This window comes from Albibacillus kandeliae (assembly GCF_003116585.1).
Lineage (GTDB): Bacteria > Pseudomonadota > Alphaproteobacteria > Rhodobacterales > Rhodobacteraceae > Albibacillus > Albibacillus kandeliae.
Window position 1 is genome coordinate 1 of record NZ_QEHM01000006.1, and the last position, 226,674, is coordinate 226,674.

The following is a 226,674-nucleotide window of genomic DNA, read 5'->3' on the forward strand; positions in this document are numbered from 1 at the left end:
AGCTCGCTGATATCGGTGAGGCCGACGCCGTATTCCTTGCTCCGCCCCGGGCTGTCGAGCGACGTGCGATCGCGGTATTCTTGGGTTTCTTCCGGGATCCCGACCGTCTTGCAGCCCGGGATCTCGGCCCAGGTTGCGCCGTCGTCCGACCAGTTGATGGTGCAGAGATCGCCGGCAATGACCTTGTCTGCCATTCCTTCATCCTTTCAAGATTGTGAGAGAGAGCCGATGACCCGGCCCTTGTTCAGGCGCGATACCGCACCATGAAGTCCAGCATTTGCTGCCGGACCACATCACCGCCGGTTTCCATCGGAAAATCCCGCCGGGATATCTCTTTGCAGCGGATCACCGATCCACCGCGGAAGTCTGTCAACGTGCGCGACACCAAGGGCACAAGGCTGATCAGGTGCCCATACCGTTCGGCCGCGACATTTACCTGTATGCGCGCCGTCTCGATCGCCGCACGACCCTTGAGCGAATAATCAGTCACGTTGCTGATGCGCTGCAGGCTGATGCGCGGGAATCCCACATTTCCGCCGAACGCCCCCCAGACCACCGGATGCCCGAGTGTCTTCAGGAGATCCTTCAGGTCGTCCTCTACACTCATTTCGCAATCCTTTCCGCCTTGTGCGCCGCCCGCGCGGCCGCCTTCTCGATCTCGGCCCAGACCTCGCGGCGCAGGATGGCCAGCATGTCGGCGAGGTTCGCGTCCCACGCGGGACGCATGAACGGGTCCGCCATGACCGCCCCGACATACTTGCCGCTGGCGTGGTATCGCGGGCCCGTACCGAACTCGACCAGGTGCGCATGCGGCGCCGGCGATCCGTCGCTCTCGACCGGGCCCACGTAGAGCGTCACCCGCGACGCCGCCCGGTCGCCCCGGGCCTGCCCGTACTGGCGCGGCGTGAGGCGACTGGTGATCGCGATCTCGAAGGCGGAATTGTCCGCCGCCTCCGCCACCGGCTGCAGAGCCTTGTTCATGGCGCGGCGCATCACGCCCTTGGCCGTACCGCGCGCGAGCTCCGCCAGCGCGCGTTCGATATCGCCCGCGCCCTCGATCTTCATCTTGACCGACATGGGCCTAAGACCCCACCAGCCGCCATGCGGAGATTTCCAGGAACTGCCGCCGACCGATTTCCTTGATCCCGGTGATCCGCCAATCCGATCCATCGAACCGAAAACGAAACTCGCCGGTGACCATTGCCAGTCTGCTCGTCCAGCGGACCCTGAAGCGAGCATCCGTCTTCTGCTCGACCGCCGCCGCCCGCAAACGTTCACCGTCGCTCACCGGCTCGTAGGAAGCCCGGGCCGACGCGAACTCATCCCACGCCAGGGCTTCCAGTTCACCGGCCTCGTTCTCCTCGACCACCGCCCGCAAGAAGACGATCCTGCGGTCGAGACGCGGAACCTCCACGGTCTTCATGCCGCGAACATCCGGTACCGATTGGTCAGGCGGTCGACCCCGCGCTGTACCTGTTCCGGAATGCCGGTGGCAGCATCGGCCAGCGGATGGTCATAGTAGAACTTCACCAGCTCCCGGGCTGCGGCCTTGATGTCTTCGGGCACGTCATTGACCGAGGCGAAACCCGATGTGAACAAAACCTCGACAGCATCGGGCCGCGACGCATGCGAAGGCCAGGACTTCCCCGGCAGCAGGAAGACCTGCCGCGCCCGCCCGCGACCGGCAAGAAAATAGTCCGAGGGCGGGACACTAACCGTTGCTCCGCCCTCCGAGATGTAGCGAATTGCATCGAGCGAAACGATACGCGGAAACGGCAGGCGGAGCACCTCACGGGTGAAACCACTTCCCTTGCGCACCCACTGCTGCGCCACGAGTGGAAAGCCAAGACCACCAAAACCATCGGCGTCCACGTCGAGAAACGCAGACGCGGACGCGACCGCGCGACTGACTTCCGCATCAAGCTCTTCATCCTCTCCTTCCGGAGAGATGATGCGCAACTTGTTCTTCGCATCCTCCAGCGTGATCAGGTCATCCCCGCCGCCGTCCAGCCGTTCCAACCACATCGGGACCGCTCCGCCTTACAGGTTCAGCTGCGGCTCGCCGCTGTCGCCCGCGTCATCAGCAGGAACGTCCGGCAGGATATCGAGGAGAACGCGGACCTCCTCCGCCAGGGCCTCACCTTCATCGCCCTGCACCGCCCCGACCATGCCGAGAAGCTTTTCGACCTGCGCCCGCGCGGTTGCAACGGTGAGATCCATATCGTGCAACGCAACGCGGAGGCTCTCGGCAGAACGTGCGATTGCATCGCGCTCCGCAACCGCCTCCTGCATTGCTGCCTCGCGCGCTGCGAGGGTGGCCGAGACGTCCGGATCATCGCTCGTCGCCTCACAGATGCCAGCGGCCTTCCAGCCCTCATAGACAGCCGGAGCAAGCCAGATCTTCTGGTGAGGTCTCAGGCTGTACCGCCCCCCCTCAACAGCACTCAGCATCTTGGCAAAGACGCCCTCGGCGCACAGACCCGCCTCGGCCATCGCCTCGAACTCCTCAGGCCCGAGCTCAAGACGCTGCCCTGCGGTGAACACCACCGCATCGGGGCCGTCGCCCTCACTGTGATCTTTGAGCATGAACGCCACGATGGCCTTGGTGCCATCCCCAGCGACTGCGGCGGTTTTCTTGGTAGCCATTTTCAGCGCCCTTTTCCGTTAAGCGTTAAGGCCGCCCAGCACCATGCCAGGCGGCCAACCGTTCTCGTCCTGCCGTTAGGCAGCGGCGTGGCGCATCTTCTTGATTGCCTTGTTGTTGGCGGCGATGGTCTTCCCATCGGTGCGCAGCATGGCAAGGAAGCCAACCTGACCCTTCTTGGTGTAGGCGGAATCGGTGAAGCGGAAGAGCGTCACATCCATCACGTCGCGGATCTGGTATTTCGACATGTCCCCGAACAGGATCGAGTCGGCCCCGGCGGCAGGCACCGCCATGTCCTGGTTGATGGTGTAGCCGTACCCGTTCACCTCGGCCGGCGCCTCGCTGGAAACACCCGGCACCCAGAGCGGGCGGCCATCCGCGTCTTTCAGCTTCTTGGCCGACTTCAGCACGGTGTCATGGAACATCCACGAAGACGCGCGACGGTAGATCGGATCGATCGAGTGCTCCAGCTCGGTGAAGTCGTCCCAGACGAAACTGGCCGTCATCCCTGCTGCCGTGGTGTGGCCGAGACCCGCGCCGTTGACGATCCCCGTGGGCTTACCCGCGCCATCCCCGACCGTGTACGCCTTGTTGGTGGTGCGGAACAGGCGCGCCGACAGCAGACGGCGGATCATGGCGTCGAAGTTACCGATCGCCGCATCCTGCAGCAGCGCGAAAGGCACGGTCACCACGCGCGAGGATGCGAGGTGTGCAGCGATCATCACCGTGCCAAAGCTCACATCCCCATCCGTGGCGCCCGCGTTCTCCGCCAGCCACTCGCCTTCCTCGGCCGTCTCATCGACGGTCGGCCACTGGATCGGCTCGCCCGACCCGGTGCTTTCAACCGAGGCCACCGAGCGCACCCCACCGCGCGCCGCCATCGCTTCGAGCAGCTGGCCGCTGAAGGTGGTCGGAACCAGGTACCCACCTTCGCTGTCAACGCCGGTGGACTGCGCATTCTGGACCTGACGCGCGTATTCGGACAGCACGTTCTCGGGAAGACGGTTCACCGCGTTTTCGCCACCGCGCACGAAGGCATCAAAAACCAGGGTGCGAACTTCGTCGCCTGCCCGGGCCTGCGGCTCGGTGCGACCGCGAGGAGCCGGGGTATCCGGATCATCTTCCTCGGTCGCCAGACGGGCTTCCAGATCAAGCTGCTGCTGCTCGCGCTTGATCTTGCCGTCGATCTGCTCGATCTCGGCGTAGATTTCATCCACGCGCTTCTCGTCATAGTCCCCGGTGGTCGCATCGAGGATGTTGCGCGCCTCTTTGGAAAGCGCGTCGCGCTGTTTGCGCAGTTCTGCAATTCGCTTGGACATTGCCAAACTCCCATAAAAAAACCCGCCATGCGGCGGGCGGTTTCAGATTATGCGGACGCGCCGCAGTTCAGGGCGCAACCCGTTCGAAGAACTCAAGTTTGCGCATCTGGGCTGCGCGCCGCGCCGCCACAGTTTCTTCCCAGCCCGGCGCGGACAGCGCGGACGGGGTGTTCTCAAAGACCGTCAGGTCATATCGGTTCTGGGTTCCGCCGTCCTTCACGTAGACCCGATCAGCAAGCCCGGCCTCGACGGCCTCGGAGGCTTCGAACCAGGTCTCGGCGTCCATAAGAGCGATGAAGTGCGCTTCCGGCTTGCCGGTACGGGTGGCGTAGTCCGCACGGATAGAGGCATCGATCTTTTCCAGAAGATCCGCCTCGTCGCGCAGATCCTGCTTGTCGCCCAGCATGATCGTCCACGCGTTGTGGATCATGACAAATGCACCCTTTGCGATCTCGATCTCGTCCCCCGCCAACATCAGGTAGGAAGCTGCCGACGCCGCCAGCCCGTCCACGTGGGTGACCACGCGCGCCGGGTGCTGTTCGAGGGCGGTCTTCATCGCCCGCGCCATGAAAACGTCGCCACCCGGGCAATCGATACGCAAATGGATCGTATCTGCCTCGACCGCGTTCAGCTCGCGCTTGAACTCTTCCGCAGTGATGCCCCAATAGCCGATCTGGTCATAGACCAGGATCTCGGCCTCGCCCTCGGCGTCGAGGGCGCGAACCCGCAGCCCCGTCACGCCATTCTTCGGCCGCATGGCCTTCGCCAGTATCTCCTTGAACTTCATTCTTCGTCCTCTCGGCTTGTCTTGAACATGGGCGACGGCGGCTGGTTGCCGGGCGCGGGTTCCTTTGAATCCTCGCTGCCTTTCGAGGCAGGGCGATAGAGCTTGTAGGCGTCCGGATCATCGGGCGCCGGAAGGCCTTCGAGCTCACAGATCTGCGCGACTGTCATCCAGCCCGGATGCTGCGTACCGCCGACTGCGATCTTGTGCGCCTCGTATCGCGCCGCGAGGTCTGCCCGCAGCAGCGCGTCGATATTGAACTTGATCTGCACACCGTCCAGCCGCTCCTCCGGGGTAAGCAGCTTGCGCGAGAGCTCCGCCTCAAACCGCTTGATGTGCTTGCGCAGGCCCGTGATGTAGAATTGCGCGGTCTGGGCATTGATGCCGGTGCCCCAGCTGGTGGATTTCTCCGTCATGCCGATCAAGTGCGGCGGCACGCCATACGCCCGGGCAACATCCAGAACCTGGAACGAGCGAGACTGGAACAGTTGTGCGGTCTCCGGATCGGTCAGGAGGCTGGTGAATTTGCCGCCCTCGGAAAGCACCGCCGGGATGTGAGAATTCTGAACCCCTCCGAACTTGCGATGCCAGTATTCTCGCACCTCGTTCGCGATCTCTTCGCTGACCTTCCCGTCAAAGCTGATGTAGCCCGGCGGATTGACACCTTGCTTGTAGAAGCGTGACGCGTATTCGTCCCCGTCCAGACCAATGCCGATCGAGCGACCGAAGCATTTCAGCGGCGACAGCGCCTCGAGCCCCCGGATCGTCGCGGATCCTCGGAAGTGCAGGAGGTCGGCCTGCTCCCGCCCGACAGTACCGCCATCCTCGGTGAGAGCATACGCAACATCTCGCCCGCGACGGAAGGGGCGCGCGGTGCCGTCAAATATCGGCCTGAGGCCGGTAACCTCACCACGTCGATTGCGCTCGATCTCGGCGTAGGCGTTGCCCTCCAGAAAGGTGAGCGCAAAAAGCCCCTCAAAGAACACCTCGGCAGACCAGAAGTCATGCGGGTCAAGATTCACCAGAGCATGCACCGGATGGTCTGTCAGGATTTCGGTGCCCTTACCCTTCCCTTTCCTGATCACCCGCACCGGCATTGTACCAATCGTACCCGCCAACAGAGAAACACAGCCGAAAACTGCGGTCAGCTTCATGGCCGTATCCCGGTTTACCATGCCGGTACCGAGGAACGAGAATTGCTCGGACCACTCCTCGAAGCTTGCCGAGGACTGCAGGTTGACCACCTTGCCCGCCGCTTCCTGAGGTGCCGCCAGGACAGGCTCCACCCGCGCTGTTCCCGCCGCAGGTTTGGCGCCAAACCAGTTCTTAAACATCGACAAACCCTTGCGTTACGACGCCCTTTTGCTCTTCCTCGACCGCCTGACACAGCGGCCAGAGGGCGTTGATCAGCGCCACGATTCCGTCAATCTTGTCTTCCGGAGCCAGCTTGGCCGGATAGATGTAGTCTCCGCCCTGCACCTGCTTCAGAAGCGTGTTGCCGGCCATCCAGGTCAAAACCGGGTTGCCGTCATTGATCAGGCGGCGATTGTCCACGGCCGCAATCAGCTTGTTGAAGGGCTCGTTGAGGTTCGAGGCCCTTGACCGCAACTCCACGGCCATGATGCCCGCAGCCTCCCAGGCTGCCGCCATTTGCGCGGCGAAAAGGGCATCATAGACCACCATTTCCACATCCAGCGCGGGCAAGCCGCCCCAGCCCCAGCTATCATCGCCAACCCCGCACAACTGCATCACGAGCGACTCGACAATGTGCAGATCCAGCTCCGCGCCAGGCGTGGTATGAATATGACCCTCTCGCTTCCAGCCCCAGAGATGCTCATTGCCCGCTGCCTCGACCACCTTCTCAGGCAGGAAGTGCCAGCTGAATACGTGCAAAGGCCCTTTGTCCGGATCATCCGCATCCGGAAACACAACCGTGACGCTTGACGGGTCATGCCGCGTGGCAAGATCCACACCGATCAGAGCCCGCCGGCCCGCAAAATCCTCAATCCTCAGGCCGCTGTCTTCGCTGCCCTTCCACGCCGCCATATCGATGGCAGAGGCCCCGACGCTCGTCCAAACGTCCAGGTGCTTGCGCAGAAACTCCCCCATTGCGGCCGGGCTTGCGGCCGCCTTGCGCCACTCGTCCTGCATGTATTGCAGGGATTTCGCAGCATGAAGGCTCGGGTTCGCCTTCGCCCAGGTGGCCTCGTCACCCGGATCGTCGCCCTCGTCGGCCTCGAAGATCAGCCCGAAATAGCTGTCATCCTCGCGCGAACCGTCGAGGATACCTTGCAGGTATTTCCGCTGCTCGTAGCAGATGCCAGCCGTGTTGTATCCGGCTGTCGTGATCGCGATCAGCAGCGGTTGCTCCCGCGCCCCGAGCGCCGAGGCCATGGAATCCCAGACGTCCCGCTTTTCGTGCTCGTGCAGCTCGTCAACGATGGCACAATGCGGGTTCTTCCCGTCCTTCGACTTCGTCTGGCTGGCAATCGGCTGGAACACTGCCGCCGGGTCCGCCGTTTTGATCTTGTGTTCCTCGACCGTTAGACCCAGCAGGTCCGCCAGCGGATCCCCATCCACCTCGCCCGTCAGAGCCATGACCCGCGCCGCATCGAACACGATCCGCGCCTGATGCGTCGAAGCGGCAGCGGAATAGACCTTCGCACCCGGCTCCCCGTCCGGCACGAGGAAGTAGAGCGCCACGCCAGCCAGGAGCGTGGACTTTCCATTCTTCCGGGGCACTTCGATGTAGGCAGTCCGGAAACGCCGAACCCCGGTCAGCATATGTCGCCAGCCGCCGATCTGGCTAATCAGGTACGCCTGCCAGCCAAGAAGCGAAATGCACTCGCCGCGCGCGGCCCATGCCCCCTCGATGTGAGGCAAGGCCTCCATGAAGGCGCACATGTGTTCAGATGCCTCTACGTCGAAGACGAAAGGAAACTGGTCAGTCCCGGCTCGCGCCAGATCATTCTTGAATCGCTTACAGGCCAGCTTGACCCGCTTGCAGCTCGGGATGGCGTTCGACAACACACCATCGACCCAATCAAGCGCCCTTTGCGTGATTGGCGTTTCCATCGCTCCGTCCAGCACGGGCCTATCCGCGTCCAGCCTTGCGCGTCAGAGGCTTGAAGGGTGTTACCTTCCCGCCGCCATCGGAAGGAGACGGCGTGTCGAGCAGATCCATGAACGAGGTCTGCGAAGCCACACCATTCTTTGCCCGCACATACGGCGTCCCCAGGAGCTCCTTCTCCAAGGCCGCCAGCCTGTTCTCATGAAAGGCGCGCTGCTGGCAGAGACCAGACAGGAAGTTGCCCTCCATGACCTCGAAGCCTTCATCCACGATCAGGACCGACAACCGATCAAAGGCCGCGCGATGAACGGCGTAGCGAACCACCTGCCCAAAGACAGGCTCGTCAACGAGCCCGTCCCGCTTGAGATACCGCAGAAGGCTTTCGCCGTGGGCCCTCTCCATATCATCGAAGTGCGGAGGCCACCCGCCGAGGAGGTCGACCAGCTTTTGCATGTCTGTTCCACTATGCTGCATACCCCCCCCTCAAAAATTGTGCGCGGAGAAATCTGATTATCCCCGCCGGTTTCAATCTAGGAGGCCGTGAACTTTTCACCCCCCCCTACCAAGCCAGCGCGCCGCTCGACCCGCTGCTTTTTGATGTCATGGCAGGACTTACAAAGCGATTGCAGCTCCCCGAACCAGAACAATCCATAGTCGTCATTGTGCGGCACCACGTGGTCAGCCACTTCCGCCAATCGCTTGGAGTCCGAAGGGCAAAGCCGACATAGCGGCTCGGTGTCCAACTGACGCTCACGCCTGCCCCCCTTCCCGCGCCATGCCTTGCTCGCGTACCATTTCCGGCTCGGCCGATTGGATCGACGCCGAACCTCAGAAGGTCGGTCCCGTTCGCGCTTTTCCGAAACAGCATGGGTCTGGCAATACGCGGTGCCAACATCGACAAGGCGTGAACAGCCAGGATGCGCACAGGGTTTCTTCGGCATGGCGATATCCCCGGAACGCAAAAGCGCCCGCCGGTTTCCCGTGGGCGCAGTTGTTGATGATGATGAATCTGTTGCACACAGTCGTATTAAGCGTCAATCCCCTTTCTGATCGACCACCGGCGCCCCTTCCTGCATGCCAGCCATGAAGAACTCGGTGCCACCGTCCCTCGCCTGCCCCGCGAACTTGGAAAATCCCGCCTCGGCGTCTCGGCGCAAGGCTTCCTGCTGCCAACGTTGCGGCCCCATCATCCTGTCGAGCGCGGCGCCCAAGGACACCCGGAGAGCCTTGATGTGCGCGCCCTGCGCCTTCTGCCCCGGTGCGACCCAGCCGCAGGCCTCCAGCACATCGGACAACGCCCGATCCTGCAGGCAGACCATGTCAACCAGCTGCCTGTCGCTGATCAACTTGCGCCGGTTCCTCTGCGATGGTCGCACCCGACGCACCACCATTGCGAAACCATCCCCGACGCGCCGGCGTATCCGGTCAATCTCCTGCTTGTCTCGGAGCACTGCATCAATGAACTCGCCGCCCTGACCGCCACCCGAGCGCTGCGCCTCGACCGAAGAACACCGAACACCGGCACAGGCGTGGCGCTCGACCAGCGTCCGATAGTGTCTGCCCATCGCAACCTGACCCGTAGAGAACGGTGCAGCCCTTCCTTTCCTCGCCGCTCCTGCAGCCATGACGTCAAAGGCATCGAGGCATCGCATGACGGATCGCCCCTGATGACCCGCGTCCTTGTAAGCCCAGCCTTCTTCTCCCTTGGGATAGAGCTGCTGCGGCCGCACAACCTGAAACGGCCCGCGCGCCGGGGCTTCCGGCACCGCGGATCCGCAAGCCCCCGGAACAGCGCCCCGAGCCTTGACCGCGCGAATCCGCTCGGCCTCTTCGAGCTCCCGCTTGAGCTTATCGGCTCGATACCTCTCAACCGGGGTCAAGACAGCCGCGCCATCCACCCCGACGATCACCACATGCTCGCTCACGCCCGCGCCCCTTCGCCTTCGGCTTGCATCACTTCGAGGCAGCGCCGCTCCTGGTCCTCGAACCAACCCAGCCACTGCCGGTCTAACTCGGCCACGTCGCCACGCGACACGGCGCGCTGCACCCGCTCCCGCTTCGAGCGATTGTCGTCGGCCCGCTGCCGGAGCTTTGAGATTTCATACTTGGAAGGCGGCGGCCCCCAGCGGCAGGCGGCAATGAAGAGCTCGACATGGTAACCGCCCATGAAAGACTTCTGCCCCATCGCGCTCCGCATCAGGCTGCTGACATACTCGTTGCGCTCGGCCGGTGGCGCCTCCTGCCGGTAAGCCCAGTTCACGATATGCTGCTCTTCCGGCCAGATATCATGCTCGCGCCCACTGGCCGCCCTGATGCAGAACTCGCGCAGGCCGCTGAGCTGCTCCTCCGAGAGATATGACAACTTGCCGGCGATCCGGTCCAGCATCGCACAGTGATCCTCGGCCTTGTGCTTTGGGCTCTTCCGCATTCCCCCCTTAACCAGCGGCTCGATCAGAATCCGCTTCACCTTCGCCTTTCCTGACTCTCCGGTCATTGCTGCTCACCTTTTCTAAGCCTGTAAGCCGATCTCGGCTGTTCCAACGGTCATTTTTGGCGGGGCACGGCCCTATCGTTTCTTTCTCATTTCTTTTCCTCTCTCCTTTCAGAACCGCAAATTTCGGAAGAAAAAAACTTTCCGAAACCTTCCAATTTTCTTCCGCCGGAAGATTTATTTTTTTCCGCCGGAAACTTTTGAGGACTTGTTCACACCCGAGATGAGAGAGCATTCAACGCCTCTTTCACCCGCGAAATGGTGCAGCTACGACCCGGATATTGGGCCTCGATCCAATCGCTGATCTGCTCGACCCAAGCGTCACCCTCGGCAAACCGGGAAGCGCCAGGAATCCCCGACAAGCTCTTCCGAATACTGATCACGCGTTTCCGGTGGCGCTCATTCGCATTAGCCGCGGCGTTGAGCCTCTTCGACTTCAACGCGTCCTCGGCCACCAGCGTGACGATTGGATGCGCGAAGCGGACCTCTCCATTATCGCACCGGACCCGGTGCCAGTTGTGCAGCGGTGTGATCTTGCGCTCCATCATCGCCCGCCACTTTTCCAGCGGGACGCGCAGTTCATAGGCAAGCTGCTCTTCGTCACATGGCAACGTGCCCACCGGGGTCTCGTCCTGCGCGATGCAGAAGAGATTGAACCCATACCAGCCCACCTCGGGATCCGCCTTCCGGCGGAACTCACTCGCGCGCCAGCGCTTCAGGTTCCACTGCATGAAATAGTGGGAGTCCAACCGATCCTTAACCGAGATCGGGTAGAGCTCCAGCTCGTCTGCATCGACAGGCTTCAAGATCGGCGAAAGCGACGTCACAGTCCGAGCTCCTGCTGCTCGTAGGCCGAAACGGTCAGTTCCAGGCCCGGCACATACCGGGCTGCAGCAACCCGCTCACAGGCGACCTCAAACCATTTCGGGTCCAGCTCGATGCCAACTGCACGGCGGCCCGCCTTGATCGCGGCGACACAGCTCGAGCCCGAACCCGCGAAGGGATCAAGGACCAGGTCGCCGGGTTCGGTCGAGTTACGGATCCAGTGCTGCAGCAGCGCCGTGGGTTTCTCGGTCGGATGATCCGTCACGTCCCGATGTGGCACCCGAATTAGCGCCTTTGAGGAGCAGTCAGTAATCCGGCGAGCGCGGCCCCGATAGAGATAGAGACCAAACTCGCAGTTCGGCATGTACCAGCGGTTTGGCGTCACCGTCGCCTTGTCCCAGACCAGCAACCGATGGAATCCAAAACCGGATTCTTCAAAGGCCATCCGAGCAGCGCATTCCTCACGGTCGGAAGTCATGATCACGGCGTCTGAGCTCTCGGCCGAGGCCGCGTAGATCAACGGCGCCATGTCGGCCCACTCAACAATCGGAAACAGCTCGCCGTTCCCACTGTATCGATCGCGCGAAAAGCAACCGCCCATTTCGCCGGTGGAGTTGCCCCCCCTGACAATCCGGTAAGGCGGGTCTGACATGGTCATGTTGGCGCGGAGATTGAGCGCAGGAAGCACCTGGCGCATATCCCCGAGGTAGAGGGTGCAATCCCCGATCACGACCTTTTTCTGCCAAGGCGTCAAAGCGCGCCTCCAGAGAAAGAGGGCGCGTGACCACCGCAGCGGCCCTGCGCCCCAAGTCCAACAGAGAGGTATTGAGGAGCCACCTGCAAGTGCGCCTGCCCCCGTTTCGGCGTTACCGCGGAACTACCCTTTCCGCCAACCGCGACGTCTTGAACCGCACTAATCGCTTGTTTTTTAGACGCTTTGCGAACAGGTTTCCCTTCAACATCACAGTCAGAAACAGGAACAATGATTTGAGACTGACAATTCCGGCCCTTATCGCAAGCCAACTCCTGGCCCCGGCCGCGATGGCCGAGGAACTCGATTTTCGTGAAGCAGAAGTAAAGGCCGAGTGCTCCGCGAAGTGGGGAGCCAAATACGACATGATTGCTTACTGCATTGATCGCCGTAAAGAAGGCTTCGAGAAATTCGCCTTTGTCAGAAACAACACGGGCCCAATCTTTGACGAGACGCTCGACCACTGTGCGGCGAAGTGGGGAATAAAATGGGACATGGTTTCCTACTGCACGGACAAGCAGATGGATGCCATCAACAAGCTTGCCGATACTGTAGCCAGCGTCCCCGAGCAGACTGGCATCCAGATACAAGTCGCATGTGACGAGAAGTGGCGCCCGGACTGGGCTATGGTGGTTTACTGCATGGAGCGCCAAGTCGCCGGCTGGCATTCTGTCAACGACTAGACACTTTATAGAAAGCTGGTCCAAAACTTTGGAACCACTATTTCGGGAACTGCCGCCGTAGCCCTGAAGGATCATGAATGCACCGCCTCCAAGAACCTAGAAAGACCATCCTGATTGCGCGGGCGGCTCTGGATGAACTTAGGCAGGCCAGCTCTGACTTTTTCTCCGAGAAGCTTGTTCCGCCAAACGTCGTGCCAACGAGGCCCTATTCGGTAGTTGAGTACCCCGAAATTGCGACCGGTGACTTTGTTTACAAGTTTCGAATAACTCAGCCCTATCCGTTTAAAATGGAGAGACTGGCGGCCGAGGCGATCCAAAGCGGGAAGAATGCCTTCGACCAGGCAATCTATTCTGCGACCAAAGCCCTTGGAAAGTTGCCAAAGAGAGGGAATCTCCACATGCCGTGGTCCCGGGACCCGTCCGACATGAGGGGCCGTGTTGAGAAAAAGAACATTATCCCTGAGGTGCTGAGGGATTCCATTTACAGTCAGGAACCATACTACACTGGGAAAGGGTATATCGGGGGCAATGACACGATCAGAAGAATCGCACAGCTTGCAAATGCCAAACACACTGTTGGGTTCGCGATTAACACAACGGCGGTGATCTTGCAGCGCCCGAGTATCTCCGGAACCGGGGTCTATCGCGTCTCGACGCAGGTTCCAAAAGTATGGAACACCGCAAAGAACGAGGTATTTATTGCTCGAACGCCGGCCAAAGCAACGATCCACGACGACTACGTTGTTGACTTTCAAGTCGCCTTGGACGAACCGGCGCCACTCTGCGATATACCCGCGTTTGAAGCGCTCAGCAGATTTCTCGACAAGGCCGAGGAACTGACACTCGACCTTGAGAAGGTCCTCAACGAGCACATCTAGCCCATCCGTCACTTTTGCCGCTCCCATTCGGAAAGAAACCAAGCAGAAGCTTCTGGAAAGTGGAGGAAGGTCAGCGCCACGGTGTCGCCGCTCGCCCTGTTTGTCCCCGACCACCAGTTATATGCGGTCGAGTTCCGCACCCCAAACTGCACAGCGACATGCTCAGGGGTGGCAAAGTTTGCCCTTAGGAACTCCGCAAATTTGGGGGCAAACCACCGGCGAAAGGCATCTGCCGAGATCCCTGCCTCTTCCGCGTTCCGGGCCCGTGCAAGCGGCAAAGCCCGCTTAACGTGGATATCCAAAATTTCGGACCGCGACATGGAGTTAGCCGGCGTGGTACGGGAAAGACGGGCGCCGACTGCAACGCTGCCCGGGTTGACGTGCTTCATGCCGGAAACTCCAAATCTAGATGGGCAGGCCGCCCTTGTTGCCACTCGAAACGGCCTGCCCCCTTCACCCGCGCACGAGAGGAGGCGCACACGGATGATTTGCCCGCCGACACGCTCAAGACGCGCCCTCACTGCACCCAATCCTCTTTGTGTGGCTGGTGAACCTCAGAAAACCTTTGACCTGATCGCTCATGCTGCCGCCGCCTGGTCGTCGCTGCGCTCGGGCGGCGGATTGTCAGAAATAAATTTCATGATCCGATCGACGGTATGAAGCGTTGGGCTGCTCTCGCGACTTTGCCAGCGCCGCCACTTGTCTCCACTCACGCCGACTCGCTGAATAACCGTTGAAGGCTTCAGGTTCACCTGCGCGGCGTAGTCGCTCACATCTTTCAGAAACTGCTCCATGATCCGAATGAATAGGCTTTTAGGCCTATTAAGGTCAAGCACTATTAGCCGATTTCTGGGCGCGGCAAGATAGGCCTAAAATACGCTATGGAAGAAACACGCATCACCGAGCCGTTCCTGGTCCGCCTAAAGGCAGTGATTGATGCCGACCCCGAGCTCAACGTCTCGAACCTGGCGGTGCAAGCTGGCCTCGCCAACAGCACCATCCGCACCATGTTCCGGGACAACAAAAGCCCCCGCGTAGCCACCATGCGAAAAATCTGCGCCGCCCTCGGGACGACGCTTGAAGATTTCATGGGCGAAGCTCGAACCCCAGAACAGCAAGAAATTGTGCGCCTAGCGCTCTCTCTACCTGATCACTTGCTCCGCGAGCTCTTAGGGTACGGACGAGGCTTAGCTGCTGCTGCTCATCTCCCCCAGACAGAAGACTCCGAAGAGCCCGAATGATCTCTTGATCGGTCATACTTAGTCCTTCTCTCCCCCAACCGATCTCATCCGTCACCCCCAAGCCGGGCCAAATCGCGCCCGCCAAAAGGCGCAGCCGTGGTTTCCGAAGCGTCAATGCGAGGCGTATTCCGTCGCAGCACCTCCGAAGAAGAGAATCGAAAACACATTTTTTAAACCGGTTGTTGCACGAGCACGACCCGCATCACAGCCCATTAGTAGGCTTATAGGCCTATTAATGTTGTTGACATAGGCTTATAGGCCTATACGTTGCCCTCCATCACTCACCGATGGAGGTGCAAGATGCAGGCTCAAGTCAGCACAAGCAGCAGTTTTCAAGCGACCAACCCCGCGCAGATATCGGCCCACCTCGGCCAAGCCCGAACCGAACTCGCCGACAGGCTCAAGAACCTTGACCCCGCCGCCCGCGTGGCAGCGATGGAATTTGCCTGCATTCGTTATGGCGGCACCTTTGTTGACGATAAGCAGAGCTCTCGCCTCTTCGCCGAGATCAGCGTGCTCGGCATCTACGAACAAGGCGCGGACTCCGAAGAAGCCGTCGCCAACTGGATCAAGGCCATTGACCGCATGGCGCAGGAGCTCGCGGCATGATCAGTTCCACCGCCCTCGGATACGGCGCGATCACGCTCTTCGTCATGCTCATGGCATCGCTGGCGGCTGAGCTCTTCCGGAGCTACGTCGCGTTGCTTGATCGGGCCCCACAACCTGCTCCCCTGCGCAGCACAACCACCATCCTGTTGCTGCTGATCGCTCTTTGGCTGTTTGCCCAATGGGTGCAGGCATGAACTGCGTCACGAAGAAGATGGACCACAAGGACGCGCAGCACCAAGGGGCCATCCCTGACAACTGGCACCAGGTCGAGCATCTCGACAACCTGAGTGCCCTGCGAGCGTTTGCATGGGCCGCCATCGCGACCGTGATCTTCTGGGTCGCGGTCGGCCTCTACGTCGCCGTGCAATTCCTCTGAACACCACCCGGGGCGCGGCAAAAACAGCCACCACTCACGAAGCCGGCCGCGCCCCCATTGCCGGGAACGACACCTTGGAGCAGCAACCGAAAGACCCGCAGAGCCCGTTAGCTCGAAGAGCCGGGATCCTCTGCAATGACCCCCGCTTCCAGCGCTTCGCCGCTGTCCGTTCTGGCCTCCCCCAAGGCCAGTTCAACGCCTCCGCCACCGCCGAGTATCTCCGGACCTGCTGCAACGTCGCCAGCCGCCGGGAGCTCGACAGCAGTGCGGAGGCCGCCAACCGATTCCACACCGTCCTAACCGAGTTCGACGCTTGGCGAGGACGGATCGCCAGCCCGCGTTAACAGAGAGGATTCACGCGTGATGACAGCAATGAAGCCCCCGGCCACATTCAAGGTCGAAAACAACGATCCCTATCGGATGCGCACCCTCGAACAGATCCTGTCCCTGTTCGATGGCGGCGACTTCCTCCGCGAACTCATGAAGGACCACCGGCAGCTGCAGGTCGATCTGCTCGACCACAAAGGCGAGCACGGCGCGAAAGGCTGCTCGGGCAGCATGACAATCACTGTCAGTTATGCGCTTGGCAACTCGGGCGACGTCGCGATGGGTGCCACCGCCACCTTCAAGGGCCCGAAGAAGCCCCCCTCCAGCGCCGCGGCGTTCATCAACGATCAGGGTGAGCTAACGCTCTACAGCCCGATGATGCGGCAGATGAACGAACCCGTCCGCGACGTCGCGGACTTCGACCCTGACACCGGCGAGGTCCGCGACGCCGACTAACCCCCAACCCTGAAACCCATCGAGAGTGAACCAATGGACTTCGAAGAGATCCAAACACCCGAGAACACCGCTGAAACCATGCGCAAGGTCATGGAGCAGCTCGGACGCCACGACCCCGTAGACCTTCCCGAGAAGCTCGACCTGTCCAAAGCGACCATGCTGGCGCTGCCCACGCACCGGAAGATCGAGAACATCACCAGCGACCTGCGCTCCGCCGCCGAGTACCTGAAACCTGCGCGCCGCAAAGGCACCGCAGCGCTCGAAGAACTCGGGAGCCTGATCCACTGGGCTAACCGCTTCAAGGGCGAGACGTCCGCCCTCTTCGCCAAGCCCGACATGGCGGCGCCCAAACTGACCTGCATTGCCGACTATCACGCCGAAGGGCCGATCAATCCCGACTCTGTCACTGGCGACGAGACCGCGCGCCATTGCCACCACCGCGCCGTCTACAGCTTTCCACTCTCGGACGAGTGGAAGGCATGGATCGGCATTTCTGGCAAACCGCTCGACAAGGACGAAATGGGCGAGTTCATCGAGGCAAACGCCAAGGACATCATGGACCCGACTCCCGCGATCCTGAACCGCGCCGAGAGTGAGCAGAACCAGAGCTGGGAAAACCGCCTGATCAGCACCGCGAACCAGATCGAGGGCAAATTCGGCCAGCTGTCCCAGCTGCTGCAAATGTCCAAGCAGTTCCAGGTATTCGAGACCAGCGACCTCTCCGTCACCACGAACCGGGATACCGGCGAGGCCCAGATCATGTTCTCCAGCGAGCACAAGGACGCCGCAGGAAAGCCGCTGAGCATCCCGAACCTGCTCATCATCACCATCCCTGTTTTCCGGGGTGACGCGCCCTACCGGATGGCCGTGCGGTTCCGCTACCGCAAGAGCGGCAGCACGGTGAAATTCATCATGACGCTCTACAACCCGGAGAAGTCCTTCGAAGCCGCCTTCAAGCAAGCCGTAGACCGGGCTCAGGAAGCTACCGAGCTGCCCCTCTTCTTCGGCACCCCCGAAAGCGCCTGATTTCTCTTTCTGCCCCCTCGCGAGAGGGGGCAGCGACGGAAAGCAGGAGATCGCAATGCCCTCACCAAAGTACACCGACAAGCTCACCGAGAAGGCCGCCGCACTGCGCGAGGACGGACTGAGCTATACCGCTATCGCCGAGCGCACCGGCATGTCCGCGAGCGCAGTCTACTATCATTGCCTCAAGCTCGGGGCTGATCACCCGACCCAGTGCGAAAACCCGCCCCCATGGACCGGGCCCATGGAGATCAAGCGCGGCAACCACGTTCTGCGTCGTTTCACGGCCGAAGAAGACAAGCGCATCCTGAAAATGGAGCTTGAAGGTTCGCCCGTCGCCGAGATCGCTCGAGCCCTCGGCCGTAGATCCAACTCGGTCAAGGGCAGACTGATGACCCTTGCTCGCCGCGAGGCGCGGGCCGAGGTAGCAGCATGAAGGCCCTGCGTGTCCTGATTGGCTGTGAGACTTCGGGCGTGGTGCGGCGTGCTTTCCTTGAACGGGGTCATGACGCCTGGTCCTGCGATCTACTCCCAGCGGATGACCGCAGCAACCGGCACATGCAATGCGACATCCGCGATGTGCTGGGCATGAGCTGGGACCTGCTAGCCGTCATGCATCCACCCTGCACCCGCCTCTGTAACAGCGGCGTGCGCTGGCTCAGTGCTCCACCCAAGGGCCGCAGCCTACCGGACATGTGGGCGGAGCTCGACGAAGGCGCAGCACTGTTCTCCGCCTGCTGGAACGCACCGGTTCCGCGAGTGGCCGTAGAGAATCCCGTGATGCATCGGCATGCAAAGGCGCGGATCGAGAACTATCAACCCGCAGCGCAGCATGTTCAGCCGTGGTGGTTCGGCGAGCCCGCGTTCAAGGCGACAGGCCTCTATCTGCGTGGCTTACCACCCCTTTCGCCCACCGACAGGCTCACACCGCCAGACAAGGGAACGGAAGATCACAAACGCTGGTCCGCCATCCACCGCGCCAGCCCCGGACCAGGTCGATGGAAGCAGCGAAGCAAAACCTTTCCCGGCATTGCCGCCGCCATGGCCGACCAATGGGGCGGCTGGGCGACCAATCAGGAGGCCGCGGCTTGAATACGTTCTGGCTACTTACCGCGAAGTATGAAGGGAACCCGTTGGTTTCCGTTGACGCCCTTCGCGCAGACTACTTCGGCGGCATGAGCCGAGAAGTATTCCTCCGAAAACTGGAAAGCGGCGAAATCCCTTTACCTCTGACTAGGTTGGGCGAAGGCCAAAAGGCACCCCGCTGCGTCCACATTTCGGACCTCGCGAAGTACATCGACGCCTGCGCAGAGCAGGCCAGACAGGAGCTTTCGAGGAAGGTAGGTTAGGTGAGGCACGAGGGAAGTATTCCCCAAGGTATGCCTCACCCCACAAAATCACCAATTAATTTATAAATCCCAACTAGTTAAAGACGCAAAAATCCGATAACAAATCGCCACGTCGTCTGAACGGCGCTTTACGCCCCGTTATGTTGCGCGTCAACCACTCAATCCCCCGGTCACATGGCTGTAACGCGCGCGTCACGCCCGCGTCATATGCATCGGCCATAGGGCAACACAACATATAGTGTGAGAGATGCCATGCCGATCATCAGGATCAATGCACGAGGGGAACAGGCACATCTGCATCGCGGCAAGCGCAGCGTCGCGGAGGCCATTGCACGCCACGAGGACCAGGGGCCGGTGATCGTGATGATCCACGGCTACAAGTACCGCCCCGGCGTTCTCCAGCACTGCCCCCATCTCCACATCATGGCGCTGCATCCTCAGGACATGCCGTGGCGTGCGCCCAGCTGGCCGCGCCAGCTGGGGTTCGGCACCGGCCACGCGGGCGAGGGCCTTGCCATCGCCTTTGGGTGGGACGCGCGCGGCCTGCCCTGGGCCGCGCAGCAGCGCGCCGTGCAGGCAGGTCGTGCGCTGGCCCGGGTCATGGCCGAGGTGCACCGCCACACTCCCGGGCGCCCCGTCCACATCCTCGCCCATTCGATGGGCATCGAACTGGCGCTCGAGGCGCTGCACCACCTGCCCGCCGGATCGGTCGACCGGATCGTGTCGATGGCGGGCGCCGGTTTTCTCTCGCGCACGCGCGCCGCGCTGCAGACCCCGGCCGGGCGCACCTGCGAGTTCTTCAACGTGACCAGCCGCGAGAACGACATGTTCGATTTCCTGTTCGAGCGCCTCGTGGCGCCCGGCGAGCGCGGCGACCGAGCGCTCGGCTCGGGCCTCGACCTGCCGAACGTGCTGAACCTGCAGATCGACTGCGATACCACCCGCACCCACCTCGCCCGGCTTGGCACCCCGATCGGAGAGCCGGACCGGCGTATCTGTCACTGGTCGGTCTACACCCGCCCCGGCACGCTGCGCTTCTACAACGAGCTGATGCGCCAGCCCGACCGTCTGACGCTGGCGGCCCTGCGGCGCGGCCTGCCGGAGACCCCGGCCCGGCGCTGGTCACGACTGGTTGCGCTGCCAAACGTCACCCTGCCCTTGCCCGCGGCGCAGAAAGCGTCATGATCCTTCCCGACACGGGAGGCTTTCATGACCATTGACCTATACTTCTGGCCCACGCCCAACGGCTGGAAAATCTCCATCGCGCTCGAGGAGATGGGCCTCGACTACGAGACCCACCTGGTGAACATCCAGAAGGGCGAGCAGTTCGCACCGGATTTTCTCGCGATCTCGCCCAACAACCGGATGCCCGCCATCGTCGACCGCGACGGGCCGGACGGGGCGCCGATCTCGGTCTTCGAGTCCGGTGCGATCCTGCAGTACCTCGCCCGCAAGACCGGCAAGTTCTACGGCAAGACCGAACGCGAGCGCATCGCGGTGGACGAATGGCTGATGTGGCAGATGGGCGGGGTCGGCCCGATGGCGGGTCAGGCCCACCACTTCCTCCAGTACGCCCCCGAGATGGACCCACCGCAGGACCTGCCCTACCCCAAGGACCGCTACCGCAAGGAGGTGGCGCGGCTCTACGGTGTCCTCGACAAGCAATTGTCGCAGCACGCCTTCGTCGCGGGCGACGACTTTTCCATCGCCGACATGGCGATCTGGCCCTGGGCCCACCTGTGGAAACGACAGGAGCAGATGATCGACGACAAGCCGCATTTCGCCCGCTGGCTGGATACCGTGGCCGCCCGCCCCGGGGTTCAGGCCGGACGCGGGCTGCACGCGGAGCTGCGCAAGACCCTGCCGGACAAGTCGGCGCAGGAGTTGCTGTTCAAGAGGTAGCGGCGGAATGGTCTGCCGACCGTGATGGTCGGCGATGCGGGGGTACGACTTAGCGACCGAAGATACGGGAAAGGAGGCCCTTCTTCTGAGGCTTGGCAATGGTAAGAAAGGCCTCGACATCGCCTTGCTCCAGGTAATGGTCGTGCCTGAAGCCAAAATCCAGTGCGGCCAGATCGAGCGGGATATCGAATATGTGGTCGACGCCCTCGCCATCGTTCTGTTGCGCAGAAATGTGCTCTTGTTTCAGGGCCGGAAAGCCTTCCGGCAGAGCACCGGTTTGCGACAAATCAAAGATATCATCGCCATCACCAGCGTGTGTTACCTTCCAAACCTGCCGGCCATCTTTCCAGAGTTCGGCCGAACTCCACATAACCGTTTCATTTACTTCACAGATATACGTGTCAAACTGCTTCGAAAGCTCAGCTACTCGACCAACAGACTTCTGACCGAAGTCTTCGCTTTCTGACCACAGCAATGTCCAACCACTCTCTTTGAGCGTGGCAATCCACCAATCGTCGCTTGGCATTTCAGTTACGGGTTCGCCGAGCGTCAAACTCAAGTGGTCCGCGAGTATTTCCGGAGATGCCTTGCTGGCAAGATAAGAAACCCTAAACCCCAATTGCAATTCTCCTTAGTAATTCAATTGAAACACTAATACCGGGATTTGCCCCTTGCAATAAAAGACAAGGGGCCGGATCTTTGATTTTTTGCGATGGACTCCCAGCGCCCCATGCCGCCGAGCGCCAAGGGCGCTGCCCTGTTCCGGAACGCCCCTCCCTCCCCCACGAAAAAGGCCGGAGGTTTCCCCCCGGCCCTTTCCCTATCTCAGCTCAGCGCGTCGTTGCAGCGGTTGCAGACGCCTGCGTGGCTGTGGGTGCCGACGTCGGGAAGGATCTTCCAGCAGCGCTGGCACTTGTCTCCGTCGGCCTTCTCGAAGACCACGCCGACCCCCGGCACTTCCGGCAGGCGGAAGGCATCGTTCGGCATCGGGTCGCCGGTCAGGTAGATGGCCGAGGTGATGCAGATATCGTCGAAGGCGATGGATTTCAGCGCCGCCAGCAGGTCGGCCTCTTCGACGTGCACCACCGGAGCCGCTTCGAGCGAGGCGCCGATGACCTTTTCGGTCCGCTGGATTTCCAGCGCGGCGGTCACCACGCGGCGGGCGCGGCGGACACCGGCCCACTTGGCGGCAAGCGCGTCGTCACGCCATGCGGCGGGCGTCTCGGGCATGTCGACCATGTGGACCGAGCTGTCCTCGCCCGGAAAGCGCTCCAGCCAGACCTCTTCCATCGTGAAGACGAGGATCGGGGCCAGCCAGGTGGTCAGGCGGTGGAACAGCAGGTCCAGCACGGTGCGCGCTGCCCGGCGGCGGGTGGTGTCGCCGTCGCAATAGAGCGCGTCCTTGCGGATGTCGAAGTAGAAGGCCGAGAGTTCGACGGTGGCGAAGTTGAACACCGCGCTGAACACGCCCTGGAAGTCGAAGGACTTGTAGCCCGTCTTGACCACCTCATCGAGTTCGGCAAGGCGGTGCAGCACCCAGCGCTCCAGTTCGGGCATCTCGGATGCCTCGATGCGGTCGGCCTCGGTGAAGTCCGCAAGCGAGCCGAGCATGTAGCGCATGGTGTTGCGCAGGCGGCGGTAGCTGTCGGCGACGCCCTTCAGGATCTCCGGCCCGATCCGCTGGTCGGCGGTGTAGTCGGTCTGGGCCACCCAGAGGCGCAGGATGTCGGCGCCGTACTGCTTGATGACTTCCTCGGGCACGATGGTGTTGCCGAGCGATTTGGACATCTTGTTGCCCTTCTCGTCCAGCGTGAAGCCGTGCGTCACCACGTTGCGGTAGGGCGCGCGGCCCTTGGTGCCGCAACCCTGCAGCATGGAGGAGTGGAACCAGCCGCGGTGCTGGTCGGTGCCTTCCATGTAGACGTCGGCGATGCCGTCCTCTGTCCCGTCCGCGCGGTCGCGCAGAACGAAGGCATGGGTCGAACCGGAGTCGAACCAGACGTCGAGCACGTCGAAGACCTGCTCGTAGGCCTCCGGGTCGACGATCCCGTCGAGCACCTTGGCCTTGAAGCCCTCGGTGAACCAGACATCGGCGCCCTCGGCCTCGAAGGCGGCGACGATGCGTGCGTTCACCTCGGCGTTGCGCAGCAGGTAGTCGGCGTCGGTCGGCAGCGCCCCTGCCTTGGTGAAGCAGGTCAGCGGCACGCCCCAGGCGCGCTGGCGCGAGAGCACCCAGTCGGGACGGGTTTCCATCATCGAGTGCAGGCGGTTGCGCCCCGTCTGCGGGGTGAACTTGACCAGCTGGTCGATCGAGGCCAGCGCCCGTTCGCGGATGGTGCTGCCGTAGCTGCCCATGCCGTCATCGAGCGTGCGGTCGATGGCGGCGAACCACTGCGGTGTGTTGCGGTAGATCACCGGCGCCTTGGAGCGCCAGGAGTGCGGGTAGCTGTGCTTGATCTTGCCGCGCGCCAGCAGGCCGCCGACCTCGATCAGCTTGTCCATGACCGCCTTGTTGGCGTCGCCTTCCCAGCTGCCGTTCTTGGCCTTGTTGCGCAGGATCTGCCGGCCACCGAAGAACGGCAGGTCCTCGCGGAAGGAGCCGTCGTCCATCACGTTGTAGGTGATGACCTGCTCCAGCATCCCGAGATCGCGGTAGAGCTCGTATTCCTCCATCCCGTGCGAGGGCGCGCAGTGCACGAAGCCGGTGCCTTCCTCGTCGGTGACGAAGGGCGCGGCGCGGAAGTCGCGGACATCGTCCCATTCGCCGTTTGCGCCTTCGGCGCCCGCCAGCGGGTGCTGGAGCGCGAGGGCGGCCAGTTCCTCGGTGGGCACGTCGCGGACGCGGGTCCACTGGCCGTCCTCGAGACGGGCCTTGGCAAAGGTCTGCGCCGCCAGCTTGTCGGCCAGCAGGTATTTCTCGCCGACCTTCAGCCAGCATTCCTCGGGCGTGCCGGTGACCTCGTAGAGGCCATAGGCATAGTCCGCGCCGAAGACGACGGCCTTGTTCGACGGGATGGTCCAGGGCGTGGTGGTCCAGATCACCACGTAGGCCCCCAGAAGATCACCCGCGTCCCGGGCCTGCCCCGGGACCTCGTCGCCAGAGGCCCCGGCGCCAAGGCCGGGGCGGTTTTCAACCACCTTGAACTTCACCCAGATGGTGAAGCTTTCCTTGTCGTGGTACTCGACCTCGGCCTCGGCCAGCGCGGTCTCTTCCACCGGCGACCACATCACCGGCTTGGAGCCCTGGTAGAGGGTGCCGTTCATCAGGAACTTCATGAACTCGTCGGCGATCACCGCCTCGGCGTGGAAGTCCATCGTCAGGTAGGGGTTGGCCCAGTTGCCGGTGACGCCAAGGCGCTTGAACTCCTCGCGCTGGATATCGACCCAGCCCTCGGCGAACTTGCGGCATTCCTGGCGGAAATCGACGATCGGCACCTCGTCCTTGTTCTTGCCCTGGGCGCGGTACTGTTCCTCGATCTTCCACTCGATGGGCAGACCGTGACAATCCCAGCCGGGGACGTAACGGCTGTCGAACCCCATCATCTGGTGGCTGCGGACGATCATGTCCTTGATGGTCTTGTTCAGCGCGTGGCCGATGTGCAGGTGGCCGTTGGCATAGGGGGGACCGTCGTGCAGCACGAAGGAGGGGCGGCCCTCCTTCTCGCGCAGGCGGTCGTAGACGCCGATCTTGGCCCAGCGCTCCAGCCACTCGGGCTCGCGCTTGGGCAGGCCCGCGCGCATCGGGAAGTCGGTCTTGGGCAGGTTCAGCGTGTCTTTGTATTCAGGTGTGTCGGCGCACATCGGTGGCGTCCTTCGTCGGTGATCTGGCGTGAAATTGGTGCGGTCGGTGCGAGGGCTCGAACACCTTTGCCCGGCGGCTCGTGGATCAGAGCGCCGGGATACTAATTCGACGGATAATGAGGCTCGTGTAGCTCATGGGGCGCGTTATAGGCACGCCGGCACGCAGGGTAAAGTCCGCCAGAGCAGGCCGGGGCCCGAAATACACGGGGAACCGGGCCTTTCAGGCGCTGAACAGCGTCCCGACGAGGTAGGCGATGGAGGCGGCGGCCCCGCCGATGCCCAGCGTCTCGAGGCCCGAACGCCACCAGGGCGAGAGCGACCAGATGCTCTTGAGCGCGCCGATGGCGAAGAAACTGCACCCGGTCATCCAGGCCGAGATGGTGAAGGGCCCCGGCAGCGAGGCGATGAAGGGCACCAGCGGCACCATTCCCGCGACGAGAAAGGCGCCGAAAGTCGCCAGGGCCGCCCGCATCGGGTGCGGGTCCACCCCGCCCAGCCCGTATTCGCCCTCGATCATCAGGTCGACCCAGTTGTCGCGGTTCGAGGTGATCTCGTCCGTGGCCTCCTCCAGCACGGTGCCCGAGAGCCCCTTGCGTTCGAGGATGGCAAGCACCTCGGCCCGCTCGCCCTCGGGGTACTTGGCGATGTGCCGCGTCTCGATGGCGCGGATGCGGCGCAGGTTGTCCTGATCGGCCTTGGTGCCCGAGTAGTTGCTGGCGGCCATGGAAAACCCGTCGGCCAGCACGTTGGCAAAGCCCAGCGCCACGATCACGAAGGGCGAGAGCCCTGCCCCCGCCACCCCGGCGACGATGGCGAAGGTGGTGACCGATCCGTCGATGGCCCCGTAGACAAGGTCGCGCAGGATGCCCCGTCCGGGCGGCGCGTCGATCCTCGCGGCGATCTCTTCCGGCGAGTGTCCGTGATCCGTCATCGACCGCCCCCTGCTGGCTGGCCGCCGGTCGCGGCCGCTACGGGTGGCAGTATGTCAGGCCTTTTCCTTGGAAAACAGACCCGTAAGCGCCCGGCGCACGATGGTTCGCACAGAGGGACGGCGCACCGAAGTAAAGGGCAGCGGACGGCAGACCTCGATGGCGGCGACGCCGACACGGGCCGAGAGCGCGCCGTTGACCAGCCCCTCGCCAAAACGGCGCGACAGCTTGGTCAGCAGCGAGCCGCCGAGAATGGGTTCGAGGAAATCGTCCCCCACAGCCACTGCGCCGGTGGCGACGAGGTGGGTGAACACCGCCCGTGTCAGCCGCCAGCTGCCCAGAAAGCCCGAGCGCCCGCCGTAGATCTCGGCGATGCGGCGGATCATCCGAAGCGAGGCCGTCAGGGCGGTGATCACGTCGGCCAGCGCCAGCGGCACCAGCGCGGTGACCGTCGCCACCTGCCGCGCCGCGGCCTCCACCTCGCGCACCGCGGCGGCATCAAGGGGGGCCAGCAGCTCGGACTCGGCGAGGGCCAGCACGGCGGCGGCGTCGAACTGTTCAGCCGCCCGCTCCTTCAGCCGCTCGCGCCCCCATCGGGTTTCCTCGCGATGGGCATAGAATGCCAGCAGACGGTCCGAGACCGCGCGCGCGGCCTTGAGGTCGTCCTCGGCAAGCGCCGCGTCTGCCTCGCGCCGCAGCGAGTCGATCCGCCCGAGCCGGGCGAAGGCCGCCAGTTCGCGCAGCGCGATCAGCAGGGCGACGAAGAGCAGCGCCGTGAAGATCACGGTGACGAGCCAGCCCAGCACCGGCACCCGCTGCAGCAGGTCGGTGACGAAGTTCCACGCGGCCACCGAGACCACCGCGCCCAGCCCCGCCCCCGCGAGGCCCCAGAACCACCGGGTCAGACGGGAGGGCCGGCGCGCGGCGAGGCGTGCGGCCATCTGCATCGCCTGCCCCTCGGGTGCGGGAAGCCCGAGGTCGGGCACCGGCGGCGCCTCGGCCACGTGGGTGCCCTGCCCTTCCTCTTCCAGATCGATCAGCACCGGCCCCTTGGTCATGCACACGCCTCCCCGGCCCAGATGTAGGTGATGTCGGGCAGCTGTTCGGCCCGATCGCGCCCGTCGCCGCGCGCGTGTTCGACAAAGCCCTCGCGCAGGTAGAACCGCTGGGCCCCGCCATTGTCCTGCGAACAGCGCAGCCACAGCGCCCGCGCCTCCTGCTTGGCCTCGTCCAGCATCTGCTTGCCGATCCCGAGCCCCTTGGCCCGCGCGTCGAGGTAGAGCGCGCAGATCTCCTCGCCGTCGCGGGCGAGAAAGCCGCGCACCGCGCCGTTGACGCTGGCCACCCGCACCCAGCCCCGCGCAATCATCACCGCGCAGTAGCGGATGCAGTCCACCCGCCCGTAGAGATGCGGCATCCAGTCCGCCTCGCGCTGGGTATGCCACAGGATGCGGCCCAGCGCGACCGCGTCGGTCAGGCGGGCATCGCGCAGCCGCAGCCTCACAGCCGGTCCCCGATCAAGAACTGCGCTGCGCGGTCCAGCCGGATATGTGGCGGCCCCTCGCCGGGGCGCAGGGTAAGCGCCGCCGGCGCAAAGGACATCGCCTCGAAACTTTCGTCCAGCCAGCCGGTGCGACCGCTGTCGAACAGCGCCGAGGGGCTCTCCGGCAGCTCGCCGGGATAAAAGGCCGCCGCCTTGCCACTGTCGAGCAGGCGTCCGCGCACCATGTGCAATTCCTGCCCGTCGTGGGTGCGCGTCTCCTCGGTGGTGGCCCGCAGGGCGGCCAGCGAGAGCGCCGCCGTCTCGGCCCCGGCAAATCGGGCGCGCTCGGTCGCGTCGCGCACCAGCGTCTCCATCAGCGCGGTCAGGCGCGGGTGCTGGGTGTGGTGCAGGTGGTCGGCCTTGGTGGCGGCAAAGAGGATCTTCTCGACCCGCCGCCCGCGCAGCAAGCGTGACAGGAAGGCGTTGCGCCCGGGTCGGAAGGCCCCGAGGATCTCGGCCAGCACCTTGCGCGTGTCGGCCACCGCCGCCGGCCCACGGTGCAGCGCGCCCAGCAGGTCGACCAGCACCACCTGCCGGTCGATCCGCGCGAAGTGATCGCGGAAGAAGGGCTGCACCACCCGGGACTTGTAGACCTCGAAGCGGCGCTCCATCTCGCGCCAGAGCGACCGGCGCGGGGCGCCCGATTGCGGCGGAAGCGGCGCGAAGGTCAGCACCGGCGAGCCCGCAAGATCGCCCGGCAGCAGGAACCGACCCGGCGTCAGATCGGCCCGCCCCGCGGCGCGCGCGGCTTCGAGATAGGCCGTGAAAGACTGCGCCAGCGCCTGCGCGCGCGGTTCGTCCAGCGGCTGCGTGGCGTCCTCGGCCCCGGCGAGCGCGAGAAAGGCGGCCGCCTCGGTGCGCGGCGCGACGCGCTTCAGCGTATCCTCGGACCAGGCGGCATAGGATTTGTCGAGCAGGGCCAGGTCCAGCAGCCATTCGCCGGGGTAGTCGACGATATCCAGATGCACCGTGCGCGGCCCCTGCAGCCCGGCCAGCAGGCCCGAGGGGCGGACCCGGAGCGAGAGCCGCAGTTCCGAAACGGCGCGCGTGCTCTCGGGCCAGTGGGGCGCGGCGCCGGTCAGGGCGGCGATGTGGTTCTCGTAGTCGAACCGGGGCACCGTGTCGTCGGGCTGGGGCTGGAGAAAGGCCGCTTCGATGCGCCCCTCCTGCGCCGCCGCGAGGCCCGGCATGCGGCCCCGGTCGATCAGGTTGGCGATCAGCGAGGTGATGAAAACCGTCTTGCCCGCCCGCGCGAGGCCGGTGACGCCAAGCCGCACCGTGGGCTCGAACATCGAGCCCGACAGCAGGTCACCCACCTGGTCGGCGCGGCGGATCAGCCCGTCGGCAAGTGATGAAATGACCAATCTTCCGCCTCGTCCGTTCGCTTGCCCGATACCGGTTTCGGATCAAGATAGGCAGCCCCGCGCCGCGTTACCAGCCATTACCTTGCCCCGGCGTGGCGGCCCGCGCCCGCCGGACTTGCCGCGCGACGTGGCGCAGGCTAGAGCCGACCCATGCCACGCTATGCTCTCAAAGTCGAATATCACGGCGCCCCCTTCGCCGGTTGGCAGCGCCAGGCCGACCAGCCCTCGGTCCAGGGGGCCATCGAGGCCGCGCTCGCCCGTCTCGAGCCGCGCGCCCATACCATCGCCGCCGCCGGGCGGACCGATGCCGGGGTGCACGGGCTGGGCCAGGTCGCCCATTGCGACATGGAGCGCGAGTGGGACCCCTTCCGCCTGTCCGAGGCGCTGAACTTTCACCTCAAGCCCGACCCGGTCGCCATCGTGGCCTGCGCCCGGGTGGAGGACGACTGGCACGCCCGGTTCTCGGCCGTCGAGCGCGAGTACCTGTTCCGCATCCTCGTGCGCCGCGCGCCGGAAACCCACGATCACGGGCAGGTCTGGCGCGTGAACAACCCGCTCGACATCGCCGCGATGCAGGCCGGGGCCGACCTGCTGATCGGCCGGCACGATTTCACCACCTTCCGCTCGTCCATCTGCCAGGCCGCGAGCCCGGAGAAGACGCTGGACGAGCTGACGGTCTATGCCGCCGAGGGCCTCTCCGGCCCGGAGGTCCGGTTCCGCGTCCGGGCACGCTCCTTCCTGCACAACCAGGTCCGCAGCTTCGTCGGCACCCTGGAACGTGTCGGCGCAGGCGCATGGTCCCCCGGCGACGTGCAAACTGCCCTCGACGCCCGCGACCGCGCCGCCTGCGGCCCGGTCTGCCCACCGCAGGGGCTCTACCTCAAGCGCGTTGGCTACCCGGTGGATCCCTTCGGCTGAGGGAGCCCTTGGCCGCCTTGGCCCTTGGATGGGGCGAGGAGGTTGGTGGGGTTGCGGTTGGTGGGGTCGTGTTTGTTGGTCCATCTGTGTGCGGAGAGGCGCATGGCGAGGCAGTCGTTGGCGGAGCAGCGGTGGGCAGATTTGCCTTCGGCGGAACTCCGATTGGAAAGGTTGCCTTTGGCGGAACCACAGTCGGCGGAACGGCGGTTGGTAAGGCAGCCTTTGACCGAACCGCTGTCGACGAAGCGACTGTCAGTTCGAGCAACCGTCCGCAGTGCCGCCGTGCTCAGGACAGCAGCCGGCAAAGTGCCACTTCTGGTTGATCGGCGGCCCTCCCTCGGACCTGTCTGATCGTTTGCGAGGCGTCGGCGTCCCTTTAGAGGATTACGCTGACTGACGCCAACACCCTCTCAGCTCTCTCCCAAGTCCCACATCCTACGCCGTTTCACAGACTGCAAAGCGCAGCGAACAACGGAACCCGACAGACCGGAAACGGCTGACGCGCACGCCTCCTTACCCTGACTTCATGAACACCTCCCTTTCCGCAGCCCAGACGCCGCAATTATACCGATTTTTCATCTGATTGAGCTTCCTCCTCTCAAAACAAGTCCACCTCCCCAGTCACTCTGCCGGCTTCGTCCACGATGGACCGGCGCGCGCCCCCCGAGAGGGCACGGGCAAGGTCCCGCAGACTGATCCGGGCAAGGGGCGCACTCATATCCAGCACCGCTGCATCCCCGACCATTTCTCCCATCGCCCCGACATAATCGCCGAGCTCATTCAGCGTCTGCACGATCAAGTCGATACCCTGCAGGTTCTCCAGGGTTTCCCGCGTCGAGGGCTCCTCGCCCAGGATCGAGCGCCCGATCGCATCCTCCAATGCTCGGCCGTCCCTTTGCAGCACATGCAATTCGTCCGCGACCCGCCGCAAGAGTTGGCCCAGCGGCTGAGGTGGGGCCGGTGGCGGCGTCATGATCACAGCGGCCCGACAACCTGCTGAATGCAGTTCTTCAACTGCGGCGTGGTAAAGGGTTTCTGAATGAAGTTGTTCATCCCGAGCTGCCGACCCGTCGACAGGATCTTCTGATCGACCCGGCCACTGACGAGGATGAAACCGATCTTCTGCGTCGTCTTTCCCTGCCGCAGCGCATGAAGGAGGTGAAGCCCGTCCATGCCCGGCATGTTGTAGTCGGAAATCACGAGGTGCGCCGGACGCTGCCCGAGGGACTGCAGCGCCGAGGGCCCGTCCTTGCTGAAGTCGATCTTCTTGATGCCCATTTCTTCCAGCGCCATGATGATCAGGCTGCGGCTTGTCGACATGTCATCGACGACCAGGATGGAAAGCGAGTCTCTCAGAGCCATGATGACATTCCTTTTTCTGTCCGTTTGCGCGCCGGATCAGACGCGGCGAAAGGTGGTCTTTCCAACGAGTTCCAGTTGATCTCGCAACTCCGGCCCGATCCTTTCGGAATGGCCGATGAACAGGTATCCGCCGGGTTCCAAAAGGTTGGCCAAGGCAGCCCAGATGCGCGCCTGCGTGGATTCCTGCATGTAGATCATCACGTTACGACAGAAAATCGCGCCAAAGGGACCCCGCACTGGCCATGGCTCCATGAAGTTCATGTAGCGAAAACTGATGAGGGCGCGCGCCTCCTGGCGAACGGACACAGCCTCGGGCCTTGCTCCCGGTTCGAAGAGCAATTGAGCGTGGTCGGTAGGAACCCCGCTCGCGGCCGAAGCCGGGTAGATGCCCTCTTCCGCAGTTGCCAGGACTTCGCGATTGATGTCGGTGGCAAGTATCCTGACATCATGGCGCGCGACCTCCGGAAAGTGCCGCAATACCACCGAAGCGAGCGAGTAGGGTTCCTCTCCACTGGAACACCCCGCAGACCAGAGACGAACCCGCCCGCCACCGGTCGCGCGATCCCGTAGTCCTGGCAGTACATCCCGAGCGAAGGTTTCAAAGTGATAATCCTCGCGAAAAAACCGCGTCGTATTGGTTGTCAGCGCCGCCACCATGGCGTCGCGCTCCGCAGGATCCTGCCCCGAGGCGATGTGGGCGATGTAATCCGAAAACCGGCTGAACCCACGGCCCCGGACCCGTTTGGCCAGGCGCGAAAAAACCAGTGCCTCGTTCGAGCCAGGCATGTGGATACCCGCGATGCCGTTCAACATGTCCGCGATCCGTTCGAAATCCCGGGTCGAATACTCGATGTCGCCAGACACCGGTAATCGCGATGCCTCTGCGCCCGGTGCCGTCATCCTGCCTCCGCCGTCTCCATGGACTTCGGCAAAACGGTCTTAATGTCGATCACGCGCAACATGCGTTCCTCGGTCACGATCACACCTTCGATGAAAGCGCGGGTCGCGTCAGAGGCGACGTCGGGCGTCGGTTGCACCTCCGACTGATTGATGCCGATGATGTCCGCGACCGCATTGACAAGGAACCCGACTGTCTGCGTTCCGACCACCGCGATGACGATGACGTGACGATCATCCGGTTCCGATGGGCGAAGACCCAACCGGGCAGAGAGGTCCACGATCGGGACGATCGACCCCCGCAAGTTGATCACCCCCAGAACAAATGGAGGGGCATGGGGCAAAATGGTCGCGGGGGTCCACCCCCTGATCTCTCGTACCATCATGATATCAATGCAGAAATCCTGCTGCCCGACGCGAAAGGTCACCAATTCGCGCAGGCCGAAGTCCGCAATCTGGGTCTCAGCCATGGTCACACCTCTTCCAATCTGGCCCGGTCACCAACGTCTGCAACGGGGCCGGAACGATGCGCGGTTTCCTCCGGGTCGATGATCAGCGCGATATTTCCGTCCCCTAGGATTGTCGCCGCGGCCACGCCCGGAACATGGCCATAGTTGGTTTCCAGCCCCTTGATCACCACCTGCCGCTGATCGAAAATCTGGTCGACTGCGAGCGCCCAACTCTCGGAACCGTCCGACTCGACCAGCAAGAGCACCATGTCGGAAATCGGCGCGGGCGTTCGACGATGTCCGAAAACGACGCCGAGGTCGATTACAGGCACCAGCTTGTTGCGGACGGATACAACCTGATTATCCGCTCCTAGTGGATGAATGTCTTCCGCCTTGGGGCGCAGGGTTTCGACAATCGCGGTGATCGGCACGACCATGGTCTGCCCGGCAACGTCGACGACCATCCCGTCAAGAACCGCAAGCGTGAGGGGAAGGCTTATCGACATTGTCGTTCCCTTGCCCGGTTGCGAGAAGATGCTTACTCGTCCGCCGAGCTTCTGGATCGCGCTCCGGACCACATCCATTCCGACACCCCGCCCAGAGAGGTTCGACACTTCCTTGGCAGTTGAAAACCCAGGCAGAAACAGAAGGTTGTCAATCTCCGCGTCCTTGAGAATGGAGTCCCCCGGGATCAGCCCTTTCTCCACGGCAATCTGGAAGACCTTCTCGCGATTGATCCCTGCTCCATCATCAGACACTTCGATCAGAACCCGGCCAGAGCGATGCGCGGCGGTAAGTTTAACGTGACCGGTTTCCGCCTTCCCCGCGGCGCGGCGCTGCTCCGGCGGTTCAAGGCCATGGTCAACAGCATTGCGGATCATGTGCGTCAGCGGATCGACAAGACGCTCAATAATCGTCTTGTCAACTTCCGTAGTCTCGCCCTCGGTCAGAAAATCGGCGTCCTTACCGGAGAGCTCGGAAGCCTCCCTCACGATCCGCGCCATACGTTGGAACAGCGGTTTGACCGATTGCGCCCGGATCGCCATCACGCTTTCCTGTATATCCCTGGCAAGATTTCGAAATTCCGCCAGTGACGTTGAAAGTTCTCCCCGATCCAACAACCCGGCGTCCTTGATGCACTGTGTCAGGACTGCCTGATTGATAACCAGTTCCCCGACCATGTTGATCAACCTGTCGACGAGATCGAGATTAACCCTCACCGTTGCTTTCGGGCCAGTCGCAGGTTTGGCCCGTTCTGTTCCTGAATCAGGCGACGAAGCAGCTACCATTGTCGGGGAATCGCTCTCTTCTGCCGCTACGCCAGAGCTTGCCTGGGCTTCATCATCGACATCTTTGGTCGCGTCTGGTGACCCCTCAGGCATCGTCGCGTCGAGATCGAGGTTGATCTGCAACTCACAGAGACCGTCGACAAACTCGAACACTTCGCGCAGCGATTGCTCTGACTCTTCGGTCAGTAGGATTACAACCCAGGACAGATATGATTCTCCGGGATCGACATTCTTCAGATCTGGAAGCCGATCTGTTTCAGCGGTTACCTCGAGTTCTCCTAGTTCGGCGAGTTCCCGAAACAGGAGGGATGTGTCATTGCCACTGGTATACAGTCCTGCGCTAGGCGTGAACCGAACACAAAAGCGATTTAGCGCAAGCTCCTGGTCTTCGTCATCCGTATTGGTGGGAATCGGCAGGCCCAACGGAACGAATCCGAAAGTTTCGGATTCAGTGTCATTATCCGGTTTCGCGCTCTCCGACCCTACGACTAGACCGCTCAGTTTCGCCGCGATTTCAGTGCCGAGATCGCCCTCGACTATCTCATTGTCGCGGCCCGCAGCCACTAGATCGCTCAGGTGATCTGCCGCCCGATGACAGACCTTCATGACGTCATCGTTGGGTGTCAGTTCCCCTGCTCGCATCACGTCCAAGACCGTTTCGAATTGGTGCGCAAAGTGGACGAGGGCATCGAGGCCAAACGCGGCTGCGCCACCCTTGATTGAATGAACAGCCCGGAACACCGCGTTGACGGTTTCCAGGTCGAAGGACTCGTCAGCGATTCCTTCGTCGATTTCGCAAAGACCGTCGTCAAGCGCCTCCAGCAATTCGTCGCATTCCTGGAAGAAGGTCTGCCTTATCTCGTTTGCTGTGCTCATGGGGTCCTCATGCCACCGTGATACGACGAATGGTGCCGATCAGTTTTCCGTCATCAAAGGGCTTCACGATCCAACCGGTTGCACCACTGTTGCGCGCCCGTTCCTTGAGATCCTGGGCGCTCTCGGTGGTGAGCACTAGGATCGGCATCCCAGCGAACTCTGCCTCGGCCCGGATTGCGTTAATTACTCCAAAGCCATCCATACGGGGCATATTGATGTCGGTGATCACGACATCTGGGGCAACCTGGGGAAGCTTCTCCATGCCATCGATACCATCTTCGGCGACGTGCACCTCAAAACCACCCTGGGTGAGGGTGTGCCGCAGCATTTCTCGGATGGTACGCGAGTCATCTATCGCAAGAACCTTAATCGTCATGATTGCCCTTCCTGAGCGAGCAGCTCTTCTTCGAGCCCCAGTCTCTCCAGATCTTTGCGCATAGGCTCGGACGCAATGATCCGAAAAGCCGTTCCTTCCGACTTGCAGGCCCGACTAGCGGCGAGAAGAACCTGTGCTGCAAGTCCGCCAATCCCTCGTACGTCACCGCCGTCGAGTTCGATGTCGCCTCCCTGCCACTCCTGGAGAGCGGAGAGCAATGTTCGCGCAGCAGCGCTGTCGAGCCTCTCTCCAAGTACGATCCGTTCAGCCATGACGGGGCCTCCCCTCAAAACAGTGTCACATTGTTGTTGGTACTGGCAGACGGCGGCTTTGGAGGAGATTCGAGTTCGATCTGTTCACGCAGCATCATCTGCTGCGCCGAACCGGTTGTTGGAACGAAGCGAATTCGACGAGCCTGAGCGCCTCCGAGACTTTCTGAATGGCAGTGGATCCCTTCGTCTTGCAGGAACTTTCGGGCGAAGATCGCATTTGACTCACCAATGTGCGCGAGGTTGTCATTCATGATTGCCCCTCCGAAGAGCTTTGCTTGCAGTCTGTTTCGATCAGCCCCCTTCTTCAGCAGGCCATTGATTAGCAATTCCATTGCGAGGAGACCGTAGCGGAAACCCATCCCGCCCTTTCCACTGCCTTCGGGAAGCAGAAAGTGGTTCATGCCACCTACCCGAGCCGTCGGATCACACAGACAAAGTGACACGCAGGAGCCGAGGATCGTAGTGAGCACGATCCCTGGGTCGTCGGACACCCGGTACTCCCCCTGGATCACATGCTCGATCCGAAGTTCCCCGCTCTCTATTTCTTTTGTGAACCCGGCCACCTGCAGCACTACCTCTTCGATCAATGTTCAATTTCAGCATCTGGGATCATCGTCATCTTCATCGAGAAGTGCGCTGCCGGCTCCGGCTAGAAGTCTTCCCATTCAGCCGCCGCCTTCTCGATAGGCTTCGCAGCCCGGGCTGCCATCGACACTCCGACTTCAGCAACTGGGGACGAGCGTGTGTCCACCTTGGGGTTGGTTGGAGACTGACGCTTTTTGTGACGTTGCTGTACGACACCGCCGGTTTCGCTGGTTTCCTCGGACATCTTGAAGTGTGAAACTGTTTCGACGAGGGAGACTGCGTCATTCCGGAGGGCGTCGCTGGCCGCCGTGGTTTCTTCAAGGCGCGCTGCGTTCTGTTGGGTGGACTGATCCAGCTGTGTAACAGCCTTGTTGATCTCGGCGAGGCTCGCGGATTGCTGCTTGGACGAAGTCGCAATGTCGGAAACGAGAGTAGAGATCTCGGTTACGGAGTCCACGATCTGGCGCAGAGCGTTGCCGGTACGTCCGACCAGGTCGACACCGGTCTTAACCTGACTTCCGCTTTTGGCGATCAACTCGTTTATTTCCCGCGCGGCATCCGAGGAGCGTTGTGCGAGCGCGCGCACCTCCGAAGCGACGACTGCAAATCCACGGCCTGCGTCGCCGGCACGGGCCGCTTCGACACCTGCATTCAAGGCGAGCAGGTTGGTCTGGAACGCGATGTCGTCGATGACCTTGATGATGGAGGTGATCCGATCCGAACTTTCGGCGATCTGGTCCATCGCTGCGACCGTGTCGAGCACGACGCGACCGCTGTCTTCGGCGTTGCCCTTCGCCGCGGTTACCGCCTCATCTGCACGGGCTGCACCGCTCGCGGCCGCACGGACCGAGGTTGTCAGATCGTCCAGCGCTGCGGCGGTTTCCTCGAGGGTGGCCGCGGTACTTTCGGTTCTGCGGGACAGGCCATCGGCGGTCGTGCTGATGTCGCGTGCCTCGTTGTGGATGTTCTCGGCGTTCTCGGCGATGTCCCGCAGGGCCTTTGCCAGGTTGGCCACCGTGCCGTTGTAGTCGACCCGGAGCTCTTCGTAGCTGCCGGCAAAGGGCTTCTCGATGGAGGCCGTCAGGTCCCCGCCGCTGAGCTTGCGCAGGCCGACACGCAGCGCGTCGACAACTTCGTTCTGCTGGCGCTCCGCAACCTGCCGCTGGGCACGGGAGTCGCTCAGCTCCTTTTCCTGCAGGGTCACATCGTTGCCAAGCAACAGGACCCTGATCGGTTCACCCTTGGGATTGCGCACGCAGGTGATGCTGCCATCGAGTACGAGCTCTTCTGCGCCGCGCGTCCGAAGGGTGGTCTTGCCGATGTAGGCTTCGCCGCCGACAACGTCCTGAAGAAGCGTCTTCGCCGTTCTGTCCCCTGCCCCGCCCGGCAGCATTTCGTGAAAGGCCATCCCGCGGGTGTCACGTTCGCCCATTCCGAGGGCCTCCCGGGCTCTGGGGTTCGCGGTAAGGAAATCGCCTCCGAGGTCGAACTCGGCCTTGATCTGGTTGGCTTCGATGGCCTCGATTACCGCCCGGTTCAGCCAATCCTGGGTCACGTCCTTCCACTCCAGAACGTGGCCCAGTGGTTTGCCAGCGTCGCCCACGACACTGGAGACGGTCAGGGCAATGCGTGCTTCGCCAAAGCGCAGGGTGGTGACGAACGGGGCACCTTTGCGGCTTTGCAGGGCGCGGCGGATTTCCTGCTTGCTTCCCGGGAACCGACCGGGGCCGTGGAAGATCTCGATCGGTTGGCCGACGAGCTTCTCTGCGTCGAAATCGCGGATGGTTTCGCGCACGGTTTCCTTGAGAGCGCGCATGAGTTCGACCATCTTCGGGTTCACATAGGTGATCGTGAGGTCTTCGTCGGTGATCATCTGAGCCGAGGATGCGGCGGTGAAGGCGGCGCCCTTGAAGGTGGATTCCCGCTGTGCCTCCGCGGCCTCGGTCAGGGTGTCGCGCAGGGTGACCAGAGAGCGGCCGATCGAGCCGATCTCGTCGCGACGCCGGGCCTGGGGTATGTCGACCTCGTAGTTCCCTTCCGTCAGCGCCTGGATCACCGCGCGAGAGCGATTGAGCGGCACGATCACGATCTGGCGGAAGAGGAACAGGCAGGCGAGAACCGAGATGGCAAAGACCACGCCGGCGATGATCATCGCGACCCGACCTTCGGCGCGGAACTGCTCTCTCAGCTTTTCCGGGGTCCAGGCGTTGACGATGGCGCCCACGATGTCGCCGTTGGCCCCGAAATGCAGCGGGATGGCGACAAGCAGACCGTCCATCGCGGTGGCTGTCTCGTCTGTCTCGAGGGCTTGCCTGGCCAGGGTCAGTGCCGCGGCCCGGTGCTCCGTGCCGGCTTCGGCGGCGGCCTCGACTTCGGCGACGATCTCGCCGTCCGCACCGATCGCGATGGCGCCGACCAGTTGCCCGCGAGACTGTTTCATGGCCTGATCCAGGGAGGCCGTGATCTGGTCGGCCTTGCGGAACTTCACGGCGCCAGCCACGATTTCGCTGATCAGGGTGGTCTGCTCGAGGGCAAGGTTCGCGACGAAATCGCGCGTGAGGTTCGCGGCGGAGCGCCCTTCGAAGTAGGTCAGGGTTCCGCTGACGGCACCGACGGCTATGGCGAGCACGAGGGCGATCTTGGCGAGCATCGAATTGAGGCTGAGCTTGGGTGCGCGGGACATGCCTGTTGTGTCTCCTGACGTCAGATTTCGCGTGGGCGGCGGAAGAGGAACCTAGAAGGCCTCGGCGTTCAGGCCGATGGTGGCGGCGCCGATGGGAACGCCGTCGGCAGTCGTGACGACGAAGGAGACCTGCACCTGGTAGGTTTGCGAGGACTCGTCGAGCTCGATTTCGGAGAGGTGCACCGCGTCACCCCCCTTGGGAAAAGTTTCCTGGAACTTGGCTTCGTCGCCTTGCCATGCGTCGGAGGTCACGTGGCTGACGGCGACATTCATGCCGCGGTTGTCCATCAGGATGATCTCGGTCAGCATGCCGCCGCTATCCTCGACGCTCTTCCTCAGGGCGCGTGACAGCGGCGAGTCGAGCATCGCGTCGATGACCGGTGTGTCCACGTGACCGACCTCCGCCCGCCAGACGCCGTCGAGTTCAATAAGTTCCTCCTCGGACAGTCCCGCATGGGCGTGGTTGCTCTGCGCGATCGCCTCCTGTGCCTCGGGCGTCTGGAACCAGGCGCGGGCGGTCTGGTTCACGTAGTCCAGCATGGCCGACTGGCTCCCGCTGGCGTGCAGGGGCATAGCGAACAGCAGCCAGAGCGTGGAAAGCGCAACAGTTCTCATCTCGGACTCCATCCTTTTTCCGGCCCCTGCTCCCAGGTGCTGACGTCAGGTTGGCGCCAAAGACTTAAATATCGGTGAAGCCAGCCCCGGCGGGTCTATCGCTCCCAAAAGCACGCGCACCCGGGGCTGCGGAACGAAGGCAACCACCCCTCAAAATATTGCAATATCAAAAGAAAAGTACGTGTAGCCCGGTAAAACCGCGCTATTCCCTCCCCTCTGCGATGCAGCGCCCGGACCGCTCTGGATCGGTTTCGCTAAACTTCGAGCGATTATTGCGAAGCGCCCCCTGCGCCCATATGTGACTCCCCGGTGCCCGGCCCGCCGCGCGGATCGTCACGGTGCCCTTTCCACCAGCATGGGGGCTGATACTGTGCCCCGGAACCTGCGGAGCGCAAATTGACCCGATACTCGATCCTCGATCTTTCCCCGATCACCGAAGGCGGCAGCGCTGCCCAGTCTCTCGCCAACTCGCTGGCGCTGGCCCGCCATGCCGAGGCGCATGGCTTTACCCGGTTCTGGCTGGCCGAGCATCACAACATGCCCGGAATCGCCAGCGCGGCGACCTCGCTGGTGATCCAGCACGTATTGCAGGGCACCGAGCGCATCCGGGTCGGCTCGGGCGGGATCATGCTGCCGAACCACTCGCCGCTGCTGATTGCCGAGCAGTTCGGCACCCTCGCCACGCTCTATCCCGGGCGCGTGGACCTTGGCCTTGGCCGGGCGCCGGGCACCGACGGGTCCACGGCCTATGCGCTGCGCCGCAACCAGAACATGGCCGACAACTTCCCCCGCGACGTGGTGGAACTGATGGGGCTGCTGGGCGATGCTGTGCCGGGTCAGCCGGTGCGCGCCGTGCCCGGAACCGGGACGCATGTGCCGGTCTACATCCTCGGCTCGAGCCTCTTCGGCGCCGAACTGGCGGCGCAGCTGGGCCTGCCCTACGCCTTTGCCTCGCACTTCGCACCCGCCGCGCTGGATCAGGCCCGCGAGATCTACCGCAGCCACTTCCAGCCCTCCGCGGCCTGCGAGAAACCTTACTTCATCCTCGCGGTGAACGCCTTCGGGGCCGAGAGCGCCGAGGCGGCGATCCGGCTGAAATCCTCCATGCAACTGGCCTTTGCGCGCCTGCGCACCGGGCAGCCCGGCCCCCTGCCGCGCCCGGTGGACGACATCGCGGCGGTGCTGGACCCGGCGATCCTGCGCATGGTGAACCAGGCGCTGAGCGTGGCGGTGCACGGCCCCGTGGCACAGGTCGAGACCGAGTTGCGGGCGCTGATCGAGCGGCACCGGCCGGACGAGATCATGTTCAACGGCAACATTCACGACCAGGACTCGCGGCGGCAGAGCTTTGCGATCGCGGCGGAGGCGATGGAGCGCATTGCCGCCGGGGTCGCAGCCTGATCGCGGACAGACAGACCTAAGAGGGAGGAGAAGACCTTGGGAAAGACATTCGATCTGAGCGGAAAGGTGGCGCTGGTCACCGGCGGAAACGGCGGCATCGGCCTCGGCATGGCCGAGGCGATGGCCGAGGCCGGGGCCAGCATCGCCATCTGGGGCACCAACGCCGACAAGAACGCGGCGGCGGTTGAAAAGCTCCGGGCGCATGGGGTCGAGGCCGAGGGCTTTGTCTGCAACGTGGCAGACCGGGCCGATGTCGAGGCCAAGATGGCCGCCACGCTCGACCGGTTCGGTCGCGTCGACGGGTGTTTTGCCAATGCCGGTGTCTCGGGTCGCGGCGCGCGCTCGTTCCTTGATATCGAGCCCGAGGAATGGCGGCGCGTGCTCTCGGTCAACCTCGACGGGGTCTATCACACCTACCAGGCCGTGCTGCGCCACATGGTGGCCCGCGCCGAGGCGGGCGATCCCGGCGGGCGGCTGGCCTGCGTGTCGAGCCTCGCCTCGGTTTCGGGTGCGGCGCGCAACGAGCATTACGCCGCGTCCAAGGGCGCGCTGAACGCGATGACCTATGCGCTGGCGGTCGAGTTCGCGCGCTACGGCGTCACCGCCAACGCGATCCTGCCCGGCTGGATCGAGACGGAGATGACCGAGCAGACCTTCTCGAATGACAAGTTCAAGCAGGCCGCCGGCAGCCGCATCCCGGTGCGGCGCTGGGGGGCCCCGGCCGACTTCGGCGGCATCGCGGTCTACCTGATGAGCGATGCCTCGGCCTATCACACCGGCCAGCTGCTGCAGATCGACGGCGGCTACTGGCGGTTCTGAGAGCCTTCGGCGCCGGGCACAGCCCCGGCCTGAATCGGCGCATGCGGCGGGCGGGTCCCCAAATGGGGATTTTTCCGCCCGTCCTCCTCGCGCTAGCGTGATCGGGATTTTGAGCGGGACGCCTCGCAGCGGACCGGATTTTCGATGACGCAACCAGCAACGGGAGGACCCCGTTTGCCTTACGAACAATCAATTGTGGCGCAGTGGAACGAGCTCATGCTTGACGCCATTCGCTCGGGTTCGGCAAAGCCCACTGAAACCACCTACCAGCTTCACCTGGTGTCTTCCGCGATCTACGACGCCTGGGCGGCCTACGACACGGCCGCCTACGGGCACTATGGCAATATCGAACGCCCGGTGGGCGAACACACCGAGGCCAACAAGGCCGAGGCTGTCAGCTACGCCGCCTACCGGGCACTGGTGGATTTCTTTCCGAACCAGAAGGCGACGTTCGATGCCTTCATGGAAGCGCAGGGCTACGACCCAACGGTCGCCTCCACCGACCCTTCGACGGCGGCCGGGGTCGGGAATCTCGCGGCTCAGACCGTCCTTGCCGCGCGCGAGGGCGACGGGTCGAACCGCGAGAACGGCTACAAGGACACCACCGGCTATGTCGCGGTGAACAGCCCCGACGAAACCTCGGAGTCGGGCACCGGCGGCGCGGATTTCGACCCGAACGCCTGGCAACCGCTGCGGATCCCGAACGGAACGCTGACCGACGAGAACGGTGTGCCGATCTACGACAACGACGACCCGAGCACCTATGTGGACCAGCCCGCGCTGACCCCGCACTGGGGACAGGTTGATGCCTTTGCACTGAGTTCCGGAGACCAGTTCCGACCCGACGCGCCGCCCCGCCTTGGCGATTTCTCGGAATACGTGGACGGGCTTGGCAACGTGACCACCAACGATCAGGCCTACCGCGACCAGTTCGCCGAGGTCATGGAGATGAGCGCCACGCTGACCAACCGCGAGAAGGTCATCGCCGAGTACTGGGCCGACGGGCCGCGCACCGAGTCCCCTCCGGGCCATTGGAACCAGATCGCGCAGGATATCGCCCTGCGTGAAGGGCACGGCATCGACGACGACGCCAAGATGTTCTTTGCCCTGAACGCGGCGCTCTTCGACGCCGGGATCGCGACATGGGACGCCAAGTACGCCTATAACTCGATCCGCCCGCAGTCGGCGATCCGCTACCTCTACCAGGATCAGGAGATCGAGGCCTGGGGCGGGCCGGACGCCGGAACCGTCACCATGCTGGGGCAGGACTGGCAGCCCTACCAGAACGTGACCTTCGTCACCCCGCCCTTCCCCGAGTTCGTGTCGGGCCATTCGACCTTTTCGATGTCGGCGGCCAACACCATCGCCGCTTACGTGGGCTCCGATACCTACTACGACGGCACCACGCTCGGGAATTACGACCTCGACCATGTCGGCGGCGTCGATCTGTTGGGCCAATACGTCGCCACCGGCCTGTCGTTCGAGACGATGACGGGCGACCCGGTAGTGCTGCAGTGGTCCACCCTGACCGAAGCGGCGGAAGAGGCTGGGATCAGCCGGCTCTACGGCGGCATCCATATCCAGGATGGCAACCTGATGGGTCAGGAACTGGGCCGGAACATCGCCTCCGAGGCGGAGCTGCGCTGGGAGGCGCTGTTCACCCGTGGCGGCGATGACGAGATGCGCTCGCGCCTTGACGGGCGGCTGACCATTGCCGGCGCGGGCGACGACATGGTGGTCGGGCGCAGCATCGCCGATACCATCGAGGGCGGCCTTGGCAACGACACGATCTGCGGCCTCGGGGGCGCCGATGTCGTCATGGGCAACGAGGGCCGCGACCTGCTGATGACCGGCCGGGGCAATGACAGCCTGTTCGGCGGCAGCGGCGCGGACGAGTTGCGCGGGCGCAAGGACAACGATCTGCTGTCAGGCGGCGACGGCTGGGACATCCTCTGCGGTGGCGCGGGCAAGGATACCTTCCTCTTCGTCGCGGGCGAAACCGGCTGCGACGAAATCCGCGACTTCCAGATCGGGGTCGACCGGATCGTCCTGAGCGGCTTTGCCGAGGACGCCGAACTGGAGCTCATGCAGTACCGTCGGGCCACGGCCTTCTTCGTGGACGGCGATCACATCGCCAACCTGAAGCGCACCGATGTCGAGGATATCGACATCGGCACCGTGTTTCACTTCAGCGACAGCGTGATCGGCTGACGAGGGGTCAGCAGACCACCTCGACGAGGTAGGGTCCCTTGTGGTCGAGACCGGTGTCGATGGCCTTGGCCATGTCGCCCGCCTCTTCCACCCGGACGGCCTCGACGCCCATGCCACGGGCCAGCTGCACCCAGTCGATCACCGGGCGGTCGAGCGACAGCATGTCCACCGCGCGCGGACCGGGGTTCTGCACGCCGACGTTGGTCAGCTCGCCCCGCAGGATCTGGTAGGAACGGTTGGCGAAGATCACCACGGTCACGTTCAGCTCTTCCCGCGCCATGGTCCAGAGCGACTGCACCGTATACATTGCGCTGCCGTCGCCGGTCAGGGCAAGGACGGGACGGTCTGGACAGGCCACGGCGCAGCCGATGGCGACGGGCATGCCATAACCGATGGAGCCGCCGAGGTTGTTGAGCCACGTATGAGGTTCCGCCCCCTTGGTCCACGAGGCGAAGCCGCGCCCGGTCGTCACCGATTCATCCACCACGATTGCCCCTTCGGGCAGGGTGGCGGCGATGGCCTGCGCCATGCTCTCGTGGGTGATCGGGCCGCTGGGCACCGGGGGTACCTCGCGCGCGGCCACGTGGGCCGGTTCGATCCCGGCGGCATCGGTGGCCGCCACCAGCGCGTCGAGCGCGGCGGTGAGGTCGGCATCGACGTTCGCGAGTTCGACGATCTCGGTGCCCTCGGCGGTCAGGACGGCAGGCTTGCCCGGGTAGGCGAAGAAGCCGATGGGCGCGCGCGCACCGAGCAGCACGATGCGGCGATAGGGTTCGAGGCGCTTCAGGGCGAGGTCGATCGGATAGGGAATCCGGTCGACCACCACGCGGCCCGCGCCGCGCTCCATGCGGGCGTTCGACCACTCCGACAACAGGTGGCAGCCGGTCTTGGCCGCGATCCGTCCGGCGCGTTCGAGGTTCTCGACGCTCAGCGCCTCGCCCCCCAGAAGCAGCAGGGTATCCGCGCCGCCAAGGGCCGCCGCCGCGTCTGCGACCTTGTCGGCCTCGGGGAGCGCGCGGGCCGGAACCGGACCGGCCTCGTGCACGCTCGCGCCGTCGGTCCACGCAGTATCGGAGGGCAGGATCAGCGTTGCCACCTTGCCTGCGCCGGTGCTGGCCGCCTGCACCGAAAGGGCACCGGCCTCGCCGACATCCGCCGCGCTCTCCGAGGTGTGCACCCATGCCGACATGGGCCGGGCCAGGCCGGGAATATCGGACATCAGGGGCGCATCCAGCTCGCGATGGGTCTCGGCATGTTCGCCGACGATGTTCACGATGCCCGAGGCCGCCTTCTTGGCGTTATGCAGGTTTGCCAGCCCGTTGGCGAGGCCGGGCCCGAGGTGCAGCAGGGTGCAGGACGGCTTGCGCGCCATGCGCCAGTAGCCATCAGCCGCCCCGGTCGCCACGCCTTCGAACAGGCAGAGCACCGAACGCATTCCGGGCACGTGATCCAGCGCCGCGACGAAGTGCATTTCCGACGTTCCGGGATTGGTAAAGCAGGTGTCGACCCCGCTCGCGATAAGACTGCGCACAAGGCTTTCGGCGCCGTTCATGGTAGTGTTTCCTTTCCCGGAGAGTGTATTTCAGAGGCCGAACCTGGCTTTGAGTCCGGCGAGCGCCACAAGGGCAGCATCTCGCCGCTGCGTCAAGGTCGCCTCGTCCTGCCCCGCCAATTCCGCCTCGACCCCGGCCACCAGCCTGTCTTTCAGCGCCTCCGAGAGAGGCGTCTCGCCCAGCTCGCGCCAGCGCGCTTCCTGCGTCGGGCCGAGGTGATCGAGGTAGTGGCGATAGCCACCAGCCCCGCCGCCGAGGTGATAGGTCAGGTGCGGCCCCATCAGCGCCCAGCGCATCCCGGGGCCATAGGCGATGGCCTTGTCGATGTCGGCCACATCGGCGATGCCCTCGGCGACCATGTGCACCGCCTCGCGGTAGAGCGCCGAGGTCAGGCGGTTGGCGAGATGCCCCGCGACCTCCTTCTTCACCCGGATCGGCACCCGCTTCATCTCGAGATAAAAGGCCTCGGCCCGGTCCACGGTCTCGGGCACGGTCCTGTCACCGGCCACCAGTTCGACCATCGGCACCATGTGCGGCGGGTTCATCGGGTGCGCCACCATAATGCGCTCGGGGTGGCGGGCATGGGCCTGAATGTCGCTGGCCTTGAGCGAGGATGTGCTGGAGGCGATGATCACGTCGGGCGCGATAACCTCTTCCAGCCGGGCCACGAGATCCTGCTTGATCCCGATCCTGTCCGGGCCGTTCTCCTGCACGTAGACCGCGCCGGAGAGCGCCGAGATGTCGGTGGTGACGGTCGCCCGCGCCGGGGTGGCGGAGAGCGTCAGATCCAGCGCCGCGAGATTGGGCCAGGCTGCCGCGACGAAGCGGTCGAGGTCCTCGACCGCCTCGGGACGTGGGTCCACCACGATGACCTCGGCCCCGCGCGCGAGGAACAGGCTGGCCCAGCTCATGCCGATGAGCCCGCCGCCCAGCACGCCGATGGGGCTGCTGATGGTCATGCGGGCTGTTTCTCCCAATAGGGCACCCGCAACTCGCGCTTGAGAATCTTGCCGATGGAACTGCGCGGCAGCTCGTCCCGGATCTCGACGCCCGACAGGCGCTGGCTCTTGCCCAGCTTGGCGTTCGCCGCATCGCGGATGTCGTCGGCCGAGCGGCTCGTCCCCGCGCGCACCACGACGAGGCCCAGCGGGGTTTCGCCCCAGGCGTCGGACGGAACACCGATGGCCGCCGCGTCCACCACATCCGGATCGGCCAGCAGCACCAGTTCGAGGTCGTTGGCATAGATGTTCAGACCACCGGAGATGATCATGTCCTTCTTGCGGTCGGAGAGGACAAGGAACCCGTCCTCGTCGAAGGAGCCCATGTCGCCGGAGCGGAAGTAGGCATTGCCGGCCGCGTCGCGCCAGATGTAGTCGGAGGTCAGGTCCTCGCGCCCGAAGTAGCCCGCCATCATGGTCGGCGAGCGCCCGCAGATCTCGCCCACCTGCCCCTTGGCCACTTCCTTGCCGGCCTCGTCGATCAGACGGATTTCGCAGTTCGGCGCGGGCTGGCCCACGGTGTGCAGCTTGTGCGGGGTCTCGTCGGCGATCAGCACGGTCACCCCGCCGCCCTCGGTCAGGCCGTAGTACTCGACCAGCTTGCCCGGAAAGCGCGCCAGCACGTCGGCCTTCACGTCGGCGCGCAGCGGTGCGGAGGTCGAGCATTTCATCCGCATCAGGGACAGATCGAAGCTGTCGAACTCGGGCACGTCCATGATGCGCTTGTACTGCACCGGCACCAGCATGGTGTGGGTGATCTTCTCGCGTTCGGCCAGCTTGAGATACTCGCGGGCGTCGAACTTGGGCATCAGCACGACGGTGGAGCCGCCCACCAGCGTCGGCAGGAAGGCGACGATGGTGGTATTGGAATAGAGCGGCGTCGAGAGCAGCGTCCGCGCCTCGTCGGCATAGCCGTTGGCCTCCACCCGGTCCATCTGGGCCGCCCGCATCCAGTGATTGTGCAGGATGCCCTTGGGGGTGCCGGTGGTGCCCGAGGAATAGATCAGGTTCACCGGGTCCGACATGTCGATCTCGACCATCGGGTCGGTCGTCTCGGCCCCGGCCAGCATGGTCTCGTAGTCCTCGAAGCCCGGCGCGGCAAAGTCGATCGCCACCTTGAGACAGTCAAGGCGGTCGACGAAGGGAGCGGCAAGGTCGCGGTACTGTTCGGCCAGGAACAGCGCGCGGGCCCCGCAATCGGCCATCATCTTCTCCAGCGCCTCGGGCGAGGCCATGGTCGAGAGCGGCGTGATGCAGGCCCCGGCGCGGGTGATCCCGATGAACAGCTCGGCGTAGGGAATGGAATTCGGCGACAGGACGGCCACGTTATCGCCCCGTCCGATCCCGCGCGCGATCAGCGCATTGGCCACGCGGTTCACCCGCGTATCGAAGGCGCCCCAGGTCAGCCGGGTGTCGCCGCAGACCAGTGCCTCCTTCTCCGGATGCTCCTGCGCCCGGACGCGGATCATCTCGACAATGGTCTCCTGCGGCGCCACCTCGGGCATCGGCGGATTGATCTCGACCATGGGAACGGTTCCTCCTCCTCTTCCTCCGGGCCGGAGATTAGGCGCCCCGGCGCGGAACACAAGGTCTCTTCCGCTCTGCGGAGCGGAGTTCCGCAAGTCGGCGCGCCGGGCCCTCCCGCCGCGCCGATGGAGTCAGGCGAAGCTGTAGGCGCCGCCGCGTTCCATCGCCCGTTTCCAGGCGGGCCGCGCGTGGATCTCCTCGACGAACTGTGCAAGGCGCGGCAGGCGCTTGCCCCAGCCCTGGCGCACCGCGATCTCGGCCGGGAAACTCATCATCACGTCGACGGCGGAAAGATCATCGAGCACGAAGTGCCCCGAGGGGCGCAACATCTTGTCCATGAAGTGGAAATGGCTGTCGAGCTGCTGTTCGATACGGGGATGCAGCGGCTTGCCCGCCTCGCCCAGCCGAGAGGTGTAGAGCTGCAGCAGGATCGGCAGCATGGCCGACCCCTCGGCGAAATGCATCAGCTCGAGATGGGTGATCGCCTCGTCGCTGTTCACGCGGGGCAGCAGGTGACGGCCATAGCGGTGGCAGATGTACTCGACGATGGCCCCGCTCTCGGCGATCTTGCGGCCGTCGTGTTCGAGCACCGGCGCCTTTCCGAGCGGATGCACCGAGGCAAGCTCGGACGGCGCCAGGTTGGTGACCGCATCGCGTTCGTAGCGGCGCAGGTCGTAGCTGACCTCCAGTTCCTCCAGCAGCCAGAGAATGCGCTGTGAGCGCGAGTTGTTCAGGTGATGAACAAGAAACATGCGGTCCTCCCTCTTGCGGCAGAGAGTGGGGGCGGAGCCGGTGAATGACAAGTCCCCGCTTTCGGGGGGAGTTGCCGGGACCGCAGCTCGCTGTTCCTTTCGGTGCGGCGAGGCCCTAGAACTCGGGCGAGGCAAACGACAGGAGAGAATGATGCGCAGCGTGATGATGGGCGGTCTGGCGGCGGTGCTGCTGCTGGCGATGCCCCTGCCCGGCCCGGCCGTGGCGGCCCCGATGGGACAATACGAGGTGTCGGGCGTGGACGGCGACGACATGCTCAAGATGCGCGCGGGCCCCGGCACCGGCTACAAGGTTGTGCTGGGCCTGCCGAACGGCACCCGGCTGCGGGTTCACCAGTGCCAGCAGACCGGCAGCACCCGCTGGTGCGAGGTCTCGCTCGACGGCGCGCGGGGCTTCCGGGGCTACGTGTCCTGGGCCTACCTGCGCAAGCTCTAGGCCGGACGGCCAACGGCCATGCGCCCGCTGCAGGGCGGGATGCCGGTGCGGGGGCGTGACAGGCCGGGCAAAGAGGCTAAGCTCGGCCCGGTCAGTTGCAGGAAGGAGCTCCCATGCCGTTCGAATCCACCATCGCCGCCGTGCCCACCGTTCTGGCCGAGGATGCGCGCACCAAGGTCACCCGCTGGGACTTTGCCCCCGGCGCGACGACAGGCTGGCACGAGCACGGCATGGACTATTGCGTTGTGATCCTGACCGACTCGATCATGGCCTACGAGGCCGAAGGCGTGGTGACGGAGAAGCCGGTGAAGCCCGGCGACAGCTACCTGCGCCCCAAGGGCGTGAAGCACGATGTGAAGAACGCGGGCGACGGGCCGCTGTCCTTTGTCGAGATCGAGATGAAGTAGGACGCCGGCGGCGGAGAGTGCGGGAGCGAGGGGCCAGCCCCTCGCGCTCCCCGGGATATTTGCAACCCAAAGAACTGCGAGAGTTGCTTTGGGTAGCCGTGGAGTGAGGGGGGCGGCGCCCCCCGCCCCTGTTCTCAGATCGTCTCGATGAACAGCGCCTTGGTGTTCTGCAGGTTCATCTCGACCGGGTTGCCGCCGACGCTCGGGTCCTCCAGCGCCATTTCGGTCAGCTCGTCGATACGGTCGGTGCCGACGCCCATCTCGGACAGGCGGTCGGGGATGCCGAGCATCTTGCGCAGCTCCAGCACCCGGGCGCAGAAGCCCTCGTAGCCGCCCTCGATCCCGAGGTAGGCCGCAGCACGGTCCAGCCGGTCCTCCACCGCAACGCGGTTGAAGGCGAGCACGGCGGGCATCACCACCGCATTGGTGGTGCCGTGGTGGGTGTTGTAGACTGCGCCGATGGGGTGGCTCAGCGCGTGGATGGCGCCGAGGCCCTTCTGGAAGGCCACCGCCCCCATCGCCGCCGCCGCCATCATCTGGCCACGGGCCTCGATGTCGGTGCCGTCGGCATAGGCGCGCGGCAGGTATTCGTTCACCAGCCGCATGCCTTCGAGCGCGATGCCCTGGCTCATCGGGTGGAAGAAGGGCGAGCAATAGGCCTCGAGGCAGTGGGCGAAGGCATCCATGCCGGTGCCAGCGGTGATCATCTTGGGCATGCCCACGGTCAGTTCGGGGTCGCAGATCACCACGGTCGGCAGCACCTTGGGGTGAAAGATGATCTTCTTCACGTGTGTCTCGGAGTTGGTGATGACGCTGGCGCGCCCCACTTCCGAGCCGGTGCCCGCGGTGGTCGGGACCGCGATGATCGGCGCGATCCCCGCCGGATCGGCGCGGGTCCACCAGTCGCCGATATCCTCGAAATCCCAGACGGGCCGGGTCTGGCCCGACATGAAGGCGACCATCTTGCCGAGGTCGAGGCCGGAGCCGCCGCCGAAGGCGATCACGCCGTCATGGCCGCCTGCGCGGTAGACCTCGAGACCGGCGGCGAGGTTCTTCTCGTTCGGGTTCGGATCGACCTCGGAGAAGAGCGCGCGACCGAGGCCCGCAGCGTCGAGGATGTCGAGCGCCTGGGTGGTGATCGGCAGGCTTGCGAGGCCCTTGTCGGTCACCAGCAGCGGCCGGGAGATGCCGGCGCTCTTGCAAGCGTCGGCCAGTTCCTTGATGCGGCCGGCGCCGAACTTGATCGCGGTCGGGTAGGACCAGTTACCGGTGAGGGTCATTTCGTCACCTTTTTCAGATGGTAGGATTTGGGCCGGGTCAGGTTGTGATAGCCGATCAGGCTGAGCGAACCGCCCTTGCCCGTCTGCTTGCACCCGGTCCAGCAAAGCGCCGGGTCGAGATAGTCGGCGCGGTTCATGAAGACGGTGCCGGTCTCGATCTGGCCGCCGAGCCGCTCGGCGCGCTCCACGTCCTGCGTCCAGAGCGAGGCGGTCAGGCCGAAGTCGCTGTCGTTCATCAGCGCCAGCGCCTCTTCGTCGGATTTGACCGGCATGATGCCGACCACGGGGCCGAAGCTTTCCTCGCGCATGACGCGCATGGAGTGGTCGACATTGGTCAGGATCTGCGGCGTCAGGTAGGCGCCGCCGTCATCCCCGGCGAAGGTGTCGATATGGGGCGTGGCCCCTGCCGCGATGGCCTCGGCGGTCTGGGCGCGCACCAGTTCGGCAAAGCGGACGTTGGCCATCGGCCCGATCGAGGTCTCCTGCTCCAGCGGGTTGCCGAGTCTGTAGCCCTTCACGATCTCCACTGCCTTGGCGAGGAAGTCGTCGAACAGGCTCTCGTGGACATAGATCCGCTCGATCCCGCAGCAGCACTGGCCGGAGTTGAACATGGCGCCGTCGATCAGCGTGTCGGCGGCCGCTGCAACGTCGGCGTCCTCCATCACGTAGCCCGGGTCCTTGCCGCCGAGTTCCAGCCCGACGCCAGTGAAGGTGCCCGCCGCCGCGCGCTCGATGGTCTGTCCGCCGCTGACGGAGCCGGTGAAGTTGACGAAGCCGAAGGACTTGGCCGCGATCAGTTTCGCTGTGGTGTCATGGTCGAGGAAGAGGTTCTGGAACACGTCCTCGGGTACGCCGACTTCATGGAAGGCGCGCGCCATGCGTTCGCCCACCAGCAGGGTCTGGGTGGCGTGTTTCAGCACCACGGTATTTCCCGCGATCAGCGCCGGGGCGACGCCGTTGATCGCCGTCATGTAGGGGTAGTTCCACGGCGCGATGATCAGCACGACGCCATGCGGTTCGCGCTTGATCAGGCGGCGGAAGGTGGCGCTGTCCTCGATCTCGATGGGCGCAAGGCCCTGCGCCGCGATCTCGGCCATGTAGGAGGCGCGCTCGTTGAAGCCACGGAACTCGCCGCCGTAACGGACCGGGCGGCCCATCATGCGGGCCAGTTCCGGCACCACCTCGTCGTTCATCTCGCCCACGCGGGCGACGCCCTTCATCACCAGCTCGATCCGTTCGCCCAGCGGGCGCGCGGCCCATGCCTTCTGGGCCTTGGTTGCGCGTGCGACAGCATCCGCCGCGGCCTCAGCCGACAGCACGGGGCGCTCGGCAAAGACCGAACCGTCAATGGGGGAAATGCATTTCAGCACTTGTGTCATATCGTTTAGTCCTCAGGCCCGCTCGAACCCGCGGGCGATCTCCCAGTCCGTGACCGCGTTGTCGAAGCATTCCTGCTCCCACGTTGCGGCATGGGTGTAGTGGCGGATCACCGCCTCGCCGAAGGCGTCCTTCAGCATCTCCGACCCGGCCAGCGCCACCGTGGCGGCGATCAGCGATGTCGGGATTTCCTTCCGGTCGCCCTCGTAGGCGTCCCCGGTCGACGGCGAGCCGGGGTCGAGCTTTTCCTCGATGCCCTTGATGCCTGCGGCGATCATCGCCGCCATGGCGAGGTAGGGGTTCACGTCGGAACCCGGCACCCGGCATTCGATGCGCACGGCCTGCGTGCTGTCCCCGCAGATGCGGAAGGCGGCGGTGCGGTTGTCGACCGACCAGACCCGGCGCGTGGGGGCAAAGCTGCCCTTCTGGAAGCGCTTGTAGCTGTTCACGTAGGGCGCGAAGAAATAGGTCACCTCGCCCGCGTACTTCAGCAGCCCGCCGAGGAAATGGCGCGCCAGTTCGGACATGCCGAGCTCGGCGTCCTTGTCGAAGAAGGCGGGCTTGTCGTCCTTGTCGCGCAGCGAGATATGGACGTGCGCGGCGGAGCCGACCTTGTCGATCTTCCATTTCGGCAGGAAGCTCACAGCATGGCCCTGCTGCTCGCCCACTTCCTTGGCCGCGTGCTTGGCGATGGTGTGGAAATCGGCGGTCTCGAGCGCCGCGCCATAGCGGATGTTCAGCTCTTCCTGCCCGGTTTCGGCCTCACCCTTGGAGCTCTCGACCGGAATGCCGGACTTGTAGAGGCCGTTGCGCAGGGCGCGCATCACGTGCTCGTCCTTGCCGGTCTGCAGGATCGAATAGTCGATGTTGTAGTGCAGCAGCGGCTTCAGCTCGCGGTAGTGCTCGTCATGCAGCTGGGCATAGCTCTTCTCGAAGATGAAGAACTCGAGCTCGGTCGCGGTGATCGGCGCATAGCCCATCTCGTTCAGCCGGGCGATCTGCTTCTTCAGCATCTCTCGCGGGGAATGCTCGACCGGCGCGTGGCCGTGGTGGTCGAGCATGTCGCAGAGCACCATCGCGGTGCCTTCGAGCCAGGCGCAGACGCGCAGCGTCGAAAGGTCGGGGCGCAGGGTGTAGTCGCCGTAGCCGCGCTCCCAGCTGGTCGATTCATAGCCCTCGACGGTGTACATCTCGAGATCGGTCGCCAGCAGGTAGTTGCAGCAATGCGTTTCCTTGTAGGCGCTGTCGATGAAATGCGCGGCATGAAACCGTTTGCCCATCAGGCGGCCCTGCATGTCCACGGTGCAGGCCAGCACAGTGTCGATCCGTTCTTCCGCAACCGCGGCGGCCAATTCCTCGTACGTCAGGTTTCCGGGCATTTGCCTTCCTCTCTACCGTCAGCGGGGCGGCCCCGAGGGAGGCCGCCCCAATTCCATCCATGCCGGCCCCCGTTAGGGGCCGGTTCCTTTATCCGAAGGTGTACGGCGGACCGGCTTTCTCGATCACGCTGTTATACTCGCGGAAGATCTTCACGAGCTTGGCCGAGGTCTCGTTCGTCTCGGCGATCTCGTCCCAGAATACCTTGGCCGCGTCTTCGACCTGCTTCCACTCTTCTGCGGGAATCGAGGTAAGTTCAAGCTTGTCCCCGGTGGCGCGCAGTTTTGCCTCACCGCCCCAGTACCACTGGTTGCGATAGGTGTGGCTGGCCTCGATCCCGGCCATCACGACGGACTTGAGGTGCTCCGGCAGGTCGGCCCACTTCTGCTCGTTCACGTAGAACGACCCGATCCATGCACCCGAGATGTTGTTGGTCAGGAAGTAGTCGGTCACGTTGGCCCAGCCGACGGTGTAGTCCTCGGTGATGCCCGACCATGCCATGCCGTCGAGTTCGCCGGTCTGCACCGCGACTTCGGCGTCTTCATAGGGGATCGACATCGGCACCACGCCGAACTGCGCGAGGAACCGGCCCGCGGTCGGGAAGGTGTAGAGGCGCAGCCCGTCGAGATCGGCCAGCGAGGTGATCTTCTTCTTGGTGTTGAAGTTGCAGGGGTCCTGCCCGGCGGCCGAGAGCCAGGTCACGCCGACCTTCTTGTAGGCGTCGCGCCAGATGTCGGCCAGGCCGTACTGGTTGAACAGCACCGGAACGTCGAGCGAGTGCTTGGTGGCCAGCGGGAAGTAGCCGCCGAAGACCGTCACCTCGGTCGGCGCCGCCATCGAGTCGTCGTCCGAATGGACCGCGTCGATGGTGCCGGTCTGCAGCGCGCGGAACAGTTCGCCCGTGGGAACGATCTGGTCGGCGTAGAACAGCTCGATCTCCATCTCGCCGTTGGCGGCGTTGTTGATGTAGTCGATGGCGGGCTTGGTCACATGCTCGCCCAGCGCCGCACCGGCGTAGGTCTGGAAGCGCCATTTGATCGGGGTCTGGGCCTTGACGATGGCCGGGGCGGCCAGCGTCCCGGCACCGCCCAGGGCGGCGGTCGTCAGGAACTTACGTCTTGTGGTCATCCGTCTCTCTCCTTGTTGTCGGGTCCAGTTGGTCATGCCCCCTTTGCCGGGGGTCTGGTTATTTGTTGTAGAAGTAATCGGGCAGCCAGAGCGCGATCTCGGGCACCAGCATGACGATGACAAGCGCCAGTACCATCACCATGACAAAGGGCGTGATCGAACCGTAGATGTCGCGCATGGTGATCTCGGGCGGGGCCATCGCGCGCATCAGGAACAGGTTGTAGCCGAATGGCGGCGTCATGTAGGCGATCTGGCAGGTGATGGTATAGAGCACGCCGTACCAGATCAGGTCGAAGCCGAGTTCGCCCACCAGCGGCACGTAGAGCGGCGCGACGATCACCAGCATGGCGGTATCGTCGAGAAAGGTGCCGAGCAGCAGGAACGAGACCTGCATCAGGATCAGGATGGCCCAGGGGCTGAGGCCGAGCTTTTCGGTAAACAGCGACTCGATGGCCTTGACCGCGCCCAGCCCGTCGAACACCGCGCCGAAACACAGCGCCGCGAGGATGATCCACATGAACATGCAGGAGATGCCGAGCGTGTTCTTCACGCAGGTCTCGAACACGGTGCGGTTCATCCGTCCCTTGACCACGGCGGCAAGGAAGGCGGCGATGGCACCGATGGCCGAGCTTTCGACAAGGCTGGTCCAGCCTTTGACGAAGGGCACCATCATCACGAAGAAGATAAAGAGCGGCAGCAGCCCCGCCCCCAGAAGGCGGATCTTCTCGCCCATCGGAACGTTGCGCTCCTCGGCGTTCAGCACGGGTCCGAGGTTCGGCTGCAACCGGCAACGGATGGCGATGTAGATGACGAAGAGCGCCGCCATCATCAGCCCCGGGATCACCCCGGCGAGCCAGAGCTGGCCGACCGGCTGGCGCGCGATCATGGCGTAGAGGACCAGAACCACCGAGGGCGGGACGAGGATGCCGAGCGACGAGCCCGCCTGGATCACCCCGCTGACCATCCGCTTGTCATATCCGCGTTTCAGCAGTTCGGGCAGCGCGATGGTGGCCCCGATGGCCATCCCGGCGACCGACAGACCGTTCATGGCCGAGATCAGGACCATCAGGCCGATGGTGCCGATGGCGAGACCGCCGTGCAGCCCGCCCATCCAGACGTGGAACATGCGGTAGAGATCGTCGGCGATCTTCGATTCCGAGAGCACGTAGCCCATGAAGATGAACATCGGCAGTGTCAGCAGCGGATACCACTTCATCAGCTTCATGGCCGAGGAGAAGGCAAGGTCGTAGCCGCCCCGGTCGCCCCACAGCAGCAGCGAGGCCACCACCGCGACAAAGCCGATGGCGCCGAAGACGCGCTGCCCGGTCAGCAGCATCAGCATCATCGACGAGAACATCAGGATGGCGATCATCTCGTAGGACATCAGGCGGCGTCTCCGGTCAGGCGAAGAATGTCACGGAAGAACTCGGCAATCGCCTGAAGCAGCATGAGGAAGACCCCGATACACATTAGGAATTTCACCGGCCAGACGACCGGGCGCCAGGGGCTGGCGGTGCGTTCGATAAAGCCCAGCACCTCGCCCGCGGCCTCGGTCCCGCCAGTGAAGAAAGCGTGGAACAGCTCGCTGAAGAAGGCGATGGGGCTGCCGCCGAAATGGCCCAGCGAATAGGCGAAGGACGCAAGCCCGCCGTAGAGCAGGACGCCGAGGTAGAAGATCAGCGCCAGCACCGTGATGGCATCGACCCAGGCCTTGGTCCGGGTGCTCCACTCGGCATAGAGCAGGTCCATCCGCACGTTCGAGCCCATCTGGATCGAGTAGGGTCCGCCGATCATGTAGTAGGCGACCATCGCGAACTGGGCCATCTCGAGCGTCCAGAGCGAGGGCGTGCCCATGATCTTCGACGCGGAGGAGTACAGCAGGATCGCCATCATGACGAAGATGCCGTACATCATGATCCGCCCGACCCGGTAGTTGAACCCGTCGATGATGCGGATGTAGCCGCGCAGTGCCCCGGTCATCCCCTGCCCCCCTGCGCCAGTGCCCCGGTGTCGGCCAGCGACAGCGCCAGCGCGCCGCCCAGCAGCATCCCCACCCGCTCGATCCCCTCGGGATCGGCCAGAAGGTCGTTGCGGACCTCCAGCATCACGTTGAGCAGACCGCGCGACTGCGCGTGCTTGAGCAGCGAGTGGGTAACCCCGTCGTCGGGGCCATAGGGCTGATTGCGTTCCACTGCTTCTTCCGTCCGTTCGAGCCGCGCCAGCATGGCATCGGCAAGCCGGCTGTCGCTGTCGTGGAGCACGCCGATCTCGACCCGGCGGTGCCGCCCGAAATAGACCGGCGTAAAGCTGTGCACGGTGACGATTGCCACGGGATTGACGCGTTCGATGGCCTCGTCCACGGCCTTGCAGAACGGGCGGTAGATCAGCTCTTCCCGCTCGGCCCGTTCCTGCGCCGAGAGGTCGAAGTTGCCGGGAATTTCGTAGATCTCGCTGACCGCGGGCACCGCGTCGGGCGCCTCGGGCGGGCGGTTGCAGTCATAAAGCAGGCGCGACACATTCCCGGCGACCAGCGGAACCGACAGTGCCCGCGACAGCAGCCGCGTCAGTTCCAGTGCGCCCGGATCCCATGCCACGTGGCTGCGGGCCACCTCGGGCGACAGGCCAAGCCCTTTGTATTGTTCCGGAATTTCGCGCGAGGCATGCTCGCACAACAGCAGAACCGGGGCCGGTCCTTCCGGCCCCTCGAAGGTTGCAGCAGTGAACATCTTCTGGTGGCCGGTCATATTTCCCCCAACAGGCTCAGGTTTCGTCACCGCCCCGCGACCTGTCAACCTGATTTCTGAAAGTTTCTCTTCTTTTCTGATTGGAATGAAAATAAGGTTACAAAACTGGCAAGGCGGAGACGGACCCGGACAGTGGACGACACGGTACAGGAGCGACTGAAACGGGTGCAGGACTCGCTGACGCGGGCCGAGCGTCAGGTCACCGGTGTGATCCTCGAAAACTACCCCATGTCCGGCCTCGGCTCGATCACCCGCCTCGCCGAAAAGGCCGGGGTGTCGAGCCCCACCCTCGCGAGGATGGTGCAGAAGCTGGGCTATTCCGGCTTCCCCGAATTCCAGGCCGCGCTGCGCGAGGAACTGGAAGCGCAGATCTCGAACCCCATCGCCAAGCGCGACAGCTGGTCCGAGACCGCGCCGCACGGCCATATCCTGAACCGCTTTACCGATGCGGTGATCGGCAATATCCGCCAGACCCTTGCCGGGGTCGATCCGGGCGAGTTCGACGCGGTCACCGCCATGCTCGCCGACGAGAGCCACCCGGTCTACATCGCGGGCGGCCGCATCACCCACGCGCTGTCCGAGTACCTGTACCTTCACCTACAGGTGATCCGCAAAGGCGTGCACCACATCCGCGCCACCTCGAACGCATGGCCACATGCGCTGCTGGACCTCGAGGAATCCGACACCGTCGTCATCTACGACATCCGCCGCTACGAGAACTCGACGCTCAAGCTGGCCGAGTTCGCCGCCGCCAAGGGCGCGCGCATCGTGCTGATGACCGACCAGTGGCAGTCGCCCATCAGTCGGCTGGCCGAGTTCACCTTCAGCAGCCGCATCGCAGTCCCCTCGGCATGGGATTCGACCGTGGCGATGACGCTCCTCTCGGAAACGCTGATCGCGGCCGTGCAGGAGGCCGCATGGGATCGCACCCGCGAGCGCATGAAATCCCTCGAAGACATGTTCGACGCGGCCCGCATCTTTCGCAAATTCGTGTAGTTCATCCGCCAGAGTGGTCTCTGTCCCGGCTTTCCGGGGCCAGCCAAATGGTGTTTGATCGACATCAAGGGCGTTTCGTTTGCGACATGCGAAGGCGGTGCCATGAAGGACGAGTCACAGACCCACGAGCCCACCGGGCCCTCCCTGCCCTCCGACGCCGAGCGTCTCGACGGCAAGGCGCATGCCACGATTGCCCGCCTGACCGGCGGACTCTCCCCGACCGCGCTGGCCCTTGCCTGGACCGACTGGGCCATGCACCTTGTCGGCTCGCCGTCAAAGCAGCTTGAACTGCAGTCCAAGGCCCTCGAGGCGATGGCCCATGCGGCCGGGAACAGCGTGCGCGGCGCGCTCGAGGACAGCGGCGCGCCGGGGCCCGACCTTGCCGCCGACCACCGCTTCCGCGACCAGCCCTGGGCGCGCTATCCCTACGACGCCATCGCCCGCAACTTCCTGCTGATGCAGGACTGGTGGGACAGCGCCACCACCGGGCTGCGTGGGGTCGAGCGGCATCACGAGAACATGGTTCATGCCGGGGCGCGCCAGTGGCTCGACGCCATTTCGCCCTCCAACTGGCCAATGCTCAACCCCGTCGTCGTCGACCGGACGCTCGAGGAAAAGGGCATGAACCTGCTGCGCGGCGCCCGCAACCTTGGCGAGGACATGCTGCAGCAGGCAACCGGCGACCGGGTCACGGCCGAGGCGTTTCAGCCCGGCAAGAACGTGGCGGTCACCCCCGGCGAGGTGGTCCACCGCAACCGGCTGATGGAACTGATCCGCTATCGCCCCGCAGGCGACACCGTGCAGGCCGAGCCACTGCTGATCGTTCCGGCGTGGATCATGAAATACTACATCCTCGACCTGTCGCCCGGGAACTCGCTGATCGGCTACCTCGTCGAACGGGGGTTCGAGGTCTACGCCATCTCCTGGCTGAACCCCGGCGACGAGGACTCCGACCTCGGGATGGACGACTATGTGCGCCTTGGCGTGCTCGACGCGCTCGACACCATCCGCCAGATCGTGCCCGGCCAGAAGGTGCAGGCGCTCGGCTATTGCCTCGGCGGCACTCTCCTGAGCCTGTCCGCCGCCGCGATGGCGCGTGAAGGGCGCGACGACCTCGCGTCGATGACCCTGCTCGCCGCGCAGGTGGACTTCACCGAGGCGGGCGAGATCACCCTGTTCATCAACGACAGCCAGGTGGCGTTCCTCGAAGACATGATGCACCAGCAGGGCTACCTGAAGGCCAACCAGATGGCGGGCGCCTTCGAGATGCTGCGCACCAACGACCTGATCTGGGCCCGGATGATCCGCGAGTACCTGCTGGGGGATCGTCTGCCGATGAACGATCTGATGGCATGGAACGCCGACAGCACACGGATGCCGGCGCGGATGCATTCCGAGTACCTGCGCCACCTCTTCCTCGAGAACCAGCTTGCGCTCGGCCAGTTCGAAGTGGGCGGTCGCCCCGTTTCTCTCAGTGACATTGCCGTGCCGATCTTCGCAGTCGGAACCGAGACGGATCACGTGGCGCCCTGGCGTTCGGCGTGGAAGATCGGCCACCTTGCCGATGCGCCGGTCACCTTCCTGCTGACCAACGGCGGCCATAACGCCGGGATCGTCTCGGAACCCGGGCATCCGCGTCGCCACTACCGCGTCGGTGCGGTGTCGGGCCATGTCCAGCGCGCGGACGACTGGTTTGCTGCCCACGACCCGAAGGACGGGTCATGGTGGCCGGTCTGGGCGGACTGGCTGCTGCGGCAGTCCACCGGCACGCGCCCGGCAAATGCAAAGCCGCCCCGATCTCTCGGCGCGGCTCCCGGAACCTACGTCTTTGGCTGAGCTGGGCCGGTCGCCTCAGGCGGCCGGCGACATCAGCGTGCGGCTCATCTCGTAGAGCTTGCCCATCTCGGCGCGGTAATCGCTCATCGCGCGCTGGCAGAACTCGGTCTGGATATGCAGCGCCTCGCCCGGCGTGGTGCAATGCAGCAGCTTGTGCTGCGTCTCGACATCGTCATGCAGGCGCTCGGTCACGAAGGTCTGGATCTCGTTCCCGATTTCCAGCCACGCATCCATCATGTCGCGCGGCATCCACTTGGACAGGTCCCACTTGATCGAGACCACTTTCTCGGCTTCCGGTGCCCCGGCAGCCACCTCGACCTTGGCCACGGGTTCGACCTCGGGCTGGGTTACGTCAGGAAGTTCAGTCGTCACTACGGCTTTGGCCATCGGGATACTCCGTTTCGCATGACATCGCGGTCAGGAGTACCATGATTCTCCTGCCCCGCGTTGACATCGATCAATCCCACGGGAACCTCACGGAATTGTAATCGCGATTGCGATGCCTATTTCATCATCAACACGCAATGCGCCGTTCAGCGCCGGAGACCGGGGCGGCGCGCGGGTCCGTTGGCCGGAGGCGGCCCGGCCTGCGCGACCAGCCCGTGGTGCCGCCACTCGCCGGAAGGTCTTGCGGCTGCGTCAGCATTTCTGTTGCAGCGCGCGCGCTCCCGGACGACGATGGCCCCATACAGCCCGGCGTCACAGGCGGCGGTGCGCCGTCCGCGAGGCGGCGCCAACGGAGACGAACTGAATGAGCGACGATCCATACAAGATCCTCGGCGTCGAGAAGAGCGCCACACAGGACGAGATCAAGAAGGCCTACAGGAAGCTGGCCAAGACCCTGCACCCCGACCTTCACCCGGGCGACAAGGCCAAGGAGGCCGAGTTCCAGAAGGTATCGCAGGCGCATGACCTGCTGAAGGACCCCGAACAGCGCCGCCGGTTCGACGCGGGCGAAATCGACGCCAGCGGTCAGGAGCGGCCCGAACGCGCCTTCTATCGCAACTACGCGGGCGCCGGTGGCACCCGCGGGCGCTACGACTCCAGCGCGGGCTTTCAGGACTTCGCGGATGCGTCCGACCTCTTCTCCGACCTCTTCGGGCGGCGCGGCCGTTCGGGCGGCGGCTTTGGCGGCGGCCAAGGCGGGTTCGACTCGCGCGGCGCGGATTCACGCTACAACCTCGAGGTCGACTTCATGGATGCCGCGCGCGGCGGCAAGCGCAGCATCAGCATGCCCGACGGCAAGCCGATCGACCTGTCCATCCCCGCCGGGCTGCGCGACGGCCAGACCCTGCGCCTGCGCGGCAAGGGCCAGCCGGGGCAAGGCAAGGGTCCCGCCGGAGATGCGCTGGTCACCGTGAACGTGCGTCCGCACCCCTACTTCGAGCGCGACGGCAACGATATCGAGATCGAACTGCCTGTGACCTTCGACGAGGCGGTCCTTGGGCTGCAGGTCGAGGTGCCGACGATCAGCGGCACGGTGTCGATGAAGCTGCCCAAGGGCACCTCCTCGGGCGACCGGCTGCGGCTCAAGGGCAAGGGCATCCAACCCGCCAAGGGCACCGCGGGCGACCAGCACGTGCGGCTCAAGATCGTCATGCCGGACCGGGTCACCGACGAGATGGAGGCGCTGGCGCAGCGCTGGCGCGACATTGCGTCGTTCAATCCGAGGGAGTCCTTTGGGAGATCGTCATGAGCTACAGCGAAAGCGACGTGCTGGCGCGGATCACGCGCCTTGACCGGCAGGAGCTGAGGATCTGGGTCCAGCAGGGCTGGATCGTGCCCGCGCAGGGCGAAACGGGCGTCGTCTACGACGAGATCGACGTGGCCCGCATCCGGCTGATCTGCGACCTGCGGCAGGATATGACCATTCCGGACGACATGGTGCCGGTGGTGCTGTCGCTGATTGATCAGGTGCATGGCCTGCGCCGCGAGTTCCGCACGCTGGCCGAAGCGGTCGAGCACCAGCCGGAAGAGATCCGGGCCGCCGTGATCGCCGAGTTCCGTACCCTGACACAGGACGCGGACTGAGGCGCCCCCGCCGGGGACGCCTCGCTATTGGATCAACCTGCCCGGCCCGGCGTCAGGACGCCTTGGCCTTGCGCCGGTTGAAGACGCGCTGCACCAGCACGAAGAACAGCGGTACGAAGATCACCCCCAGCACGGTGCCGGTGATGGTCCCGCCCAGCACGGCCGAGCCCACGGCCTGACGCCCCCCTGCCCCGGCCCCGGTCGAGAGCGCAAGGGGCAGAACGCCCAGCGAGAAGGCCATCGAGGTCATGATGATCGGGCGGAAACGTGTCCGCGCCGCACCGAGCACCGCGTCGAACAGCGGCTCGCCCGCGTCGAAGCGCTCGCGTGCGAATTCGACGATCAGGATCGCGTTCTTGCCGGTCAGACCGATCACGGTCAGCAGGCCCACCTGGAAGAAGACGCCGTTCTCGAAGCCGAACTGGTGCGCGGCAAAGAGCGTGCCGAGCACGCCGACCGGCATGGCCAGCATCACCGAGAAGGGGATAGCCCAGCTTTCGTAGAGCGCCGCAAGGCAAAGGAAGATCGCCGCCAGCGACAGGGCGTAGAGCATCGTCGTCTGCCCGCCTGAATCCTGTTCCTCCAGCGAGAGCCCGGTCCAGGCCACGGCGTAGCCCGGCGGCAGTTCCGAGACGATCCGCTGGATCTCGGCCATGGCATCCCCCGAGGCCACGCCGGCGGCCGGCGTCCCCTGGATCTGCATTGCCGGGATGCCGTTGTAGCGGATCAGGCCCTGCGGACCGTGCTGCCAGGACTCCGTGGTGAAGTTGGCCAGCGGCACGAGGTCGCCCGCCGAGTTCCGCACCCGCCACTTGGACAGGTCCGACGGCGTGGCCCGCGCGTCCGGCGCGCCCTGCACGTAGACCCGCTTGATCCGGCCGTTGTCATTGAAGTCGTTCACGTAGCTCCCGGCCCAGGCGATGGACAGCAGGTTGCCCACATCCGTCGGGGAGACGCCCATCGCCCCGGCGGCACGCCAGTCGATGTCGAGCGCGAACTGCGCCGCATCTTCGAGGCCGGAGGGACGCACCGACCCGATCAGCGGGCTTTGCGAGGCCGCCCCGAGAAGCTGGTTGCGCGCGGCAAGAAGCTGTTCGTGGGTCTGCCCGCCAACGGCCTGCAGGTAGAAGTCGAAGCCCGAGGCAACACCCAGTTCAGGCACCGGCGGCGGCACGATCGGGAAGACGAAGGCGTCGCGGATCTGCGAGAGCGCGCCAAAGGCCCGTCCCGCCACCGCGCCCGCCGACTGGTCGGGGCGCGGACGCTCCTCCCAGTCCTTCAGCCGCACGAAGGTCAGACCCATGTTCTGCCCCGCCCCCGCGAAGGAGAAGCCGACCACGCCGAACATCGACTGGACGTTTTCCTTCTCGTTCTCGAGGAAGTGGTGCTCGATCTGCTCGACAACCTTCTGGGTCCGCTGCGCGGTGGCCCCGGTCGGCCCCTGCACCAGCGTCAGCAGGATGCCCTGGTCCTCGTCGGGGAGGAATCCGGTCGGCGTCTGGTTGAACAGCCAGACCATGCCGAAGCCAAGCGCCGCGTAGACCACCAGCATGCGCAGGGGGCGGCGGATCGAGAAGCCCACCGTGCCGGTGTAGCCGCTGGTGATCCAGCCAAAGCCCTTGTTGAACCATGCCCCCGGACCGCGACGCTCGTGATGCGGCTTGGGTTTCTTGAGGATCGAGGCGCAGAGCGCCGGGGTCAGCGTCAGCGCCACGACCACCGAGAGCGTCATCGCCGAGACGATGGTGATCGCGAACTGCCGGTAGATCACCCCGGTCGACCCGCCGAAGAAGGCCATCGGGACGAACACCGCCGAGAGCACCAGCGCCACGCCGATCAGCGCGCCGGTGATCTGGTCCATCGACTTGCGCGTCGCCTCGCGGGGGTCGAGCCCCTCTTCTTCCATGATCCGTTCGACGTTCTCGACCACCACGATCGCGTCGTCCACCAGCAGGCCGATGGCCAGCACCATGGCCAGCATGGTCAGGGTGTTGATGGTGAACCCGGCCAGCGAGAGCACCGCGAAGGTGCCCAGGATGACGACGGGCACGGCCAGCGTCGGGATCAGCGTCGCGCGGATGTTCTGCAGGAACAGCAGCATAACGAGGAACACGAGGATGATCGCCTCGAACAGCGTCTTCTGCACCTCGTGGATCGAGATCTCGACAAAGGGGGTGGTGTCGTAGGGAATGACGTAGGTCACGCCCTCGGGGAAGAACGGCTTGAACTCCTCGATGCGGTGCTTGACCCGCTCGGCGGTGTCGAGCGCGTTGGCGTCGCTGCTAAGCTGCAGCGCCATGCCCGCCGCCGGTTTGCCGTTGAAACGGCCGATGGTCGAGTAGTCCTCGGCCCCGATCTCGACCTCGGCCACGTCCCGCATCAGGACAAGGCCGCCGTCGGTCTCGGACCGCAGCACGATGTTGCGGAAGTCCTCGGGCGTGGTCAGGAGCGATTGCGCGGTGATCGTCGCGTTCAGCTGCTGGCCATCGACTGCCGGAAGGGTACCGAAGGCCCCTGCCGAGATCTGCGCGTTCTGCGCCGAGACCGCGCTCACCACGTCAGACGGGGTCATCTCGTAGGCGGCGAGCTTGGAAGGGTCGAGCCAGATGCGCATCGCGTACTTGGCCCCAAAGACCTGCACCCCGCCGACGCCCTTGATCCGGCTGAATTCGTCGACCAGCGTGCTCTCCATGTAGTCCGAGAGGTCGGTCTGCTCGAGCCGGCCATCCTCGGAGATCAGCGCGATCACCATGAAGAAGCTGGACGAACTCTTCTGCACGACGACACCCTGCCGCTGCACCGCTTCGGGCAGCAGCGATGTCGCCTGCGAGAGCTTGTTCTGGACCTGCACCTGCGCCACGTCCGGATCGGTGCCGGTATCGAAGGTCAGCGTGATGGTGGACGAGCCCGCCGAGGTCGAGCTCGACGACATGTAGCGCATGCCGTCGATGCCGGTCATCTGCTGTTCGATGACCTGCGTGACGGTATTGGCCACCGTCTCGGCGGATGCCCCCGGATAGGTCGCCGAGATGCGCACCGTGGGCGGCGCGATCTGCGGGTACTGGGCGATCGGCAGGGTGTAGACGGCCAGCAGGCCGATGCCCATGATCAGGATCGAGATCACCCAGGCGAACACCGGCCTGTCGATGAAGAAACGTGCCATAAATTCTCTCCGGTCGGGGCAGCGCCCCGCTGCGTCAGTCGGTGGCCTGGCCGCCGGCGGGGGCCGCGCGTTCCTGCGGGGCGACCGTCATGCCGGTTGCGATCTTCTGCAGCCCTTCGACGATGATCCTGTCCCCGGCCTTCAGACCTTCGGACACCACCCAGTACGCGCCCTGGTCGCGCTGGATCGTGAGTTCGCGGGTCTCCACCACGTTGTCGGGCGTAACCACCATGGCCACGGGCCGGCCGCGCCGGTCGCGCGAAACCCCTTCCTGCGGAGCGAGGATGGCGTCCGAGACATTGGCCTGCGGCAGCTCGACCTGGACGTACATGCCCGGCAGCAGGAAGCCATCGGGGTTCGGGAATTCCAGCCGCAGCAGGATCGTCCCGGTCTGCTCGTCCACGTAGGGCTCGGCCGCCGAGAGGCGCCCGGACTTGTCGTAGATCACCCCGTCGGCCAGCCGCAGCGTGACCACGGCCGAGTCATCCTCGACCGAAGCCCCCTCGCGGCGCCAGCGCAGGATCTCGGCCGCGGACTCGGTCACGTCCACGTAGACCGGGTCCAGCCGGCGGATCACCGTCAGGGCGGTCGCCTGCCCCGAGGTGACCAGCGCCCCCTCGGTGGCCTGGCTCAGCCCGGTGGTCCCGTCGATGGGCGCGCGGATGGTGGTGCGGTCGAGGTCGATGTTGGCGGAGAGCAGGTTGGCCTCGGCCACCTTGACCGCCGCGGCGGCGACGTCACGATTGGCCAGCGCATCGTCCAGCGACTGCTGGCTCGACACCGCGCGGCTGCGCAGTTCCTGCTGACGCGACGCTTCGCGCTCGGCCGAAGTCAGGGTCGCCTGTGCCTGCGCCAGGGCGGCCTCGGCGGCAGCCTTCTGCGCCTCGTAGCTGGCCGCGTCGATCTGGTAGAGCGGCGTGCCCTGCCCGACCGGCTTGCCCTCTTCGAACAGGCGTTCGGTGATGATGCCGCTGACCTGCGGGCGCACTTCGGCCACACGCGATGCCGCGACTCGGCCCGGCAGGGTCGAGGTCAGGGTGACCTCGCTGGGCTCGAGAGTGACCACGGTCACGGCCTGCGGCGGCCGCTCGCCCTGCTGTGCAAAGGCGGGAGCCGCGAGAATCGGTGCGCAAAGAATGGCCACCAGCCCGCCCAGCCGGGCATAGTGTCTAGGAAATTGCATGTGTATCTCCCGAAAAGATGGGGTACCGACACGTCGGCCTTGCGCTCGAATATGGAAACCGTCAAGTTTTGTAAAGAAGCTTGGCGGCAAAAAGATGTGAGCCCGGGCGTCCCGTCACGGATTGTGGAGAAAACATGCAAAAGCGACCGGACCGGAGCAAGTCACTTTCGCGACGTCGCGGAAGGCCGGTTCAGATTTCGCAGGACACGCGGGCCGAAATCGTCCTCGCCGCCACCGTCCGACTGCTCTCCGACCACGCGCTCGACGACATCTCGATGGCCGCCATCGCCCGCGAGGCGGGCATGTCCAAGCGCACCATCTACGAGCTCTTCGACAACCGGGAGTTCCTGCTGAGCCAGTGCATCAGCCGGATCAGCCAGTCCTTCTTCCTCCCTCTCCGGCCCGACGAGATCTCGCTGCCGCTGGCCGAGCGGCTGAAACGCCTGATGACCATCAACAACGTGCAGGGCTTCGATCCCAACTCGGTCGAGCTGCTGCGCACTATCATCGCCAAGGCCAACAGCTATCCCACGCTGGCCAGCAACCTCTATAACAACGGGTTCTGCGGGCTGGTGGACCTGATCGCGGTCGAACTGCGCGCCGCGCAGGAACAGGGAGAGATCGCCCTGCCCTGCGACGCCATCGAGGACGCTGCCGACATGCTGTGCCAGATGGCGCTGGAAAACCCGATGCGCAAGCTGCTGATCGTCGACAGCCCGCCCCCAACCCCGGACGAGATGGCCGACCGCCGCGACCTCGCGCTCGACCTGTTCATGAACGGCGCCTGCCGGGGGTGCTGCTCCGACGAATGAGCGCGCGGCTTGCCTTGACGGGCACGCTGGCGTAGCGGATGCCAAGAAAGGAAGACCGCCATGCTCGACGACTATCTCGACCAGATGAAACGCGAGGCCGACCCGGCCCGCGCCGAAGGCATGGCCGCCTACCACAAGGTGCCCCGCACCTACCTCGGCCTGACCAATCCCCAGATCAACGACCTCGCCACCGGCTGGCGCAAGGAACTGAGCGTGCCCGAGCGCGTGGCGCTGGCCGATGCCCTCTGGCAGACCGACATCCACGAAGCACGGGTGGCCGCCGCGAAGCTGCTGACCCAGGCCCGCATCCGTCCCGACGACGGCGTCTGGGCCCTGATCGCGTCCTGGGTGCCCCAGTTCGATGCATGGGCCATCGCCGATCACGTCTGCGACGCCGGTCAGCGACGGTTGCAGGCTGATCCCTCCCGCATCGACGAGGTCGAGGGCTGGACCCGATCCGAGCACATGTGGTCGCGCCGCGCGGCGCTGGTGATCACCCTGCCCTGGACCAAGCAGAACCACCCCAAGCCCGAGGAACTCGCCGTGCGCGACCGGGTGCTGGGCTGGGCGGCGGGTTACGTGCCGGACCGCGAGTGGTTCATCCAGAAGGCCATCGCGTGGTGGCTGCGCGAACTCTCCAAGCACGATGCGCCCCGCGCCCGGGCCTTTCTCGACCAGCATGGCGACGGCATGAAGGCCTTTGCGCGCAAGGAAGCGGCCAAGTACCTCGGCTGATCAGCGCCGCAGGCGCTGCGCGGTCAGGTGCACGATACCGCCCAGGATCAACCCCCAGACCGGTGCGCTGAGGCCAAAGGCGGACATGCCCGAGGCCGTGGTGAGGAAGGTCACCGCCGCGGCCTCCCTGAACGCGACCTCCTCCAGCGCCGCCGAGGCGGAATTGGCGAAGACCCCCAGCAGGGCCACCCCCGCCAGCGTTTCCAGCGTCATCGCCGGAGCGGCAGCGGCCACCGCCGTGATCAGCGCGGCAAAGAGCCCGAACAGGCTGTAGAACAGCCCCGCCATCGCCGCCGACCAGTAGCGCCTGCTTGGGTCCGGGTGGGATTCCTCGTTGCTGCACATGGCGGCGGTGATGGCCGCCACGCAGGTGGCGGGCGCGCCGAAGGGCGCGGACAGGATGCTCGCGCTGCCGACCCCGGCCAGCAGGCGGCCCGGTGACGGCGCGTAACCGAAACTCCGCAGCACCGCGATGCCGGGAATGTTCTGCGTCGCCATCGTCACGATGAACAGCGGCACCCCGAGCCCGAGCGCGGAAGACAGCGAGAAACTGGGCCAGGTGAAAACCGGCGCCGAGAGCAGGTGGTCCGGCATCGGGATCGTCCCGCCCCCGGCCACCAGCGTGACCGCCAGCGCCGCCGCGACGGCGGCGGGCACGGCGAAGGCCCGGTTGATCCGCCCGGCGACGAACCATGTGAGCAGGATCGGAAGCGCCGTTTCCGGCGCCGTGCCGAGCGCCACGAAGGGCCGGGTACAGAGCGAGATCAGCACCCCGGCCAGCATCGCCTGCGCCAGCGGCGTGGGGATCGAGGTCGCGAAACGGGCGAAGGGACGGAACAGGCCCGCCACCAGCGTCAGCAGCCCCGCGACGAGAAAGGCGCCGACGGCACCGGCATAGCCCTCGGAGGGGATCGCCATGGTGGCCAGCAGCGCCGCCCCCGGCGTCGACCAGGCAACGCTCGCCGGGATCCGGGTCCAGAGGCTCAGGATGATGCCCGACAGCCCCATCGACAGCGCCGCCGCCATCAGCCCCGAGGCCGCCTGCGGCCCGTCCGCCCCGACCGCGTGCAGCGCCTGCAGGATGATCGGAAAGGAACTGAAGAAGCCTACGACCGCGACGGCAAAACCCGTGGTCACCGTCTGCATCGGGGGAAGAGAGCTGGTCATGTCGGGGAACTCTTTCGCGGGCCTTGGATCGGCGGCACCCTATTCCGCCCCCAGGGGAGCTTCAACCGCGCGCAGCGCCCGCCTGAGCCCATGCCGCGCTGGCGCGAGGGGGCCGGCGCCGCGATGCGGCCAGAGATCACCCTTGCCGCCTGCCCTCTCCATCTCTACCTATACAGACATGAAAGCCCCGCTGATCGACCCATTTGCCCGCGCCATCAGCTACCTGCGCGTCTCCGTCACGGACAGGTGCGATTTCCGCTGTGTCTATTGCATGTCGGAGAGCATGACCTTCCTGCCCAAGAAGGAACTGCTGACGCTCGAGGAACTCGACCGCATGTGCACCGCCTTCGTCGGGCTCGGGGTCGAAAAGCTGCGCATCACCGGGGGCGAGCCGCTGGTGCGCAAGGGGATCATGACCTTCTTCGACAGCATGACCCGGCACCTCGAGAGCGGCGCGCTGAAGGAGCTGACGCTGACGACCAACGGGTCGCAGCTGGAACGCTTTGCCGACGATCTCTACGCCGCTGGCGTGCGCCGGGTGAACGTCTCGCTCGACACGCTCGACGAGGCGAAGTTCGCGGATATCACCCGCTGGGGCCGCCTGCCCCAGGTGCTGCGCGGCATCGACGCCGCCCAGCGCGCCGGTCTGCGGATCAAGATCAACGCCGTGGCGCTGAAGGGCTTCAACGAGGACGAACTACCCACCATCACCGAATGGTGCGCCAGCCGCGACATGGACCTGACCTGGATCGAGGTCATGCCGATGGGTGACATCGGCAACGAGAACCGGCTGGGCCAGTACTGGTCGCTGAAGGACGTGCGCCGGACCTATGCGGAGCATTACACCGTCACCGATCTGGCCGAGCGCACCGGCGGCCCCGCGCGCTATGTGCGGCTGGAGGAGACGGGTCAGAAGATCGGCTTCATCACCCCGCTCAGCCATAACTTCTGCGAGAGCTGCAACCGCGTGCGCCTGACCTGCACCGGAGAGCTCTACATGTGCCTCGGACAGGAAGACATGGCCGACCTGCGCCGCCCGCTGCGCGAGTATCCCGACAGCGACGTGGCGCTGGAGGAGGCGATCCGCGCCGCCATTTCGCTCAAGCCCAAGGGCCATGACTTTGACTATTCGCGCCAGCGCCTCGACGGGCAGATGCCGCGCCACATGAGCCACACGGGCGGCTGATGTCCGGCGCCGCGCCGCGCCCCACGGGGCTGTTCCGCGTCTATCGGGGCGCCACGCGCCTGCTGTTGCCCCTCGCCGCGCGCAGTGTCGCCAAGAAGCTGCGCGCCCATGACGTGCCCGAGGCCCGCATCGCCGAGCGACAGGGTCATGCCAGCCTGCCCCGCCCCGATGCGCCCCTGATCTGGGTCCATGCGGCCAGCGTCGGCGAGAGCCTTGCCGTGCTGACACTGATGACCCGGCTGGGCGAACGCCTGCCCGGGCATGAGTTCCTGATCACCTCCGGCACCGCGACCTCGGCCGAGCTGATCGAGAAACGGATGCCGCCGCGCTGCCGTCACCAGTTCGGCCCGCTCGACGCGCCGGGGCCGGTGGACCGGTTCCTCGCCCACTGGCGCCCGGACGCGGCGATCTTCGTCGAGAGCGAGATCTGGCCCCTGATGCTGGTGCGCACGCGCGCCAGCGGGGCGCGGCTGGCGCTGGTCAACGCGCGGCTCTCGGCAGGCTCGGTGCGCGGTTGGAGCAAGTGGCCCAAAACCGCCGCCTATGTGCTCGACCAGTTCGCGCTGTTCCTCACGCAGAACCGCGCTTCGACCGACAACCTGCTGGCGATGGGCGCGGACCCCGCGCGCGTGGTGACGGGCATCAATCTCAAATCCACCTCGGCACCGCTGCCGGTGGACCAGAGCACCCTCGCCGCGCTCGGCACGGCCCTCGGCAGCCGCCCGGTCTGGGTCGCGAGTTCGACCCACGCGGGCGAGGAAGAGACCGTGCTGGCCGCGCACAAGGCGCTGCTGGCGCAACATCCCGACCTCTGCCTGCTGCTGGTTCCGCGCCACCCCGACCGCCGCGACGAGATCGCCGGTCTGATCGCGCGGGCCGGGCTGACCCATTGCACCCGCAGCACCGGGGCGCTGCCGGGGCCGCAGGATCAGGTCTATCTTGCCGACACGCTGGGCGAGCTTGGCACATGGTACGCGGCGGCGCCGATCGTGTTCATGGGCGGCTCGCTGCTGCCCATCGGCGGCCACAATCCCTTCGAGCCTGCCGATGCCGGGGCGGCGCTGCTGACCGGGCCGCATGTGACCAACTTCGCCGAGAGCTACGCGCCGCTGTTCTCGCTTGGCGCCGCGCGCGAGGTGAAGGACGCACGAGAACTCACCGGGGCCGTCGGAGCGCTGCTCGGGCATCCCGACACGCTGGAGCGGATGCGGGCGGCGGTCCGCGACTTTGCCACGCGGCGCCAGTCGTCGCTGGACGAGATGGTCGAGACGCTGTGCACCGCGCTGGCGCTCGACACGGCGGAGGCTTCCCTGCCGCGCCGCGATCGGACATAGAGGCGACATGGCCAAGCTCGACGTAAACCGCATCGACGTGATCGCGCCGAACTTCAAGCGGCGGCTCTCGGGGGTGACCTCGACCATCATCCGCCTCGTGCCGATCCAGTCGCGCGAGATCGCCATCGCGGCGACCGGCCCGGTTCTGCCCGAGGATCTGCCGCAGGTCTCCCTGAGCGCGCTGCTCACCATGTCCCGGCGCGGACCGAGCGGCTGGCGCGTCTGGCACGCGCGGCGCAACGTCGAGATGCTGGGCGGGCTCGCCCTGCGCCACCTGCTGGGCAAACGGCTGAAGCTGCTGTTCACCTCGGCCTCGCAGCGCGAACATACCGGCTTCACCCGCTGGCTGATCGCGCGCATGGATGACGTGGTGGCCACTTCTGCCAAGACCGCCGCCTACCTCGAACGCCCCGCGCATGTCGTGCATCACGGCATCAACTGCGAGACCTTTGCACCCGCCGCCGACAAGACAGCGCTGCGGGCGGAGCTCGGGTTACCGGTCGAGGGGCGGATCGCTGGGTGTTTCGGACGCATCCGCGCGCAGAAGGGCACCGATGTCTTCGTCGACGCGATGATCACGGCCTGCGGGACCTACCCCGACCTGACCGGCATCGTGATGGGCGGCACGACCGAGGGGCACCGGGACTTTCTCGCCGGTCTCAAGGCAAAGGTCGCCGAGGCCGGGCTCTCCGAGCGCATCCTCTTCCTGCCCGAAGTGCCGGTCTGGGAGACCCCCCGCTTCTATCAGGCGCTCGACCTCTACGTCGCGCCCCAGCGCTGGGAGGGGTTTGGCCTGACCCCGCTGGAGGCGATGGCCTGCGGCGTGCCCGTGGTGGCGACCCGCGTGGGCGCCTTCGAGGAACTGGTCGCCGATGGCGAGACCGGGCGTCTGGTGGAGAAGGACGATATCCCGGCCCTGACCGCCGCGGTGGTCGAGGTGCTCGGAACGCCCGGGACGCTTGCCGCGATGACGGCGGCGGCACGGCCCCATGTCGAGGCGCATTTCCGCATCGAGACCGAGGCGGCCCGGCTGAACGCGATCTACCGCGCCCTGCTGGAGAACAAGGCGCCGGCCTGACACCGGCGCCTCGATTGTCAGGCAGCGGGCATGCGCTGTTCGACGATCTCTGCCCACCACGAACAACCGGCCGGGATGGCCTCGTCGTTGAAGTTGTACTCGGGGTGGTGGACCATCGCGGTATCGCCGTTGCCGACGAGGATATAGGCGCCCGGACGCTCTTCCAGCATGTAGGCGAAATCCTCGCCCCCCATCACCAGCGGCGCCTCGGCGCAGTCGCCCGAAACCTTGCGGGCCACCTCGGCGGCGAACTCGGTCTGTTCCTCGGTGTTCACCATGACGGGATAGCCCGGCATCCAGTTGACATCGACGGTGCCGCCGAAGGTCGCCGCGATGCCGCTGCAGATCTCCTTGATCCGCTTCTCGGCCAGCGCGCGCATCTCGGTGCTCATGGTCCGCACGGTGCCGCGCAGCGTGGCGCGCTGCGGGATCACGTTGAACGCCTTCGACGAGGTCTCGAAGGAGGTGACCGAGACCACCACGCGATCGACCGGGTCGGCATTGCGGCTGGCGATGGTCTGCAGCGCCAGCACGGCCTGCGCGGTCATCACGGTGGTGTCGATGCCGTCGTGCGGCTTGGCGGCGTGGCCGCCCTTGCCTTCGAAGGTGATCTCGAACTGGTCGGTCGCGGCAAAGAAGGCGCCCGGGCGGATCGCGAAGGCGCCGACCGGCATGCCCGGCCAGTTGTGCATGCCATAGACTTCCTGGATGCCCCAGCGCGCCATCATGTCGTCGTCGCACATTTCCTTGCCGCCACCGCCGCCCTCTTCGGCGGGCTGGAAGATCACCACGACAGTACCGTCGAAGTTGCGGGTCTCGCTCAGGTACTTGGCGGCGCCCAGCAGCATCGCGGTATGGCCATCGTGGCCGCAGGCGTGCATGGCGTTCGGGGTCTTCGAGGCATAGTCGAGGCCCGTCGCCTCGTGGATAGGCAGCGCGTCCATGTCGGCGCGCAGGCCGATGACCTTGCCCGAAGTGTCGCTCTTGCCCTTGATCACCGCGACAACGCCGGTGCGGCCGATGCCGGTGACGATCTCGTCACAGCCGAATTCCTTCAGCTTCTCGGCGACCAGCGCGCTGGTGCGGTGGGTTTCGAAGAGAATCTCGGGGTTCTCGTGGATATCGCGACGCCAGGCGGTGATTTCCCCCTGAAGTTCGGCGAAACGGTTCTTCACTGGCATTTTTCTGTTCTCCTTCCAGCGTTGTCCGGGTGGCGCGAGGCGCCGTGTCGGGTTGGCGGCTCAGGCCGCCGGCATCCGCCGCTCGATCAGTTCGGCAAAGAAACTGGTGCCGAAGGGGATCGCCGCGTCGTTGAAATCGTACTCCGGGTGGTGCAGACCCGCGCTCGGCCCGTTGCCGATACGGATCATGGCGCCCGGACGTTCCTCCAGCATGAAGGAGAAGTCCTCGCCGCCCATCACCATCTCGCCCGGCTCGCAGCCGCCCGACACCGCCACCGCGACCTCGCGGGCGTATTCGGTCGGGGCCTCGGCGTTGATGGTCACCGGAACGCCGTGATCATAGACCACCTCGGCGCGTCCGCCCATCGCCGAGGCGATGTCCCGCGCGACGGCGGTCAGCCGTTCCTCGATCTGCGCGCGGACCTCGGGCGCGTGGGTGCGCACCGTCCCGCGCAGCTCGACGCTGTCGGGGATCACGTTGAAGGCCTTGGACGAGGTCTCGACCGAGGTCACCGAGAGCACCGCCTGTTTCACCGGATCCACGTTGCGCGACACGATGGACTGCAACGCAACGATCAGCTGGCTCGCCATCACCGTCGTGTCGACGGTCTCGTGCGGCTTGGCCGCATGGCCGCCCCGCCCCTGAAGGCGAATGCGGAACTCGTCGGCCGAGGCGAGGATCGGGCCGGACTTGATCGAGAAGCTGCCGATGGGCAGCCCCGGCGAGTTGTGCATCGCGTAGACCTCCTGGATGTTCCAGCGGTCCATCATGCCGTCGTCGCACATGGCCTTGCCCCCGGCCCCGCCCTCTTCGGCGGGCTGGAAGATCATCACGGCGGTGCCGTCGAAGTTGCGCGTCTCGGCCAGGTACTTGGCCGCGCCCAGCAGCATGGCGGTGTGGCCGTCGTGGCCGCAGGCATGCATGGCGTTCGGCGTTTTCGAGGCATGTGCCAGCCCGGTCTGCTCCTGCATCGGCAGCGCGTCCATGTCGGCCCGCAAGCCAACCACCCGACCGGCAGAGTCGGACTTGCCCCGGATCACGGCGACCACGCCGCTCCGCCCGATCCCCGTCACCACCTCGTCGCAGCCGAAGGCTTTCAGCCGTTCGGCCACCAGCGCGCTGGTGCGGGGGATGTCATAAAGGATTTCCGGGTTTTCGTGCAGGTCACGGCGCCACGCGGTGATTTCGTCGTGCAGTTCGGCCAGGCGGTTCTTGACGGGCATCGGCTCTGTCTCCTTACGCCGCCGGCATCCGGCGCTCGACCAGTTCGGCAAACCACGAGCAACCCGCCGGAATCGCCTCGTCGTTGAAGTTGTAGGCCGGGTGGTGCACGCCGGCGGTGTCGCCGTTGCCAAGGAAGATGAAGGCGCCGGGGCGCTCCATCAGCATGTAGGAGAAATCCTCGCCCCCCATGACCAGCGGCGCCTCGTGGCAGGCACCCGAGACCGAGCGGGCGATCTCGGCGGCGAATTCCGCCGGTTCGTCCGAGTTGATGGTGATCGGCACGTGGCGCAGGTAGCGCACCTCGGCGGTGGCACCGAAGGCGGCGGCGGTATTGGTCGCCACTTCGCTGATGCGCCGCTCGATCATGTCCTGCGTCTCGAGGCTGTGGGTCCGCACGGTGCCGCGCATCGCGACGCTCTGCGGGATCACGTTGAAGGCGGTGCTGGAGGTGGTGAAGGCCGTGACCGAGAGCACGCCCTGCAGCACCGGGTCCATGTTGCGCGAGATGATGGTCTGCAACGCCATCACGATCTGCGAGGCGACCACCGTGGGGTCCACCCCGGCGTTCGGCTCGGCCGCATGGCAGCCCTTGCCGGTCACGTCGATGAAGAATTCGTCGGTGGCGGCCATCATCGCGCCCGGTCGGATGGCGAATTCGCCCACCGGCATCCCGGGCCAGTTATGCAGGCCATAGACCTCCTGCACGCCGAAACAGTCCATCATGCCATCGTCGCACATGGCCTTGGCGCCCGACCCCAGCTCCTCGGCAGGCTGGAAGATCACCACCACGGTGCCGTCGAAGTTGCGCGTTTCGGCAAGGTACTTGGCCGCGCCCAGCACCATCGCCGTGTGGCCGTCATGGCCGCAGGCATGCATGGCGCCGTCGGTCTCCGACTTGTAGGGCACGTCGGTCGCTTCGAGGATCGGCAACGCATCCATGTCGGCGCGCAGGCCGATCACCTTGCCCTTGCTGTCGCTCTTGCCCTTGATCACGCCGACGACGCCGACCTGGCCGATGCCTGTCACCACCTCGTCGCAGCCGAATTCCCTGAGCTTCTCGGCCACCAGAGCCGCCGTGCGCACCGTGCCGAAGCCGATCTCGGGATGGGCGTGGATATCCTGTCTCCAGGCGGCGATTTCGGGTTGCAGGTCGGCGAGGCGATTCTTCACGGGCATTGCAGGCGCTCTCTTGGGCTGTTCATGAAACGGGTCACCGGGACCTTGGACAAGACCCCGGTGAAAGACGAGTGGTGACGCGGCGGATCAGGCTGCGGGCATGCGCCTCTCGATCACTTCGGCGAACCAGGAACATCCTACCGGGATGATCTCGTCGTTGAAGTTGTAGGCCGGGTGGTGCACGTGCGCGCCTTCACCGTTGCCGAGGAACATATAGGCTCCGGGGCGTTCTTCCAGCATGAAAGAGAAATCCTCGCCCGCCATCACCGGCACGGTGTTGCGCTCCACCGATCCGGCGACGATCTCGGCCACGTCGGCGGCAAAGTCGGTGTTCTCCGGCGTGTTCATGGTCACCGGGTAGTTGCGCTGGTAGTCGACCGCGGCGGTGGCGCCATAGGCTTCCGCCGTGCTCTGCACGATCTTGGTCAGGCGCGCCTCGGCCAGGTCACGCACGCCGGGGTCCAGCGTCCGCACGGTACCGCGCAGCAGCACGGTATGGGGAATCACGTTGTGGGATTCGTTGTCGCTGCGCAGGGTGCAGACCGAGACGACGACCTGCTTCAGAGGATCGACATTGCGCGAGGCGATGGATTGCAGCGCCACGATGCAGTGCGCCGCCGCGAGGTTGGTGTCGATGGCCTCGTGCGGGGCAGCGGCATGGCCGCCCTTGCCGGTGATCACCACGTCGAAGAAATCGGCCGAGGCCAGCAGCGCGCCCTCGCGGATGTGGAATGTGCCGACCGGATTGTTCGGCATGTTGTGCATCCCGTAGACCTCCTGGATGCCCCAGCGGTCCATCATGCCTTCCTTGCACATCTCGCGGCCACCGCCGCCCCCCTCTTCGGCAGGCTGGAAGATCAGCACGACCTTGCCGTCGAAGTTGCGGGTCTCGCTCAGGTACTTGGCCGCGCCCAGCAGCATGGCGGTATGCCCGTCATGGCCGCAGGCGTGCATCTTGCCCGGATGGGTCGAGGCATAGTCGAGCCCGGTCTGTTCCTCGATGGGCAGCGCGTCCATGTCGGCGCGCAGCCCGATGACACGGCCCGAGGTGTTCGTCTTGCCCTCGATCACGGCGACGATGCCGGTCTGGGCGATGCCGGTGGTGATGTCTTCGATCCCCATTTCGCGCAGCTTTTCCTCGACGAAGGCCGAGGTCTTGTGCAGGTCGAATTGCAGTTCGGGGATGGTGTGCAGATGCCTGCGCCAGCCGGTGATCTCGTCGTGCATCTCGGCGAGGCGGTTCTTGATGGGCATTGGACTTATCCTTCCTGTAGTCGGCTCACCAGTCGCTCCATGAAGGCATGGCCCGCGTTGAACTGGGCAACGGTGATGAATTCGTTGGGCTGGTGTGCCTGGGCGATATCGCCGGGGCCGCAGACCACGGCGGAGTAACCCGCCGCCTGGAACTGGCCGGCCTCGGTGCCATAGCTTACCACATGCGTGCCGTTGTCGCCCGTGATGGATCGCGCGATTTCCTCGGCCAGCCCGTTTTCCTCGGGCCTGAGCCCCGGCACGGCGAACCGAGCCTCGACGTCGATCCGCGCCTCGGGATGAACCGCCTTCATGCCGGTCTCGACCTCGGCGATCTTCGTCCTGACCTTGTCGCCCCATTCGCCGATGTCAGCATCCGGCGTCGCGCGGAACCCGATATCGAAGCGGCAGTGCTTGGCGGTGATGTTGGAGGCCGTGCCGCCCTCGATCAGGCCGACGTGCAGGTTGGTCCACGGCGGATCGAAGGCGGCGGCGACCACCGAGGGGGTCTTCTCCGCCTCTTCCGCGTTCACCTGGTTGGCCCAGTCGACGATCTTGGCGGCTTCCATGATGGCGCTGACGCCGGTGTGCATGATCGAGCTGTGGACCTCGAAGCCCCAGACATCGACCCAGAACCCCTGCCCGCCCTTGTGGCCGGTCACCGCCTGCATCATCGAGGGTTCGCCGACGATCACCGCCGCGCCCTTGGGCAGAACCGGCTGCATCGCCTCGATCATCGGGGGCGCGCCGGTGCAGCCCAGTTCCTCGTCGAAACTCAGCGCCAGCTGCATGGGCGTCCTGACGCCCCGCCGCTTGGCCTCGACCAGCGCCCAGATCGCCAGCGCGTCAAAGCCCTTCATGTCGGCGCAGCCGCGCCCGAAGTACTTGCCGTCGCGTTCGGTCACCGTGAACGGGTCGCTCTCCCAGGGCTGCCCGTCCACCGGAACGACGTCGGTATGCCCCGACAGCACCACCGCCCCGTCTTCCCAGGGGCCGACGTGGGCGAACAGCGCCGCCTTGGGCTGCTCGGGGTCGTAGTATCGGTGGCACTCGATGCCATGCCCGTTCAGGTAGTCTTCGACCCAGTCGACCAGCGGCAGATTGGTATCCCGGCTGACGGTCGGGAACGACACCAGCTTGTCCATAAGGACCTTCGGCGACAGGACTTCGGGCATGATCAGTAGCCGCTGTCCGTGGTCAGGATGAAATGCCCGGGTTCGACTTCCTGATAAACCGACGGCTCGGGCTTGTAGTCCAGCCCGTGAATCGGCGAGGGGATCGGCTTGAAGTTCAGATCCTTCTCGGACTTGCGCAGGCGCGGGTCGGCGATCGGAACCGCCTTCATCAGCGCCTTGGTATAGGGGTGCTGCGGGTTCTCGAAGACCGCCGTACGCGAGCCCATCTCGACGATGCGGCCAAGGTACATCACCCCGACCGAATGGCTGACACGCTCGACCACCGCCATGTCGTGGCTGATGAAGAGGTAGGACAGCCCCAGTTCGGCCTGCAGTTCCATCATCAGGTTCAGCACCTGCGCCTGCACCGACACGTCCAGCGCCGAGACCGCTTCGTCGGCGATGATCAGCTTGGGGTTCAGGGCGAGCGCGCGGGCAATCGCGATCCGCTGGCGCTGGCCGCCCGACATCTCGTGCGGGTACCGGCGCATGAAGCTGCGCGGCAGGTGGACCCGGTCGAACAGGCTCGCCACCCGGTCGTTGATCTCGGACCCGCTGGCGATGTTGAAGTTCCGCATCGGCTCGGCCACCTGGTCGATCAGCTGCATCTGCGGGTTCAGCGAGGCAAAGGGGTCCTGAAAGATCATCTGCATGTCGAGCCGCGCGCGCCGCAGTTTCTGCGGGTTCAGGCTCATGATGTCGACGCCGTCGAGGTTGACCTCGCCCGCCATCGGCTCGACCAGACGCAGGACCGAGCGACCGGCGGTCGATTTGCCGCAGCCGGATTCGCCGACGAGGCTCATCGTCTGACCCTTGTTCAGGGTGAAGGAGACGTCTTCGACCGCGTGAACGTTGGCAACTGTGCGGCGCAGGAAGCCGCCCTTGACCGCGAAACGGGTGGTCAGGTTCTTGACCGACAGCAGGGTCTTCTCGGTGCCTAGAATCGGCGCGATCTTCTGACCTTCGACACCCAGCAGCTTCATCGGCTCGGGCGCCGACTTGCCGCGCATCTCGCCCAGTTTCGGCACCGCCGCCAGCAGCGCCTTGGTGTAGTCATGCTGGGGATTCTCGAAGATTTCCTCGACTGTCCCCTCCTCGACCTTGTTGCCGCGGAACATGACGACGACGCGGTCGGCCATCTGCGCCACCACCGCCATGTCGTGGGTGATGAACATCACCGCCGTGCCGGTCTCGCGCTTGAGCCGGTCCATCAGCGCCAGAATCTCGGCCTGAATGGTCACGTCGAGCGCGGTGGTCGGCTCGTCCGCGATCAGCAGGCGCGGGCGGCAGGCCATCGCCATGGCGATCACCACCCGCTGGCGCATCCCGCCGGACAGTTCGTGCGGGTATTGCTTCAGCCGCCGCTCCGGTTCGGGGATGCGAACCTCGCGCAGCAGTTCCAGCGCGCGCTTTTCCGCCGCCGACCGGCTCATGCCACGGTGCACCCGCAGCCCCTCGGTCAGCTGACGCCCGACGGTGAACACCGGATTCAGCGCCGTCATCGGCTCCTGGAAGATCATCCCGATCTCGTTGCCGCGGATATCCTGCATGACATCCTGGCCGGCCTTGGCGAGGTCGAGCTCGCCTCCGTCCTTGCGATCAAAAATTAGGCGGCCGCCCGCGATGGAGCCTCCGCCGAACTCGACCAGCCGCATAAGTGACAGTGAGGACACCGATTTTCCGGAGCCCGATTCGCCAACGATGCAAACGGTTTCCCCGGGTTGCACCGAAAAACTAACGTTTTCGACGCCGACAACCGGACCGTCCTTGGTCTGAAATTCTACGCGCAGTTCTTCGATCCGGGCGATCGGATGATCCAGCATTTGGGGGCCTCGTGCAGTTTCACTGGAAAACGCTAAGGCGGGCTGTCCCACGCTGTCAAACCCGAAAGAGTTTTCGCTAAGGCAAGGCTTGCAATTTTTTCAAACTCTGTTTCGATAGACTTGTATCCGTGGAAAGAATGTCACCAGACACGCCACACGAGGGGAGTTTTAGCGTTACTTTACAGTAACTTGCCCAATGGCGAGCTTGCTGGCGTCTTTCGTATAAAGCGGAGCAACCGAGGCACGCGAGTGTCCAACATGGAGTGGAATATGAAAACCAAAGCCCTATTGCTTGGTGCGATCGCCGGTATGGCGATGGCCCCGGCCGCGTTCGCGGAACGCGGCTCGGATGGCACCGTAAGCATCTTGTACTGGCAGGCGCCGTCGATCCTGAACCCCTTCCTCTCGGGCGGGACCAAGGACGTCGAGAGCTCCAGCATCATCATCGAACCGCTTGCACGCTATGACGAAGCCGGCACTCTGACCCCCTGGCTGGTCGACGAGATCCCGACTGTCGAAAACGGCGGCGTGAGCGAGGACCTGAAGTCGATCACCTGGAAGATCACCCCGGGTATCCTGTGGTCGGACGGCACGCCGTTCACCGCAAACGACGTCAAGTTCACCGCCGATTACTGCATGCATCCCGAAGGCGGCTGCGCGCAGGTAACCAAGTTCGAAGGCGTGACCTCGATCGAGGTCGTGGATGACCTGACCGTCAAGGTCACCTTCGCCGAACCGACCCCCTTCCCCTACGGCCCCTTCGTGGGCGGTGAGAGCCCGATCATCCAGGCCGCGCAGTTCAAGGACTGCATGGGCGCCAAGGCTCCCGAGTGCACCCAGCAGAACTTCAACCCGATCGGCACCGGTCCCTTCGTGGTCGACGAGTTCAAGCCGAACGACGTGATCACCCTCTCGGCCAACCCGAACTTCCGTCACCCGGACAAGCCGGCCTTCGCCAAGGTCCTGTTCAAAGGGGGCGGCGACGCAACCGCGGCCGGCCGTGCGGTCATGGAAACCGGCGAATTCGACTACGCCTGGAACCTCCAGCTCGCACCCGACGTGATCGCGAACATGGAAAAAGGCGGCAAGGGTGTTCCGGTTGCAGGCTTCGGCCCGCTGATGGAGCGCATGGAACTGAACCACACCAACCCCGATCCGGCCCTCGGGCCCGACGAGCGTTCGGTGGTCCGTCCGCACCCGTTCCTCGATGACCCGGCAGTCTACAAGGCCATGTCGCTGGCAATCGACCGCCCGCTGCTGGTCGAAGTCGGCTACGGCCAGGCCGGCAAGGTGACCTGTAACTACGTCCCCGCTCCGGAAGCCTTCAACTCGACCTCGATGAAGTGCGACGTGCAGGACATCGAAGGCGCCAAGGCCATGCTCGAGGAAGCAGGCTACAAGGACACCAACGGCGACGGCATCCGCGAAACCCCGGCTGGCGTTCCGATGAAGATCCTCTACCAGACCTCGACCAACGCCGTGCGTCAGGACTTCCAGGCCCTGATCAAGCAGTGGTGGAGCGAGATCGGCATCGACGCCGAGCTGCGCAACGTCAACGCGTCGGTCTTCTTCGGTGGTGACCCGGGCTCGCCGGACACCTTCCAGAAGTTCTATGCCGACGTCGAGATGTACGCCAACACCTTCAACGGCACCGACCCGCAGGCCTACCTGGGCAACCTTCTCTGCGACAAGGCCCCGAGCCCGGCGTCCCAGTGGCAGGGCGAGAACATCTCGCGCTTCTGCAACGAGGAGTATGACGCCCTCTACAAGGAACTGACCAAGACGGCAGGCGCCGAAGCCCGCTCGGAAATCGGCAAGCGTCTGAACGACCTCGCCATCGAGAACGGTGCGATGATCCCGCTGGTTCACCGCGGCCGCCTCTCCGCCCACGCCAATTCGCTGGGCGGCGTCATCCTGAACGTTTGGGACAGCGAACTCTGGAACGTTGCGGACTGGTACCGCATCAAGGAGTAAGCCGTTACCGGCCGAAACCCGCCCCGGCTCTGACTGAGCCGGGGCACCCCCGGCGCCCCGATCCGCAGGTCCGCACCGCGATCCGTGGGCTCTCTGGCCTTTCCCAAACCCTTCAAGGACGGCGTATATGTTTACGTTCACCATACGACGTTTGGTTCTAGCGGTACCGACCCTGCTGTTCATCAGCCTGGTCATTTTTCTCCTTCTCGAACTCGCGCCCGGCGACCCGATGGCGCAGGTTCCCCTGACTGTCCCTCCCGAAGTCAAACAGAAGATGCGCGAGGCCCTCGGTCTCGGCGAGCCGCTCCCCATTCGCTACTGGAAGTGGATCGTCCAGTTCTTCTGGATCGAACCGCAGGTTCTGATCGACCACTACTTCGGCACCTCCTTCAGTGCCGGCGACCTGCGCGTGATCTCGTGGCAGACGCGCTCGCCGGTCATGGACATCGTGATCCAGCGGATCCCCCAGACCCTCTGGGTCGTGGGCACCGCCTACGTGGTCGCGACGCTCATCGCCATTCCCATCGGCATCTACTCGGCCTACCGGCAGTACTCGTGGTTCGACCAGGCGGGGACCTTCATCTCGATGATCGGTTTCTCCGTCCCCCCCTTCTTCTCCGGGGTTCTGGTCATCGTGATCTTCTCGGTCCAGCTGGGCTGGTTCCCGTCGATCTACGACACCACCCTCGTCGTCGACAGTTGGAGCAGCTTCGTCCAGCAGCTCAAGCAGATGATCATGCCGGTCATGGTGCTGGCACTGCAGATCACGGCGCAGACCAGCCGCTTCATGCGGGCCTCGATGCTCGACAACCTGAACCAGGACTACGTCCGGACCGCACGGGCCAAGGGCCTTGGCGAATACACCGTGGTCATGGTGCACGTTCTGCGCAACTCGATGATCCCCGTGGTCACCGTGATCGCGCTCGGCGTGCCCTCGATCTTCGGCGGTGCGATCATCACCGAGCAGGTGTTCAAGGTGAACGGCATCGGGCAGTTGCTGATCGGGGCGCTGCAGGCCAACGACCTGCCGATGGTGCAGACGCTGACCTTTATCTTCGCCGCGCTCATCGTGATATTCAACCTGATCGCCGACGTGCTCTACGGCATCCTGGACCCGAGGATCCGCTATGACTGACCGCGAACCTCTCATCCCCGACGAGGGCCTTGCGCCCGCCTCCGGCGCCCTGCCCGGCGCCGCGGGCCCGCTCAAGGAGTTCACTGCCCCGCCGCGCAGCCAGTGGCTGAACGTCTGGGACCAGTTCAAGCACCACAAGGGCGCCATGGCCGGGGGGATCATCTTCCTTGCCATCGTCGTGCTGGTGTTCCTCGGGCCGCTGGTCTGGACCATCGACCCGACCCACATCGACATCCGCGCCCGCAACCAGGGCCTCAGCCTGGCGCATCCCTTCGGGACCGACCAGCTGGGGCGCGACACGCTGGCCCGGATGATGGCCGGAGGGCGCACCTCGGTAGCGGTCGGCATCGCGGCCATGCTGCTGGCGCTGTTCCTCGGATCGCTGGTGGGCGTCGCGGCGGGGTACTTCCGCCGTCTCGACGACCTGCTGATGCGTCTGACGGACCTGTTCCTCGCCCTGCCCCTGCTGCCGCTGCTGCTGGTGATGATGCTGCTGTTCCGCGAACCGCTGAGCGCGACCTTCGGACCCGAGCAGGGCATCTTCATCCTGATCGTCTGCGCCATCGGCATCACCTCGTGGATGCCCACGGCGCGGATCGTGCGGGGCGACGTGCTGGCACTGAAGGAGCGCGAGTTCATCCTCGCCGCCCGTTCGATCGGGACGACGAACTGGATGATGATCGCCCGGCACATCCTGCCCAACGTGCTGTCGCCGATCATGGTCTCGGCCACGCTGGGCATCGCCAACGCGATCATCACCGAAAGCGCGCTGTCCTTCCTCGGCCTCGGCTTCCCACCAGACTTCCCGACATGGGGCCGCCTGCTGTTCGACGCGACGGACTACCTCCAGCAATACCCCGAGCGGGTGTTCTGGCCCGGCATGGCGATCTCGCTGACGGTGCTGAGCGTGAACTACCTCGGCGACGGCCTGCGCGACGCGCTCGACCCCCGCATCCGCGGACGCTGATCCGGCACAGGGACAAGAGACAGGGGCCGCCTTCCAGTGACGCATTCCGCGCCGTGGGGCATGAAGAACGGTCAGGCGAGATTTTCGGTTGAGCCTGACTGAAATGACACAAGGCCGGGGAGCTCTACGCTCTCCGGCCTTCGGCGTTCTTGAAAAAGGTTTGGTCCAACTCTCGCCGCGATTTCTGGACATCGACTGTCGGCTTCAAGTCCAAGTCAACCGTCAAACACGCCGATCTGGCACTCCGCCGCCACCGCGAGCGAAGGGTCCGGCCCAATGGCGACCTTTGCCTGGCCGGTCATCGCTGCAGCGCCGCTTCCCCATCGCGGTCATTGAGCGCAACCCCTGATGCCCTACTCTGCCGTCCCGAGAGCATCCTGCCAGAGAGCGACGGCGCGTGGGTCATTGAGACGATCCATCCGCTCGCGAAGCTGCTCGCCCCATGGGCCATCCGCGCCGCGGGCATTCTCGATGGCGCGCGCGAAGGCGATCCTCGCCTCCTCCTCCCGTTCCAACTGAGCCAACGCAATGCCGCGTTCGAGATGGAGAAAGGCGCCCTTCGCCTTCTGGACCGGGGACAACTCGAACCCTCGGCTGGCTACGAGCGAGATCGTGCAGAACCGGAGCTTTTTCGCCCCTTCGTACCGATCCTTCCCACATGCTGCGCCCGTCAAGGCCGCCGTCAATCCGGAGATCCAGAAAATCAGGAACGCCCAGGCGAAAATGGCCATGGCCCATGTCCTGAACCGCGACGCCTCGACGCGCTTCGCCTCACCACCGATGCCTTGATTTAACAGACCCATGCCGCAGCGTAACAGCCCGCGACCGCAATTCCCAGATGAGGCACTTGGTCGGCGGGAATTGGTCTCGCGACGTGATCTCCGCGCACCCAAACTGTCGGCGACCACAGGAACCAAGCGCAACCTGCGCGCTGCATTCGAAACGCCACGCACCACCTCCTCACGCGGCCCAGACGACGCATTGTTCGCAACGTGATCCTGCAGCAAGGGCGCAGGCAAAACTTGCGGGACAAGGATGGTGTCCGTTTCCTCAAACACAGAATGAGAAATCTGTCCGTCGTGGGGATTTTCAACTGTGTAGAGCGGCCAGTCAGTTTTGCGTAGAAATTTCTACGCATTTTTGCGGCGTGATCGGTCACGTTGTCCGAATGAAGCACAAGAAAAATGACCTTGCCGACGGATTTCCGACAAGGTCTGATTTTATTGCGCCCCACAGCGCGGAATGCGTCAGCCTTCCGGGGCGGCCCTTTTTCATTTGTGAGTGTGAGCAGGGGGTGGCTCCGGGACGAGGTCAGGCCGATGAACGATCCCATCCTTGGGCAGGTGACAGGTCAGGTGCTAGGTTGGGTCGGCAGCTGCGATGATCGAGGGGCGGCATGGAACGGAAAACTCGAGGGGGCTTCCGGTTCAGGTACGAGGTGCGTGACTCTCCGGGCAAGGGTCTGGGGGTCTTCGCGCTCGACACCATTCCCGCGGGGCAGATCGTCTGGCAGTTCCTCCCCGGCCTGTTCGTGGTCCACGACGAACCGACCTTCCGCGCCCTGCTCGCCCCGATGACCCGCGACGAGGCGGTTTACCTGTTCACGCATTCCTTTGGGTTCAGGGACCTGCTGGACTGCGTGATCCGCGTGCTCGACGATGGGGCATTGATCAACCACGCGGTCGACGGGAACCTCGCGACCGGCTTCGACATCCCCCTGCACACGAGGCTCGACACTGCGTCACCGGCCTACCTCGGGCAAGTCGGGCGCGCCTTGTGTGAAGACAGGTTTGCCCTCTGGTCGTCGCGCACCATCGAGGCTGGCGAGGAGTTCACCAACAACTACTCGGACGACCTGTGCGAGCCGGCATTTTTCAACCAGTTGTACGAAGACTACGGGATCGTGGAGGACTACCTGGACTGAACCCGCTATCGGACCGCAGGCACCCGCCCGCACCACGCCCCGGAAACTCCATGAAAGCTCGTGGCGGACTGACGCCACGAGCCGAAGTTGACCGGGAGATCGGGCCTCAGAACTTCCAGGATGCCCTGAGGCTGACGCTCCATGCGTCGGCGTCTATGCCGGACCCACCGATGTTGTTGAACTCATGCTCCAGCAGTTCCACGCCGACAATCGTCTGCGGTGTGACGGCAAAGGCCGCGCCCAGACCGTAGAAGCCGCCCCAGTCATCACCCAGACCGTTGACATCGACTTCCGCGGTGCCTGCCGCGAGATACACCAATGCCTGGCCGAAATCGTAACCGGCGGTCGCCTTCACGCGCATGACCCGATCGACCGAGATCGCTCCGGGGACGAGCTCAACATCGGTCCAGTCGTATTCAAGTTCGCCGCCGAAAACCCATTGGCCCGTATCGAACCTGTACCCGGCGTGAATGCCGTAGGAGGTGTCGTCTTCCTCGATCCCGGCGACGCTGGTATCCACCTCGAGATTGCCTATGCCAGCACCGGCATAGAATCCCGACCAGTCGTTCGCGAGCACCGAAGTTGGCAGGAGCGCCAGAAGCGCGGCGCCGATCGCAAGATGCTTTTCCACTGCTGGTCTCCAAATTCACGTTGTTTCAGGCAAACCCGTAAAGTTCGAGGTTTTGCGCGGAGCGTTACGCGCAGGGTCCGACGCCGGATCAAATTTTCACACAGCCATCTCCAGACCATCAGTCGAGCGCGGACTGAAGATAGCGGGCCAAACAGCACCGCCTTGCCGGACTGCGGAGGGCGCCGGCTTTGGCCCGGCTGAGGCCTGCCTTTTCAGGCAGTCACGACGTTCGCACGCGCCAAGTGATGCCTTGGCCCGCGTCCAGCCTCGCCACCTCGCAGCAAAGTGGTGTCGACCCCGCCCCGCCCTCTCAGCCGATCCGCTTGCGGATGCGCCGCATCGCCAGCCAGACCAGCCCCACCACCACCGGCGTCACCATCGCGGTCAGCATGCCCTTGCTGGTGCCCGAAGCGTCGGCCAGGGGGTAAAGTAGGTAGGACACCAGCGAGACCGCGTAATAGCTGATCGCCACCACCGAGAGCCCCTCCACCGTGTGCTGCAGCCGGAGTTGCAGCGCCGCGCGCCGGTCCATGCTGGCCAGCAGCGCCTGGTTCTGGGCGCTGCGCTCCACGTCCACCCGCGTGCGCAGCAGGTCGCCCGTGCGCATGGCCCGGTCCGCCAGTGCCTCCAGCCGCCGCTCGGTCGACTTGACGGTCCGCATCGCCGGTTCATAGCGCCGCATCATGAACTCGCGGAAGGTCTGCCGCCCCTGAAACCGCGTCTCGCGCAGCGCGTCGATCCGCTGGTTGACGATGGCCTCGTAGGCCCCTGTCGCGCCCAGCCGGAAGGACGAGCGCGCCGCCGTGGTCTCCAGCTCGGCCGAGACCGAGAGCAGTCGGTGCAGCGTGCCCTCGGCCTCGCTGTCGGGCCCGCCCATTTCCTGCATCAGCTCGGTCAGGCGGTTCTCCATCCGTCCGATGCCGTCGGAGATGTCGCGCACGCGCATCAGCCCCAGCATCGACATGGCCTTGTAGGTCTCGATCTCGCAAAGGCGCTGAACCACCCGGCCGATCCGCCGCTGCCCGGTCGTGGGCGCGACGAAGACGGCAAAGCGCATGTGCCCCGCCGGGTCGATGCGGAAATCCCCGGCGATCACGGCGGCGTCGTCCAGAACCCGCGACACCGCGAGGCTTTCGGGCACGAACCAGGCCGCGATGTCCTCGGCCACCTTCGCGTCATCCTCCCACGGACAGACACGGAGGATCGCCGAGGTGATCCGCTGCCCCGGTGCGCGGTCCAGCCAGTCGCCGGGAAAGACCGCAAAATCCTTGGCGTCGAAGGCACCGCCGCCGGGCCCGTCGAGGAAGGCGCTGTAGGTCACGAACTCGGTGTGCTGTTCCCACTTCAGTTCGTGCCGTCCGATCCGGCCGGAGTAATGGGTCGCGCCCGGCGGCGGATGCGCCACGCCGTGTCGGTCCAGCAATTCGATCAGGTGCGCGCGGTCCGCGCCAAGGTCCCGCGCCGCCGCATCGACCGGCTGCTTGATGGCGATGAAGACCGCCGTCGAGGGGGCCGACAGCGACGGAAACGGCCGCGCGTGCAGCTCGTTGGCCAATTCATAGCGCAGAGGATGGTCAGCGATCGGTGTCATGGCAAATCCTCGATTTGCCGGACAGACTAGGGCACCGCGCGCCGAATGGGAAGTTTGATGTTTAAATTCAGAAGCTTACCGGAATGCAATGGTATACCGGGCTGTTACCCGGTCCGCTTTAGCATCTCAGGCCGCGCGCCACCCGCCCAGGCCCGCGTCGCCTCGCCGAAGGCTTCGAACAGCGGGCGCGACACCGGATCGTTCTCGGCATCCCATTCCGGGTGCCATTGCACGGCCAGCGTAAAGCCCGGCGCATCCTTCACGTAGATCGCCTCGGGCGTGCCATCGGGGGCGTAGCCGTCGATGACGATGCGCGGTCCCGGGGCCTTGATCCCCTGCCCGTGCAGCGTGTTGGTCATCACCGCCGTCTTGCCGAAAACGCGGTGGAACGGGCCGCCCTCGGTCACCGTCACCTCGTGGCGCAGCGCGAATTTCTCTTCCATCGTGCCGTCCGGCGGCATCCGATGGTTCATACGGCCCGGCAGTTCCCGGATCTCGGGGTAGAGCGTGCCGCCCATCGCCACGTTGACCTCCTGAAACCCGCGGCAGATGCCGAGAAAGGGCTGCCCGCGCTCGACGCAGGCCCGCACCAGCGGCAGGACGATGGCATCGCGGGCGCGGTCAAAGGCGCCGTGTTTCTCGGTCGCGGCCTCGCCATATTCTTCCGGGTGAACGTTGGGCCGACCGCCGGTCAGCACGAAGCCGTCGCAGGCTTCCAGCAGGTCATCGACCGAAACGAGGTTCGGATCGGCGGGGATCAGCAGTGGCAGACCGTGCGCCACATGCGCCACCGCGCAGGAGTTCATCGACCCGCCGGCATGGACCGGATACTGGTCGTTCAGAAGGTGGACGTTTCCGATGATACCGATGACGGGACGTTTCATGGCTCTGCCTGGCCTCTCTTCACGCCCATAATGTAGTAGACCCCGGCCCGGCCCGCAACAAGACGGCCCTGCACCACGGCGCAAGCCAATCTGCCCATACGCACAATTAAGCGGCAAAGCGCCTGTGACTGCGCTCTGCCGCTCGCATGAGTTCCAATGGCCCTGATCCGGCCTCAGCCGGCCGACTTGAGCTCCAGCCGGCGCGCGTGCAGCACCGGTTCGGTATAGCCCGAGGGCTGAACCCGGCCCTTGAAGACAAGGTCGCAAGCCGCCTGGAACGCGATGCCCTCGAATCCGGGCGCCATCGGGCGATAGGCCGGGTCATCGGCGTTCTGACGGTCCACCACTGCGGCCATCTTGCGCATTGCCGCCATCACCTGCGCCTCGTCCGCGACGCCGTGGTGCAGCCAGTTGGCCAACGCCTGGCTCGAGATGCGGCAGGTCGCGCGGTCTTCCATCAGGCCGACGTCATGGATGTCGGGCACCTTGGAACAGCCGACGCCCTGATCGACCCAGCGGACGACGTAACCGAGGATGCCCTGCGCGTTGTTCTCGATCTCGCGGGCCAGTTCCTCGTCCGACAGGTTGCGCCCTGCCATGACCGGAATGGTCAGCAGGTCGCCCAGCGTCCCCCGCGCGCCCCCTGCCCTGATCTCGTCCTGACGGGCAAAGACATCGACCTGGTGGTAATGGGTGGCATGGAGCGTGGCGGCCGTGGGCGACGGCACCCATGCACAGTTCGCGCCCGATTTCGGGTGACCGATCTTGGCCTCCAGCATGTCAGCCATCCGGTCGGGAATGGCCCACATGCCCTTGCCGATCTGCGCCTTGCCCTGCAAGCCGCAGGCCAGTCCGATATCGACGTTCCGGTCCTCGTAGGAGGCGATCCAGGCCGTCGACTTCATCTCGCCCTTGGGCAGCATGGGCCCGGCCTCCATCGAGGTATGGATCTCGTCGCCCGTCCGGTCGAGGAAGCCGGTGTTGATGAAGGCCACGCGCGCCTTTGCCGCGCGGATGCATTCCTTGAGGTTCACCGAGGTGCGGCGCTCCTCGTCCATGATCCCGAGCTTCACCGTGTTGCGCGGCAGACCGAGGATGTCCTCGACCAAGTCGAAGATCTCGACCGCAAAGGCGACTTCCTCGGGCCCGTGCATCTTGGGCTTCACCACGTAGACCGACCCGTGGACCGAGTTTCCACCCTCGGCCTGCAGATCGTGGATGGCGATCGCCGTGGTCACCAGCGCGTCCATCAGCCCCTCGCCGATCTCGCGCCCTTCGGCATCCAGAACGGCGGGGTTGGTCATCAGGTGCCCGACGTTGCGCACCAGCATGAGCGAGCGCATCTTGATCACCTTCGTCTCCCCGGACGGGGTGGTGAAGGTCTCGTCGGCGTTCAGCTTGCGGGTAAAGGTCTTGCCGCCCTTGGTGACCTCCTCGGCGAGGTCGCCCTTCATCAGGCCAAGCCAGTTCGAATAGGCCAGGACCTTGTCCTCGGCATCCACGCAGGCGACCGAGTCCTCGCAGTCCATGATGGTGGACATGGCCGACTCGAGCCAGACGTCGCAGATGCCCGCCGGGTCCTGCTGGCCCACCGGATGGCTCGGGTCCACCACGACCTCGATCAGCAAACCGTTCTTGTTGAACAGGATTTCGGGCTGCCCATTGTCGTTGGTGCGGTAGCTGTCGAACTGCCCCGGCTCGGCCAGCGCGACGGATTTCCCGCCAGCCTCGACCACCAGCGCGCCGTCCTCGACCGCGATCTTGCTGACCTCGGCCCAGGACGCGCCGGCCAGCGGCACCGCCTTGTCGAGGTGCGCCTTGGCCCAGGCGATGACCCGTGCGCCGCGTTCGGCGTTGTAGCCGCCGCCAGCGGGCAGGTCGCCTAGCGCATCGGTGCCGTAGAGCGCATCGTAGAGCGAGCCCCAGCGCGCGTTCGCCGCGTTCAGCGCGAAACGGGCGTTGGTGATCGGAACCACCAGCTGCGGCCCCGGAACCGCGGCGATCTCGGGGTCGACCCCGGCCGTCTCGATCGCGAAGTCAGCGCCCTCGGGCAGCAGGTAGCCGATTTCGCGCAGGAAGGACTCGTAGGCGGCCGCGTCGTGGGGCTGGCCGCGTCGCTGCACATGCCAACCGTCGATCTGCTGCTGGATCTCCTCGCGCCGCGCCAGCAACGCCCGGTTCTTCGGCCCGAGTTCAGCGGTCATGCGCGCGAGACCCGCCCAGAAGGCCGCGGTGTCGACACCGGTGCCCGGCAGCGCCCGCCCCTCGATGAACTCGACGAGTTCGGTGGCAACTTGCAGGCCGTTTCTGTCCTGTCGCGTCGTCATGGATTCTGGTCCTTCGGCTGGTGTTTGCGCCAATTAGAACCAAAAGTTTCCTATAGGCAACAAGCTGGTCAGCTTTTGTTACCAATCTTCGACGAGATCTATTTCAAAAAAATTTTGCTAGTCTCCGGACATTCTTCGCTCGTTCGAGAAGGCGCCTCTTAGGAGCCGTTCCCGCTCTCGCCCTCCATCACCTGCGGATTGGTGTCCGGCGCGGCCCCCGCCGGGTCCTCGGCCTCCTGACCCGCAAGGATGATCCAGCCCGCCGTCAGGACCACGACAAAGGCAAGGCACAGGCCGATGCCGATCAGCGGGCCACGATGGCGTTTCACCTGTTTCTCGGTATTCGTTTCGGGAGCCGACACAGCGTTCTCCTCTCTATGGTCGTCAGGCAGCACGGGCCTACGCCACCCGAACGGTCGCGAGTGTTGCAGCCTAAGGGTTTGAGACTTAACAACAGGGCAAAGGGCATGGTTCCGCCTTGTCCAAGCTCAGCAAGGATCAGACATGAAAGACGCCGCGCCGCAGACCATCTACCTCAAGGACTACCAGCCCTTCGGCTTCGTGCTCCGCTCGGTCAGCCTCACCTTCGTGCTCTCTCCCAACGCCACCCGGGTCAAAAGCCGGATCGCGTTCGAGCCGAACCCCGACGCCCCGGCGCACAGGTTCTTCCTGCATGGCGAAAAGCTCAAGCTGATCTCGGCCCGGATCGACGGCAAGGCCGTCACCCCCGAGGTCACGCCCGAGGGGCTGACCTGCGATGTCCCCGATGCGCCCTTCATCTGGGAGGCCGAGGTCGAGATCGACCCGGCCAACAACTTCGCGCTCGAGGGGCTCTACATGTCGAACGGCATGTACTGCACCCAGTGCGAGGCCGAAGGTTTCCGCAAGATCACCTACTATCCCGACCGCCCCGACGTGATGAGCGTGTTTACCGTGCGCATCGAGGGCGACCTGCCGGTGCTGCTGTCGAACGGCAACCCGGTGAAGAGCGGCGATGGCTGGGCGGAATGGCACGATCCCTGGCCCAAGCCCGCCTATCTCTTTGCCCTCGTCGCGGGCGAACTCGTCGCCCACTCCGACAGCTACACCACCTGCTCCGGCAACCATGTCGACCTGAACCTATGGGTGCGCCCGGGGGACGAAGGCAAATGCGCCTTCGGCATGGAGGCGCTGAAGAAGTCGATGCAGTGGGATGAAGAGGTTTATGGACGCGAATACGACCTCGACGTGTTCAATATCGTGGCCGTGGACGACTTCAACATGGGCGCGATGGAAAACAAGGGCTTGAACATTTTCAACTCTTCCGCGGTTCTGGCGAGCCCGGAGACCTCTACAGATATGAATTTCGAACGTATCGAGGCAATCATCGCCCACGAGTACTTCCACAACTGGACCGGCAACCGGATCACCTGCCGCGACTGGTTCCAGCTCTGCCTGAAGGAAGGTCTGACGGTATTCCGGGACAGTCAGTTCACCTCTGACATGCGCTCGGCCCCGGTCAAGCGCATCGGCGATGTCATCGACCTGCGCGCGCGCCAGTTCCCCGAGGACAACGGCCCGCTGTCGCACCCGGTTCGGCCCGAGAGCTTTCAGGAAATCAACAACTTCTACACCGCGACCGTCTACGAGAAGGGCGCCGAGGTGATCGGGATGCTGAAGCGGCTGGTCGGCGACGCCGCCTATGCCGAGGCGCTGGACCTCTATTTCGCCCGCCACGACGGCGAGGCCTGCACCATCGAGGACTGGCTGAAGGTCTTCGAAGATGTCACCGGCCGCGACCTGAGCCAGTTCAAGCGCTGGTATTCGCAGGCCGGAACGCCGCGCGTGCAGGTGGAAGAGGATTATTCCGAAGGTACTTACACGCTGACCTTCACGCAAAGCACGCCCGCCAGCGTCGCCACGCCCGCCCCCCAGCCGCAGGTGATCCCGGTGGCCGTCGGACTGCTGGGCCAGAACGGTGACGAGGTGCGCGAGACCGAGCTGCTGGAACTGACCGAGGCGCGCCAGAGCTTCGAATTCACCGGGCTCGGCAGCAAGCCCGTCCCTTCCATCCTGCGCGGGTTTTCCGCCCCGGTGATCCTCGAACGCGAGAGTACCACCGAGGAGCGCGCCTTTCTGCTGGCGCATGACACCGACCCGTTCAACCGCTGGGAAGCGGGCAGCGCGCTGGCGCGGGCCAACCTGATGGAGATGGCGGCCGAGGGCGCGGTGCCTGACAGCGCCTATCTTGACGGCATCCTCGCGGTGCTGCGCGACGACACGCTCGACCCTGCCTATCGCGCCCTGATGCTGGGCCTGCCCGGGCAGTCCGAACTGGCCGCGTCCCTCGCCGAAAAGGGCATCACACCCGATCCGATGGCGATCTGGACGGCGGTCGAAACCCTGCGTCAGGCGCTGGCGGAACACGCGCAGGACACCCTGCCGCGCCTCTTCGCCCAGTCCCGGGTCGACGCCCCCTATGCGCCCGACGCCGAGCAGTCGGGCAAGCGGGCGCTGGCCGGGGCCGTGCTCGCCCTGATCAGCCGGCTGGATGGCGGCGCCGAGGCGGCGCGGCAATACGCGACGGCCGACAACATGACCCTGCAGCTCTCGGCCCTGACCTGCCTGCTCAAGACCGGCAAGGGCGAGGCCGAACTCGGCGCCTTCTACGACCAGTGGCAGCATGACCGGCTGGTGATCGACAAGTGGTTCTCGCTGCAGGTGATGATGGCGCAGCCAGGACAGACGGCTTCGGTCACCAAGGCCCTGACCCAGCATCGGGATTTCAACTGGAAGAACCCCAACCGCTTCCGCGCCACGCTGGGTGCGCTGGCCGGCAACCATGCCGGGTTCCACGCTGCCGACGGGTCGGGCTATGCCCTGCTGGCCGACTGGCTGATCACGCTGGACCCGGTCAACCCGCAGACCACCGCGCGCATGTGCTCGGCCTTCCAGACCTGGAAGCGCTACGACGCCGGGCGGCAGGGCCTCGTGCGGGCCCAGTTGGACCGGATCATGGCGCAGCCCGGACTCTCCCGCGACACCAGCGAGATGGTCTCGCGCATTCTGGGGGCCTGAGGATGCGCCCGGTTCTCCTGATCACCGGTGCCAGCTCCGGCATAGGGGCCGCCATCGCGGCCCTCGCCGCCGCGCGCGGCTATGATCTGATGCTGACCTACAACGGCAACGCCTCCGGCATCGAGGAGGTGGCGCGCACCGCCGGGGCCGCAGGTGCGCGCGTGGTGACGCACAAGACCGACGTCGCCGACCCCGCGCAGATCGACGAGTTGTTTCTGGCGCTCGACGCCGCCTATGGGCGGATCGACGCGCTGGTGAACAACGCGGGCGTGGTCGACATGCCCGCCAAGGTCACCGACATGACCCACGAGCGGTTGCGCCGGATGTTCGACATCAACGTGATCGGCGCGATGCTGGTCGCCAAGGCCGCCGTCCTGCGGATGCAGGCGCAGGGCTCGGGCGGTGCAATCGTCAACATCTCGTCGGCAGCTGCACGTCTCGGCTCGGCAAACCAGTTTGTGGATTACGCAGCCTCCAAGGCCGCAATCGACATATTTACCAAGGGCTTGGCGGAGGAGGTTTCTGTGGACAAAATCCGCGTCAACAGCCTGCGCCCCGGCCTGATCGACACCGGCATCCATGCCAAGGGCGGGCAGCCCGACCGCGCCCAGCGGCTGGCGCACATGGTGCCGATGCAACGGGTCGGCACCCCGGAGGAGGTGGCGGACTCCGCCCTCTTCCTGCTGTCGGACGCCGCGAGCTACGTGACAGGGGCCTTTCTCGACGTCTCGGGCGGTCGGTGAGCGCGGCGCCCCTCGTCTTTACCCGGCAAGGCCGATCGCTGCGCGCCCTGCTGGCCCTTGCCCTCGCCTATGCCCTGATGGCCGCCGCGCTGCTTCTGCTCGATGCCGCGTGGTGGATCGTCGGCTTCTTCGCGCTGCTGACCCTGCCCGCGCTCCACGATCTCTGGCGCAACCCCGAGGCGGGGCTACACCTCGACAACCTGATGTTGCACTGGCACAGCGGCCGCAGGCAGGCGAGCGTGGCTCTGGCCGAGATCGATCACATGCGGCTCGACACCCGATGGGACTTCTCGGTGCGTGCCACCGCGATCCTTACCAACCGCACCCGCCTGCGCATCCCGGCCGAGTGCCTGCCGCCCCACCGGGTGTTCGAGGCCGCGCTGGAGGCCCGGGGCGTTGCGGTGCAGCGCCATCATTTCACCGTGTTCTGAGCCCTTCCGGCAAGAAGCCGCCGCAATTGCCCGCAACTGTCCCGATAAGCCACAAAGCTTGTCCCGAAACACCCCACCCCCGCCATCATTGCGCCCGAAACGGAGCGGAGGATGTCCGAACCTACCGGACACCCAATCGCGGACTGCTGCCAATGAATACCCTGCCGCTCGGGCTCGACAGACTGAACAGGATGGTCTCGACGACCCTCGCCCGCCTGACCCGCGCGCAGGGGCCCGCCGAAGAGCCGACCCCGGTCTATGCGCTGGCCTCGCCCCGCTACGACCAGCACCTCTCGATCCCCGTCAAGGAAACCACCGCCGATGCGCGCGCCGCCCGCGACACCGAGGCGCGCGGCCAGTTCCTCGCGCGGCAGGAACGCTGGGACGAGCTGATCGACGAAATCCGTGAAGCCGACCAGACCCGAGCCGTTACCCCCGGCGGTGTCCCCATCGGCGAACTGCTGGCCTTTGGCGCGCGCAGCGACGTGGTGCTGGCGGCGGAACATGCGCTCGACGAGGGCACGCCCTCGGACGAGAGCTTCATCACCGACGGGATCAAGTCGCTGGAGAACATGCGCCGCGACATGAACGACGACCCCTACATGGCGCTGGTCGTCGCCCTCACCCATATCGACGTGGCCTGGGCCTGGCACGGCAACCGGCCCGACTCGCGCCTGCCCAAGCTGCACCGCACCCGGTTCAAGACGCACTTCGACCGCGCCATCGCCATCATGGCCCCGTTCAGCGGCCTCGAACTCGACAGCCCGCTGATCGCCACCGCCCAATGCGCCCTGCTGGCCGGCGAGGAAGACCCCGAGGGCCGCGTCAGCGACGACTACGAGGACCTGATCGACCTCGACCCGCACAACCACCGCCACATGCGCGCGCTCGGCTATCATCTGCTGCCGCGCTGGTTCGGCTCCTACGACAGGCTGGAACTAGAAGCGCGGCGCACCGCCGCCCGCACACAGGACATCTGGGGCGCCGGGGCCTATGCCTGGGTCAACTTCGACGCCATCGCCATGGACGAGATCGCCTGCGCGCGCCTTGACGTGGAGTATTTCATCGAGGGCCTGCGCGACATCATCGCCGCCCGCCCCGAGCAGGAGATGATCAACCTGCTGGCCGCCTATTGCTCGATCACCATCCGCCAGAACGAGGGCGAGAGCAGCGAGGCCGACTTCAACCGCTACCTGATCGCCGATTGCGCCGACTGGCTGATCCGCGACCACCTGACCGAGGTGCATCCGCTGGTCTGGGCCCATGCGCTGGACCCCTTCGACAACAACGCCCGCGTAAGCTCGGTCAACCGCTTCGCCGCGCGCGGCCGCCGCTTTGCACTTCAGGCCATCGGCGAACTGTTCCGCGAAGAGATCAACAAGGGCGGGCACGTGACCTTCACCATCGACGGCCCCCGGTTCGACGCCGCCTGAAGACCGGGCCTGCACACCGGGCCCACAAACCGGGCCCGCCCCCCTCTTGCCCCCTCGCCGTGGCTGGCCTAGAACGCAAGCCGATATTGCGATGAAGAGGCGCGGAACATGCTGGATCTGACCTACGAGGCCCCCAAGGTGAAGACCATCGCCGGGGCCAAGCACGACTGGGAACTGGTGATCGGCATGGAGGTCCATGCGCAGGTCTCGTCCAACGCGAAACTCTTCTCGGGCGCCTCGACCAAGTTCGGCGCCGAGCCGAACTCGAACGTGGCCTTCGTGGACGCGGCCATGCCCGGTATGCTGCCCGTAATCAACGAGTTCTGCGTGGAACAGGCCGTGCGCACCGGGCTGGGGCTCAAGGCCGGGATCAACCTGACCAGCGCCTTCGACCGCAAGAACTACTTCTACCCCGACCTGCCGCAGGGCTACCAGATTTCCCAGCTCTACCACCCCATCGTGGGCGAAGGCGAAGTGCTGGTCGAAATGGGCCCGGGTGTCGCCCGCAAGGTCCGCATCGAGCGCATCCACCTCGAACAGGACGCCGGCAAGTCGATCCACGACATGGATCCGCACATGTCCTTCGTCGACCTCAACCGCACCGGCGTGGCGCTGATGGAGATCGTCAGCCGCCCCGATATCCGCGGCCCGGAAGAGGCCGCCGCCTACATCACCAAGCTGCGTCAGATCCTGCGCTACCTTGGCACCTGCGATGGCAACATGCAGAACGGCAACCTGCGGGCTGACGTCAACGTCTCGATCTGCCTGCCCGGCGCCTACGAGAAGTATCAGGAAACGCAGGACTTCTCGCACCTCGGCACCCGCTGCGAGATCAAGAACATGAACTCGATGCGCTTCATCCAGCAGGCCATCGAGTACGAGGCGCGCCGCCAGATCGCCATCGTCGAGGGCGGCGGCAAGGTCGATCAGGAAACCCGCCTCTACGACCCGGACAAGGGCGAGACCCGCTCTATGCGATCCAAGGAAGAAGCGCACGATTACCGCTACTTCCCCGACCCCGACCTGCTGCCGCTCGAGATCGAGCAGGCGTGGGTGGACGACATCGCCGCCTCGCTGCCGGAACTGCCGGACCAGAAGAAGGCCCGCTTCATGGGCGACTATGGCCTGTCGGACTATGACGCCAGCGTCCTGACCGCCGAGCACGAGAACGCCGCCTTCTTCGAGGACGTGGCGAACGCCTCCGACGGCAAGCTGGCCGCCAACTGGGTGATCAACGACCTGTTTGGCCGCCTGAAGAAGGACGGCGACAAGGGCATCTCCGAGAGCCCGGTAAGCCCGGCGCAGCTGGGCGGGATCATCAACCTGATCCAGAAGGGCGACATTTCGGGCAAGATCGCCAAGGACCTGTTCGAGATCGTCTATGCCGAAGGCGGCGACCCGAGCCAGATCGTCGAAGAGCGCGGCATGAAGCAGGTCACCGACACCGGCGCCATCGAGGCCGCCGTGGACGAGGTGATCGCGGCCAACCCGGCGCAGGTCGAGAAGGCTCAGGCGAACCCCAAGCTCGCGGGCTGGTTCGTGGGGCAGGTCATGAAGGCCACGGGCGGCAAGGCCAACCCGGCCGCCGTGAACGAGCTCGTCATGAAAAAGCTCGGTCTCTGAGACGGGCGACACAGGATAGCGGGGCCGGCAATCACTGCCGGCCTTTTTCTTGCCCGGTCCCGACCGGGTCGCGGGACCACCCAGACGGAGGACAGGATGAACCGCCCATTCAGATCGCAGCCGATGATCGTGAAACCCGAGTGGATCGACTATAACGGCCACCTCAACATGGCCTACTACTCGGTGCTGTTCGACCAGGGCGTCGATGACGTCTGGGACCGTTTCGGCCTTGGCCCCGCCTACCGCGACGAACGCAAGATGACGACCTACACGGCCGAATTCCACATCCGCTACATCCGCGAGCTGCATGTGAACGACAAGGTCACCTGCTCGTTCCAGATCGTCGACTACGACGCCAAGCGCGTGCACAGCTATCAGGAACTCTACCACGAGGACGGCTGGCTGGCGGCCACCGGCGAGTCGCTGTTCCTGTCCATCGACCAGTCCGGCGCCCCGAAGGTCGCCCCCTTCCCCGAGGACATCATGGCGAAGATCCGGGAATTTGCCGGCGAGCAGTCCGATCTGCCCCGTCCGGACAACGCCGGGCGGCAGATCGCCATCCTCCGCAAATAGTCGCCGACGTCAGGACTTTTGCCCGGTGCGAAACCTGTTAGATTGCGGGAACAAAGACGTTCGGCAGTAAAGGCGCGACAGGCTTATGGCAAGGTTCGAGTACAAGGTGGTTCCCGCACCGACCAAGGGGCAGAAGGCGAAGGGCGTGAAGACGTCGGAGGGCCGCTTCGCCCTCTCCGTCGAGTCGCTCCTGAACGAGATGGGCGCGGAGGGCTGGGAATACCTGCGGGCCGAACTGCTGCCCAGCGAGGAACGCACCGGCCTCACCGGCTCGGCAACCAATTGGCGCAACGTGCTGGTGTTCCGCCGCGCGCTCGGCAAGGGCTCGGTCAGCCGCGCACCGATCGAGGCCGAGGATGACGACGGCGCAACGCCCTGGCAGGTGGTCGGCTCGGGCGCGCCGATGATGGCGCTGGCCGCCGGTGGCGGTGTCACCCGCGCGGGTTCTGAACTGGGCGGCGCCAAGGGCCGCGAGGGGCGCACGCCGCCGCTCTTTGCCAAGCGTCCGGACCTTGATGAGGGCGACAGCGCCCCCGCCGTGAGCACGACCCCGGCCAAGCCCGCGGCGCGCCCGATCGAACCGCCCTCGGCAAGGCCCCCGGAACCGGAGAAACCGGCCGAGGCAGAGCCCGCAACCGGCATGGACGCCGACAGCGAGACCCTGACAGGGATCGAGAAGGTCGTGCGCCGCAACGCCGAGGAACAGGCCAAGAAATCCTGACCCCGGCGGCGATTATTCGCCCGGAACCCCGATATCGAGGGACAGCGCATGGATGCGGCCCACAAGGTCGCGTCCAAGGGCGGCGTGCACGGCGCGGTGACGCGCGATCCGGGATTGCCCGGCAAAGGATTCTGACCGAATCCGCACGTTGAAATGGCTCTCGCCACCTTCCTGGTACCCCGCGTGACCGCGGTGGCGTTCGCTGTCGTCGACCACGTTCAGATCGGTCGGCGAAAACGCGCTTTCGAGTTTTGTCTTGATGTCGTCAATCACGGGCATGTGGCCTGTATCGGCAAAACTTTTTTGCCGCCCCCTCTTCTATCTCTCGGCACTTACAGTAAACTCCTGCCTCCGAGTCGAAAAGATGTGCCTGGAGGTAATGCGCAATGGCGAAACCAGACCCGTTTGGCTTCGATATGTCCGTGTCATCGGCCAAGAAGAAAAACCCACGCGGGCGTCGGGGCATGTCTGGTGCGTCCGAGACCTCGACACGTGCCTGCGAGCACGAAGGCTGCGAGAAGCCGGGCAAGTTCCGCGCGCCCAAGGCGCCGGACGTGCTCGATGAATATTTCTGGTTCTGCCAGGAACACGTGCGCGAATATAACCTCAAGTGGAACTTCTTTGACGGCACCACCGAGGCCGAGATCAATGCGCAGCGCTCCAAGGACAAGGTCTGGGAGCGCGAGACCAAGGCCTTCACCGATCCCGAGACCCGCGCCTGGGCGCGCCTCGGCATCGAGGACCCGCACCAGGTGCTGGGCAAGAACGCCACCCAGAACCCGGGCCGCAACGGCGGCACCAACGCCGGCAAGCGACTGCCCCCCACCGAACGCAAGGCCATCGAGATCCTCGAGGCCAAGGACAGCTGGACCAAGACCGAGGTCCGCAAGGCCTACAAGTCGCTGATCAAGGTGCTGCACCCCGACATGAACGGCGGCGACCGCAGCCAGGAAGAACAGCTGCAACAGGTCGTCTGGGCCTGGGACCAGATCAAGGTCAGCCGCAACTTCAAGGACTGACACCACGAGGTCAGACACGAGAAAGGCCGCCGGGACACCCCGGCGGCCTTCGTCGTTTCGTGAGTGGCAGTAAAGTGATTATTCCGCGGGCAGCAGGACCGCGTCGATCACGTGGATCACGCCGTTCGACTGCTTGACGTCCGCGATGGTGACGGTGGCGGTGCGGCCCCGCTCGTCTTCCAGAACGATGTTGTCCCCGTCCATCTTGGCCTTCAGCGTGCAGCCGCCCACGGTCGGGACAGGGTGCACGCCGCCATCATCGGCGATCATGCCCTTGATCGCGTCCGACATCGCATCGGCCGCCACCACGTGACAGGTCAGGATCTTGGTCAGCATCTCCTTGTTCTCGGGCTTGAGAAGGGTCTCGACGGTGCCCTTCTGCAGCTGGTCGAAGGCCGCGTTGGTCGGCGCGAAGACGGTGAAGGGCCCCGCGCCCTGCAGCGTCTCGGCAAGCCCGGCGGCCTGAACGGCGGCGACGAGCGTGGTGTGATCCTTGGAATTGACCGCGTTTTCAACGATGTTCTTGTCCGCGTACATCGGCGCGCCACCCACCATCGGATTGTCGGCGGCCTGCGCGGACAGGGCAAAGGCACCGAGGGCGGCGGCGGCGGCAAAGGTCTTGAACGACGTCATAACAAACTCCTTGTTGCACATACCCGGCGTGGCGCCGGATGTACCCAGAGGTACGGGGCGAAGCGCCAGTTAGTTTCCCCTGCGTCATCACGATGAATTCATGCCCGCAGACTGATCCGGAGCCCTGCCCGCGCGGTACGCGCGCGCAAGCGTCACATGGTCCGTTTCCAGCCATGACGCCGCACATCGCCCTCCCCCCTCTTGCCCTTGCCCCGGATATGGTGCACCACGGGCCAGTCCGGGAAGCGCTGTCCGGATGATGCATACGAAGGACGACAGGAATGGCCGACGGCGGAATCGACGTGAACGCAAAACCGACCGAAGAAATCTCGGTCCATGAGGTCTTTGGCTTCGACACCCAGATGGTGGTGAAGGGCTTTGCCGAGCATACCGACCGCGTGCCCGAGATCGACCCGACCTACAAGTTCGATCCCGAAACCACGATGGCGATCCTCGCGGGCTTCTCGCACAACCGCCGCGTCATGATCCAGGGCTACCACGGCACCGGCAAGTCGACCCACATCGAACAGGTCGCTGCCCGCCTCAACTGGCCCTGTGTGCGCGTCAACCTCGACAGCCACATCAGCCGGATCGACCTGATCGGCAAGGACGCGATCAAGCTGCGTGACGGCAAGCAGGTGACCGAGTTCCACGAGGGCATCCTGCCCTGGGCGCTGCGCAACCCCGTTGCCATCGTGTTCGACGAATACGATGCCGGCCGCGCCGACGTGATGTTCGTGATCCAGCGTGTTCTGGAGCATGACGGCAAGCTGACCCTGCTCGACCAGAACGAGATCATCACCCCGAACAAGTATTTCCGCCTCTTCGCCACGGCCAACACCGTCGGCCTCGGCGACACCACCGGCCTTTACCACGGCACCCAGCAGATCAACCAGGCCCAGATGGACCGCTGGTCGCTGGTCTCGACGCTGAACTACCTGAGCCACGACGCCGAAGTTGCGATCGTGCTCAGCAAGGCGCCGCACTACAACAACGAGAAAGGCCGCAAGACGGTGAGCCACATGGTGCACCTCGCGGACCTGACCCGCACCGCCTTCATGAACGGCGACCTGTCGACCGTGATGAGCCCGCGGACCGTGATCACATGGGCGCAGAACGCCGAGATCTTCCGCAACGTGGGCTATGCCTTCCGCCTGTCGTTCCTGAACAAGTGCGACGAGCTGGAGCGCCAGACCGTTGCCGAGTTCTACCAGCGCTGCTTTGACGAAGAGCTGCCCGAGAGCGCGGCCAGCGTCAGCATCGGCTGATCCGCGCGCGCCCCGGCGGCGCCGCAACTCGATAGTCCAGAGGCCCGGCCCCGCGCCGGGCCTCTGTGTTTTCGGACCCACATGCGAAAACTTGAATAAACTGCTTTGTAACGGCTGTTTGACAGGTCACGGAGGCAGGCGCATCATTCTTGCATGGGCAAGATGATAACAATCATACGGGCAGCCCTCTTGGCTCTGTGCCTTCCAACTCCGGTGATCTCGGAACCGGCCGACGACCTTGTCACGACATTCGCAACCTGTACCGGGCGGTTCTCGGCGCTGATGGAGCATCAATGGCTCATGGGCGACGCACGGGCCGACGCGACACAGCGCCAACGCGCGCGGATGGAAACCCTGCTGTTCAGCATCATGCCCCAGGATCGGGCGCGCCAGACACTGGCGCGGCGGATCGAGGCAAAGTTCGCGCTCAGCCCCCTTCTGACACGGGCCTCGTTCAACCGGGACAAGCGTGACGCCGCGCGCGCCACCAACCGGATGGAGGTGCAGATCGCCTCCTGCAACGCGCTGTTGCTGGGCTGAAGGCCGGCGCCATCCGCGCCGGAACGCGGGATTTTCCCGCGCAGGAGATACGTACGCGGCGCGAGCACCTCATGAGGCGGGCACTGCGCCCAAAATATCAACATGTTGAAGCGCCGCTCCCGACAGAATGCGATAGGTCTATACTTTGGCAATCTTTTGCATATAATATGTATATACGTTTTTATTAATCTTTCTCAGTTCAGAGGTAAGCAAGATGACCCGACTCGGTGCTTCCTTCGCAATTGCACTGATCACCGCCCTTCAGGCGGCCCACCCCGCCCTCGCGCTGCCCAACCAGCCCAAGGAGATGGTCGAGATTTTCGCGATCTGCTCCGGCCGGATGGAGGCGATGGCCACCCGGGAACGCGCCCATGCCCGGCCCGAAGCGGCCGAGATCGAGCGGCTGCGCTCCACCTTCGAGACCCTGCTGGAGGCCACCCTACCCGATGCCATCGCCGACGGCGTCGGTGCGGGACAGGCCGCGCTGTGGCGCAACGGCGGCTGGCGCGAGATCGCGGGGCTGCTGGCCGACGTCGATTACAGCCTCGACCAGCGCCGCGCCGACATGGCCCAGAACATGCTGCGCCGCCATATCGCCAACTGCCGCGCCTTGCTGCTCTGAGCCGCGAAATTCGGCGGGCGCGGCTCTGGTCATCGCCCGGCAATGGTTCTAGGTTGCCTTCGCAAAGCTAGCGACCGAAGGCCCAATATGGCGCAGAAATCCGACAACCCCGCCGATCCTTTCAAGAAGGCATTGGCCGAGGCCACCAAAGTCATGGCGAACGACCCGGAGCTGACCGTCAGCTACTCGGTCGATCCCTCGGGACTGGCGGGCGAAACCATGCGCCTGCCGCAGGTCAGCCGCCGGATGACCCGCGACGAAGTGCTGCTGGCCCGCGGAACCGCCGATGCGCTGGCAATGCACCGCAGGTATCACGACGATGCCACCCACGCTAAATACGCCCCTCCGGGCGACATGGCGCGCGACCTCTACGAGGCGATGGAAACCGCCCGCTGCGAGGCGATGGGCGCGCGCGACATGCCCGGCACCGCGGGCAACATCGACGCCAAGATCGGCCACGAGGCGATGCGCCGTGGCTACGACCAGATCACCCAGACCTCCGAGGCGCCGCTGGCAGTGGCCGCCGGCTACCTGATCCGCAACCTCGCCACCGGGCGCGATCTGCCCAAGGGCGCGCAGAACGTGATGGAGCTGTGGCGCGGGTTCATCGAGGATCAGGCCGGGGGCACGCTGGAGAACCTGCAGGGCATCCTTGACGACCAGAGCGCCTTTGCCCGCTTTGCCCGTCAGGTGATCAAGGACCTCGGCTATGGCGACCAGCTGGGCGACGACCCGGACAGTGCCGAGGACGATCAGGAAGAGACCGCCGAGGACCAGCCCGACGAGGATCAGGAGCCCGACAGCAACGGTCAGGACGACTCGGAGGAGCAGGAGGCCGACGCGGACCCGGACCAGAGCCAGGACGACCAGCAGGACCAGGCCGAGGCCCAGGTCAGCATGGACGACCTCGCCGACGAGGAACTGGGCGAAGACGCCGAGATGCCCGAGGGCGAAGCCCCGCTCGAGCCGCCTGCCCCGCCGCCGGTCTCGGACGCCGATCCGAACTACAAGGTCTTCCTGTCCACCTTCGACGAGGAAATCGCCGCCGAAGACCTGGCCGAGCCTGCCGAACTGGAGCGCCTGCGCGCCTACCTCGACCAGCAGCTCGAACCGCTGAAGGGCGCCGTCTCGCGCCTTGCCAACAAGCTGCAGCGCCGCCTTCAGGCCCAGCAGAACCGCAGCTGGGAGTTCGACCGCGAGGAAGGCATCCTCGACGCCGGGCGGCTGGCCCGCGTGGTAGCCAACCCGACGACTCCGCTGAGCTTCAAGGTCGAGAAAGACACCGAGTTCCGCGATACCGTGGTGACGCTCCTGCTCGACAACTCCGGCTCGATGCGCGGCCGCCCGATCTCGATCGCGGCAATCTGTGCCGACGTTCTGGCGCGCACGCTGGAGCGCTGCTCGGTCAAGGTCGAGATCCTCGGCTTTACCACCCGCGCATGGAAAGGCGGACAGGCACGCGAGGCATGGCTGAACGAGGGCCGTCCGCAGCAGCCCGGCCGCCTGAACGACCTGCGCCACATCGTCTACAAGGGTGCCGATGCGCCGTGGCGCCGGGCCCGCCCGAACCTTGGCCTGATGATGAAGGAAGGCCTGCTGAAAGAGAACATCGACGGCGAGGCGCTGGAATGGGCCCACCGCCGGATGCTGGCCCGCCGCGAGCAGCGCAAGATTCTCATGGTGATCTCGGACGGCGCGCCGGTGGATGACTCGACGCTCTCGGTGAACCCGGCGAACTACCTCGAGAAGCACCTGCGCGACGTGATCGCGATGGTGGAAAAGCGCAAGATGGTCGAACTGCTTGCCATCGGCATCGGCCACGACGTGACCCGCTATTACGAACGCGCGGTGACCATCACCGATGTCGAACAGCTTGCCGGTGCCATGACCGAACAGCTTGCCGCCCTGTTCGACAGCGATCCGCGTGCAAGGGCGCGGGTCATGGGGATCAGACGGGCGAGCTGACCTCTACGGGATGGGGGTGACCCCATCCCGCATGTTTTGCCCCGGCATGGAGGCCCGCCAAGGGGCCGCGGGGCCACGCCCCGCTATGCCAGCAGGGCCCAGATCTCGTCCTTCAGCTTGGCGCGCTTCTTGCGCAGTTCGACCTCGGCGAGTTCCTCCATCGGGGTCACGTTGGTCTCGGCAAGATACACCGCCTTGTTCACCTCTTGGTACTGCTCGGCCAGCTTGGCGAAATGCGGATCGCTCTGGCGCAGCGCATGGATCTGCTCGGCCTTTTCGGGGAATTCCTCGGCCAGTTCGTGCGGGGTATGGGACATGTGCGATCTCCTTTGTCCGTGTGTTGCCCGAGACGTAACCCGCCCGGGGGCAGGCCGCCTTGACCGGGATCAAACACCGGGATGCAAAAGACACATATGACGCGCACCTAAGGATAAAAGACGCCGCGACCCGGTAACATCATTGAAAATATTCAACGTTTCGCGCGGCGCCACCCGGCCGCCCGCGCCGCGGCCTCGCTGCAGAACCAGCGCTCGCCCTTGGAGGGAGAGATCCGGGTCGCATTGTAGTTCTCCTGCCCCGGCACGTGGTAGATGCGCACCCCCTTGGACGAGATGTTGCCCTTGATCCGGCAGTCGCTGCCTTCAGGCAGGGGCTGAAGCGTCGCCGCGCTGCGCTTGGCCGCGCGGAAGTCCGAGGGGGCCTGCACCTGCGCCGCGTGCAGCCCGCGCCGGGCCACGTGGGCGGACTTCTCGTCGAGGTCGTAGTCCATCGAGTACCGGCGATAGGCCAGCGCGAGGCCCCGCGTCACCAGTTCGCGCCCCACGTCAGCGCCCTCGACCTCGCAGCGCGCCACGATGCGGCCGTAGCGGTCGATGTTCACCTCCCGGCAGGCCGCCCGCCGCCCCTGGTAGAGCGTGCGCACCTGCTCGGTCGCCCAGGCCCCGCAGGCCCAGTCGCGGCCGTCCTGACGAGTGCAATGCTGGTCCTGCTCGGGGGCGTCCACGCCAAAAAGGCGAACGCGCGCGCCGCCCACGTCCCAGGTATCGGCGTCGACCACGCGGATCTTGCCGGCTGGATCGGCGGCAGCGGCCCCGGCCATCAGGAGAACGAAGAGTACACAAATCCTTAACATGCCCCCGGGCTATGACATCGCCCGGGCGCAATCAATCCGCCCCGTTAGGGTTTCGTTAACGCCTGTGGCCCGGAAGCCCGACCGGTCAGCGCTGTGCGGTCTGCCACTCCGGATTGATCCACGGCGCATCATTGGCGGCGGCCAGCGGTGCGCGCTCCAGCAGGTGGTCCGACATCTTCTCGCCCACCATGATCGACGGCCCGTTGAGGTTGCCGTTGGTGATGCGCGGAAAGATCGAGCTGTCGGCCACCACGAGGCCCTCCACCCCGATCACCCGCCCCTGCGGATCGACCACCGCCATCGGATCGTCCCGCCGCCCCATCCGGCAGGTGCCGCAGGGATGATAGGCGCTCTCGGCGTGGTCGCGGATGAAGGCGTCAAGCTGCGCGTCGGTCACCGCCTCGGCGCCGGGCTGGATCTCGTGGCTGACGAAGGGGGAGAAGGCCGGCTGCGAGAAGATCTCGCGCGTCAGCCGCAGGCAGGCGCGGAAATCGACCCAGTCCTGCTCGGTCGACATGTAGTTGAAGGCGATCCTCGGCGCCTCGGCCGGATCGGCCGAGCGCAGGGTCACGGCGCCACGGCTGGGCGAGCGCATCGGCCCCACGTGGGCCTGAAACCCGTGCCCCTCGGCCGAGGCCTTGCCGTCGTAACGCACCGCCAGCGGCAGGAAATGATACTGGATATCAGGGTATTGCACCCCGGCCCGGCTGCGGATGAAGGCCGCGCTCTCGAACTGGTTCGAGGCACCGAGCCCGGTCTTGGTGAACAGCCACTGTGCGCCGATGATCCCCTTCCAGACCATGTTCCAGTACTTGTAGAGCGTCACCGGCTGGCTCGCCGCCATCTGGAAGTAGACCTCGAGGTGATCCTGCAGGTTCGCCCCGACGCCGGGGCGGTCGGCCACCACCTCGATGCCGTGCTCCTGCAGGTGCGCGCCCTCCCCGATGCCCGAGAGCATGAGGATCTTGGGCGAGTTGATCGACGAGGCCGCCAGCACCACGCTGCGCCGCGCGCGCACCACCTGCCCGCCCGCCAGCGCAACGCCCACGGCACGGCCTTCCTCGATCACCACCTTCTCGACCAGCCCGCGCACGAGGTCGCAGTTCTGGCGTTTCAGCGCGGGCCGCAAATAGGCATTGGCCGCAGACCACCGCCGCCCTTGCCAGACGGTCATGTCCATCGGGCCGAAGCCCTCCTGCTTCTCGCCGTTGTAGTCGTCGGTCAGTTCGTACCCCGCCTGCGCCCCCGCCGAGACAAAGGCGGAATGCAACGGGTTGTTGCGCGGCCCGCGGCTCACGTGCAGCGGGCCGTCGGTGCCGCGCCAGCCCCGGTCGCCGCCGTGGCCGCGCGGGTGCCAGTGCTCCATCCGCTTGAAATAGGGCAGCACGTCGGCATAGGCCCAGCCATCCGCCCCGCTCTCGCGCCAGAATTCATAGTCCATCGCGTGCCCGCGCACGTAGACCATGCCGTTGATCGAGGACGATCCGCCGATCACCTTGCCGCGCGGCACCACAAGACGGCGGTTGTTGAGGTTCGGCTCGGGTTCGGATTCATAGCCCCAGTCGTACATCTTCATGTTCATCGGGTAGGACAGCGCGCCCGGCATCTGGATAAAGGGGCCCGCGTCGGTCCCGCCATGCTCGACCACCAGCACCGAGGCTCCTGCCTCGCTGAGCCTGTAGGCCATGGCGCACCCGGCCGATCCGGCCCCGACAATGACGAAATCCGCTTCCATTCTTCAGCCTGCCTCCGGATGCGCCAGCGGCGCGTAGTCGACCATCACGTGCTCGGCAAAGGCCGGGCGGGCGCAGAGACGGTCGTAGTAAGCGCGCAGGACCGGACGGTCGGCGCGCGGGATGTCGATGTCGAAATAGCGATAGAGCACGTGGCCGATCACGATATCGGCCAGGGTGAAGTCGCCAAGGACGTGGTCCTGCCCGCCGATCTGGCGCTCCAGCACCCCGAGCTGCGCATCGAACCGCAGCAGCGCCGCCGCCAGCGCGTCCTCGTCACGCGCGCGCGCCGCCGTGCGGACCCGCGCCCAGAAGATCGGGCCGGTAAAGGCCTGCGCGATGGCGTGCTTGCCCCACTCCGCCCACATGTCGACCTCGGCCCGACGCGAGGGATCGGCGGGCCAGAACACGCCGCCGTCGCCATAGAAGGACGCGAGGTAGCGCAGGATCGCGCAGCTTTCCCAGATCGCCTGCTCGCCGTCCCGGATCACCGGGACCAGCCCGTGCGGGTTCATCGCGCGGAATTCGGGCGTGTCGAGCCCGCCGTGAACATGGCCGTAGTCCAGCCGCTCATAGGCCAGCCCCAGCTCGCCAATGCCCCACATCACCGCCTGCACGTTCGAGGAGGTCGCGCGCCCGTAGACGGTGATCATGCCACCGCCTCCCGCGATATGACGCGCGCCGGCCGCATCAGTAGGGCGCCTCGACGTCGGTCATGCGGACAAAGACGGATTTCAGCTGCGAGTAATGTTCGATCGCCGCCGAGGAGTTCTCGCGCCCGACGCCCGACATCTTCACGCCGCCGAAGGGTGCCTCGACCGGCGCGTCGTTGTAGGAGTTGATGAAGCACGAGCCCGCCTCGAACCCGGCCACCACGCGGTGCGCGCGGGTCATGTCCGAGGTGAAGACCCCCGCCGAGAGGCCGAACTCGGTGGCGTTGGCGCGCAACATCACCTCTTCCTCGCTGTCGAAGTCCAGCACCGCCATCACCGGGCCAAAGATCTCTTCCCGCGCGATGGTCATGTCGTCGGTCACATCGGCAAAGACGGTCGGTTGCAGCCAGAACCCGTCGCGGTTCAGCCGGCTGCCACCGCAGACCAGCCGCGCGCCGTCCTCGATGCCCTTGGCAATGTAGCCCTCGACGATCTCCATCTGCCGCTGGCTGACCATCGGCCCGAAGCTCGTGGCCGGGTCCATCGGGTCGCCGATCACGGCCCTCTCCAGCCGCTCCGACAGGCGGTTCAGGAAGGCGTCCTTGATACCCTTCTGCACGAAGACCCGGGTGCCGTTGGAACAGACCTGCCCCGAGGAGTAGAAGTTGCCGAGGATCGCCCCGCCCACCGCGTTGTCGAGATGCGCGTCATCGAAGACCAGCAGGGGCGACTTGCCGCCCAGTTCCATCGTCACGTGCTTCATGCCCGCGGCAGCGGCGGCATAGACCTTCTTGCCCGTCAGCACCGAGCCGGTCAGCGAGACCTTGTCGACCCGCGGGTCCGTCACCAGCGCCGCGCCCACGTCACCGAGGCCCTGCACGACGTTGTAGACGCCCTTGGGCAGCCCGGCCTCGACGAGGATCTCGGCCACCTTCAGCGCGCAGAGAGGCGTGGTCTCGGAGGGTTTGAACACCATCGCGTTGCCGCAGGCCATCGCGGGCGCGCCCTTCCAGCAGGCGATCTGCGTCGGATAGTTCCACGCCCCAATGCCGACGCAGACGCCCAGCGGCTCGCGCCGGGTATAGACCCAGTTCTCGCCCAGCTGGATGTGCTGGCCGGTCAGCGTCGCCGCCATGCCCCCGAAATACTCCAGCGCATCGGCCGCCGAGGTCGCATCGGCCACCGAGGTCTCCTGATAGGGCTTGCCGGTGTCATAGGTCTCCAGCACCGAGAGCTCGTGGTTGCGTTCGCGCATCAGGTCGGCGGCGCGGCGCAGGATCCGACCGCGCTCCATGCCCGACATCTTGGCCCACTCGGCCTGTGCCCGGCGCGCGGCGGTCAGCGCCTTCTCGATGATCGCGGGCGTGGCCGAATGCAAGCGCCCGATGACCTCGCCGGTCGCTGGATAGATCACGTCGATGGGCGTGCCGGCGGTATCCTCGACGTACTCACCGTCGATGAAATGGCTGGCCGTGGGTTGGGTCGGATAGGTCATTGCGGATTTTTCGCCTCCGGCGGGAGTATTTCTGAAGAAAAGATGGGCCTATTCGCCCCTCGGGAAGCGCTGGCTTTCCTCGAGGATGTTCAGGTCCATGTGGTTGCGCATGTAGCGTTCCGAGGCGTCGCGCAGCGGCTGGTAGTCCCAAGGGTAGTAGCCGCCCTGCCGCAGCGCCTCGTAGACCACCCAGCGCCGCGCCTGGCTGGCGCGCACGTCGGCGTCGAAGCGGTCGAGATCCCAGCGCGCCTCGGACTTGGCCTTCAGGCTCTGCAGCGTGCCCGCGTGGGCCGGGTCATCCGCGAGGTTGGTCAGCTCGTGCGGGTCGGCCTCGAGGTCGAAGAGCTGGTCCGGGTCCAGCGCGCAGCGGTTGTACTTCCACTTGCCGTAGCGCAGCGACACCAGCGGCGCGTTCGAGCCTTCGGCGGCGTATTCCACCGCCACCGGGCTGGTACGCTCGGCGCCATTGGCAAGGCCCGAGATATCCTCGCCATCGGTCCAGGGCGCGATCTCGGCCATGTCGACGCCCGCAAGCTGACCCAGCGTCGGCGTCAGGTCGATGGTGGAGACCGGCGTCTCGACCAGCCCCGGCGCCATGCCCGGCGCAGAGATCATCAGCGGCACGCGCGAGGAGCCCTCGAAGAAGGACATCTTGAACCAGAGCCCCCGCTCGCCCAGCATGTCGCCGTGGTCGGAGACGAAGACCACGATGGCCTCCTGCCGGGTATCCTCCAGCACTTGCAGCAGCTCGCCGATCTTGTCGTCGAGGTAGGAGATATTGGCGAAATAGGCCCGGCGCGAGCGGCTGACGTCCTCCTCGCTGATGTCGAAGTTGCGCCAGTCGTTAGCGTCGAACAGCCGTTTCGAGTGCTTGTCCTGCTCCTCGTAGGGGATCGGCCTGACCGTGGGAGAGAGGTGTTCGCAGTCCTCGTAGAGATCCCAGTACTTCTTGCGCGCGACGTAGGGGTCGTGCGGATGGGTGAAGCTGACCGTCAGGCACCACGGACGCTCGTCCTTGCCGCGCGCGAGGTCGTAGATCTTCATCTTGGCGAAATGCGCGACCTCGTCGTCGTATTCCATCTGGTTGGTGATCTCGGCCACGCCGGCGCCCGTCACCGAACCCATGTTGTGATACCACCAGTCGATCCGCTCGCCCGGCTTGCGGTAGTCCGGGGTCCAGCCGAAGTCGGCCGGGTAGATATCGGTGGTCAGGCGCTGCTCGAACCCGTGCAGCTGGTCGGGGCCGACGAAGTGCATCTTGCCCGAGAGGCAGGTGAAATAGCCCGCGCGCCGCAGGTGGTGGGCATAGGTCGGAATGTCGGAGCGGAACTCGGCGGCATTGTCATAGACACCGGTGCGCGAGGGCAGCTGCCCCGACATGAAGCTCGCCCGCCCCGGCGCACAGAGCGGCGAGCCGGTATAGGCATTGGCGAACCGCGTCGAACGCGCCGCCAGCGCCTTGAGATTCGGGGCGTGCAGCCAGTCGGCGGGGCCGTCGGGGAACAGGGTCCCGTTCAGCTGGTCGACCATCAGGATCAGGATATTGGGCTTGGTCATTTCTTGTTAACCGTCAGTTTGGCCAGGACGTCCAGCGCATGGACGGTGGCGCGTTCGGGGGTCTCGGGGTCGCTGAGCGCGGCGCGGATGTAGAGCCCGTCGATCAGGGCGACCATGGTGTCCGCCACGCCTTCGGGGTCGCGGCTGAGCGCACGCAGCGCATGGATCAGGTTCGAGCGCAGGCGCCGCTGGTAGATGCGCCAGAGGCGCAGCGCCTCGGTGTTGGTCTGCGCCAGCACGTAGAAGGTCATCCAGGCGGTGATGGTCTCGCGGGTAAAGCTGGTGGGCGAGAAACAGGCGCGGATGATCGCCGCCGCGCGGCTGTCGGAATCGGCCATCAGCAGCCCTGCCCTCGCCTCGGCGCCGAAATCGCTGAGGATGCGGCGCATGGCGGCCAGAAAGATCTGCTCCTTCCCGCCGAAATAGTGATGCGCCAGCGCACTCGACATGCCCGCCCGGCGGGCGATCTGGCTGACCGTGACATCGAGCGACCCCTGCGCGCCGATCTCCGCGATCGTGGCCTTGACCAGCGCCTCGCGGCGAATGGGCTCCATTCCGACTTTTGGCATGCGTTCGGCTCCATCTGCGTCCGGGGAGACGCTATTTGGAGTTTATTGACCCGTCAATCAATAACGGACCGGAGAGGCACCTCTCCTGACATGTTTGGAGCGCCCGGTGCGTGGGATGGGCAGGTTCGGGGCAGCGGCGCGCGGAGGTCCCGCACCGCCGCGACCGGGTCACGCTCAGAGCTTGGTGGCGATGGCCGGCGGGGTCACCGGGCGGCGGTTCAGCGCCGCCTCACGCAGGGTGATGAAGGTGACCGAAGCGATGATGATCACCCCGCCCGCGACGACCCAGAGGTCGATCGGCTCGCCAAAGGCGAAGTAGCCCAGCGCCATCGCCCAGACCAGTTGCAGGAAGGTGACCGGCTGAGTCACCGACAGTGGCGCTGCCGCCATCGCAAGGGTCATCATGTAGTGCCCGGCGGTGGCGAAGAAGGCGACCGCGAAGAGGATGCCGATCTCGTGCAGGGTTGGCGGCACCCAGACGGCCCAGGCAAAGGGGGCGAGCACCACGGTCACCCAGAACGACAGCATCCCCAGCACCAGCGCCGGGTTGGACTTGTCCACCGTCACCTTGGCGAGGATGTAGGAGGCGCCGAAGACCAGGGCCGCGCCCATCATCGCCCAGTGGCCGAACTCGATCGCGCGGACGCCCGGGCGCAGGATCACCACCGAGCCGATCAGGGCAAAGACCACGGCGGCGATGCGGCGGATCGCCAGCTTCTCGCCAAGAAACATCGCGGCGCCAAGCGTGACGTAGATCGGCGAGAGGTAGTTGATCGCCGTCACATCGGCGAGCGGGATGCGGGCCATGGCGTAGAACCACAGCATCACGCCCATCCCGTGCATCAGCCCGCGCGTGGCGAACTGCCCCCAGAGCCGGCCCGAGACCGGGGTCGAGACCATCGTGCGCAGCATCGGGATGAGAAAGACGAGGCCCATGGCATAGCGCAGAAAAGCCGCTTCGGGCGCCGGGACCCTCTGACCGACGAGCTTGACCAGCGCGTTGACGAGGATGAAGCAGATGCCGGCCATCAGCATCCAGAGAACGCCGGCAACGGGCCGGTCTTGCACGGGCTTTGTCATGCTTTCCTTCAACACCGATTTCGGCGTCTGGGCAAGCTTCACATGAAAACCAGTCGCGCGGCGATGGCCAGCATGGTCAGCCCGATCAGCAGGTTCAGCACCTGCCATGCGGCGGGCCGGGCAAAGAGCGGGGCCAGCAGCCGCGCGCCATAGCCGAGACCGAAGAAGAAGACGAAGCTGGCCAGCACCGCACCAAGGCCAAAGCCCGCCCGGCTGGTCGCCTGCGCGGCGATCGAGCCCACCAGCACCACGGTATCGAGGTAGACATGCGGGTTCAGCCAGGTAAAGGCAAGGACGGTCAGCAGCGCAGGGCCCAGGCGCCCGCCCCCGGCTCCGGTCGAGGCCAGGCTCTCCTGCCCGCGCCATCCGCGCCACAGCGACAGCAGGCCGTAGCAGACGAGGAAGGCCGCACCGCCATAGCGCAGCAACTCCCCGAGCCAGGGCAGCGCGGCGACAGTCGCCCCCATCCCGGCCGCGCCGGCGGTGATCAGCACCGCGTCGGACACGGCGCAGGTCAGGCAGATGGCGAAGACATGCTCGCGCAGCAACCCCTGCCGCAGGACAAAGGCATTCTGCGCGCCGATGGCGAGGATCAGGCTGAACCCAAGGACAAAGCCGGAGAGAAGGGAGGATGTCATCATGTGCCTTTCGCGGAGTCCGGTTTGACTAGCCGCCGCCGCAGGCGTATTCCAGTTAATGTTTCTTCTCTCAGATTAGAATTTCTAATGCAGTTCGATCGCGATCACCTGGCCGCGCTGGCGGCCGTCCTGCGGCGCGGCAGCTTCGAGGCCGCCGCGCTCGACCTCTCGGTCACCCCCTCTGCCGTGTCGCAGCGGATCAAGGCGCTGGAAGACCGCGTCGGGGCCTCGCTGATCCGGCGCGGCACGCCCTGCACCGCCACCGCCATCGGCGCGCGGCTGGCCCGGCACGCGGGCGACATCGCCCTCCTCGAAGGCCACCTTGCCCGCGACCTCGCGCTCGAGGACGGGCCGGAACCTGCGGTGATCCGGATCGCTGTGAATGCCGACAGCCTTGCCACATGGCTGATCCCCGCGCTGGCCGAGGTCCCGCAGGTGCTGTTCGACCTCGTCATCGACGATCAGAACCACAGCGCGGACTGGCTGCGCCGGGGCGAGGTGGCCGCTGCGGTGACCTCGCTCGCCAAACCGGTGGCGGGTTGCGACGCCATCCCCCTCGGCGCCCTGCGCTACCTTGCAACGGCGAGCCCCGGTTTCGTCGCCCACTGGTTTCCGCGGGGCACCACGCCCGGCGCGCTGTCGCGCGCGCCCTGCCTGATCTTCAACGCCAAGGACATGCTGCAACGCGACTGGATCGAACGCGCGGCAGGCCGCAGGCTGGCCCCGCCCGCCCACTACCTCCCGTCAAGCCATGCCTTCATCGACGCGGCCTGCGCCGGGCTCGGCTGGGGCATGAACCCCGAGGTCCTCGTGCGTCCGCTGCTCGACGAGGGGCGGCTGCTGGCCCTGCCCCCGGCCGAGCCGCTGGACGTGCCGCTGGTCTGGCAGGTGAGCCGCATCATGGCCCCGGCCCTGCGCCCGCTGACACAGTCGATCCGCAAGGCGGCGGCACGGATGCTGCGCTGAGCTTGCGCCTTCCTCCGGCCCCCGATACGCAAGGGACAACGGAGGAGAAATACATGTTTGCCAAGGACGCGCTGAGCTATTCCGCCATCCCCCTGCCCGACCGGTCCGAGATGACCGACGACGAGATGCAGGCGGCGGCACTGGCCTTTTACGACAGGATGCGCACCCGCCACACGGTGCGCGACTACATCGACCGCCCAGTGCCCCGGCAGGTGATCGAGGACTGCATCCGCACCGCCGGTGTCGCCCCCTCGGGCGCCAATCACCAGCCCTGGCACTTTGCCGCCGTTTCCGCCCCGGAGCTCAAGGCGCGCATCCGGGCCGAGGCCGAGGAAGAAGAAAAACGCTTCTACGCGGGCGGCGCGGGCGATGAATGGATCAAGGCGCTGGAGCCCATCGGCACCAATGCGGTCAAGGAACACCTGACCGTCGCGCCCTGGCTGATCGTGGTCTTCGCCCAGCGCTGGGGCGAGTTCGACGATGGCACGCGGTACAAGAACTACTACGTGCCCGAGAGCGTGAACATCGCCACCGGCTTCCTGCTCGCCGCGCTGCATCACGCCGGGCTCTGCACCCTCACCCACACGCCGAACCCGATGAAGTTCCTGAACGAGGCGCTCGGCCGCCCGGCCTCGGAGAAACCGACGATGATCATCGCCGTCGGCCACCCGGCACCCGACGCCACGGTCCCGGCGGTTGCCAAGATCAAGAAACCGCTGGACCAGATCGCCAGCTTCTTCGACTGATCACGCCGCCGCGCGGTCATCGCGCGGCGCGACCCCGAACTTGCGTGCATAGTCCCGGCTGAACTGGGCCGGGCTCTCGTAGCCGACCGCAAAGGCGACGCCCGAGATGGCGACGCCCCCGGCCTGAATCTGCCGCCGCGCCTCCAGCAGGCGCATGTCCTTGATGTACTGCAGCGGCGTCGAGGCGGTGATCGCCCGGAAATGCTCGTGAAAGCTCGAGGGGCTCATCCCCGCCATGTCGGCCAGGTCCGGAACCCGCAGGGGCGCGGCATAATCGGTGCGGATATGGCCCAGCACGCGGTGGATGCGGCTCTCGTGGCTGTCGCGCAGGGCAAGGCGCCGCAACATGCCGCCATGCGCGGCCATCAGCAGACGAAAGTGGATCTCGCGCTTCAGCAGCGGCGCCATCACGCGGCGCTCGACCGGGTCCTCGACCAGCGCAAAGAGCCGCCCCATGGCCGCAACCAGCCGCTCCGCCGCCACCCCGGTCTCAATGGCGCGCGAGGCGCCCTCGCTCTCGCCCGGCGCGTCGATCTCGTCGGCAAGGCCGCGCAGCATGGCGAGGTCCAGTGCCAGCGCCAGCGCGACGTAGGGCCGTGACGGGCTCGCCTCGACCACCTGCGAGACGGTCGGAAGATCGAGGCTGACGATCAGCGCCTCCCCCGCGCCGAACCGGATCCGCTCATGCCCCAGCGCACTCTCCTTCGCGCCCTGCAGCACGAGGCACAGCAACGGGTCGTAGCTGGAATGCTCCTGCAACGTGGGCGCGCGGCAGCGCACGATGCTCAGGCCCTCGACCTCGGTCGGCTGCGGCAGATGGTTCGCGCCACGCCGGTCGGCATAGCGGCAGATGCCGTCGATCAGATCCGTCACCGGCATGTTCATTCCCCTCGCTTGGTCAGGCCGAAGATGGGAGTGACTCATCCAGATTTCCAGACATTCGGAGAATCCATCAAGTCAGGCGGAGAATATGGCAGGTTTTCCGGTCAGCCCCGCCATACCTCCGGAGCATCGGAACAAGCCCTCACGGAGAACAACTATGACCGACAAGATCGCACTCGTCACCGGCGGCAGCCGGGGCCTCGGCCGCAGCGCCGCCCTTCACCTCGCCGCCAAGGGCGTCGGCATCGTCCTGACCTACCGCGGCAACCGCGAAGAGGCCGGGGCCACCGTCGCCGCGATCGAGGCCGCAGGCGACACCGCCGCCGCGCTGCAACTCGACACCTCGCGCACGGCGGGCTTCGCCGCCTTCGCGGACCAGCTGCGCACCACCCTCTCGGCCACATGGGGCCGCGAGACCTTCGACCTGCTGCTCAACAATGCCGGCATCGGCATCCACGCGGGCTTTGCCGAAACAACGGAGGAACAGTTCGACCAGCTGATGAACATCCACCTCAAGGGCGTCTTCTTCCTGACCCAGCGCCTTCTGCCGCTGATCGCCGACGGCGGCCGCATCCTGAACCTCTCGACCGGCCTCGCCCGCTTCTCGCTGCCGGGCTACGCCGCCTACGCCACCATGAAGGGCGGCGTCGAGGTTCTGACGCGCTACCTCGCGCGCGAACTGGGGCCGCGCGGCATCGCCGTGAACGCCATCGCCCCGGGCGCCATCGAGACCGATTTCGCGGGCGGCGCGGTGCGCGACAACGCCGGTCTGAACCAGATGATCGCGGCGAGCATCGCCATGGGCCGGGTCGGCCTGCCCGACGACATCGGCGGCGCGGTGGCCAGCATCCTGACCGGCGAGAACGGATGGATGACCGGGCAGCGCATCGAGGTCTCGGGCGGCCAGAACCTCTGAGCCACGCGGCGGCGGCTATGCCACGATGTGATAGCCGCCGTCGACGTAATGAACGCCGCCCGTGACGTTCGCGGCCTCGCGGCTGGCGAGGAAGGCCGCATAGGCCCCGACGTCCTCGATGGTGGCCAGATGGTGGGTCGGCGCCCGGTCCGCCGCGTCGTTCAGCAGCTGGTCGAAATGCGCGATGCCGGAGGCCGCCCGCGTCATCAGCGGCCCCGGCGACAGCGCGTGCACCCGGATGCCCTTCGGGCCCAGCTCCGCCGCCATGTAACGGGTCGAGGATTCCAGCGCCGCCTTGACCGGCCCCATGACATTGTAGTTCTCGACGACCTTCTCGGCGCCGTAATAGCTCACCGTCATGCAGGTGCCGCCCCCGGCCATCAGCGGCTCGGCCAGCCGCACCATCTGCAGGAACGATCCCACCGAGATATCCATCGCCACCTGAAACCCGCTGCGCGAACAATCGGTGACGCGGCCATGCAGATCCTCGACCGGGCAATAGGCGATGGAATGCAGCAGCACATCCAGCCGCCCCCACCTCTCCTTCACCGCCTCGAACACCGCCTCGGTCTGGCCTTCGGTCGCGACGTTCAGCGGCAGGATGATCTCGGCGCCCAGCGCCTCGGCCAGGGGCCGCACATGGGGCTCTGCCTTCTCGTTCAGGTAGGTGACGGCAAGCTCCGCCCCCTGCTCCTTCAGAGCCCTGGCGCAACCGTAGGCGATCGACTGGTCATTGGCGATACCCACGATCAGGGCCTTCATGCCGGTTAGGGAAAACATGGGCGGACTCCGATATGTCGCTGTTTCGCCAAGGATATCGGGGCAATGTAACGAAGCCGCGTTGCGCCACGTCAATCACGGCCCCGGCACGCGCCGCGCAACAAAGGCCGCTGCGGCCCCGTCGCGCCGCAAAGCCGGGCACCGCGCCTGCTCTGCGGGCAGGAGCGAGGGGCCAGCCCCTCGCGCTCCCCGGGATACTTGCAACCCAAAGAAAAGGCCGCGCGCCTTTCGACGCACGGCCCGGAATTCCTTGTCAGGCGATCTCCGGTCAGAGCTGCGCCATCACCTCGTCGGAGGCTTCGAAGTTGGTGGTGACGCGCTGCACGTCGTCGTCGTCTTCCAGCGCATCGACCAGCTTCATCAGCTTCTGCATCGACTCGAGGTCGAGCTCGGTCGTGGTGGTCGGACGCCAGGCCAGCTTGGTCGATTCACTCTCGCCCAGTTCGGCTTCCAGCGCGGTCGAGACCTCGTTCAGGTCGGTGTCGGCGCACCAGATGGTGTGGCCCTCTTCCGAGCTTTCCACGTCCTCGGCACCGGCCTCGATGGCCGCCATCATCACCGTGTCCGAGTCGCCGACCGTCGCGGGATAGGCGATCTCGCCCTTGCGCTCGAACATGAAGCCGACCGAGCCGGTCTCGCCGAGGTTGCCGCCGTTCTTGGCAAACAGCGAGCGCACGTTCGACGCAGTGCGGTTGCGGTTGTCGGTCATCGCCTCGACGATCACCGCCACGCCGTTCGGGCCGTAGCCCTCGTAGCGGATTTCTTCGTAGTCTTCCCCTTCGCCCGCCATCGATTTCTTGATGGCGCGGTCGATCACGTCCTTCGGGACCGAGACCGACTTGGCTTCCTTCACGGCAAGGCGCAGGCGCGGGTTCTTGTCGGGGTCCGGATCGCCCATCTTGGCGGCCACGGTGATCTCTTTCGAGAGCTTGGAAAAGAGTTTCGACCGCGCGGCGTCCTGCCGTCCCTTGCGGTGCTGGATGTTTGCCCATTTGGAATGGCCGGCCATGTGTGCCTCCGAAAGTCCTGTTCTGCGGGTTTGCGCCTCTATATTGCAGCCGCCCACGGGCCCGCAAGGGCGCATATGCGCGGCATCGGCGGGCCACCCCATGTGGTCCTGCCGCCACCGCGCATTAGGTTGCAGCCCTGCCCCGGTTTCCCGGGCCGACCTTCCACGCTAGGACTCCGCATGGCCACCGACCAGATCATCCTCTTCGCGCTCTTCGGGGCGGTCTTCGCCCTCCTGCTCTGGGGCCGCCTGCGCTATGACCTGATCGCCTTCGGCGCGCTGCTGGCCGGCACCGTGCTGGGGGTGATCCCCGCCGAGGAGGTCTTCTCGGGCTTCGGCCACGAGGCCACCATCATCGTCGCCCTCGTGCTGATCATCTCGGCCGGGCTGGTGCGCTCCGGCGCGGTCTTCCTGATCACCCGCACGCTGATCGACAGCAGCCGCGGCCTCGGCGCCCATATCGCGCTGATGGGCAGCGTCGGCGCGGTGCTCTCGGCCTTCATGAACAACGTGGCCGCCCTTGCCCTGCTGATGCCGGTCGACATCCAGACCGCGCGCAAGGCCGGGCGCGCGCCCGGTCTCTCGCTGATGCCGCTGAGCTTTGCCACCATTCTCGGCGGCATGGTCACCCTGATCGGCACCCCGCCCAACATCATCATCGCCGCCATCCGGCAGGACAGCCTCGGCGCCTCCTTCGACATGTTCGACTTTGCCCCGGTCGGCGCCATCGCCGCCGTCGCCGGGCTGGTCTTCGTCGCGCTGATCGGCTGGCGCCTGATCCCCGACCGCGGCAGCGACCAGATCGGCAGCGCCGGGCTGCAGCCCTACATCGCCGAACTGACCGTCCCGCAGGAGAGCGACCTGATCGGCCGGCGTCTGGGCGAGCTCGACCCCGAGGCCGAGCAGGCCGATGTCGCCATCCTCGGCCTCATCCGCGACGGCAGGCGGCGCTATGGCCGCTCGGCCAATACCCTGCTCGAGGCCGGGGATTCCCTCGTGCTCGAAGCCTCGCCCGAGGCGCTCGACGAGTTCCGCGCCGCGCTCAAGCTCGATTTCACCGACAAGGACCGCCAGAACAAGCTCACCGCCGAGGGCGAAGGGCTGGAACTGGTCGAGGTGGTGGTTCCCGAGAGCGCCCTCATCGCCGGGCGCACCGCCACCGGCGTCGGCCTCGCCTGGCGTCAGAACTCGCTGCTCCTCGGCATCTTCCGGCGCGGCGAGCGCATCACCGAGCAGGTCCGCCGCACCGAGATCCGCCCCGGCGACATCCTGCTCCTGCTCTGCCCGCAGGGCCGCAGCGCCCATGTCATCGAGTGGCTCGAATGCCTGCCGCTGGCCGAGCGCGGCCTGAACGTGACCGCGGATGACAAGACCTGGCTCGCCATCGGCCTCTTCGCCGCCGCCGTCGCCGCCGCCAGCTTCGGGCTGCTGCACCTGCCGGTGGCCCTCGGCATCGTGGTGGTCGCCTACGTGCTGTTCCGCATCCTGCCCTTGGCCGAGATCTACGATCACGTGGAATGGCCCGTGGTCGTCCTGCTGGGCTCGATGATCCCCCTCGGCACCGCGCTCGACTCCTCCGGCGGCACCAAGCTGATCGCCGAGAGCCTGATCGACCTCACCTTCGGCATGCCCGCCTGGGCCATCCTCACGGTGCTGATGGTGGTGACCATGACCCTCTCGGACGTGCTGAACAACACCGCCACCGCGATCGTCGCCGCCCCGGTCGGCATTCAGATGGCGCAAAGCCTCGGCGTCTCGCCCGATCCCTTCCTGATGGCGGTGGCCGTCGCAGCCTCCTCGGCCTTCCTCACCCCCATCGGCCACAAGAACAACACGCTCATCCTCGGCCCCGGCGGCTACCGCTTCGGCGACTACTGGCGCATGGGCCTGCCGCTGGAGATCCTTGTGGTCGCGGTCTCGATCCCCGCCATCCTGCTGGTCTGGCCGCTCTGAGCCCGGCCTTCTTTGGGTCCCAAGTATCCCGGGGGTGAACTGGCCGCAGGCCAGGAGGGGGCAGCGCCCCCTCAGAGCGGCAGTTCGGTGGTCTCCTTCAGCTCCTCCATCACGAAGCTCGCCGAGACGTCCGACATCTCCAGCTTCGAGATCAGCCGCCGGTAGAGCGTGTCATAGGCCGCCACGTCCTTCACCCGGGCCCGGATCAGGTAGTCGAGGTCGCCGGTCATCCGGTAGGCGCCGAGGATCTCCGGCATGCTCCGCGTCGCCCGGGCAAAGGCCTCCAGCCAGTCCGGGTTGTGAGACCGCGTGCGCACCAGGATGAAGACGGTCAGCCCGAGGTCCAGCGCCCCGGGATCCAGCAGCGCCACCCGGGCGCGGATCACCCCCGCCTCCTCCAGCATCTTGATGCGCCGCCAGCAGGCATTGCGCGAGAGCCCCACGCGGCGGCCCAGCTCCTCCAGCGGGGCGTCGGCGTGGCGTTGCAGTTCGGAGAGGATGCGCCGGTCGATGTCGTCAATTTTCAACATGATGTGCATTTTCACGGGAAATCATCCCACGATCAACTGAAATCGCCTCATCTTTGGGATCCCTGCACAGGACATCGCACCTATCATGGCCTGAACCAACCCGCAGGAGCCCTGCCATGATCGACCGCGTCTTTCTCGACCATCCCCGCAGCGTCGAGGAAACCTACCTCGAACACGCCCGTTTCGCCGGGGGCTTTGCCCTGCGCCTCTTCGCCGCCGGCTGCGCCGCCGCCATCCACGCGGTGATCCCCTGCCTGTTCGAGAAGACCGCCAGCACCATGATCGCGGGCATGTACGCGCGCACCCACAACCGGGGCAACTGAGCGCGCCTCAGGCGGCCCCCGCCTGAAACCCGCCCTCGCGTCACGATTGCCTGCACCGCCGCCTTTGCCCTAGGCTTTGCCCAAGGGGAGGACAGAGATGACAGACAGCGCGGATGTGATCATCGTGGGCGCCGGCCTGGCCGGGCTCGCGGCGGCGGCGGAATTGGGGGACCGGGGCAAGACCGTGCTCCTCCTCGACCAGGAGGGCGAGCAGAACCTCGGCGGGCAGGCCTTCTGGTCCCTCGGCGGGCTGTTCATGGTCGATACCCCCGAACAGCGCCGCATGGGCGTGAAGGACAGTCGCGACCTCGCGCTGCTCGACTGGATGGGCTCGGCGCAGTTCGACCGCCCCGAGGACGAGCTGCCGCGAAAATGGGCCGAGGCCTATGTCGATTTCGCCGCGACCGAGATGCGGCCCTGGCTGCACGGCATGGGCCTGCGCTGGTTCCCCGTGGTCGGCTGGGCCGAGCGCGGCGGCTCCTATGCCGACGGCCACGGCAACTCGGTGCCGCGCTTTCACATCACATGGGGCACCGGACCGGGCGTGGTGGAGCCCTTCGAGGCCCGCGTGCGCGACCATGTCGCCGCCGGGCGCATCACCCTCAAGATGCGCCACCGGGTCGACCGGATCGTCATGGAGAACGGCGCCGCCAGGGGGGTCGCCGGGACCCGGCTGGCCGAGGACAGCGTCCTGCGCGGGCAATCCTCGAACCGCGACGCGGTGGGCGATTTCGAGTACCGCGCCCCCTCCGTCATCGTCAGCTCCGGCGGCATCGGCGGCAACTTCGAACTGGTGCGCAAGTCCTGGCCGGTCGAGCGCCTTGGCCAGCCGCCCCGGAAGATGATCGCCGGGGTGCCCGCCCATGTCGACGGCCGGATGATCGCGATCAGCGAAGAGGCTGGCGGCCACGTGATCAACCGCGACCGCATGTGGCACTATACCGAGGGCGTCACCAACTGGGATCCGATCTGGCCTGCCCACGGCATCCGCATCCTGCCCGGCCCCTCCTCGCTCTGGTTCGACGCGACGGGCCGCCGCCTGCCCCCGCCCTGCCTGCCCGGCTTCGACACCCTCGGCACCCTCAAGGAGATCCTCTCGACAGGGTACGATTACAGCTGGTTCATCCTGACCCAGAAGGTGATCAAGAAGGAATTCGCCCTCTCCGGCTCCGAGCAGAACCCCGATTTCACCTCGAAGAAGTGGAAGGAGGTGCTGACCGGCCGCGTCCTCACCGGCAGCAAGGCCCCCGCCCCGGTCGAAGCCTTCAAGACCCATGGCGAGGATTTCGTCGTCGCCGACAGCCTCGCCGAACTGGTCAAGGGCATGAACGCGATGACGGGCGAGGCGCTGCTCGACCCGGCGCGCCTCCACGCCCAGATCGCGGCGCGCGACGCGCAGGTCGACAATCCCTTCACCAAGGACGCGCAGCTGATGGCGATCCACGCGGCGCGCAACTACCGGGGCGACAAGCTGATCCGCACCGCGAAACCGCACCGCTTCCTCGATCCCGCCAACGGCCCGCTGATCGCCGTCCGCCTTAACATCCTGACACGCAAGACGCTGGGCGGGCTGCAGACCGATCTCGACAGCGCCATGATCGGCGCCGACGGCCAGCGGGTCCCGGGCCTCTTCGCCGCGGGCGAGGTGGCGGGTTTCGGCGGCGGCGGCTACCACGGCTACAACGCGCTCGAGGGCACCTTCCTCGGCGGCTGCATCTTCTCCGGGCGCAACGCCGGGCGGTCGGACAGCATCGCCTGAGCGGTCCGCCCAGGGCTTCTTTGGGTTGCAAATATCCCGGGGAGTGTGAGGGGCTGGCCCCTCACCCTGTCATGCCCTGCCCCCTGAAACGAAAGCGGGGCCGCCCGGCCGTGCGGCCCCGTTCCGCAAGACCGGGTGGGGGGATTACTCGGTCTCGGCAACCTCGTCTTCGCTCACGTCCTCGACGGTCGACACCGCCGCGGTGACATCCGGCACGCTTTCCGGGCTCAACCCCAGCATGCCGTGCAGGGCGCCCAGCGACTCCTCGGAGAGGTCCTCGATGTCATGGGGCGCAAAGGCGTCGGCCAGCGCTGCCAGCTGGTCGTTCTGGCTGGTCGTGATCTGGCCCTCCAGCGCCGCGATGTCCTCGGTGATACCGGCCTGCTCGTCCTGCGCCGTCACCGTCGAGTCGATGCTGTCGGCCATGGCGGCCAGCGCCCCGGCATTGGCCGGGTCCTCCGGGTCGAGCCCGGTGATCGCCGCCGCGATGGCGTCCACGTCGTCCTTGTAGGTCTGCGATTCCGGGTCCAGCGCGTCGATGGCCGCGGCGATGTCTTCCGGGCTCAGCTGGCTCTCGTCGGTGATGTTCTCGTCGACGAACTGTTCGGTGGTCGGAACGGTCTCGTCCACCAGCGCCTCCAGCACCGTCAGCTGCGTGCGCAGGCTGTCGATGGTCTGAACCGTCTGCGCATAGGTGGCGACCCGGCCGACCCGGCTGTTCGGGGCCGCGTGCGCCATCGCGTTGGCGCTGGCATGGGCCGCGTTCAGCCCCTTGAGGTTGCTCGCGATGGCGCCCCGGTTGGCCGACTTGCTCTTGGATTTGGAGGCCGTGTTCGCAGTGGCGACCGCGCTGTGACCCTTGGCGCTGGACGACTTGCCGGGGCCCGTCGTCGAGGCACCGCCGGCATGGCCCGAGGCATTTGCATTGCCGCCCGCGTTCCCGTTGCCGTTGCCATTGCCACCACCGTGGCCATTGCCGCCGCCATTTCCGTTGCCGTTACCGCCACCGTTGCCGTTACCGCCACCGTTGCCGCCGCCGCCGCCATTACCGCCGCCGCCGCCGTTTCCACCGCCGCCGCCGCCTCCATTGCCGCCGCCTTCACCCTTGGCAAGGGCGGCATTCGGGGTTGCGAAGATGGCTGTTGCGGCCAGTGCCACCGGCGCTGTGCTCAGCGCCGCGGCAACCAGAACCGCGAATGTTTGGCTCGTCTTCCCTGACATGGTCAGTGCTCCTCGATCTCCCCCGCACGCCAGAAGAGCGAGGGGACCGGGGACTGTCAACGACAGCGCGTCCGGAGCGAACCGGGCGGCGGATTCTTGCGTGAAATGTTGCGCAAATCCTGCTGTCAGAGCGGCCAGATCAGCGGAATGACCGCCGAGACCAGCACCGACATCGACAGGTTCAGCGGGATCCCGATGCGCAGGAAGTCCGAGAAGCGATAGCCGCCGGGGCCATAGACCAGCGTGTTGGTCTGGTAGCCGATCGGCGTGGCAAAGGCGCAGGAGGCCGCGATCATCACCGCCACCACCAGCGGGCGCGGATCGAGCCCCAGCGCCTGCGCCAGTCCGATGGCCAGCGGCGTCATGATCACCGCAACCGCGTTGTTCGACACGATCTCGGTCAGCGTGGTGGTCATCAGGAAGACCACGAAGACCACCAGCGCGGGCGGCAGGTTCTGCAGTCCGGGCACCACGCTGTCCACCACCAGCGCCACGGCGCCGGTATGTTCCAGCCCCGCACCCACGGCGAGCATCCCGAAGATCAGCGCAAGCAACCGGCCGTCGACAAAGGAAAACGCCTCGTCGGCGTCGATGCAGCCGGTGACCAGAACGACCGCCACGGCGATGACCGCCAGCAGCAGGATCGGCGCGACGTTCAGCGCCGCCAGCACCACGATCCCGGCCAGGGCGACGATGGCGATGGGCGCGTGGCCACGGCGATAAGCCCGGGCCGAGGGCTGGGTCACGTCCACCATCTCCATCTCGGTCGCCAGTCGCTGGATGTCCGCCGGCGCGCCTTCCAGCAGCAGCGTGTCGCCGACCCGCACCACGAGGTCATCTAGCTGGCGCCCGATGTTCTGGTTCCGCCGGTGTACCGCAAGGACGTAGACCCCATAGCGACGGCGCAGGCGCATCCCGCCCAGCGCCCGGCCCACCATCTTGCAGCCCGGTGTGATCAGCACCTCGACCGTCGTGGTCTCGACCGCCGAAACCTGGTCGACCCGCTTCAGTTCCTTGTTGTTCTGCAGGCTCAGCAACTCGGTCATCCGGGTTCGCAGCACCACCCGGTCACCGACCTGAAGGGTGACACCCTGAAGGTTGCGCCGCAGCGAGACATCGCCCCGGATCACGTCGATCAGCCGCACTCCGTCGCGCTTGAACAGCTGCACCCCCAGCACCTCGCGCCCGATCAGGTTGCTGTCTGGCGGGATCACCGCCTCGGTAAAGAACTTCATCTTCGACCGGTCAGAGAGCATGTTGGCCATGCTGTCGCGATCCGGCAGCAGGCGCGGCGCGAAGATCGCCATGTAGATCAGACCCCAGACACAGACCACAAGGCCGATGGGCAGGATCTCGAGAATGCCGAAGGGCTCCAGCCCCTTGGTCCGGGCCACGCCGTCCACCAGCAGGTTGGTCGAGGTGCCGATCAGCGTCAGCGAACCGCCCATGATGGCCGCGTAGCTCAGCGGGATCAGCAGCTTCGACGCCTTGGTGTCGAGCGCCTTGGACAGCTGGACGAAGACCGGGATCATCACCACCACGACGGGCGTGTTGTTCATCACCGCCGAGCCCGCCATGACCATGGCGATGACCGACATCACGGCGATCTTGGGATGGGTCCGCGCATAGCGCTCGGCAAAGCGGGTCAGCACGTCCAGCGCCCCCGTCCGCACCAGCGCCCCCATGATGATGAACATCGCCGCGATGGTCCAGGGCGCCGGGTTCGACAGCACCTCCAGCCCGTCCTTGTAGGGCAGCACCCCGCAGATCAGCATCAGCGCCACGCCGGCGATAGCCACGACCTCGGTCGGAAAGGTTTCGCGCAGGAACAGGGCGAACATGGCCACGACGATCGCCAGGGCCAGGAACGCACCGGCCGTCTGGGAAAGGGCGAATAATTCCATTCAGGTATTTGCTCTCAGGGAGTTCATGTGCGCGACGCCGGTCAGACGCCAGTTTCACCGATTGGCGGGACCTCGGCAACCGCCTCGTTCCGGCGCGGCTGGACCAGCAGGACCCCGAACAGGATCAGCCCCATCGCCGCCCAGAAATAGGGCGAGTAGGTTTCCTGCAGCAGGAGCAGCGCCCAGAGCACCCCGAAGGCGGTGACGCTGTAGCCCACCTGCAGGGCAAAGACCGGCCCGGTCCGCCCCACCAGCCAGACGTAGACGCAGTAGACGCCGACATGCACCAGCGAGGCCAGCACCAGCGCGAGTTCGGCCGGGCCATAGCTCTGCAGCGGCGTGATGAACTGGCCCGTTCCCAGCGCCAGCGGCAGCGCGATCGCCGCCCCCAGCAGCGAGGCGCCATGCAGCACCTCCACCGCGTCGAGCCCGGCAGTGCCCCAGCGGGCCACGTAGTTGCCCTCGCAGGCATAAAGCAGCGGCGCGACCAGCCCCATCGGGACCCAGGCCAGCATGGCCACATCCGGAAGGCTGGCATCGGGCAGCACCAGCAGCATCACCCCGCCAAGACCAGCGGAGAGCCCCAGCAGGCGGCGCGGGCTGAACCGCTCCAGCCCGAGGGCCAGCGCCATCGGAAAGCTCATCATCGGCACCAGCGAGATCAGCACCGAGACCACCCCCGAGGGCAGATGCGCGATGGCCTTGTAGGAGGCGGCATTGGGCAGCAGCGTGCCCAGCAGCGCGATGGCAAGATAGACCTTCAGCGCCGGAAGGGTCAGCGTCAGGCGGCGGCGCCGGATCACGGCGACGACGCTCAGGACGATGGCGCCGATGGCCAGTTGCCAGAAGATCAGTCCGAACGGCTGGTAGCCGGTGCTCACTGCCACCTTCGTCAGCGGCTGGGTCAGGCCCCAGCCCATCCCGAGCAGAACCAGAACGCCGGTGAAGAAGGCGATCTCGCGCCGGGTCATGGCGCCGCCGATTCCAGCCGCCCGCCCACGCGGACCATGGCGACGCGCGTGGCCTTGCCACTCCTGTCGTCGGTCTCGACGAAGACGCCCGACAGCGTCGCCTCGCCCAGCGCCGGGGTGAACCGCGCCTTGGGCATGCCCGTGATGAAGCGGCGCATCGGCTCGGCCTTGTCCATGCCGATGACCGAGTCGTAGTCGCCGCACATGCCCGCGTCGGTCAGGTAGCCGGTCCCGCCCGGCAGCACCTGCGCATCCGCCGTCGGCACGTGGGTATGGGTGCCGACCACAAGGCTCGCGCGGCCATCGCAGAAATGGCCCATTGCCATCTTCTCGCTGGTCGCCTCGCAATGCACGTCGACAAGGATCGCCGCCGCCTGCCCGCCCAGCGGATGGGCCTTCAGCACCGTCTCGATGGCCGAGAAGGGATCGTCAAAGGCGCGCTTCATGAACACCTGCCCCAGCACCTGCGTCACCAGCACCTTCTTGCCGTTCCTCGCGGTGAACAGGCGATGCCCCTTGCCCGGCGCGTTCTTGGCAAAGTTGAGCGGCCGGATCACCCGCGGCTCGGTCTCGATGAACTGCATCATGTCCTTCTGGTCGAAGGCATGATCGCCCAGCGTCACGCAATCCGCCCCCGCGTCGAGCAGGCCCTTGGCATGTTCGCCGCTCAGCCCCATCCCGTTCGAGGCGTTCTCGCCATTGACCACAACGAAATCCAGCCGCCAGTCGTCACGCAGACGCGGCAGCCTCTCGCTTACCGCGCTGCGGCCGGCACGGCCCATCACATCGCCCAGAAAAAGCAGTCTCATGCCATTCTCCTAGGCTGCGGACTGCCCGAGGACAAGAGCCGTCGCGCGCGCGCGCCAAAACGGCGCCCCGCCGCAGGCGGTTCAGAAGCTCAGGATACGGCTCTCGGTGACGATCATGTCGAGCGGCTGGTCGGTCTCCTCCAGCGGCAGCGCCTCGGCCTCCTGCGCGTCATAGGCAAAGCCGATGGCAAGCACCGCGCGCCGCGCCCGCAGCCCCTGCAGCGTGCGGTCGTAGAAGCCCCCGCCATAGCCAAGCCGCCCGCCCCTCGCGTCAAAGGCCACCAGCGGCACGATCAGGATCTCCGGCTCGACCAGCACCTCCTCGGCGGGCACATGGGCGCCGAAGGGCCCCGGCACCAGCGCGGCGCCCGGCTCCCAGCGGCTGAACACCAGCGGCTGCCCGGCGGCGCGGATCACCGGCACCCCCACAGGCCCGTGGGCCGCAGCCTCCTCCATCGCCGGCAGCGGATCGATCTCGGTGCGGATCGGCAGGTAGCCGGCCAGCGCAACGCCGCGATACCCGGCGAGGATCTCCGACAGATGCGCCGCCCCCGCCCCGCCTGCCGCCGCATGGGCGGCCTTGCGCCGGGCAAAGGCCGCCGTGCGGGCCGCGGCCTTGATGTCCTCCAGCCCGCTCACATCAGGTACAGCGAGGCGAAGCCGAGGAAGGCGAAGAAGCCCACCACGTCGGTCACCGTCGTCACGAAGGCGCCCGAGGCCAGCGCCGGGTCGACCTTCAGCCGCTCCAGAACCACCGGGATCACCGTCCCGGCCAGCCCCGCCACCACGAGGTTGATCACCATCGCCGCGCCGATCACCAGCGCCAGCCCGAGCGAGCCGAACCAGATCAGCTCGATCAGTCCCATGGCCACGGCAAAGACCAGCCCGTTGGCCAGCCCCACCAGCACCTCCCGCCGGATCACCCGCCAGACGTTGGAACCGGTGAGGTCGCGGGTGGCGATGGCGCGCACGGCCACGGTCAGCGACTGGGTGCCCGCGTTGCCCCCCATCGAGGCGACGATCGGCATCAGCACCGCCAGCGCCACCAGCTGGGCGATGACCACGTCGAACTGCGAAATCACCATCGAGGCGAGGATCGCGGTGACAAGGTTCACGGCGAGCCAGGGAAAGCGCCCCTTCACGGTGTCGAACACGCGGTCCGCCAGCGAGCCCTCGCCCACACCGGCAAGGCGCAGGATGTCCTCCTCGTGTTCCTCGTCCAGCACGATCATGGCGTCGTCAATGGTGATCTGCCCGACCAGCCGCCCCTCCTCGTCGACCACCGGGGCCGAGATCAGGTGGTACTGGTTGAAGGCATAGGCCACGTCCGCCTCGTCCTGGTCCACCGGGATGGTGCGGAACATCTCCTCGGTCAGGTCCGCCAGCAGCGTCTCGCGCCGCGCCGCCATGACCTTGCCCAGCGTCACGTTGCCGACCGGGTGCAGGCGCGGATCGACCAGCACGATGTGGTAGAACTGCTCCGGCAGGCTCTCCGAGCCGCGCATGAAGTCGATGGCCTGCCCCACGTTCCAGTGCTCGGGCGCCATCACCACCTCGCGCTGCATCAGGCGCCCGGCCGACCCGTCGGGGTAGGACAGCGCCTGCTGCACCGCCAGCCGCTCGGAATCCTCGAGCGCGCCGAGGATCGCCTCCTGCTGGTCGTCCTCCAGGTCCTCGACCAGGTCGACGACGTCATCGCTGTCGAGTTCGCGGACCGCCTCGGCCAGCACCTGCGGCGACAGGATGCCGATCACTTCCTCGCGGACTGTCTCCTCCAGTTCCGAGAGGATCTCGCCGTCGAACTCGCGGTCGTAGAGCCGGATCAGCCGCGCCCGGTCGTAGGAATTGATCTGTTCGAGAAGGTCGGCGATGTCGGCCGCGTGCAGCGGCTCCATCAGCTCGACGAGCTTCTCCCGGTCGTCGATGTCGACGGCATAGAGGATCGAGGCCACCGCCTTGCGGTCGAGCGAATAGGCGTCCTCGTCGCGGACGTCCTCGACCTCTTGTTCCTCGGTGTCCGCCGTCATTGCCACCTCTGCTTCGCGCCTTGCTGCAACTTAGAGTGCAACGCGCGGACATGAAACCGCTTTTCCGCCCCGCGCCCCGGAACGGGCCCCCGCGCGCAGCGCTTCTTTGGGTCCCAAGTATCCCCGCCGGAGGCATGCGCCGCAGGCGCATCCCCCGACTTTCCGGCCTGCCAAGAAGCTGTCACTGCAAAACAATGACAATGGCGCGATTTACCCGGGGCCCGACACCATCTAGGGTGCCTCGGTCGATTTCAAGCGCGAGAGGGCGGAACATGAACGGCACCACCATCCTCCGGGGCCAGGTCCTGGGCTTTGCCCGCTCGCCCTTCGACGGCGACCCGGAAGGCGCCGCCCGCGTGGACGAGGCCGTTGCCATCGCCGGAGGCCGGATCCTCGCCACCGGCAGCGCCGAGGCGCTGGCCCGCGCCCACCCCGGGGCCGAGATCGTCGACCACGGCGACAAGGTGATCCTCGCGGGCTTCGTCGATGCCCATGCCCACTACCCCCAGACCGCCATCATCGCGAGCTGGGGCAAGCGGCTGATCGACTGGCTGAACAGCTACACCTTCCCCGAGGAGATGCGCTTTGCCGATCCGGCCTACGCCGGGACGATCGCCGCGCGCTATCTCGACCTGACCGCCGCCCACGGCACCACCACGGTCTGCAGCTACTGCACCATCCACCCCGAAAGCGTCGAGGCGCTGTTTTCCGAGGCCCAGCGCCGCGGCCAGCGGATCGTGGCGGGCAAGACCTGCATGGACCGCGACACCGCGCCCGAGGGCCTGCGCGACACGGCGCAGTCCGCCTATGACGACAGCCGCGCGCTGATCGGGCGCTGGCACGGGGTCGACCGGCTGAACTATGCCATCACCCCCCGCTTCTCTCCGACCTCGACGCCGGAACAGCTGGAGGCGCTCGGCAGCCTCTGGGCCGAACACTCGGACTGCCTGATGCAGACGCATCTCTCGGAACAGACCGACGAGATCGAATGGGTGCTGGGCCTCTACCCGCAGGCGCGCGACTACCTCGACACCTACGAAGCCTACGGGCTGCTGGGCGAACGCGGCCTCTACGGCCATGCCATCCACCTTGAACCGCGCGAGCGGGACCGGTTGAGAGAGACCGGCGCGGCGCTGGTGCACTGCCCGACCTCGAACACCTTCATCGGCTCCGGCCTCTTCGACATGAACGGGCTGATGGCCGAGGGCCAGCGCATCGGGCTCGCCACCGACACCGGCGGCGGCTCCTCCTTCTCGATGCTGCGCACCATGGCGGCCGCCTACGAGATCGGCCAGCTGCGCGGCCGCCCGCTGCACGCGGCCGAGCTGCTGTGGCTCGCCACCGCCGGATCGGCGGCCGCGCTGCACATGGGCGACCGGATCGGCAACATCGCCCACGGCATGGAAGCGGACCTCGTGGTGCTGGATCTCGCCTCCACCCCCGCCATCGCCCAGCGCACGGCGCGGGCGGAGACGCTGTGGGAGGCGTTGTTCGCCACCATCATGATGGGCGACGACCGGGCCATCGCCGAGGTGCGCATCGCGGGGCGCAAGGCCGTCTGACGGTGTTGGGGGCGCTGCCCCCGTCGCGCTGCGCGCGCCTCCCCCGGGATTTTTGGCACCCAAAGAAGGTGGCTGTCAGCAGCCCGGGCGGGCGAGCACCATGACCCAGACATCGCCCGGCGCATGGGCGACCGCCGCCTCGGTGGCGCGCGGGTCGAGCATGTTGTGCAGATGCGGGGCCGAATGGGCCCAGGCCTGCAGCACCTCGGCGAGGCTGTCCTGCCCCTTGGCGATGTTCTCGGCGACGAAGCAGAAGCCGTAGCCGGTGCGCCGGACGCGCGCGCCAACGGAACTACCGTCGGTGCCGCCGTGCGAGAAACGGCCGCTGCGCGAGAGGTCGTCGCCGTGGGCCTGCGCGGCCTGGGCGAGGCCCGGGGACCATGCGACGGGGCCGACGTTGGCCGCGGCGCGGATGCGGTTCAGCAGTTCGGCCGCTTCGGGCACCGGCGCGGCACCGGCATGGGAGGCCAGCGTCAGCAGCAGCCCCGCAAGGACCGCCCTCACCCGCGGCCCCGGTAGGGCGGCACGCCCTGGTCGGGGATCCAGACCGAGGCGGGCGCCGCGCCGGTCTGGTAGAAGACGTCGATCGGGATGCCGCCGCGCGGGTACCAGTAGCCGCCGATGCGCAGCCAGCGCGGTTCCAGCAGGTCGACGAGGCGGCGGGCGATCATCACCGTGCAGTCCTCGTGAAAGGCGCCGTGGTTGCGGAAGGAGCCGAGGAACAGCTTGAGCGACTTGCTTTCCACCAGCCACTGGTCGGGGACGTAGTCGATCACGAGGTGGGCGAAATCGGGCTGTCCGGTCATCGGGCAGAGCGAGGTGAATTCCGGCGCGGTGAAGCGCACGCAATAGTCAACGTCGCTCTGGCCGTTCCCGACCCGTTCGAGCACGGCCTCCTCGGGCGCGGCGGGCAGCGCGGTGGCGCTGCCAAGCTGGGACAGGGACTGGAACCGCGGATCATCGGTCATGGGATCGCTCCTTTTCGCCGCGCCATAGCAAGCGCGCGCCGCCCGCGGAAGGGGGTTTCGCCCTACCCGGCAAGCGCCCGCGCCAGCCTGTCCTGCCGTTCGATCACCCGGGGCAGGTCCAGCGTGGTCACGTGACCGTCGCGCACCACCTGCCGCCCCTCGACGAAGAGATGGCGCACCTTCATCGGACCGGCCAGCAGCAGCGCGGCCTTGTCCCAGCTTCCCGCGCTGTCGATGCCGGAGACGTCCCACACCGCAACATCCGCGCGCTTGCCCAGGGCAAGCCGACCGCAGTCGGGGCGGCCGAGCACGTCGGCCCCGCCGCGCGTGGCCAGTTCCAGCGCCCGGCGCGCGCTCATTGCGTCGGCCCCGCGCGTGACCCGCTGCAGCAGCATGGCCTGCCGCGCCTCGGCCACGAGGTTGCCGGCATCGTTGCTGGCGCTGCCGTCGACACCGAGGCCGACGGGCACGCCCGCATCCAGCATGGCCCGCACCGGGGCGATGCCCGATCCGAGGCGGCAGTTGGAACAGGGGCAATGGGCGACCCCGGTGCGCGAGCGCGCGAAGAGGTCGATCTCGGCCCCGTCCAGCTTGACGCAATGGGCATGCCAGACGTCGGGGCCGGTCCAGCCGAGGTCCTCTGCGTACTGCCCCGGGCGGCAGCCGAACATCTGCTCGCTGTAGGCGATGTCCTGATCGTTCTCGGCGAGGTGGGTGTGCAGCATCACCCCCTTGTCGCGCGCCAGCAGCGCGGCGTCGCGCATCAGCTCGCGGCTGACCGAGAAGGGCGAACAGGGTGCGATGCCGACCCGGCACATCGACCCTTCGGAGGCGTCGTGGAAGGCGTCGACCACGCGGATGCAATCCTCGAGGATCGCCGCCTCCTCCTCGACCAGCGCATCGGGCGGCAGACCGCCCTTGCTCTCGCCGATGCTCATGGCGCCCCGGGTCGGGTGGAACCGCATCCCGATCTCCTGCGCCGCCGTGATGGTGTCTTCCAGCCGCGCGCCGTTGGGATAGAGGTAGAGGTGGTCCGAGGTCAGCGTGCAGCCCGAAAGCGCCAGTTCGGCCAGCCCGGTCAGGGCCGAGACGTGCATCTCCTCGGGTCCGAAGCGCGCCCAGACCGGGTAGAGCGCCTGCAGCCAGTTGAACAGCAGCGCATCCTGCCCCGCCGGCACCGCGCGGGTCATCGACTGGTAGAGGTGGTGGTGGGTGTTCACCAGCCCGGGGGTGACGACGCAGCCGCGCGCCTCGACGATCTCGCCCGTGGACTCGAGGCCATGCCCGATGGCGGCCACCGCCCCGTCGCGCAGGAGGATGTCGGCGCCGGCGAGTTCCCGGCGCTCGTCGTCCATGGTGAGAATGGACTCGGCGTTCCTGATCAGGATGTCTGGCATGCGAGGTCTCTGCTCCTACAAAGACCCATTTCATGTTCGATGCGTCGGGCAGACGTTGGAAAACGGGTGAAGAAACGTATGCCTCTGCAAGCATTAGACGCGAAGCCCGCGCGTCTCAACCCCTCTTGACGGTGATGTCAGGCCGCGTTGACCAGCGCCAGCGCCGCCGCGTGTACCTCGGGCGTGGCGGCGGCAATGACCTGCCCGCCCCCATGTGCCGGGCCGCCCTGCCAGTCGGTGACGATGCCCCCGGCGGCCTCGATCACCGCGATGGGCGCCTGGATGTCATAGGCGTTGAGCCCGGCCTCGATCACCAGGTCGATCTGGCCGGCGGCCAGCAGCGCATAGGCGTAGCAGTCCATGCCATAGCGCGTCAGGCGCACCTGCGCCGCGACCCGGCGAAAGGCCGCGCCCTCTGCGGCGGTGCCGACTTCGGGAAAGGTGGTAAACAGGATCGCCTCGTCGAGGCTGCGGGTGCCGCGCACGGCAAGGGGGCCGTGCCCCATCGGGCCGGTCATCGCGGCCTGCCCCATGCCGCCGGTAAAGCGCTCGCCGATATAGGGTTGGTCGATGACGCCCAGCAGCGGCCCCCCGGCGTCGGAGAGCGCGATCAGCACGCCCCAGGTGGGGGTGCCGGAAATGAAGGCCCGGGTCCCGTCGATGGGGTCGAGCACCCATTCACGCCCGCTGCGTCCCGCGACCTTGCCGAATTCCTCGCCATGCACGCCGTCCTCGGGCCGGTGTTCGGCGAGGATGGCGCGCATCGCCTCTTCGGCGGCGCGGTCGGCCACAGTCACGGGATCGAACCCGCCTGCGAGCTTGTTCTCGGCGGCGAGTCCGGGTCTGCGGAAATACGGGAGGATCGCCGCGCGGGCGGCGTCGGCCATCAGGTTGGCCACATCGAGATCGGAGAGCACCGGGGACGTCATGCGCCCCAAGTGCCACCCAATTTCAGTCGATGCAAGCGCCCTCTCGGGCCTGCCGTCAGGCGACGTCGCTGAGGACGCGGGCCAGTTCGAACAGGCGACGGCGCTGGTTCTCGGGGATCGCGTAGTAGGAACGCACGAGGTCCAGAGCTTCCTTGTCGCCCATGATGTCGGCGGGCACGGAAGTCTGCGTGGTGGTTTCCTTGTCCTGATCGTCCAGACCCTCGAAGAAGAAGGCGACGGGAACGTCCAGCGCCTCGGCGATGTCCCACAGGCGGGATGCGCTGACGCGGTTCGCACCGGTCTCGTACTTCTGGATCTGCTGGAACTTGATTCCAACCTGCTCTGCCAATTGCTGCTGGGTCATACCGATAAGCCAGCGGCGGTGCCTTACGCGTTTTCCGACATGCACATCAACGGGGTGGGTCATGCCTATCTCCTTACAATACTGACAACACACAGAGGTCGTACGTGACGGGAACGGGTCCGCATGGAGGCGTGCTCCGGCGTTCGTCGGACTTGGTCATGGGGCGATCGGCGGCCGCGGCCGCGTGTCTCCCGGAAGGGTGGGAAAAATCACTCATTGATCAAGAAAGTCGAATTGGGCCGGCATCTGCGGTTCCTGCGGTTGTATTTCGTTTCCTTCACGTCTCGATTGCGAGGCTCTGGCCCTTGTCCCGGGGTCCGGGTGCCGCCACCGTGGCGACAGGCCGTTGCCTTGCGATGGTTTCATATGGCACAGCCGAAGAAACACGTCTGCAACTTTCAGTTAAGCTGGAACCGTTATGCTCGCCTACCAGATCGCCGCTCCGAACGAAAAAGCCCAGTTCAACCAGATAGATGTACCCCTTCCGGGGCCTCACCAGATACGCGTGAGCATCCACGCCTGCGGCCTCAATTTCGCGGATCTTTTGATCCAGAATGGAAACTATCAGGACATTCCAACGCCACCGTTTACACTTGGCATGGAAATCTCCGGAGTTGTCAATGCCCTGGGTGAGTCGGTCGATTCCCTGAAAATCGGCGATCGGGTGGCAATTTTCGCCGGTCAGGGCGGTCTGGCCGAGCAAGGCGTGTTCGACGCGAACCGGGCCACGCGCATCCCCGATGGCATGAGTTTCGAGCAGGCGGCCGCCTTTCCCGTCGCCTACGGGACCAGCCACATGGCCCTCGCGCACCGCGCCCGACTGCAGCCGGGCGAGACGCTGCTGGTGACCGGCGCGGCGGGCGGCGTTGGGCTGACGGCGGTCGAGATCGGCAAGCTGATGGGCGCGAACGTGATTGCCCATGCGCGCGGGGCCGAGAAGCTCGCCATCGCCAGGGCCGCCGGTGCCGACCACCTCGTGGATGACAGCGAAGACCTGCGCCAGCGGGTGCTCGACCTCGGCGGGGCGGACGTGGTCTATGACGCCGTCGGCGGAGACGCCTTCCGCGCCGCCTTCCGCGCCTGCAACCCCGAGGCCCGGCTGATCGCCATCGGCTTCGCCAGCGGGGACGTCCCGCAAATCCCGGCCAACCACCTGATGGTCAAGAACCTCGACGTCATCGGCTTCTACATCGGCGGCTACATGAAGTTCCGCCCCGACGTGGTGCGCGAGAGCATGGCGACGCTGATGCGCTGGTTCGACGAGGGCCGCCTCCAGCCCCATATCAGCCACAGCCTGCCGCTGGACGAAGTGGAACAGGGCTGGGAATTGCTGCGCGAACGCCGCTCGACCGGGAAGGTGGTGATCCGCCTGGGTTGAGCGAGGACCCGCGGCAATCGTTAATTTTCGGTTGCAATATTAGAACAAAATGGCAACATGCGCATGTTTCAGGGGGCTGCCATGCACCATTTTGACGAAATTTTCGGAATTGCAGCCGGTCGCCACGGCGGCGAGGCGGCGCTGGAGGCGCGGCTGGGCAAGCCGAAACCGACAGACGAGCTCACCGCCATCCCCGAGGACCGCTGGCTTGCCACCTTTGCCCGCAGCGTGTTTCAGGCCGGGTTCAACTGGAAAGTGATCGAGGCCAAGTGGGACGGGTTCGAGGCCGCCTTCCAAGGCTTCGATGCCGGACGCTGCGCGATGATGGACGACGAGATGTTCGACGACCTGCTGCGGGACGAGCGCATCGTGCGCAACGGCACCAAGATCGCCTCGGTCCGCGACAACGCCGCCTTTCTTCTGGAACTGCGCGACCGGGGCGGCGCGGGGGCAGTGTTCGGCGGTTGGCCGGCGAGCGACTACATCGGCCTGCTGGACCTGCTGAAAACACGCGGCGCGCGGCTCGGCGGCACCACGGGGCAATACGCCATGCGCTTCTCCGGCGTCGACAGCTTCATCCTGTCCAAGGACGTGACCGCCCGGTTGATCGCCGAGGGCGTCATCGACAAGCCCCCCGGGTCCAAATCGTCGATGACCGCCGTCCAGAACGCCTTCAACACGTGGATGGACCAGTCCGGCCGGTCGCTGACCGAAATCAGCCGGGTGCTCGCGCTCAGTCTCTGAGCGCTGCGACCAAGGAATTCGCCACTCCGTCCATCGTCCCCCTACCCGAGTCGCTTGCATCGCTCTAACTTCTCGGCATGAAAACCGTTTTTGCCCTCGCGCTGTTCTGCGCCCTGCTCGCCTGCGGTCGCCCGCTCACCCCGTCCGAAATGGCGTTTGCACACACCATACAGGGCGACCAGCTGGATCTCTCCAAGGTGCGGCTGGTCGAGGGCGCCCCGGTCGGCGCCGTCACCTTCCACCGCAAGCCCCGCCCGCGCGTCACCTGCCGCGAGCGCATCCTGCCGCCGGTGACCGAGGCCATCGTCACCGCCAAGCCCGTCGCGGTGACCCTGTTCAACCGGGTCTTCTTCGACCGCGACTGGTACACCGAGGACTACCTCAGAGAATACCCTGACGCGATCCACCTCACCGCCGCGATGCTGATCGCGCACGAGATGACCCATGTCTGGCAGTGGCAGAACCGCGAGCGCACGGGCTACAGCCCGTTCCGCGCCGCCGCCGAGCACGGCAACAAGGAAGACCCCTACCTCTTCGATCTGGAGGGCGCGCCGAACTTCCTCGACTACGGCTACGAACAGCAGGGAGCGATTGTCGAGGAATACGTCTGCTGCCGCTCGCTAGCGCCCGAGGCCGCGCGCACCCAGCGCCTGCACGACATGCTGAAAGTGGCTATGCCGGTGGCCGACCTGCCCCGGAACGGCAAGCGCGAGTCCGACGTCTACCTGCCGTGGAAGGGCGCCGAGGTGAAAGGCATCTGCGACTGACCTAACCGGCCAGCTTGGTCGAACAGGAGATCCCGGTAACCTCGAGATGGGCCTCCGCAAGGTGCAGGCCCAACAGGTCCTGCAGCACCGCGTCGACAAGGCTTCCCGCGTTGGGCACCAGCAGCGCCAGCCGCCGCGAGACCATCGCCACGGCGTTGTCGACCAGATCGCCCGCAGCCACCTCCAGCGTCTTGGTCTCCTGCGCCGCCACCTCCTCGTGGGTGAAGGTCACCTCTTCCTCCACGCCCACGACGCTCAGCAGTTGCGTCACGCGCGGCAGCAGGCCGGTCAGCGAAACGCCAAGCACCGAAACGTCGATGTCCAATTCCAGCAGGCTCGACCGGGTGGGCGTGAACACCGCGGCGCGCAGCTCCGGGTCGCCGATGCAATGCTCCCCATCGCCCGAGAGCCGCGCCGCCGCCGCCGCCACGTCCAGCGCAAGGCCCACGTCCAGCAGGTTCAGCAGCCGGATCGCATCGGCCTCCAGCCGGATCTGCGCGGTGCGCGCCACCGCGTCCTCGTCGCCGGGGGTGGCGCCCAGCACCACCTGGCGCGGTTCGGAAATCTGCAACGACAGGGGCACCTCCCCCGCACTGCCAAGGTCGGCGGTCAGCTCCAGATCGACGATCCGCTCGCCCAGCACCTCGGCCGACCCAAAGACCAGGTCCGCGACGTTCAGTTGCAGCGGCGGCAGGGGCGAGGTGACCTTGAGATCCCGCAGCCCCTCGCTCAGGTAGAGGAAGCTGCCAAGGCTCAGGGCCTCCCCCGAAAGCGGGCCGGTGCCGATCCCGAACCCCTCGGGGATCAGCGCCTCGCGCAGGACCTCGTCCAGCGTCAGCTCCATGTCGAGGATGTCGCCATAGGTGGTATCCGGGCTGGCCGCCTCGGCATTGATGGCGATGCGCTCCAGCAGCTCGGCGGCGTTGATGCGGACCCCGTGGCCCGAACACAGCACGTCCAACTGGGCACCGAGGATCGGCTGCAGCATCCCGTTCAGCAGGTTCAGCGAGGCAAGGCAGTTCGACAGGGTAAAATCCACGGCCGGCTTGGCCTGCGCGATGGCCGCGCGCCGGATCACCGGCGTTGTGTCGGTAAAGAAGCGGTCAAGCACGACAAGATCCGCCGGCGAGGCGGTCCTGACCCAGATGGCCGAGACGTTCTCGAGGCTGTTCTGATCCGCGCTGGCCACGAAATCGTAATTCTCGAAGCGCCCGAACAGGATGTCGTCGTGGCGCGGCGCGCGCATGTCGAAGAACACCTCGCTCAGGATCGTTTCGCTTGCCGTGTCCAGCACATCCTGGCGCGACCTGAGGTTGCGGATGCCCGTCAGCGCCGCCATGTCCGCCTGCGACTGCACGAACTTGCGTTGCGCGTTGAGGATGGCAAAGTCCACCGCGATCCCCGCGATCAACAGCAGGCCCGGCAACAGGATGATGAAGCCCACCGATATCGCGCCCGAGGTTCCGGCAAGGAACCTCTGCAGCGACGACGACAAAGAAGGAAATCGCGGAACGTCCATCGGTTACAGCCTCATGTAGCCCCGGCGGGTAAACACATCCACATCGAGCCCGAGGAACGATCCGAACCGCTGGATGTAATGACCGTTGAGATCGTAGGTCACGCTGACCGAGACGTTCTCCTGCCCTGCACCGATGGAACAGCTCAGACCGCTGATCCGGCTGCTGTCGGCAAAGGCGAACTCCTGCGAGATCACTGGCAGGATCTCGGAATTCAGCGTCGCACAGAGCTGGGTATCGTCCTCGCCTGCATCGACATATCGCAGCGATTGCCGCGTCAATTCCGAGGCGACCTGCTGCACATCGCTAATGGTTGCGATGTACGTACTCAATGCAACGAATGTCAGGATCAGAACCAGGATCGCCGGAAAGATAATGACGAATTCGACGGTACTGGTTCCCTCTTCATTTCTGGCGAAAGCCCTGAAAACGTGGCCTTTTGGCTTGAACTGCATTGCATTCCCTTTCCATCACTGGAACTCGACCTGCAAGGTTAATGAGACGAAACAAGTTTGTTTGAAATGTGTCACTTCTCTGTCGAACGGAAAAATTGCACGGCATTATTTGCAATTAGATTTGCAGGCAAACGATGTTTAAAAAAACTTCATATTTAAAATAGATACAGGTTAAACTTACCTTTTTGGCAATGCAGAAAAAGGTCAAAGTACTGTATTTACATGATTTTCCGTAATCACCTCGCGACCAGTACACACGCCTTACGTGTTCTTTCCCTCCGATTCTCCCGCCCAGGAACCCCCGAAAAATGATGTATCCTGGACATCACTTTTGTGCCCCCCACCACCTCAGGACGCCGTATTTCGCTTAACAAATGTGGCAAGATTTAGTTACCCAATTAAATCAAAGTCATTTTCTTCAGAAAAGTTTTCATAGATTTCGGGACGTTATTGGCGGAACTCCCTTTCCGAAAGACAGAACGGAAACAATACACACTTTAAGGCAACTCCGGCATGAAGCTGCCGCATTAACCTCGCACCCTTTACCTCGGGTAGGGGCGATCAAACTGTCAACGAGGTAGACGAATGTTTTGTCTTTCCAACAACTTAACGCGCCACGTTGCAGCCTGCGCAATTCTGGCTGCCGGCGCATTCGCAACCAGTGCCGCCGCGGATATCGGGATCGGTGCGGACGTGGGCATCGGCGGTGACAATGGCGTCGGCGTCAGTGCCGATGTCGGCATCGGCGGCGACAGCGGCGTGAGCGCAAGTGCTGATGTCGGCATCGGTGGCGACAGCGGCGTAAGTGCCGATGCCGACGTCGGGATCGGCGGCGACAGCGGTGTCAGCGCCGATGCGAGCGTCGGGGTCGGAGGCACCGGCGGTATCGGGGCCGATGTCGGCGTCGGCGTCGGTGGCACCGGGGTCGGCGTGGATGTCGGCGTCGATGTCGGCACCAATGGAACCGGCACCAACGGGACCGGAACCAGTGGCACCACCAACAGCTTCGGCTTTGCCGCCACCGGCGGCGTGCCCAAGAGCGTCACCATGAAGTCGCTCGTCGGGATGGTGGTGATGTCCTCGGATCGCCAGGTGCTTGGCATCATCCAGGAGGCCAAGGAGGCCCGTGGCGGCGTCCTGCTGCAGGTTCAGGTCAACGACGCGCTGGGTATTCCCCACGACCGTGTCCGCCTGCAACTGCGCTCGGTCACCCCGCGCAATGGCCAGATCCGGCTCAAGTCGTCGGCCTGGCAGTTCCGTCAGCAGCTCAGCTGACAGAACCCAAGGCACAGGAAAGCGCCCCGCCCCGCGGGGCGCTTTTCTATTCGACCTGGATGCTTTCCAGATAGGTCGCCAGCGCCGCCAGCGGGCGCGGCGTCGGGGTCAGCACCCCGTCCACCTCGACCGGGATCAGGTCGCCCTTTAGCCATTCGCCAAACTCGGGCATCACCTCTCCCGGATGGTTGCCGCGCGCGAACCCGTCGATCTGCGACATCACCGCGGCCTTGGGAAACACTCCGCCATTGCGCGCGCTGATCTTGGTGAGGTCCGGCGCGACCGTCCCGGTGGCCAGCTTGCGGCCATGCGCATCGCTGCCGTGGCAACCCACGCAGTTCTCCGAGAACAGCGCGGCCCCCTCGGCAGGTTCCGGCATGGATTCGGCGGCACAGGCGGCCACCACCGCGAGCAAGGGAATGATCAGCGCATAGCGGGCTTTCATCGGTCTCTCCGGGGTCGTCCCGGAGGGAACCCGGGATAGTCTGCTGGCTTGTCGGCAAAGATTGACCCGTTCCTCGGGCCAAGATCAAGGCCCCTCTCAGGCGCCCAGCCGACCGTCTTCCAGGCGCAACACCCGGTCCATTCGCGCGGCGAGGTCAAGGTTGTGCGTGGCGATCAGCGCCGACAGCCCGGTGCCCCGCACCAGTTCCATCAACGCGGCAAAGACCTGGTCCGAGGTGCCGGGGTCAAGGTTCCCGGTCGGCTCGTCCGCCAGCAGCAGGCGCGGCGCATTGGCCAGCGCCCGGCAGAACGCCACCCGCTGCTGTTCGCCCCCCGACAGCGCCGCCGGTCTATGTCCGGCCCGCGCCGCCACGCCGACCCGCCCCAGCAGCTCCGCCGCCCGCGCCTCGGCCGCGGCGCGGCTGGTCCCGTTGGCAAGCTGTGGCAGGATCACGTTCTCGGCCGCCGTGAACTCCGGCAGCAGATGGTGGAACTGGTAGATGAACCCGACGTCGCGCCGCCGCGTCGCCGTGCGGGCCGCGTCGCCCTGCCCTGCCATGTCCTCGCCCGCGATGCGCACCGCGCCGGTGTCCGGCGTGTCGAGCAGCCCGGCGATATGCAGCAGGGTGGACTTGCCCGCCCCCGAGGGCGCGACCAGCGCAACCACCTCGCCCGGCGCCACGGTCAGGTTGACCCCGCGCAGAACCTGCACCTCGCCCGGACGGCCCCGGTTATAGGTCTTCTCGATCCCCTCGAGCTGCAGCGCCGCCTCATTCATAGCGCAGGGCCTCCACCGGGTTCATCCGTGCGGCACGGCGCGCCGGGAAATAGGTCACGAAGAAGGACAGGCCCAGCGACAGACCGACCGCCTTGAGCACGTCATCGAGATGCAGCTCGGCAGGCAGGGCGTAGATCCCCCTGATCGAGGGGTCCCAGACTCCGCCGCCCGCGACGTAGTTCACGAAGGAAAAGATCGGGTCGATGTAGATCGCAAACAGGCAGCCCAGGACGACGCCCAGCGCGGTGCCTATGATGCCGGTGAAGGCGCCGCAGATGAAAAACACGCGCAGCACCGAGGCTTCGCTGAGCCCGATGGTCCGCAGAATGCCGATGTCCCGACCCTTGTTCTTGACCAGCATGATCAGCCCCGAGACGATGTTCATGGTCGCGATCAGCACGAGGATCGAGAGGATCACGAACATCACGTTGTCCTCCACGTCCAGCGCCCGCAGGAACCCGCCCGCGTAGTCGCGCCAGGTATAAATCATCGCCTGCTCGCCCGCGGCCCGCAGGATCGGCATGACCTCGGAATCGATCTGCTCCGGGTCGGTGACCATGACCTCCAGCTCGTCGGCCACGCCCTCGCGGTTGAAGAAGGACTGCGCCTCGGCAAAGGGCATGTAGATGCGGACACGGTCGATGTCCCAGCGCCCGGCGGTAAAGATGTAGACGACCTCGTAGCTGCTGACCCGCGGGCTGGTGCCCATCGCGGTCTGCAACCCGTTGGGCGAGGTCACCTTGATCCGGTCGCCCACGCGGGCCCCGATCTGGCGCGCCACGCCCGAGCCGAGCGCGATGCCCTCGCCGAAACGTGTCAGGTCGCCCGCAAAATCATCGGCCTGCGCGATCCCCGGCAATGCCTCCAGATCGGCCTCCGAGATGCCCAGCACCTCGGCACCACTGCTCTGGCCGCCCTTGGTGACCAGCACCTGCCCCCGGATCAGCGGCGCGGCGCGGGTGACGCCCGGCACCTCGGCGACCCGCTTGGCCATCGCCTCGTAATCCTCGATCGTCCGGTTCACGTTGCCAAGCGGGTCGATCTCGCCCGCGCTGGTCACCGTCGCATGGGCGTTGGCGCCAAGGATCGTGCTGACGAATTCAGCGCGAAAGCCCGAACGCACCGCCAGCGTCGCGATCAGAGCAAAGACCGCGAGGGTGATGCCGATCAGGCTGATCCACGTCATCACGCTCACGCCGCCCTCGGCGCGGCGGGCACGCAGATAGCGCCAGGCGATCATCCATTCGAATGGGGCAAAGGGCGGGGGCGTTTTGTCCACGAGAGGCTCCGGGCTGGAATCCGGCGGACATTGCGTCGCCACCGATGGGGCGTCAAGGCCACCGCGCCCGACTACGGGCGCGGCGCGGCAAGACCGGGTCAGTTCAGCGCGTGCTGCGCTTCTTCAAGCCGCTGGATTTCCTCGGTCTTCTCGTCGACGATCACTTCCTTCAGCTGGCCATTCTCGTCGGCGACAAGGATGGCGCCCTCGGGGATCGCATCGAAGTAGGGTCCGCGCTGTTCCTGTCCCGGTGCGCCCACGATCGAGCGGGACATCTCGTCGACATAGGTTCCGAAGCCGGCGGGTACCGCGACCGCCCAGCTTGCGGCGGCCATAACGCCCGCAAGTACGGCGCTGCCGATCATGTATTGCGATTGTCTCATGTCATCCTCCGGGGTTTCTCCCTGTTCACAGGAGCAACGCCGAAACCGCCGAAGGGTTCCGCGGGAATCCGCCGACCGGGGTCCCTGATGTGCCGACGCCATGCGCCGGGGTCCGCCGATCCCTCCCTCCCGCGCCTGTAAGGCCATCGCGAACGACCAAGGCGGGCATGAAAAAAGGCGCGCCGCAATCACGGCGCGCCTGTCTCGTCTATCGCTCGGGGAAGACCTCAGAGCCAGGTGTGGAAAGACCGTCCCGCCATCGGCTCGGTGCCCGGCGCGTGGCCGTGGTGGGGCGCGTAGATCTCGGCCACCTTCTTCACCGCCTCTTCCGGGCTCAGCTCGACGCTTTCGCCGGTGCGGCGGCTGGTCAGCTCGACCACCCCGTTCTTCAGGCCGCGCGGGCCCACGGTGATCCGCCACGGCAGGCCGATCAGATCCATGGTGGCGAACTTGCCCCCCGCGCGCTCGTTGGTGTCGTCGTAAAGCGGCTCCAGACCCACGGCGGTCAGCGCGGCGTAGATCTTGTCACAGGCGGCATCCGCCTCGGCATCGCCCTGCTTGAGGTTCACGATCCCGCAGTGGAACGGCGTCACGCCCTCGGGCCAGATGATGCCCTTGTCGTCGTGGCTGGCCTCGATGATGGCGCCCAGCAGGCGGCTCACGCCGATCCCGTGCGAGCCCATGTGCACCGGAACCTTCTCGCCATCGGCAGTCTGCACCGCCGCATTCAGCGGCTCGGAGTACTTGGTGCCGAAGTAGAAGATCTGCCCCACCTCGATCGCGCGCGACGTGCGGCGGCTCGCCTCGGGGAGAGCGTTGAACTTGGCCTCGTCGTGGGTCTCATCGGTGCGGGCGTAGGGCGTCGTCCACTCATCGCAGATCGCGCGCAGCTGCGCCGCATCGTCGTAGTTGATCGCGCGGTCGCCCAGCGTCAGGTCGGTGATGGCCGCATCGTAGAACACTTCGCTCTCGCCGGTGTCGGCCAGCACGAGGAACTCGTGGGTGTCGTCGCCACCGATCGGGCCGGAATCGGCGCGCATCGGGATCGCCTTCAGTCCCATCCGCTCGTAGGTGCGCAGGTAGCTGACCATGTGGCGGTCATAGGCGCGCATGGCCGACTCGTAATCGACGTCAAAGTTGTAGCCGTCCTTCATCAGGAACTCGCGGCCGCGCATCACGCCAAAGCGCGGGCGCACCTCGTCGCGGAACTTCCACTGGATGTGGTAGAGCGTCAACGGCAGGTCCTTGTACGAGCCGACGTGGGCGCGGAAGATGTCGGTGATCATCTCCTCGTTGGTCGGACCGTACAGCATGTCGCGGCCATGACGGTCCTTGATCCGCAGCATTTCCTCGCCGTAGTCGTCATAGCGACCGGACTCGCGCCACAGGTCGGCGGACTGCAACGTCGGCATCAGCATCGGGATATGGCCCGCGCGGATCTGCTCCTCGTGGACGATGTTCTCGATCTTGCGCAGAACCTTGAAGCCCAGCGGCAGCCACGAATAGATGCCGGCCTGCGCCTGCTTGATCATGCCGGCCCGCAGCATCAGGCGGTGGCTGACGATCTGCGCTTCGGCGGGGTTTTCTTTTAGGACGGGCAGGAAATAGCGGCTCAGGCGCATGTCGGCTCCAGGTCGAAACGGTTTTGCAAGGGTCTAGGCGGTTGAAGGCGGCGAGACAAGATCTGCCGCACTGCAGGGCGGGCCCCGGCGCTACTTCTCCGGCATCCCCAGCTCGGTCAGCCGCTCGTAAAGCAACGGGGTCGAGGCCTTGGCGCCCGGCGGGATCGACTCGAGGAAATAGGCATAGGTCAGGCCCGGACGTGTCGCCATCAGCTTGTCCAGCATCTCGATGGCCTCCTTGTCCTTCCCCAGCTTGATGTAGGCCGAGACCATCAGGCGGTAGGCCCACGTCATCCCCGGGGCCAGCGCCAGCGCCTCGTTGATCAGCTCGATGGCCCGGGCCGGATCGCGGTTGCTCTTCACCAATGCGCCCGCGCGCGCCATCACCATGTTGAAGCGAAAGGGGTCCAGCGGGCTCAGCGCCTCGGCCCGGTCGATGGCCGCGAGGCAGGCGTCGTAGTTGGCCGAATAGGTCTCGACCCAGCCAAGCCGCATCCAGCCCCATGCGTTGTTGGGGTCGATCGTAAGCGCCCGGTTGACGAACCGCCGCGCCCGCTCCTGATCGGGCGTCGCCATCGAATAGGTCGCGGCGATGGCAACTAGCGAGGGCGCGTGATCGGTCGTCAGCTCCGCCGCGCGGTCGGCGCAGGCCACCGCCTCGCGCCGGTCTCCCTCCGGATCGTCCGACCACAGGTAGCTCGGCGCCTGTGCCAGCGCCCATCCCCGGTAGGCCAGCGCCGGGGCATAGTTCGGCGACAGCTCCAGCGCCCGGTCCAGATGGGCGATGGCGCGCAGGTTCTCTTCCTTCCGGTGCAGCCAGAAATGGCGCATCGCGCTCAGCGTCTGCGCATAGGCCGAGCGGTGCTCCTGCGGCAGCCGCTCCGCCCGTTCGATCTCGGCATAGCGCAGCCCCGGCCACAACTGCCCCGCCACCTGCGCCGCAATCCGGTCCTGCAGGTCGAACAGGTCGTCGAGCCGGTCATCGAACCGCGCCTGCCACAGGCTGCGGCCATCCACGCCGTTGACCAGCTGGACCGAGATGCGGACCCGCTCCTTCGCCCGCTGGATGGTCCCCTCGACAAGGTAGTCCGCGCCCAGCCGCGCCGCCTGCTGCGGGACATCCAGCGAGGTCCCCTTCAAGACGCAGGAGGATTGCCGGGCAATGACCTGAAACTCGTGCACGCGCGACAGGGCATTGGTGATCTCCTCGACGATCCCGTCGGCGAACATGTCGTCCGGATCGCCCCCGATCTCGTCAAAGGGCATCACGGCAAGGCTCGGCGGCCTGTCCGGAGAGGTCTCTGCCGCAGCGCCTGAAGTGCTCGGCGCCGCAGCCGGCGCGGCCTCCCCCTTCAGCGCCTGCGCCAGTGCCAGCGTCTCCGGCGCGGGGGCCACGTCGAGCTCCTGCCGCAGCCGGTCTCGGAACCGTTCGAAGGCCTGCAGCGCCGCACCGCGCGGCGCGCCCCGGGCCGCCGCCCGCAGGATCAGCGCCACCGCCTCCTCCGAGAGGTCGTCCACGGCCAGCGCCGCCCGGGCCTCGGCATCGGCCACTTCCACCTGCCCGGCAGCCAGCGCCGCGTCGCCCGCAGCCAGCCGCCCGGCGATCCACTGGCGCGACAGGTCCTCGCGCGCATCTCTCAGCCAGTCGTCGAAACAGGGCGAAGTCACCTCGGGCAGGTCGAGAAAGCCCCCCTCGCCCACCATGTTCACCGCGCTCAGCGTCGGATCGAGCCACACGGCGTCGCGGTCGGCCATCAGCGTGCCCTGCGGCAGGTGGCGGCGCAGCACCGACAGCTCCTGTCGCAGCGAGGCCCGCGCCTGCTCGTCGCCCCGGTCGCTCCAGACCCGTCCCGCCAGCGTGGCGCGCGGCATCCGCCAGCCCGGGGCAAGGGCAAGGCTGGCCAGGATGGCCTGCCCCCGACGCGACAGCCCGACAATCGCTCCGCCGTCCGCCCCGCGCAGGCCGAACGGCCCGCGAAGATCGAATGTGAGCGGCTTGTCCATCGGCAGCGGCAATCCCTCTAATTCCCCACCGGGAAAGCGTTTTTGCGCGTTCCCCTCACGTTTTTACGATTTTTTTGCGCAGGTCGCGAGGACTTTTGCGCCCGCTCTTACGCTGGCTTTGCAGCCCTCTGTCAGATTGGTCTCAACACCAACCGACCCACCGGTCACATCAACCAGGAGTTCAGATCATGCAGACCACCGCACGCACCGGCAGCCGCATCAACCCGCGCCTGGCCACCGCCCCGTCCCAGTCCGTCCTGCTGCGCCTTCTCGACGCGTTCAACCGCTGGGAAGAAACCAAGCGCCAGCAGCGCAAACTGACCGAGATGCCGCAGCACCGGCTCGATGACATGGGGCTGACCCGCAGCGACATCGACCGCGCCTTCCGCTGATCAGGGCCGCGCCCGATGAGATATCCCCGCTGAGGGCGGGAGCCGCGCTCAGGCTTCCGCCACCCGCCGGACGATGTTCAGGCAGACCTCGGTCGCCTTCGCCATGTCCTGCACGCTGATCCACTCCAGCGGCCCGTGGATCTCCTGCATCCCGGTAAAGACGTTGGGCGTCGGCACGCCCATCTCGGTCAGCCGCGAGCCGTCCGTACCACCCCGGATCGGCACCGAAACCGGCTCCATCCCCGCATCGCGCACGGCATTGCGCGCCAGCTCCACCGGGGTCATATCCTTTTCCAGCCAGTAGCGCATGTTCCGATACTGCGGACGGATCTCGCAGGTGATCTCGGCCTTGGGCTCGGTCGCCGCCACCGTCTCGCAGACCTGCCGCAGCAGCGCACCCTTGGCCTCCAGCCCGTCCCGTTCGAAATCGCGCAGGATGAACTGCAGCTCGCAGGCGGCCGCCTGCCCCTTCATCTCGACAAGGTGGATAAAGCCCTCGCGCCCGTCCGTCGTTTCGGGCGTCATGGTGACATGCGGCAGGGTCATCACGATCTTGGCCGCAAGGTGCAGCGCGTTCACCAGTTTGTCCTTGGCCCAGCCCGGATGTGCCGCAACGCCGGTGACCTTCACCACCGCGCCATCCGCCGAAAAGCTCTCGTACTCGATCTCACCGGGCTTCGACCCGTCGAAGGTATAGGCGAAATCCGCACCAAGGTCCTTGGGCAGCTTCGCATCCACCCCGCGCCCGATCTCCTCGTCCGGGGTAAAGGCCAGCCGGATCCGCCCATGCGGGATCGCGGGGTTCGCCAGCAGGTGCCGCGCCGCCGTCATGATGATGGCCACCCCGGCCTTGTCGTCCCCGCCCAGCAGCGTGGTTCCGCTGGCGGTGATGATGTCCTCGCCCACCTTCTCGGCCAGGTAGGGAGAGTTCTCCGGCGAGAGCTTGAGCGCGGGCGCATCGGCAAAGGTGATGTCGCCCCCGTTGTAGCCGCGATGCACCACCGGCTTGACGCCCGTCGCGTTGAACGCGGGCGCGGTGTCCACATGCGCCAGCAACCCGACCACCGGCAGATCGCCCTCCGCCGTCGCGGGCACCGTCGCCAGCACGGCGCCATAGGCGGTGATGGTCACATCCTCGGCGCCCATCTCCTTCAGTTCGGCCTCCAGCATCCGCGCCATGTCGAGCTGACGCTCGGTACTGGGAGAGGTCGGCGAGGCCCCGTCGCTCTGGCTGTCCACGGCAGCGTAGCGGACCAGCCGCTGTTCCAGTTCGGCGTCGAATTCACGGGTCATCGGGGCACTCCTTGTGATTGCCGGCATCAGGGCGACGGGTCGCGCCGATGTCAAGCTGGTGTCCCGCGCGGCGCACCGCAAAGCCACGATGCTCCGCCAAAACCGCCGAGCCTCTTGAATCCGGTGCAGTCATGGGCGATGTGACATGAAACCGCCATCCGGAGATCCGAGCCCCGCCATGTCGCTCCCCGTCAAGGTACAGCTGAAATACTGGGGCATCGCGGCCCTGATCTTCGCCGCCGTGCTCTGGCTTCTGGGAGACGTGCTGCTGCCCTTCGTGATCGGCAGCGCGGTGGCCTATTTCATCGACCCGCTGGCGGACCGGCTTGAACGCGCCGGTCTCAGCCGGGTCGCGGCCACCGGGGTCATCACCATCGCCGCCATCCTGATCTTCGTCCTGATGCTGCTGCTGGTGGTGCCGACGCTGATCAGCCAGACCTCGGGCCTCATCAACACGCTGCCGCAGGTGGCCGACCGGGTGCAGACCTTCCTCGGCGAACATTTCCCCTCGCTGCAGAACCGGGAATCGACCCTGCGCCAGACCCTCTCGTCCATCGGTCAGGCGATCAAGGACCAGGGCCCGCAACTGCTGCAGACCGCGCTCGGCTCGGCCGTCTCGGTGCTCAACGTCGTCATTCTGCTGGTCGTGGTGCCCGTGGTCAGCGTCTACATGCTGCTCGACTGGGACCGCATGGTCGCCCGCGTCGATGAACTGCTGCCGCGCGACCTCGCCCCGACCATCCGCATGCTCGCCTCCGAGATCGACCACACCCTCGCCGCCTTCGTGCGCGGCATGGGCACGGTCTGCCTGATCCTCGGCACCTACTACGCCGTGGCGCTGATGATCGTCGGGCTCAACTTCGGCCTCGTCGTCGGCTTCATCGCCGGACTGGTCACCTTCATCCCCTACCTTGGCGCCGTGATCGGCGGCGTGCTCGCCATCGGGCTGGCGCTGTTCCAGTTCTGGGGCGACTGGGTGTCGATCGGCATCGTCGCCGGTATCTTCGTCATCGGCCAGGTGGTCGAAGGCAACCTGCTCACCCCCAAGCTCGTGGGCAGCTCGGTCGGCCTGCACCCGGTCTGGCTGCTGCTGGCGCTGGCCGTCTTCGGGGCCCTCTTCGGCTTCATCGGGATGCTGGTCGCGGTGCCCGTCGCCGCCGCCCTCGGGGTGCTCGCCCGCTTCGCCGTGCGGCACTACATGTCCAGCCCGCTCTACACCGGGTCCAGCACCGGCGGGCAGGACCCCTACTGACCATGGCGCGCCAGCTGAGTTTCGACCTTCCGGCCCGCGAGGCGCTGGGGCGCGACGATTTCTTCGTCGCCCCGTCCAACGCCATGGCCGTCGCCATGATCGACGCCGCCGGATCCTGGCCGACGCCCCAGCTGGTGCTGAGCGGCCCCGCCGGATCGGGCAAGACCCACCTCGCCCATGTCTGGGCAACGATGACCGGCGCCCCCATCCTCTCGGCTGCCGATCTGCCGGGGCAGGACATCCCCGCCCTTGCCGCCCGGCCCGCGGTGATCGAGGACGTGCCCGCCATCGCCACCGACGCCGCCGCGCTGGAAGAGCTGTTCCACCTCTTCAACCTCTCGCGCGCCCTCGGCCAGCCCCTGCTGCTGACCGGCCGCCCGGCCCCGCGTCACTGGAACCTCGCCCTCGCCGACATCCAGAGCCGGATCGACTCCGCCTGCCACGCCGAGCTGGAACCACCGGGCGACCAGCTGCTCTCCGCCGTGCTGGCCAAGCTCTTCAACGACCGTCAGGTCACCCCGAAACCCGATGTCATCCCGTACCTGCTGCGCCACATGGAACGCTCGTTTCAGGCCGCTGCCGCAACGGTTGCCGAACTCGACCGCCTGTCGCTCTCCGAGGGGCGTCAGGTCTCGCGGACACTCGCCGCAAGGGTCGTTGGTATCGGCCCGGATAAAGACTAAACTGACGTCACCAAACGGTTACAAGACACCGGGATAAGACGCGCATGACACATGCAGATTTCCTTGAAGGCCCGTTTCCGCCGGCCGTCGAACTCCCCGACCTGAACATCTCGGGGCCGGGACGATTCTATAACCGCGAACTCAGCTGGCTGGGCTTCAACTGGCGCGTTCTGGAAGAGGCCGAGAACACCCGCGTGCCGCTGCTGGAGCGCCTGCGCTTCGTGTCGATCTCTGCCAACAACCTCGACGAATTCTTCACCGTCCGCGTCGCCGGTCTGCGCGAGCTGGCCCATGCCGGCAACACCCTGCCCGCCGCCGATGGCCTCAGCCCCGCCGAACAGCTGGTCCTGATTTCAGACGATGCGCGCCGCCTGATGCAATCGCAGCAGCGCGTCTTCGGCGAGCTGAAGGTCCTGATGGAAGAGGCGGGTATCTCGCTGCTCACCCGCGACGACCTGACCGAGGACGACAAGACCTACCTCGACGACGTCTTCCTGAACCGGGTGTTCCCGGTTCTGTCGCCGCTGGCCATCGACCCGGCGCACCCCTTCCCCTTCATCCCGAACACCGGCTACTCGCTGGCGCTGCAACTCGAACGCAGCCGCGACCGCCGCAGCCTGCAGGCGCTGCTGCCGATCCCGGCGCAGATCGACCGCTTCGTCTCGCTGCCCTCGCCCGCAGGCGAGAACCGCTTCCTGCCGCTCGAGGAACTGCTGCTGCTCGAGATCGGCAGCCTGTTCCCCGGCTACAAGCTGAAGGATCACTTCGAATTCCGCGTGCTGCGCGACAGCGACCTCGAAGTCGAGGAAGAGGCCGAAGACCTCGTGCGCGAGTTCGAGGTGGCGCTCAAGCGCCGCCGCCGTGGCGAAGTGGTCCGCATGACCCATTCCGCCCGCGCCCCCGAGGCCCTGCTCAAGACGGTGATGGACGAACTGCACGTGATCGACAGCGAGGTGATCGAGGTCGACGGCATGATCGGCATGGCCGACCTCGGCGAGCTGGTGATCGACTCCCGCCCCGACCTACTCTGGCCCTCCTTCACCCCGCGCGTGCCCGAGCGCGTGCAGGACCACGAGGGCGACATGTTCGCGGCGATCCGCCAGAAGGACATGCTGCTGCACCACCCCTACGAGACCTTCGACATGGTCATCCGTTTCCTCGCCCAGGCGGCGCGCGATCCGGACGTGGTGGCGATCAAGCAGACGCTCTACCGGACCTCCAAGAACTCGCCCATCGTCGACGCCCTCTGCGAGGCGGCAGAAGACGGCAAGTCGGTCACCGCGCTGGTCGAGCTCAAGGCCCGCTTCGACGAGGCCGCCAACATCCGCCAGTCGCGGCGGCTGGAACGGGCGGGCGCCCACGTCGTCTATGGCTTCATGGATCTCAAGACCCACGCCAAGATCTCGACCGTGGTGCGGCGCGAGGGCGACCAGCTGGTCACCTATACCCACTACGGCACAGGCAACTACCACCCGATCACCGCGCGCATCTACACCGACCTCAGCTTCTTCACCTGCGACAAGTCGCTTGGCCGCGACGCGACCAAGGTGTTCAACTACCTCTCGGGTTACGCCCAGCCCGAGGCGCTGGAAAACCTCGCGATCTCGCCGATCTCGCTCAAGCCGCGCCTGCTGGAGCTGATCGACGCCGAGATCGAACACGCCAAGGCCGGCAAGCCCGCCGAGATCTGGGCCAAGATGAACTCGCTGATCGACCCCGAGGTGATCGACGCGCTCTACAAGGCCAGCCAGGGCGGGGTGAAGATCAGCCTCGTGATCCGTGGCATCTGCGGTGTCCGCCCGGGCATCAAGGGCCTGTCCGAGAACATCCGCGTCAAGTCCATCGTCGGCCGCTTCCTCGAACACTCCCGCATCGTCTGTTTCGGCAACGGCCACGGCCTGCCCAGCAAGAAGGCCCGCGTGTTCATCTCGTCCGCCGACTGGATGGGCCGCAACCTGAACCGCCGGGTCGAGACTCTGGTCGAGATCAACAACGCCACCGTAAAGGCCCAGATCGTCAGCCAGATCCTCGCGGCGAACCTCGCCGACGTGGCGCAAAGCTGGGTCATGGCGCCGGATGGCAGCTTTACCCGCGCGCCGGTTCCGGACGGGGCCTTCGCCTTCAACTGCCACCGTTTCTTCATGGAAAACCCCTCGCTCTCGGGCCGGGGTTCGGCAGGTGCGGCGGACGTCCCGAAACTGACGCATGGCGAGGATTGAGGCCGGTTCCGGTTGCCCCTACGTCGGCGGCAAACCGCACCGGGCCGGGGCATTCAACGATTGACCACCCCTGCCCCATACATCATCTTGTCCCGGCCAGACCGGGGATGACATGACCTTGCAATCCGAAGCCGCGCCATCCGAATGGGGTCCCTTTGGCCGCCCCCTGTTTGACGACCCGAGCACCCATGCGCTCGCGCGCGTGGGCGTGGTCGATATCGGCTCGAACTCGGTCCGTCTGGTGGTGTTCGACGGCGCGGCGCGCTCGCCGGCCTACTTCTACAACGAAAAGATCATGTGCGCCCTTGGCGCGGGCATGTCCGAAACGGGCCGCCTGAACCCGCAGGGCCGCGAGCGTGCCCTCGCCGCGCTGAAACGCTTCCGCTGCCTCGCCGATGGCCTCGACCTCCCCCCGCTGACCGCCGTCGCAACCGCCGCCGTGCGCGACGCCGAGGACGGCCCGGAGTTCTGCGCGCAGGTCGAGCGCGAGACCGGCCTCAAGATCTGGGTGATCGACGGCGAGGAAGAGGCACGACTCTCGGCCCAGGGCGTGCTGCTCGGCTGGCCCGGATCCTACGGGCTGGTCTGCGACATCGGCGGCTCGTCGATGGAACTGGCCGAGATCCACGACGGCCGCGTCGGGCGCCGCGTCAGTTCGCAGCTCGGGCCGCTCAAGCTCGGCGGGCTGAAGGGCGGTCGCAAGGGCCGCAAGGATTACATCAAGGCCGTGATGACGGAACTGGCCCAGACGATGGGCGAACAGCACAACCGCCTGTTCCTCGTCGGCGGCAGCTGGCGCGCCATCGCCCGCATCGACATGCAGCGCCGGGGCTATCCCCTGAAGGTCCTGCACGAATACCGCATGACCGCGACCGCGGTGCGCGAAACCGCCCGCTACATCGAGGAACAGGACCACGAGAAGCTGCGCAGCGCCTGCGGCATCTCCTCGGCCCGCATGGCGCTGGTGCCGCTGGCGATGGACGTGCTCACCCGGCTCGTGCGCACCTTCGGTCCCAAGGATATCGCCGTCTCCAGCTACGGCATCCGCGAGGGGCTGCTCTACGAACAGATGCCGCAGCGCTTGCGCGACCGCGATCCGCTGATCGAGGCCTGCCGCTTTGCCGAGAAGAAGGACGCGCGCCTGCCCGGTTTCGGCAAGATGCTCTTCGACTTCGTCATGCCGCTGTTCCGCTCTGCCCCGCCCGCGCGCGTACGCCTGATCAAGGCCGCCTGCCTGCTGCATGACGTCAGCTGGCGCGCCCACCCCGATTACCGGGCCGAGACCTGTTTCGACAACGCCACCCGCGCCAACCTCGGCGGGCTCAAGCACTCCGAGCGCGTGTTCCTCGGCCTCGCCCTGCTGCACCGCTACAAGAACAAGCGCGAAGGCACGAGCTTCGAGGCGCTCTACAAGCTGCTGGACGAACGCGACCTGCACCAGGCCGAGATCCTCGGCAAGGCGATGCGCTTCGGCGCGATGCTCTGGATGCACAAGGACGAGCAGATCGGCGAATTCAACTGGCAGCCCAAGAAGAAGGTGCTGACGCTCACCCTGCACGACCATGCCCGCCCCCTCTTTGGCGAAGTGGCCGAGGCGCGGCTCATGTCCCTCGCCCAGACGCTGGGCGCCGAGGTTCAGGTCAAGACAGCAAGCTGATCAGATATCCTGCGGCTCGGTCACCGGCGGCGGGTCTTCCTCGCGCGGCACCGGGCCACTGTCGGGGTCGGCATCGTCTGACGGGTCGGGCTTGCGGCGGATGATGATGTCGCCATTGTCCAGCATCTCCGGCGCCTCGTAGCGGCTCCAGTCGTCGACCTCGTCAAGGACACGCCCCAGCGCGGGGCCCATCTCCTCGAGAAAATCGCGCATCTTGGGGCCGTATTCCGAGATCACCCCCTGCAGATCGCGCAGGGCGGGCGACATCTCTTCCTTCAGACCCCGGAAGAACAGGTGCATCCCCTCCTCGATCTTCGAGCGGCCATCGCCCTCTTCCTCCTCGCCGGTGGCAAGGGCGGGACTGGCGGCAAGCGCCATCGTGAGGATCAGGGGCACAATCTGTCGCATGACTCCAATATAGGCCGATGCAGGCCCCGCGTTAAGGGCTCAGAGGTCGATATCGAGCGTGATCGGGAAATGATCGGAGGCCGTAAGCAAGGCTTCGCGCAACTCCGGCACTGCGTAACACCGCTGATCGTCAAAGGGATGCCAGATGCGCCAGGCCGGGGCCCGGGCCATCAGGTCGGGCGAAACCATGATGTAATCCAGCAGGGCCTGCAGATAGCGCTGCTGCGTCGGCAGCCAGAACCGGGCCGAAACAGGCGTGGCCCCGATCCTCTGCTGCAGGGCCATCCGCGCGTGGGGGTCGTACATGTCGTCGCCCAGCAGGATCTCGACCGACGACCGCCCGAACAGGTGCTCGAATTCGTCCAGCCCCGGGCCATCGTTCAGGTCGCCCGCAAGGATCACCGGCTCGCCCGCATCAAGATGGCGCTGCAGCCGGGCCCGCAGCCAGATCGCCTGCGCCAGCTGCTTGCGCCGGTTCGAGATTTGCGCCCGCATGATCGCGTCATGCCCCCGCGCCCCGTGCGGCGCCTTTGATTTCAGGTGCGCCCCGATCATCCGGAACTCGGTGCCCGTGGTCGTGCGGATTGTCAGCTCCAGCGGCGGCTTGGAAAAGCGGACGTGATCCTCGGTCGCGTCGATGTCGAGGTCGATGTGGAAGACACCGTCGAACCGGGGCGGCTCGTCCCCGTCGCGCGGCGCGGCGAAGTCGCCCCGCGGATCATGCCATGCATCCAGCTTGTAAGGATCGTAGAGCAGCGCGATTTCCTGCTGGGTCTCGTTGGCGAACCCCATCACGGCGCTGTGCTGGCGCAGACCATAGGTCTTTGCGAAGTTCTCCAGCGCCCGCACCGTGCTCTGCCGCCGCCCCGAGTTCGGCGCCTCTATGATCATCACCGCGTCGGCGTCGATGGCCGTCAGCACCACCGCGATGGCCTCGGCCTGATCCTGCCGGGTCACGTCGTGCCGCCCCGACCAGCCCCCGTCGGCCAGCAGCCGGTCCTCATCGTCAAAGAGGTTCGCGAACCATTCGACGTTGTAGGTGGCCAGCCGCATCAGGTGACCGCGCCGTTGATCTCGTCCCACGCCCTGTTGATGTCGCGCATCCGTTTCTCCGCGAGCTTGATCGCCTCCTCCGGCACCCCCCGCGCGATCATGCTGTCCGGGTGCGTCTCGCGCACCAGCTTGCGCCACGCCTGCCGGATCTGGTCGGGCGGCATGTCAGGGGTCACGCCCAGCACGGTGTATGGGTCGGGCTTGGCATCCGGCACGAAGCGGCTGCGCATGGCGGCGAACTGCTGCTCGCTCATCCCGAAGATCTCGGCGACATCGGCCAGAAACTGGTCCTCGTCAGGATGATACAGCCCATCCGCCATGGCGATATGGAACAGCCCCTCCATCAGGTCCGAGAGCGTGTCCGGGTCGCGTTCGAACATCCGCTGGATGCGCTGCGCATACTCGCGATAGCCCGCGATATCCGTGCGGGCGAGGTTGAACACCCGCGCCGCCCCAGCCTCGTCCTCGCGCGCGATCTGGAACACCTCGCGAAAGGCCGTCACCTCGTCCCGCGTCACCCGCCCGTCGGCCTTGGCCATCTTCGCACCCAGTGCGATCACCGCGATGGCAAAGGCCACCGAGCGTTCGGGGGGCGTGCGCAGGCGCTCGAAAACCTCCGAGAGGCTTTCGCCGTTGGCCAGCGCCGCAAGCGCGTCGGATATGCGGGTCCAGATCGACATGGGTTCAGGATATCGTGGGAAGTTGTTGATGTCAGGCCGCGACTTGCGCCGCCTGACGCCGCGTTTCAGACCAGCCGGCGCAGCCCGTTTGGCGTCTCGATCTCGGCCATCAGCCCGGCGGGTCCGGCCTCGAACACCACGCGCGCGTCGGCAAAGACGGGCAGCAGGGCCGCCTCCAACGCCGCCGCCTCGGGATGCGAGACGACGAGCCGCCGCAGCGTGCAGCCCGAGGGAGTCAGCAGGCTCGCCGGATGCACCGGGCTCTGCCACTGGATCACCGCGGGGTGCATGTTGTCGAACGGCAGGATACCATCGGCAGGCACCGCCATCTGCCAGCGCAGATCACCGCGCCGCAGCGCCACCGGCGCCCCCGCGCCCTCCGGCAGTGCCGCCAGCGCCTCGGCCATGTCCGGCGTCGCGCAGATCCAGTTGGTCAGCCGCGCGGGTCCGGCAAAACGGTCAAGGTCGAACCAGCGCGGGCGCTCCGGCACCGGCGCATCGGGGTTGATCGCGATGGCCTCGAGGTAGAGCCCGTCCGCCAGCCCCAGCAGCGCGTTGTGGGTATGAAACACCGCGTGCTCGCCCCCCGGCTGCATCCGGACGCCCAGCGCCTCCTCCACGGCGGCAACGGCTTCCGGCAGCGTCGTGCCGGACACGGCGATATGGTCGAGGATCATCGGCTTGGCTCCGGATCGAGGGGTCAGCGAAACCTATGAAATCGCCCCGGAAAGCGCAACGCGATAGCCCGCGCCCGCAATCACATCCAGGCCACCAGCGTCCAGACTGCGACCAGCACGGTCGGGTAGAAGGTCGCCGCGAAGCCGAATGCGCGCAGCGGCGGCGCGCGGTGGTAGCCGTACCAGAAGGCGAGCCGCGCAATGGCAAAGCCGAAGCCGAGGTAGAGCACGACCTGCCCGCCAAGGGTCAGCGCCGCAAATGGCCAGATCAGACCGGCCAGAACCGCCTGCTCCACCGTGTTCGCCAGCACCCGCTGGTCCACCCAGCCGGGCGATCCGGGCGGAAACGCCTCGCCGTCGATCACCGTATCGTCAAAGAAACGCCGCTGCGCCAGCCGCCCGATCATCAGGATCATCACGAGCCCGGGCGCAAAGACCGCGCCCGGAAAGGCGATGGCCGGCGGGGCAAAGCCGCCCCGCGTCCCGCCCAGAACCAGCAGGGCAACGGCCCATGCAAGCCCCGCCGCCATGCCCAGCAGTATCGCCGTTCTCTTGCTCAACTCAGCTCCGCGCGTCGCGGATCAGGCGCAGGATGTCCTCGGCCGCCTTCGGGATATTGGTGCCCGGTCCGAAAATCGCCTTCACCCCGTTCTTGTAGAGGAAATCGTAATCCTGCTGCGGGATCACCCCGCCGCAGATCACGATGATATCCTCCGCGCCCTGATCCTTCAACGCCTGCACCAGCTGCGGGGCGAGCGTCTTGTGGCCGGCCGCCTGCGAAGAAATGCCGACGACATGCACGTCGTTGTCGATGGCGTCCTGCGCCGCCTCGTCCGGCGTCTGGAACAGCGGGCCCACGTCCACGTCGAACCCGATGTCGGCAAAGGCGGTGGCGATCACCTTGGCGCCCCGGTCGTGCCCGTCCTGCCCCATCTTGACCACCAGCATGCGCGGGCGGCGCCCCTCTTCCTCGGCAAAGTCCTCGACGGATTTCTGAATGGCGGCAAAGCCTTCGTCGCCCTCGTACGCCTTGCCATAGACACCCGCGAGCGTCTTCACCTCGGCCCGATGGCGGCCGAACACCTTCTCCATCGCCATGCTGATCTCTCCTACGCTGGCTCGGGCACGTGCCGCCTCGACCGCCGCTTCCAACAGGTTTCCGCCTTCGCTTGCGCGCCGCGACAGCTCCGCCAGCGCCGCCTCGCAGGCCGCCTGATCGCGGCTGCCCCGGATGCTCTCAAGCCGCGCGATCTGGCTCTCACGCACCTTCACGTTGTCGACATCGAGAATGTCGATCGGGTCTTCCTTGTCCTTGCGGTACTTGTTGACCCCGACGATCACCTCCTCGCCCCGGTCGATCATCGCCTGCCGCATCGCCGCGCTCTCCTCGATGCGCAGCTTGGGCATGCCGGAGGCCACCGCCTTGGTCATGCCGCCCATCTCGTCGACTTCCTCGATCAGCGCCCAGGCCTTCTCGGCCAGGTCCGCCGTCAGGCTCTCGACGTAGTAGGAGCCCGCCAGCGGATCGACCACCTTGGTCACGCCGGTCTCTTCCTGCAGCACCAGCTGGGTGTTCCGCGCGATCCGGGCCGAGAAGTCAGTCGGCAGCGCGATGGCCTCGTCCAGCGCGTTGGTGTGCAGCGACTGGGTGCCACCCAGCACGGCGCTCATCGCCTCATAGGCGGTGCGGATGACGTTGTTGTAGGGGTCCTGCTCCTGCAGGCTTACGCCCGAGGTCTGGCAGTGGGTCCGCAGCATCTTGGAGCGTTCGTTCCTGGCCCCGAACTCGGTCATGATCCGGTGCCATAGCAGCCGCGCGGCGCGCAGCTTGGCCGCCTCCATGAAGAAGTTCATGCCGATAGCAAAGAAGAAGCTCAGCCGCCCGGCGAACTTGTCGACGTCCATCCCGGCCTCGATGGCCGCCTTCACGTATTCCTTGCCGTCCGCCAGCGTATAGGCCAGCTCCTGCACGAGGTTCGCACCGGCCTCCTGCATGTGGTAGCCCGAGATCGAGATCGAGTTGAACTTGGGCATCTCGTTCGAGGTGTACTCGATGATGTCCGAGATGATCCGCATCGAGGGCTCGGGCGGGTAGATGTAGGTATTGCGGACCATGAACTCCTTGAGGATGTCGTTCTGGATGGTCCCCGACAGCACCGACTTGTCGTGCCCCTGCTCTTCCCCGGTCACGATAAAGCTTGCCAGCACCGGGATCACCGCGCCGTTCATGGTCATCGAGACCGAGACCTTGTCGAGCGGGATGCCGTCGAAGAGGATCTTCATGTCCTCGACGCTGTCAATGGCGACACCGGCCTTGCCCACGTCCCCCACCACGCGCGGGTGGTCGCTGTCATAGCCCCGGTGCGTCGCGAGGTCGAAAGCCACCGACACCCCCTGCTGACCGGCCGCGAGGTTGCGGCGGTAGAAGGCGTTCGATTCCTCTGCCGTGGAGAAACCGGCATATTGCCGGATCGTCCAGGGACGGCCCGCATACATCGTTGCCTTCACCCCGCGGGTAAAGGGCGCCTCGCCCGGGAACGAGCCAAGGTGCGGCAGGTCCTTCACGTCTTCCTCGGTGTAGAGAGGCTGGACGTCGATTCCCTCCAGCGTCTTCCATGTCAGGCTGTCCAGCGGCTTGCCCCGCAGTTCAGCCTCGGCGCGCTTTTGCCATTCGGCTTTCTTCGTCGTCATTCCGTCTTCCTCTTGTCATGCCATCGACGCCGGGGTTGGCCCCCAGCCGGGTCTTGTTCGGATCGTCCGCCAGCAGCGCGAGCCCGTCGGCCCCGCCCGCCAGCCACATCAGGTCATCCGCATAGGCCTCGCGCAGCGCGGCCAGCTGGAATGCATCGAAAGGCGCCCAGCGCCCCGTCTCCGGGGGCAGCGCGGCGGCTACATCCGCCGTCACGACCGCCCGCAACTCATCGAGGTTCGGCGCGGGGTTCAGCCGTTCGCGCGCGCGTTTCGGCGCGCTGAACCCGGTCAGGGCAGAGAGCAACAGCTCCGGGCGCCCCGCGAAGGTCTCGAAGGGATAGACCCGCACCTGCGCGCGCGGCATGGCGCAGGCCACGTCCGCGATCACGTCGCGCCAGCTGCGGTCACTGCGCGCCATCGCGTCGCGCCGCGCGGATGCAGGCAGCGCATGGCCCCGCCCCACCATCACCGCCAGCAGCGACGGCCAGTAGCGGTCCTGCCCCCGGATCGTGACAGCCACCTCGCCGACGTAATCGCCAAAGCCCTGCCAGAGCCGCGCCAGCCGCTGCCCCGCCCCGGGGTAAAGCGCCCCGGCGGCGAGGGTGTCGCGCAGACCGCCCAGCAGCTCGGGGTCGCAGACCAGCAGGTGCCGCACGCCCCGCTCGGCCTCTGCACGCATCCGCAGCCTGATCCGCCCGGTCGCCCGGCGCACGGGGTCGCGGCGGAACACGGGCCCGCGATGCGGCGTCAGCCCGTGTATCAGCCCGCCGCGCAGCGCCTCCGGCCCCCAGACCGCAACGCCAAGCCGGTCGAGCGCGGCCTGGTTGCTGCCCGCATAGCCCAGAAAGCTCTGCGTGGCGCAGCGGTGCGCGCCGATCATCAAGGTTACCTTCATCGCCGCTCGCTCCGCACGGAAACCACAAGGCCCCCGCCCGGCGGGAGCGCGGCGATCATCGCGCCCCATGCTGACAAAGCGATTAACGGCGCCGGAATTCAGCCCCGCCCCTCCCGGTTTTTTGCGCGAGAGGGCGCAATCGGTGGTCGCATTCCCCGCGCCACCCCCTATATTCAGAGCAACAGGAGGACAAATGACCCGGATCTTAGCCCTTGTTCTGGCGGCATTTATTCCCGCCCTGACCTTTGCGCAGGATGCCTCGTCGACCGAGGCGGCACCGCTGATCCGACCTGCGGGCGACAGCGACCTGCCCGAGTTTCTCTGGGTCGCCCGCCCGGTGGTGGTCTTCGCCGACAGCCCGAACGATCCGAGTTTCATCGAACAGATGGAACTGCTCGAATCCGGGCAGGAAATGCTGGCCGTGCGCGATGTCGTGGTGCTGACCGATACCGATCCCTCCGCGCGGGGTCCGCTGCGCAAGAAACTCAGGCCGCGCGGCTTTGCACTGGTGCTGATCGCCAAGGACGGAACCGTCGAATTGCGCAAGCCGCTGCCCTGGACGGTGCGGGAACTGACGCGGTCCATCGACAAGATGCCCGACCGCCAGCGCGAGGTCGAAGAGCGCCGAGGCCCGGGGCTCATGCAATAACGGCGCAACGGCTCCTGCCGTTCGCCGATACCGCTATGCCCCCGGACCGTGCTCACCCCAAAAGCCTCCGCGCCGCCGCACCCCCGATGCCGAAGAGCATGACCAGCACGACGATCAGCGCTTCCATCGCCGTCAGCCAGCCGCCCCGGATCGCGAACAGCGCCAGCGCCACCAGCAGCACCGTCGCCCCCGCGCCGGAGGCGAGCCATCCCGCGCCGAGCCGTGCCTTCAGCAGGTTCGACAGGACCGCCACGTAAACCCCGAACCCGGCAAGCGCGGCCACCAGAACCATCGCCGCCAGCACCAGCAGGGCGCCCCCCTCGCCCCGGCTGACCGTGGGTGCGGCCAGCGTGAGGGCGAACCACGCAACCACCAGCCCCGCGCCAAAGGCAACGGCATGCATCAGGTAGGCGCGCAGCACGGGTGACATCATTCGAACTCCATGATCACGTCATCGACCGCGAGGCTGTCGCCTGCCGCCGCGTTGATCTTGGACACGATGGCCTTCTTCTCGGCGCGCAGGATGTTCTCCATCTTCATCGCCTCGACGGTGCAGAGCGGCTGGCCCTCCTGCACCTCGTCACCGACCTCGACATTCACCTTCACGATCAGGCCGGGCATCGGGCAGAGCAGCAGCTTGGAGGTATCCGGCGGCAGCTTCTCGGGCATCAGCGCGGCCAGTTCGGCGGCGCGCGGCGTGCGCACATGCACCTTCAGGTCCGCGCCACGGGTCCGCAGGCGGAAGCCGCCCGAGATCTTCCCGACCTTCAGCACCAGCTTGCCACCATCGACGTCGATCTCGGCCAGCTGGTCGCCCGGCGTCCAGCCGCTCGCCACGCGCAGAACCGCGCCATCCTCGAAGGCCACGCTCGATCCGCCCTGATCGGCCTTGACCGTCACCGGAAAGCTTTCGCCCTGCAGCGAGACCACCCAGTCCTCGCCCACCTTGCGCTCGTGGTTGTCCATCCGGCCCGAGATGCGGGTACGGCGGATCTCGGCGACCCGGTACATCGCCGCCGCGCTGGCCGCGATCTTGCGCAGCGCCTCCACCGGCAGGTCCACACCGTCGAAACCCTCGGGGTATTCTTCGGCGATAAAGGCCGTGGTCATGTCGCCAGACACGAACTTGGGGTGATCCATCACCGCTGACAGGAACGGCAGGTTGTGCCCGATCCCTTCCAGCTCGAACCCGTCGAGCGCGTTACGCATGTGCTCGATGGCCTCGGCCCGCGTCGGCGCCCAGGTGCAGAGCTTGGCGATCATCGGATCGTAGTACATCGAGATCTCGCCGCCCTCGTAGACGCCGGTATCGTTGCGCACTGCGTGGCCGCCTTCCGGCGCCTCGCCCTGCCACTTGCCGTTCACCAGCAGCGGGCCCGATGCCATTTCCTCTGGCGGGCGATACCGGATCAGGCGGCCGATCGAGGGCAGGAAGTTGCGATACGGGTCCTCGGCATACAGCCGGTTCTCGATGGCCCAGCCGGTCAGCTTGACGTCGTCCTGCGTCATGGTCAGCGGCTCGCCGTTGGCAACGCGGATCATCTGCTCCACCAGATCGACGCCGGTGATCAGCTCGGTCACCGGATGCTCCACCTGCAGGCGGGTGTTCATCTCGAGGAAGTAGAAGTTCTTCTGCCCGTCGACGATGAATTCGACGGTGCCCGCCGAGGCATAGCCCACGGCCTTGGCCAGCGCGACGGCCTGTTCACCCATCGCCTTGCGGGTCGCCTCGTCAAGGAAGGGGCTCGGCGCCTCTTCCACGACCTTCTGGTTCCGCCGCTGGATCGAGCATTCCCGCTCGCCGAGGTAGATGCCGTTGCCATGCGCGTCGCACAGCACCTGGATCTCGATGTGGCGCGGCTGGGTTACGAACTTTTCGATGAAGATCCGGTCGTCACCGAAGGAGTTCGCCGCCTCGTTCTTGGACGACTGGAAGCCCTCGCGCGCCTCGGTGTCGTTCCACGCGATCCGCATCCCCTTGCCACCGCCCCCGGCGCTGGCCTTGATCATCACCGGGTAGCCGATCTGGTTCGAGATCTTCACCGCCTCTTCGGCGTCCTCGATCAGGCCCATGTAGCCGGGCACGGTCGACACGCCCGCCTCCTGCGCGATCTTCTTCGAGGTGATCTTGTCGCCCATCGCCTCGATGGCCTTCACCGGGGGGCCGACAAAGGCGACACCGGCGGCTTCCAGCGCCTGCGCGAACTTCGGGTTCTCCGACAGGAAGCCATAGCCCGGGTGCACCGCCTCGGCGCCGCTCTCCTTGATCGCCGCCATCACCTTGTCGATGACGATATAGGACTGGTTCGCCGGCGGCGGCCCGATGTGGATCGCCTCGTCCGCCATCTGCACATGCAGCGCCTGCCGGTCCGCGTCCGAATAGATCGCGACCGTCTGGATCCCCATCTTGCGAGCCGTCTTGATCACGCGGCAGGCGATTTCGCCCCGGTTGGCAATCAGGATTTTCTTGAACATCTCTGGTCCTTCGTCTGGAAGATGGGGAAACGCAAAACGCCGCAGCCGGACGTGAGCCCGGTTGCGGCGTTGCGAAATACGGATGGGACGGGGCCGACGCCCCCGCCTACGCGGCCCGCCGTAGCGGGCGCGCGCTTAGCACTTGCCGGGGTTTTCCTGGCAATAGATGAGGTTGGCAGCAGCGCCGACGGCCGCGCCGGTAACGAGGTTACCGTTGAGCAGCGCCGAACCGGCCGCACCGGCGCCTGCGCCGTAGAGGGCCTGTTCACCGGTGGTATCGCCACAGGCTGCAAGTCCGCCGCAGAGGGCAAGGGCAGCCACGATTTTTGCAGTCGTTTTCGAATAAAGCATTTGGGGAGTCCTTGGTTTTTCTTGTCACTCGACAAGTGAACCCATGAACTACGCTGCGGGTTCCGCAACACGATTTCGCGGACACGCGATTTTTGAGCGATCCGCCGCCCAAGGCTCGGCGCGCCCTTGCCGGTTCCCGGCTCCGCACGGTGAAAAAAGTCGGGCGGAGCAGCATCCACGATGCGGTCCCGCCCGACCAGGGAAGGGGTACGGAAATTGTGATTTGCGGTCTCGGTTCCGGACGGACCAAAGCCCACGCTTGCGACACTGCGGCCAAACGTGGGTTTCGCCAAGCCGCCTGCCGCGACCTGCCTGCTTTGGGCCGAATCGCGCCGAAATGCTCTGGCCGCCCGCAAGTTCATGCCGAAAACGGCCGCATGGCTCATTCGAAAGCCTCCGGGAACGTCTGGCGCGCCACGTCCGCATCGATGCGCAGCAGCGCCTCGTAGCTTTCCGGGTCGAACGGCTCTTCGGCCGGAACCACCTCGCGCCCGAACAGCCAGCTCAGCCGTCCGGCATCGAGGTTGCCGCGCTCGAAGGGTTCCTCGCCGAAATGGTACCACAGCGCCTCCATGAAGGCGCTGTCGGCCCGCCGGTCGGCCGCTTTGCGGTCGCGGAACCGCTCGCGGCGGATGATCTCCGTCACGCCCTTGGGATTGGGTCTGCGGATGGTGAACTGGTAATCGGTGCCGGGCAGTCGCCCGGGAAAACCACGGTGTTTGAGCATGTAGGCGTCCTTGCCGGCCATCAGAAGCCCTCCCAGATACACTGGCCGTCGTCGGGCCGGTAGGCCTCGAAATACTGCGTCGCCTCGGGGTCGGCGCTGCCAAAGGGAAGCTCGCGGTCGGCAAGGGAAATCACCACGCGCGCGGCCTCGATCCCCTCGCGTTCGAGGTAGGGCAGCGCATAGGTGGCGCAGAGATCGTCGATATCGCCCGCCGCCGCGTCATGACCGACCGAGCCGCCCTCGCGCGCGATGCCTGGCGCGACAAAGCGGAACCGCACCCAGATCTCGCCGGGGCTGTCGTCGATCAGTACCTCGCTCAGAACGACGTCCTGCCCCGAGGGTACTTCCACGGCATCAAGCGCGCGCACCGGTGGCGCGGCGAGCAACAGCAGGGATAATGCGGAAATGGCAAAGGGACCAAATCCGCGACCCCGACCCCACCCTTGCGGGCGGGCTCCTCCTGTCGGGGTCGCAGGCGCGCCGCTAGTTGCGCGCGCTATCTCTTGGTCCGCTGGACGGATCATGACGCATTTTCGCCCGTTGTGTCAAATTCTGCACGAGTTTTAGTCGAAGATTTTTTCGACGCTGCGGAACATGCAGTTTCGGCGCGGGTGTTGCGCCCCTGCATCGGCGGAAAAACCGGCGCTCCGCCATGCCCGTCGCCTGTAACAACTGTCCAAATATTGTATGAAAAATCAGTGGCTACGCAGCATACAGCGGCATACCGGAGCATCTCTCCACGCGCGCCCGAATTAAATTCGAGCGCTGAATTATTGTTTGTTTTCATGCGCGTTTTTTCATCCGCGCCGCGCCGGTCGTGATTAATTTTCCGCGCCGATCCGGTCCGAAGGGATGCATGTACTGACCTTTTAACGCGTTCAGGACGAATCGCCCGCCCCGCGCCGGGCATCCGGCGAATCACGCCCCGCCCCGCCTGCAGGCGCAGGTCGGTCGGGTGCGTCCCGGCGATGTCCCAGAAATCGGTCATTGTCATTCCACGTCCGGTTGAGCGGCCCACGAGGCCAAAACGAAGGCACTGGGGCGGCATCGGGCCGCCCCGGAGGACACCCCGCTCAGAGCGGGATGTTGTTGTGCTTCTTCCAGGGGTTCTCGAGCTTCTTGTTGCGCAGCGAGGCAAAGGCCCGGCACACCCGCCGACGGGTCGAATGCGGCATGATCACCTCGTCGATGAAACCGCGCTCGGCCGCCACGAAGGGGTTCGCGAACCGGTCCTCGTAGACCCTGGTGTGCTGCGCGATCTTCTCTGCATCGCCCAGGTCGGCGCGATAGATGATCTCGGTCGCCCCCTTGGCCCCCATCACCGCGATCTCGGCAGTGGGCCACGCATAGTTGAAGTCGCCGCGCAGGTGCTTGGAGGCCATCACGTCATAGGCCCCGCCATAGGCCTTGCGGGTAATCACCGTGACCTTCGGCACCGTCGCCTCGCCATAGGCGAACAGCAGCTTGGCCCCGTGCTTGATCACGCCGCCATATTCCTGCGTCGTCCCGGGCAGAAAGCCCGGCACGTCCACAAAGGTCAGGATCGGGATTTCGAAGCAGTCGCAGAAGCGCACGAAACGCGCGGCCTTCTTCGAGGAGTCGATGTCGAGACATCCCGCCAGCACCATCGGCTGGTTCGCGACCACGCCCACGGTCTGCCCTTCAAGCCGCATGAAGCCGGTGATGATGTTCTTCGCGTGCTCCTGCTGAATCTCGTAGAAATCGCCCTCGTCCGCGACTTTGAGAATCAGTTCCTTCATGTCGTAGGGCGTGTTCGCATTCTCGGGAATCAGGGTGTCGAGACTGTTGTCGATGCGGCCCGGCTCGTCGAAAAACGGCCTCACAGGCGGTTTCTCGCGGTTGTTCAGCGGCAGGAAATCGACCAGCCGGCGCACTTCGGCCAGCGCCTCGACGTCGTTCTCGAACGCCCCGTCGGCCACGGAGGACTTCTTGGTATGGGTCGAGGCACCGCCCAGTTCCTCGGCCGTGACGACCTCGTTGGTGACCGTCTTCACCACGTCGGGGCCGGTCACGAACATGTAAGAGGTATCCTTCACCATGAAGATGAAGTCGGTCATCGCCGGAGAGTAAACAGCACCGCCCGCGCAGGGGCCCATGATCACGCTGATCTGGGGCACCACGCCGCTGGCCATGATGTTGCGCTGGAACACGTCCGCATACCCGGCGAGCGAGGCAACGCCCTCCTGGATGCGCGCGCCGCCGGAATCGTTCAGCCCGATGACCGGCGCGCCGTTCTGCACCGCCATGTCCATGATCTTGCAGATTTTCTGCGCGTGGGTCTCGGACAGCGAGCCGCCGAAAACGGTGAAATCCTGACTGAAGACATAGACCATCCGGCCGTTGACCGTGCCCCAGCCGGTGACCACGCCGTCGCCATAGGGTCGGTCCTGCTCCATCCCGAAGTCGGTGCAGCGATGGGCCACGAACATGTCGAATTCCTCGAAGCTGCCTTCGTCCAGCAGCAGCTCGATCCGCTCGCGCGCGGTCAGCTTGCCACGGCCGTGCTGCGCATCGATCCGACGCTGTCCGCCGCCCTCACGGGCGCGCTCGCGGCGGTTTTCCAGCTCGGTCAGGATATCTTTCATGTGCGTGCGTCCCCTCTGAATGTGGCGCGAGCATATCGACAATCGATCGCGCCCCATAGGAATTTCTGGCAAATTTGCAAACGAAATGCTTTGCGCGAGAGGTGACTTGCAAAGTCGCAAATCCGCCGATCGTGGCAATCCTAAGGAAAACCTGGCTGCAGCCGGTCATACAATCGCCTAATCTCCCCGGCAAAAGGGCCGAAATGGAAACAGGCCCCTACCCTGAGGATTCGAGCTGATGGCAAAACCCAACCTGGCCGCAATGCAATTTTCGTTCATCGCGGATTCCGACGCGATCAACACGACCAGTTCCACCCCCTACACGATCACCTACCAGTTCGCGACCACCAGCCAGCCGAACGACCTGCCCACCAGCTCTGAATATGACGGTTGGACGGCAATGACTGCCGCCGAGAAAGCGGCAATCCAGCAGGTCTTCGACATCCTCGAGACCTTCCTCAACGTCGAATTCGTCGAAGTGACGGGAAAGAGCGACCCGGACCTCAACCTCGGCAAGGTCGACCTCGACGCAGGGATCTCGGGCTATGGTGGCCTCTCTGTCAGCTACTTTGGAACCGGGATCGGAACCTGGGACGGTTACGCCGTCTTCGACAACGCGCTCGACCTCAGCGACAGCGATCAGTTCAACCTGCTGCTGCACGAGATCGGCCACGCCCTCGGCCTCAAACACCCGTTCGACGGCGACACCGCGCTCTCCGATGCCTACGACACCAACAAGTACACGGTGATGTCCTATGACGACAATCCGGACACCGGAGGGCTGAGCGACACCTACATGCTCTACGATGTCTATGCGCTGCAGGACATCTGGGGATCGGCGTCCTACAACAAGGGCGCGACGACCTACACCGGCCCGCGCACCGACACCGTCGACGTGATCTGGGACACCGGCGGCAAGGACACCTTCGATGCGTCCTCCTATTCCAACGACGTCACGCTGGACCTGCGCGGCGGCCAATTCTCGCAGTTCGGCGACTACGAGGACGTGGTGATCGCCTATGGCACCAAGATCGAGAATGCCACCGGCGGCAGCGGCGATGACACCATCATCGGCAACCTGCTGGACAACATCCTGATCGGCGGCGAGGGCCGCGATATTCTGCGCGGCCGCAACGGCGACGATACCATTCAGGGTGGCACCCAGGGCGACCGCCTGTCCGGCAACCTCGGCAACGACACGCTGAGCGGTCAGGGCGGGCGCGACAAGCTGAACGGCGGCCAGGGCGACGACCTGCTCTACGGCGGCGCGGGCAAGGACAAGTTCGTCTTCGGCCTCGGCTATGACAACGACCAGATCCTCGACTTCCAGGATGGCCTGGACCGGATCAAGTTCAACGATCTCGGCACCGTTGAAGACGTGCTGGGATACGCCACGCAGGATGGCGACAACGTCGTGTTCGATTTCGGCGACGGCGACAGCCTGACGGTCTGGAACACCACCATCGCCGCAGTCAGCGACGATATCTTCGTCTGACGTCGCGGCCCGTCCGGGCCCGGAGTTGGACTCATTCCAGGTTAAGCATTGGCCCGGCCCATCGGTCGGGCTATATGCGTTTTCATAAATCCTTTCCGCCAGGATGGGACTTCCACCAATTTGATTGCAGCCGTCCCCACATGTCCGATTCCGTCACTGTCCGTTTTCTGGACAGAACCACCGCTCCCCATGTCTCCACGCTGATCTTCGTCGCGGGCCTGTCGGCACTGGCGATGAACATCTTCCTGCCCAGCCTCAACGACATGGCCGAGTACTTCGACGCGGACTACGGGCTGCTGCAACTCTCGGTCGCGCTCTACCTCGCGGTGAACGCCGGGCTGCAGATGCTGATCGGCCCCATCTCGGACCGGTTCGGGCGGCGGCCGATCATCCTCGGCGGCTGCGTCATCTTCCTGCTCGCCACGCTCGGCTGCCTGTTCGCCACCTCGGCCTTTACCTTCCTTGCCTTCCGCATGTGCCAGTCCTGCGTCGCCGTGGCGATGGTGCTCAGCCGGGCGGCGGTGCGCGACATGTATACCGCCGACAAGGCGGCCAGCATGATCGGCTACGTCACGATGGGCATGGCCGTGGTGCCGATGATCGGGCCGGTGATCGGTGGCCTGCTGGGGCAGGCTTTCGGCTGGCACGCCTCCTTCTGGCTGCTCTTCGTGCTCGGGGTGCTGACCGTCGGGCTGGTCTACCTCGACTTCGGCGAGACCGCGAAGAAAAGCACCAAGTCCCTCGTGGCGCAGTTCCGCGACTACCCCGAACTGCTGACCTCGCCGCGCTTCTGGGGCTACTCGCTGGCCTGCGGCTTTTCCTCGGGCTCGTTCTTCGCCTACCTCGGCGGCGCGCCCTTCGTCGGGAACGAGGTCTATGGCCTCAATCCCGCCCAGTTGGGCCTGTCCTTCGGCGCCCCGGCCATCGGCTATTTCTCGGGCAACTTCGTCACCGCCCGCTTCGCCGTGCGCTACGGCATCAACCGCATGGTGTTCTGGGGCAGCCTCATCATCTGCCTCGGCGTCGCACTGGCCCTATTGCTCTCGACGATCGGCATCGACAGCGCGCTGACCTTCTTCGGCTGCATGATCCTCGTCGGCCTCGGCAACGGCATGTGCATCCCGAACGCCACCGCAGGCGCGCTCTCGGTCCGTCCGCATCTCGCCGGAACCGCCTCGGGCCTCAGTGGCGCGATCATGCTCGGCGGCGGCGCGGCACTCAGTGCATTGGCGGGCGCGATGCTCACCCCCGGCAGCGGCGCCTCGCCCCTGCTCTGGATCATGCTCGGCACCTCCGCGCTCGGCTTCGCCTCCATCCTGCTGGTCATCTTCCGCGAGCGTCAGCTGGGTCTCTGACCCCTTGCCGGGCACGCTTTGCAAACATACCCTGCCGACGTCGCAAACCTGCAAAGCGACGTTGGAGGGATGCCCGTGGCCAACCAGAAGCTCTACGCCGGTGCCAAGCTGCGCGAGATGCGCGCGCGCTTCAGCCTGACCCAGAAGGATTTCGCCGCCAAGCTGGGCGTCTCCCTGCCCTACCTGAACCAGATGGAGAACAACAACCGTCCGGTCTCGACCACGGTCGTCCTCGCCCTTGCGCAGGAATTCGGGATGGATGTTACCGAGCTGACCAGCGGCGACAGCGAGCGCCTTGTCAGCGACATGCGCGAGGCGCTGGCCGATCCGGTCTTTGCCGACAGCGCGCCGCCCGTGGCCGACCTGCGGCTCGCCGCCTCCAACGCCCCCGCCCTCGCCCGCGCCTTCATCGAACTCCACCGCGCCTACCGCCGGATGCACGAACGCCTCGCCTCGCTCGACGAGGCGCTTGGCCGTGACGACGCCCGCCTTCAGGCCAGCCCCTGGGACGAGGTCCGCGACTTCTTCCACTACTGCGACAACTACATCGACGCGATGGACCGCGCCGCCGAAAGCCTCTCGGCCCAGGCCCAGGACGGGCAGAGCATCCGCGACGTCGCCCTTGCCCGCCTCGCCCGGCTCGGGATCACGGTGGAAGTGGCCGAGGGCGAGTCGCTGCGCCGTTTCGATCCGCGCGCGCGGGTCCTGCACATCTCGTCGCGCGCCACGCCCTCGACCCAGACCTTCCAGCTGCTGCTGCAACTGGCCCTGCTCGAACATGACAAGCTGATCGAGGCGACCCTCGATTTCGCCCGCTTCCACAGCGAAGAGGCACGTGCCATCGCCAAGATCGGGCTCGCCAACTACTTCGCCGGGGCGGCCCAGATGCCCTACAGCGCCTTCCTTGCCGCCGCGCAGGAATGCCGCCACGATCTCGAAATCCTCTCGGCCCGGTTCGGCGCCTCGGTCGAACAGGTCGCGCACCGCCTCTCGACCCTGCAGCGCCCCGGCAACAAGGGGATCCCTTTCTTCTTCGTCCGCGTCGATCAGGCCGGCACCATCACCAAGCGGCACAGCGCCACCCGCCTCCAGTTCGCGCGCTTCGGCGGGGCCTGCCCCCTGTGGAACGTGCATCGCGCTTTCGAAACCCCCGGCCGCTTCCTGCTGCAACTGGCCGAAACCCCGGACGGCGTGCGGTACATCAGCCTTGCACGGGACGTGTCCAAGTCCGGCGGCTCCTACGGGGCGCCGGTCCGCCGCTACGCCATTTCGCTGGGCTGCGAGGTGCGCCACGCCGACAGCCTCGTCTATGCCGACAACCTCGACGTCACCAATGCCTCGGCCTTCGAACCCATCGGCATTTCCTGCCGCATCTGCGAGCGCAAGACCTGCCACCAGCGCTCGGTCCCGCCGCTCGAACGGCGGCTGACCATCAACAACGACGAGCGCGGCGTGCTGCCCTACCAGGTGGGCTGATCCGGCCTCAGATCGCGGTGGCCGAGATTACGACAGAAGGCAGCGGCACGGTCCACGGCCCCACCTCGCCCAGTTCCTTCCGGACCCGCGCCGCCACTGCCGCGCGGATGGCCGCCGCGTTCGCCTCGGGCTGGCGGCCCAGCAGCGCCGCGCCCCGCACCGTTCCCTCAAGGAAATGGTCATAGGGCGCGCCAGGGTCGTCCACCGTCCAGACGCTGGGCACGTAATCGAAGTTGATGCGCGAGAACCCGGCCTCTTCCAGCGCCGGAATCGCGAAGGAGCGCACCGCGAAATCGCTGGGGCCCGGCCCCGGCGGCAGGGCAAGCGCCGGATCGCCGTACTGTTCTGCGGCCTCGAAGACATAGGTCAGCGCGCTGGCCACGTCCTGCCCGTCCCAGACAGAGAAGGCGAGTCTGCCGCCCGGTCGCAGCACCCGCCGCGCCTCGGCCAGCGCAACCGCCGGGTCGGGAACGTGCGCGATGCCGAACCCGATGGTGACCGCGTCAAAGCGGGCGTCGCCAAAGGGCAGTTGCATGGCATTGCCGGGAATGAAGGTCGCCGCCGGGACCCGCGCCCGCGCCAGTTCAAGCATGGCGGGCGAGAAATCCAGCCCCGTCACATGGGCCTCGACCCGGATCAGCGCCTCGGTGACGATCCCGTGTCCGCAGCAGATGTCGAGCGCATCGTCCCCCCGCCCCGCGCCGGATTGCGCCACCAGCGTCGGCACCGATTGCAGCGCCGCGAGCGTGAATTCCCTGGCATAGCCCTGCACGACATCCGGGCGGGCCCAGATGTCTTTCTCCAGTGCCGCGAAATCCCCGTGCTTCGCTCTGTCCATGGACGGTCCGGGCTGTAATTACCTACCAGATATTCAATTGTTCGAAATTTCGCCGATGTTCGGCATCCTCCAAGCATAGCAAAGATTTCACGTTGTGTCTCGAAGGGCTTGCGTTCCCGGGGCGTTCGCGTTTCCCTCCGCCCGACAACCAAGTTCCGGGAGAGCACAATGTTCCAGAGTTTCGAGGTATCCGCCCGCCCCGAGCAGGGCCCCCCGCGCCTGCAGGCGCTGCGCTCAGAACTTGCAAAGGACGGGCTCGACGGGTTCCTCGTGCCCCGCGCCGACGTCCACCAGGGCGAATACGTGGCCGAGCGCGACGCCCGCCTGGCATGGCTCACCGGCTTCACCGGCTCGGCCGGGTTCTGCGCCGCCCTGACCCACATCGCCGGGGTCTTCATCGATGGCCGCTACCGCACGCAGGTCAAGGCGCAGGTCGCCGATGTCTACACCCCGGTCCCCTGGCCCGACGTGTCGCTCTCCGAATGGCTCATCCAGCAGCTTCCGGACGGCGGCAAGGTCGGGTTCGACCCCTGGCTGCATACCGTCGGCCAGGTCGAGGGCTGGGACAGCGAGCTCGACGGAACCGGCATCGAGATGGTGCCGACCGACAACCTCGTGGACCGCATCTGGTCCGACCAGCCCGCCCCGCCGATGAACCCGGTCAAGGCCCATCCGATCGAGTTCGCCGGGGAAAGCGCCACCGACAAATGCGCCCGCCTCGCCGCCGAACTGCGCAGGGCCCGCCAGGACGCCGCGGTGATCACCCAGCCCGACTCGGTGATGTGGCTGCTGAACATCCGCGGCTCCGATATCGAACGCAATCCGCTGGCCCATTGCTTTGCCATCCTGCACGCGGACGCCAGCGTCGATCTCTTCATCGCCGCCGCCAAGCTCGCCGAGCTTGGCGACCATCTCGGCGCCACAGTCACGGTGCACCCGCCCGAGGCTTTCGTCGATGCCCTCTCCGCCCTCTCGGGCCGCATCCGCGTCGACAAGACCACCGCGCCGCAGGGCGTGGCCGACGCGCTCGGCTCCCGCATGGTGGCGGGCAGCGACCCCTGCGCCCTGCCCAAGGCCCGCAAGAACGCCGCCGAGATCGAGGGCACCGTCCAGGCCCACCTGCGCGACGCCGCCGCGATGATCGAGTTCCTCGCGTGGCTCGACGATCAGCCCGCCGGGAGCCTGACCGAGATCGACGTGGTGACCCACCTCGAAGCCTGCCGCCGCAAGGACAACGCCCTGCAGGACATCAGTTTCGAGACCATCGCGGGCACCGGCCCCAACGGCGCGATCATGCACTACCGCGTCACCGAAGAGACCAACAGCCGCCTCGAGGACGGCCACCTGATCGTGGTCGACAGCGGCGGCCAGTATCTCGACGGAACCACCGACATCACCCGCACCGTCGCCATCGGCGTGCCGGGCGACGAGGAACGCCGCGCCTTTACCCGCGTGCTGCAGGGCATGATCGGCATGTCGCGGCTGCGCTGGCCCACCGGCCTCGCCGGGCGCGATATCGAGATGATCGGCCGCCTGCCGCTCTGGATGGCAGGGCAGGACTTCAACCACGGTCTCGGCCACGGCGTCGGCGCCTATCTCAGCGTCCACGAAGGCCCACAGCGCCTCAGCAAGGTCAGCTCGGTCCCGCTGGAACCCGGTATGATCCTCTCGAACGAGCCCGGCTACTACCGCGAGGGCGCCTTTGGCATCCGCATCGAGAACCTGCTGGTGGTGCGCGAGGCCGACCCGCTTCCGGGCGGCGACCCCGAGCGCAACTTCCTCGACTGGCTGACCCTGACCTGGGTGCCCATCGACCGCCGTCTGATTGTGACCGAGATGCTCAGCCGCGAGGAACGCGACTGGCTCAACGCCTATCATCATGACGTTAGGGAAAAAATCGGACCGCGGGTGGGCAAGGCTGCCAATCTATGGTTGGATGCCGCGGCTGCCCCCCTCTAGAAACATGCTCGTGACATGAACGTGTTACAGGCACAGGGCAGGACATCACGGTGAATGGGGAGAACGTCAGATGGCCGATCATATCAAAATCCGCAGGGCAGCCGGCAAATGGACTGTCCGGTCCGGTGGCGCCGTGCTGGGAGAATCCACGAACGCCCTTGAACTGACGGAGGGGGATTACCCCCCGGTCATCTACTTCCCGCGCGAAGACATCGCGATGGCCTTCCTCGATCGCTCCGACCACAGTACCCATTGCCGCTGGAAGGGTGACGCGAGCTACTACTCCATCGTCACCCGCTCCACCACGCACGAGAACGCGGCTTGGAGCTACGAGGACCCGTTCGAGGCCGTGGCCGAGATCAAGGGCCATCTCGCCTTCTATCCCAGCGACGCGGTGACCGTCGAAGAGATCTGAGCGACAGGCCCGGCACGTCCGGGCCTTCGTCTTTCTGGCCAGGGCGTTCGTTGCCCCACCGCCGCCGCGACTCAGGAATGTTCTTCCTTCGCCGTCGCCGCCAGCACCCGGTTGTAGGCCTTCAGCGCGTCGATGTGATAAAGCGCGCCGATCAGTTCGGGCGCATCGCTTCCACTCCCCGCGACCACCGGAACAAAGGCAAGGTCCCGGCTTTCGAACAGCGGCATCGCGGCTTCCAGCGTGGCCGAGGCGTCGATCAGGACGCCCTCCGCCATCAGCGCGCGGCAACTCTCCTCGTCAGCGCCCCGCGCGCTGCCCAGCGGGCGCATGACCGCCCCCGCGCGCAGCAGCGCCAGCAGGTAGGCGGGCCCGCGCGCAAGGTGAATGCGCCGCCGCGCCAGCTGAGTCAGAAAGAACGACCGGTCCACCAGCCGCGAGGCCAGCGCAGTCGAGAGTGAGACGGACACCATCAGCGCCAGCCCGGTCTGCCAGTCGCCGGTCAGTTCGAAAACGATCAGCGTGGTCGAGATCGGCGCCCCGAGCACGGCGGCGGCCACCGCCCCCATGCCCGCCAGCGCATAGAGCGTTTCGGATCCCGACACCTCGGGAAAGATCGCCGTGGCAACGATCCCGAAGACGAGCCCGGTCAGCGCCCCCATCATCAGCGAGGGCGAAAAGACCCCGCCCCCCATGCGCCCGCCGATGGTGATCGAGACAGCGATGGCCTTGATCACCGCAAAGACGATCGCATCGTGCAGCAACAACTGCCCCGTCAGCGCGGCCGAAGTGGTCTCGTACCCCACGCCGATGACATGCGGAAACCGGATCGCCAGCAGCCCCAGCAGCAACCCGGCCACGGCGGGGCGCAGCACCGGCGGCATGTGCAGCAGCTTCTGCACCCGGTCCCCCACGGTCTCCGCCCAGAAGATCGACCGCATCAGCGCCACCGCCACAAGCCCCGAGATCAGGCCCAACAGCAGGTAGGCAGGCAGCTCGCCGTAGAACTCCAGCACGCTCGCCTCGGGCAGCGTGAACTCGGTGACATCGCCAAAGGCCAGCCGGTTCACCACCGTCCCCGCGACCGAGGCGATGACGATGGGCGCATAGGCCGAAATCGCGAAATGCCGCAGGATCACTTCCATGGCAAAGAGCGATCCGGCGATCGGCGCGTTGAACGAGGCCGAGACCGCCGCCGCCACCGCGCAGCCCAGCAGGTCGCGCGCGGTCACCCCGTCATAGCGCAGCCGGTCCGACACCCATGTCGCCAGCACCCCGGCCATGTGCACCACCGGCCCCTCCCGCCCCGACGAGCCGCCGGAGCTGAGCGTGATCCACGACGCCACCGCCGAGGCAAGCCCCGCCCTGATCTCGACCCGGCCATCCTTCAGCGCGGCCCCCTCGATCACGTCGGCGACCGAGCGCACCCGGCCATCATCGGTAAAGCGGTTCAGGATGATCCCCACCACAAGGCCACCGACAACCGGGATCAGGAGCACCATGTACCACGGCAGCGTGCCTGCGTGGCTGTGCAGGTGCAGGACGTCCTCGGTGCGATAGAGGGTCGATTGCAGCCAGTCGATTCCCATGCGGAACACCATCGAGGCACAGCCCGCCCCGGTGCCGATCAGCAGCGCGATCAGCCAGAACCGGAACTGCGCCGGCCCGCGACGCCGCAGCATCACCCAGCCCTTGCGAAGCTCGCCCGGCAGCGGCGTGCGCCCCATGTGCCTGTGCGACCTCAACGCGCGGCCCGCGCCGCTCGGGCACTCTCAGCCCTGCCGCACCGCCGGTTGATCCGCCCCTGCCGCTCTACCATGTCGACCTCTCACACGCCGTGTCACGGGCACAGGATAGCGGCAGCGACCGATACCTTGTCCACCCGAAACTCCACGGAAATCACCCGCTTGCGCGCGTCAGCTCCGGTAATCCCGCAGAACCGAGGCGGCAATGGCATCGCGCGTCAGCACGCCGATCACGTTCTCGGCCCTCGGCATCGCCTTCTCGGGCAGAACCAGCAGCGCCGCGTGGTCGCGGTCCGCCATCAGGGTCATCGCGCTCTGCAGAAAGCTCGACTCCTGCGCATAGCCGACCGGCGCGATGATCGGACCGTGGCGCTTGGTCGGATCCTCGGGGTGCACCCGCACGATCCCGACCACATGGCGGCCCTCGGTCACCACCGCATAGACCCGCTCGGCTCCCAGTTCGGTATCGACGACACCGCTGCTGCCCAGGTCGGATTTCTCCAGCACCGCAACGGCGGGCATCATCAGCTCGCGGATGCGCCGGATCGAGAAGCTGTGCGAACGGCTCTCGCGCGGAATGTGGTGTCCCCGGCGGCTGAGCTTGGTGGTGTAGATGTCATCCTCCGACAGCCAGCGGCGCACGCCCACCGCGCAGACCACCGCGATGATCGCGGCAACGGTGATGGTGTAATCGCCGGTCATCTCGAACAGCATCATGATCGAGGTGATGGCGGCCCCGGTCGAGGCGCCCACGATCCCGGCCATCCCGATCAGCGCGAAGGTCACCGAGTGGAACCCGAGGTGCGGGAACATCAGGTCGAGCGCGCCGCCAAAGGCCCCGCCCAGCATCGCCCCGAGGAACAGAGAGGGCGAGAACACCCCGCCCGAGGCCCCTGCCCCCAGCGAGACCGAGGTGGCGATCATCTTCAGCACGAAAAGCAGGAGCAGAAAGCCCGGCGCGGCCAACTGGCCCGTCAGCACCGCCTCGATGGTGGCGTAGCCCACGCTCTCGGTGTGGTACTGACCGGTGGTCAGCAGCAGCACGTAGAACAGGATGCCCAGCGACAGCATCCCCAGCGCGTTCTTGAGGTAGGGATTGGCCTTCCAGCCGTCGAACAGGTCCTCGGTGCGGTACAGCACCTTGACGAACAGCCATGCGGCCACCCCGGCCAGCAGGCCGAAGATGACGTAGAGCGGCAGCATGTCGACCGACAGCGGCACGAAAACGTCGGGCCGGTTGTGCGCCGCGACGAGAAAGGCAGGCTCGATCCCGAAGGCCGCGCGCCCGACATAGGTCGCCGTCCCGGTGGCCAGAACCACGGGCAACAGCGTGCGCGCGCTGAACTCCGGCAGCATCAGCTCGACCGCGAACAGCACCGCGCCGAGCGGCGTGTTGAAGGTGGCGGCAATCCCCGCCCCCGCGCCGGCGGCCACCATGGTGATCACCTGCCAGCTGCGCAGCCGGAACATGCGCCCCAGCACCGAACCGATCCCCGAACCGATCTGGATGATCGGCCCCTCGCGCCCGACCGAAGCCCCCGATCCGATGGAGAGCGCCGAGGCCAGCGACTTGACCAGCACCACCTGCGGGCGGATGTGCCCGCCGCGGTAATAGATCGCGTCCATCACCTCGGGCACGCCGTGGCCCTTGGCCTCCGGCGCAAAGCGCCGCACCAGCCAGAGCACGATCGCCCCGCCCACCACCGGCGCAAGGATCACCAGCGGCCCGTAGGGCGCCGGCGGCGTCGGAATGTTGGCGTCGTAGTCGAACGAGAAGATCCCGAGGAAGAAGAAGTCGTGGATGACCGAGATCAGGTACCGCAGGACGATGGCCCCGATCCCCGTGACCACCCCGATTCCGATGGCGATGATCGACAGCGCGATGATCGAGACGTTTCGGTTGTCGGAGGGCGGGTTGACGAGGTCGCTTGTGGTTGTATCGGTCATCTTTGATGTGCAGCAATTGTGAAATCTGACGCGGAAGCCTATAGAGGCGGCGCGGCGGGCCCGGCAGTCCGAATGGTCGGGTCGCCCCCAGCTACGACTTTGAGGACGGCAATGCAAAGCCCTTCCGGTCGGAATTTCTGGGAAACATCACTGGTTTTGACGGAAAGGACCTCGAAATGGCGACCTCGGGACAATGGCGCACCTACCGGCCGGGCCGGGCGGAGCTCGCGTATCTCGGACTCTCGGTCGCCGCGATCGCCCTCTACTTCGGCGTCCTGCACACGCTCGACGGACGGGCCCAGACCTATTTCGAGGAGCTGCGCGAGTCCGATCCCGACCTCTACCTGTCCCAGCTGCGCGAAAGCCGCAGCTTCGAGGCCTACATCGAGGAATACCGCGTGATGAAGGGCTATGACACGTTCAAGCCCGCCGCGCCCAGCTTTCTCGTCGGCCGCTGGACCATGCGCTCCGAACCGCTGCGCCTGAACCCCGGCACCACCCTGTCGCAATGCAGCGACCCGATCACCTTCGACTACGGCATTCTCCTGATGCTCGAAACCGGCGGCGAGGCCCTGCGCGTCTCCTACGGGATCGAGGGGCAGAAGGTGATGGTCAAGGAAGCGGGCATCGCGACCTTCCCCGTCGACCTGATCAGCTACGGCGCCCGGCTCGACCACATCGAGTTCACGCCCCCGGGCGAGACCGAGAAGGTCTACGCCTACAACTGCGCCCGCTGATCAGCAGCGCGCGGCCAGCTCCGCGCCGATCCGACAGACCTCCCGCACCAGCAGATCGAGGTCCGACTGCCGGGTCCGGTGATTGGTCAGGTTCACCCGGATCGCCTTGACCCCGCCGATCATCGTCGTCGAGGGCGCGGCGATCCCCTGCTCCTGCAGTTCGATCACGATTTCCTCGTTCAGCGCATTCAGCGTCGTGTCGGGAATCGCGCCCGCTAGGAAGCGGAAACAGCAGATGTTCAGCGCCACCGGCGCCAGCCGTTCCAGCTCCGGTGTGGCATCGACAAGGCCGCCAAGGTAGCGCGCCTGCACGCAGTTGCGCGACACCACCTCGCCCAGCCGGGTCATGCCATGCTCGGCGATCTGCGCCCAGATCTTCAGCGCCCGGAACCCGCGTGACAGCTCTGGCCCGTATTCCACCGGCCAGGGGTTGCCCGCCGCCAGCCCGCGCTCGGCCCCGGCAAGGTAGTCGGGTCGGTCCGAGAACGCGCGCCGATGCGCCTCTTCCGAGCGGATCAGCACGAAACCCGCATCGTAGTTGACCTGCAGCCACTTGTGAAAATCGAAGGCAAGGCTGTCGGCCCGCGCGATCCCCGCCAGCCTCGGGCGGATGCCCTCGTCGAGGATCGCCAGCGCCCCGAAAGCCCCGTCGACGTGATACCACATGCCCTCACGCGCGGCGATGTCCGCGAGCCGGTCCAGATCGTCGATCGAGCCGAGGTTGACGCTCCCCGCCGTTCCGATCAGCGCGAAGGGCATCAGCCCCGCCGCCCGGTCGGCGCGGATCGCCTGTTCCAGCGCGTCGATATCGATCTCGAAGGCGGCATTGGTCGGAATCATCCGCAGCGCACCGGTGCCAAGGCCGAGAATATCAAAGGCCCGCGCGACACAGGCATGGGTCTGGGTCGAGGTATAGCCGACCAGCCCCGCACCGCCGACACCCTCCGCCCGCGCGCCAAAGCCGGTTGCCCGGTCGCGGGCCGCCTTCAGCGCCACCACCGTCGCCAGCGAGGTCCCCGAAACGATCAGCCCGCTGGCCTCCTCCGGAAAGCCGAACAGGCCGCGGCACCAGCGCACGACCTGCTTCTCGACATACATCGCGCCATGATCCCGCCCGCCAAGGTTGGCGTTCATCGCCGCAGCCGCGATCTCGGCCACCATGTTGCCCGGCGTCCCCGCCCCGTGCACCCAGCCGAAGAACCGGGGATGGGTATTGCCGACACCATAGGGCAGCAGCGCCGCGATCTGCTCTGCCACCGCGTCGCCCCCCTGCCCCTGCCACGGCAGGTCCCGTTCAAAGGATGTTTTCAGCGCCTCCGTCGGCGCGCGCCAGACTGGGCCTTCGCCCGCGCTCTCCATCCGCGAAATCGCGGCATCGAGAATGGCATGGGCCCGGCCCCGGAACGCCTCCCAGTCTTCGGGATCGAGAGAGCGGTCATCCGGGGTGTCGGTCATCGGCCTATCCGTCCAGCAGGGCGCGGGCCGCCGCCCGGGCCTCCTTGGTGATGGTATCCCCGGCCAGCATCCGCGCGATCTCGTCGATCCGGTCGGACTCGGCCACCGGCACGACGGTGGACAGCGTGGCATCGTTGGCCACCTGTTTCTGCACCCGCCAGTGATGGCCCCCGCGCGCAGCGACCTGCGGCGAATGGGTCACGACCAGCACCTGCCCGTTGCGAGCAAGCGACGCGAGCCGCCGGCCCACCGCGTCGGCGGTCGCCCCACCCACGCCCCGGTCGATCTCGTCGAAGATCATGGTGACGCCGGAGTTCTCGCCGGTCAGGCAGACCTTCAGCGCCAGCAGGAACCGGCTCAGTTCCCCGCCCGAGGCGATCTTGTTCAGCGGACCTGCGGGCGCGCCGGGGTTGGTCGCGACGGTAAAGGCGACCGCGTCCCGCCCGTCCGGTCCCGCTTCCCCCTCTGCCACGTCGGTGTGGAACACGGCGCGCTCCATCTTCAGCGGCGCGAGTTCGGCCATCACCGCCGCATCGAGCCGCCCGGCCGCCGCGCGCCGCGCTGCCGACAGTGTATCGGCGGCCTTGTCATAGGCGGCCTCGGCATGGCTCAGGGCCTCCTGCCGTTCCGCCAGGTCCGCGTCGCCCGCATCGAGCCGGGCAAGCCTCTGCCGCAATTCCCCGGCGAAGGCGCCCAGATCGTCCGCGACGATCCCATGCTTGCGCGCCAACGCCCGGATGGCGAACAGCCGCTCCTCGGTCGCTTCCAGCTCGCGCGGGTCGAAATCCAGTCGGTCGAGGCTCTGCTCGACCCCGTCCTGCGCCTCGCCCAGTTCGATCATCGCCCGGCTCAGCGCGGCAAGCGCACCGTCGAGGGTTCCCTCCGCCTTGTCGGCAGCCCCCTCCAGCCAGCGGATCGCATCCCCCAGCGCCGCCTCGGCGCCCTGCGGCCCAAGTATCTCGTGCGCCCGCGCGATGTCGGTGCGGATGCGCTCGGCCCCCTGCATCAGACGCCGCCGCGCGTCGAGTTCGGCGTCCTCGCCCGGTTTGGGGTCGATCTTGTCGAGTTCCGCCACCGAATGGCGCAGGAAGTCCTCTTCGGCGCGGACGGCCGCCAGCGCCGCCTCGGTCTCGGCCACCGCCTTGCGGGCCTCGCGCGCCGTGGCCCAGGCCGTGCGGACTGCCACGCGCTCCGCCTCGAGCCCCGCGAAAGTGTCGAGCATGTCGCGGTGTCCGCGCGGGTTCAGCAGGCCCCGGTCGTCATGCTGACCATGCAGCTCGACCAGCGTGTCCGACAGCGCCCGCAGCACCTCGCCGCTGGCCCGGCGGTCATTGATCCACGCCGTCTTGCGCCCGTCCCCGCCGTTCACCCGCCGCAGGATCAGTTCCTCACCCGCAGGCAGGCCCGCCTCTTCCAGCACTGCCCGCGCGGGATGGTCCGGCGCGAGGTCGAAGACGGCAGTCACCTCGCCCTGCTCTGCCCCCTGCCGCACCAGATCGGCGCGGCCGCGCCAGCCCAGCACGAATCCCAGCGAATCCAGCAGGATCGACTTCCCCGCCCCGGTTTCGCCGGTCAGAACGTTCAGACCCGGCTGGAACGCGATGTCCAGCCGGTCGATGATGAGAATATCGCGGATTTCAAGCGCGCGCAGCATCTGCAGGATCCGTCAGGCGAACCGGCCCGTTACGGCTCAGAGCCATGCGCCCTTGACGGTCTGGCGATAGACCTTTGCCAGCCAGCTGTCGCCCTGCACCTTCATCTCAAGGCCCTTGCTGGTCAGCAGCTTGTACCCGTCCTTGTACCAGTCGCTGGACTGGAAGTTGTAGCCAAGGATGGCACCGGCCGTCTGCGCCTCGTCGTCAAGACCCAGCGACAGGTAGCACTCGATCAGGCGGAACAGCGCTTCGGGCGTGTGCGTCGTGGTCTGGAAGTCCTCGACCACCACGCGGAACCGGTTGGTCGCCGCCGCAAAATGCTTGTGACGCAGGTAATAGCGCCCCACTTCCATTTCCTTGCCGGCCAGATGGTCGAAGGCCAGGTCGAACTTCAGGATCGCCGCCGAGGCATACTCGCTGTCGGGATAGAGCTCGATCACCCTGCGCAGCGACTGCAGCGCCTGGAAGGTCAGGCCCTGATCGCGGCCGACCTCGTCGATCTGGTCGTAATAGCTCAGCGCCAGCAGGTACTGGGCATAGGCCGCGTCCTCGTCCGTCGGATAGTAGTCGAGGAAACGCTGCGCCGCGGCCCGGCTCTCTTCATAGCTGCCGCCCTCGTGCAGGGCATAGGCCTGCATGATCAGCGACCGTTTGGCCCAGTCGGAATAGGGATAGAGGCGTTCGATCTCGGAAAAGAAATAGGCCGCATCCGCCTCGCGGCCCCGCGAGATCTCGAACTCGCCGCGTTCGAAGATCTGGTCCGGCGTATAGGCTTCCAGTGAAATGGCGCTCTTGGATACACCGCCGTCACCGCCACAGGCCGAAAGCCCAACCGCCAGGATCAATGCGCTCAAAGCCTTGGCCCGCAACATGCCGCCCATCATGCGTAACTACCCTTGTCCTCGCGACCGGATTACCCCGGCTTGGGGTCGGTCTAGCACAGAAACATCTGGTGCAAAATGGCTTATGGGCGCCCTGCGGGGCGAGGTCAACCGCATGGCGCGCATCGCGTCAGGCGACGTTCGGGATTTCCGAAAAGACCAGACCCTGCCCCGGCAGACGTGCCGCCATGGCCTCGTCGCACAGCACGGTACGGACCGCGCCGGGGGTGTGGAACAGCTCGCGCAGCAGGGTATTGGTGAGCGAGTGACCGGCACGTTCACCGATGTAGTGGCCAAAGATCGGCCCACCGGCAAGCGCAAGGTCGCCGAGCGCGTCGAGCATCTTGTGGCGCACGGCCTCGTCGGGGTGACGGAAGCCGCCCGGGCTCAGCACCCGGTCGCCATCGACGACGACAGCGTTGGTCATGGTGCCACCCAGCGCCAGCCCGTTCTCGTGCATGGCATCGACGTCGGACTGACGGCAGAAGGTACGGCTGTCGCAGAGTTCGCGGGCGAAGGAGCCGTTGCGCATGTCGAGCCGCTTGCTCTGGCGGCCAATGGCGGCATCGGCAAAGTCGATGTGGAACTCGATCTCGAACTTGTCGGCGGGCTTCAGCGTCGCGCGGGCCCCGTCCTTCTCGACGGTAACTTCCTGCATGACCTGAAAGGCCAGAACCGGCGCGTTCAGGCGGCGGACGCCGCGCGCCATGATGCCGCGCACGAAGGGCGCGGACGAGCCGTCGAGGATCGGAACTTCGGGACCGTCGATCTCGATCAGGGCGTTGTGCACGCCGCAACCGGCCAGCGCGGCCATCACGTGTTCGACGGTGGAAACGGACACACCCGACTGGTTGACCAGCTTGGTGCAGAGCGGCGAGCGTTCGGCCACGTCCCATAGGGCCGGGATCATCGCGTTGCCGATATGGATGTCGGTACGGCGGAACCAGATGCCATGACCGGCCGAAGCGGGGCGCAGCACCATCCGGACGTCAGAGCCCGTGTGCAGGCCGACGCCTTCGAAAACCACCGGTGATTTGAGCGTATTCTGCAAGGATCTGCCCCGTCTCTAACCCATTCGCCAAACCCACTCCGGGCCTGGATGTGAATGAGGTAGTCGCAGGGGCGCAAACCCTCAACTCAATCTTTGCAACCGATTGAAACATGCCTGTAACAAACTGGCAAAACCCCGCTAATCGCGCCACAAATCATTGATTTAAAACAGAAAGGGCCGCCACTTGGCGACCCCTTCGAGTTTATTTCGTGACGAGATTAATTCGCCTGACGCCGCAGAAACGCCGGAATTTCGATGCGTTCCTGGTCCCGGTCGGGCTCGGCCTGGGCCCGCTGCGCGCTCTCGGTGTGGCGCACCGTGGGCTGCTGACGCACCGGCTTGGCGGCCGGGCGCTCGGCCGGAACGTCACCGGCATGGCCGGTCATCCGGTTGATCAGCGAGTTGATGCCAAAGCCCTTCTTCTCGGCCGGCTGGCGGTTCAGTTCCAGCGGCTCGCGGCGGTTGATCCCGCCCGGCGATTTCTGGGCGGCGGCAGCGGCCTGCAGGCGGCGCAGCGTTTCCGGCGAAGGCGTGCCCGGGGCCGGAGCTTTGGGCGCAACGAAGGTCTCGGGAGAGACTTCTTCCTCGTAGGCGTCGGTCTGCGGCTCGAAGGCCGGGACGTTCGGACGGTACGCCGGCGGCGGCAGGCCGTCGTCGCCCCGCAGTTCCGGCTCGTCGTCATACCCGGTCGCAACGCGGCGCGGTTCCGGCTGGCGGTGTTCGACAACCGGCTCCTGCTCCATGCCGGTGAACAGCGAGGGCTCGGCTTCCGGCTCCTGCGCCATGGCCACTTCCTCGACCATCGGCTCCAGCGTGGCCGCGGCAGCGGTCGCGGGCTTTTGCAGCGGCTGCGACAGCGACCGGCGCGGCACCGGGATTTCCGCCACTTCGCTGGCGTCGATGCCGGTGGCCACAACGCTCACGCGCATGGTGCCTTCCATGGTCTCGTCCAGCGTCGAGCCGACGATGATGTTCGCGTCCGGGTCCACTTCCTCGCGGATGCGGTTGGCCGCTTCGTCCAGTTCGAACAGGGTCAGGTCGTGGCTGCCGGTGATGTTGATCAGCACGCCCTTCGCCCCGCGCAGCGAGATCTCGTCCAGCAGCGGGTTGGCGATGGCCTTCTCGGCGGCCTGGATGGCGCGATCTTCGCCCTCGGCCTCGCCGGTCCCCATCATGGCCTTGCCCATCTCGTCCATCACGGCGCGGACGTCGGCAAAATCGAGGTTGATCAGGCCCGGACGGACCATCAGGTCGGTCACGCCCTTCACACCCTGGTACAGCACGTCGTCGGCCATCGAGAACGCCTCGGTAAAGGTCGTCTTCTCGTTGGCGAGGCGGAACAGGTTCTGGTTGGGGATGATGATCAGGGTATCGACCATCTTCTGCAGCGCCTCGACGCCCTCCTCCGCCTGGCGCATCCGCTTGGCGCCTTCGAACTGGAAGGGTTTGGTCACCACGCCCACGGTCAGGACACCAAGCTCACGGGCAGCCTGCGCGATGATCGGCGCGGCGCCGGTCCCGGTGCCGCCGCCCATGCCGGCGGTGATGAAGCACATGTGCGCACCAGCGAGGTGATCGACGATCTCCTCGATGCTTTCTTCGGCGGCGGCGGCGCCCACGGCGGCACGGGCCCCGGCACCCAGCCCCTCGGTCACCTTCACGCCCATCTGGATGCGGCTGGTGGCGGCGCTTTGCTGCAGCGCCTGCGCATCGGTGTTGGCCACCACAAACTCGACGCCGTCGAGCTTCTTCTCGATCATGTTGTTGACCGCGTTACCCCCGGCGCCACCGACACCGAAAACCGTAATACGGGGCTTGAGATCTTCCTGGCCTGGGATCGAGAGATTCAAAGTCATTTTTGGGTTCCGCCTGTCATTAATCGGTTCACGCACACCACCGCCTCTGCCGGGCGGCTATTTGGTTATGACTGTATAGCTAACGCGACCGAGCGTCACCCAAAAAACACAGAAGTTATACAAAATATGCTCACAAATTGACGAAGCCCGGCGGTATTTCGCCAAACCGCCAAGATGTTGCGGATTTTGGTGAATGTGACACTAAAACCGAGCCCGGACGCCTGGCGCGATGGCCGGACACCCCGATCGGAGTTCAGAATCATCTGTCGTGTCTAGGAAGACTGCTCAGTCTGCCACGGGCTCTGACGGCCCCTGTGGATAACCCTAGCAAAACCGACGATCCCGGTCACCTGATTCTGTTTAACGCTAACGTTCGCCTCACCAATTATCCTTGAACCACTTGACCGCCCGGCGGATCGAGCGAGACGAATATCTATCCACAGGGATTTCGAAGTCCCACCATTCGTCCTGTGGATGAGCTGCGAAAAGCGACAGGCCGACCGCCGAGGCAAAGCCCGGTCCGGTGGCCGATTGCGGCAGCCCCTGCACCCGCAGCGGGCGTCCCAGCCGCACCTGCTGGCCAAGGATGCGCGCCGCCAGCCCGTCAAGGCCCGGCGTCTGGCTGCCCCCGCCCGTCAGCACGATCTGCTGGCTCGGCAGGTACGAGAAACCCGCAGCGTCCAGCCGCTCGCGGACCTCTTCGAGGATCTCCTCGACGCGTGGCCGCATGATGCCGATCAGCTCGGCCCGCGACACCCGCCGCCGGTCGTGCTCGTAGTCGCCGGTATCGCCGCCGATCTCGATCATCTCGCGGTCGTCCATGCCGGTGGCGTGCACCCCACCGTAAAAGGTCTTGATCCGCTCGGCATTGGCCATCGGCACGGCAAGGCCCATCGAGATGTCCTGCGTGACGTGGTCCCCACCCATGCGCACGCAATCGGCATAGATCATGTGCTTCTTCATGAAGATCGAGACCGAGGTCGTACCGCCGCCCATGTCGACACAGGCCGAGCCCAGCTCCTGCTCGTCCTCGACCAGCGCCGAGATGCCCGAGACATAGGCCGAGTTCGCGATCCCCGCGAGCTCGAGGTCACAGCGCTTGATACAATGCACGAGGTTCTGGATGGCGTCAGAGTCCACCGTCAGCATGTGCATGTCCACGGCCAGTTCATGCCCCAGTTGTCCGCGCGGGTCCGACAGGCCCGAGCGGTGATCAAGGGCAAAGTTCACCGGCTGGGCGTGCAGCACCTCGCGCCCTGCCCCGTACTCGGGGACATCGCAGGAGGCCAGCACCCGCGCAACCTCGTTCTCGGTGACGACATTGCCTTCCAGCTCGACCTTGGCGTCCAGACCATAGGAGCGGGGCTGCGCGCCCGAGAAACAGGCGATCACGTGGTCGACGCGCACTTCGGCCATCTTCTGCGCGGCCTGCAGCGCGGTACGGATGGCGCGCTCGGTCTCCTGCATCGCGGTGATCTCGCCGAACTGCACCCCGCGCGACCGGGTCGTCGCCGCGCCCACCACGCGGAACCCGGACTGGCCTGCCAGCGCGCCGATGGAGTTGTCGTCCGACAGGCGCACGGTGCCGTCGAAGCGCAGGACAAGGCAGGCGATCTTGGAACTGCCCACGTCCAGAATGGCGATGACACCGCGCTGAAGGGCCTGCTGGCGCATCTGCCGCATGGCCCGCTGTGATTGATAGAGATCCGTCATTTACCGCTGCCCGTCGTTCTTCTTGCTTTTTTAACCGTTGTGTCTTGCTGCCCTCTGCGGGGCATTAATTCCTGTCGGAACTGATCTTCCTCAGATGCCACCAGTCCTTGACCGCGTTGTCGCTCATCCGCAGCGTCGGGCGTGCGCCCAGCCGCATGTCAACGACGGCCACGTCGCGCGCCAGCATGTCCTGCGCCTCGCTCAGCGCGATCACCCGCTCCAGCGCGCGCACCGGCGCCTCGGTCGGCAGCATGATGCGCTGGTTGCGGTCCAGCACCACGTCCCAGCGCCGTTCGCCCACCCGCACTAACCCGCGCAGACGCCCGTCCAGGGGCGTGGCGGCGGCGATGATCGCCAGGGCCTCGGGCACGACCTTGTCCGCCCCCTCCCCCGCGATCAGCGGCAGATCGGTGCGATCCTCGCGCGCCGGAAGCTCGCCGATATAGGCGCCGGTCTCGTCCAGCAGCGACAGGCCCTCGCGGGTCCGCCATGCCACCACCGGCTGCCGCTCCACCACGTCCACCTGCAGGATGCCGCCGGGCCGGATGCGCAGGCTCACCGCCTTGACCGGGTCGAGCCCCGCGATGGTCTCGCGCATGGCGTCGATATCGAGATCGAAGGACGACACCGGAAAGTCCAGCGGCACCACTTCGCGCACGTCCATGGCAAGGGACTCGCTCGCCCCGTCGATCGCCATCGCCGAGACCATGAATTCCGGCCGCGCCTCGATCGACGAGCGGACGTCGGCGACCAGCCCCAGCAGATCGTTGCGGCGCCCCTCGTCGGCCAGCCACAGCGAAGTGGCGGCGAAGATGGCGAAGAAGGGCACACCGATGCGCAGGCCAAGCCGGATCCCCGGCGTCAGCATCCAGCGCTGCACCCGGTAGGACAGCCGCGACGGCGCCGGGTCGTGGCGCACCCGGGCCTGCTGGCCCCGCATCCTCTGCGCTCTCACCTGTTGCAAGAGGCGTCCTCCACAAGCCAGCGGCACAGCGCGCCGAACGAGATCCCCTGCGAGGCCGCCTGCTCGGGGCTGAGCGAGGTCGGCGTCATGCCGGGCTGCGTGTTGGTCTCGAGCAGCACGAGGCCCTTGGCCCCCCGGCTCTCGTCCCAGCGGAAATCGGTGCGCGACAGGCCCCGGCACCCAAGCGCGCGATGCGCGTGCAGCGCGTAGTCGAGGCAGAGGTCGAAGATGTCGCGCGGCAGGTCGGCGGGCACCACGTGGCGCGATCCGCCCGGCGCATACTTGGCGTCGTAGTCGTACCAGCCCTCGGTCAGGATATCGGTCACCGTCAGCGCCCGGTCGCCCATCACCGTTGCGGTCAGCTCGCGCCCGGGGACATAGGCCTCGACCATCACCCGGTCGGGGGTCTTGTCGTCCAGCACCGGCGGACCGTTGGCAGCCTCGTGCACGAAGTAGATGCCGACCGACGACCCTTCGTTGTTCGGCTTCACCACGTAGGGCGGCTGCATCACGTGCCCGGCCATCACGTTGGCCTTGCTCTCGATCACCGAGGCGACCACCGGCAGACCCGCGGACTCGTAGGCCGCCTTGGTTCGCTGCTTGTCCATCGCAAGGGCCGAGGCCAGTACGCCGGAATGGGTGTAGGGAATGCGCAGCCATTCTAGGATGCCCTGCACGCAGCCATCCTCGCCCCAGCGGCCATGAAGGGCATTGAACACGACGTCGGGCGCGATCTCGGTCAGGCGCACAGGCAGACCGGGGCCGGCATCGACCTCCACCACCTCGAATCCTTCGCCCCTGAGTGCGGCGGCGCATTCGCGACCCGTCGACAACGACACCTCGCGCTCCGCCGAGGCACCGCCCATCAACACCGCAACTTTCCTGGGGGCCGCGCTCGACTGACCCACGAGAAGTGCCTCAAATTACCCGGGCCTGTTGCGACCCGTTGTGTCTGTTTATCCTGTTGATCGACAACCGGTTTTGATTGTTTGAAATTCTGGTGCGATCAGGACTGCTCTGTCAGCGGATCACCGATCCGCATGATTTCCCATTCTAGCGTTATGCCGCTGGACTCGTAAACCTTTTTTCGCACCTGCTCGCCCAGCGCCTCGAGGTCGGCCGCCGTCGCATCGCCGGTATTGACCAGAAAGTTCGAGTGCTTCTCGCTCATCTGCGCGCCGCCGATCCGAGCCCCGCGCATGCCCGCATCGTCGATCACCTTCCACGCCTTCAGCTCGTGCGTGTCGTCGGCGCGCCCGGTCGAGGAAAATCCCGCCGGGTTGCGAAAGGTCGACCCCGCGGTGCGGTCCTTTGTCGGCTGGGTCGCGTCGCGCTTGGCCAGCTGGTCCGCCATCCGCGCCGCCAGCTCCTCCGGGTCGCCCGCCGGGCCCTTCAGAACCGCCGAGACCAGCACCGCGCCCTCGGGCAGGTCGGACTGGCGATAGCGAAAGTTCAGGTCCCCCGGGGTCAGCGTCAGCAGGTCGCCCGCCCGGGTGATCACCGTGGCGCTTTCCAGAACGTCCGCGACATAGCTGCCATAGCACCCCGCGTTCATGCGGACCGCGCCGCCGATCGAGCCCGGGATGGTCCGCAGGAAGGTCAGGTCCACTCCGGCCTCGGCCGCCTTCCTCGCAACATGGGCGTCGAGCGCGGCGGCCCCGGCGACAACCCGCCCCTCCGCCACCTCGATGCCGTTGAAACCACGCCCGAGGCGGATCACCACCGCCCGCAGCCCGCCGTCGCGCACGATGAGGTTGGAACCGACGCCCATCGGAAAGACCGGGACAGAGGGATCGAGCGCGCGCAGGAACTCCGCGAGGTCCTCGGCATCGGCAGGCTGGAACAGCCAGTCCGCCGGCCCGCCCACGCGCAGCCAGGTGAGATCGGAGAGCGGTCGGCCCTCGGTAAGCCTGCCGCGGGGCGTGGGAAGCTCGATGTGCACGTCTGGTCTCTTTCTGCCGGTGGTCTGGCCCTGGTGGGTGCCCGTCTGGATGTCACGTGTGGATGTCACGTCCCTACACCAGAGGGCGACGCGATGGCCAGAGGCAGCCCCGGGGGCTCTGCCCCCGTCGCCTGACGGCGACTCCCCCGGGATATTTGGAACCCAAAGAAGCGGTCTCAGCCGCCGTCGCGGTGAAGGGCGCGGGCGCGCGCCCAGCGCACCAAGTGGATCACCGGCCAGCGCAGCACGCTCATGCCCATGACCATCACCGCGAGCCCCACCCAGGGGCCATTCTGCCAGGTCACGTAGCCGAGCAGCGGAATGCCAAGCCCGATCAGGCCGTAGGCGGCGCGCCAGTGGTAGTCGCGGCTGGGCAACATGCCGATGACATTGGCCACCACGGCCCAGATCGCGGCGAGGATGAGGGAGAGGCTCATCGCGGCCCCTCCGTTTCCTGGCCGCGCCACTTGCGCCAGAAGTAGCGCAGCGGGTGGCGGAACATCGACACGAAGGCGGCCAGCGACAGCAAAGCGGCGATCCAGCCGTAGTCGATACCGATCCAGACGATCAGCAGCGGCGCGGCGATCAGCAGGGTCAGGCCCGGCGCATACTGCAGGCGCATGGGAAGGAAGGCGGTGGCCGTGGCAGCAAGGGCCCAGAACACGGCGGCGGCGAGCGAGGCGGTCATGCCATGCCTCCCGCCTGCCCGTCCGGGCGGGGTGACAACGGCGCGGGGCCGATCCGGTGTGTCATCAGATCGGCGCCCGACACCGCCGCTATCCCTTCAGCCGGTCCGGCAGGGCATTGGCCCATGCGCTGATGGTACCGGCGCCGAGGCAGACGACCATGTCGCCCTCGCGCGCCTGCTCGCGCACCAGCCGTTCGAGGTCGTCCTCGGAGACGATGGCGCGGGCGTGGCGGTGGCCGTGCCGGATCAACCCGGCGACGAGGTCATCGCGCGTGGCGCCCGGGATCGGCTCCTCGCCGGCGGCGTAGACATCGGCGATGGCGACCACGTCGGCCTCGTTGAAGCAGTTGCAGAAGTCCTCGAACAGCGAGGACAGGCGGGTGTAGCGGTGCGGCTGGTGCACCGCGATGACCCGGCCGGTGGTGGCCTGCCGCGCGGCGCGCAGCACGGCGGCGATCTCGACCGGGTGGTGGCCGTAGTCGTCGATCACCGTCACCCCGTTCACCTCGCCCACGCGGGTAAAGCGGCGGTTGACCCCGCCGAAGGCGGCCAGCGCCTCGCGGATCTCGGAGGACTTCATGCCGAGGTGGCGTGCGACGGCAACCGCCGAGAGCGCGTTCGACACGTTGTGGTCGCCCGGCATCGGCAGGGTGCAGCCCTCGATCACCATCTCGTCGGCCTGCAGGGCGACGTCGAAATGGGCGATGCCCTTTTCATAGCGCAGGTTCACCGCGCGCACGTCGGCCTGGGCGTTGAAGCCGTAGGTCACCACGCGGCGGTCGGTGATCCGCCCGACAAGGCGCTGGACCTCCTCGTGGTCGGTGCAGCAGACGGCGAGGCCGTAGAAGGGAATGTTCGACACGAAATCGTAGAAGCCGTCGCGCAGACGGTCGAAGCTGCCCCAGTGCTCCATGTGCTCTGGGTCGATGTTGGTCACGATGGCGATGGTCGCCGGCAGGCGGGTGAAGGTGCCGTCGCTCTCGTCGGCCTCGACCACCATCCATTCGCCCTGCCCCATGCGCGCGTTCGAGCCGTAGGCGTGGATGACGCCGCCGTTGACCACGGTGGGATCGAAGCCGCCCGCATCCAGCAGGGTGGCGACCATCGTGGTTGTGGTGGTCTTGCCGTGGGTCCCGGCGATGGCGACGTTGGATTTCAGCCGCATCAGTTCGGCCAGCATCTCGGCCCGGCGCACCACCGGCAGACCCCGGCGGCGGGCCTCGTCCAGTTCCGGGTTGCCCGGCTTGATCGCCGAGGAGATCACCACGACTTCGGCCAGTTCGAGGTTCTCGGCCTTCTGGCCCTCGAAGATGGTCGCGCCCATCGCGGCGAGGCGGTCGGTGATCTTGGAGGATTTCAGGTCCGAGCCCTGCACCGTGTAGCCGTGGTCGATCAGCACCTCGGCGATGCCGGACATGCCGATGCCGCCGATGCCGACGAAGTGGATCGGTCCGATATCGAGCGGGAGTTTGGTTGCAGCGTTCATGATCTGGCTTCCATCCATCCTGTCATTCCCTTCCGGCGAGTTCGGTCACCAGTGCGACCAGCCGGTCGGTCGCATCGGGTGCCCCGGCGGCCAGGGCCGCCCGCGCCATCCGCGCGGCGCCATCGGGATTCGTGAGCAAAGTGGTGATCTGCTCGCAGAGGCTCTGGGCGTCAAGGGCCTTTTCCGGAATCAGGATGGAGGCCTCGGCATCGACCAGCGTGCGCGCGTTGGCGGTCTGGTGGTCCCCGGCGGCGGCGGCGAAGGGGATCAGGATCGAGGGCCGCCCGATCACCGTCAGGTCGGCGATCGAGGAAGCCCCGGCGCGCGAGATCACCAGCTGCGCCTCGGCCATGCGGCGGGGCACGTCCTGAAAGAAGGGTTTGACCTCGGCCGGGATACCGGCCTCGTCATAGGCGGCGGTCACGCGCTCCATGTCCTCGGGCCGGGCCTGATGGCTGACGCGGAGGTTGCGCTTGAGCTCGGGATCGAGGCGGGCCAGCGCATCGGGCAGCACGTCGGAGAGGATGCGCGCGCCCTGGCTGCCGCCCATCACCAGCAGCGACATAGGGTAGTCGCCGGGGCTGATGTAGCTCGCCCCGGCCCGGTCCAGCACCGCGGCGCGCACCGGGTTGCCGGTGTGGATGCCATAGGCGCCCTCGGGCAGCTCGGTCGGCCAGACGCCGCAGGCGACGAAGGCCACGCGCTTGGCAAAGACCTGGTTCACCTTGCCGAGGATGCCGTTCTGCTCGTGGATCATGCGCGGCAGGTTCAGCAGCGTCGCCGCCCCCAGCGCCGGGATCGAGGGGTAGCCGCCGAAGCCGACCACCGCGTCGGGCTTGTCGCGCCACATGCGCCAGGCGGTGCCCAGCACGCCCGCGGCGATCCGGGGCAGCACCATGGCCTTGGCCAGCACGCCGCCGCGCGCGAAGGTCGCGCTCGGCACCTCGACGATCTCGGTCGAATGGGGAAAGCCGCTGGTGTAGCGCGCACCGCGCGCGTCGGTCGACAGGCGCACCCGCCAGCCCTTGCGCAGCATGGCCTCGGCCAGCGCCTGCGCGGGGAACATGTGGCCTCCGGTGCCGCCGGCCGCGATGATCAGCAGCGGGCGGTCTCCGTCGCGCTCCGTCATCGGCCCCTGCCGCGCAGGATGTCGGCGATTTCGCCCTGCGGGCGGCTGCGGGTGAAAGCCAGCAGCATGCCCACCGCGATGCCCCCGGCGATCAGCGAGGAGCCGCCGTAGCTGACGAACGGCAGGGTCATGCCCTTGGCGGGCAGCAGCCGCACGGCGACGCCCATGTTGATGATGGCCTGAACGCCGAAGGTACAGGCCAGCCCGGTGCCCGCGAGGCGGATGAAGGGGTCACGCTCGCGCATCAGGCGCATCAGCGACCGCACCACGACGATGGAATAGAGCGCGATGATCACCAGCACGAGGATCAGGCCGTATTCCTCGGCCGCCACGGCGATGATGAAGTCGGTATGCGCATCCGGCAGCGACCACTTGACCTGCCCCTCGCCTACGCCGACGCCGAACAGCCCGCCTTCGCGGATCGCGTTGGTGGCATAGCCAAGCTGGGTGGTCGGGTCGAGGTCGGGGTTCATGAAGCCGTCGATGCGGCGCGCGAAGTGTTCGGAATAGGAATAGGCCAGCGAGCCGCCCAGCACGACCATCGCGGCCATGCCCACCAGCAGCAGCATCGGCGCGCCCGCGACAAAGTACATGACGCCCCAGCCGAACAGCACGAGGCAGGCCTGCCCGAAGTCGGGCTGCATCGCCAGCATCAGCACGATGGCGATGCAGAGCGAGAAAGACCAGAGCTTGCCCGGGGGGCCGTTGATCTCCTGGCTGGCCGCCAGCATCCACGCTGCGGCGACCATGAAGCCGGGCTTAAGAAACTCGGAGGGCTGCACGCTGGCGAAACCGAGGGAGAACCAGCGTACAGCCCCTTTGCCGAAATCCGTTCCGAAAAACGGCAAAAGCGCCAATGCCACGAAGGCGCCGAGAAAACCGATTACCGCCAACCGGCGAACCACAACCGGCGACATCATAGAGGTCAGAAGCATCGAGATGACGGCGAGCCCTCCGAAGAAGGCCTGCCGCTGAACGTAGTGAAACGGTTGGAACCCGTTGCGCGACGCCAGGGGCGGCGACGATGCGAGCCCGAGGAGGAGTCCGATCACGAACAGGAGAAGGACGCAGCACATCGACCACTTGTCGAGTGTACGCCACCACTTTGGAAGTATGGGTTCGCCGCCCCTGTCAGGGACCGCGCCATATACCATTTCGGTCATGGTTTACCGCCGTTTCTGCCTCTATCCGCCCCTTTGCGGGGTCTGATGCAGATACTCTACAGTGAAAATAATTCTGTCGCCAGCCTCTTCCTCTTGCCATCCGCGCAAATCCGCGCCACCCGGGGCCGATGGAGTTCCGGACGATCATTCTGGGTGCAGGTGCCGCGGGCATGATGTGCGCCGCCCATGCGGGGCCCGGCGCGCTGGTGCTCGACCATGCCCGCGCGGCGGGCGAGAAGATCAGGATCTCCGGCGGCGGGCGCTGCAATTTCACCAATCTCCACGCCGCGCCCGAGAACTTTCTCTCGGGCAATCCGCATTTCTGCAAGTCGGCGCTGGCGCGGTACACGCAGTGGGATTTCCTCGACCTTGTCGGTTGTCACGGCATCGCATGGCACGAAAAGACACTGGGCCAGCTGTTCTGCGACGACAAGGCCACGCAGATCACCGCCATGCTGCGCACCGAGATGGAGCGCGCGGGGGCCGCGCTGTGGCTCCAGACCAGCCTGGCCGACCTGCGTCGCACCGAGACGGGCTTTGCGCTGGAGGTCGAGCGCGAGGGCGCGCGGCACAGCCTGACCTGCCGCAACCTCGTCCTTGCCACCGGCGGCAAGTCGATCCCCAAGATGGGCGCGACCGGCCTTGCCTATGAAATCGCCCGGCAATTCGGCCTGCCGCTGACCGAGACGCGGCCCGCGCTGGTGCCCTTCACCTTTTCCGACAGCCGCTTCGCCCCGATCTCGGGCGTCGCCACCCCGGCCCGCCTGTCGAACGACCGGGCGAGCTTTGACGAGGCACTGCTGTTCACTCATCGCGGGCTGTCGGGCCCGGCAGTTCTGCAACTCTCGTCCTACTGGCGGGAGGGCGAAGAGATCGTGGTGGACCTCGACCCGGCCAACGCGCTTTACGACGCGCTCCGCGAACAGCGGCAAAGCTCGGGGCGGCGCGAGTTGCGCACCGAATTGGCCCGCCACCTGCCCGCCCGGCTGGTCGAGTTCCTCGCGCCCGACCTCGGCCTCACGGGCAACCTCGCCGACCAGTCCGACACCGCGCTGCGCGCGCTCTGCGACCGGCTGAGGGGCTGGCGCCTGACGCCTTCGGGCACCGAGGGCTATCGCACCGCCGAGGTGACGCTGGGCGGCATCGACACCAATAGCCTCTCGTCTCGGACGATGGAGGCGACCTCGGTGCCGGGCCTCTACGCCATCGGCGAGGCGGTCGATGTCACCGGCTGGCTGGGCGGTTACAACTTCCAGTGGGCCTGGTCCTCGGGCCACGCGGCGGGACGCGCGATCGCCGCAGCCTGAGCGGAACCGCCACGCCCCGCGCGGCGTTTTCCCCGCGTCAGAGGGGAGAGGTGACGATGGCATTCGAAACCGGGGACCGGGTTGAATGGGACTGGGCGCAGGGCAGTGCCGCGGGTCGCATCGAGGAAATCCACCACACGCGCATCTCGCGCCTGCTCAAGGGATCGCGGATCGTGCGCAACGGCAGCGCGGAGAACCCCGCGCTGGTGATCCGCCACGAAAAGGGCGGCGAGGTGCTGAAACTCGCCTCCGAAGTCAGGCACGCCTGAGATGGGCGCGGGGACACAGGGTCCGACCGACCTGCCCCGGGGCCTGACGTGGTATCCGGACAACCGCCCGGGGATCAGCCGCCGCCGCAGGGGGCGCGGCTTTTCCTACGTGGCGGCGGACGGCACCACCATCGCCGACAAGGCCGAACGGCTGCGGATCGAGGCCCTTGCCGTGCCCCCCGCCTACGTGGACGTCTGGATCAGCCCGCGCGCCAACGGCCACCTTCAGGCCACCGGGTATGACGCGCGCACGCGCAAGCAATACCGCTATCACCAGAGATGGGCCGAGGCGCGTTCGGAACAGAAGTTCGAGAGCCTGACCGAGTTTGCCCGCGCCCTGCCCCGCATCCGCCGCCGGGTGACACGGGATCTTGCCGAAGAACCGGGTGACGAACGCTTTGCCCTCGCCGCCGCCGTCCTGCTGATCGACCGGTTGTCGCTGCGTGTCGGGAACGAGGCCTACGCGCGCGAGAACGGGTCCTATGGTGCGCTGACGCTGAAACGGCGCCATCTGAAGCTGACCGAGGCGGGGCTGAACCTCAATTATGTCGCCAAGGGCGGCAAGAAGGTGCGCCGCCGCCTGACCGACCGCAAGCTGCTGCGCGTGCTGAACGAGGTGCGCGACCTGCCGGGCGCCGAACTGCTGACATGGGTGGACGACGGCGGCACCGTCCGGCGGCTGAGTTCCGGCGCGCTGAACGCCTACCTTGCCGAAGCGGGCGGCGGAGACTTCACCGCCAAGACCTTTCGCACATGGGCCGGAACGCTCGCTGCCTTCGAGGCGGTCGAGGCCGGAGCAGAGACCATCAGGGCGCTGAGCGAGGTGGCGGCGGAACGGCTGGCCAATACGCCCACCGTTGCGCGCAACGCCTATATCCACCCGCGCGTGATCGCCCTGACCGAAACCGGCCTGCCGGAGATCGACAGCGCCGGGCTGCGCGGCCTGACCGCCGCCGAGAACCGCCTGCTGGCCTTCCTCGGGTCCTAGTCCGCCAGGGCCCGCACCCGCGCAGCGAAATCGTCGCCGCGCTGCTCGAAGTTGTCGTACTGGTCGAAGCTGGCCGCCGAGGGGGCGAGCAGAACGGTCTCGCCCGGTTCGGCCTCTGCCGCCGCGCGGGCGACGGCCGTTGCCATGTCGGTGCAAACCTCGGTCTCGCAGTCGAGCTGCAGCGCGAAGTTCGCCGCCTCGCGGCCGATGACATAGGCCTTGGCCACGTTGCCCATCGCCGGTTTCAGTGCGCCAAGCCCACCTTCCTTCTCCAGCCCCCCGCAGATCCAGCGGATGCGCTCGAAGGCCTGCAGCGCCTTCAGCGCGCTGTCGACGTTGGTGGCCTTGCTGTCGTTCACGTAGGTGACGCCGCCGATGGTCGCGACGATCTGGCTGCGGTGCGGCAGGCCCGGATAGCTTGCCAGCGCCTGTTCGATGACGCGCGGGGCCAGCCCCAACGCGCGGCAGACCGCGTAGGCGGCGCAGGCGTTCTGGTGGTTGTGCGCACCGGGCAGCCCGGTGATCGGGCGCAGGTCGATCGAGCCGACCTGCTTGCCCTTGCGATACTCCGACAGGAAGCCCTTGCGCGCGAAGACCTGCCAGCCCGGCCCGGCGAGCTTGCGCGCGACCGAGACGCGGATCACGCGGTCATCGGTCGGGCCCTCGGAGAGCTGGTTGGCGAGGAACAGGCCCTCGGTCTCGTCCACGCCGACGACGGCCCGGTCCGGCCCGCCCTCGGCAAAGAGGCGGCGCTTGGCGGCGAAATAGCCGCCCATGCCGTTGTGCCGGTCGAGGTGGTCGGGCGAGAGGTTGGTGAAGACGGCAATGTCGGGCGTCAGCGCGCGGGCCAGTTCGGTCTGGTAGGAGGAGAGCTCGAGCACCACCACCTCGCCGTCGATGGCCGGGTCGAGGTCGAGCACGCCGCGCCCGATGTTGCCCGCGAGCTGGGTGGGGCGGCCGACCTCGGAGAGGATGTGATGAATCAGCGCCGAGGTGGTCGACTTGCCGTTCGACCCGGTCACGGCGACGACCCGGGGGGCGGTGTCGAACTCTTCCCAGTCGGCGGTGGCGAAGGAGCGGAAGAACAGCCCGATGTCGTTGTCGACCGGCACACCGGCCTCCATCGCGGCGGCGATCACCGGGTTGGGGCGCGGGTAGAGATGCGGGATGCCGGGCGAGACGATCAGCGCGTTCACCGTATCGAAAGCGCCCGCGCGGGTCAGGTCGACCGGCTCGAACCCCTCGGCGGCGGCCTTGTCGCGGGTTGCGGGGTTGTCGTCCCAGCAGAGCACCTCGGCCCCGCCCTCGCGCAGCGCCTTTGCCGCGGCGAGCCCCGAGCGCCCGAGCCCGAGCACCGCGATTGTCTGTCCCTCTACGCCTCTGACCGGAATCATGCCTGCCCCTTTCGCCTTTTGGCCGGGACAGTGCCCCGTGCGCAGGGCCGAGTGCAAGGTGATGTGGTTGTTGGGGGCGTCTCGGGGCCCCGGATCAAGTCCGGGGCGTGGGGGGTGGTTGCCCGCCCTGGAGTTGCTCCGGGGGCGCGTGTGGGGGAGTGGTCGGCGGGCGTCTCGGGGCCCCGGAGCAGGTCCGGGGCGTGGTGGGGTGGCTGCGCGCCCCGGATTTACTCCGGGGCCACGACACAGAACCCCCCAGCTAGTCCCTTGCCGCCTCAGCCGCCTCGGCCAGCAGTTGGTCGGAGGGGTGCGGCGGGCCTTCGGCGATGCGGCGGGCGACCAGTTCCTGCATTTCCCAGAGATAGCTGTCGTGGATGCCGTGCCCGGCGAGGTGGGTGATGGTGTTGTAGAGGTATTCGGCCATCGAACCGCGTTCGCCCGCGGCGGTGGCCAGCGCCTCGACCACGAGTGCGGTCTCGAGCCCCGCAAGGTAGTGATCGCTTTCGCGATCCACGGGGAAGGCGATGGCGCGCACCGGGCCATCGCCGGTTTCGACGGTGACCCAGCGCGGCAGCAGGCGGGTCCACTTCAGTGGCATTTCACGGCGGAGGATCTTCAGCAGGTTGTCGCGGATCGCATCGCTCGGCAGACGGAAGATGAGCCCCTGGCAGGAGCCGCCGTGGTCGAGCGCGAGCATTAGGCCCGGCCGCTCGGGGGTGCCGCGATAAAGGCGGACCCAGCCCTGGCAGAAGGACCGCTGCCAGCCTTGAATGGTGCCGAGCCGTTCCTCGGCCACCTCGAACTCGGGGTTCCAGATCAGCGAGCCGTAGGCAAAGATCCAGACCTCGCCCGTGTCCGGGGCGTCGGCCAGCAACGTGTCGGCGGCGGCGGCCCAGTCCGTCTCGGTCGCGCGATCGGTGCGCCCTGCCAGCCGGCCCGACGTGCCCTCGAACGGGGGGACCCGCGCGACGAGTTCGGGCGTGAGGCTCATCAGGTTCTCGGACATCTGCAACTCCTTTGCGCGCGAGGGTATCGTCCTGCGCGACAGGACTGCAAGACGGCGAAGGGTTCACAGGCGCACAGGCCGGGTCCGCAAGATCAAAGAGTTGGCGGAAATTTGTTTCGCGCGCGAAACATTCGGTTTTTGCGACGTTTTACAAGGTGTTTCCGGGGCGAACGCCGGTTACCGAAAGGTTCCCACGGCGCGCGCCCGGAGACTGCCCTAGCCCTTGGCGGCCCGCTTGCGCAGCACGTCCAGCGCCTCCTGCGCGAGGTAGGCTGGCACGAAGACATGGTCATGGTGATAGGCCGCGACCACGTTGCAGGGGATGTTGGCCATCGCCAGCGCCTCGGCCACCGCCGCCGTCAGGCCAATGCCTTCCAGCGAGGAGGTGACGGTGAGGGTGATGCAGGCCATCGTGAGCGAGGTATCGAGCCCGTGCCGCTCGGCGGTTTCGACGGGGAGGATCAGCGACATGCCCTCCTCCTCGCGGTAGGTCGCGATGGCCTCGTTGGCACAGCGCAGGAAGAAGGCCCGGTCGTTGCTGGTGCAGAAGACGAAACGGCCCCTGTTGAGCTCGGGCGACATGCCCGAGATCATCGCCTTGCCGTCGCGGACCGGGCTGCTCATCGCACCTTCAGGGTTGCGAGGCCGATCATCGCGAGGATCAGCGAGATGATCCAGAAGCGGATCACGATGGTCGGCTCGGCCCAGCCCTTTTTCTCGTAGTGATGGTGGATCGGGGCCATCAGGAAGACCCGCTTGCCGGTGCGCTTGAAGTAGAGGACCTGGATGATCACCGACAGCGCCTCGACCACGAAGAGGCCGCCGACGACGGCCAGAACCAGCTCGTGCTTGGTGGCGACCGCGATTGCGCCCAGGGCGCCGCCGAGCGCCAGCGAGCCGGTGTCGCCCATGAACACCGCCGCCGGGGGCGCGTTGTACCACAGGAAGCCGAGACCGCCGCCGAACAGCGCGGCGGTGAAGATCAGGATTTCGCCCGTGCCGGGCACGTAGTGCACGTCGAGGTATTCGGAAAAGTCGATGCGGCCGACGGCGTAGGCGATCACCCCGAGGGTCCCGGCGGCGATCATCACCGGCATGATGGCGAGCCCGTCGAGACCGTCGGTCAGGTTCACCGCGTTGGCGGCGCCGACGATGACGCAGATGCAGAACGGAACGTAGAACCAGCCGAGGTTGACGAGGGTATTCTTGAACACCGGCAGCGCAAGTTCCCAGCGCAGCGCGTCGGGGTGCAGCTGTGCCGCCCAGTAGGCCGCAAGCCCGCCGATCAGCAGGCCGAGCGCAAGGCGGAGCTTGCCCGGAACGCCCTTGGTGTTCTGCTTGGACACCTTGGCGTAATCGTCGGCAAAGCCGATCATGGCAAAGCTCAGGGTCACGAACATCACCAGCCAGACGAAGGGATTGTCGAGCCGCGCCCAGAGCAGCGTCGCCGTCATCAGCGCGCCGACGATCAGCAGCCCGCCCATGGTGGGCGTGCCGGCCTTGACGAAGTGGCCCTCGGGGCCGTCATCGCGGATCGGCTGGCCCTTGCCCTGGGTCCGGCGCAGCACCGCGATCAGCGGGCGGCCGAAGATGAAGCCGAAGATCAGCGCGGTCAGGAAGGCCCCGCCAGCGCGGAAGGTGATGTAGCGAAACAGGTTGAAAAAGTCGCCCCCATCCGACAGCGCGGTCAGCCAGTAAAGCATGTCAGACGGTTCCCTTCATGTCAGGCAGTCTCGCCCAGATCCGGATCCGGCTGCCCATGACCCATTTTGCGGATGGCGTCAACGATGCGCGCCATGTTCATGCTGAGCGAGCCCTTGGCCAGCACAACATCGCCGCTGTCGACCTTGTGGCTGATGTCTCCCTCCATCGCCGAACTGGTCTCGGTCCAGACCCCGCGCTGGTGATCCGGCAGGGCCTTGTAGAGATGTTTCATCAGCGGGCCGACGCAGTGGATGGTGTCGATCCGCTTCATCGCGGCGAGGTCCGCGAGGCCGGCGTGCAGCGCGGCGGCGTCCGGGCCCAGCTCCTTCATGTCCCCCAGAAAGGCGATGCGGCGCCCGAGGCGCACGCGCCCGGTCCCGTCGCGCACCGGCGAGGCCGCCAGCACGTCGAGGGCGGCCGCCATCGAGGTGGGGTTGGCGTTGTAGGCGTCGTCGATGAGGTGGAGGTTCAGGTCGGTTTCGGTCGGGTCGAGCCGGATGATCTCGTGCGCGCCCCGGCCCGAGTAGGGCTGCCAGCGGCCCAGCGAGGCGATGAGCAGGGCGCGGTCGGCGCCCATGCTCCATGCGGCGGCCAGCGCGCCGAGCGCGTTGACGGCAAAGTGGCGGCCGGGCGCGGAGACCTTGTAGAGCAGCGGCGAGCGCCATGCGCGGGCCTGAACCACGCTGGTGCCGTCCACGGTTTCGAGCGAGAGCACCCGGTGATGGGCCGCGTCGGACTCGCCGAAGGTGATCACGCGGGCTCCGGCAGCCTGCGCCGCCGCCTCGAGGATCGGGAAGGTTTCGATATCGCAGTTCAGGACGGCGGTGCCATCGGGTTCGAGCCCCTCGACGATGCTGGCCTTTTCGGCGGCGATGCCTTCGATATTGCCAAAGGCTTCGAGGTGCGCGGCGGCGACGGTGGTGACCATCACCACGTGCGGGCGGGCCATCCGCGCCAGCGGCGCGATCTCGCCGGGGTGGTTCATGCCGATCTCGATCACCGCGAACTCGGTATCCGCCGGCATCCGCGCCAGCGTGAGCGGCACGCCCCAGTGGTTGTTGTAGCTGGCCACGCTGGCATGGGTGCGGCCCTGGTCCGACAGCATCCCCGCGAGCATTTCCTTGGTCGAGGTCTTGCCGACACTGCCGGTGACCGCGACGACCTTGCCCGTCATCCGGGCGCGCCCGGCGATGCCGAGCGCTTCGAGCCCGGTCTGGACGTCGTCGACGATCAGCAGCGGCGCGTCGGCGGCGACGCCTTCGGGCACATGGGTCACCAGCGCTGCGGCGGCGCCCTTGTCGAGCGCCTGCGCGACGAATTCATGCCCGTCGCGCGCGACCTTGAGCGCCACGAAGAGATCGCCCGGCTGCAGCGTGCGGGTGTCGATGGAGACGCCGTTGGCATGCCAGTCGCCCTGTGCGCGGCCTCCGGTTGCCTTTGCTGCCTCGGCTGCTGTCCAGAGTGTCATGCGAGCCTCCCGTCGAGCACGGCCACCGCCATGCTCGCCTGTTCCACGTCATCGAAGGGCAGCACGTCATCCCCGACGATCTGCCCGCTTTCATGTCCCTTGCCCGCCACCAGCAGTGCGTCGCCCGGTTCGAGCAGGTGCACGCCGCGCAGGATCGCCTCGGCCCGGTCGCCGATCTCGGTCGCGCCGGGTGCACCGGCCATGACCGCCGCGCGGATGGCTGCCGGGTCTTCGCTGCGCGGGTTGTCGTCGGTCACGATGACCTTGTCCGCGTAGTCCACCGCCGCCTTGCCCATCAGTGGCCGCTTGGTGGCGTCCCGGTCGCCCCCGGCGCCGATGATGGCGATCAGGCGCCCCATCACATGGGGGCGCAGCGCGTCGAGCGCCGTGGCGATGGCATCGGGGGTATGGGCGAAGTCGACGAAGACCGCCGCGCCGTTCTCGCGCGTGGCAGCCAGCTGCATCCGGCCCCGCACCGTCGTGAGGTGCTGGAGGGTCTGGAACACCATCTCGGGCGCGTCGCCCGCAGCGATGGCAAGCCCCGCCGCCAGCAGAACGTTCTCGGCCTGGAAGCCGCCGATGAGGTTGAGCCGGGTCTGGTAGACCCGCTCCGACCATGAAAAGCGGATATCCTGCCCGGTGGCATCGAAGCGCTGGTTCAGCAGGTTGAGGTCGCCCACCCCGCGCCCGGTGGTCAGGATGCGCTGGCCGCGGGCGGCCGCCACGGCACGCATCTCGGCGCCGCGAGGGTCGTCGAGGTTGATCACCGCCGTCCCCTCTTCGGGGAGAACCCGGCGGAACAGACCGGCCTTGGCCGCGAAGTACTCGTCGAAGTTCGCGTGGTAGTCGAGGTGATCCTGGCTGAAGTTCGAGAAGCCCGCCGCCGCAAGCTGCACGCCGTCGAGGCGGCGCTGGTCGAGCCCGTGGCTGGAGGCCTCCATCGCCGCGTGGGTCACGCCGTTCTGGGCCGCCCCCGCAAGCATCCGGTGCAGGGTGATCGGCTCGGGCGTGGTATGGGCCAGCGGCGCGCTCCACGCCCCCTCGACCCCGGTAGTGCCGAGGTTGACGGCGGCATGGCCCAGTTCGGTCCAGATCTGGCGCACGAAGGTCGCGACGGAGGTCTTGCCGTTGGTGCCGGTCACCGCGACCATCGTCGCCGGTTGCGCCCCGAACCAGAGGGCGGCCGTATAGGCCAAAGTCTGCCGAGGATCGTCGGAGAGGATCACTGCCACATCGGTTCCCGACAGGACCGGGGCGGCCAGCTTGGCACCTTCGGCGTCGGTCAGAATCGCCGCCGCGCCCTTTTCGAGCGCCGTGGGGATGAAGTCACCGCCGTGGACCTTGGTCCCCGGGAGGGCCGCGAAGAGGTAGCCGGGCTGGATATCCCGGCTGTCCACGGACAGCCCTGTAATCAGTGGATCGCGCCCCGCGCGTGCGGTCAGTGCCAGTTCGCTAAGCTTCTTGGCGGGTCTCTCGGTTGATGCGCCCATTACCCCCCTGCCCGGTTCGTTTCAGTTCGAGGCAAGGGTTACACTAGGCTGCACCCGGGGTTCAATCTCCGGTCTGAGGCCGAGCAGCGGGGCGACGCGCGCGATCATCTCGGCGGCCACCGGCACGGCGGTCCAGCCGGCGGTGCGGCGCGGTTCGCTGCCCGAGTTCTCGGAGGGTTCGTCGAGCGTGACGATCAGGACGTATTTCGGATCGTTGGCCGGGAACATGCTGGCGAAGGTCGCGATGACCTTGTCCTCGTAGTAACCGCCGCGCGGCTTGGGCTTGTCGGCGGTCCCGGTCTTGCCCGCCACCGCGTAGCCCGGCACCTCGGCAAGGCTGGCGGTGCCCTCGGTCACCACGCGCCGCAGCATGATCCGCGAATCCCGCGATGCCTGCTCGGACATGACCTGCGGCCCGTGCTGGACGCCTTCCTTCTTGAGGATCGTCGGGCTGACGTAGTGCCCGCCGTTGGCGACGGTCGCATAGGCCGCCGCAAGGTGCAGCGGGCTGGCCGAGAGGCCGTGACCATAGGAGATGGTCATGGTCGAGAGTTCAGACCAATTCTTGGGCAGGAGCGGCTGGGCCCCAGCGGATTCGACGACCTCGAAGGGGGTCGGCTCGAAGAAGCCGAGCGAGGCGAGGAACTGCTTCTGCCGTTCCGCGCCGATCTGCTGGGCCAGCCGGGCGGTGCCGATGTTCGACGACTTCTCGATGATCTTGGTAACCGACAACTCGTTGCCGTAGTTGTGGAAATCCGAGATCCGGAACTTGCCCCAGCGGATCGGGCCGCGGGTGTCGATGATGGTTTCGGGCGTGACCAGCCCGAGGTTCATGGCCTGCGCCACGGCAAAGATCTTGAAGGTCGAGCCGAGTTCGTAGAGGCCCTGAACCGCGCGGTTGAAGAGCGGGCTCACGGAGGGATCGAAGCCCGAGGTCGGCGGCGCCGGACGGTCGTTCGGATCGAAGTTCGGCAGGCTGACCATCGAGATCACCTCGCCCGTGTGCACGTCCATCAGGATCGAGGCCGCGCCGCGCGCGTTCATGATCTTCATGCCGCCCGCCAAAACCCGCTCGGCCGCGGCCTGCACGGTGAGATCCAGCGAGAGTTCAAGCGGTTGGCCGGCATTGGCCGGGTCGCGCAGGTAACCGTCGAACTGCTTTTCCACCCCGGCCACGCCGATCACCTCGGCGGCGTTCACGCCTTCCTTGCCGAAGGAGGCACCGCCGAGCACATGGGCGGCCAGCGTGCCGTTGGGATAGAGGCGCATTTCGCGCGGCCCGAACAGCAGGCCGGGATCGCCGATATCGTGCACCGCCTGCTTCTGCTCGGGGCTGATGCGCTTCTTGATCCAGACGAACTTGCGCTTGCCGGTGAAGTCGCGGATCAGCCGCTCTTCGTCCAGATCGGGGAAGATCGCCTTGAGCCCCTTGGCCGAGGCGACGGGGTCGACCATCTGGGGCGGCTGGGCATAGAGCGAGTGGGTCTCGAAATTGGTGGCGAGGATACGACCGTGGCGGTCGACGATGTCACCGCGCTGCGCGGCGATGGGCGTGCCGATGGCGTTGGCCTCGGGCTCCTCGGCCTCGGAGACAGAAACCACGCCCATGCGGGCACCGATGGCGGAGAAGGCACAGAAGAAGACCAGCCCAAGCACGAGAAGACGGCCCTCGGCGCGGGCGCGGGACTTGTCCTGCATCTCCTCGTGGCGGCGGCGAAGGTTCTCGCGTTCGATCGCGTCCGGGTTCTCGCCCCTGTCGCGGGCAGAGAGAATGCGGGCCAGTGGCCTCAGCGGCGTGCGGATCATGGATCGGATTCCTCAGACATGCTGGAGATGTCGACCGGGTTGGTGATCGGGAGCAGCGGCTCGGCCGGGTAGGACACCTCGTCCACGCGGCCGAACTGGTCGGGGCGCAGCGGCAGGAGGCCCAGCCGGTCGAAGTTGATCTCGGCCAGTTCCATCAGCCGCTCGGGGCGGTTGAGATAGGCCCACTCGGCGCGGAGCACGGCCAGTTTGGCCTGAGCGTCGCCGATCTGGCGCTGCAGGGTCTTGGTTTCCCTGAGTGCCTGCTGGGTCGCGTAGTTCTCGCGGTAGGCCCAGAAGGCGAGACCGAACACGGCAAGTGCGGTCAGGACGTAGATGAAGCCTCTCACGAGCGCGCCTCCCTGAGCTGCGGCATGCCGATGTCTGCGGGTTCGATCCGGCCCGCGGGCGCATCCGTGCGGCGGGCGACCCGCAGCTTGGCCGAGCGCGACCGTGGGTTGGCGGCCAGTTCCTCGTCGTCGGGGCCGATGGCCTTGCGCGAGGTCAGCGTGAAGCGGGGCGCGTCCTGTTCGACCTCGGGCGCGTAGCGGTTGGCGCGCCCGGTCTGACCGGCGCGGGCGGTGAGGAAGCGCTTGACCATGCGGTCCTCGACCGAATGGAAGGTGACCACGGCCAGCTGCCCGCCGGGCTTCAGCGCGCGTTCGGCGGCCATGAGCCCCTCGTAAAGTTCGCCGTACTCGTTGTTGACCGCGATGCGCAGCGCCTGGAACGAGCGCGTCGCCGGATGCGACTGGCCCGGCTTGGCGCGCGGCAGGCAGGATTCGACGATCTCGGCAAGGCGCAGGGTCGTGGTGATCGGCTCCTGCTCGCGCGATTTCACGATGGCGCGGGCGATGCGGCGGCTGGCGCGCTCTTCGCCGTAGTGGAACAGGATGTCTGCGATCTGCGCCTCGGTCGCTGTGTTCACGATGTCGGCGGCGCTTTCGCCGTCCTGCGACATGCGCATGTCGAGGGGGCCGTCCTTCATGAAGGAAAAGCCGCGTTCGGCAAGATCAAGCTGCATGGAGGATACCCCGAGGTCGAGCACGATGCCGTCGAGGTCGGAGGCGTACTCGTCCAGATCGGAGAATACGCCGGGCTGCATTACCAGGCGCTCGCCAAACTGCGACGCCCATGCGCCGGCAAGTTCGAACGCCAGCGGGTCGCGGTCGACCGCGATGACACGGTCCGCGCCTGCGTCGAGGAGACCGCGGGTGTAGCCTCCAGCACCAAAGGTGCCATCGAGCCACGTGCCCGCAACCGGCGCGACCTGCGCCAGCAAAGGACGTAGGAGGACAGGGATATGAGGATCAGAAGGATCATGTGCATCACCGTTGGACATGCTGTCACGTCTCGCGTCCGGCATTGGCCGGAACGCCATCGAGGAACATCAGCGGGTCGAAATCTTCCGGCAGCGCGTCGAGCCACTCTTCCGTCTTGGAGAGTTCCTCGTTGTCGTAGGTGGTCGGGTTCCAGATCTGGAAGGTGTCCCCTGCCCCGGTAAAGAGAGCTTCGCCGTCGAGGTCGATCTTGCTGCGCAGTTTCGCAGGAAGGACCAGGCGGCCGGTTTCGTCCACGGTCAGGGTCTGGCTCTGGGTATCATAGAGGCGCTGGAGCATCTTGCGCTCCTGCGAACCGCGCGGAAGGGCGTCGATCTTTTCGTTGACCTCGTCGATCGCGGTGATGGTGTAGCATTCGAGGTAGCTGCGGCGGTGATCGCCGTAGACCACGACAAGCTCGGGGTTCTGACCGGATTCCCAGTTCGGATCACCGGCTTCGAGCACACGCCGAAACGAGGCCGGGATGGACACCCTGCCTTTCGCATCAACCTTATGCGTACTCTCGCCTCTGAACCTGTTCCGGCTCACCTAAACCTGTCCTCGTCCGCGCCCCCGCGAAAATGCCGTTCCCCAGATGAGAAACGGCGAGTTGATCTGCTGCCACTGATCAACCCGCCGCCCTCTTCCCGCTTAGCGGGGTGTCCAGCTGCGCGCGCCACCTGGGGGGATGTCTGCTCGCCCGCGCGCCGGATCTCTTTGTTTCGATGAAGCCGAAGTGCCTGTATGAAACCTGCTTATTTTTGGTCGGGGTCGTTTTGGTGCCCCTTAGCTGTCTCGCCCTCATTCGATGTAAAAGGGATGACATGGGAATTCATGGAAATCAACGGAAATCTGCACCGTCTTTCCGCATCACTTTGTAGAGACGCAGCAGGAAACATGCAATTTTCTGCCATCGGGCGGGTGAATTTTGGCTCAAGTTGCGATTGGAGCTTGATCTGACACCATATATAGAACCACAGGGCTAGCGCGCTCAATTCCCGCGAAATCCCAAAAAATCTGCCCACAGCGCCAGGATCACGCGATCTCCCGGGCAATCACGGCGCCTTGAGGGTCGGATCGAGGGTGATTCGCGGGCCGGTTTCCCACGTTACGGGCGGTGTGCCGGGGCCACCCCATGATTTCCCACGGCGTGTTCCATGATTTCCCACGGCGGCTCCTACGGCGTCCCACCCCATCCCTGGTCGGGGCAGATTGGCTGTCCCATGACATCCCATTTCGAGCGCGATCCGAGTGGCCGCCCGATTCAGTCGACAGGGCAAGGGAGCAGAGACGGTCGGGAGACCAGTATAAGTAGTAGAGAAGGCAGCTGCGCCCTCCCCGGCCACGATTCGATGAGAAGAGGTTCCACGCCCGTCATGGCCCGGGCTGAAATATGCCGCTCGGAACAGCGCGAAAAATCCGTTCAAGTAGCCGAAAAAACGCATAAAAAGCAGGCAAATCCGGAGTCGATAGTCAAATAAATCAATGGATTACGGGACATCATCTCGTTCGCATGCAAATCGTCGTGTCGATCCATGCGATTGCTGCATAGCAGCATTGAAATTCTATCTATTGTGCAACTGCAGCATTCGCGTAAATTGGGGTCATCAGGTTGAGGCGACAACCAGCGCCAAGGCCAACGGAATACGAAGGGGTCGCAAGGCTCCTGCCACTCGGAACCGGCCAGCAGGCCCCGTCGACGACGCAGTCGGCCGCGAACGGAACCGGAAGGCGAAGGACTAAAGAGATCAGGTGCTCCTCTCCTCCTCCCTGGAGCATCTGTGCTTAGCGGCGGCGTCACTCTCCTCCCCGACGCCGCCGCACCTAATACCCTCCGGCCCAGATGGTCGGATACGAGATACACCGAAGGCTGCTCCTCCCTTTGCCGACGGTGTTGTTCAGAGAACGATGGCGCCTCTCCTCCTCCCTGGCGCTTTCGCTTTCGCAAAACCGGGTGCGCATCACCTCCTCCCGATGCGCACCCGTTGAAATTCCGGCCTTCGTGGCCACATGAGATACATCGCGGCTCCTCCTCCCTTTGCCGTGGTGTTGTAAAGAGAACGGTGGCGCCTCTCCTCCTCCCTGGCGCCGCCGTTCCTCTCAAAACCGGGTGCTGCATCACCTCCTCCCGATGCACACCCGCCGAATTCAGGCCTCGCGGCCAAACGAGATACATCGCGGCTCCTCCTCCCTATGCCGTGGTGTTGCAAAGAGAACGGTGGCACCTCTCCTCCTCCCTGGTGCCACCGTTTTCGCTTTTCTGGGGGTTCCGATCAGAGATCAGCGCAGCGGTTCGAGCCAACCGCGATAGCGCACCAGCAGCCCGCCGACCGGCAGGGTCAGCTTCACGTCGAACCATGCTTTCCCGTCCCGGTCGGATTCGGTCACCTCGCTGCGGGGCAGGAGTGCGCGCGGCAGGGGAAGGCCGAGAAGGCGTATCGACGAAATCGGCCAGCCCAGCCCCTGCCCGGTCAGGGCAAGCGGCACGGTGGCGCGTACCGGGCCCATACGTTCCCATATCAGCCCCGATCCGGGCGGGCCCGCGAGGCCAAGGCGCGATTGCAGCGAGAAGGTGCCGAACTGGCGCTGCCATGTCTCGCCCTCGCCGTCGCTGGTCATGGTCACGGTGACCGCCATGCCGCTTGCCGCGGGTGGCAGGCCGAACAGGCGGCCCGCGGTCCGCGCGATCAGGGAGGTGCCGCGCTCGACATCCGCGAGCCCGCGCCATACGCGGACGCCGGTGACGTCGTGCAGTGCGCGCAGGTTCGGAGGCAGCGCGGCGAAGGTCTCGGACCCGAGCGCCCGTTCGAACAGCGGAGAGGTCACGATTCGATCAGCCGCCCGCGCAGTTCGGCCGAGGGCAGATGGCAGCTGCGCCGCCCGAACACATAGCGGTTGCGCGCGATGCGGTCGTAGAGCCAGTCGGAGGGCGGATTCGGGATCGCCCCCAGCACCGAGAGCGCCTTCCACGGCCAGCCGATCGCCTTCATCGCCGCCGCGAAGGCGGGCATCTTGGTGTAGGCGCGGCCGTCCACGATGATGATGTTGGTTTCCATCAGTTCGGGGTCGAGCCCGTGGCGATGGTAGAGCGCCTGTCCGAGAGCGCTCTGCGCTATGACGAAGCGGAAGCGGCCGCGCCTGTCGTGCCGGGACATGAAGCGCGCGAAGCCGGAGCAGAAGATGCAATCGCCGTCAAAGACGATCAGGTCCCCCTCCGGCAGCGCGGTCAAAACGGGATATCCTCGCTGGAGGTGACGAACCGGCTGACGATCTTCTTGGTCCCCGCCTTTTCGAAGTCGATTTCGAGCTTGTCGCCCTCGATGCCGATCACCGCGCCATAGCCGAACTTCTGGTGGAATACCCGCTCGCCCACAGTGAAGCTGCTGACGGCGGTGGCGTCGATCACCGTGTTGCGCGCCTCGCTCGGTTGCGCCATGCCGCGCTGGCCCGAGCGCTGTTGCAGGCGCTTCCAGCCGGGCGAGTTGTAGCCGTCGGCCTGAGCGACCTTTTCCTCGATGCTGGAGCGCCCGCCCCCGGAAAAGCCGGGGCTCGCCGCACCGTAGCCACCGCCGTAGAGGCCCGGAGGGGTCAGCACCTCGACATGGGCCTCGGGCAGTTCGTCGATGAAGCGGGAGGGCAGCGCCGACTGCCATTGGCCAAAGACGCGGCGGTTGGCGGCGAAGGAGATGGTGCAGACCTCCTCGGCGCGGGTGATGCCCACGTAGGCAAGGCGGCGCTCTTCCTCCAGCCCCTTGAGACCGGATTCGTCCATGCTCCGCTGCGAGGGGAACAACCCGTCCTCCCACCCCGGCAGGAACACTGCGGGGAATTCGAGCCCCTTGGCGGCGTGCAGGGTCATGATGCTGACCTTCTGCTCGGAATCGGACTGTTCGTTGTCCATGATCAAGGCAACGTGCTCGAGGAACCCCTGGAGGTTCTCGAAGCTTTCCAGTGCCTTGACCAGTTCCTTTAGGTTCTCCAGCCGACCCGGCGCCTCGGGCGTCTTGTCGTTCTGCCACATGGCCGTGTAGCCGGATTCGTCGAGGATGATCTCGGCCAGCTCCGTGTGCGGCACCTCCGGCGGGCCGTATTCGACGCGCTCGGGTGCCTGATCGTCGATCACCGCGTCGTCATCGCCGACCACGCGGCGCAGCGGGCCGCGCGTCATGTCGTGCCAGCGTGCGATGCTGTCGACGAGGTGGCGCAGCTCGCCCGCGCCCTTGCCGGTGATCTCGCCGTCCTGCAGCAGCAGGCGCGCGCCGTCGAGGAGGCCGACGCCATTCTCGCGGGCCTTCATCTGTATCTTCTGCTGGGCCTTGTCGCCGAGGCCGCGCTTGGGCGTGTTCACGATCCTCTCGAAGGCGAGGTCGTCGTCGGGGCTGGTGACCACCCGGAAGTAGGCCATCGCATCGCGAATCTCGAGGCGCTCGTAGAAGCGCGGGCCGCCGATGACGCGGTAGGGCAGACCGATGGTCAGGAACCGGTCCTCGAAGGCGCGCATCTGGTGCGAGGCGCGGACGAGAATCGCCATGTCGTCAAGGCTGTAGGGGCGCTGGCCCCGGGTGCCACGCTGCATCGACTCGATTTCCTCGCCGATCCAGCGCGCCTCTTCCTCGCCGTCCCAATGGCCGATCAGGCGGACCTTTTCGCCCTCGTCGGCCTCGGTCCAGAGTTCCTTGCCGAGACGGCCCTGGTTGCCGCGGATGACGTTCGAGGCGGCGGCGAGGATATGCGGGGTCGAGCGATAGTTCTGTTCCAGCCGGACCACGTGGGCGCCGGGGAAGTCCTTTTCGAAGCGCAGGATGTTGCCGACCTCGGCCCCGCGCCAGCCATAGATCGACTGGTCGTCGTCACCGACACAGCAGATGTTCCGGTGGGCGCTCGCCAGCAGGCGCAGCCAGAGGTACTGGGCGACGTTGGTATCCTGATACTCGTCCACGAGGATGTACCTGAACCAGCGCTGGTACTGGTCGAGCACGTCGGGATGGGTCTGGAAGATCGTGACCATGTGCAGCAGCAGATCACCGAAATCGACCGCGTTCAGCTCGCGCAGGCGGGTCTGGTACTGGTCGTAAATCTCGGTGCCACGGTGGTTGTAATGGCCCGCGTCCGCCGTCGGGACCTTGTCGGGCGTCAGCGCGCGGTTCTTCCAGCCGTCGATGATGTTGGCGATCATGCGCGCCGGCCAGCGCTTGTCGTCGATGTTGGCGGCCGAGATCAGCTGTTTCAGCAGGCGGACCTGATCGTCGGTGTCGAGGATGGTGAAGTTCGACTTGAGCCCTACCAGTTCGGCGTGGCGGCGCAGCAGCTTGACGCAGATGGCGTGGAAGGTGCCGAGCCACGGCATCCCCTCGATGCTCTGCCCCAGCATCTTGCCGACGCGATCCTTCATCTCGCGCGCGGCCTTGTTGGTGAAGGTCACCGCCAGAATCTCGTTCGGGCGGGCGCGCCCGGTGTTCAGAAGGTGGACGATGCGTGCGGTCAGCGCCCGGGTCTTGCCCGTGCCCGCCCCCGCCAGCATCAGCACCGGGCCGTCCAGCGTTTCCACCGCCTCGCGCTGTGCGGGGTTCAGCCCGTCGAGGTAAGGGGCGGGACGCGCGGCCATCGCGCGCGCGGAGAGGGAGGCTGCCTCAAAAGCGTCCATGTCGTCGAAACTGCTCATGTGCCCAACCTACAGTGTTCTTGTGCGGCCTTAAAGGTACGTTCGCATTTCGTTCCGGTAATTTCCAGTGCTTCCGTCCTGCCCCTCGCGCCTACTGGACAATTGCGGGGCCCTGGGCACAAATGCGCCGCATGGACCTGCACAGCACCTATCCCGGCCTCGACGACCTGCGCGCCCGCGCGCAGCGCCGTATCCCCAAGTTCGTCTGGGAGTATCTCGACAGCGCCACGGGGACCGAGGCGACCAAGTCGCGCAACCGAGCGGCGCTGGACCGGATCGGTTTCATGCCCTCGATCCTGCACGGCGCGCAGCAGCCGGATCTGTCCCGGTCGCTGCTGGGCCACAGCTTTCCCCTGCCCTTCGGCGTCGCGCCGGTCGGGATGTCGGGGCTGATCTGGCCGGGGGCGGAGGCGCGGCTGGCGCGGGCGGCGGCCGAAGCGGGCCTGCCCTATTGCCTGAGCACCGTTGCCAGCCAGGGGCCGGAGGACATGGCCCCGCATATCGGCGAGAACGCGTGGTTCCAGCTGTATCCGCCGCGTGACCCCGAGATAAGGGCCGACATGCTGCGCCGCGCCCGGGATTCCGGGTTCAAGGCGCTGGTGCTGACCGTCGACGTGCCCGTCGCGTCGCGGCGCGAGCGGCAGACGCGTTCGGGCATGACCCAGCCGCCGAGGCTGACGCCGCGCCTGCTGGCGCAGATCGCGCTGCGCCCGGCATGGGCGCTCGGGACCGCCCGGAGGATGGCGCAGGACGGGCAGCTGCGGATGCGGGCGCTGGACAAGTACATCGAGGGTGACATGGGCAGCCTGCCCCCCACGGCGCATATCGGCTACATCCTGCGGACCTCGCCCGACATGGACTACCTGAAATGGCTGCGCGACCACTGGGACGGGCCGCTGATGGTCAAGGGCGTGATGCGTCCGGGCGACTGCGCGGCGCTGGAGACCGCAGGGGTCGACGCCATCTGGATCTCGAACCACGCGGGGCGGCAATTTGACGGAGCGCCCGGCAGCATCGAGATGCTGCCCGCGATCCGTGCGGCGACGCGGCTGCCGCTGATCTTTGACAGCGGTATCGAGGGTGGGCTCGACATCCTGCGTGCAATCGCGCTTGGCGCGGATTTCGTGATGCTGGGGCGGGCGTTCCACTTTGCCCTCGCCGCGCTTGGCGACAAAGGGCCGGCGCATCTGATCGAGATGCTGAAGCTCGACATGATCGCCAACATGGGCCAGCTCGGGGCGCAGCGGTTCAACGAGTTGCCGGAGCCGGTGATGCTCTCGCCCGGCGTCAGCCCCTCAGACCTGCGGGATTGAGCGGCGGCAGGACCGGGCGCAGGGTTTCCCCGGTTACCAGTTTACGCTCGGCGCGCAGCGCGGTGTCGAGCGCCTGCCAGGGGTCCGGACCCGCAGCACCGCTGCCGTAGCGCGCGGCGCCGATTCCGATCAGCGCGGCCTGCACTTCGGGCGCGCGGCGCGGATCGTGGCCGTGGCATCGCTCGGCCCAGAGATCCAGCGCCGGGCGCAGCGCGGCTTCGTCCCGTTGCGACACGGCGGAGGCCAGCGCGGACCACGCATGGCCCTCGGAGGCAAGGACCCGGGCGCGATGGCGGGCGCAGCGCTCTCGCCAGATCGGGATCATCCGGCGCAGGCCTACCGCCAGCACCAGCAGGACCAACAGTGACGCGGCGGAGACCAAGGCAATCATCCGCCAGTCGCGCGGTTCGCCTGAGGCAACCGGCGGGCCATCGACGTGAAAGACGACCTCCTCGACCGTTGCGGTTTTGACCGCGCGCTCCTCGATATCGTACCAGTCGAGCGAGACGCCCGGCGCGGTGCCGTCCCCGCCCCCCTCTGCCACGTAGGTCACGCTCTCGGTCCGGGTTCCGCTGGTCACCCCGCGATCCTCGGACTCGCTGAGCCGGGGCTCGTCGGGATAGGCGGCGAGGCCCGGCAGGTCTGCCTGGGGCAGCAGCGTCGGCAGGAACATGGGCGAGACGCCGGTCACCTTGGCGACGATGCGGCGGACCACGCTGTCGCCCGCTGCCATCGCATCGGGCGTGCCCTCGAGCTCTTGCGTGAGGGTCAGGTCCGAGGCGGCGATGAAGGGGTCGAGCCCTTCCGCCCCCTCCGGGACGGTCCCGGTGAAGGTGAGCGCCTCGGTCGTCAAGGTTGCCCGCGTGTCCTCGCCGGAGTCGGGATCGCGGTAGGTGACGGTGATCTCCTGCGGAGGCAGGCTGAAGGTGCCGGGCAACATGGGCGCGATGTCATAGCGCCGGGTGATGCCGGACCACGTGTCCGAGCCGACGCGCTGGGAGGTCGGGTTGGTGGCCCGTCCGGGCAGGCGCACCAGCAGGTTCGGGGCCTCGTAGCTGGGCCAGATCGGCGGCTTGGGCATGAAGGTCGGGACGAGAACGGTCAGCCGCAGGGTCAGCGGCTGGCCCGGCAGCGTCTCGGTCTCGGGGAAATCGACGATGAGTTGCGGTGCGGTGTCCTGTGCGGCTGCCGGAGCCGCGAGGATCAGAAGGAGGAGCAGGGCAAACCGGCGCATCACTGGTCGCCTCCCGTGCTGTCGCCGGGTGTATCCTGCGCCGCCGCCGGGGCCTCGCTCTGCTGTGTCGCCTCCAGCGCGAAGCGCATGCGCAGGAAGTCCTCGGTGCGGGTGTCGACCGTGTTCATCCATTGCTCGGTGGTCAGCAGGCCCGCCCCCTCGCCCTGTTGCGGGGCGCGCTCGGTGTCCTGGCCCTGCCCACTTTCGTTGTCGTAGACCTCCTCGTCGGCCCCGATGCCCCCGTCCTCTCCGGTGTCGGACCCGAGGCGCGCCTCTTCGACGTAGGTGACGATGCGCCGGGCGGTTTCGAGGTTTTCGGCGGCGCCCGGATACTGCGGGTCGCGCTGCAGCGCGGTCTCGAAGGCGCGGACGCCGTCGCGGTAGTTGCGCCCCTTGATCTGCGCCATGCCCTGAATGAAGGCGGCCTGCGCGGTCTCGACCCGGTCCAGCACCTCGACCGCCGCCTCGTACTGGCCATCGCGGTAGAGCGCATAACCGCGCCAGAGCGGATCGTAGAACAACTCGCCCGCGCGTTCGAACTGCTTGCGCTGATAGGCGATACGGCCCTGCTGGTCGGGGGTCAGGAACCAGTCGGCCAGCCCGTCGGCTCGCGCGCCTTGCGGCGGCATCAGCAGAGCGAGCGCGGCGATGACGGCCCAGCGCATGGTCCAGCCCTGCCGGAACCAGAGCAGCAAGAGCAAGGCGGCGGGCCATGCCAGCCAATGCGCCCTGTCCTCCCACGGCTGTTCGACATCGTCGAGCTGGGCGCGGCGGTAGGCCGAGTTCAGCAGGCCGTCGATCCGCCGCACGTCGGCATTGTCGGGGGTCACGGCGATGACCGGGGCGGAGAGCGCGTCGAGGCCCCGGTCCCGATTGCCTTCGGGCCGCATCGAGAGCACCGCGACCGGCGCGGCGCTGCCGTCGAGCGCGGCGGCATCGACGGGATCGAGGCTGTCGGTGACAAAGAGGATGCCGCCGGGCGCGTTCTCGCTCTCCAGCAGGGCCTGCGCCAGCGCCAGAGCGTCCCCGGCGACCAGCCCCTTGACCGGCATCACCTCGGGCGAGAGCCCTTCGAGGTAGGGCACCATCACCTGCGGATCCTCGGTCATCGGGAGCACGACGTGGGCCGTACCGGCGTAGGCGACCAGCGCGGTCCGGGCCCCGGCGCGCAGGTCGAGCAGGTCGCGGATCTTCTGCTTGCCGCGTTCCAGCCGCGTGGGCGGAACGTCCTTGTCCTCCATGTCCGGCGTAATCGCGAGAATCACGACGACGGGGGCGGACTGGGCCGCGAAGGGATCGGGCTGGCGCGACCATGTGGGACCGGCGGCGCCGAGCGCGGAGAGGATGAGCAAAGCCGCCACGCTGTCCACCGGCAGGATGCGGTGACGGCGCGAGCGCCGGACGGTCAGCGCCTCGCGCAGGTGGGGCGCGATGCCCTCGGCCAGCATCGGGCGTTGCCGCCCCGACCGGCGCACCATCCACCAGAGCAGCAGGACCAGCGGGATCAGCAGCAGGAGCGCCGGGCGAATGAAGTGAAAGGCCTCTGCGAAGAGGGCGAGGTCGTTCATGGCGTGACCTCCCGCGCCCGCCCGGCCCGTGCGAGACGCCGCGCGGAGCGGAGTTGCAGGATGACCAGTGACAGAAGGCCGAGCACCGCCGCGAGGCCCATCGGGATCCACGAGAGCGATTGGCGGGGGCGGAACGACAGGGTCTCGGTCTCGCGCGGGGCGAGCTCGTCGATCCGCGCGTAGACCTTGGTGAGCGCGTCCTCGTCGGAGGCAAAGAAGTACTGGCCGCCGGTGCGTTCGGCGATGGCCTGCAGCGCGGCGACATCGACCCGATCCTCGCCGGTAGCGTCGGGGTCGCCGACCCCGATGGAGTAGATCTCGACACCCCGGTCCGCCGCGATCTCGGCGGCGTTGACCGGGCTCATGCGGCTGGCGGTGTCGGAACCATCGGACAGCAGGATCAGCAGCCGCTGGTCAATATCGCTGGCCTCGAAGGTGCGGATCGAGAGGCCGATGGCGTCGCCCAGCGCGGTGTGGGGCCCCGCCATGCCGACCTCGGTCCGGTCGAGCAGTTGCAGGATGGTGTCGAGGTCCTCGGTCAGGGGGGCCTGCAGGTAGGCGGCGGTGCCGAAGACGATGAGCGCCATGCGGTCGCCCTCGCGCCCCTTCACGAAGGTGGCGACCACGTCGCGGACACCGGCGAGGCGCTGTTTCGGGGCTCCGTCCGGCGTGGCGAAGTCGCGGGCGTCCATCGAGCCGGAGATGTCGATGGCCAGCACCACGTCGCGCGCCGCCTTGTCGATGGTGATCGGGGCGCCCACCCGCTCGGGCCGGGCCAGCGCCAGCACGATCAGCGCCCAGCACAGGCAGCCGGTGACGAGAGAGACCACGGGGCGCGAGAGGATCACTGCACCGGCCCGGGGTTCGGCCCCGGCGGCCTCGGCCACCCGGCGGAAGAAGGGAAAGCGCAGGGCGTCCTCCTGCTCGCGATGGGGCGGCAGCAGGTAGCGCACCAGCAGCGGCAGGGGTAGCAGCGCGAGGAGCCAGGGCGCGGCGAGCGAGATCATCGGGCGCCCTCCGCCCGATGGGTCCGAAGCCAGCGCTCGGCGGCCGTTCGCAGCTCGGCCGAGGGGGCGGCGCCGTCTTCGCGATAGACCGCACGGCGCAGTTCGTTGCCCAGCGCCTCGGTGAACTGCGCCGCTGACGAGCCGTTCAGGAAGGCGACCCAGGATGGCCCCGAGAGCGCGGCGACCTCGGTCCGGGGATAGGCCACGAGGGCGGCCCGGCGCAGGATCGCGGCGAGCCCGGCGGTGGTGCCGGTGGCCGAGAGCTCGTCAAGCGCGGCGCGGCGGTAGGCGTTGCGCCTGCGATGGAGCAGCCAGCGCCAGACGCCCCAGGCCAGCAGCAGCGCCAGAAGTGCGGCGAGCACCGCCCAGCCCCAGGTCTGCGGCATCATCGAAACGGGCGCGGGTTCGGGCGGTTCGACCAGCAGGTTGATCAGCCCGATCAGGCTGTCCGGTGCTTCGCCGGTGGGGGTGGCCGCGTCGCTCATCGCGGGCCGAGCCCCAGCAGGCGCCGCATCTGTGGCAGGGTCTCCTCGCCCGCCGAGAGCGGCAGGACCGGCACGCCGAACCGGCGCTGCCAGTCGAGTATTTCGCCGATGCGACCGCCCGCCATCTCGGCCAGCCCGCGTCGGGCCGCCGGGGCGCCGGTGTCGATCTCGGCCTGCAGCTCCCCATCGGTGACGATCAGGCGCAGCCCCTTGGGCAGGTCCCCCGCGCTGGGGTCGGAGACCGGGACGAGGATCAGGTCGTTGTGCCGTGCCAGACCCGAGACCACACGCTCGGTCTCGCCATCGATGCCGTCGAAGTCGCTCAGCACCACGATCAGGTGATTGCGCCGCGCGATCCGGGCCACCGCGCGCAGGACTTCGGTCAGCCCGATGGGGTCGACATTGGGGGCCTCGGCGTGGAGAAGCCCGTTGGCCTCGGCCAGCGCGGTGAGAAAGCGGTTGAGCGCCGCCCTGCTTCGCTGCGGTCGTATCTCGGCCAGAACCTCGTCCCCGAAGACGATGCCGCCGACACGGTCGCCCTGTTCGAGGATCCGGAAGGCGGCCATCGCGGCGGCCTCGGCGGCGGTGACGGATTTCATGCTGCGTTCGGTGCCGAAGAACATCGACATACGCTGGTCCACCACCAGTAGCGCCGGGCGGTCGCGTTCCTCGGTCATCACCCGGACGTGGGGTTTGCCGGTGCGGGCGGTGACTTTCCAGTCGATGGCACGGATGTCGTCACCCGGCAGGTAATCGCGCAGTTCCTCGAAGTTCAGCCCCCGCCCGCGCAGGCGCGAGGCGTGGCGCCCGTTCAGCACCGATTGCGCCGGCTGACGCGGCAGGAAGCTGAGCCCGCGCGCCGGGCCTTCGAGACTGCGCAGGTGGGCGAGGTCGACATGGATGCGGGGATCGCCCGTCACCTGCGGCGCCTTGGGCAGGGTCCCGGTTCGGATGCGGGCGGCTCGGTCCTTCATCGTCTCCCCCCTCAGGGCAGCGCCACCTGCCGCACGATCTCGGCGACCACGGCGTCGGGCGTGACGCCCTCGCCCTGCGCCTCGTAGGTCAGGCCGAGGCGATGGCGCATGACGTCGGCGACCACGGCGCGGATATCCTCCGGGTCCACGTAGTCGCGGCCCTCGAGCCAGGCCCGGGTGCGCCCGCATTTGTCGAGCGCGAGAGAGGCGCGCGGGCTGGCGCCCACCTCGATCCAGCGTTTGAGGTCGTCGCCGAATTCGGACGGGATGCGCGTCGCGTTCACGAGGTCGGCCATGTAGCGCTCCATCTCGGGTGCGACGTGCAGGGCGGCAATCGCGCGGCGGGCGGCAAAGACGGCCTCCTGCGGGACCGGTGCGGGGGGCTCGACGTGCGCGGCATCCGCCGGGGCCTGCGCGGCGATTTCCTCGCCCCGCACCAGACGGATCACCTCGACCTCGTCCTCGACCGGCGGATAGGTGATGTTCACGTGCATAAGGAAACGGTCCATCTGCGCCTCGGGCAGCGGGTAGGTGCCTTCCTGTTCGATGGGGTTCTGGGTCGCCATCACCATGAACAGCGGCTCCATCTTGTGGGTGGTCCCGGCGACCGTGACCTGCCGCTCTTCCATCGCCTCCAGCAGGGCCGCCTGCACCTTGGCCGGGGCGCGGTTGATCTCGTCCGCGAGCACGAGGTTGGCAAAGATCGGCCCGGCCTCGAACCGGAATTCGCCACCGCCCTCGCCCTGGTAATAGACCTCGGTGCCGGTGACGTCGGAGGGCAGCAGGTCGGGGGTGAACTGGATGCGGCTGAAATCGCATTCGAGGTTCTTCGCCAGCGCCTTGATGGCACGGGTCTTGGCGAGGCCCGGCAGGCCCTCGACCAGCAGGTTGCCGTTGGCCAGCAGGCCGATCAGCAGCCGTTCGATCACTTCGCGCTGGCCGATGATTGCCGCGCCCATGCGCTCGCGCAGGGCGTCGATCTGCGCGCGGGTCGCCTCTTCTGTCATTGTCTTACGTCCTTGATCTTTCGCGCCTACGGCTTGCCCGAGAACACCCGGTTCCAGTCCTCGGCCATGTCGACGATGAGCCAGCCGCGGTCGCCTGCTTCGTCGAGGCCGCGTGCCAGCGTCCCGATGTGGCTGTCGCGGTCGTAGGCGTATTCGCGTTCTGCGTCGGTATGGTGGACCAGCATCCCGAAACGGGGGCCCTCGCCTGCCGTGGTGTATTCGAGCATCTGGAAATCGCCGTCCGAGTTTCCGGCGGCGAAGATCGGGCGCTGGCCGATGTGGCGCATGATGCCGACCGGCTTGCCTTCCTTGTCGTCGACAAAGGTGAGACCGCCGTTCTTGGTGATGGTCGGCGTGCCGCTCTCGGCGGAATAGGTGGTTTCGCCCTCGGTTCCGACGACCTGCCAGGGCGGAATGCCATAGGCGTCGTCGGCAAAGGAGCGGATGAAGTCGATGCCGCCGCCGGAGACGATATAGGTCGAGAAGCCTTCCTCGCGCAGGTAGCTCAGAAGCTCCAGCATCGGCTGGTAGGTCATCTGCGTGTAGGTCAGGCCGCTGGTGGGATGGGGCGTCGTGGTGAGCCACTCGGAGGACTGGGCCTCGAAATCTTCGGGGGTGATGCCACCGTGGCTGATGTTGATGATCTCGAGCAGGCCCTCTTCGCCCTTGGCCATGATCCCGGCCATGTCTCCGGCCGCCCCGGCCTTGAGCACGTCGGAGGTGAGGATAGAGGGATCGGCGTCGGACTTCTGCTTGAGGATGTCGAGTGCGTAGAGCAGTTGGAAGTAGACCGGCTGTTCGGCCCAGAGGGTGCCGTCGTTGTCGAACACGGCGATCCGGTCTTCCGGGGTCACGTAGGTCTCGGCCCCCGGGGTGGTCACGCCGTCGACGAAGGCAATGATCGCGGCCTTGGCCTCGGTGTCGTTCCACGACGGAAGCGGATCGGCCAGCAGGGCCATGGGCAGGACGGCGACAGCCGCTGCGAGGGAACCTGTGAAACGCATCGGAGTACTCTCCTAACAGAGTGATGGGTCCGGCGGCTCGCACCGCCGGACCCGAGTTACTCTTTGATCAGTTGCCGCCGCCGAGGTTCGCCAGCGAGCGGTTCAGGTCTTCCTGAACCTGGTCGATCGAGAAGCTGTCCGGCCGCTGCGACGGCGGGAACTCCTTGAAGGTTTCAAAGAACTTCGCGATTGCCATCGAGGCGGGGGCCACGAGGTAGGCGTGATCGCTCAACCAGTCCCAGTAGGTGTTCGAGGTGATGTCGGCCCGCTCGTAAGGGTCGGCGCGCAGGTCGAACATTTTTGGCACGCGCAGTTCCGTGAACGGTTCTGCCCAGACGGCCATGGTGCCCTTCATGCGCTGTTCCTTGAACACGACCTTCCAGTTCTCGTAGCGCAGACCGACGATTTCACCGTCGTCGTTGAGATAGAAGAACTCGTCACGCGCACCTTCTTCGGTCTTGCCGGTGAGGTAGTCGAGCTGGTTATAGCCATCGAGGTGGTTCTTGTACTCCTTGCCGTCGATGGTGGTGCCAGCCAGCAGGCGTTCCTTGATGTCGGTGTCACCGACGGCCGCCATCAGGGTCGGGAACCAGTCGAGACCCGAGAAGATATCGGTGTAGACCGTGCCGGGCTCGATGACGCCGGGCCAGCGGATCAGCGCAGGCACGCGGTAGGCCCCTTCCCAGTTGGTGTTCTTCTCGGAGCGGAACGGCGTGGTGCCGGCATCCGGCCAGGTGTTCTGGTGCGGGCCGTTGTCAGTGGTGTAGATCACGATGGTATTGTCGGCGACGCCCAGTTCGTCGAGCGCATCCAGCACGGTCCCGACGACTCCGTCATTCTCGACCATGCCGTCGGCATACTCGGTCGGTGCGGTCAGGCCCGGTGCGCTGCGGTTCTCTTCGCGGACGTGGGTTTTGTAGTGCATCCGCGTGGTGTTGTACCAGGTGAAGAAGGGCGTGCCCGATTCCACCGCGCGCTTCATGAAGTCGATGGCCCCGGCAGCGGTCTCTTCGTCCACCGTTTCCATGCGCTTGCGGGTCAGCGGGCCGGTGTCCTCGATCTGACCATCGGCATAGGAATGCAGCACGCCGCGCGGCCCAAAACGCTCGCGGAAGGCCGGATCCGTCGGGTAGTTGAACTGTTCGGGCTCTTCCTCGGCGTTGAGGTGATAGAGGTTGCCGAAGAACTCGTCGAAGCCGTGCGCTGTCGGCAGGAACTCGTCACGGTCACCCATGTGGTTCTTGCCGAACTGGCCGGTGGCGTAGCCGAGGTCCTTGAGCGCCGAGGCGAGCGTCGCGTCCTTGGCCTGCAGGCCGGCGTTGGCGCCCGGCAGGCCGACCTTCGACAGGCCGGTGCGCAGCGTCGACTGC

The 226,674-nt window shown here is 66.2% G+C and carries 217 protein-coding genes and 1 pseudogene (1 of these 218 only partly in view); 71 read left to right on the forward strand and 147 right to left on the reverse strand.

Annotated elements, in window-relative coordinates; all coding sequences use genetic code 11:
* From DDT93_RS13335 to DDT93_RS27120, 15 genes and pseudogenes are all read right to left on the reverse strand, one after another.
* Positions 1–194, reverse strand: a pseudogene (locus tag DDT93_RS13335) (hypothetical protein); the annotation flags it as partial.
* Between the two features lie 50 nt (positions 195–244).
* Complete coding sequence (locus DDT93_RS13340) at positions 245–607, reverse strand: DUF3168 domain-containing protein (RefSeq protein ID WP_109466355.1); 363 nt, start codon at positions 605–607, stop codon at positions 245–247.
* Complete coding sequence (locus DDT93_RS13345) at positions 604–1,077, reverse strand: hypothetical protein (RefSeq protein WP_109466356.1); 474 nt, start codon at positions 1,075–1,077, stop codon at positions 604–606. Before DDT93_RS13345 ends, DDT93_RS13340 begins: the two co-directional genes overlap by 4 nt.
* Positions 1,078–1,081: 4 nt before the next feature.
* Complete coding sequence (locus tag DDT93_RS13350; RefSeq protein WP_109466357.1) at positions 1,082–1,423, reverse strand: phage head closure protein; 342 nt, start codon at positions 1,421–1,423, stop codon at positions 1,082–1,084.
* Positions 1,420–2,025 (reverse strand): head-tail connector protein, encoded by a 606-nt coding sequence (locus DDT93_RS13355; protein ID WP_109466358.1) that lies wholly within the window; start codon positions 2,023–2,025, stop codon positions 1,420–1,422. The genes DDT93_RS13350 and DDT93_RS13355 overlap by 4 nt, the downstream gene beginning before the upstream one ends.
* Positions 2,026–2,040: 15 nt before the next feature.
* Positions 2,041–2,646, reverse strand: coding sequence for a hypothetical protein (locus DDT93_RS13360; protein WP_109466359.1), 606 nt, complete (start codon positions 2,644–2,646; stop codon positions 2,041–2,043).
* 75 nt (positions 2,647–2,721) lie between these two features.
* Complete coding sequence (locus DDT93_RS13365; RefSeq protein ID WP_109466360.1) at positions 2,722–3,963, reverse strand: phage major capsid protein; 1,242 nt, start codon at positions 3,961–3,963, stop codon at positions 2,722–2,724.
* 67 nt (positions 3,964–4,030) lie between these two features.
* A complete protein-coding gene (locus DDT93_RS13370) occupies positions 4,031–4,750 on the reverse strand; it encodes a head maturation protease, ClpP-related (protein ID WP_198654848.1) in 720 nt (239 codons plus the stop codon).
* A complete protein-coding gene (locus tag DDT93_RS13375) occupies positions 4,747–6,081 on the reverse strand; it encodes a phage portal protein (RefSeq protein ID WP_109466361.1) in 1,335 nt (444 codons plus the stop codon). The genes DDT93_RS13370 and DDT93_RS13375 overlap by 4 nt, the downstream gene beginning before the upstream one ends.
* The gene (locus tag DDT93_RS13380; protein ID WP_157960167.1) at positions 6,074–7,837 is read right to left on the reverse strand and encodes a terminase large subunit; all 1,764 of its coding nucleotides are present in this window, start codon (positions 7,835–7,837) and stop codon (positions 6,074–6,076) included. The genes DDT93_RS13375 and DDT93_RS13380 overlap by 8 nt, the downstream gene beginning before the upstream one ends.
* 4 nt (positions 7,838–7,841) lie before the next feature.
* Entirely contained in the window at positions 7,842–8,270 is a 429-nt protein-coding gene (locus DDT93_RS13385; protein ID WP_109466363.1) for a hypothetical protein, read from the reverse strand.
* A gap of 581 nt (positions 8,271–8,851) precedes the next feature.
* Positions 8,852–9,742 carry a hypothetical protein gene (locus DDT93_RS13390; RefSeq protein WP_198654849.1) on the reverse strand — a complete coding sequence of 297 codons (891 nt, stop codon included), beginning with the start codon at positions 9,740–9,742 and terminating at the stop codon, positions 8,852–8,854.
* A complete protein-coding gene (locus tag DDT93_RS13395; RefSeq protein WP_109466364.1) occupies positions 9,739–10,311 on the reverse strand; it encodes a hypothetical protein in 573 nt (190 codons plus the stop codon). Before DDT93_RS13395 ends, DDT93_RS13390 begins: the two co-directional genes overlap by 4 nt.
* 209 nt (positions 10,312–10,520) lie before the next feature.
* Positions 10,521–11,135: a hypothetical protein gene (locus DDT93_RS13400; protein ID WP_232825454.1), complete on the reverse strand. Its 615-nt coding sequence runs from the start codon at positions 11,133–11,135 to the stop codon at positions 10,521–10,523.
* Complete coding sequence (locus DDT93_RS27120; protein ID WP_109466365.1) at positions 11,132–11,887, reverse strand: DNA-methyltransferase; 756 nt, start codon at positions 11,885–11,887, stop codon at positions 11,132–11,134. Before DDT93_RS27120 ends, DDT93_RS13400 begins: the two co-directional genes overlap by 4 nt.
* A 26-nt stretch (positions 11,888–11,913) precedes the next feature.
* Between DDT93_RS27120 and DDT93_RS13410 the strand changes: the two genes are divergently transcribed.
* Together DDT93_RS13410 and DDT93_RS13415 are read left to right on the forward strand one after the other, a co-directional pair.
* A complete protein-coding gene (locus DDT93_RS13410; RefSeq protein ID WP_157960168.1) occupies positions 11,914–12,567 on the forward strand; it encodes a hypothetical protein in 654 nt (217 codons plus the stop codon).
* Between the two features lie 77 nt (positions 12,568–12,644).
* Positions 12,645–13,445: a hypothetical protein gene (locus tag DDT93_RS13415; protein ID WP_109466367.1), complete on the forward strand. Its 801-nt coding sequence runs from the start codon at positions 12,645–12,647 to the stop codon at positions 13,443–13,445.
* Positions 13,446–13,453: 8 nt separating this feature from the next.
* Here DDT93_RS13415 and DDT93_RS26505 read toward each other — a convergent pair whose 3' ends face one another.
* Both DDT93_RS26505 and DDT93_RS13420 read right to left on the reverse strand, forming a co-directional pair.
* Positions 13,454–13,834, reverse strand: a complete 381-nt coding sequence (locus DDT93_RS26505; RefSeq protein ID WP_157960169.1) for a hypothetical protein — start codon at positions 13,832–13,834, stop codon at positions 13,454–13,456.
* 189 nt (positions 13,835–14,023) lie between these two features.
* Positions 14,024–14,239, reverse strand: coding sequence for a hypothetical protein (locus DDT93_RS13420; RefSeq protein ID WP_109466368.1), 216 nt, complete (start codon positions 14,237–14,239; stop codon positions 14,024–14,026).
* A gap of 87 nt (positions 14,240–14,326) precedes the next feature.
* Here DDT93_RS13420 and DDT93_RS13425 point away from each other — a divergent pair, with 87 nt between their 5' ends.
* The 11 genes from DDT93_RS13425 to DDT93_RS13475 all read left to right on the forward strand — a co-directional run bounded on the left by DDT93_RS13425 (position 14,327) and on the right by DDT93_RS13475 (position 20,728).
* The gene (locus DDT93_RS13425) at positions 14,327–14,686 is read left to right on the forward strand and encodes a helix-turn-helix domain-containing protein (protein ID WP_109466369.1); all 360 of its coding nucleotides are present in this window, start codon (positions 14,327–14,329) and stop codon (positions 14,684–14,686) included.
* Between the two features lie 300 nt (positions 14,687–14,986).
* Positions 14,987–15,295 (forward strand): hypothetical protein, encoded by a 309-nt coding sequence (locus DDT93_RS26510; protein WP_157960170.1) that lies wholly within the window; start codon positions 14,987–14,989, stop codon positions 15,293–15,295.
* Positions 15,292–15,489 carry a hypothetical protein gene (locus DDT93_RS13430; RefSeq protein WP_109466370.1) on the forward strand — a complete coding sequence of 66 codons (198 nt, stop codon included), beginning with the start codon at positions 15,292–15,294 and terminating at the stop codon, positions 15,487–15,489. Before DDT93_RS26510 ends, DDT93_RS13430 begins: the two co-directional genes overlap by 4 nt.
* Positions 15,486–15,671 carry a hypothetical protein gene (locus DDT93_RS13435; protein WP_109466371.1) on the forward strand — a complete coding sequence of 62 codons (186 nt, stop codon included), beginning with the start codon at positions 15,486–15,488 and terminating at the stop codon, positions 15,669–15,671. The genes DDT93_RS13430 and DDT93_RS13435 overlap by 4 nt, the downstream gene beginning before the upstream one ends.
* A 363-nt stretch (positions 15,672–16,034) precedes the next feature.
* Complete coding sequence (locus DDT93_RS13445; protein WP_157960171.1) at positions 16,035–16,454, forward strand: hypothetical protein; 420 nt, start codon at positions 16,035–16,037, stop codon at positions 16,452–16,454.
* A 33-nt stretch (positions 16,455–16,487) separates the two neighbouring features.
* Entirely contained in the window at positions 16,488–17,480 is a 993-nt protein-coding gene (locus DDT93_RS13450) for a DUF2303 family protein (protein ID WP_109466374.1), read from the forward strand.
* A 55-nt stretch (positions 17,481–17,535) separates the two neighbouring features.
* Positions 17,536–17,913, forward strand: a complete 378-nt coding sequence (locus DDT93_RS26515; protein WP_109466375.1) for a hypothetical protein — start codon at positions 17,536–17,538, stop codon at positions 17,911–17,913.
* Positions 17,910–18,569, forward strand: a complete 660-nt coding sequence (locus DDT93_RS13460; RefSeq protein WP_198654850.1) for a hypothetical protein — start codon at positions 17,910–17,912, stop codon at positions 18,567–18,569. The genes DDT93_RS26515 and DDT93_RS13460 overlap by 4 nt, the downstream gene beginning before the upstream one ends.
* Positions 18,530–18,826, forward strand: a complete 297-nt coding sequence (locus DDT93_RS27165; protein WP_408607935.1) for a pyocin activator PrtN family protein — start codon at positions 18,530–18,532, stop codon at positions 18,824–18,826. The genes DDT93_RS13460 and DDT93_RS27165 overlap by 40 nt, the downstream gene beginning before the upstream one ends.
* A gap of 252 nt (positions 18,827–19,078) precedes the next feature.
* Positions 19,079–20,011: an alpha/beta hydrolase gene (locus DDT93_RS13470; RefSeq protein ID WP_109466377.1), complete on the forward strand. Its 933-nt coding sequence runs from the start codon at positions 19,079–19,081 to the stop codon at positions 20,009–20,011.
* 24 nt (positions 20,012–20,035) lie between these two features.
* Positions 20,036–20,728: a glutathione S-transferase N-terminal domain-containing protein gene (locus DDT93_RS13475; RefSeq protein ID WP_109466378.1), complete on the forward strand. Its 693-nt coding sequence runs from the start codon at positions 20,036–20,038 to the stop codon at positions 20,726–20,728.
* Positions 20,729–20,777: 49 nt separating this feature from the next.
* On the opposite strand, the gene DDT93_RS26520 is transcribed toward DDT93_RS13475, so the two are convergent.
* The 6 genes from DDT93_RS26520 to DDT93_RS13505 form a co-directional block, all read right to left on the reverse strand.
* Positions 20,778–21,287 (reverse strand): hypothetical protein, encoded by a 510-nt coding sequence (locus tag DDT93_RS26520; protein ID WP_198654851.1) that lies wholly within the window; start codon positions 21,285–21,287, stop codon positions 20,778–20,780.
* Positions 21,288–21,553: 266 nt separating this feature from the next.
* Positions 21,554–24,529 carry an isoleucine--tRNA ligase gene (gene ileS / locus DDT93_RS13485; protein WP_109466380.1) on the reverse strand — a complete coding sequence of 992 codons (2,976 nt, stop codon included), beginning with the start codon at positions 24,527–24,529 and terminating at the stop codon, positions 21,554–21,556.
* 220 nt (positions 24,530–24,749) lie between these two features.
* Positions 24,750–25,460, reverse strand: coding sequence for a VIT1/CCC1 transporter family protein (locus DDT93_RS13490; RefSeq protein ID WP_109466381.1), 711 nt, complete (start codon positions 25,458–25,460; stop codon positions 24,750–24,752).
* A gap of 54 nt (positions 25,461–25,514) precedes the next feature.
* On the reverse strand, positions 25,515–26,516 hold the full coding sequence (locus DDT93_RS13495; RefSeq protein WP_109466382.1) for a YcjF family protein: 1,002 nt from the start codon (positions 26,514–26,516) through the stop codon (positions 25,515–25,517).
* The gene (locus DDT93_RS13500) at positions 26,513–26,962 is read right to left on the reverse strand and encodes a GNAT family N-acetyltransferase (protein ID WP_109466383.1); all 450 of its coding nucleotides are present in this window, start codon (positions 26,960–26,962) and stop codon (positions 26,513–26,515) included. The genes DDT93_RS13495 and DDT93_RS13500 overlap by 4 nt, the downstream gene beginning before the upstream one ends.
* A complete protein-coding gene (locus tag DDT93_RS13505) occupies positions 26,959–28,365 on the reverse strand; it encodes a YcjX family GTP-binding protein (RefSeq protein WP_109466384.1) in 1,407 nt (468 codons plus the stop codon). Before DDT93_RS13505 ends, DDT93_RS13500 begins: the two co-directional genes overlap by 4 nt.
* Positions 28,366–28,515: 150 nt before the next feature.
* On the opposite strand from DDT93_RS13505, the gene truA reads away from it, so the two are divergent.
* Complete coding sequence (gene truA / locus DDT93_RS13510; RefSeq protein WP_109466385.1) at positions 28,516–29,283, forward strand: tRNA pseudouridine(38-40) synthase TruA; 768 nt, start codon at positions 28,516–28,518, stop codon at positions 29,281–29,283.
* A gap of 598 nt (positions 29,284–29,881) precedes the next feature.
* Here the strand turns inward: truA and DDT93_RS13515 are convergent.
* The 10 genes from DDT93_RS13515 to DDT93_RS13560 form a co-directional block, all read right to left on the reverse strand.
* A complete protein-coding gene (locus DDT93_RS13515; RefSeq protein WP_157960173.1) occupies positions 29,882–30,163 on the reverse strand; it encodes a hypothetical protein in 282 nt (93 codons plus the stop codon).
* 95 nt (positions 30,164–30,258) lie between these two features.
* Positions 30,259–30,645: a response regulator gene (locus DDT93_RS13520; protein ID WP_109466387.1), complete on the reverse strand. Its 387-nt coding sequence runs from the start codon at positions 30,643–30,645 to the stop codon at positions 30,259–30,261.
* 36 nt (positions 30,646–30,681) lie between these two features.
* The gene (locus DDT93_RS13525) at positions 30,682–31,545 is read right to left on the reverse strand and encodes a CheR family methyltransferase (protein ID WP_109466388.1); all 864 of its coding nucleotides are present in this window, start codon (positions 31,543–31,545) and stop codon (positions 30,682–30,684) included.
* The gene (locus tag DDT93_RS13530; RefSeq protein WP_109466389.1) at positions 31,542–32,012 is read right to left on the reverse strand and encodes a chemotaxis protein CheW; all 471 of its coding nucleotides are present in this window, start codon (positions 32,010–32,012) and stop codon (positions 31,542–31,544) included. Before DDT93_RS13530 ends, DDT93_RS13525 begins: the two co-directional genes overlap by 4 nt.
* Before the next feature lie 2 nt (positions 32,013–32,014).
* Positions 32,015–34,156: a chemotaxis protein CheA gene (locus DDT93_RS13535; RefSeq protein WP_109466390.1), complete on the reverse strand. Its 2,142-nt coding sequence runs from the start codon at positions 34,154–34,156 to the stop codon at positions 32,015–32,017.
* Positions 34,157–34,163: 7 nt separating this feature from the next.
* Positions 34,164–34,532, reverse strand: a complete 369-nt coding sequence (locus DDT93_RS13540) for a response regulator (protein WP_109466391.1) — start codon at positions 34,530–34,532, stop codon at positions 34,164–34,166.
* Positions 34,529–34,804 (reverse strand): STAS domain-containing protein, encoded by a 276-nt coding sequence (locus DDT93_RS13545; RefSeq protein ID WP_109466392.1) that lies wholly within the window; start codon positions 34,802–34,804, stop codon positions 34,529–34,531. Before DDT93_RS13545 ends, DDT93_RS13540 begins: the two co-directional genes overlap by 4 nt.
* A gap of 14 nt (positions 34,805–34,818) precedes the next feature.
* Positions 34,819–35,391 (reverse strand): chemotaxis protein CheD, encoded by a 573-nt coding sequence (locus tag DDT93_RS13550; RefSeq protein WP_408607936.1) that lies wholly within the window; start codon positions 35,389–35,391, stop codon positions 34,819–34,821.
* Between the two features lie 62 nt (positions 35,392–35,453).
* Entirely contained in the window at positions 35,454–38,072 is a 2,619-nt protein-coding gene (locus tag DDT93_RS13555; protein ID WP_109466393.1) for a methyl-accepting chemotaxis protein, read from the reverse strand.
* A gap of 51 nt (positions 38,073–38,123) precedes the next feature.
* Positions 38,124–38,687 (reverse strand): hypothetical protein, encoded by a 564-nt coding sequence (locus tag DDT93_RS13560; protein ID WP_157960174.1) that lies wholly within the window; start codon positions 38,685–38,687, stop codon positions 38,124–38,126.
* A gap of 396 nt (positions 38,688–39,083) precedes the next feature.
* On the opposite strand from DDT93_RS13560, the gene DDT93_RS13565 reads away from it, so the two are divergent.
* The 3 genes from DDT93_RS13565 to DDT93_RS13575 all read left to right on the forward strand — a co-directional run bounded on the left by DDT93_RS13565 (position 39,084) and on the right by DDT93_RS13575 (position 43,118).
* Entirely contained in the window at positions 39,084–40,088 is a 1,005-nt protein-coding gene (locus DDT93_RS13565; RefSeq protein ID WP_109466395.1) for an LLM class flavin-dependent oxidoreductase, read from the forward strand.
* Between the two features lie 36 nt (positions 40,089–40,124).
* On the forward strand, positions 40,125–40,907 hold the full coding sequence (locus DDT93_RS13570) for an SDR family NAD(P)-dependent oxidoreductase (RefSeq protein ID WP_109466396.1): 783 nt from the start codon (positions 40,125–40,127) through the stop codon (positions 40,905–40,907).
* A 216-nt stretch (positions 40,908–41,123) separates the two neighbouring features.
* Entirely contained in the window at positions 41,124–43,118 is a 1,995-nt protein-coding gene (locus DDT93_RS13575) for a DUF6851 domain-containing protein (RefSeq protein WP_232825455.1), read from the forward strand.
* 7 nt (positions 43,119–43,125) lie between these two features.
* On the opposite strand, the gene DDT93_RS13580 is transcribed toward DDT93_RS13575, so the two are convergent.
* From DDT93_RS13580 to DDT93_RS13595, 4 genes are all read right to left on the reverse strand, one after another.
* Complete coding sequence (locus DDT93_RS13580) at positions 43,126–44,670, reverse strand: acetolactate synthase large subunit (RefSeq protein WP_109466398.1); 1,545 nt, start codon at positions 44,668–44,670, stop codon at positions 43,126–43,128.
* Positions 44,671–44,700: 30 nt separating this feature from the next.
* Positions 44,701–45,630, reverse strand: a complete 930-nt coding sequence (locus tag DDT93_RS13585) for a 3-hydroxyacyl-CoA dehydrogenase NAD-binding domain-containing protein (RefSeq protein ID WP_109466399.1) — start codon at positions 45,628–45,630, stop codon at positions 44,701–44,703.
* Positions 45,627–47,195 carry a class I adenylate-forming enzyme family protein gene (locus DDT93_RS13590; RefSeq protein WP_109466400.1) on the reverse strand — a complete coding sequence of 523 codons (1,569 nt, stop codon included), beginning with the start codon at positions 47,193–47,195 and terminating at the stop codon, positions 45,627–45,629. The genes DDT93_RS13585 and DDT93_RS13590 overlap by 4 nt, the downstream gene beginning before the upstream one ends.
* A 132-nt stretch (positions 47,196–47,327) precedes the next feature.
* Entirely contained in the window at positions 47,328–47,948 is a 621-nt protein-coding gene (locus DDT93_RS13595) for a glutathione S-transferase family protein (RefSeq protein WP_109466401.1), read from the reverse strand.
* A gap of 151 nt (positions 47,949–48,099) precedes the next feature.
* Between DDT93_RS13595 and DDT93_RS13600 the strand changes: the two genes are divergently transcribed.
* Together DDT93_RS13600 and DDT93_RS13605 are read left to right on the forward strand one after the other, a co-directional pair.
* Positions 48,100–48,402, forward strand: coding sequence for an SH3 domain-containing protein (locus DDT93_RS13600; protein ID WP_109466824.1), 303 nt, complete (start codon positions 48,100–48,102; stop codon positions 48,400–48,402).
* A gap of 113 nt (positions 48,403–48,515) precedes the next feature.
* The gene (locus DDT93_RS13605) at positions 48,516–48,809 is read left to right on the forward strand and encodes a cupin domain-containing protein (RefSeq protein ID WP_109466402.1); all 294 of its coding nucleotides are present in this window, start codon (positions 48,516–48,518) and stop codon (positions 48,807–48,809) included.
* Positions 48,810–48,943: 134 nt separating this feature from the next.
* Here the strand turns inward: DDT93_RS13605 and DDT93_RS13610 are convergent, their stop codons facing one another.
* The 7 genes from DDT93_RS13610 to DDT93_RS13640 form a co-directional block, all read right to left on the reverse strand.
* Positions 48,944–50,089, reverse strand: coding sequence for an iron-containing alcohol dehydrogenase (locus DDT93_RS13610; RefSeq protein WP_109466403.1), 1,146 nt, complete (start codon positions 50,087–50,089; stop codon positions 48,944–48,946).
* Positions 50,086–51,468, reverse strand: a complete 1,383-nt coding sequence (locus DDT93_RS13615; protein ID WP_109466404.1) for an aldehyde dehydrogenase family protein — start codon at positions 51,466–51,468, stop codon at positions 50,086–50,088. The genes DDT93_RS13610 and DDT93_RS13615 overlap by 4 nt, the downstream gene beginning before the upstream one ends.
* Before the next feature lie 12 nt (positions 51,469–51,480).
* Entirely contained in the window at positions 51,481–52,845 is a 1,365-nt protein-coding gene (locus tag DDT93_RS13620; RefSeq protein WP_109466405.1) for a glutamine synthetase family protein, read from the reverse strand.
* Positions 52,846–52,933: 88 nt separating this feature from the next.
* Positions 52,934–53,971: a TRAP transporter substrate-binding protein gene (locus tag DDT93_RS13625; RefSeq protein WP_109466406.1), complete on the reverse strand. Its 1,038-nt coding sequence runs from the start codon at positions 53,969–53,971 to the stop codon at positions 52,934–52,936.
* A gap of 58 nt (positions 53,972–54,029) precedes the next feature.
* A complete protein-coding gene (locus tag DDT93_RS13630; RefSeq protein WP_109466407.1) occupies positions 54,030–55,355 on the reverse strand; it encodes a TRAP transporter large permease in 1,326 nt (441 codons plus the stop codon).
* Complete coding sequence (locus DDT93_RS13635) at positions 55,355–55,951, reverse strand: TRAP transporter small permease subunit (protein ID WP_109466408.1); 597 nt, start codon at positions 55,949–55,951, stop codon at positions 55,355–55,357. Before DDT93_RS13635 ends, DDT93_RS13630 begins: the two co-directional genes overlap by 1 nt.
* On the reverse strand, positions 55,948–56,715 hold the full coding sequence (locus tag DDT93_RS13640) for an N-formylglutamate amidohydrolase (RefSeq protein WP_109466409.1): 768 nt from the start codon (positions 56,713–56,715) through the stop codon (positions 55,948–55,950). Before DDT93_RS13640 ends, DDT93_RS13635 begins: the two co-directional genes overlap by 4 nt.
* Before the next feature lie 132 nt (positions 56,716–56,847).
* On the opposite strand from DDT93_RS13640, the gene DDT93_RS13645 reads away from it, so the two are divergent.
* Together DDT93_RS13645 and DDT93_RS13650 are read left to right on the forward strand one after the other, a co-directional pair.
* Complete coding sequence (locus tag DDT93_RS13645; protein ID WP_232825456.1) at positions 56,848–57,711, forward strand: MurR/RpiR family transcriptional regulator; 864 nt, start codon at positions 56,848–56,850, stop codon at positions 57,709–57,711.
* A 102-nt stretch (positions 57,712–57,813) separates the two neighbouring features.
* Positions 57,814–59,547 (forward strand): PHA/PHB synthase family protein, encoded by a 1,734-nt coding sequence (locus DDT93_RS13650; protein ID WP_109466825.1) that lies wholly within the window; start codon positions 57,814–57,816, stop codon positions 59,545–59,547.
* A 15-nt stretch (positions 59,548–59,562) separates the two neighbouring features.
* On the opposite strand, the gene DDT93_RS13655 is transcribed toward DDT93_RS13650, so the two are convergent.
* The gene (locus DDT93_RS13655) at positions 59,563–59,934 is read right to left on the reverse strand and encodes a phasin family protein (protein WP_109466411.1); all 372 of its coding nucleotides are present in this window, start codon (positions 59,932–59,934) and stop codon (positions 59,563–59,565) included.
* Between the two features lie 364 nt (positions 59,935–60,298).
* Here DDT93_RS13655 and DDT93_RS13660 point away from each other — a divergent pair, with 364 nt between their 5' ends.
* On the forward strand, positions 60,299–61,243 hold the full coding sequence (locus tag DDT93_RS13660; RefSeq protein WP_109466412.1) for a DnaJ C-terminal domain-containing protein: 945 nt from the start codon (positions 60,299–60,301) through the stop codon (positions 61,241–61,243).
* Positions 61,240–61,578, forward strand: coding sequence for a MerR family transcriptional regulator (locus tag DDT93_RS13665; protein ID WP_109466413.1), 339 nt, complete (start codon positions 61,240–61,242; stop codon positions 61,576–61,578). Before DDT93_RS13660 ends, DDT93_RS13665 begins: the two co-directional genes overlap by 4 nt.
* Before the next feature lie 52 nt (positions 61,579–61,630).
* Here DDT93_RS13665 and DDT93_RS13670 read toward each other — a convergent pair whose 3' ends face one another.
* Both DDT93_RS13670 and DDT93_RS13675 read right to left on the reverse strand, forming a co-directional pair.
* Entirely contained in the window at positions 61,631–64,741 is a 3,111-nt protein-coding gene (locus tag DDT93_RS13670; protein WP_109466414.1) for an efflux RND transporter permease subunit, read from the reverse strand.
* Positions 64,742–64,775: 34 nt separating this feature from the next.
* The gene (locus DDT93_RS13675; RefSeq protein ID WP_109466415.1) at positions 64,776–65,924 is read right to left on the reverse strand and encodes an efflux RND transporter periplasmic adaptor subunit; all 1,149 of its coding nucleotides are present in this window, start codon (positions 65,922–65,924) and stop codon (positions 64,776–64,778) included.
* A 134-nt stretch (positions 65,925–66,058) separates the two neighbouring features.
* Here DDT93_RS13675 and DDT93_RS13680 point away from each other — a divergent pair, with 134 nt between their 5' ends.
* Positions 66,059–66,736 (forward strand): TetR/AcrR family transcriptional regulator, encoded by a 678-nt coding sequence (locus DDT93_RS13680; RefSeq protein WP_109466416.1) that lies wholly within the window; start codon positions 66,059–66,061, stop codon positions 66,734–66,736.
* 60 nt (positions 66,737–66,796) lie between these two features.
* On the forward strand, positions 66,797–67,471 hold the full coding sequence (locus DDT93_RS13685; RefSeq protein WP_109466417.1) for a DNA alkylation repair protein: 675 nt from the start codon (positions 66,797–66,799) through the stop codon (positions 67,469–67,471).
* Here the strand turns inward: DDT93_RS13685 and DDT93_RS13690 are convergent, their stop codons facing one another.
* Positions 67,472–68,638, reverse strand: coding sequence for a benzoate/H(+) symporter BenE family transporter (locus tag DDT93_RS13690; RefSeq protein WP_232825457.1), 1,167 nt, complete (start codon positions 68,636–68,638; stop codon positions 67,472–67,474).
* A 178-nt stretch (positions 68,639–68,816) separates the two neighbouring features.
* Between DDT93_RS13690 and moaA the strand changes: the two genes are divergently transcribed.
* From moaA to DDT93_RS13705, 3 genes are read left to right on the forward strand one after another with little or no spacing between them, the layout of a single operon-like run.
* Positions 68,817–69,824, forward strand: coding sequence for a GTP 3',8-cyclase MoaA (moaA, locus tag DDT93_RS13695; RefSeq protein ID WP_109466419.1), 1,008 nt, complete (start codon positions 68,817–68,819; stop codon positions 69,822–69,824).
* Positions 69,824–71,158, forward strand: coding sequence for a 3-deoxy-D-manno-octulosonic acid transferase (locus DDT93_RS13700; protein WP_109466420.1), 1,335 nt, complete (start codon positions 69,824–69,826; stop codon positions 71,156–71,158). Before moaA ends, DDT93_RS13700 begins: the two co-directional genes overlap by 1 nt.
* 7 nt (positions 71,159–71,165) lie before the next feature.
* Entirely contained in the window at positions 71,166–72,236 is a 1,071-nt protein-coding gene (locus DDT93_RS13705; RefSeq protein WP_109466421.1) for a glycosyltransferase family 4 protein, read from the forward strand.
* Between the two features lie 17 nt (positions 72,237–72,253).
* Here DDT93_RS13705 and DDT93_RS13710 read toward each other — a convergent pair whose 3' ends face one another.
* The 6 genes from DDT93_RS13710 to DDT93_RS13735 all read right to left on the reverse strand — a co-directional run bounded on the left by DDT93_RS13710 (position 72,254) and on the right by DDT93_RS13735 (position 80,067).
* Positions 72,254–73,417, reverse strand: a complete 1,164-nt coding sequence (locus tag DDT93_RS13710) for a M20 aminoacylase family protein (RefSeq protein WP_109466422.1) — start codon at positions 73,415–73,417, stop codon at positions 72,254–72,256.
* Positions 73,418–73,477: 60 nt separating this feature from the next.
* Entirely contained in the window at positions 73,478–74,641 is a 1,164-nt protein-coding gene (locus DDT93_RS13715; protein WP_109466423.1) for a M20 aminoacylase family protein, read from the reverse strand.
* A gap of 13 nt (positions 74,642–74,654) precedes the next feature.
* Positions 74,655–75,818, reverse strand: coding sequence for a M20 aminoacylase family protein (locus DDT93_RS13720; protein ID WP_109466424.1), 1,164 nt, complete (start codon positions 75,816–75,818; stop codon positions 74,655–74,657).
* A gap of 87 nt (positions 75,819–75,905) precedes the next feature.
* Entirely contained in the window at positions 75,906–77,072 is a 1,167-nt protein-coding gene (locus tag DDT93_RS13725) for a M20 aminoacylase family protein (protein ID WP_109466425.1), read from the reverse strand.
* A 5-nt stretch (positions 77,073–77,077) separates the two neighbouring features.
* On the reverse strand, positions 77,078–78,244 hold the full coding sequence (gene argE / locus DDT93_RS13730) for an acetylornithine deacetylase (RefSeq protein WP_109466426.1): 1,167 nt from the start codon (positions 78,242–78,244) through the stop codon (positions 77,078–77,080).
* Between the two features lie 2 nt (positions 78,245–78,246).
* Complete coding sequence (locus tag DDT93_RS13735; protein WP_109466427.1) at positions 78,247–80,067, reverse strand: ABC transporter ATP-binding protein; 1,821 nt, start codon at positions 80,065–80,067, stop codon at positions 78,247–78,249.
* 270 nt (positions 80,068–80,337) lie between these two features.
* On the opposite strand from DDT93_RS13735, the gene DDT93_RS13740 reads away from it, so the two are divergent.
* The 3 genes from DDT93_RS13740 to DDT93_RS13750 all read left to right on the forward strand — a co-directional run bounded on the left by DDT93_RS13740 (position 80,338) and on the right by DDT93_RS13750 (position 84,143).
* A complete protein-coding gene (locus tag DDT93_RS13740) occupies positions 80,338–82,041 on the forward strand; it encodes a peptide ABC transporter substrate-binding protein (RefSeq protein WP_109466826.1) in 1,704 nt (567 codons plus the stop codon).
* 127 nt (positions 82,042–82,168) lie between these two features.
* Positions 82,169–83,176, forward strand: coding sequence for an ABC transporter permease (locus DDT93_RS13745; protein ID WP_109466428.1), 1,008 nt, complete (start codon positions 82,169–82,171; stop codon positions 83,174–83,176).
* A complete protein-coding gene (locus DDT93_RS13750; RefSeq protein WP_109466429.1) occupies positions 83,169–84,143 on the forward strand; it encodes an ABC transporter permease in 975 nt (324 codons plus the stop codon). Before DDT93_RS13745 ends, DDT93_RS13750 begins: the two co-directional genes overlap by 8 nt.
* Before the next feature lie 353 nt (positions 84,144–84,496).
* On the opposite strand, the gene DDT93_RS13755 is transcribed toward DDT93_RS13750, so the two are convergent.
* On the reverse strand, positions 84,497–84,874 hold the full coding sequence (locus DDT93_RS13755; RefSeq protein WP_109466430.1) for a hypothetical protein: 378 nt from the start codon (positions 84,872–84,874) through the stop codon (positions 84,497–84,499).
* Between the two features lie 665 nt (positions 84,875–85,539).
* On the opposite strand from DDT93_RS13755, the gene DDT93_RS13760 reads away from it, so the two are divergent.
* On the forward strand, positions 85,540–86,067 hold the full coding sequence (locus DDT93_RS13760) for an SET domain-containing protein (protein WP_109466431.1): 528 nt from the start codon (positions 85,540–85,542) through the stop codon (positions 86,065–86,067).
* A gap of 106 nt (positions 86,068–86,173) precedes the next feature.
* Here the strand turns inward: DDT93_RS13760 and DDT93_RS13765 are convergent, their stop codons facing one another.
* The 5 genes from DDT93_RS13765 to DDT93_RS13785 form a co-directional block, all read right to left on the reverse strand.
* A complete protein-coding gene (locus tag DDT93_RS13765; protein ID WP_157960175.1) occupies positions 86,174–86,698 on the reverse strand; it encodes an outer membrane protein in 525 nt (174 codons plus the stop codon).
* Positions 86,699–87,008: 310 nt separating this feature from the next.
* A complete protein-coding gene (locus DDT93_RS13770) occupies positions 87,009–88,289 on the reverse strand; it encodes a DUF3422 family protein (protein WP_109466433.1) in 1,281 nt (426 codons plus the stop codon).
* A 104-nt stretch (positions 88,290–88,393) separates the two neighbouring features.
* Positions 88,394–89,173 carry a gamma-glutamyl-gamma-aminobutyrate hydrolase family protein gene (locus DDT93_RS13775; RefSeq protein WP_109466434.1) on the reverse strand — a complete coding sequence of 260 codons (780 nt, stop codon included), beginning with the start codon at positions 89,171–89,173 and terminating at the stop codon, positions 88,394–88,396.
* A gap of 173 nt (positions 89,174–89,346) precedes the next feature.
* Positions 89,347–91,500 (reverse strand): malate synthase G, encoded by a 2,154-nt coding sequence (locus tag DDT93_RS13780; protein WP_109466435.1) that lies wholly within the window; start codon positions 91,498–91,500, stop codon positions 89,347–89,349.
* 158 nt (positions 91,501–91,658) lie between these two features.
* A complete protein-coding gene (locus DDT93_RS13785) occupies positions 91,659–91,862 on the reverse strand; it encodes a hypothetical protein (RefSeq protein WP_109466436.1) in 204 nt (67 codons plus the stop codon).
* 142 nt (positions 91,863–92,004) lie between these two features.
* Here DDT93_RS13785 and pepN point away from each other — a divergent pair, with 142 nt between their 5' ends.
* The 7 genes from pepN to DDT93_RS26945 all read left to right on the forward strand — a co-directional run bounded on the left by pepN (position 92,005) and on the right by DDT93_RS26945 (position 100,081).
* Complete coding sequence (pepN, locus tag DDT93_RS13790) at positions 92,005–94,557, forward strand: aminopeptidase N (protein WP_109466437.1); 2,553 nt, start codon at positions 92,005–92,007, stop codon at positions 94,555–94,557.
* Between the two features lie 2 nt (positions 94,558–94,559).
* Positions 94,560–95,300, forward strand: a complete 741-nt coding sequence (locus DDT93_RS13795) for an SDR family oxidoreductase (protein WP_109466438.1) — start codon at positions 94,560–94,562, stop codon at positions 95,298–95,300.
* On the forward strand, positions 95,297–95,731 hold the full coding sequence (locus tag DDT93_RS13800; RefSeq protein WP_109466439.1) for a hypothetical protein: 435 nt from the start codon (positions 95,297–95,299) through the stop codon (positions 95,729–95,731). The genes DDT93_RS13795 and DDT93_RS13800 overlap by 4 nt, the downstream gene beginning before the upstream one ends.
* 152 nt (positions 95,732–95,883) lie before the next feature.
* Positions 95,884–97,164 (forward strand): hypothetical protein, encoded by a 1,281-nt coding sequence (locus DDT93_RS13805; RefSeq protein ID WP_109466440.1) that lies wholly within the window; start codon positions 95,884–95,886, stop codon positions 97,162–97,164.
* A gap of 108 nt (positions 97,165–97,272) precedes the next feature.
* The gene (gatB, locus tag DDT93_RS13810; protein ID WP_109466441.1) at positions 97,273–98,787 is read left to right on the forward strand and encodes an Asp-tRNA(Asn)/Glu-tRNA(Gln) amidotransferase subunit GatB; all 1,515 of its coding nucleotides are present in this window, start codon (positions 97,273–97,275) and stop codon (positions 98,785–98,787) included.
* A gap of 96 nt (positions 98,788–98,883) precedes the next feature.
* Positions 98,884–99,360, forward strand: a complete 477-nt coding sequence (locus tag DDT93_RS13815; protein ID WP_109466442.1) for a thioesterase family protein — start codon at positions 98,884–98,886, stop codon at positions 99,358–99,360.
* A gap of 85 nt (positions 99,361–99,445) precedes the next feature.
* Positions 99,446–100,081 carry a DUF4177 domain-containing protein gene (locus DDT93_RS26945; RefSeq protein WP_232825458.1) on the forward strand — a complete coding sequence of 212 codons (636 nt, stop codon included), beginning with the start codon at positions 99,446–99,448 and terminating at the stop codon, positions 100,079–100,081.
* A 12-nt stretch (positions 100,082–100,093) separates the two neighbouring features.
* Here the strand turns inward: DDT93_RS26945 and DDT93_RS13825 are convergent, their stop codons facing one another.
* Entirely contained in the window at positions 100,094–100,360 is a 267-nt protein-coding gene (locus tag DDT93_RS13825) for a BolA family protein (RefSeq protein ID WP_109466443.1), read from the reverse strand.
* A gap of 107 nt (positions 100,361–100,467) precedes the next feature.
* Between DDT93_RS13825 and DDT93_RS13830 the strand changes: the two genes are divergently transcribed.
* Positions 100,468–101,100: a DnaJ domain-containing protein gene (locus DDT93_RS13830; RefSeq protein WP_109466444.1), complete on the forward strand. Its 633-nt coding sequence runs from the start codon at positions 100,468–100,470 to the stop codon at positions 101,098–101,100.
* A 78-nt stretch (positions 101,101–101,178) separates the two neighbouring features.
* On the opposite strand, the gene DDT93_RS13835 is transcribed toward DDT93_RS13830, so the two are convergent.
* A complete protein-coding gene (locus tag DDT93_RS13835) occupies positions 101,179–101,733 on the reverse strand; it encodes a fasciclin domain-containing protein (protein WP_109466445.1) in 555 nt (184 codons plus the stop codon).
* A 281-nt stretch (positions 101,734–102,014) separates the two neighbouring features.
* Between DDT93_RS13835 and cobS the strand changes: the two genes are divergently transcribed.
* The 4 genes from cobS to cobT all read left to right on the forward strand — a co-directional run bounded on the left by cobS (position 102,015) and on the right by cobT (position 106,128).
* Positions 102,015–103,001 carry a cobaltochelatase subunit CobS gene (gene cobS / locus DDT93_RS13840; RefSeq protein ID WP_109466446.1) on the forward strand — a complete coding sequence of 329 codons (987 nt, stop codon included), beginning with the start codon at positions 102,015–102,017 and terminating at the stop codon, positions 102,999–103,001.
* A gap of 189 nt (positions 103,002–103,190) precedes the next feature.
* Positions 103,191–103,541: a hypothetical protein gene (locus tag DDT93_RS13845; RefSeq protein WP_157960176.1), complete on the forward strand. Its 351-nt coding sequence runs from the start codon at positions 103,191–103,193 to the stop codon at positions 103,539–103,541.
* A gap of 214 nt (positions 103,542–103,755) precedes the next feature.
* Complete coding sequence (locus DDT93_RS13850) at positions 103,756–104,163, forward strand: hypothetical protein (protein WP_109466448.1); 408 nt, start codon at positions 103,756–103,758, stop codon at positions 104,161–104,163.
* Positions 104,164–104,250: 87 nt separating this feature from the next.
* Positions 104,251–106,128 carry a cobaltochelatase subunit CobT gene (cobT, locus tag DDT93_RS13855; RefSeq protein ID WP_109466449.1) on the forward strand — a complete coding sequence of 626 codons (1,878 nt, stop codon included), beginning with the start codon at positions 104,251–104,253 and terminating at the stop codon, positions 106,126–106,128.
* 83 nt (positions 106,129–106,211) lie between these two features.
* On the opposite strand, the gene DDT93_RS13860 is transcribed toward cobT, so the two are convergent.
* The 9 genes from DDT93_RS13860 to DDT93_RS13900 form a co-directional block, all read right to left on the reverse strand.
* Positions 106,212–106,445 carry a YdcH family protein gene (locus tag DDT93_RS13860; RefSeq protein WP_109466450.1) on the reverse strand — a complete coding sequence of 78 codons (234 nt, stop codon included), beginning with the start codon at positions 106,443–106,445 and terminating at the stop codon, positions 106,212–106,214.
* 152 nt (positions 106,446–106,597) lie between these two features.
* Entirely contained in the window at positions 106,598–107,227 is a 630-nt protein-coding gene (locus tag DDT93_RS13865; RefSeq protein ID WP_456297927.1) for a thermonuclease family protein, read from the reverse strand.
* A gap of 118 nt (positions 107,228–107,345) precedes the next feature.
* The gene (gene betA / locus DDT93_RS13870) at positions 107,346–108,995 is read right to left on the reverse strand and encodes a choline dehydrogenase (protein WP_109466452.1); all 1,650 of its coding nucleotides are present in this window, start codon (positions 108,993–108,995) and stop codon (positions 107,346–107,348) included.
* Between the two features lie 3 nt (positions 108,996–108,998).
* Positions 108,999–109,646 (reverse strand): glutathione S-transferase family protein, encoded by a 648-nt coding sequence (locus tag DDT93_RS13875; RefSeq protein WP_109466453.1) that lies wholly within the window; start codon positions 109,644–109,646, stop codon positions 108,999–109,001.
* Between the two features lie 37 nt (positions 109,647–109,683).
* Positions 109,684–111,141, reverse strand: coding sequence for a betaine-aldehyde dehydrogenase (gene betB / locus DDT93_RS13880; protein WP_109466454.1), 1,458 nt, complete (start codon positions 111,139–111,141; stop codon positions 109,684–109,686).
* A 48-nt stretch (positions 111,142–111,189) separates the two neighbouring features.
* Positions 111,190–112,698: a choline-sulfatase gene (betC, locus tag DDT93_RS13885; protein ID WP_109466455.1), complete on the reverse strand. Its 1,509-nt coding sequence runs from the start codon at positions 112,696–112,698 to the stop codon at positions 111,190–111,192.
* Positions 112,695–113,267: a choline-binding transcriptional repressor BetI gene (betI, locus tag DDT93_RS13890; RefSeq protein WP_109466456.1), complete on the reverse strand. Its 573-nt coding sequence runs from the start codon at positions 113,265–113,267 to the stop codon at positions 112,695–112,697. Before betI ends, betC begins: the two co-directional genes overlap by 4 nt.
* Positions 113,268–113,441: 174 nt before the next feature.
* A complete protein-coding gene (locus DDT93_RS13895) occupies positions 113,442–114,347 on the reverse strand; it encodes a DMT family transporter (RefSeq protein WP_232825459.1) in 906 nt (301 codons plus the stop codon).
* Between the two features lie 38 nt (positions 114,348–114,385).
* Positions 114,386–114,985, reverse strand: coding sequence for a LysE/ArgO family amino acid transporter (locus tag DDT93_RS13900; protein ID WP_109466828.1), 600 nt, complete (start codon positions 114,983–114,985; stop codon positions 114,386–114,388).
* An 87-nt stretch (positions 114,986–115,072) separates the two neighbouring features.
* On the opposite strand from DDT93_RS13900, the gene DDT93_RS13905 reads away from it, so the two are divergent.
* Together DDT93_RS13905 and DDT93_RS13910 are read left to right on the forward strand one after the other, a co-directional pair.
* Positions 115,073–115,951, forward strand: coding sequence for a LysR family transcriptional regulator ArgP (locus tag DDT93_RS13905; RefSeq protein ID WP_109466457.1), 879 nt, complete (start codon positions 115,073–115,075; stop codon positions 115,949–115,951).
* A gap of 53 nt (positions 115,952–116,004) precedes the next feature.
* Positions 116,005–116,697: a nitroreductase family protein gene (locus DDT93_RS13910; protein WP_109466458.1), complete on the forward strand. Its 693-nt coding sequence runs from the start codon at positions 116,005–116,007 to the stop codon at positions 116,695–116,697.
* Here DDT93_RS13910 and DDT93_RS13915 read toward each other — a convergent pair whose 3' ends face one another.
* On the reverse strand, positions 116,698–117,576 hold the full coding sequence (locus tag DDT93_RS13915) for an AraC family transcriptional regulator (RefSeq protein WP_109466829.1): 879 nt from the start codon (positions 117,574–117,576) through the stop codon (positions 116,698–116,700). It lies immediately after the preceding gene.
* Positions 117,577–117,736: 160 nt separating this feature from the next.
* Between DDT93_RS13915 and DDT93_RS13920 the strand changes: the two genes are divergently transcribed.
* Positions 117,737–118,495 (forward strand): SDR family NAD(P)-dependent oxidoreductase, encoded by a 759-nt coding sequence (locus DDT93_RS13920; RefSeq protein ID WP_109466459.1) that lies wholly within the window; start codon positions 117,737–117,739, stop codon positions 118,493–118,495.
* 15 nt (positions 118,496–118,510) lie between these two features.
* On the opposite strand, the gene fabI is transcribed toward DDT93_RS13920, so the two are convergent.
* Together fabI and DDT93_RS13930 are read right to left on the reverse strand one after the other, a co-directional pair.
* On the reverse strand, positions 118,511–119,275 hold the full coding sequence (gene fabI / locus DDT93_RS13925; protein ID WP_109466460.1) for an enoyl-ACP reductase FabI: 765 nt from the start codon (positions 119,273–119,275) through the stop codon (positions 118,511–118,513).
* 268 nt (positions 119,276–119,543) lie between these two features.
* Positions 119,544–120,284 (reverse strand): YebC/PmpR family DNA-binding transcriptional regulator, encoded by a 741-nt coding sequence (locus tag DDT93_RS13930; protein ID WP_109466461.1) that lies wholly within the window; start codon positions 120,282–120,284, stop codon positions 119,544–119,546.
* 180 nt (positions 120,285–120,464) lie between these two features.
* Here DDT93_RS13930 and DDT93_RS13935 point away from each other — a divergent pair, with 180 nt between their 5' ends.
* A complete protein-coding gene (locus DDT93_RS13935) occupies positions 120,465–122,237 on the forward strand; it encodes an SLC13 family permease (RefSeq protein ID WP_109466462.1) in 1,773 nt (590 codons plus the stop codon).
* Between the two features lie 71 nt (positions 122,238–122,308).
* Here the strand turns inward: DDT93_RS13935 and DDT93_RS13940 are convergent, their stop codons facing one another.
* Positions 122,309–122,767: an Lrp/AsnC family transcriptional regulator gene (locus DDT93_RS13940; RefSeq protein WP_109466830.1), complete on the reverse strand. Its 459-nt coding sequence runs from the start codon at positions 122,765–122,767 to the stop codon at positions 122,309–122,311.
* Positions 122,768–122,883: 116 nt separating this feature from the next.
* Here DDT93_RS13940 and DDT93_RS13945 point away from each other — a divergent pair, with 116 nt between their 5' ends.
* Both DDT93_RS13945 and DDT93_RS13950 read left to right on the forward strand, forming a co-directional pair.
* Complete coding sequence (locus tag DDT93_RS13945) at positions 122,884–123,090, forward strand: DUF6356 family protein (RefSeq protein WP_109466463.1); 207 nt, start codon at positions 122,884–122,886, stop codon at positions 123,088–123,090.
* Between the two features lie 97 nt (positions 123,091–123,187).
* Entirely contained in the window at positions 123,188–124,849 is a 1,662-nt protein-coding gene (locus DDT93_RS13950; RefSeq protein WP_109466464.1) for an FAD-binding dehydrogenase, read from the forward strand.
* Positions 124,850–124,993: 144 nt separating this feature from the next.
* Here DDT93_RS13950 and DDT93_RS13955 read toward each other — a convergent pair whose 3' ends face one another.
* From DDT93_RS13955 to mgtE, 6 genes are all read right to left on the reverse strand, one after another.
* A complete protein-coding gene (locus DDT93_RS13955; RefSeq protein ID WP_109466465.1) occupies positions 124,994–126,070 on the reverse strand; it encodes a hypothetical protein in 1,077 nt (358 codons plus the stop codon).
* A gap of 125 nt (positions 126,071–126,195) precedes the next feature.
* Positions 126,196–127,974: an SLC13 family permease gene (locus DDT93_RS13960; RefSeq protein WP_109466466.1), complete on the reverse strand. Its 1,779-nt coding sequence runs from the start codon at positions 127,972–127,974 to the stop codon at positions 126,196–126,198.
* Between the two features lie 41 nt (positions 127,975–128,015).
* A complete protein-coding gene (locus tag DDT93_RS13965; protein ID WP_109466467.1) occupies positions 128,016–128,945 on the reverse strand; it encodes a DMT family transporter in 930 nt (309 codons plus the stop codon).
* Positions 128,942–129,754 carry a TIGR00282 family metallophosphoesterase gene (locus DDT93_RS13970; RefSeq protein WP_109466468.1) on the reverse strand — a complete coding sequence of 271 codons (813 nt, stop codon included), beginning with the start codon at positions 129,752–129,754 and terminating at the stop codon, positions 128,942–128,944. The genes DDT93_RS13965 and DDT93_RS13970 overlap by 4 nt, the downstream gene beginning before the upstream one ends.
* An 81-nt stretch (positions 129,755–129,835) precedes the next feature.
* Entirely contained in the window at positions 129,836–130,393 is a 558-nt protein-coding gene (locus tag DDT93_RS13975; protein WP_109466469.1) for a 5-formyltetrahydrofolate cyclo-ligase, read from the reverse strand.
* Positions 130,390–131,781 (reverse strand): magnesium transporter, encoded by a 1,392-nt coding sequence (mgtE, locus tag DDT93_RS13980; RefSeq protein WP_109466470.1) that lies wholly within the window; start codon positions 131,779–131,781, stop codon positions 130,390–130,392. The genes DDT93_RS13975 and mgtE overlap by 4 nt, the downstream gene beginning before the upstream one ends.
* A 272-nt stretch (positions 131,782–132,053) precedes the next feature.
* Here mgtE and guaD point away from each other — a divergent pair, with 272 nt between their 5' ends.
* Positions 132,054–133,343 carry a guanine deaminase gene (guaD, locus tag DDT93_RS13985; RefSeq protein ID WP_109466471.1) on the forward strand — a complete coding sequence of 430 codons (1,290 nt, stop codon included), beginning with the start codon at positions 132,054–132,056 and terminating at the stop codon, positions 133,341–133,343.
* Between the two features lie 75 nt (positions 133,344–133,418).
* On the opposite strand, the gene DDT93_RS13990 is transcribed toward guaD, so the two are convergent.
* The 5 genes from DDT93_RS13990 to DDT93_RS14010 form a co-directional block, all read right to left on the reverse strand.
* Entirely contained in the window at positions 133,419–133,847 is a 429-nt protein-coding gene (locus tag DDT93_RS13990) for a CAP domain-containing protein (RefSeq protein ID WP_232825460.1), read from the reverse strand.
* Positions 133,844–134,311: a preQ(1) synthase gene (gene queF / locus DDT93_RS13995; protein ID WP_109466472.1), complete on the reverse strand. Its 468-nt coding sequence runs from the start codon at positions 134,309–134,311 to the stop codon at positions 133,844–133,846. Before queF ends, DDT93_RS13990 begins: the two co-directional genes overlap by 4 nt.
* A gap of 62 nt (positions 134,312–134,373) precedes the next feature.
* Positions 134,374–135,708 carry an 8-oxoguanine deaminase gene (locus DDT93_RS14000; protein WP_109466473.1) on the reverse strand — a complete coding sequence of 445 codons (1,335 nt, stop codon included), beginning with the start codon at positions 135,706–135,708 and terminating at the stop codon, positions 134,374–134,376.
* Between the two features lie 137 nt (positions 135,709–135,845).
* Positions 135,846–136,637, reverse strand: coding sequence for a histidinol-phosphatase (hisN, locus tag DDT93_RS14005; protein ID WP_109466474.1), 792 nt, complete (start codon positions 136,635–136,637; stop codon positions 135,846–135,848).
* Between the two features lie 55 nt (positions 136,638–136,692).
* Complete coding sequence (locus DDT93_RS14010; protein ID WP_109466475.1) at positions 136,693–137,064, reverse strand: helix-turn-helix domain-containing protein; 372 nt, start codon at positions 137,062–137,064, stop codon at positions 136,693–136,695.
* A 355-nt stretch (positions 137,065–137,419) separates the two neighbouring features.
* On the opposite strand from DDT93_RS14010, the gene DDT93_RS14015 reads away from it, so the two are divergent.
* The 3 genes from DDT93_RS14015 (at position 137,420) to DDT93_RS14025 (ending at position 139,890) form a co-directional block, all read left to right on the forward strand.
* Positions 137,420–138,379 carry an NADPH:quinone oxidoreductase family protein gene (locus tag DDT93_RS14015; RefSeq protein WP_109466476.1) on the forward strand — a complete coding sequence of 320 codons (960 nt, stop codon included), beginning with the start codon at positions 137,420–137,422 and terminating at the stop codon, positions 138,377–138,379.
* Positions 138,380–138,460: 81 nt separating this feature from the next.
* Positions 138,461–139,123 (forward strand): DNA-3-methyladenine glycosylase I, encoded by a 663-nt coding sequence (locus tag DDT93_RS14020; RefSeq protein WP_109466832.1) that lies wholly within the window; start codon positions 138,461–138,463, stop codon positions 139,121–139,123.
* Positions 139,124–139,200: 77 nt separating this feature from the next.
* Positions 139,201–139,890: a hypothetical protein gene (locus DDT93_RS14025; RefSeq protein ID WP_109466477.1), complete on the forward strand. Its 690-nt coding sequence runs from the start codon at positions 139,201–139,203 to the stop codon at positions 139,888–139,890.
* Position 139,891: 1 nt separating this feature from the next.
* Here DDT93_RS14025 and DDT93_RS14030 read toward each other — a convergent pair whose 3' ends face one another.
* Positions 139,892–141,385: a pilus assembly protein TadG-related protein gene (locus tag DDT93_RS14030; RefSeq protein ID WP_198654853.1), complete on the reverse strand. Its 1,494-nt coding sequence runs from the start codon at positions 141,383–141,385 to the stop codon at positions 139,892–139,894.
* 27 nt (positions 141,386–141,412) lie between these two features.
* Positions 141,413–141,862, reverse strand: a complete 450-nt coding sequence (locus DDT93_RS14035) for a TadE/TadG family type IV pilus assembly protein (protein ID WP_109466479.1) — start codon at positions 141,860–141,862, stop codon at positions 141,413–141,415.
* 693 nt (positions 141,863–142,555) lie between these two features.
* On the opposite strand from DDT93_RS14035, the gene DDT93_RS26525 reads away from it, so the two are divergent.
* On the forward strand, positions 142,556–143,137 hold the full coding sequence (locus tag DDT93_RS26525; RefSeq protein ID WP_157960177.1) for a hypothetical protein: 582 nt from the start codon (positions 142,556–142,558) through the stop codon (positions 143,135–143,137).
* A gap of 46 nt (positions 143,138–143,183) precedes the next feature.
* On the opposite strand, the gene DDT93_RS14050 is transcribed toward DDT93_RS26525, so the two are convergent.
* The 6 genes from DDT93_RS14050 to DDT93_RS14075 all read right to left on the reverse strand — a co-directional run bounded on the left by DDT93_RS14050 (position 143,184) and on the right by DDT93_RS14075 (position 149,647).
* Entirely contained in the window at positions 143,184–143,582 is a 399-nt protein-coding gene (locus tag DDT93_RS14050) for a c-type cytochrome (protein WP_109466482.1), read from the reverse strand.
* Positions 143,583–143,678: 96 nt separating this feature from the next.
* Positions 143,679–144,359 carry an ABC transporter ATP-binding protein gene (locus tag DDT93_RS14055; RefSeq protein ID WP_109466483.1) on the reverse strand — a complete coding sequence of 227 codons (681 nt, stop codon included), beginning with the start codon at positions 144,357–144,359 and terminating at the stop codon, positions 143,679–143,681.
* Entirely contained in the window at positions 144,352–145,638 is a 1,287-nt protein-coding gene (locus DDT93_RS14060) for a lipoprotein-releasing ABC transporter permease subunit (protein WP_109466484.1), read from the reverse strand. Before DDT93_RS14060 ends, DDT93_RS14055 begins: the two co-directional genes overlap by 8 nt.
* A gap of 98 nt (positions 145,639–145,736) precedes the next feature.
* A complete protein-coding gene (locus tag DDT93_RS14065; RefSeq protein ID WP_157960178.1) occupies positions 145,737–146,021 on the reverse strand; it encodes a hypothetical protein in 285 nt (94 codons plus the stop codon).
* Between the two features lie 227 nt (positions 146,022–146,248).
* A complete protein-coding gene (proS, locus tag DDT93_RS14070) occupies positions 146,249–147,643 on the reverse strand; it encodes a proline--tRNA ligase (RefSeq protein WP_109466486.1) in 1,395 nt (464 codons plus the stop codon).
* Positions 147,644–147,733: 90 nt separating this feature from the next.
* Positions 147,734–149,647 carry a BTAD domain-containing putative transcriptional regulator gene (locus DDT93_RS14075; protein ID WP_109466487.1) on the reverse strand — a complete coding sequence of 638 codons (1,914 nt, stop codon included), beginning with the start codon at positions 149,645–149,647 and terminating at the stop codon, positions 147,734–147,736.
* 188 nt (positions 149,648–149,835) lie between these two features.
* On the opposite strand from DDT93_RS14075, the gene DDT93_RS14080 reads away from it, so the two are divergent.
* Entirely contained in the window at positions 149,836–150,039 is a 204-nt protein-coding gene (locus tag DDT93_RS14080; RefSeq protein WP_109466488.1) for a DUF1127 domain-containing protein, read from the forward strand.
* A gap of 48 nt (positions 150,040–150,087) precedes the next feature.
* On the opposite strand, the gene pepT is transcribed toward DDT93_RS14080, so the two are convergent.
* Positions 150,088–151,332: a peptidase T gene (gene pepT / locus DDT93_RS14085; protein ID WP_109466489.1), complete on the reverse strand. Its 1,245-nt coding sequence runs from the start codon at positions 151,330–151,332 to the stop codon at positions 150,088–150,090.
* Positions 151,333–151,510: 178 nt separating this feature from the next.
* Here pepT and DDT93_RS14090 point away from each other — a divergent pair, with 178 nt between their 5' ends.
* The 4 genes from DDT93_RS14090 (at position 151,511) to DDT93_RS14105 (ending at position 157,143) form a co-directional block, all read left to right on the forward strand.
* The gene (locus DDT93_RS14090) at positions 151,511–152,584 is read left to right on the forward strand and encodes an AI-2E family transporter (protein ID WP_109466490.1); all 1,074 of its coding nucleotides are present in this window, start codon (positions 151,511–151,513) and stop codon (positions 152,582–152,584) included.
* 2 nt (positions 152,585–152,586) lie between these two features.
* A complete protein-coding gene (locus DDT93_RS14095; protein WP_109466491.1) occupies positions 152,587–153,267 on the forward strand; it encodes a P-loop NTPase family protein in 681 nt (226 codons plus the stop codon).
* A 44-nt stretch (positions 153,268–153,311) separates the two neighbouring features.
* Positions 153,312–155,486, forward strand: coding sequence for an RNA degradosome polyphosphate kinase (locus tag DDT93_RS14100; protein ID WP_109466492.1), 2,175 nt, complete (start codon positions 153,312–153,314; stop codon positions 155,484–155,486).
* 112 nt (positions 155,487–155,598) lie between these two features.
* Positions 155,599–157,143, forward strand: coding sequence for a Ppx/GppA family phosphatase (locus DDT93_RS14105; RefSeq protein WP_109466493.1), 1,545 nt, complete (start codon positions 155,599–155,601; stop codon positions 157,141–157,143).
* On the opposite strand, the gene DDT93_RS14110 is transcribed toward DDT93_RS14105, so the two are convergent.
* The 7 genes from DDT93_RS14110 to DDT93_RS14140 all read right to left on the reverse strand — a co-directional run bounded on the left by DDT93_RS14110 (position 157,144) and on the right by DDT93_RS14140 (position 163,547).
* Positions 157,144–157,551, reverse strand: a complete 408-nt coding sequence (locus DDT93_RS14110; protein WP_109466494.1) for a hypothetical protein — start codon at positions 157,549–157,551, stop codon at positions 157,144–157,146.
* Between the two features lie 39 nt (positions 157,552–157,590).
* Complete coding sequence (locus DDT93_RS14115) at positions 157,591–158,604, reverse strand: endonuclease/exonuclease/phosphatase family protein (protein WP_109466495.1); 1,014 nt, start codon at positions 158,602–158,604, stop codon at positions 157,591–157,593.
* Complete coding sequence (locus tag DDT93_RS14120; RefSeq protein WP_109466496.1) at positions 158,604–159,284, reverse strand: molecular chaperone DjiA; 681 nt, start codon at positions 159,282–159,284, stop codon at positions 158,604–158,606. The genes DDT93_RS14115 and DDT93_RS14120 overlap by 1 nt, the downstream gene beginning before the upstream one ends.
* Before the next feature lie 65 nt (positions 159,285–159,349).
* The gene (locus DDT93_RS14125) at positions 159,350–159,961 is read right to left on the reverse strand and encodes a VOC family protein (protein ID WP_109466497.1); all 612 of its coding nucleotides are present in this window, start codon (positions 159,959–159,961) and stop codon (positions 159,350–159,352) included.
* Between the two features lie 80 nt (positions 159,962–160,041).
* Positions 160,042–160,521 carry an MAPEG family protein gene (locus DDT93_RS14130; protein ID WP_232825462.1) on the reverse strand — a complete coding sequence of 160 codons (480 nt, stop codon included), beginning with the start codon at positions 160,519–160,521 and terminating at the stop codon, positions 160,042–160,044.
* 1 nt (position 160,522) lies between these two features.
* Positions 160,523–162,652 carry a methylmalonyl-CoA mutase gene (gene scpA, locus DDT93_RS14135; protein ID WP_109466499.1) on the reverse strand — a complete coding sequence of 710 codons (2,130 nt, stop codon included), beginning with the start codon at positions 162,650–162,652 and terminating at the stop codon, positions 160,523–160,525.
* A complete protein-coding gene (locus tag DDT93_RS14140) occupies positions 162,609–163,547 on the reverse strand; it encodes a hypothetical protein (protein ID WP_109466500.1) in 939 nt (312 codons plus the stop codon). Before DDT93_RS14140 ends, scpA begins: the two co-directional genes overlap by 44 nt.
* Before the next feature lie 193 nt (positions 163,548–163,740).
* On the opposite strand from DDT93_RS14140, the gene DDT93_RS14145 reads away from it, so the two are divergent.
* Positions 163,741–164,196, forward strand: coding sequence for a DUF4174 domain-containing protein (locus tag DDT93_RS14145; protein WP_109466501.1), 456 nt, complete (start codon positions 163,741–163,743; stop codon positions 164,194–164,196).
* 52 nt (positions 164,197–164,248) lie between these two features.
* Here DDT93_RS14145 and DDT93_RS14150 read toward each other — a convergent pair whose 3' ends face one another.
* From DDT93_RS14150 to DDT93_RS14175, 7 genes are all read right to left on the reverse strand, one after another.
* On the reverse strand, positions 164,249–164,629 hold the full coding sequence (locus DDT93_RS14150) for a hypothetical protein (protein ID WP_109466502.1): 381 nt from the start codon (positions 164,627–164,629) through the stop codon (positions 164,249–164,251).
* Positions 164,626–166,671, reverse strand: a complete 2,046-nt coding sequence (locus DDT93_RS14155) for an acetyl-CoA carboxylase biotin carboxylase subunit (protein ID WP_109466503.1) — start codon at positions 166,669–166,671, stop codon at positions 164,626–164,628. Before DDT93_RS14155 ends, DDT93_RS14150 begins: the two co-directional genes overlap by 4 nt.
* A 135-nt stretch (positions 166,672–166,806) precedes the next feature.
* The gene (locus DDT93_RS14160) at positions 166,807–167,022 is read right to left on the reverse strand and encodes a hypothetical protein (protein ID WP_109466504.1); all 216 of its coding nucleotides are present in this window, start codon (positions 167,020–167,022) and stop codon (positions 166,807–166,809) included.
* A gap of 382 nt (positions 167,023–167,404) precedes the next feature.
* Positions 167,405–167,749, reverse strand: a complete 345-nt coding sequence (locus DDT93_RS14165) for a hypothetical protein (RefSeq protein ID WP_109466833.1) — start codon at positions 167,747–167,749, stop codon at positions 167,405–167,407.
* A 20-nt stretch (positions 167,750–167,769) separates the two neighbouring features.
* Complete coding sequence (locus DDT93_RS14170) at positions 167,770–168,099, reverse strand: DUF6497 family protein (RefSeq protein ID WP_232825463.1); 330 nt, start codon at positions 168,097–168,099, stop codon at positions 167,770–167,772.
* Between the two features lie 170 nt (positions 168,100–168,269).
* Positions 168,270–168,737 (reverse strand): hypothetical protein, encoded by a 468-nt coding sequence (locus DDT93_RS26530; protein ID WP_157960179.1) that lies wholly within the window; start codon positions 168,735–168,737, stop codon positions 168,270–168,272.
* A gap of 85 nt (positions 168,738–168,822) precedes the next feature.
* Positions 168,823–170,355, reverse strand: a complete 1,533-nt coding sequence (locus tag DDT93_RS14175; protein ID WP_109466506.1) for an acyl-CoA carboxylase subunit beta — start codon at positions 170,353–170,355, stop codon at positions 168,823–168,825.
* A gap of 238 nt (positions 170,356–170,593) precedes the next feature.
* On the opposite strand from DDT93_RS14175, the gene DDT93_RS14180 reads away from it, so the two are divergent.
* The 3 genes from DDT93_RS14180 (at position 170,594) to DDT93_RS14190 (ending at position 174,681) form a co-directional block, all read left to right on the forward strand.
* Entirely contained in the window at positions 170,594–171,850 is a 1,257-nt protein-coding gene (locus DDT93_RS14180) for a M10 family metallopeptidase C-terminal domain-containing protein (RefSeq protein WP_109466507.1), read from the forward strand.
* Positions 171,851–171,990: 140 nt separating this feature from the next.
* The gene (locus DDT93_RS14185; RefSeq protein ID WP_109466508.1) at positions 171,991–173,205 is read left to right on the forward strand and encodes a multidrug effflux MFS transporter; all 1,215 of its coding nucleotides are present in this window, start codon (positions 171,991–171,993) and stop codon (positions 173,203–173,205) included.
* Positions 173,206–173,280: 75 nt separating this feature from the next.
* The gene (locus DDT93_RS14190) at positions 173,281–174,681 is read left to right on the forward strand and encodes a helix-turn-helix domain-containing protein (protein WP_109466834.1); all 1,401 of its coding nucleotides are present in this window, start codon (positions 173,281–173,283) and stop codon (positions 174,679–174,681) included.
* A gap of 7 nt (positions 174,682–174,688) precedes the next feature.
* Here the strand turns inward: DDT93_RS14190 and DDT93_RS14195 are convergent, their stop codons facing one another.
* A complete protein-coding gene (locus DDT93_RS14195; RefSeq protein ID WP_109466509.1) occupies positions 174,689–175,519 on the reverse strand; it encodes a methyltransferase domain-containing protein in 831 nt (276 codons plus the stop codon).
* A 168-nt stretch (positions 175,520–175,687) separates the two neighbouring features.
* Here DDT93_RS14195 and DDT93_RS14200 point away from each other — a divergent pair, with 168 nt between their 5' ends.
* Both DDT93_RS14200 and DDT93_RS14205 read left to right on the forward strand, forming a co-directional pair.
* Positions 175,688–177,478: an aminopeptidase P family protein gene (locus tag DDT93_RS14200; protein ID WP_109466510.1), complete on the forward strand. Its 1,791-nt coding sequence runs from the start codon at positions 175,688–175,690 to the stop codon at positions 177,476–177,478.
* Positions 177,479–177,548: 70 nt separating this feature from the next.
* A complete protein-coding gene (locus DDT93_RS14205; RefSeq protein WP_109466511.1) occupies positions 177,549–177,893 on the forward strand; it encodes a DUF427 domain-containing protein in 345 nt (114 codons plus the stop codon).
* A 71-nt stretch (positions 177,894–177,964) separates the two neighbouring features.
* Here the strand turns inward: DDT93_RS14205 and DDT93_RS14210 are convergent, their stop codons facing one another.
* Together DDT93_RS14210 and DDT93_RS14215 are read right to left on the reverse strand one after the other, a co-directional pair.
* Positions 177,965–179,617, reverse strand: a complete 1,653-nt coding sequence (locus DDT93_RS14210) for a chloride channel protein (protein ID WP_109466512.1) — start codon at positions 179,615–179,617, stop codon at positions 177,965–177,967.
* Between the two features lie 189 nt (positions 179,618–179,806).
* Positions 179,807–181,582, reverse strand: coding sequence for a chloride channel protein (locus DDT93_RS14215; RefSeq protein ID WP_109466513.1), 1,776 nt, complete (start codon positions 181,580–181,582; stop codon positions 179,807–179,809).
* 176 nt (positions 181,583–181,758) lie between these two features.
* Between DDT93_RS14215 and DDT93_RS14220 the strand changes: the two genes are divergently transcribed.
* Positions 181,759–182,319, forward strand: coding sequence for a hypothetical protein (locus tag DDT93_RS14220; protein WP_109466514.1), 561 nt, complete (start codon positions 181,759–181,761; stop codon positions 182,317–182,319).
* On the opposite strand, the gene DDT93_RS14225 is transcribed toward DDT93_RS14220, so the two are convergent.
* From DDT93_RS14225 to ftsW, 14 genes are all read right to left on the reverse strand, one after another.
* Positions 182,320–183,774 carry a pyridoxal phosphate-dependent decarboxylase family protein gene (locus DDT93_RS14225; protein ID WP_109466515.1) on the reverse strand — a complete coding sequence of 485 codons (1,455 nt, stop codon included), beginning with the start codon at positions 183,772–183,774 and terminating at the stop codon, positions 182,320–182,322.
* Positions 183,775–183,778: 4 nt separating this feature from the next.
* Entirely contained in the window at positions 183,779–185,428 is a 1,650-nt protein-coding gene (recN, locus tag DDT93_RS14230; protein WP_109466516.1) for a DNA repair protein RecN, read from the reverse strand.
* A gap of 36 nt (positions 185,429–185,464) precedes the next feature.
* A complete protein-coding gene (locus tag DDT93_RS14235) occupies positions 185,465–186,313 on the reverse strand; it encodes an outer membrane protein assembly factor BamD (protein ID WP_109466517.1) in 849 nt (282 codons plus the stop codon).
* Between the two features lie 127 nt (positions 186,314–186,440).
* Complete coding sequence (lpxC, locus tag DDT93_RS14240) at positions 186,441–187,361, reverse strand: UDP-3-O-acyl-N-acetylglucosamine deacetylase (protein ID WP_109466518.1); 921 nt, start codon at positions 187,359–187,361, stop codon at positions 186,441–186,443.
* A 218-nt stretch (positions 187,362–187,579) separates the two neighbouring features.
* Complete coding sequence (gene ftsZ / locus DDT93_RS14245) at positions 187,580–189,217, reverse strand: cell division protein FtsZ (protein ID WP_109466519.1); 1,638 nt, start codon at positions 189,215–189,217, stop codon at positions 187,580–187,582.
* A gap of 378 nt (positions 189,218–189,595) precedes the next feature.
* Entirely contained in the window at positions 189,596–190,930 is a 1,335-nt protein-coding gene (gene ftsA / locus DDT93_RS14250) for a cell division protein FtsA (protein WP_109466520.1), read from the reverse strand.
* Positions 190,931–190,994: 64 nt separating this feature from the next.
* Positions 190,995–191,894 (reverse strand): cell division protein FtsQ/DivIB, encoded by a 900-nt coding sequence (locus DDT93_RS14255; protein ID WP_408607939.1) that lies wholly within the window; start codon positions 191,892–191,894, stop codon positions 190,995–190,997.
* Positions 191,882–192,760 (reverse strand): D-alanine--D-alanine ligase, encoded by an 879-nt coding sequence (locus DDT93_RS14260; RefSeq protein ID WP_232825473.1) that lies wholly within the window; start codon positions 192,758–192,760, stop codon positions 191,882–191,884. Before DDT93_RS14260 ends, DDT93_RS14255 begins: the two co-directional genes overlap by 13 nt.
* 140 nt (positions 192,761–192,900) lie before the next feature.
* A complete protein-coding gene (gene murB, locus DDT93_RS14265) occupies positions 192,901–193,830 on the reverse strand; it encodes a UDP-N-acetylmuramate dehydrogenase (RefSeq protein ID WP_109466835.1) in 930 nt (309 codons plus the stop codon).
* Between the two features lie 182 nt (positions 193,831–194,012).
* On the reverse strand, positions 194,013–194,273 hold the full coding sequence (locus DDT93_RS14270) for a DUF2484 family protein (RefSeq protein ID WP_109466523.1): 261 nt from the start codon (positions 194,271–194,273) through the stop codon (positions 194,013–194,015).
* Positions 194,270–194,524, reverse strand: coding sequence for a DUF2484 family protein (locus tag DDT93_RS14275; protein ID WP_109466524.1), 255 nt, complete (start codon positions 194,522–194,524; stop codon positions 194,270–194,272). The genes DDT93_RS14270 and DDT93_RS14275 overlap by 4 nt, the downstream gene beginning before the upstream one ends.
* A gap of 88 nt (positions 194,525–194,612) precedes the next feature.
* The gene (murC, locus tag DDT93_RS14280; protein ID WP_109466836.1) at positions 194,613–196,010 is read right to left on the reverse strand and encodes a UDP-N-acetylmuramate--L-alanine ligase; all 1,398 of its coding nucleotides are present in this window, start codon (positions 196,008–196,010) and stop codon (positions 194,613–194,615) included.
* 22 nt (positions 196,011–196,032) lie between these two features.
* A complete protein-coding gene (locus DDT93_RS14285) occupies positions 196,033–197,139 on the reverse strand; it encodes a UDP-N-acetylglucosamine--N-acetylmuramyl-(pentapeptide) pyrophosphoryl-undecaprenol N-acetylglucosamine transferase (RefSeq protein WP_109466525.1) in 1,107 nt (368 codons plus the stop codon).
* A complete protein-coding gene (gene ftsW, locus DDT93_RS14290) occupies positions 197,136–198,302 on the reverse strand; it encodes a putative lipid II flippase FtsW (RefSeq protein ID WP_109466526.1) in 1,167 nt (388 codons plus the stop codon). The genes DDT93_RS14285 and ftsW overlap by 4 nt, the downstream gene beginning before the upstream one ends.
* Positions 198,303–198,430: 128 nt before the next feature.
* On the opposite strand from ftsW, the gene DDT93_RS14295 reads away from it, so the two are divergent.
* From DDT93_RS14295 to DDT93_RS14305, 3 genes are read left to right on the forward strand one after another with little or no spacing between them, the layout of a single operon-like run.
* Positions 198,431–199,609: a BaiN/RdsA family NAD(P)/FAD-dependent oxidoreductase gene (locus DDT93_RS14295; RefSeq protein ID WP_109466527.1), complete on the forward strand. Its 1,179-nt coding sequence runs from the start codon at positions 198,431–198,433 to the stop codon at positions 199,607–199,609.
* A gap of 56 nt (positions 199,610–199,665) precedes the next feature.
* Positions 199,666–199,878 carry a hypervirulence associated TUDOR domain-containing protein gene (locus tag DDT93_RS14300; RefSeq protein ID WP_109466528.1) on the forward strand — a complete coding sequence of 71 codons (213 nt, stop codon included), beginning with the start codon at positions 199,666–199,668 and terminating at the stop codon, positions 199,876–199,878.
* A gap of 1 nt (position 199,879) precedes the next feature.
* A complete protein-coding gene (locus DDT93_RS14305; protein ID WP_109466529.1) occupies positions 199,880–200,866 on the forward strand; it encodes a DNA topoisomerase IB in 987 nt (328 codons plus the stop codon).
* Here DDT93_RS14305 and murD read toward each other — a convergent pair.
* The 13 genes from murD to DDT93_RS14370 form a co-directional block, all read right to left on the reverse strand.
* Positions 200,863–202,260, reverse strand: coding sequence for a UDP-N-acetylmuramoyl-L-alanine--D-glutamate ligase (gene murD, locus DDT93_RS14310; protein ID WP_109466530.1), 1,398 nt, complete (start codon positions 202,258–202,260; stop codon positions 200,863–200,865). The genes DDT93_RS14305 and murD overlap by 4 nt on opposite strands.
* A 259-nt stretch (positions 202,261–202,519) precedes the next feature.
* Positions 202,520–203,266 carry a gamma-glutamylcyclotransferase gene (locus tag DDT93_RS14315; RefSeq protein WP_109466531.1) on the reverse strand — a complete coding sequence of 249 codons (747 nt, stop codon included), beginning with the start codon at positions 203,264–203,266 and terminating at the stop codon, positions 202,520–202,522.
* A gap of 216 nt (positions 203,267–203,482) precedes the next feature.
* Positions 203,483–203,890: an ACT domain-containing protein gene (locus tag DDT93_RS14320; protein WP_109466532.1), complete on the reverse strand. Its 408-nt coding sequence runs from the start codon at positions 203,888–203,890 to the stop codon at positions 203,483–203,485.
* The gene (gene mraY, locus DDT93_RS14325) at positions 203,887–204,969 is read right to left on the reverse strand and encodes a phospho-N-acetylmuramoyl-pentapeptide-transferase (RefSeq protein WP_109466533.1); all 1,083 of its coding nucleotides are present in this window, start codon (positions 204,967–204,969) and stop codon (positions 203,887–203,889) included. Before mraY ends, DDT93_RS14320 begins: the two co-directional genes overlap by 4 nt.
* A gap of 20 nt (positions 204,970–204,989) precedes the next feature.
* Positions 204,990–206,438 carry a UDP-N-acetylmuramoyl-tripeptide--D-alanyl-D-alanine ligase gene (locus DDT93_RS14330; protein ID WP_109466534.1) on the reverse strand — a complete coding sequence of 483 codons (1,449 nt, stop codon included), beginning with the start codon at positions 206,436–206,438 and terminating at the stop codon, positions 204,990–204,992.
* Complete coding sequence (locus DDT93_RS14335; RefSeq protein ID WP_109466535.1) at positions 206,435–207,928, reverse strand: UDP-N-acetylmuramoyl-L-alanyl-D-glutamate--2,6-diaminopimelate ligase; 1,494 nt, start codon at positions 207,926–207,928, stop codon at positions 206,435–206,437. The genes DDT93_RS14330 and DDT93_RS14335 overlap by 4 nt, the downstream gene beginning before the upstream one ends.
* Before the next feature lie 21 nt (positions 207,929–207,949).
* Positions 207,950–209,734 (reverse strand): peptidoglycan D,D-transpeptidase FtsI family protein, encoded by a 1,785-nt coding sequence (locus DDT93_RS14340; RefSeq protein WP_109466536.1) that lies wholly within the window; start codon positions 209,732–209,734, stop codon positions 207,950–207,952.
* A complete protein-coding gene (gene ftsL, locus DDT93_RS14345) occupies positions 209,731–210,081 on the reverse strand; it encodes a cell division protein FtsL (RefSeq protein ID WP_109466537.1) in 351 nt (116 codons plus the stop codon). Before ftsL ends, DDT93_RS14340 begins: the two co-directional genes overlap by 4 nt.
* Positions 210,078–211,073 carry a 16S rRNA (cytosine(1402)-N(4))-methyltransferase RsmH gene (rsmH, locus tag DDT93_RS14350; RefSeq protein ID WP_109466538.1) on the reverse strand — a complete coding sequence of 332 codons (996 nt, stop codon included), beginning with the start codon at positions 211,071–211,073 and terminating at the stop codon, positions 210,078–210,080. The genes ftsL and rsmH overlap by 4 nt, the downstream gene beginning before the upstream one ends.
* A gap of 4 nt (positions 211,074–211,077) precedes the next feature.
* Complete coding sequence (gene mraZ / locus DDT93_RS14355; protein WP_408607940.1) at positions 211,078–211,542, reverse strand: division/cell wall cluster transcriptional repressor MraZ; 465 nt, start codon at positions 211,540–211,542, stop codon at positions 211,078–211,080.
* Positions 211,543–213,330: 1,788 nt separating this feature from the next.
* Entirely contained in the window at positions 213,331–213,876 is a 546-nt protein-coding gene (locus tag DDT93_RS14360) for a DUF4166 domain-containing protein (protein ID WP_157960180.1), read from the reverse strand.
* On the reverse strand, positions 213,873–214,280 hold the full coding sequence (locus DDT93_RS14365) for a thiol-disulfide oxidoreductase DCC family protein (protein ID WP_109466541.1): 408 nt from the start codon (positions 214,278–214,280) through the stop codon (positions 213,873–213,875). The genes DDT93_RS14360 and DDT93_RS14365 overlap by 4 nt, the downstream gene beginning before the upstream one ends.
* Positions 214,277–216,712, reverse strand: coding sequence for an ATP-dependent helicase (locus DDT93_RS14370; protein WP_109466542.1), 2,436 nt, complete (start codon positions 216,710–216,712; stop codon positions 214,277–214,279). The genes DDT93_RS14365 and DDT93_RS14370 overlap by 4 nt, the downstream gene beginning before the upstream one ends.
* A gap of 122 nt (positions 216,713–216,834) precedes the next feature.
* Here DDT93_RS14370 and DDT93_RS14375 point away from each other — a divergent pair, with 122 nt between their 5' ends.
* Positions 216,835–218,025, forward strand: a complete 1,191-nt coding sequence (locus DDT93_RS14375) for an alpha-hydroxy acid oxidase (protein ID WP_109466543.1) — start codon at positions 216,835–216,837, stop codon at positions 218,023–218,025.
* On the opposite strand, the gene DDT93_RS14380 is transcribed toward DDT93_RS14375, so the two are convergent.
* The 8 genes from DDT93_RS14380 to DDT93_RS14415 form a co-directional block, all read right to left on the reverse strand.
* A complete protein-coding gene (locus DDT93_RS14380; protein WP_109466544.1) occupies positions 218,000–219,259 on the reverse strand; it encodes a BatD family protein in 1,260 nt (419 codons plus the stop codon). The two genes, DDT93_RS14375 and DDT93_RS14380, sit on opposite strands and share 26 nt — an antisense overlap.
* Positions 219,259–220,827 carry a VWA domain-containing protein gene (locus DDT93_RS14385; protein WP_109466545.1) on the reverse strand — a complete coding sequence of 523 codons (1,569 nt, stop codon included), beginning with the start codon at positions 220,825–220,827 and terminating at the stop codon, positions 219,259–219,261. The genes DDT93_RS14380 and DDT93_RS14385 overlap by 1 nt, the downstream gene beginning before the upstream one ends.
* Positions 220,824–221,834, reverse strand: a complete 1,011-nt coding sequence (locus DDT93_RS14390) for a VWA domain-containing protein (RefSeq protein ID WP_109466546.1) — start codon at positions 221,832–221,834, stop codon at positions 220,824–220,826. Before DDT93_RS14390 ends, DDT93_RS14385 begins: the two co-directional genes overlap by 4 nt.
* Entirely contained in the window at positions 221,831–222,319 is a 489-nt protein-coding gene (locus tag DDT93_RS14395; RefSeq protein WP_109466547.1) for a DUF4381 domain-containing protein, read from the reverse strand. Before DDT93_RS14395 ends, DDT93_RS14390 begins: the two co-directional genes overlap by 4 nt.
* Positions 222,316–223,293: a DUF58 domain-containing protein gene (locus DDT93_RS14400; RefSeq protein ID WP_109466548.1), complete on the reverse strand. Its 978-nt coding sequence runs from the start codon at positions 223,291–223,293 to the stop codon at positions 222,316–222,318. The genes DDT93_RS14395 and DDT93_RS14400 overlap by 4 nt, the downstream gene beginning before the upstream one ends.
* 11 nt (positions 223,294–223,304) lie before the next feature.
* Positions 223,305–224,300, reverse strand: coding sequence for an AAA family ATPase (locus DDT93_RS14405; protein ID WP_109466549.1), 996 nt, complete (start codon positions 224,298–224,300; stop codon positions 223,305–223,307).
* Positions 224,301–224,326: 26 nt separating this feature from the next.
* Positions 224,327–225,304, reverse strand: coding sequence for an HAD family hydrolase (locus DDT93_RS14410; RefSeq protein ID WP_109466550.1), 978 nt, complete (start codon positions 225,302–225,304; stop codon positions 224,327–224,329).
* 67 nt (positions 225,305–225,371) lie between these two features.
* Positions 225,372–226,674, reverse strand: partial view of an arylsulfatase gene (locus tag DDT93_RS14415; RefSeq protein WP_198654854.1) — the 3' portion only. Its footprint extends 278 nt past the window's final position; only the last 1,303 of its 1,581 coding nucleotides appear in the window; its start codon lies beyond the right edge, outside the window; its stop codon occupies positions 225,372–225,374.

Bases quoted from the DNA above. Each gene is read 5' to 3' on its own strand.
- DDT93_RS13615 (WP_109466404.1), bottom strand. From the start codon at position 51,468: ATGACACAAGTGCTGAAATGCATTTCCCCCATTGACGGTTCGGTCTTT.
- DDT93_RS13895 (WP_232825459.1), bottom strand. From the start codon at position 114,347: ATGACAAAGCCCGTGCAAGACCGGCCCGTTGCCGGCGTTCTCTGGATG.
- DDT93_RS14295 (WP_109466527.1), top strand. From the start codon at position 198,431: ATGGAGTTCCGGACGATCATTCTGGGTGCAGGTGCCGCGGGCATGATG.
- DDT93_RS14395 (WP_109466547.1), bottom strand. From the start codon at position 222,319: ATGAGCGACGCGGCCACCCCCACCGGCGAAGCACCGGACAGCCTGATC.
- DDT93_RS13970 (WP_109466468.1), bottom strand. From the start codon at position 129,754: ATGAGACTGCTTTTTCTGGGCGATGTGATGGGCCGTGCCGGCCGCAGC.
- DDT93_RS13555 (WP_109466393.1), bottom strand. From the start codon at position 38,072: ATGTCCCGCGCACCCAAGCTCAGCCTCAATTCGATGCTCGCCAAGATC.
- DDT93_RS13575 (WP_232825455.1), top strand. From the start codon at position 41,124: ATGCTTGACGCCATTCGCTCGGGTTCGGCAAAGCCCACTGAAACCACC.
- DDT93_RS13595 (WP_109466401.1), bottom strand. From the start codon at position 47,948: ATGTTTCTTGTTCATCACCTGAACAACTCGCGCTCACAGCGCATTCTC.
- gatB (WP_109466441.1), top strand. From the start codon at position 97,273: ATGCTGGATCTGACCTACGAGGCCCCCAAGGTGAAGACCATCGCCGGG.
- DDT93_RS13435 (WP_109466371.1), top strand. From the start codon at position 15,486: ATGAACTGCGTCACGAAGAAGATGGACCACAAGGACGCGCAGCACCAA.
- proS (WP_109466486.1), bottom strand. From the start codon at position 147,643: ATGCGCCTGAGCCGCTATTTCCTGCCCGTCCTAAAAGAAAACCCCGCC.
- DDT93_RS13815 (WP_109466442.1), top strand. From the start codon at position 98,884: ATGAACCGCCCATTCAGATCGCAGCCGATGATCGTGAAACCCGAGTGG.
- DDT93_RS13745 (WP_109466428.1), top strand. From the start codon at position 82,169: ATGTTTACGTTCACCATACGACGTTTGGTTCTAGCGGTACCGACCCTG.
- ileS (WP_109466380.1), bottom strand. From the start codon at position 24,529: ATGTGCGCCGACACACCTGAATACAAAGACACGCTGAACCTGCCCAAG.
- DDT93_RS14385 (WP_109466545.1), bottom strand. From the start codon at position 220,827: ATGAACGACCTCGCCCTCTTCGCAGAGGCCTTTCACTTCATTCGCCCG.
- DDT93_RS13655 (WP_109466411.1), bottom strand. From the start codon at position 59,934: ATGGCCAAAGCCGTAGTGACGACTGAACTTCCTGACGTAACCCAGCCC.
- DDT93_RS13420 (WP_109466368.1), bottom strand. From the start codon at position 14,239: ATGGAGCAGTTTCTGAAAGATGTGAGCGACTACGCCGCGCAGGTGAAC.
- DDT93_RS13965 (WP_109466467.1), bottom strand. From the start codon at position 128,945: ATGACCCGGCGCGAGATCGCCTTCTTCACCGGCGTTCTGGTTCTGCTC.
- DDT93_RS13665 (WP_109466413.1), top strand. From the start codon at position 61,240: ATGAGCTACAGCGAAAGCGACGTGCTGGCGCGGATCACGCGCCTTGAC.
- DDT93_RS13875 (WP_109466453.1), bottom strand. From the start codon at position 109,646: ATGATCACCGTCTACGGGCGCGCGACCTCCTCGAACGTGCAGGCGGTG.
- DDT93_RS14340 (WP_109466536.1), bottom strand. From the start codon at position 209,734: ATGATCCGCACGCCGCTGAGGCCACTGGCCCGCATTCTCTCTGCCCGC.
- DDT93_RS14075 (WP_109466487.1), bottom strand. From the start codon at position 149,647: ATGGACAAGCCGCTCACATTCGATCTTCGCGGGCCGTTCGGCCTGCGC.
- DDT93_RS13610 (WP_109466403.1), bottom strand. From the start codon at position 50,089: ATGACCCTCACCGGTAACTGGTCCTACCCGACCGCGATCAAGTTCGGC.
- DDT93_RS26945 (WP_232825458.1), top strand. From the start codon at position 99,446: ATGGCAAGGTTCGAGTACAAGGTGGTTCCCGCACCGACCAAGGGGCAG.
- DDT93_RS13715 (WP_109466423.1), bottom strand. From the start codon at position 74,641: ATGCCCGTCAAGAACCGCCTGGCCGAACTGCACGACGAAATCACCGCG.
- DDT93_RS13770 (WP_109466433.1), bottom strand. From the start codon at position 88,289: ATGACACCGATCGCTGACCATCCTCTGCGCTATGAATTGGCCAACGAG.
- DDT93_RS13750 (WP_109466429.1), top strand. From the start codon at position 83,169: ATGACTGACCGCGAACCTCTCATCCCCGACGAGGGCCTTGCGCCCGCC.
- DDT93_RS14165 (WP_109466833.1), bottom strand. From the start codon at position 167,749: ATGCTCAAACACCGTGGTTTTCCCGGGCGACTGCCCGGCACCGATTAC.
- DDT93_RS13585 (WP_109466399.1), bottom strand. From the start codon at position 45,630: ATGACCATCAGCAGCCCCATCGGCGTGCTGGGCGGCGGGCTCATCGGC.
- DDT93_RS13635 (WP_109466408.1), bottom strand. From the start codon at position 55,951: ATGACCGGGGCACTGCGCGGCTACATCCGCATCATCGACGGGTTCAAC.
- scpA (WP_109466499.1), bottom strand. From the start codon at position 162,652: ATGACGACGAAGAAAGCCGAATGGCAAAAGCGCGCCGAGGCTGAACTG.
- DDT93_RS13740 (WP_109466826.1), top strand. From the start codon at position 80,338: ATGAAAACCAAAGCCCTATTGCTTGGTGCGATCGCCGGTATGGCGATG.
- DDT93_RS14185 (WP_109466508.1), top strand. From the start codon at position 171,991: ATGTCCGATTCCGTCACTGTCCGTTTTCTGGACAGAACCACCGCTCCC.
- DDT93_RS13605 (WP_109466402.1), top strand. From the start codon at position 48,516: ATGCCGTTCGAATCCACCATCGCCGCCGTGCCCACCGTTCTGGCCGAG.
- DDT93_RS14145 (WP_109466501.1), top strand. From the start codon at position 163,741: ATGACCCGGATCTTAGCCCTTGTTCTGGCGGCATTTATTCCCGCCCTG.
- DDT93_RS14025 (WP_109466477.1), top strand. From the start codon at position 139,201: ATGAAAACCGTTTTTGCCCTCGCGCTGTTCTGCGCCCTGCTCGCCTGC.
- DDT93_RS14055 (WP_109466483.1), bottom strand. From the start codon at position 144,359: ATGAATGAGGCGGCGCTGCAGCTCGAGGGGATCGAGAAGACCTATAAC.
- DDT93_RS14000 (WP_109466473.1), bottom strand. From the start codon at position 135,708: ATGCCAGACATCCTGATCAGGAACGCCGAGTCCATTCTCACCATGGAC.
- DDT93_RS13700 (WP_109466420.1), top strand. From the start codon at position 69,824: ATGTCCGGCGCCGCGCCGCGCCCCACGGGGCTGTTCCGCGTCTATCGG.
- DDT93_RS14080 (WP_109466488.1), top strand. From the start codon at position 149,836: ATGCAGACCACCGCACGCACCGGCAGCCGCATCAACCCGCGCCTGGCC.
- DDT93_RS13560 (WP_157960174.1), bottom strand. From the start codon at position 38,687: ATGAGAACTGTTGCGCTTTCCACGCTCTGGCTGCTGTTCGCTATGCCC.
- DDT93_RS14405 (WP_109466549.1), bottom strand. From the start codon at position 224,300: ATGACAGAAGAGGCGACCCGCGCGCAGATCGACGCCCTGCGCGAGCGC.
- DDT93_RS26530 (WP_157960179.1), bottom strand. From the start codon at position 168,737: ATGACCGATTTCTGGGACATCGCCGGGACGCACCCGACCGACCTGCGC.
- DDT93_RS13850 (WP_109466448.1), top strand. From the start codon at position 103,756: ATGACCCGACTCGGTGCTTCCTTCGCAATTGCACTGATCACCGCCCTT.
- DDT93_RS14215 (WP_109466513.1), bottom strand. From the start codon at position 181,582: ATGACCGATACAACCACAAGCGACCTCGTCAACCCGCCCTCCGACAAC.
- DDT93_RS13930 (WP_109466461.1), bottom strand. From the start codon at position 120,284: ATGGCCGGCCATTCCAAATGGGCAAACATCCAGCACCGCAAGGGACGG.
- DDT93_RS14140 (WP_109466500.1), bottom strand. From the start codon at position 163,547: ATGAAGGTAACCTTGATGATCGGCGCGCACCGCTGCGCCACGCAGAGC.
- DDT93_RS13345 (WP_109466356.1), bottom strand. From the start codon at position 1,077: ATGTCGGTCAAGATGAAGATCGAGGGCGCGGGCGATATCGAACGCGCG.
- DDT93_RS14195 (WP_109466509.1), bottom strand. From the start codon at position 175,519: ATGGACAGAGCGAAGCACGGGGATTTCGCGGCACTGGAGAAAGACATC.
- DDT93_RS13935 (WP_109466462.1), top strand. From the start codon at position 120,465: ATGGCCACCGACCAGATCATCCTCTTCGCGCTCTTCGGGGCGGTCTTC.
- DDT93_RS14120 (WP_109466496.1), bottom strand. From the start codon at position 159,284: ATGTCGATCTGGACCCGCATATCCGACGCGCTTGCGGCGCTGGCCAAC.
- DDT93_RS13535 (WP_109466390.1), bottom strand. From the start codon at position 34,156: ATGAGCACAGCAAACGAGATAAGGCAGACCTTCTTCCAGGAATGCGAC.
- DDT93_RS14065 (WP_157960178.1), bottom strand. From the start codon at position 146,021: ATGAGACAATCGCAATACATGATCGGCAGCGCCGTACTTGCGGGCGTT.
- DDT93_RS13920 (WP_109466459.1), top strand. From the start codon at position 117,737: ATGACCGACAAGATCGCACTCGTCACCGGCGGCAGCCGGGGCCTCGGC.
- DDT93_RS13760 (WP_109466431.1), top strand. From the start codon at position 85,540: ATGGAACGGAAAACTCGAGGGGGCTTCCGGTTCAGGTACGAGGTGCGT.
- DDT93_RS13900 (WP_109466828.1), bottom strand. From the start codon at position 114,985: ATGACATCCTCCCTTCTCTCCGGCTTTGTCCTTGGGTTCAGCCTGATC.
- murD (WP_109466530.1), bottom strand. From the start codon at position 202,260: ATGATTCCGGTCAGAGGCGTAGAGGGACAGACAATCGCGGTGCTCGGG.
- argE (WP_109466426.1), bottom strand. From the start codon at position 78,244: ATGCCCGAAGTCCTGTCGCCGAAGGTCCTTATGGACAAGCTGGTGTCG.
- DDT93_RS14160 (WP_109466504.1), bottom strand. From the start codon at position 167,022: ATGCTTTATTCGAAAACGACTGCAAAAATCGTGGCTGCCCTTGCCCTC.
- fabI (WP_109466460.1), bottom strand. From the start codon at position 119,275: ATGTTTTCCCTAACCGGCATGAAGGCCCTGATCGTGGGTATCGCCAAT.
- DDT93_RS14375 (WP_109466543.1), top strand. From the start codon at position 216,835: ATGCGCCGCATGGACCTGCACAGCACCTATCCCGGCCTCGACGACCTG.
- DDT93_RS13340 (WP_109466355.1), bottom strand. From the start codon at position 607: ATGAGTGTAGAGGACGACCTGAAGGATCTCCTGAAGACACTCGGGCAT.
- DDT93_RS14380 (WP_109466544.1), bottom strand. From the start codon at position 219,259: ATGCGCCGGTTTGCCCTGCTCCTCCTTCTGATCCTCGCGGCTCCGGCA.
- DDT93_RS14180 (WP_109466507.1), top strand. From the start codon at position 170,594: ATGGCAAAACCCAACCTGGCCGCAATGCAATTTTCGTTCATCGCGGAT.
- DDT93_RS13350 (WP_109466357.1), bottom strand. From the start codon at position 1,423: ATGAAGACCGTGGAGGTTCCGCGTCTCGACCGCAGGATCGTCTTCTTG.
- DDT93_RS13415 (WP_109466367.1), top strand. From the start codon at position 12,645: ATGCACCGCCTCCAAGAACCTAGAAAGACCATCCTGATTGCGCGGGCG.
- murC (WP_109466836.1), bottom strand. From the start codon at position 196,010: ATGAACGCTGCAACCAAACTCCCGCTCGATATCGGACCGATCCACTTC.
- DDT93_RS13705 (WP_109466421.1), top strand. From the start codon at position 71,166: ATGGCCAAGCTCGACGTAAACCGCATCGACGTGATCGCGCCGAACTTC.
- DDT93_RS14015 (WP_109466476.1), top strand. From the start codon at position 137,420: ATGCTCGCCTACCAGATCGCCGCTCCGAACGAAAAAGCCCAGTTCAAC.
- ftsZ (WP_109466519.1), bottom strand. From the start codon at position 189,217: ATGACTTTGAATCTCTCGATCCCAGGCCAGGAAGATCTCAAGCCCCGT.
- DDT93_RS13950 (WP_109466464.1), top strand. From the start codon at position 123,188: ATGACAGACAGCGCGGATGTGATCATCGTGGGCGCCGGCCTGGCCGGG.
- DDT93_RS14390 (WP_109466546.1), bottom strand. From the start codon at position 221,834: ATGATCTCGCTCGCCGCGCCCTGGCTCCTCGCGCTGCTACCCCTGCCG.
- DDT93_RS13375 (WP_109466361.1), bottom strand. From the start codon at position 6,081: ATGTTTAAGAACTGGTTTGGCGCCAAACCTGCGGCGGGAACAGCGCGG.
- moaA (WP_109466419.1), top strand. From the start codon at position 68,817: ATGAAAGCCCCGCTGATCGACCCATTTGCCCGCGCCATCAGCTACCTG.
- DDT93_RS13490 (WP_109466381.1), bottom strand. From the start codon at position 25,460: ATGACGGATCACGGACACTCGCCGGAAGAGATCGCCGCGAGGATCGAC.
- DDT93_RS13945 (WP_109466463.1), top strand. From the start codon at position 122,884: ATGATCGACCGCGTCTTTCTCGACCATCCCCGCAGCGTCGAGGAAACC.
- DDT93_RS13625 (WP_109466406.1), bottom strand. From the start codon at position 53,971: ATGACCACAAGACGTAAGTTCCTGACGACCGCCGCCCTGGGCGGTGCC.
- DDT93_RS13910 (WP_109466458.1), top strand. From the start codon at position 116,005: ATGTTTGCCAAGGACGCGCTGAGCTATTCCGCCATCCCCCTGCCCGAC.
- hisN (WP_109466474.1), bottom strand. From the start codon at position 136,637: ATGACGTCCCCGGTGCTCTCCGATCTCGATGTGGCCAACCTGATGGCC.
- DDT93_RS13540 (WP_109466391.1), bottom strand. From the start codon at position 34,532: ATGACGATTAAGGTTCTTGCGATAGATGACTCGCGTACCATCCGAGAA.
- DDT93_RS14330 (WP_109466534.1), bottom strand. From the start codon at position 206,438: ATGACACTCTGGACAGCAGCCGAGGCAGCAAAGGCAACCGGAGGCCGC.
- DDT93_RS13755 (WP_109466430.1), bottom strand. From the start codon at position 84,874: ATGGCCATTTTCGCCTGGGCGTTCCTGATTTTCTGGATCTCCGGATTG.
- DDT93_RS13835 (WP_109466445.1), bottom strand. From the start codon at position 101,733: ATGACGTCGTTCAAGACCTTTGCCGCCGCCGCCGCCCTCGGTGCCTTT.
- DDT93_RS13830 (WP_109466444.1), top strand. From the start codon at position 100,468: ATGGCGAAACCAGACCCGTTTGGCTTCGATATGTCCGTGTCATCGGCC.
- queF (WP_109466472.1), bottom strand. From the start codon at position 134,311: ATGACCGATGATCCGCGGTTCCAGTCCCTGTCCCAGCTTGGCAGCGCC.
- DDT93_RS13825 (WP_109466443.1), bottom strand. From the start codon at position 100,360: ATGCCCGTGATTGACGACATCAAGACAAAACTCGAAAGCGCGTTTTCG.
- DDT93_RS26510 (WP_157960170.1), top strand. From the start codon at position 14,987: ATGCAGGCTCAAGTCAGCACAAGCAGCAGTTTTCAAGCGACCAACCCC.
- truA (WP_109466385.1), top strand. From the start codon at position 28,516: ATGCCACGCTATGCTCTCAAAGTCGAATATCACGGCGCCCCCTTCGCC.
- DDT93_RS14410 (WP_109466550.1), bottom strand. From the start codon at position 225,304: ATGCGTTTCACAGGTTCCCTCGCAGCGGCTGTCGCCGTCCTGCCCATG.
- DDT93_RS13475 (WP_109466378.1), top strand. From the start codon at position 20,036: ATGACCATTGACCTATACTTCTGGCCCACGCCCAACGGCTGGAAAATC.
- DDT93_RS14115 (WP_109466495.1), bottom strand. From the start codon at position 158,604: ATGCGGCTGGCCACCTACAACGTCGAATGGTTCGCGAACCTCTTTGAC.
- DDT93_RS13370 (WP_198654848.1), bottom strand. From the start codon at position 4,750: ATGAAGTTCAAGGAGATACTGGCGAAGGCCATGCGGCCGAAGAATGGC.
- DDT93_RS13860 (WP_109466450.1), bottom strand. From the start codon at position 106,445: ATGTCCCATACCCCGCACGAACTGGCCGAGGAATTCCCCGAAAAGGCC.
- DDT93_RS14370 (WP_109466542.1), bottom strand. From the start codon at position 216,712: ATGAGCAGTTTCGACGACATGGACGCTTTTGAGGCAGCCTCCCTCTCC.
- pepN (WP_109466437.1), top strand. From the start codon at position 92,005: ATGAAAGACGCCGCGCCGCAGACCATCTACCTCAAGGACTACCAGCCC.
- DDT93_RS13670 (WP_109466414.1), bottom strand. From the start codon at position 64,741: ATGGCACGTTTCTTCATCGACAGGCCGGTGTTCGCCTGGGTGATCTCG.
- DDT93_RS13520 (WP_109466387.1), bottom strand. From the start codon at position 30,645: ATGGCTCTGAGAGACTCGCTTTCCATCCTGGTCGTCGATGACATGTCG.
- DDT93_RS13735 (WP_109466427.1), bottom strand. From the start codon at position 80,067: ATGCTGGATCATCCGATCGCCCGGATCGAAGAACTGCGCGTAGAATTT.
- DDT93_RS13805 (WP_109466440.1), top strand. From the start codon at position 95,884: ATGAATACCCTGCCGCTCGGGCTCGACAGACTGAACAGGATGGTCTCG.
- DDT93_RS14155 (WP_109466503.1), bottom strand. From the start codon at position 166,671: ATGTTCAAGAAAATCCTGATTGCCAACCGGGGCGAAATCGCCTGCCGC.
- DDT93_RS13960 (WP_109466466.1), bottom strand. From the start codon at position 127,974: ATGGAATTATTCGCCCTTTCCCAGACGGCCGGTGCGTTCCTGGCCCTG.
- DDT93_RS14205 (WP_109466511.1), top strand. From the start codon at position 177,549: ATGGCCGATCATATCAAAATCCGCAGGGCAGCCGGCAAATGGACTGTC.
- DDT93_RS14275 (WP_109466524.1), bottom strand. From the start codon at position 194,524: ATGACCGCCTCGCTCGCCGCCGCCGTGTTCTGGGCCCTTGCTGCCACG.
- DDT93_RS14400 (WP_109466548.1), bottom strand. From the start codon at position 223,293: ATGAAGGACCGAGCCGCCCGCATCCGAACCGGGACCCTGCCCAAGGCG.
- DDT93_RS14200 (WP_109466510.1), top strand. From the start codon at position 175,688: ATGTTCCAGAGTTTCGAGGTATCCGCCCGCCCCGAGCAGGGCCCCCCG.
- DDT93_RS14090 (WP_109466490.1), top strand. From the start codon at position 151,511: ATGTCGCTCCCCGTCAAGGTACAGCTGAAATACTGGGGCATCGCGGCC.
- betI (WP_109466456.1), bottom strand. From the start codon at position 113,267: ATGCCAAAAGTCGGAATGGAGCCCATTCGCCGCGAGGCGCTGGTCAAG.
- DDT93_RS14260 (WP_232825473.1), bottom strand. From the start codon at position 192,760: ATGGGCGGTGCCTCGGCGGAGCGCGAGGTGTCGTTGTCGACGGGTCGC.
- betA (WP_109466452.1), bottom strand. From the start codon at position 108,995: ATGGAAGCGGATTTCGTCATTGTCGGGGCCGGATCGGCCGGGTGCGCC.
- DDT93_RS13395 (WP_109466364.1), bottom strand. From the start codon at position 10,311: ATGACCGGAGAGTCAGGAAAGGCGAAGGTGAAGCGGATTCTGATCGAG.
- DDT93_RS14315 (WP_109466531.1), bottom strand. From the start codon at position 203,266: ATGTCCGAGAACCTGATGAGCCTCACGCCCGAACTCGTCGCGCGGGTC.
- DDT93_RS13355 (WP_109466358.1), bottom strand. From the start codon at position 2,025: ATGTGGTTGGAACGGCTGGACGGCGGCGGGGATGACCTGATCACGCTG.
- DDT93_RS14050 (WP_109466482.1), bottom strand. From the start codon at position 143,582: ATGAAAGCCCGCTATGCGCTGATCATTCCCTTGCTCGCGGTGGTGGCC.
- DDT93_RS14300 (WP_109466528.1), top strand. From the start codon at position 199,666: ATGGCATTCGAAACCGGGGACCGGGTTGAATGGGACTGGGCGCAGGGC.
- mgtE (WP_109466470.1), bottom strand. From the start codon at position 131,781: ATGACGGCGGACACCGAGGAACAAGAGGTCGAGGACGTCCGCGACGAG.
- DDT93_RS13650 (WP_109466825.1), top strand. From the start codon at position 57,814: ATGAAGGACGAGTCACAGACCCACGAGCCCACCGGGCCCTCCCTGCCC.
- DDT93_RS13905 (WP_109466457.1), top strand. From the start codon at position 115,073: ATGCAGTTCGATCGCGATCACCTGGCCGCGCTGGCGGCCGTCCTGCGG.
- DDT93_RS13600 (WP_109466824.1), top strand. From the start codon at position 48,100: ATGCGCAGCGTGATGATGGGCGGTCTGGCGGCGGTGCTGCTGCTGGCG.
- DDT93_RS14305 (WP_109466529.1), top strand. From the start codon at position 199,880: ATGGGCGCGGGGACACAGGGTCCGACCGACCTGCCCCGGGGCCTGACG.
- DDT93_RS14220 (WP_109466514.1), top strand. From the start codon at position 181,759: ATGGCGACCTCGGGACAATGGCGCACCTACCGGCCGGGCCGGGCGGAG.
- DDT93_RS14175 (WP_109466506.1), bottom strand. From the start codon at position 170,355: ATGAAAGATATCCTGACCGAGCTGGAAAACCGCCGCGAGCGCGCCCGT.
- DDT93_RS14235 (WP_109466517.1), bottom strand. From the start codon at position 186,313: ATGATGGGCGGCATGTTGCGGGCCAAGGCTTTGAGCGCATTGATCCTG.
- DDT93_RS14150 (WP_109466502.1), bottom strand. From the start codon at position 164,629: ATGATGTCACCCGTGCTGCGCGCCTACCTGATGCATGCCGTTGCCTTT.
- DDT93_RS13360 (WP_109466359.1), bottom strand. From the start codon at position 2,646: ATGGCTACCAAGAAAACCGCCGCAGTCGCTGGGGATGGCACCAAGGCC.
- DDT93_RS13460 (WP_198654850.1), top strand. From the start codon at position 17,910: ATGAAGGCCCTGCGTGTCCTGATTGGCTGTGAGACTTCGGGCGTGGTG.
- DDT93_RS14035 (WP_109466479.1), bottom strand. From the start codon at position 141,862: ATGCAGTTCAAGCCAAAAGGCCACGTTTTCAGGGCTTTCGCCAGAAAT.
- DDT93_RS13445 (WP_157960171.1), top strand. From the start codon at position 16,035: ATGACAGCAATGAAGCCCCCGGCCACATTCAAGGTCGAAAACAACGAT.
- DDT93_RS27165 (WP_408607935.1), top strand. From the start codon at position 18,530: ATGGGGCGGCTGGGCGACCAATCAGGAGGCCGCGGCTTGAATACGTTC.
- DDT93_RS13915 (WP_109466829.1), bottom strand. From the start codon at position 117,576: ATGCCGGTGACGGATCTGATCGACGGCATCTGCCGCTATGCCGACCGG.
- DDT93_RS13495 (WP_109466382.1), bottom strand. From the start codon at position 26,516: ATGACCAAGGGGCCGGTGCTGATCGATCTGGAAGAGGAAGGGCAGGGC.
- DDT93_RS14105 (WP_109466493.1), top strand. From the start codon at position 155,599: ATGACCTTGCAATCCGAAGCCGCGCCATCCGAATGGGGTCCCTTTGGC.
- betB (WP_109466454.1), bottom strand. From the start codon at position 111,141: ATGACCTATCCGACCCAACCCACGGCCAGCCATTTCATCGACGGTGAG.
- guaD (WP_109466471.1), top strand. From the start codon at position 132,054: ATGAACGGCACCACCATCCTCCGGGGCCAGGTCCTGGGCTTTGCCCGC.
- cobS (WP_109466446.1), top strand. From the start codon at position 102,015: ATGGCCGACGGCGGAATCGACGTGAACGCAAAACCGACCGAAGAAATC.
- DDT93_RS13530 (WP_109466389.1), bottom strand. From the start codon at position 32,012: ATGGCTGAGACCCAGATTGCGGACTTCGGCCTGCGCGAATTGGTGACC.
- DDT93_RS13660 (WP_109466412.1), top strand. From the start codon at position 60,299: ATGAGCGACGATCCATACAAGATCCTCGGCGTCGAGAAGAGCGCCACA.
- DDT93_RS13630 (WP_109466407.1), bottom strand. From the start codon at position 55,355: ATGTCCTACGAGATGATCGCCATCCTGATGTTCTCGTCGATGATGCTG.
- DDT93_RS13525 (WP_109466388.1), bottom strand. From the start codon at position 31,545: ATGACGGCACCGGGCGCAGAGGCATCGCGATTACCGGTGTCTGGCGAC.
- DDT93_RS13425 (WP_109466369.1), top strand. From the start codon at position 14,327: ATGGAAGAAACACGCATCACCGAGCCGTTCCTGGTCCGCCTAAAGGCA.
- DDT93_RS13680 (WP_109466416.1), top strand. From the start codon at position 66,059: ATGCAAAAGCGACCGGACCGGAGCAAGTCACTTTCGCGACGTCGCGGA.
- DDT93_RS13685 (WP_109466417.1), top strand. From the start codon at position 66,797: ATGCTCGACGACTATCTCGACCAGATGAAACGCGAGGCCGACCCGGCC.
- DDT93_RS13955 (WP_109466465.1), bottom strand. From the start codon at position 126,070: ATGTCAGGGAAGACGAGCCAAACATTCGCGGTTCTGGTTGCCGCGGCG.
- DDT93_RS14110 (WP_109466494.1), bottom strand. From the start codon at position 157,551: ATGCGACAGATTGTGCCCCTGATCCTCACGATGGCGCTTGCCGCCAGT.
- DDT93_RS26505 (WP_157960169.1), bottom strand. From the start codon at position 13,834: ATGAAGCACGTCAACCCGGGCAGCGTTGCAGTCGGCGCCCGTCTTTCC.
- DDT93_RS13545 (WP_109466392.1), bottom strand. From the start codon at position 34,804: ATGGCTGAACGGATCGTACTTGGAGAGAGGCTCGACAGCGCTGCTGCG.
- DDT93_RS14320 (WP_109466532.1), bottom strand. From the start codon at position 203,890: ATGAGCAGCCCGGTCCGCGACGGCAAGGCGATGATCTCGGGCATGTCG.
- DDT93_RS13710 (WP_109466422.1), bottom strand. From the start codon at position 73,417: ATGCCAGTGAAGAACCGTTTCGCCGAACTTCAGGGGGAAATCACCGCC.
- DDT93_RS14010 (WP_109466475.1), bottom strand. From the start codon at position 137,064: ATGACCCACCCCGTTGATGTGCATGTCGGAAAACGCGTAAGGCACCGC.
- DDT93_RS13640 (WP_109466409.1), bottom strand. From the start codon at position 56,715: ATGACCGGCCACCAGAAGATGTTCACTGCTGCAACCTTCGAGGGGCCG.
- DDT93_RS13795 (WP_109466438.1), top strand. From the start codon at position 94,560: ATGCGCCCGGTTCTCCTGATCACCGGTGCCAGCTCCGGCATAGGGGCC.
- DDT93_RS14285 (WP_109466525.1), bottom strand. From the start codon at position 197,139: ATGACGGAGCGCGACGGAGACCGCCCGCTGCTGATCATCGCGGCCGGC.
- DDT93_RS13720 (WP_109466424.1), bottom strand. From the start codon at position 75,818: ATGCCCGTGAAGAATCGCCTCGCCGACCTGCAACCCGAAATCGCCGCC.
- DDT93_RS13590 (WP_109466400.1), bottom strand. From the start codon at position 47,195: ATGGTCGAGATCAATCCGCCGATGCCCGAGGTGGCGCCGCAGGAGACC.
- DDT93_RS14270 (WP_109466523.1), bottom strand. From the start codon at position 194,273: ATGAGCCTCTCCCTCATCCTCGCCGCGATCTGGGCCGTGGTGGCCAAT.
- DDT93_RS13725 (WP_109466425.1), bottom strand. From the start codon at position 77,072: ATGCCCATCAAGAACCGCCTCGCCGAGATGCACGACGAGATCACCGGC.
- DDT93_RS13675 (WP_109466415.1), bottom strand. From the start codon at position 65,924: ATGCAATTTCCTAGACACTATGCCCGGCTGGGCGGGCTGGTGGCCATT.
- DDT93_RS14225 (WP_109466515.1), bottom strand. From the start codon at position 183,774: ATGACCGACACCCCGGATGACCGCTCTCTCGATCCCGAAGACTGGGAG.
- DDT93_RS14125 (WP_109466497.1), bottom strand. From the start codon at position 159,961: ATGATCCTCGACCATATCGCCGTGTCCGGCACGACGCTGCCGGAAGCC.
- DDT93_RS13780 (WP_109466435.1), bottom strand. From the start codon at position 91,500: ATGACGACGCGACAGGACAGAAACGGCCTGCAAGTTGCCACCGAACTC.
- DDT93_RS13690 (WP_232825457.1), bottom strand. From the start codon at position 68,638: ATGACCAGCTCTCTTCCCCCGATGCAGACGGTGACCACGGGTTTTGCC.
- DDT93_RS13580 (WP_109466398.1), bottom strand. From the start codon at position 44,670: ATGAACGGCGCCGAAAGCCTTGTGCGCAGTCTTATCGCGAGCGGGGTC.
- pepT (WP_109466489.1), bottom strand. From the start codon at position 151,332: ATGACCCGTGAATTCGACGCCGAACTGGAACAGCGGCTGGTCCGCTAC.
- ftsW (WP_109466526.1), bottom strand. From the start codon at position 198,302: ATGACCGAAATGGTATATGGCGCGGTCCCTGACAGGGGCGGCGAACCC.
- DDT93_RS26515 (WP_109466375.1), top strand. From the start codon at position 17,536: ATGCCCTCACCAAAGTACACCGACAAGCTCACCGAGAAGGCCGCCGCA.
- DDT93_RS13470 (WP_109466377.1), top strand. From the start codon at position 19,079: ATGCCGATCATCAGGATCAATGCACGAGGGGAACAGGCACATCTGCAT.
- mraY (WP_109466533.1), bottom strand. From the start codon at position 204,969: ATGCTTTACTGGCTGACCGCGCTGTCGGATGGGGGCGACTTTTTCAAC.
- DDT93_RS13385 (WP_109466363.1), bottom strand. From the start codon at position 8,270: ATGCAAAAGCTGGTCGACCTCCTCGGCGGGTGGCCTCCGCACTTCGAT.
- DDT93_RS13365 (WP_109466360.1), bottom strand. From the start codon at position 3,963: ATGTCCAAGCGAATTGCAGAACTGCGCAAACAGCGCGACGCGCTTTCC.
- DDT93_RS13865 (WP_456297927.1), bottom strand. From the start codon at position 107,227: ATGGCCGGGGCCGCTGCCGCCGATCCAGCCGGCAAGATCCGCGTGGTC.
- DDT93_RS13940 (WP_109466830.1), bottom strand. From the start codon at position 122,767: ATGTTGAAAATTGACGACATCGACCGGCGCATCCTCTCCGAACTGCAA.
- DDT93_RS14335 (WP_109466535.1), bottom strand. From the start codon at position 207,928: ATGGGCGCATCAACCGAGAGACCCGCCAAGAAGCTTAGCGAACTGGCA.
- rsmH (WP_109466538.1), bottom strand. From the start codon at position 211,073: ATGTCCAACGGTGATGCACATGATCCTTCTGATCCTCATATCCCTGTC.
- DDT93_RS13450 (WP_109466374.1), top strand. From the start codon at position 16,488: ATGGACTTCGAAGAGATCCAAACACCCGAGAACACCGCTGAAACCATG.
- DDT93_RS14100 (WP_109466492.1), top strand. From the start codon at position 153,312: ATGACACATGCAGATTTCCTTGAAGGCCCGTTTCCGCCGGCCGTCGAA.
- DDT93_RS14210 (WP_109466512.1), bottom strand. From the start codon at position 179,617: ATGGGGCGCACGCCGCTGCCGGGCGAGCTTCGCAAGGGCTGGGTGATG.
- recN (WP_109466516.1), bottom strand. From the start codon at position 185,428: ATGCTGCGCGCGCTTGAAATCCGCGATATTCTCATCATCGACCGGCTG.
- ftsA (WP_109466520.1), bottom strand. From the start codon at position 190,930: ATGACGGATCTCTATCAATCACAGCGGGCCATGCGGCAGATGCGCCAG.
- cobT (WP_109466449.1), top strand. From the start codon at position 104,251: ATGGCGCAGAAATCCGACAACCCCGCCGATCCTTTCAAGAAGGCATTG.
- DDT93_RS13620 (WP_109466405.1), bottom strand. From the start codon at position 52,845: ATGCCCGGAAACCTGACGTACGAGGAATTGGCCGCCGCGGTTGCGGAA.
- DDT93_RS14020 (WP_109466832.1), top strand. From the start codon at position 138,461: ATGCACCATTTTGACGAAATTTTCGGAATTGCAGCCGGTCGCCACGGC.
- DDT93_RS14095 (WP_109466491.1), top strand. From the start codon at position 152,587: ATGGCGCGCCAGCTGAGTTTCGACCTTCCGGCCCGCGAGGCGCTGGGG.
- betC (WP_109466455.1), bottom strand. From the start codon at position 112,698: ATGACCAAGCCCAATATCCTGATCCTGATGGTCGACCAGCTGAACGGG.
- DDT93_RS13430 (WP_109466370.1), top strand. From the start codon at position 15,292: ATGATCAGTTCCACCGCCCTCGGATACGGCGCGATCACGCTCTTCGTC.
- DDT93_RS13775 (WP_109466434.1), bottom strand. From the start codon at position 89,173: ATGAAACGTCCCGTCATCGGTATCATCGGAAACGTCCACCTTCTGAAC.